Origin of the sequence: Novilysobacter longmucuonensis, assembly GCF_046600735.1 — a bacterium.
GTDB lineage: Bacteria > Pseudomonadota > Gammaproteobacteria > Xanthomonadales > Xanthomonadaceae > Novilysobacter_A > Novilysobacter_A longmucuonensis.
In genome coordinates, this window is sequence record NZ_JBJMAW010000003.1 from 1 (window position 1) to 225988 (window position 225988).

Annotated in this window: 196 protein-coding genes and 1 pseudogene; 104 read left to right on the plus strand and 93 right to left on the minus strand. The window is 68.4% G+C overall.

What is annotated here, in order from left to right:
• Positions 1-169 precede the first annotated feature (169 nt).
• A complete protein-coding gene (locus ACJQWM_RS04080; protein ID WP_332707781.1) occupies positions 170-2011 on the minus strand; it encodes a S8 family peptidase in 1842 nt (613 codons plus the stop codon).
• Between the two features lie 499 nt (positions 2012-2510).
• Here ACJQWM_RS04080 and ACJQWM_RS04085 point away from each other — a divergent pair, with 499 nt between their 5' ends.
• A complete protein-coding gene (locus ACJQWM_RS04085; protein ID WP_332707778.1) occupies positions 2511-3494 on the plus strand; it encodes a LysR substrate-binding domain-containing protein in 984 nt (327 codons plus the stop codon).
• Positions 3495-3610: 116 nt separating this feature from the next.
• On the opposite strand, the gene ACJQWM_RS04090 is transcribed toward ACJQWM_RS04085, so the two are convergent.
• Positions 3611-5305 (minus strand): M28 family metallopeptidase, encoded by a 1695-nt coding sequence (locus tag ACJQWM_RS04090; protein ID WP_332707775.1) that lies wholly within the window; start codon positions 5303-5305, stop codon positions 3611-3613.
• Positions 5306-5646: 341 nt separating this feature from the next.
• Positions 5647-6318, minus strand: coding sequence for a bactofilin family protein (locus ACJQWM_RS04095; protein ID WP_411306682.1), 672 nt, complete (start codon positions 6316-6318; stop codon positions 5647-5649).
• Between the two features lie 117 nt (positions 6319-6435).
• Here ACJQWM_RS04095 and gpmI point away from each other — a divergent pair, with 117 nt between their 5' ends.
• From gpmI to ACJQWM_RS04110, 3 genes are all read left to right on the plus strand, one after another.
• Positions 6436-8040 carry a 2,3-bisphosphoglycerate-independent phosphoglycerate mutase gene (gene gpmI / locus ACJQWM_RS04100; RefSeq protein WP_332707773.1) on the plus strand — a complete coding sequence of 535 codons (1605 nt, stop codon included), beginning with the start codon at positions 6436-6438 and terminating at the stop codon, positions 8038-8040.
• Complete coding sequence (locus ACJQWM_RS04105) at positions 8040-9227, plus strand: murein hydrolase activator EnvC family protein (RefSeq protein WP_411306683.1); 1188 nt, start codon at positions 8040-8042, stop codon at positions 9225-9227. The genes gpmI and ACJQWM_RS04105 overlap by 1 nt, the downstream gene beginning before the upstream one ends.
• Before the next feature lie 190 nt (positions 9228-9417).
• Positions 9418-10863: a S41 family peptidase gene (locus tag ACJQWM_RS04110; RefSeq protein WP_332706777.1), complete on the plus strand. Its 1446-nt coding sequence runs from the start codon at positions 9418-9420 to the stop codon at positions 10861-10863.
• A gap of 57 nt (positions 10864-10920) precedes the next feature.
• Here the strand turns inward: ACJQWM_RS04110 and ACJQWM_RS04115 are convergent, their stop codons facing one another.
• The gene (locus ACJQWM_RS04115; RefSeq protein WP_332706778.1) at positions 10921-11241 is read right to left on the minus strand and encodes a DUF1820 family protein; all 321 of its coding nucleotides are present in this window, start codon (positions 11239-11241) and stop codon (positions 10921-10923) included.
• Positions 11242-11293: 52 nt separating this feature from the next.
• Entirely contained in the window at positions 11294-11983 is a 690-nt protein-coding gene (locus ACJQWM_RS04120) for a rhomboid family intramembrane serine protease (RefSeq protein ID WP_332706786.1), read from the minus strand.
• Positions 11984-12236: 253 nt separating this feature from the next.
• Here ACJQWM_RS04120 and ACJQWM_RS04125 point away from each other — a divergent pair, with 253 nt between their 5' ends.
• Positions 12237-13595, plus strand: a complete 1359-nt coding sequence (locus ACJQWM_RS04125) for an OmpP1/FadL family transporter (RefSeq protein ID WP_332706789.1) — start codon at positions 12237-12239, stop codon at positions 13593-13595.
• Between the two features lie 226 nt (positions 13596-13821).
• On the opposite strand, the gene putA is transcribed toward ACJQWM_RS04125, so the two are convergent.
• Entirely contained in the window at positions 13822-17055 is a 3234-nt protein-coding gene (gene putA / locus ACJQWM_RS04130; protein ID WP_332706824.1) for a bifunctional proline dehydrogenase/L-glutamate gamma-semialdehyde dehydrogenase PutA, read from the minus strand.
• Between the two features lie 508 nt (positions 17056-17563).
• Here putA and coxB point away from each other — a divergent pair.
• From coxB to ACJQWM_RS04155, 5 genes are all read left to right on the plus strand, one after another.
• Positions 17564-18571, plus strand: a complete 1008-nt coding sequence (gene coxB, locus ACJQWM_RS04135; protein WP_332706792.1) for a cytochrome c oxidase subunit II — start codon at positions 17564-17566, stop codon at positions 18569-18571.
• A gap of 96 nt (positions 18572-18667) precedes the next feature.
• Positions 18668-20299: a cytochrome c oxidase subunit I gene (gene ctaD / locus ACJQWM_RS04140; protein ID WP_332706795.1), complete on the plus strand. Its 1632-nt coding sequence runs from the start codon at positions 18668-18670 to the stop codon at positions 20297-20299.
• 113 nt (positions 20300-20412) lie between these two features.
• Entirely contained in the window at positions 20413-20547 is a 135-nt protein-coding gene (locus ACJQWM_RS04145) for a hypothetical protein (protein WP_332706798.1), read from the plus strand.
• On the plus strand, positions 20544-21164 hold the full coding sequence (locus ACJQWM_RS04150) for a cytochrome c oxidase assembly protein (RefSeq protein WP_332706801.1): 621 nt from the start codon (positions 20544-20546) through the stop codon (positions 21162-21164). Before ACJQWM_RS04145 ends, ACJQWM_RS04150 begins: the two co-directional genes overlap by 4 nt.
• A 76-nt stretch (positions 21165-21240) precedes the next feature.
• Positions 21241-22119, plus strand: a complete 879-nt coding sequence (locus ACJQWM_RS04155; RefSeq protein ID WP_332706804.1) for a cytochrome c oxidase subunit 3 — start codon at positions 21241-21243, stop codon at positions 22117-22119.
• Between the two features lie 124 nt (positions 22120-22243).
• Here ACJQWM_RS04155 and ACJQWM_RS04160 read toward each other — a convergent pair whose 3' ends face one another.
• Entirely contained in the window at positions 22244-22462 is a 219-nt protein-coding gene (locus ACJQWM_RS04160; RefSeq protein WP_332706806.1) for a twin transmembrane helix small protein, read from the minus strand.
• Positions 22463-22495: 33 nt separating this feature from the next.
• Between ACJQWM_RS04160 and ACJQWM_RS04165 the strand changes: the two genes are divergently transcribed.
• The 5 genes from ACJQWM_RS04165 (at position 22496) to ACJQWM_RS04185 (ending at position 29281) form a co-directional block, all read left to right on the plus strand.
• The gene (locus tag ACJQWM_RS04165; RefSeq protein WP_411306684.1) at positions 22496-23275 is read left to right on the plus strand and encodes an SURF1 family protein; all 780 of its coding nucleotides are present in this window, start codon (positions 22496-22498) and stop codon (positions 23273-23275) included.
• Positions 23276-23299: 24 nt separating this feature from the next.
• Positions 23300-23878, plus strand: coding sequence for an SCO family protein (locus ACJQWM_RS04170; RefSeq protein ID WP_332706809.1), 579 nt, complete (start codon positions 23300-23302; stop codon positions 23876-23878).
• A 34-nt stretch (positions 23879-23912) separates the two neighbouring features.
• The gene (locus ACJQWM_RS04175; protein WP_332706812.1) at positions 23913-25097 is read left to right on the plus strand and encodes a COX15/CtaA family protein; all 1185 of its coding nucleotides are present in this window, start codon (positions 23913-23915) and stop codon (positions 25095-25097) included.
• Between the two features lie 114 nt (positions 25098-25211).
• The gene (gene cyoE / locus ACJQWM_RS04180) at positions 25212-26120 is read left to right on the plus strand and encodes a heme o synthase (RefSeq protein WP_332706815.1); all 909 of its coding nucleotides are present in this window, start codon (positions 25212-25214) and stop codon (positions 26118-26120) included.
• Between the two features lie 248 nt (positions 26121-26368).
• Complete coding sequence (locus tag ACJQWM_RS04185) at positions 26369-29281, plus strand: PAS domain-containing sensor histidine kinase (protein WP_332706818.1); 2913 nt, start codon at positions 26369-26371, stop codon at positions 29279-29281.
• 719 nt (positions 29282-30000) lie between these two features.
• Here ACJQWM_RS04185 and ACJQWM_RS04190 read toward each other — a convergent pair.
• From ACJQWM_RS04190 to ACJQWM_RS04210, 5 genes are all read right to left on the minus strand, one after another.
• Positions 30001-32124, minus strand: coding sequence for an amylo-alpha-1,6-glucosidase (locus tag ACJQWM_RS04190; protein ID WP_411306685.1), 2124 nt, complete (start codon positions 32122-32124; stop codon positions 30001-30003).
• Complete coding sequence (locus ACJQWM_RS04195; protein ID WP_332707352.1) at positions 32121-33179, minus strand: glycosyltransferase family 4 protein; 1059 nt, start codon at positions 33177-33179, stop codon at positions 32121-32123. Before ACJQWM_RS04195 ends, ACJQWM_RS04190 begins: the two co-directional genes overlap by 4 nt.
• A gap of 213 nt (positions 33180-33392) precedes the next feature.
• Positions 33393-33713: a thioredoxin family protein gene (locus ACJQWM_RS04200; protein ID WP_332707355.1), complete on the minus strand. Its 321-nt coding sequence runs from the start codon at positions 33711-33713 to the stop codon at positions 33393-33395.
• A 152-nt stretch (positions 33714-33865) separates the two neighbouring features.
• Positions 33866-35878, minus strand: a complete 2013-nt coding sequence (locus ACJQWM_RS04205) for a S9 family peptidase (protein WP_332707358.1) — start codon at positions 35876-35878, stop codon at positions 33866-33868.
• A gap of 224 nt (positions 35879-36102) precedes the next feature.
• Positions 36103-36840, minus strand: a complete 738-nt coding sequence (locus ACJQWM_RS04210) for a pteridine reductase (protein ID WP_332707393.1) — start codon at positions 36838-36840, stop codon at positions 36103-36105.
• 180 nt (positions 36841-37020) lie between these two features.
• Here ACJQWM_RS04210 and ACJQWM_RS04215 point away from each other — a divergent pair, with 180 nt between their 5' ends.
• Both ACJQWM_RS04215 and ACJQWM_RS04220 read left to right on the plus strand, forming a co-directional pair.
• The gene (locus ACJQWM_RS04215) at positions 37021-38205 is read left to right on the plus strand and encodes a class I SAM-dependent methyltransferase (RefSeq protein WP_332707361.1); all 1185 of its coding nucleotides are present in this window, start codon (positions 37021-37023) and stop codon (positions 38203-38205) included.
• Complete coding sequence (locus ACJQWM_RS04220; RefSeq protein WP_332707364.1) at positions 38202-38633, plus strand: VanZ family protein; 432 nt, start codon at positions 38202-38204, stop codon at positions 38631-38633. Before ACJQWM_RS04215 ends, ACJQWM_RS04220 begins: the two co-directional genes overlap by 4 nt.
• Before the next feature lie 119 nt (positions 38634-38752).
• Here ACJQWM_RS04220 and ACJQWM_RS04225 read toward each other — a convergent pair whose 3' ends face one another.
• The 5 genes from ACJQWM_RS04225 to tsaD form a co-directional block, all read right to left on the minus strand.
• Positions 38753-39583 carry a DUF6159 family protein gene (locus tag ACJQWM_RS04225; protein ID WP_332707367.1) on the minus strand — a complete coding sequence of 277 codons (831 nt, stop codon included), beginning with the start codon at positions 39581-39583 and terminating at the stop codon, positions 38753-38755.
• Positions 39584-39829: 246 nt separating this feature from the next.
• Positions 39830-40312: a 2-amino-4-hydroxy-6-hydroxymethyldihydropteridine diphosphokinase gene (gene folK / locus ACJQWM_RS04230; protein ID WP_332707396.1), complete on the minus strand. Its 483-nt coding sequence runs from the start codon at positions 40310-40312 to the stop codon at positions 39830-39832.
• Positions 40313-40323: 11 nt separating this feature from the next.
• Positions 40324-41607: a mechanosensitive ion channel family protein gene (locus ACJQWM_RS04235; RefSeq protein ID WP_332707371.1), complete on the minus strand. Its 1284-nt coding sequence runs from the start codon at positions 41605-41607 to the stop codon at positions 40324-40326.
• A 14-nt stretch (positions 41608-41621) separates the two neighbouring features.
• A complete protein-coding gene (gene folB, locus ACJQWM_RS04240) occupies positions 41622-41981 on the minus strand; it encodes a dihydroneopterin aldolase (protein ID WP_332707374.1) in 360 nt (119 codons plus the stop codon).
• A gap of 105 nt (positions 41982-42086) precedes the next feature.
• Positions 42087-43130, minus strand: coding sequence for a tRNA (adenosine(37)-N6)-threonylcarbamoyltransferase complex transferase subunit TsaD (gene tsaD / locus ACJQWM_RS04245; RefSeq protein ID WP_332707376.1), 1044 nt, complete (start codon positions 43128-43130; stop codon positions 42087-42089).
• Between the two features lie 262 nt (positions 43131-43392).
• Here tsaD and rpsU point away from each other — a divergent pair, with 262 nt between their 5' ends.
• The gene (gene rpsU, locus ACJQWM_RS04250) at positions 43393-43608 is read left to right on the plus strand and encodes a 30S ribosomal protein S21 (protein WP_036137208.1); all 216 of its coding nucleotides are present in this window, start codon (positions 43393-43395) and stop codon (positions 43606-43608) included.
• A 143-nt stretch (positions 43609-43751) separates the two neighbouring features.
• On the plus strand, positions 43752-44216 hold the full coding sequence (locus ACJQWM_RS04255; protein WP_332707381.1) for a GatB/YqeY domain-containing protein: 465 nt from the start codon (positions 43752-43754) through the stop codon (positions 44214-44216).
• Positions 44217-44333: 117 nt separating this feature from the next.
• On the opposite strand, the gene ACJQWM_RS04260 is transcribed toward ACJQWM_RS04255, so the two are convergent.
• Complete coding sequence (locus ACJQWM_RS04260; RefSeq protein WP_332707384.1) at positions 44334-45443, minus strand: PilT/PilU family type 4a pilus ATPase; 1110 nt, start codon at positions 45441-45443, stop codon at positions 44334-44336.
• A 106-nt stretch (positions 45444-45549) separates the two neighbouring features.
• Here ACJQWM_RS04260 and ACJQWM_RS04265 point away from each other — a divergent pair, with 106 nt between their 5' ends.
• The 4 genes from ACJQWM_RS04265 (at position 45550) to ACJQWM_RS04280 (ending at position 49281) form a co-directional block, all read left to right on the plus strand.
• Entirely contained in the window at positions 45550-45930 is a 381-nt protein-coding gene (locus tag ACJQWM_RS04265; protein ID WP_332707387.1) for a DUF4398 domain-containing protein, read from the plus strand.
• Positions 45927-46877, plus strand: coding sequence for an OmpA family protein (locus ACJQWM_RS04270; RefSeq protein WP_411306686.1), 951 nt, complete (start codon positions 45927-45929; stop codon positions 46875-46877). The genes ACJQWM_RS04265 and ACJQWM_RS04270 overlap by 4 nt, the downstream gene beginning before the upstream one ends.
• 509 nt (positions 46878-47386) lie before the next feature.
• A complete protein-coding gene (locus tag ACJQWM_RS04275; RefSeq protein WP_332704113.1) occupies positions 47387-47605 on the plus strand; it encodes an HP1242/YdcH family protein in 219 nt (72 codons plus the stop codon).
• A 299-nt stretch (positions 47606-47904) separates the two neighbouring features.
• Positions 47905-49281 (plus strand): pyridoxal-phosphate dependent enzyme, encoded by a 1377-nt coding sequence (locus ACJQWM_RS04280; protein ID WP_332704014.1) that lies wholly within the window; start codon positions 47905-47907, stop codon positions 49279-49281.
• A gap of 477 nt (positions 49282-49758) precedes the next feature.
• Here ACJQWM_RS04280 and ACJQWM_RS04285 read toward each other — a convergent pair whose 3' ends face one another.
• The 7 genes from ACJQWM_RS04285 to ACJQWM_RS04315 form a co-directional block, all read right to left on the minus strand.
• The gene (locus ACJQWM_RS04285) at positions 49759-50559 is read right to left on the minus strand and encodes a sulfotransferase family protein (protein WP_332704016.1); all 801 of its coding nucleotides are present in this window, start codon (positions 50557-50559) and stop codon (positions 49759-49761) included.
• Positions 50556-51413, minus strand: coding sequence for a hypothetical protein (locus tag ACJQWM_RS04290; protein ID WP_332704018.1), 858 nt, complete (start codon positions 51411-51413; stop codon positions 50556-50558). Before ACJQWM_RS04290 ends, ACJQWM_RS04285 begins: the two co-directional genes overlap by 4 nt.
• Entirely contained in the window at positions 51410-52330 is a 921-nt protein-coding gene (locus tag ACJQWM_RS04295) for a glycosyltransferase (protein ID WP_332704020.1), read from the minus strand. The genes ACJQWM_RS04290 and ACJQWM_RS04295 overlap by 4 nt, the downstream gene beginning before the upstream one ends.
• Positions 52331-52343: 13 nt before the next feature.
• Complete coding sequence (locus ACJQWM_RS04300) at positions 52344-52826, minus strand: hypothetical protein (protein WP_332704022.1); 483 nt, start codon at positions 52824-52826, stop codon at positions 52344-52346.
• Positions 52827-53012: 186 nt separating this feature from the next.
• On the minus strand, positions 53013-53285 hold the full coding sequence (locus tag ACJQWM_RS04305) for a BrnA antitoxin family protein (RefSeq protein ID WP_332704024.1): 273 nt from the start codon (positions 53283-53285) through the stop codon (positions 53013-53015).
• Positions 53245-53457, minus strand: a complete 213-nt coding sequence (locus ACJQWM_RS04310; RefSeq protein ID WP_411306687.1) for a BrnT family toxin — start codon at positions 53455-53457, stop codon at positions 53245-53247. Before ACJQWM_RS04310 ends, ACJQWM_RS04305 begins: the two co-directional genes overlap by 41 nt.
• Positions 53458-53796: 339 nt before the next feature.
• Positions 53797-55365 (minus strand): hypothetical protein, encoded by a 1569-nt coding sequence (locus ACJQWM_RS04315; protein WP_332704026.1) that lies wholly within the window; start codon positions 55363-55365, stop codon positions 53797-53799.
• A 799-nt stretch (positions 55366-56164) separates the two neighbouring features.
• Here ACJQWM_RS04315 and ACJQWM_RS04320 point away from each other — a divergent pair.
• From ACJQWM_RS04320 to ACJQWM_RS04415, 20 genes are all read left to right on the plus strand, one after another.
• Positions 56165-57874 (plus strand): GspE/PulE family protein, encoded by a 1710-nt coding sequence (locus ACJQWM_RS04320; RefSeq protein ID WP_332704028.1) that lies wholly within the window; start codon positions 56165-56167, stop codon positions 57872-57874.
• Positions 57875-57882: 8 nt separating this feature from the next.
• The gene (locus ACJQWM_RS04325; RefSeq protein WP_332704030.1) at positions 57883-59082 is read left to right on the plus strand and encodes a type II secretion system F family protein; all 1200 of its coding nucleotides are present in this window, start codon (positions 57883-57885) and stop codon (positions 59080-59082) included.
• A 13-nt stretch (positions 59083-59095) separates the two neighbouring features.
• Positions 59096-59569 carry a type II secretion system major pseudopilin GspG gene (gene gspG, locus ACJQWM_RS04330; protein WP_332704032.1) on the plus strand — a complete coding sequence of 158 codons (474 nt, stop codon included), beginning with the start codon at positions 59096-59098 and terminating at the stop codon, positions 59567-59569.
• Complete coding sequence (locus ACJQWM_RS04335; RefSeq protein ID WP_332704034.1) at positions 59538-59978, plus strand: pilus assembly FimT family protein; 441 nt, start codon at positions 59538-59540, stop codon at positions 59976-59978. Before gspG ends, ACJQWM_RS04335 begins: the two co-directional genes overlap by 32 nt.
• An 11-nt stretch (positions 59979-59989) precedes the next feature.
• Positions 59990-60409, plus strand: coding sequence for a type IV pilus modification PilV family protein (locus ACJQWM_RS04340; protein WP_411306688.1), 420 nt, complete (start codon positions 59990-59992; stop codon positions 60407-60409).
• 74 nt (positions 60410-60483) lie between these two features.
• A complete protein-coding gene (locus ACJQWM_RS04345; protein WP_332704038.1) occupies positions 60484-61101 on the plus strand; it encodes a hypothetical protein in 618 nt (205 codons plus the stop codon).
• A complete protein-coding gene (locus ACJQWM_RS04350; RefSeq protein ID WP_332704040.1) occupies positions 61098-62195 on the plus strand; it encodes a type II secretion system minor pseudopilin in 1098 nt (365 codons plus the stop codon). Before ACJQWM_RS04345 ends, ACJQWM_RS04350 begins: the two co-directional genes overlap by 4 nt.
• Complete coding sequence (locus ACJQWM_RS04355; RefSeq protein ID WP_332704042.1) at positions 62098-63222, plus strand: hypothetical protein; 1125 nt, start codon at positions 62098-62100, stop codon at positions 63220-63222. The genes ACJQWM_RS04350 and ACJQWM_RS04355 overlap by 98 nt, the downstream gene beginning before the upstream one ends.
• Positions 63219-63812: a hypothetical protein gene (locus ACJQWM_RS04360; protein ID WP_332704044.1), complete on the plus strand. Its 594-nt coding sequence runs from the start codon at positions 63219-63221 to the stop codon at positions 63810-63812. The genes ACJQWM_RS04355 and ACJQWM_RS04360 overlap by 4 nt, the downstream gene beginning before the upstream one ends.
• Entirely contained in the window at positions 63799-64299 is a 501-nt protein-coding gene (locus ACJQWM_RS04365) for a hypothetical protein (protein ID WP_332704046.1), read from the plus strand. Before ACJQWM_RS04360 ends, ACJQWM_RS04365 begins: the two co-directional genes overlap by 14 nt.
• A 16-nt stretch (positions 64300-64315) precedes the next feature.
• Positions 64316-66511, plus strand: coding sequence for a secretin GspD/PilQ domain-containing protein (locus ACJQWM_RS04370; RefSeq protein ID WP_332704048.1), 2196 nt, complete (start codon positions 64316-64318; stop codon positions 66509-66511).
• 332 nt (positions 66512-66843) lie between these two features.
• Positions 66844-67992: a cystathionine gamma-synthase gene (locus ACJQWM_RS04375; protein ID WP_332704050.1), complete on the plus strand. Its 1149-nt coding sequence runs from the start codon at positions 66844-66846 to the stop codon at positions 67990-67992.
• 29 nt (positions 67993-68021) lie between these two features.
• A complete protein-coding gene (locus tag ACJQWM_RS04380) occupies positions 68022-68837 on the plus strand; it encodes an ABC transporter permease (protein ID WP_332704052.1) in 816 nt (271 codons plus the stop codon).
• A 1-nt stretch (position 68838) separates the two neighbouring features.
• The gene (locus tag ACJQWM_RS04385; protein ID WP_332704054.1) at positions 68839-69990 is read left to right on the plus strand and encodes an ABC transporter ATP-binding protein; all 1152 of its coding nucleotides are present in this window, start codon (positions 68839-68841) and stop codon (positions 69988-69990) included.
• Positions 69991-70040: 50 nt separating this feature from the next.
• Complete coding sequence (locus ACJQWM_RS04390) at positions 70041-71444, plus strand: class I SAM-dependent methyltransferase (RefSeq protein WP_332704056.1); 1404 nt, start codon at positions 70041-70043, stop codon at positions 71442-71444.
• A 77-nt stretch (positions 71445-71521) separates the two neighbouring features.
• The gene (locus tag ACJQWM_RS04395) at positions 71522-74554 is read left to right on the plus strand and encodes a CDP-glycerol glycerophosphotransferase family protein (protein WP_332704058.1); all 3033 of its coding nucleotides are present in this window, start codon (positions 71522-71524) and stop codon (positions 74552-74554) included.
• On the plus strand, positions 74554-74964 hold the full coding sequence (tagD, locus tag ACJQWM_RS04400) for a glycerol-3-phosphate cytidylyltransferase (RefSeq protein ID WP_332704060.1): 411 nt from the start codon (positions 74554-74556) through the stop codon (positions 74962-74964). The genes ACJQWM_RS04395 and tagD overlap by 1 nt, the downstream gene beginning before the upstream one ends.
• 99 nt (positions 74965-75063) lie before the next feature.
• Positions 75064-76695, plus strand: coding sequence for a sulfotransferase family protein (locus tag ACJQWM_RS04405; protein ID WP_332704062.1), 1632 nt, complete (start codon positions 75064-75066; stop codon positions 76693-76695).
• 7 nt (positions 76696-76702) lie between these two features.
• Entirely contained in the window at positions 76703-79831 is a 3129-nt protein-coding gene (locus tag ACJQWM_RS04410; RefSeq protein WP_332704064.1) for a glycosyltransferase, read from the plus strand.
• Positions 79832-79919: 88 nt separating this feature from the next.
• Positions 79920-82262, plus strand: coding sequence for a glycosyltransferase family 2 protein (locus tag ACJQWM_RS04415; protein ID WP_332704066.1), 2343 nt, complete (start codon positions 79920-79922; stop codon positions 82260-82262).
• An 8-nt stretch (positions 82263-82270) separates the two neighbouring features.
• Here ACJQWM_RS04415 and ACJQWM_RS04420 read toward each other — a convergent pair whose 3' ends face one another.
• From ACJQWM_RS04420 to ACJQWM_RS04460, 9 genes are all read right to left on the minus strand, one after another.
• Entirely contained in the window at positions 82271-82900 is a 630-nt protein-coding gene (locus tag ACJQWM_RS04420; RefSeq protein ID WP_330970059.1) for a hypothetical protein, read from the minus strand.
• An 8-nt stretch (positions 82901-82908) separates the two neighbouring features.
• The gene (locus ACJQWM_RS04425; protein WP_332704070.1) at positions 82909-84411 is read right to left on the minus strand and encodes an ArnT family glycosyltransferase; all 1503 of its coding nucleotides are present in this window, start codon (positions 84409-84411) and stop codon (positions 82909-82911) included.
• Positions 84387-86873, minus strand: a complete 2487-nt coding sequence (locus tag ACJQWM_RS04430) for a hypothetical protein (RefSeq protein WP_332704072.1) — start codon at positions 86871-86873, stop codon at positions 84387-84389. The genes ACJQWM_RS04425 and ACJQWM_RS04430 overlap by 25 nt, the downstream gene beginning before the upstream one ends.
• A gap of 5 nt (positions 86874-86878) precedes the next feature.
• Positions 86879-87847 carry a glycosyltransferase family 2 protein gene (locus ACJQWM_RS04435; RefSeq protein ID WP_332704074.1) on the minus strand — a complete coding sequence of 323 codons (969 nt, stop codon included), beginning with the start codon at positions 87845-87847 and terminating at the stop codon, positions 86879-86881.
• 103 nt (positions 87848-87950) lie between these two features.
• Positions 87951-88940 carry a hypothetical protein gene (locus tag ACJQWM_RS04440; RefSeq protein ID WP_332704076.1) on the minus strand — a complete coding sequence of 330 codons (990 nt, stop codon included), beginning with the start codon at positions 88938-88940 and terminating at the stop codon, positions 87951-87953.
• 55 nt (positions 88941-88995) lie between these two features.
• The gene (locus tag ACJQWM_RS04445) at positions 88996-89802 is read right to left on the minus strand and encodes a methyltransferase domain-containing protein (RefSeq protein ID WP_332704078.1); all 807 of its coding nucleotides are present in this window, start codon (positions 89800-89802) and stop codon (positions 88996-88998) included.
• Positions 89799-90938, minus strand: coding sequence for a glycosyltransferase (locus ACJQWM_RS04450; RefSeq protein WP_332704080.1), 1140 nt, complete (start codon positions 90936-90938; stop codon positions 89799-89801). The genes ACJQWM_RS04445 and ACJQWM_RS04450 overlap by 4 nt, the downstream gene beginning before the upstream one ends.
• 171 nt (positions 90939-91109) lie before the next feature.
• Positions 91110-92051 (minus strand): electron transfer flavoprotein subunit alpha/FixB family protein, encoded by a 942-nt coding sequence (locus tag ACJQWM_RS04455; protein ID WP_332704082.1) that lies wholly within the window; start codon positions 92049-92051, stop codon positions 91110-91112.
• 130 nt (positions 92052-92181) lie between these two features.
• Positions 92182-92928: an electron transfer flavoprotein subunit beta/FixA family protein gene (locus tag ACJQWM_RS04460; RefSeq protein WP_332704084.1), complete on the minus strand. Its 747-nt coding sequence runs from the start codon at positions 92926-92928 to the stop codon at positions 92182-92184.
• A 132-nt stretch (positions 92929-93060) separates the two neighbouring features.
• Between ACJQWM_RS04460 and ACJQWM_RS04465 the strand changes: the two genes are divergently transcribed.
• The 4 genes from ACJQWM_RS04465 (at position 93061) to ACJQWM_RS04480 (ending at position 98752) form a co-directional block, all read left to right on the plus strand.
• Positions 93061-94509: a mannose-1-phosphate guanylyltransferase/mannose-6-phosphate isomerase gene (locus ACJQWM_RS04465; RefSeq protein ID WP_332704086.1), complete on the plus strand. Its 1449-nt coding sequence runs from the start codon at positions 93061-93063 to the stop codon at positions 94507-94509.
• A gap of 328 nt (positions 94510-94837) precedes the next feature.
• On the plus strand, positions 94838-95584 hold the full coding sequence (locus ACJQWM_RS04470; RefSeq protein ID WP_332704087.1) for a CoA transferase subunit A: 747 nt from the start codon (positions 94838-94840) through the stop codon (positions 95582-95584).
• Entirely contained in the window at positions 95584-96210 is a 627-nt protein-coding gene (locus ACJQWM_RS04475; protein WP_332704089.1) for a CoA transferase subunit B, read from the plus strand. Before ACJQWM_RS04470 ends, ACJQWM_RS04475 begins: the two co-directional genes overlap by 1 nt.
• A gap of 172 nt (positions 96211-96382) precedes the next feature.
• The gene (locus ACJQWM_RS04480) at positions 96383-98752 is read left to right on the plus strand and encodes a reprolysin-like metallopeptidase (RefSeq protein ID WP_332704091.1); all 2370 of its coding nucleotides are present in this window, start codon (positions 96383-96385) and stop codon (positions 98750-98752) included.
• Between the two features lie 129 nt (positions 98753-98881).
• On the opposite strand, the gene ACJQWM_RS04485 is transcribed toward ACJQWM_RS04480, so the two are convergent.
• From ACJQWM_RS04485 to ACJQWM_RS04505, 5 genes are all read right to left on the minus strand, one after another.
• Positions 98882-100549, minus strand: a complete 1668-nt coding sequence (locus ACJQWM_RS04485; protein WP_332704093.1) for an electron transfer flavoprotein-ubiquinone oxidoreductase — start codon at positions 100547-100549, stop codon at positions 98882-98884.
• Between the two features lie 325 nt (positions 100550-100874).
• Positions 100875-101558: an ABC-type transport auxiliary lipoprotein family protein gene (locus ACJQWM_RS04490; RefSeq protein ID WP_332704095.1), complete on the minus strand. Its 684-nt coding sequence runs from the start codon at positions 101556-101558 to the stop codon at positions 100875-100877.
• Positions 101555-102481: an MlaD family protein gene (locus ACJQWM_RS04495; RefSeq protein ID WP_332704097.1), complete on the minus strand. Its 927-nt coding sequence runs from the start codon at positions 102479-102481 to the stop codon at positions 101555-101557. Before ACJQWM_RS04495 ends, ACJQWM_RS04490 begins: the two co-directional genes overlap by 4 nt.
• Before the next feature lie 168 nt (positions 102482-102649).
• Positions 102650-103495, minus strand: coding sequence for an ABC transporter ATP-binding protein (locus tag ACJQWM_RS04500; protein ID WP_332704099.1), 846 nt, complete (start codon positions 103493-103495; stop codon positions 102650-102652).
• Positions 103496-103696: 201 nt separating this feature from the next.
• Positions 103697-104815 (minus strand): ABC transporter permease, encoded by a 1119-nt coding sequence (locus ACJQWM_RS04505; RefSeq protein WP_332704101.1) that lies wholly within the window; start codon positions 104813-104815, stop codon positions 103697-103699.
• 100 nt (positions 104816-104915) lie between these two features.
• On the opposite strand from ACJQWM_RS04505, the gene ACJQWM_RS04510 reads away from it, so the two are divergent.
• A complete protein-coding gene (locus tag ACJQWM_RS04510; protein WP_332704115.1) occupies positions 104916-106166 on the plus strand; it encodes a threonine/serine exporter family protein in 1251 nt (416 codons plus the stop codon).
• 345 nt (positions 106167-106511) lie between these two features.
• Here the strand turns inward: ACJQWM_RS04510 and ACJQWM_RS04515 are convergent, their stop codons facing one another.
• Complete coding sequence (locus ACJQWM_RS04515; protein ID WP_332704103.1) at positions 106512-106877, minus strand: H-NS histone family protein; 366 nt, start codon at positions 106875-106877, stop codon at positions 106512-106514.
• 248 nt (positions 106878-107125) lie between these two features.
• Positions 107126-108859 carry a proline--tRNA ligase gene (locus ACJQWM_RS04520; RefSeq protein WP_411306689.1) on the minus strand — a complete coding sequence of 578 codons (1734 nt, stop codon included), beginning with the start codon at positions 108857-108859 and terminating at the stop codon, positions 107126-107128.
• Between the two features lie 331 nt (positions 108860-109190).
• On the opposite strand from ACJQWM_RS04520, the gene ACJQWM_RS04525 reads away from it, so the two are divergent.
• Entirely contained in the window at positions 109191-109508 is a 318-nt protein-coding gene (locus ACJQWM_RS04525) for a hypothetical protein (RefSeq protein ID WP_332704107.1), read from the plus strand.
• A 99-nt stretch (positions 109509-109607) separates the two neighbouring features.
• Here ACJQWM_RS04525 and ACJQWM_RS04530 read toward each other — a convergent pair whose 3' ends face one another.
• Complete coding sequence (locus tag ACJQWM_RS04530; protein WP_332704109.1) at positions 109608-110030, minus strand: DUF4124 domain-containing protein; 423 nt, start codon at positions 110028-110030, stop codon at positions 109608-109610.
• Positions 110031-110140: 110 nt separating this feature from the next.
• Here ACJQWM_RS04530 and pssA point away from each other — a divergent pair, with 110 nt between their 5' ends.
• The 3 genes from pssA to rimI are packed head-to-tail and all read left to right on the plus strand — an operon-like array spanning position 110141 to position 111797.
• A complete protein-coding gene (gene pssA / locus ACJQWM_RS04535; RefSeq protein ID WP_332704111.1) occupies positions 110141-110908 on the plus strand; it encodes a CDP-diacylglycerol--serine O-phosphatidyltransferase in 768 nt (255 codons plus the stop codon).
• On the plus strand, positions 110905-111315 hold the full coding sequence (locus ACJQWM_RS04540) for an alanine acetyltransferase (RefSeq protein ID WP_411306690.1): 411 nt from the start codon (positions 110905-110907) through the stop codon (positions 111313-111315). The genes pssA and ACJQWM_RS04540 overlap by 4 nt, the downstream gene beginning before the upstream one ends.
• On the plus strand, positions 111312-111797 hold the full coding sequence (gene rimI, locus ACJQWM_RS04545; protein WP_332704444.1) for a ribosomal protein S18-alanine N-acetyltransferase: 486 nt from the start codon (positions 111312-111314) through the stop codon (positions 111795-111797). Before ACJQWM_RS04540 ends, rimI begins: the two co-directional genes overlap by 4 nt.
• 192 nt (positions 111798-111989) lie before the next feature.
• Here rimI and ACJQWM_RS04550 read toward each other — a convergent pair whose 3' ends face one another.
• From ACJQWM_RS04550 to ACJQWM_RS04585, 8 genes and pseudogenes are all read right to left on the minus strand, one after another.
• Positions 111990-112688: a Dph6-related ATP pyrophosphatase gene (locus ACJQWM_RS04550; protein ID WP_332704363.1), complete on the minus strand. Its 699-nt coding sequence runs from the start codon at positions 112686-112688 to the stop codon at positions 111990-111992.
• Positions 112689-112799: 111 nt separating this feature from the next.
• A complete protein-coding gene (locus tag ACJQWM_RS04555; protein WP_332704366.1) occupies positions 112800-113171 on the minus strand; it encodes a hypothetical protein in 372 nt (123 codons plus the stop codon).
• A gap of 171 nt (positions 113172-113342) precedes the next feature.
• Positions 113343-116837: an amidohydrolase family protein gene (locus ACJQWM_RS04560; RefSeq protein WP_332704368.1), complete on the minus strand. Its 3495-nt coding sequence runs from the start codon at positions 116835-116837 to the stop codon at positions 113343-113345.
• Positions 116838-117141: 304 nt separating this feature from the next.
• A pseudogene (locus ACJQWM_RS04565) lies at positions 117142-117317 on the minus strand (DegV family protein); the annotation flags it as partial.
• A gap of 6 nt (positions 117318-117323) precedes the next feature.
• Complete coding sequence (locus ACJQWM_RS04570; RefSeq protein WP_332704370.1) at positions 117324-117947, minus strand: 2-hydroxychromene-2-carboxylate isomerase; 624 nt, start codon at positions 117945-117947, stop codon at positions 117324-117326.
• Between the two features lie 122 nt (positions 117948-118069).
• Entirely contained in the window at positions 118070-119413 is a 1344-nt protein-coding gene (locus tag ACJQWM_RS04575) for an amidohydrolase family protein (protein ID WP_411306691.1), read from the minus strand.
• Complete coding sequence (locus ACJQWM_RS04580; RefSeq protein ID WP_332704371.1) at positions 119410-120864, minus strand: amidohydrolase; 1455 nt, start codon at positions 120862-120864, stop codon at positions 119410-119412. Before ACJQWM_RS04580 ends, ACJQWM_RS04575 begins: the two co-directional genes overlap by 4 nt.
• A 533-nt stretch (positions 120865-121397) precedes the next feature.
• Positions 121398-121928, minus strand: coding sequence for a hypothetical protein (locus ACJQWM_RS04585; protein ID WP_332704373.1), 531 nt, complete (start codon positions 121926-121928; stop codon positions 121398-121400).
• Positions 121929-122060: 132 nt separating this feature from the next.
• Here ACJQWM_RS04585 and ACJQWM_RS04590 point away from each other — a divergent pair, with 132 nt between their 5' ends.
• Entirely contained in the window at positions 122061-122618 is a 558-nt protein-coding gene (locus tag ACJQWM_RS04590; protein ID WP_332704375.1) for a DUF924 family protein, read from the plus strand.
• Positions 122619-122735: 117 nt separating this feature from the next.
• Here the strand turns inward: ACJQWM_RS04590 and grxD are convergent, their stop codons facing one another.
• Positions 122736-123665 carry a Grx4 family monothiol glutaredoxin gene (grxD, locus tag ACJQWM_RS04595; RefSeq protein WP_332704377.1) on the minus strand — a complete coding sequence of 310 codons (930 nt, stop codon included), beginning with the start codon at positions 123663-123665 and terminating at the stop codon, positions 122736-122738.
• A 91-nt stretch (positions 123666-123756) separates the two neighbouring features.
• On the opposite strand from grxD, the gene ACJQWM_RS04600 reads away from it, so the two are divergent.
• Complete coding sequence (locus tag ACJQWM_RS04600) at positions 123757-124587, plus strand: polysaccharide deacetylase family protein (protein WP_332704379.1); 831 nt, start codon at positions 123757-123759, stop codon at positions 124585-124587.
• A gap of 119 nt (positions 124588-124706) precedes the next feature.
• Here ACJQWM_RS04600 and ACJQWM_RS04605 read toward each other — a convergent pair whose 3' ends face one another.
• The 3 genes from ACJQWM_RS04605 to ACJQWM_RS04615 all read right to left on the minus strand — a co-directional run bounded on the left by ACJQWM_RS04605 (position 124707) and on the right by ACJQWM_RS04615 (position 127412).
• The gene (locus ACJQWM_RS04605; RefSeq protein ID WP_332704448.1) at positions 124707-125378 is read right to left on the minus strand and encodes a methyltransferase domain-containing protein; all 672 of its coding nucleotides are present in this window, start codon (positions 125376-125378) and stop codon (positions 124707-124709) included.
• A 29-nt stretch (positions 125379-125407) separates the two neighbouring features.
• Positions 125408-126034 carry an SGNH/GDSL hydrolase family protein gene (locus ACJQWM_RS04610; protein ID WP_332704450.1) on the minus strand — a complete coding sequence of 209 codons (627 nt, stop codon included), beginning with the start codon at positions 126032-126034 and terminating at the stop codon, positions 125408-125410.
• A 76-nt stretch (positions 126035-126110) separates the two neighbouring features.
• Positions 126111-127412: an aminotransferase class I/II-fold pyridoxal phosphate-dependent enzyme gene (locus ACJQWM_RS04615; protein WP_332704381.1), complete on the minus strand. Its 1302-nt coding sequence runs from the start codon at positions 127410-127412 to the stop codon at positions 126111-126113.
• Between the two features lie 178 nt (positions 127413-127590).
• Between ACJQWM_RS04615 and rsgA the strand changes: the two genes are divergently transcribed.
• Both rsgA and ACJQWM_RS04625 read left to right on the plus strand, forming a co-directional pair.
• On the plus strand, positions 127591-128727 hold the full coding sequence (rsgA, locus tag ACJQWM_RS04620; RefSeq protein WP_332704383.1) for a ribosome small subunit-dependent GTPase A: 1137 nt from the start codon (positions 127591-127593) through the stop codon (positions 128725-128727).
• A gap of 272 nt (positions 128728-128999) precedes the next feature.
• On the plus strand, positions 129000-130262 hold the full coding sequence (locus ACJQWM_RS04625; protein ID WP_332704385.1) for a flavohemoglobin expression-modulating QEGLA motif protein: 1263 nt from the start codon (positions 129000-129002) through the stop codon (positions 130260-130262).
• A gap of 143 nt (positions 130263-130405) precedes the next feature.
• Here the strand turns inward: ACJQWM_RS04625 and ACJQWM_RS04630 are convergent, their stop codons facing one another.
• On the minus strand, positions 130406-131752 hold the full coding sequence (locus ACJQWM_RS04630) for a hypothetical protein (RefSeq protein ID WP_411306692.1): 1347 nt from the start codon (positions 131750-131752) through the stop codon (positions 130406-130408).
• Between the two features lie 298 nt (positions 131753-132050).
• Here ACJQWM_RS04630 and ACJQWM_RS04635 point away from each other — a divergent pair, with 298 nt between their 5' ends.
• The gene (locus tag ACJQWM_RS04635) at positions 132051-134333 is read left to right on the plus strand and encodes an NADP-dependent malic enzyme (RefSeq protein ID WP_332704389.1); all 2283 of its coding nucleotides are present in this window, start codon (positions 132051-132053) and stop codon (positions 134331-134333) included.
• A 9-nt stretch (positions 134334-134342) separates the two neighbouring features.
• Positions 134343-135320, plus strand: a complete 978-nt coding sequence (locus tag ACJQWM_RS04640; protein ID WP_332704391.1) for a glycosyltransferase family 2 protein — start codon at positions 134343-134345, stop codon at positions 135318-135320.
• A gap of 281 nt (positions 135321-135601) precedes the next feature.
• On the opposite strand, the gene ACJQWM_RS04645 is transcribed toward ACJQWM_RS04640, so the two are convergent.
• The 3 genes from ACJQWM_RS04645 to ACJQWM_RS04655 all read right to left on the minus strand — a co-directional run bounded on the left by ACJQWM_RS04645 (position 135602) and on the right by ACJQWM_RS04655 (position 138761).
• Entirely contained in the window at positions 135602-136693 is a 1092-nt protein-coding gene (locus tag ACJQWM_RS04645) for a S41 family peptidase (RefSeq protein ID WP_332704393.1), read from the minus strand.
• Between the two features lie 77 nt (positions 136694-136770).
• Positions 136771-138201: a cytochrome c oxidase assembly factor Coa1 family protein gene (locus ACJQWM_RS04650; protein WP_332704395.1), complete on the minus strand. Its 1431-nt coding sequence runs from the start codon at positions 138199-138201 to the stop codon at positions 136771-136773.
• 173 nt (positions 138202-138374) lie between these two features.
• Positions 138375-138761, minus strand: a complete 387-nt coding sequence (locus ACJQWM_RS04655; RefSeq protein ID WP_332704397.1) for a BlaI/MecI/CopY family transcriptional regulator — start codon at positions 138759-138761, stop codon at positions 138375-138377.
• 399 nt (positions 138762-139160) lie between these two features.
• Here ACJQWM_RS04655 and aceE point away from each other — a divergent pair, with 399 nt between their 5' ends.
• The 5 genes from aceE (at position 139161) to ACJQWM_RS04680 (ending at position 148663) form a co-directional block, all read left to right on the plus strand.
• A complete protein-coding gene (aceE, locus tag ACJQWM_RS04660; protein ID WP_332704399.1) occupies positions 139161-141866 on the plus strand; it encodes a pyruvate dehydrogenase (acetyl-transferring), homodimeric type in 2706 nt (901 codons plus the stop codon).
• A 116-nt stretch (positions 141867-141982) separates the two neighbouring features.
• Positions 141983-144331: an EcoAI/FtnUII family type I restriction enzme subunit R gene (gene hsdR, locus ACJQWM_RS04665; RefSeq protein WP_332704401.1), complete on the plus strand. Its 2349-nt coding sequence runs from the start codon at positions 141983-141985 to the stop codon at positions 144329-144331.
• Entirely contained in the window at positions 144328-145797 is a 1470-nt protein-coding gene (locus tag ACJQWM_RS04670; RefSeq protein ID WP_332704403.1) for a type I restriction-modification system subunit M, read from the plus strand. The genes hsdR and ACJQWM_RS04670 overlap by 4 nt, the downstream gene beginning before the upstream one ends.
• The gene (locus ACJQWM_RS04675; RefSeq protein ID WP_332704405.1) at positions 145794-147527 is read left to right on the plus strand and encodes a restriction endonuclease subunit S; all 1734 of its coding nucleotides are present in this window, start codon (positions 145794-145796) and stop codon (positions 147525-147527) included. Before ACJQWM_RS04670 ends, ACJQWM_RS04675 begins: the two co-directional genes overlap by 4 nt.
• A gap of 5 nt (positions 147528-147532) precedes the next feature.
• A complete protein-coding gene (locus ACJQWM_RS04680) occupies positions 147533-148663 on the plus strand; it encodes an SIR2 family protein (RefSeq protein WP_332704407.1) in 1131 nt (376 codons plus the stop codon).
• 604 nt (positions 148664-149267) lie between these two features.
• Here ACJQWM_RS04680 and ACJQWM_RS04685 read toward each other — a convergent pair.
• Positions 149268-149585 carry a cupin domain-containing protein gene (locus ACJQWM_RS04685; RefSeq protein WP_330970042.1) on the minus strand — a complete coding sequence of 106 codons (318 nt, stop codon included), beginning with the start codon at positions 149583-149585 and terminating at the stop codon, positions 149268-149270.
• Between ACJQWM_RS04685 and ACJQWM_RS04690 the strand changes: the two genes are divergently transcribed.
• From ACJQWM_RS04690 to ACJQWM_RS04700, 3 genes are all read left to right on the plus strand, one after another.
• Positions 149566-149883 carry a hypervirulence associated TUDOR domain-containing protein gene (locus ACJQWM_RS04690; protein ID WP_330970041.1) on the plus strand — a complete coding sequence of 106 codons (318 nt, stop codon included), beginning with the start codon at positions 149566-149568 and terminating at the stop codon, positions 149881-149883. The genes ACJQWM_RS04685 and ACJQWM_RS04690 overlap by 20 nt on opposite strands.
• Positions 149880-150449, plus strand: coding sequence for a DUF3140 domain-containing protein (locus ACJQWM_RS04695; RefSeq protein WP_411306693.1), 570 nt, complete (start codon positions 149880-149882; stop codon positions 150447-150449). The genes ACJQWM_RS04690 and ACJQWM_RS04695 overlap by 4 nt, the downstream gene beginning before the upstream one ends.
• Before the next feature lie 84 nt (positions 150450-150533).
• On the plus strand, positions 150534-151676 hold the full coding sequence (locus ACJQWM_RS04700) for a helix-turn-helix domain-containing protein (RefSeq protein WP_332704410.1): 1143 nt from the start codon (positions 150534-150536) through the stop codon (positions 151674-151676).
• Here the strand turns inward: ACJQWM_RS04700 and ACJQWM_RS04705 are convergent.
• Positions 151579-152241, minus strand: a complete 663-nt coding sequence (locus tag ACJQWM_RS04705) for a DUF2306 domain-containing protein (protein WP_332704412.1) — start codon at positions 152239-152241, stop codon at positions 151579-151581. The two genes, ACJQWM_RS04700 and ACJQWM_RS04705, sit on opposite strands and share 98 nt — an antisense overlap.
• A gap of 529 nt (positions 152242-152770) precedes the next feature.
• Entirely contained in the window at positions 152771-153331 is a 561-nt protein-coding gene (locus tag ACJQWM_RS04710; RefSeq protein ID WP_332704414.1) for a CHRD domain-containing protein, read from the minus strand.
• 334 nt (positions 153332-153665) lie between these two features.
• Here ACJQWM_RS04710 and ACJQWM_RS04715 point away from each other — a divergent pair, with 334 nt between their 5' ends.
• The 3 genes from ACJQWM_RS04715 to ACJQWM_RS04725 all read left to right on the plus strand — a co-directional run bounded on the left by ACJQWM_RS04715 (position 153666) and on the right by ACJQWM_RS04725 (position 157563).
• Positions 153666-155528: a DUF885 domain-containing protein gene (locus ACJQWM_RS04715; RefSeq protein WP_332704416.1), complete on the plus strand. Its 1863-nt coding sequence runs from the start codon at positions 153666-153668 to the stop codon at positions 155526-155528.
• A gap of 311 nt (positions 155529-155839) precedes the next feature.
• Positions 155840-156265 (plus strand): DUF2231 domain-containing protein, encoded by a 426-nt coding sequence (locus tag ACJQWM_RS04720; RefSeq protein ID WP_332704418.1) that lies wholly within the window; start codon positions 155840-155842, stop codon positions 156263-156265.
• Positions 156262-157563, plus strand: coding sequence for a PQQ-dependent sugar dehydrogenase (locus tag ACJQWM_RS04725; RefSeq protein WP_332704420.1), 1302 nt, complete (start codon positions 156262-156264; stop codon positions 157561-157563). Before ACJQWM_RS04720 ends, ACJQWM_RS04725 begins: the two co-directional genes overlap by 4 nt.
• A 133-nt stretch (positions 157564-157696) precedes the next feature.
• Here ACJQWM_RS04725 and ACJQWM_RS04730 read toward each other — a convergent pair whose 3' ends face one another.
• Positions 157697-158671 carry a carbon-nitrogen hydrolase family protein gene (locus ACJQWM_RS04730; protein WP_332704422.1) on the minus strand — a complete coding sequence of 325 codons (975 nt, stop codon included), beginning with the start codon at positions 158669-158671 and terminating at the stop codon, positions 157697-157699.
• Between the two features lie 309 nt (positions 158672-158980).
• Complete coding sequence (locus tag ACJQWM_RS04735; protein ID WP_332704424.1) at positions 158981-159166, minus strand: CsbD family protein; 186 nt, start codon at positions 159164-159166, stop codon at positions 158981-158983.
• Positions 159167-159584: 418 nt separating this feature from the next.
• On the opposite strand from ACJQWM_RS04735, the gene ACJQWM_RS04740 reads away from it, so the two are divergent.
• Positions 159585-160586 (plus strand): hypothetical protein, encoded by a 1002-nt coding sequence (locus ACJQWM_RS04740; RefSeq protein WP_332704426.1) that lies wholly within the window; start codon positions 159585-159587, stop codon positions 160584-160586.
• 216 nt (positions 160587-160802) lie between these two features.
• On the opposite strand, the gene ACJQWM_RS04745 is transcribed toward ACJQWM_RS04740, so the two are convergent.
• Positions 160803-160973, minus strand: a complete 171-nt coding sequence (locus ACJQWM_RS04745; RefSeq protein ID WP_332704428.1) for a hypothetical protein — start codon at positions 160971-160973, stop codon at positions 160803-160805.
• A gap of 295 nt (positions 160974-161268) precedes the next feature.
• Between ACJQWM_RS04745 and ACJQWM_RS04750 the strand changes: the two genes are divergently transcribed.
• Positions 161269-161769, plus strand: coding sequence for a hypothetical protein (locus ACJQWM_RS04750; protein WP_332704430.1), 501 nt, complete (start codon positions 161269-161271; stop codon positions 161767-161769).
• Positions 161770-162200: 431 nt separating this feature from the next.
• On the opposite strand, the gene ACJQWM_RS04755 is transcribed toward ACJQWM_RS04750, so the two are convergent.
• The 4 genes from ACJQWM_RS04755 to ACJQWM_RS04770 all read right to left on the minus strand — a co-directional run bounded on the left by ACJQWM_RS04755 (position 162201) and on the right by ACJQWM_RS04770 (position 165579).
• Complete coding sequence (locus ACJQWM_RS04755; RefSeq protein ID WP_332704432.1) at positions 162201-162593, minus strand: hypothetical protein; 393 nt, start codon at positions 162591-162593, stop codon at positions 162201-162203.
• Between the two features lie 113 nt (positions 162594-162706).
• Complete coding sequence (locus ACJQWM_RS04760) at positions 162707-163501, minus strand: LytR/AlgR family response regulator transcription factor (RefSeq protein ID WP_332704434.1); 795 nt, start codon at positions 163499-163501, stop codon at positions 162707-162709.
• Positions 163494-164747: a sensor histidine kinase gene (locus tag ACJQWM_RS04765; protein ID WP_411306694.1), complete on the minus strand. Its 1254-nt coding sequence runs from the start codon at positions 164745-164747 to the stop codon at positions 163494-163496. The genes ACJQWM_RS04760 and ACJQWM_RS04765 overlap by 8 nt, the downstream gene beginning before the upstream one ends.
• 307 nt (positions 164748-165054) lie before the next feature.
• Entirely contained in the window at positions 165055-165579 is a 525-nt protein-coding gene (locus ACJQWM_RS04770) for a hypothetical protein (RefSeq protein WP_332704438.1), read from the minus strand.
• Positions 165580-165980: 401 nt separating this feature from the next.
• Here ACJQWM_RS04770 and ACJQWM_RS04775 point away from each other — a divergent pair, with 401 nt between their 5' ends.
• Entirely contained in the window at positions 165981-166346 is a 366-nt protein-coding gene (locus ACJQWM_RS04775) for a hypothetical protein (protein WP_332704440.1), read from the plus strand.
• Positions 166347-166617: 271 nt separating this feature from the next.
• Positions 166618-171021 (plus strand): EAL domain-containing protein, encoded by a 4404-nt coding sequence (locus ACJQWM_RS04780; protein WP_411306695.1) that lies wholly within the window; start codon positions 166618-166620, stop codon positions 171019-171021.
• Positions 171022-171113: 92 nt separating this feature from the next.
• Here ACJQWM_RS04780 and ACJQWM_RS04785 read toward each other — a convergent pair whose 3' ends face one another.
• Both ACJQWM_RS04785 and ACJQWM_RS04790 read right to left on the minus strand, forming a co-directional pair.
• Positions 171114-171923, minus strand: a complete 810-nt coding sequence (locus ACJQWM_RS04785) for an alpha/beta hydrolase (RefSeq protein WP_332707868.1) — start codon at positions 171921-171923, stop codon at positions 171114-171116.
• Positions 171924-172019: 96 nt separating this feature from the next.
• Positions 172020-172466: a VOC family protein gene (locus ACJQWM_RS04790; protein WP_332707866.1), complete on the minus strand. Its 447-nt coding sequence runs from the start codon at positions 172464-172466 to the stop codon at positions 172020-172022.
• 170 nt (positions 172467-172636) lie between these two features.
• Here ACJQWM_RS04790 and ACJQWM_RS04795 point away from each other — a divergent pair, with 170 nt between their 5' ends.
• Positions 172637-172948: an energy transducer TonB gene (locus tag ACJQWM_RS04795; protein WP_332707864.1), complete on the plus strand. Its 312-nt coding sequence runs from the start codon at positions 172637-172639 to the stop codon at positions 172946-172948.
• A gap of 167 nt (positions 172949-173115) precedes the next feature.
• Here the strand turns inward: ACJQWM_RS04795 and ACJQWM_RS04800 are convergent, their stop codons facing one another.
• Complete coding sequence (locus tag ACJQWM_RS04800) at positions 173116-173784, minus strand: nitroreductase family protein (RefSeq protein WP_411306696.1); 669 nt, start codon at positions 173782-173784, stop codon at positions 173116-173118.
• A 225-nt stretch (positions 173785-174009) separates the two neighbouring features.
• Here ACJQWM_RS04800 and ACJQWM_RS04805 point away from each other — a divergent pair, with 225 nt between their 5' ends.
• Positions 174010-174837 (plus strand): ion transporter, encoded by an 828-nt coding sequence (locus tag ACJQWM_RS04805; protein WP_332707860.1) that lies wholly within the window; start codon positions 174010-174012, stop codon positions 174835-174837.
• A gap of 80 nt (positions 174838-174917) precedes the next feature.
• Here ACJQWM_RS04805 and ACJQWM_RS04810 read toward each other — a convergent pair whose 3' ends face one another.
• Positions 174918-176225, minus strand: a complete 1308-nt coding sequence (locus ACJQWM_RS04810; RefSeq protein ID WP_411306697.1) for a serine hydrolase domain-containing protein — start codon at positions 176223-176225, stop codon at positions 174918-174920.
• Positions 176226-176514: 289 nt separating this feature from the next.
• Between ACJQWM_RS04810 and ACJQWM_RS04815 the strand changes: the two genes are divergently transcribed.
• Together ACJQWM_RS04815 and ACJQWM_RS04820 are read left to right on the plus strand one after the other, a co-directional pair.
• Entirely contained in the window at positions 176515-177036 is a 522-nt protein-coding gene (locus ACJQWM_RS04815; RefSeq protein ID WP_332707856.1) for an RNA polymerase sigma factor, read from the plus strand.
• Positions 177033-177875: a hypothetical protein gene (locus tag ACJQWM_RS04820; protein WP_411306698.1), complete on the plus strand. Its 843-nt coding sequence runs from the start codon at positions 177033-177035 to the stop codon at positions 177873-177875. The genes ACJQWM_RS04815 and ACJQWM_RS04820 overlap by 4 nt, the downstream gene beginning before the upstream one ends.
• 297 nt (positions 177876-178172) lie before the next feature.
• On the opposite strand, the gene ACJQWM_RS04825 is transcribed toward ACJQWM_RS04820, so the two are convergent.
• On the minus strand, positions 178173-178436 hold the full coding sequence (locus ACJQWM_RS04825; protein WP_332705260.1) for a hypothetical protein: 264 nt from the start codon (positions 178434-178436) through the stop codon (positions 178173-178175).
• Between the two features lie 118 nt (positions 178437-178554).
• On the opposite strand from ACJQWM_RS04825, the gene ACJQWM_RS04830 reads away from it, so the two are divergent.
• Positions 178555-179226 (plus strand): SDR family oxidoreductase, encoded by a 672-nt coding sequence (locus ACJQWM_RS04830; protein WP_332705257.1) that lies wholly within the window; start codon positions 178555-178557, stop codon positions 179224-179226.
• Between the two features lie 163 nt (positions 179227-179389).
• On the opposite strand, the gene ACJQWM_RS04835 is transcribed toward ACJQWM_RS04830, so the two are convergent.
• Positions 179390-179620, minus strand: coding sequence for a hypothetical protein (locus ACJQWM_RS04835; protein WP_332705254.1), 231 nt, complete (start codon positions 179618-179620; stop codon positions 179390-179392).
• Between the two features lie 210 nt (positions 179621-179830).
• Entirely contained in the window at positions 179831-180541 is a 711-nt protein-coding gene (locus tag ACJQWM_RS04840) for a glycosyltransferase (protein WP_332705251.1), read from the minus strand.
• A gap of 175 nt (positions 180542-180716) precedes the next feature.
• Between ACJQWM_RS04840 and ACJQWM_RS04845 the strand changes: the two genes are divergently transcribed.
• The 3 genes from ACJQWM_RS04845 (at position 180717) to ACJQWM_RS04855 (ending at position 183680) form a co-directional block, all read left to right on the plus strand.
• Entirely contained in the window at positions 180717-180995 is a 279-nt protein-coding gene (locus ACJQWM_RS04845; protein WP_332705248.1) for a hypothetical protein, read from the plus strand.
• Between the two features lie 22 nt (positions 180996-181017).
• Complete coding sequence (locus ACJQWM_RS04850; RefSeq protein ID WP_332705245.1) at positions 181018-182226, plus strand: PAS domain-containing sensor histidine kinase; 1209 nt, start codon at positions 181018-181020, stop codon at positions 182224-182226.
• Between the two features lie 368 nt (positions 182227-182594).
• On the plus strand, positions 182595-183680 hold the full coding sequence (locus ACJQWM_RS04855; protein WP_332705242.1) for an AI-2E family transporter: 1086 nt from the start codon (positions 182595-182597) through the stop codon (positions 183678-183680).
• Between the two features lie 99 nt (positions 183681-183779).
• On the opposite strand, the gene ACJQWM_RS04860 is transcribed toward ACJQWM_RS04855, so the two are convergent.
• The gene (locus ACJQWM_RS04860) at positions 183780-184040 is read right to left on the minus strand and encodes a hypothetical protein (protein WP_330970065.1); all 261 of its coding nucleotides are present in this window, start codon (positions 184038-184040) and stop codon (positions 183780-183782) included.
• Positions 184041-184357: 317 nt separating this feature from the next.
• Here ACJQWM_RS04860 and ACJQWM_RS04865 point away from each other — a divergent pair, with 317 nt between their 5' ends.
• From ACJQWM_RS04865 to treF, 5 genes are all read left to right on the plus strand, one after another.
• Complete coding sequence (locus ACJQWM_RS04865) at positions 184358-185284, plus strand: ABC transporter ATP-binding protein (RefSeq protein WP_332705239.1); 927 nt, start codon at positions 184358-184360, stop codon at positions 185282-185284.
• A gap of 250 nt (positions 185285-185534) precedes the next feature.
• Entirely contained in the window at positions 185535-186302 is a 768-nt protein-coding gene (locus ACJQWM_RS04870) for an ABC transporter permease (protein ID WP_332705235.1), read from the plus strand.
• Between the two features lie 403 nt (positions 186303-186705).
• The gene (locus ACJQWM_RS04875) at positions 186706-187476 is read left to right on the plus strand and encodes a ZIP family metal transporter (RefSeq protein ID WP_332705232.1); all 771 of its coding nucleotides are present in this window, start codon (positions 186706-186708) and stop codon (positions 187474-187476) included.
• A 346-nt stretch (positions 187477-187822) separates the two neighbouring features.
• The gene (locus ACJQWM_RS04880) at positions 187823-188611 is read left to right on the plus strand and encodes an SDR family NAD(P)-dependent oxidoreductase (protein WP_332705229.1); all 789 of its coding nucleotides are present in this window, start codon (positions 187823-187825) and stop codon (positions 188609-188611) included.
• Positions 188601-190223 carry an alpha,alpha-trehalase TreF gene (gene treF, locus ACJQWM_RS04885; protein WP_332705226.1) on the plus strand — a complete coding sequence of 541 codons (1623 nt, stop codon included), beginning with the start codon at positions 188601-188603 and terminating at the stop codon, positions 190221-190223. Before ACJQWM_RS04880 ends, treF begins: the two co-directional genes overlap by 11 nt.
• Positions 190224-190433: 210 nt before the next feature.
• Here treF and ACJQWM_RS04890 read toward each other — a convergent pair whose 3' ends face one another.
• Positions 190434-190697 (minus strand): DUF3297 family protein, encoded by a 264-nt coding sequence (locus ACJQWM_RS04890; protein WP_332705223.1) that lies wholly within the window; start codon positions 190695-190697, stop codon positions 190434-190436.
• Between the two features lie 189 nt (positions 190698-190886).
• On the opposite strand from ACJQWM_RS04890, the gene ACJQWM_RS04895 reads away from it, so the two are divergent.
• The gene (locus ACJQWM_RS04895) at positions 190887-191459 is read left to right on the plus strand and encodes a DUF6630 family protein (RefSeq protein WP_330970157.1); all 573 of its coding nucleotides are present in this window, start codon (positions 190887-190889) and stop codon (positions 191457-191459) included.
• Positions 191460-191575: 116 nt separating this feature from the next.
• On the opposite strand, the gene ACJQWM_RS04900 is transcribed toward ACJQWM_RS04895, so the two are convergent.
• From ACJQWM_RS04900 to ACJQWM_RS04915, 4 genes are all read right to left on the minus strand, one after another.
• The gene (locus ACJQWM_RS04900; protein WP_332705220.1) at positions 191576-191872 is read right to left on the minus strand and encodes a hypothetical protein; all 297 of its coding nucleotides are present in this window, start codon (positions 191870-191872) and stop codon (positions 191576-191578) included.
• A gap of 84 nt (positions 191873-191956) precedes the next feature.
• On the minus strand, positions 191957-192253 hold the full coding sequence (locus tag ACJQWM_RS04905; RefSeq protein ID WP_332705217.1) for a DUF4031 domain-containing protein: 297 nt from the start codon (positions 192251-192253) through the stop codon (positions 191957-191959).
• A 64-nt stretch (positions 192254-192317) separates the two neighbouring features.
• Positions 192318-193067 (minus strand): hypothetical protein, encoded by a 750-nt coding sequence (locus tag ACJQWM_RS04910; protein ID WP_332705214.1) that lies wholly within the window; start codon positions 193065-193067, stop codon positions 192318-192320.
• A complete protein-coding gene (locus tag ACJQWM_RS04915) occupies positions 193064-193618 on the minus strand; it encodes a hypothetical protein (protein ID WP_332705211.1) in 555 nt (184 codons plus the stop codon). Before ACJQWM_RS04915 ends, ACJQWM_RS04910 begins: the two co-directional genes overlap by 4 nt.
• A 386-nt stretch (positions 193619-194004) precedes the next feature.
• On the opposite strand from ACJQWM_RS04915, the gene ACJQWM_RS04920 reads away from it, so the two are divergent.
• Together ACJQWM_RS04920 and ACJQWM_RS04925 are read left to right on the plus strand one after the other, a co-directional pair.
• On the plus strand, positions 194005-195312 hold the full coding sequence (locus ACJQWM_RS04920; RefSeq protein ID WP_332705208.1) for an HD-GYP domain-containing protein: 1308 nt from the start codon (positions 194005-194007) through the stop codon (positions 195310-195312).
• 337 nt (positions 195313-195649) lie between these two features.
• Positions 195650-195859 (plus strand): cold-shock protein, encoded by a 210-nt coding sequence (locus tag ACJQWM_RS04925; protein ID WP_036194962.1) that lies wholly within the window; start codon positions 195650-195652, stop codon positions 195857-195859.
• 113 nt (positions 195860-195972) lie between these two features.
• Here ACJQWM_RS04925 and ACJQWM_RS04930 read toward each other — a convergent pair whose 3' ends face one another.
• Entirely contained in the window at positions 195973-196293 is a 321-nt protein-coding gene (locus ACJQWM_RS04930; protein WP_332705202.1) for a DUF3247 family protein, read from the minus strand.
• A gap of 190 nt (positions 196294-196483) precedes the next feature.
• Here ACJQWM_RS04930 and ACJQWM_RS04935 point away from each other — a divergent pair, with 190 nt between their 5' ends.
• Both ACJQWM_RS04935 and ACJQWM_RS04940 read left to right on the plus strand, forming a co-directional pair.
• Positions 196484-196945 carry an EF-hand domain-containing protein gene (locus ACJQWM_RS04935; RefSeq protein WP_332705199.1) on the plus strand — a complete coding sequence of 154 codons (462 nt, stop codon included), beginning with the start codon at positions 196484-196486 and terminating at the stop codon, positions 196943-196945.
• A 124-nt stretch (positions 196946-197069) separates the two neighbouring features.
• The gene (locus ACJQWM_RS04940) at positions 197070-197753 is read left to right on the plus strand and encodes a DsbA family oxidoreductase (RefSeq protein ID WP_332705196.1); all 684 of its coding nucleotides are present in this window, start codon (positions 197070-197072) and stop codon (positions 197751-197753) included.
• A 61-nt stretch (positions 197754-197814) separates the two neighbouring features.
• Here ACJQWM_RS04940 and ACJQWM_RS04945 read toward each other — a convergent pair whose 3' ends face one another.
• Positions 197815-197940, minus strand: coding sequence for a small membrane protein YohP (locus ACJQWM_RS04945; RefSeq protein ID WP_332705193.1), 126 nt, complete (start codon positions 197938-197940; stop codon positions 197815-197817).
• Positions 197941-198189: 249 nt separating this feature from the next.
• On the opposite strand from ACJQWM_RS04945, the gene ACJQWM_RS04950 reads away from it, so the two are divergent.
• The 3 genes from ACJQWM_RS04950 to ACJQWM_RS04960 all read left to right on the plus strand — a co-directional run bounded on the left by ACJQWM_RS04950 (position 198190) and on the right by ACJQWM_RS04960 (position 199726).
• Complete coding sequence (locus tag ACJQWM_RS04950; protein ID WP_332705190.1) at positions 198190-198585, plus strand: host attachment family protein; 396 nt, start codon at positions 198190-198192, stop codon at positions 198583-198585.
• Positions 198586-198882: 297 nt separating this feature from the next.
• Complete coding sequence (locus tag ACJQWM_RS04955) at positions 198883-199503, plus strand: DUF892 family protein (protein WP_332705187.1); 621 nt, start codon at positions 198883-198885, stop codon at positions 199501-199503.
• A 10-nt stretch (positions 199504-199513) separates the two neighbouring features.
• Positions 199514-199726 carry a hypothetical protein gene (locus ACJQWM_RS04960; protein WP_332705184.1) on the plus strand — a complete coding sequence of 71 codons (213 nt, stop codon included), beginning with the start codon at positions 199514-199516 and terminating at the stop codon, positions 199724-199726.
• Between the two features lie 169 nt (positions 199727-199895).
• Here ACJQWM_RS04960 and ACJQWM_RS04965 read toward each other — a convergent pair whose 3' ends face one another.
• Positions 199896-200018 carry a hypothetical protein gene (locus ACJQWM_RS04965; RefSeq protein ID WP_330970150.1) on the minus strand — a complete coding sequence of 41 codons (123 nt, stop codon included), beginning with the start codon at positions 200016-200018 and terminating at the stop codon, positions 199896-199898.
• A gap of 122 nt (positions 200019-200140) precedes the next feature.
• Between ACJQWM_RS04965 and ku the strand changes: the two genes are divergently transcribed.
• Both ku and ligD read left to right on the plus strand, forming a co-directional pair.
• Complete coding sequence (gene ku, locus ACJQWM_RS04970) at positions 200141-201097, plus strand: non-homologous end joining protein Ku (RefSeq protein ID WP_332705181.1); 957 nt, start codon at positions 200141-200143, stop codon at positions 201095-201097.
• Between the two features lie 105 nt (positions 201098-201202).
• Positions 201203-203764, plus strand: coding sequence for a DNA ligase D (gene ligD / locus ACJQWM_RS04975; protein WP_332705178.1), 2562 nt, complete (start codon positions 201203-201205; stop codon positions 203762-203764).
• Between the two features lie 209 nt (positions 203765-203973).
• Here ligD and ACJQWM_RS04980 read toward each other — a convergent pair whose 3' ends face one another.
• The gene (locus ACJQWM_RS04980) at positions 203974-204231 is read right to left on the minus strand and encodes a hypothetical protein (protein WP_332705175.1); all 258 of its coding nucleotides are present in this window, start codon (positions 204229-204231) and stop codon (positions 203974-203976) included.
• 205 nt (positions 204232-204436) lie between these two features.
• Entirely contained in the window at positions 204437-205057 is a 621-nt protein-coding gene (locus ACJQWM_RS04985) for an arylesterase (RefSeq protein WP_332705172.1), read from the minus strand.
• A 247-nt stretch (positions 205058-205304) separates the two neighbouring features.
• On the opposite strand from ACJQWM_RS04985, the gene ACJQWM_RS04990 reads away from it, so the two are divergent.
• Both ACJQWM_RS04990 and ACJQWM_RS04995 read left to right on the plus strand, forming a co-directional pair.
• Positions 205305-206045, plus strand: coding sequence for an ABC transporter ATP-binding protein (locus ACJQWM_RS04990; protein WP_332705169.1), 741 nt, complete (start codon positions 205305-205307; stop codon positions 206043-206045).
• Positions 206042-208597, plus strand: a complete 2556-nt coding sequence (locus ACJQWM_RS04995) for an ABC transporter permease (protein WP_332705166.1) — start codon at positions 206042-206044, stop codon at positions 208595-208597. The genes ACJQWM_RS04990 and ACJQWM_RS04995 overlap by 4 nt, the downstream gene beginning before the upstream one ends.
• Positions 208598-208740: 143 nt before the next feature.
• Here ACJQWM_RS04995 and ACJQWM_RS05000 read toward each other — a convergent pair whose 3' ends face one another.
• Both ACJQWM_RS05000 and ACJQWM_RS05005 read right to left on the minus strand, forming a co-directional pair.
• Entirely contained in the window at positions 208741-209016 is a 276-nt protein-coding gene (locus ACJQWM_RS05000; RefSeq protein ID WP_332705163.1) for a hypothetical protein, read from the minus strand.
• Between the two features lie 166 nt (positions 209017-209182).
• The gene (locus ACJQWM_RS05005; RefSeq protein ID WP_332705160.1) at positions 209183-209443 is read right to left on the minus strand and encodes a hypothetical protein; all 261 of its coding nucleotides are present in this window, start codon (positions 209441-209443) and stop codon (positions 209183-209185) included.
• A 169-nt stretch (positions 209444-209612) separates the two neighbouring features.
• Between ACJQWM_RS05005 and ACJQWM_RS05010 the strand changes: the two genes are divergently transcribed.
• Positions 209613-210749 carry a class I SAM-dependent methyltransferase gene (locus ACJQWM_RS05010; RefSeq protein ID WP_332705157.1) on the plus strand — a complete coding sequence of 379 codons (1137 nt, stop codon included), beginning with the start codon at positions 209613-209615 and terminating at the stop codon, positions 210747-210749.
• Positions 210750-210911: 162 nt separating this feature from the next.
• Positions 210912-211613, plus strand: coding sequence for a pseudouridine synthase (locus ACJQWM_RS05015; RefSeq protein ID WP_411306699.1), 702 nt, complete (start codon positions 210912-210914; stop codon positions 211611-211613).
• A 193-nt stretch (positions 211614-211806) separates the two neighbouring features.
• Here ACJQWM_RS05015 and ACJQWM_RS05020 read toward each other — a convergent pair whose 3' ends face one another.
• Entirely contained in the window at positions 211807-212346 is a 540-nt protein-coding gene (locus ACJQWM_RS05020; RefSeq protein ID WP_332705152.1) for a DUF1415 domain-containing protein, read from the minus strand.
• A gap of 46 nt (positions 212347-212392) precedes the next feature.
• Positions 212393-212875 carry a YajQ family cyclic di-GMP-binding protein gene (locus ACJQWM_RS05025; protein ID WP_332705149.1) on the minus strand — a complete coding sequence of 161 codons (483 nt, stop codon included), beginning with the start codon at positions 212873-212875 and terminating at the stop codon, positions 212393-212395.
• Positions 212876-213076: 201 nt separating this feature from the next.
• On the opposite strand from ACJQWM_RS05025, the gene ACJQWM_RS05030 reads away from it, so the two are divergent.
• Positions 213077-214135, plus strand: a complete 1059-nt coding sequence (locus tag ACJQWM_RS05030) for an NAD(P)-dependent alcohol dehydrogenase (protein ID WP_332705146.1) — start codon at positions 213077-213079, stop codon at positions 214133-214135.
• 216 nt (positions 214136-214351) lie between these two features.
• Here ACJQWM_RS05030 and recQ read toward each other — a convergent pair whose 3' ends face one another.
• Positions 214352-216169, minus strand: a complete 1818-nt coding sequence (gene recQ, locus ACJQWM_RS05035) for a DNA helicase RecQ (RefSeq protein WP_332705142.1) — start codon at positions 216167-216169, stop codon at positions 214352-214354.
• A 150-nt stretch (positions 216170-216319) separates the two neighbouring features.
• Positions 216320-216904 carry a Dps family protein gene (locus tag ACJQWM_RS05040; RefSeq protein ID WP_411306700.1) on the minus strand — a complete coding sequence of 195 codons (585 nt, stop codon included), beginning with the start codon at positions 216902-216904 and terminating at the stop codon, positions 216320-216322.
• A gap of 88 nt (positions 216905-216992) precedes the next feature.
• Here ACJQWM_RS05040 and hrpA point away from each other — a divergent pair, with 88 nt between their 5' ends.
• Entirely contained in the window at positions 216993-221150 is a 4158-nt protein-coding gene (gene hrpA, locus ACJQWM_RS05045; protein ID WP_411306701.1) for an ATP-dependent RNA helicase HrpA, read from the plus strand.
• Positions 221151-221342: 192 nt separating this feature from the next.
• Here hrpA and ACJQWM_RS05050 read toward each other — a convergent pair whose 3' ends face one another.
• Positions 221343-221876 carry a hypothetical protein gene (locus ACJQWM_RS05050; protein WP_332706905.1) on the minus strand — a complete coding sequence of 178 codons (534 nt, stop codon included), beginning with the start codon at positions 221874-221876 and terminating at the stop codon, positions 221343-221345.
• Between the two features lie 78 nt (positions 221877-221954).
• Here ACJQWM_RS05050 and ACJQWM_RS05055 point away from each other — a divergent pair, with 78 nt between their 5' ends.
• Entirely contained in the window at positions 221955-224135 is a 2181-nt protein-coding gene (locus tag ACJQWM_RS05055; protein ID WP_411306702.1) for a bifunctional (p)ppGpp synthetase/guanosine-3',5'-bis(diphosphate) 3'-pyrophosphohydrolase, read from the plus strand.
• Positions 224136-224261: 126 nt separating this feature from the next.
• Complete coding sequence (locus tag ACJQWM_RS05060; RefSeq protein ID WP_411306703.1) at positions 224262-225938, plus strand: hypothetical protein; 1677 nt, start codon at positions 224262-224264, stop codon at positions 225936-225938.
• Positions 225939-225988 lie beyond the last annotated feature (50 nt).

Below are 225988 nucleotides of genomic sequence, written 5' to 3' on the forward strand. Positions count from 1 at the left end.
CCCGTCCCCCGGTCGGGCGGGCCCTCCCGCGCCCGGGGCCACGGGGCCGCCACGCGCATCCCCCTCGCGCGGAACACCCCGCTCCTACAAAAAAGCGTGGCGGCTTGGCGAGGCGGACTCAACGAAAGAGCCCCGGGCATGCCGGGGCTCGAAAACATACGCGCTGCGGTTACGGTCGCTGCAGCCAGAAGTCGTAGCTGCCGCTCCCGGAGTAGGACACGATCCGCCAGTAGTAGTAACCGGAGGTGGCGTCGTAGGAGATGTGCTCCTCACTGGTGGAGCTGATCGAGCGGGCGACGCGAGTCCACGACGAGCCATTCCAGCGGTACAGCTCCAGGTCGAAATCGGCGCTGGTAGGCCCTTTCAGCCAGCCCTTGTGGGTGCCCGCGGCGGAGTAGTAGTAGTTGCCGTCGGGCTGGACCTGGGAGGCGCCGGAGCCGGAAAGCGACCCGCTGTACTTGGTGCAGTCGGTGCAGGGCGCGCCGTCGCCGGTGTCGTAGCTGCCGGTCAGCGTAAGGCCGGAGTACGCCGAATACCCGTGCACCATGACGTACCAGGTGCCTGACTGCGGGCTGGCGAAGCTGCAGGTTTCCTCGTTGCCGCTGCGATAGGGGCGGCAGTCATAGCTGCTGGTGGTGGGTTGCGAGCCGAACTTCACGTACAGGTCGGCATCGCCGCTGCCGCCGGTGGTATTGAACACCAGGTTGCTCGCGCCTGCGGGGACGCTCATGGTGAAACGCGTTTCCGAGCCGCTCGCGCCGGACAGGTTTGACACCGCCACGCCATTTTGCAGCTCGCCAGGCGTTGGATCGGGATCGCCGCCGCCACCCGACAGTGTGTACAGCAAGCGGTTGGGTGAACCGCTGCCGATGCTGCTGATCTTGCCGGTGCTGGCATTGTTGATGAGCGCGTTGGTGACCTGGCTTGGGCTGGCGCCCGGGTTGCTGGCCAGGTACAGCGCGGCACCGCCGGCGACGTGCGGCGACGCCATCGAGGTGCCGCTGATGGTGTTGGTCGCGGTGTTGCTGGTGTGCCAGGCCGAGGTGATCGAGGAGCCCGGGCCGAAGATGTCGAGACAGCTGCCATAGTTGGAGAACGAGGAGCGCGCATCAGAGGATGTGGTCGAGCCCACCGTCACCGCCGAGGCCGCGCGCGCCGGCGAGTAGTTGCACGCGTTGCTGTTGTCGTTGCCGGCCGCGACCACCACGGTCACGCCGGCGTCGGTCATGCGCTGCACCGCATCGTCGGTAGCGCTGGAGGCACCGCCACCGAGGCTCATGTTGGCGACCGCCGGTTTGACGTGGTTGCCGGCAACCCAGTCCATGCCCGAGATCACCCCGGAATTGCTGCCCGAACCGGTACAACCGAGCACCCGGACCGGGTACAAGCTCACGCCCTTGGCGATGCCCCAGGTGGCGCCGCCGACCGTGCCGGCGACATGGGTGCCGTGTCCGTTGCAGTCGTTGGTGCCGTTGCCGTCGTTGATCGCGGTGTAGCCCGACCGCACCCGCCCGCCGAAATCGCCATGGCTGGAGCGGATGCCGGTATCGATGATGTAGGCGTTCACCGTGGATGCGGTGGTGTCGTAGGTGTAGCTACTGCTCAACGGCAGGTCGCGCTGGTCGCTGCGGTCAAGGCCCCAGGTCGCGTTCTGCTGCGTGGCGAACGCATGCACCACTCCGTCTTCCTCGACGTAGGCGATGCGGTTGTCGGCGAGCAGCCGCGCCAGCGCATCGTCCGATGCCCGCACCACGAAGCCGCGCAGGGCGTGCTGGAAGCTGGTGACCAGGTCGGCGCGATGGGTGCGGGCGATGTCTCGGGCCATGGTGGCCACGCGTGGCCGGGATGACGCTTCGCTGGACAGGCTGGCGACGTCTTCCTTGAGGACCACGATGTACTGGCCTTCGATCGGCGCGGTGGCGAAGCGCAGGTCGGCGGCGCTTGCCGGCGCACTGGCGATCATCGCGGCAACGCTGATCGCAGCGGCCAGCAGGGTCGGTGTGTGATTCACGGGTTTCTCTCCATAGGATGGTTGGGGGCGATGACGGTGCGCCATCGCAGGCAGGTGGATCGCCCGTGTGTCGTCCCCAGGCTGACAGTGCATCAGCATCGACATGCGATCCGGGTCGGCTCGTGTGATCGGCACGATCGGCGCTGCCACGGCAGATGTTGTCGTGGTGGCGCTGGAGGCTTGCACGCGAACTCGGCACAGTGTTGATACGGCCGCGGCGAGGGGCTGTCCAATGCCGATTGCGGATGACGTTATCGACGCACCGGCTTATGCGCGAGGTGGATAAGGATGGCCGCCGATCGCATGGGGCAACGTTGATATCTGCAGGACGAGCGCACGTTTTGCGATATGGCGGCGGTGCTATACGTCCAGACCCGACCCGCCCGAGGGGGCGACTTCGCAGGACGGAATCCGACCGCAGCGCCGAGCCACGGTGCATGGGGAGCCGAGATTTTCGGCAGCCCCGGGGGCCCGATCCTGCCGCAAGGACGTGACCGCGATGACCCTGATCGAGCTGCGCTGCCTGCTGGCGATCGTCGATGCCGAACTGAACATCAGTACGGCCGCGCAGCGTATCCACGGGACGCAGCCGAGCCTGTCGCGGCATCTGAAGCAGCTCGAGGACGAGTTGGGCTTCCAGTTGTTCACCCGACACGGCCGCTGCCTGGTGGGCATCACGCCGGGCGGTCAGGAGGTCATCCGGGTGGCACGCCGGATCGTCAGCGATGCGGCGAGCCTGCGCGCCTATGCGGCCAACCTGCGCGGCGACACCTCGGGCGATCTGGTGGTCGCCACCGCACAGACGTATGCCCGCCACGTCCTGCCGCCGGTGCTGGCGCGCCTGGTTAAGCGCTACCCGCGGCTCAACGTGCGGATCCAGACGCTGGGCGAGGGCGAATGCTTTGATCGGCAGACGCACCATGACGCCGACATCGTCCTGGTCAGCACCGCGGGCGACCGCGCGCCCGAGGGCATCGCGTTGCCGCTGTTCCGCTGGAAGCGGGTGGTGCTGGTCGAACGTACGCATCCGTTGGCCCGCCTGGGGCGGGCTCCCAGTCTGGCCGAGATGGCCGAATGGTCGCTGGTCACCTATGAGGCGTCGCGACGCCCGGACTCGACCTTGCGCTGCGTGCTCGAACAGGCCGGGCTGCGCGCGCGCTTCGCCTGCTCGGCGCAGGATGCCGACCTGATCAAGGTGTACGTCCGTGCAGGCCTCGGCGTGGGCCTGGTGGCCGAACTGGCGATCGAGCCGGCCGATCACAAGAATTTCGTGGTGCTGCCGGCCGATCCGGTCCTGCCCGAATGCATTGCGTGGGCGCAGTTACCCGGCGGCAGGGTGATGCGCGACTACACAGTGGACTTCATCCGCCTGCTGGCGCCACAACTCGATGCGCTCGACGTCCGCCGCCGCTTTGAAGGCACGGCCGCGCCGGTGTGGCCGGTGCCGCGCCAGTGGGCCGCCGAGGCTGCGTTCGCGGCCTGAGCGCCGACCCCGGCCCCTTGACTCCTTGCGCACTGCAACCGGACGCCGATGCGCGTGCCGCAAAAGACGACGGCGCCCGAAGGCGCCGTCGAGGATCCCACTGCGGATGCGGCGCCTTACTCCGCCGCCGACCCGCGCAGTTGCTGCTGGGCGGCCAGGAACGGATTGCCTTCATACCAGGTCGGCCACTGCTCGTTGGCGGCCAGTTCGCGACCGACGCCGTACAGCGCCTCCAGGTCCTGGATCACGCCTTCGAAATTCCAGTTTGGGTCGAACTCGTCGCCCGGCTGGTGGTAGCGGTTGTTTCGGTAGTCGCTCTGCGCCCGCTGCCCGGCATCCACGCCGCCCTCGATCAGGTCGTCGCCGCCCTTGGCGTAGAGCGCCGGCACGCCGGCCTTGGCGAAGTTGAAGTGATCGGAGCGGAAGTAGAAACCGCTTTCCGGGGTGGCCTCGGCCTTGAGCACGCGGTCTTGCGTGTCGGTCTGCTGCTTGAGGATGTCCTCCAGCTGCGAGCTGCCGAAGCCGACCACCGTCATGTCGCGCGCCGGGCCGATCACCGGCAGCGCGTCCAGGTTGATCACCGCCACGGTCTGCTCGAGCGGCACGCTGGGATTGGCGACGTAGTACTGCGAACCGAGCAGCCCGGATTCCTCCAGCGTCACCGCCAGGAACACCACCGAGCGCTCCGGCGCCGGCTCCTGGTTCACGAACGCCTCGGCAATCTCCAGGATCCCGGCAATGCCGGTGGCGTTGTCGATCGCGCCGTTGTAGATCGTGTCGCCTTCGCCCTCGTGATCGCCGATGTGGTCCCAGTGGCCCATGTAGACGATCGCCTCGTCCGCCTGCGTGGTGCCGGGCAAAATCGCGACGAGGTTGGGCGAGGTCTTCAGCGAAGTGGTGCTGGCGAGGTCGAGCGACAGCGTGGCGTCCAGCGCAATGGCCTCGAAGCCGCGCTGGTTGGCGGCGGTGTACAGCTCGTCGAGATCGTGCCCGAGGTCGGACATTAGGCTGCGCGCCACGTCCCCGGTGATCCAGCCCTGCGCCGGCAGGCGCGGGTTCGGATCGCCGGCGGCCGGCAGGTCGAACTGCGGCCCCGACCAGGAGTTCTTGACCACGTCCCAGCCATACGACGCACCTTCGGTGTCGTGGATGACGATCGCCGCGGCGGCGCCCTGGCGCGCGGCCTCCTCGTACTTGTAGGTCCAGCGGCCGTAGTAGGTCATGCGCTGGCCTTCGAACAGTTCGGCGTCCTCGGTATGGAAGCCCGGATCGTTGACGAACATCACCACCGTCTTGCCTTCGACATCGACCCCGGCGTAGTCGTTCCAGCCCAGCTCCGGCGCATTGACGCCGTAGCCGACGAACACCAGCTGGCTGTCGTCGATCTCGACCTGCGCCTCGCCGGTGCGGGTGTTAATGACCATGTCGCTGCCGAACTGCAGTTCGCGCGGCTCGCCATCGACCTGCAGTGTCAGCACGGTCGAGGCGTCGGCGGTGGTCTCCACCATCGGCACGGTCTGCAGGTAGCTGCCGTCGTTGCCCGGTTGCAGCCCGAGCCGTTCGAACTCGGCGGTGAGATAGGCGACGGTCTTCTCCTCACCGATGCTGCCCGGCGCACGCCCGGCGAACTCGTCGGAGGACAGCGCCTGGACGTGCGCGGCGAAATCGGCGGCATCGATGCCGGCCCTGGAGGCCTGGTTTTCGCCGTCGGTTCCGGAAGGGCCCGGCGCATCGGCGGGTCGGTCGCAGGCCGCGAGTACCAGCGCGGCGGCCAGCAGCGAGGTGGCGGTGGAAAGCGGAGTACGGGACATGGAAGCTCCGGATCGGCCGCAGTGCGGCGGAAGCGCCATTCTAGCTCGCTGCAGGCGACGGCTGCGCCGCCGATCAGTCGGCCGCGTTGCGGCCTGTGAGTCGCGCCTGCGGCGCTGTAAACCGTCAGTAATGGACGTGCGGCCTCCGGCTAATGGCGCTTACAGGCCGCAAGTGGACGCCTTGTAGCGAGCACAGCGGGCGGGGTCCTCGCCTGGAATGGGCTCCGCCGCGTTCCACCTGCCGTTTCACTGTTTTCCACTCACAGCGCCGCAGGCGCGACTTACAGGCCGCAAAGCGGCCGACTGACAGCGAGCGACTGCCAGCGGCCGACTTAGCGCTCCTAAGGTGTGGCGCCGTCGAAGCGCACCGCGGTGGCGCCGGTGACCTGGCCGATCTGGGCGCTGCGGTGCACATGCAGGTTAACTTCATGCTCGAACACCAGCTCGCCGTCGACGCGCGCATCCGGCCCGATGATCACCCGTGGCGTGCTGCGCTTCATGCTGAACCAGCGCATGCCCGGCTTGTGATAGCGGATGCCGCCGCGCACGTGCGAGCCGGCGCCGACGGTGACATCGCCGCTGACCGTCTCGATGCCGCCGGCCAGGTCGGTGTCGACCAGGCCGATCGAGCCGTTGACCGTCTCGACGTTGCCACCGATGTCGCCGCCACGGTCGATGAAGATCCCGCCATTGACCGTGCTCACGTCGCCGGCGATGCGTGCGTTCTCCGCCACGCGGATGCCGCCGTTGACTGTCGACAGGCTGTCGACCTGGATGTCCGTTCCGGCCCGGATCGCGCCGTTGACGGTGCCGGCGTCGCGCACGCGCGCGCCATCGTCGATGCGGATGCTGCCGTTGACCGTCTCAAGATCGCCGTAGGACTGGCCTGCCTCGGCGGAAATGCTGCCGTTGACCTTGTCGATGCTCTGCTGGGCTACTGCGGCAGGTGCGGTCGCCAGCACGGCCATTCCGATGGCGAGCGAAAGAGCGAATGCGGTGCGGGTGTGCTTCATGATCGATTCCTTATGGTCGGGTCCGGGTGACTGCATGCTGTGATGCATGCCCGGGGCACCAGGTTTAACCGCCTTCGCTACAATTCTCACCTGCCTGAAGTCACCGGAGCCAATGACGTGCCAGCTTCCTCGCCGCCGCAGCAGGCCCGCCCCGCCCATGGCCGTCCCCGGCCGGTCGTGCTGTTGATCCTGGATGGCTGGGGTCATCGCGAGGAGCCGGCCGACAATGCGCTGGCCCAGGCGCACCTGCCGAACTGGCACGCGCTGCTGGGCCAGGCGCCGCATACGCTGATCCACACCGAGGGCCGCCACGTCGGCCTGCCGGATGGGCAGATGGGAAATTCCGAGGTCGGCCACATGAATCTCGGCGCCGGCCGCATCGTCTACCAGGACCTGACCCGGATCGACGCGGCGATCGAGGACGCCAGCTTCCAGCGCAACCCCGAGTTGCTCGCGGCCTGCGACGATGCCAAAGCGCGCGGCGGGACCCTGCACCTGATGGGCCTGCTGTCGCCCGGCGGTGTGCACAGCCACGAGCAACACATCTTCGCGATGATCGACCTGGCCCGTCGCGAAGGCGTGCCGCAGGTCGCGGTGCATGCGTTCCTCGATGGCCGTGACACCCCGCCGCGTTCGGCCGAATCCAGCCTGCGCGCGTTGCAGGCGGCCTGCGACAGCGCCGGCAACGCGCGCATCGCCAGCGTCAGCGGGCGTTACTACGCGATGGACCGCGACCGCCGCTGGGACCGCCTGCGCCGCGCGTGGGATGCCATCGTCGACGCCGCCGGCGAGCACGGGGCGGCCGACGCACGGACCGCGCTCAATGATGCGTACGCGCGCGGCGAGAACGACGAGTTCATCGCGCCGACGGTGATCGCGGAGGGCGCGCCGGTGCGCGACGGCGACGCCGTGGTCTTCATGAACTTCCGTGCCGACCGCGCGCGCCAGCTGACCGCCGCCTTCGTCGCGCCGGGATTCGACGGCTTCCAGGCACGGCGCCCGCAGCTGGCGCGCTTCGTCTGCCTGACCGAGTACGACGCCCGGTTGCCGGCGCCGGTCGCGTTCGCGCCCGACGAGCTGCGCAACACCCTCGGAGAGCTGCTCGCCGGCCACGGCATGACCCAGCTGCGCATTGCCGAGACCGAGAAGTACGCGCACGTGACGTTCTTCTTCAGCGGCGGGCGCGAGGACCCTTACCCGGGCGAGAGCCGCATCCTGGTGCCGAGCCCGGATGTCGCCACCTACGACCTGCAGCCGGAGATGAGCTGCCCCGAACTCACCGCCAAACTGGTCGCGGCGATCGGCTCGGGTGAATTCGACGTGGTCATCTGCAACATCGCCAACCCCGACATGGTCGGCCACACCGGCGATCTTGCCGCGGCGGTGCAGGCGGCCGAAGCGGTCGATGTCGCGATCGGCGCGATCGGCGCGGCGGTGCGCGAAGCCGGCGGCGCGCTGCTGGTCACCGCCGACCACGGCAACCTGGAGATGATGCGCGACCCCGACAGCGGACAGCCGCATACCGCGCATACCATCGGGCCGGTGCCGCTCGTGCTGCTGGACGGCCGCGCCGGGGCGGCACACGGCGACAAGGCCGCGACGCTGCGCAGTGGCGGGGCCCTCCGCGATGTCGCCCCCACCGTGCTGGAGCTGCTCGGCCTGCCGCAGCCGGCCGAGATGAGCGGAACAAGCCTGCTTGCCGGGAGCGGCTCGCCGAGCTGATGAGCGGCTTGCGCGCACTTGCGATCGCGTGCCTGCTGCTGGCGGGCATGGCTTGGCCGGCATCGGCGCAGGACAGTCGCGAGGCCGCGCGCAAGCTGGACACCGTCAAGCGCGAACTGCAGGCGGTCGCGGCCGAGCGCCGCAAGATCGAGAGCCAGCGTGGCGGCGCGACCCGGCAGTTGCGCGAAGTCGACGAGAAGGTCGGTGCGACCAGTCGCCGCCTGCGCGAGACCGAAGCGCGGCTGGCGCGCGAGCGGGCCGCGCTGGACGGGTTGCAGCAGCAGCGCGGCGAGCTGCAGGCCGGCCTCGCTACCCAACGCACGCAACTGGCGCGCCTGTTGCGCGCGGCCTACATGCAGGGCCGCGCCGCGCCACTGAAGGTGCTGCTGGCGCAGGACCGTCTCGCCGATGGCAACCGGCTGCTGACCTATCACCGCTACCTGCAGCAGGACCGCGCCCAGCGCATCGCCGCACTCGCCGCGGAGCTCGAACGCATGCAGGTGCTGGAGCGCGAGATCGCCGCACGCCGAGCCGAACTCGACGCCACCGCTGAGCGGCAGCGCGCGCAACTGGCCGAGCTCCAGGCCGATCGCAAGCGCCGCACCGCGCTGGTCGCACGCCTCGACCAGCGTTACCAGGCCCGCAGCGCCCGTGAGAAAGCGCTCGGCCGCGATGCCAAGGGTCTGGAGCAGCTGCTGGCCCGCCTGCGCGCGGCTGCCGCACGCGCCGAAGCACAGCGCAGGGCCGCGGCCGCACGCGACAGCGCAGGGGCCGGCGCGGGCACGAGGGCCCGCCCCGCGGCGCCGCAGGTCGGAGGCCTGGGCTGGCCGCTGTCGGGCGCACTGATCGCCGGCTACGGTGCCAAGCTGCCCGATGGGCGCGGCAGCGATGGCCTGCTGATCGGTGCCAGCGCGGGCACGCCGGTGCAGGCCGTGGCCGACGGCCAGGTCGCCTACGCCGAATGGATGACCGGCTACGGACTGCTGCTGATCATCGACCACGGCAACGGCTACATGAGCCTGTACGCACACAACGACGCCCTGCTCAAGGATGCCGGCGACGCGGTCGAGCGCGGCGACGCGGTCGCCACGGTCGGCAGCTCCGGCGGGCACGGCCGGCCGGCGCTGTACTTCGAGCTGCGCCGCGACGGCAAGACAGTCGATCCGGGCGACTGGCTCAAGCGGTGACCGGCTCGCCGTGCGGCGATCCTTCGCGACGGGACCGGCCTTAACGAAAGCTTGCGTCGCGCCGGCCTAACGTGCGCATGTGGCATGCCTCACGACTGCGCCGCCGCGCCGGCAGGCGCGCGCGCAAACCACCGCCCGAACGCGGCAGGCCTGCCGCGGTCCAACGCCGTATCCGCATCGGAGTCCGTGTATGCACCTGCGTCATCTCCTTCCTGTCGTCCTGGTCCTTGGCGCCTGTCCGGTGGCGCCGATCGCGGCACAGCAGGCCGCGCCACCGGTCGAGCCGCGCCCGGTCCAGAGCCAGCCGGTCGAGCCGCAGCCGATTGAGGACCAACCGGACCAGACCCCGCCGGCTCAGACCCAAGACCCGGAGACCGGGGAGGCCACCGAAGGCGACCAGGTCGTCGCCGAAACCGTCATTGCGGAACAGGCCGGCGTCGACTCGACCGTGCCGCTCGACGAGATCCGCCGCTACGTCGCGGTCTACTCCGCGGTCAAGCAGGCCTACGTCGAGCCGGTCGACGACGCCGAGCTGATGCAGTCGGCGATCCGCGGCCTGCTGCTGGACCTCGATCCGCACAGCGTCTACATGGACAAACGCATCGCCGAGAACTTCGACGAGCAGGCGCGCGGCGCCTACGACGGGATCGGGGTCGAACTGCAGCGCCAGGCCGATGGCGTGCTGCGGGTGATCGCACCGATCGACGATACCCCGGCCGCGCGCGCGGGGTTGCGTTCCGGCGACCTGATCATCGCGATCGACGGCGAGCCGGTCAGCGTCGAGGGCGGCGACACCTCCGCGCCGCTGCGCGGGCCGCCCGGCACCGAGGTGGTGCTGACGATCACGCGCGAGGGGCGCGACGATTCCTTCGACGTCACCCTGGAGCGCGAGACCATCCGCATCGCCAGCGTGCGCGGCCGCATGCTCGAGCCGGGCTACGGTTACCTGCGCATCGCCGCGTTCCAGGCCGACACCGCGGCCGATTTCGAGCGCCAGCTGGAGCGCTTGAAGGCCGAGGCCGGCGGCTCGCTTGAGGGGCTGGTGATCGATGTGCGCAGCAATCCCGGCGGCCTGCTGACCTCGGCGGTGCAGATCGCCGACGCGCTGCTGGAGGACGGCCAGATCGTCAGCACCCGCGGCCGCATCGCGATCAGTGACGCCAACTTCGGCGCGACCCCGGGCGACCGGCTCGACGGCGCACCGGTGGTGGTGCTGGTCGACGCCGGCTCGGCCAGCGCCTCGGAGGTGCTGGCCGGCGCGCTGCGCGACAACGGCCGCGCCCGCGTCGTCGGCAGCCGCACCTTCGGCAAGGGCTCGGTGCAGACCCTGCTGCCGCTGGACAACGGCGATTCGGTCAAGCTGACCACCGCGCGCTACTACACGCCCAGCGGCAAGTCGATCCAGGCCCTCGGCATCGTGCCCGACGTGGTCCTGCATGCCGACGAAGGCGATGGCGACGATGCGCGCCCGAGCTACACCGAAGCCACCCTGCCGGGCCACCTGCGCGGCGATGCCGAAGACATGGCCGGCAAGCACGCCGGCGAAGTGCTGCAGGGCGACGAGCACATCGCGGCGGCACTGGCGGAGCTGAAGCGGATGGACGCCGCGGCGCCTGCGGCCGGGGCCGAAGGCTGATCGGCGGCATCGCATTGCGCCGCGACCGCATCGGCCCGACCTCGGCGCCGCACCGGCTCAGCGCGGTTTGGCCGGCAGCGGGAACGGCGTGACCACCTTCTCGCCGGTGGCCGCGTCGCGGATGGCGGATTGGGCTTTGCGCTCGACCTCCTCGATCCGCACGATGCTCTGCATCGGCAGGTGCAGCACCCGGGTGTTGCCGAACTCGTCGCGCAGGCGTTCCTCGGTGGGATCGACCACCACGCCCTCGTGCACGTCGAACACCAATTCGGAGACTTCGGTAAAGCCCCACAGCGCACCCGACGCGACCTGCCGGGCATACAGCTCGTAGACCTTGCCGGCATTGAGGAAGGTGACTTTGTAGAGCGTCTTGGCCATGTGCGGATTATAAGGCGCGGGACTCGAGTCCCGAGTCCCGCGCCCCGAACAATCAGTAGCCGCGCTTGCGCCGCATCCGCCGGGCGATGCCGGCGCGTGCCAGCAGCGCGAATGCGCCGCCGAACGCGAAGCCCGCCAGATGCGCCGACCAGGCCACCGCACCGAACGCCGGGCCGATGAAGGTGAACACCAGCTGCAGCAGCGCCCACAGGCCGATCAGCAGCGCCGCGGGGACCCGCACGAACTGCAGGAACACCCCCAGCGGCACCACCACTCCCAGGCGGGCACCGGGAAACAGCGCCAGGTACGCGCCGATCATCGCCGAGACCGCTCCGCTGGCGCCGATGATCAGCCGGTCCGGGGTGGCGATCGCCGCCACCGTGGCCAGGTTGGCGATCGCGCCGCCGAGCAGGAACAGCGCGAGGAACCGCCAGGGCCCCATCGCGCGTTCGGCCGGCAGCCCGAAGATCAGCAGGAACACCAGGTTGCCCAGCAGGTGCGCCCAGTCGGCGTGCAGGAACAGCGCGCTGACCAGGCGCAGGCTGCCGCCGCGCAGCCACGGCCACCAGGTCTCCGGTCCAGACAAACCGCCAGACAGTGCTGCCCACTCCATCAGCAGCTGGCGCTGCTCGGCCTCGGGCAGCAAGGTCACCCAGGTGAAGCACAGCCACAGGCTGGCGAACAGCAGCGGCGTGGCCCAGCGCGGCGGCGCCTTGTGGCGGGTGGGTACGGCTATGAACATCGCGCAGGCCCCCTGCCTGCCATGGCGGCCACCAGTACGCCGGGGTGGCGATCCGGTGCGGCCGGAGGTGCGTCGGCGGCATCGCCGTGGCGGATCGTCGGCGCCGCTGGGCCGCGCTTGTTAGCGCTGGTTAATCCGGCGGGTTATAGTACATACGGTGTCGTACGTTTGGCGCTCCGCATGGAGCTGCCACGTCCCGGCGCATCAACTCGCCCCGGTCGAGGCACGAACAACTCCAATGGAGAATATACGCATGCAACACGCACACCGCATCGCGCGCCTGTCCGCGCTGGCGCTGGGCGTCACCGGCGCGCTTGCGTTCGGCCAGCTCCACGCATCGGGCTTCCAGCTCAAGGAAAACAGCGTCAAGTCGCTGGGCAGCGCGTTCGCCGGCTCCGGCGTCAAGACCGGCGACAGCTCGGTGGTGATCAACAATCCGGCCACGATGACGCAGTTCGAAGGCACCACCATGCAGGCCGACGTGACCGTGATCGACCTGTCTGCCGAGTTCCAGGGCGAAGGCTACGACCTGATCGGCCAGCCGCTGACCGGCGGCAATGGCGGCCAGGCCGGCGACACCACCCCGGTGCCGGCGCTGTCGGTGGTGCACAAGCTCGACAACGGCCTTGCGCTCGGCGCGATGGTCAGCGTGCCGTTCGGCTTGAAGACCGAGTACGAGCCGGGCTGGGTCGGTCGCTACTATGCGGCGACCTCGGAGGCGCAGATCGTCGATGTGACCTTCTCCGCCGCGATCGACGTGATCCCCGACCACCTGTCGGTCGGCATCGGCGCGATCTATTCCAGCGCCGACGTGACCCTGTCCAAGGCGGTCGATTTCGGCACGCTGCTGTTCGGCAACCCCGCGACCCGTCCGCTGCCGTTCGCGCGGCCGCAGGCGCGTGACGGCTTCGCCGAAGTCTCCGGCGACGACACCGGCTTCGGCTGGATCCTCGGGGTCAATCTGCGCCCGACCGACAAGCTGTCGATCGGCCTGACCCACCGTTCGGAGATCGACTACGAGCTGGAAGGCGAGGTCGACTGGACCGTGCCGCAGGACGTCTCGGCGGTGTTCTCCGCCAGCCCGACCACGCGCGTGCTGTTCCAGGACGGCGCGGTGCGGGCGAACCTGACCACCCCGGCGACCACCACGCTGGCGATGGCGTACCAGTTCACCGAGCGCTTCATGCTGGCCGCGACCTACGCCGAGACCGGCTGGGAGTCGCTGCAGGAAGTGCGCATCGATTTTGTCAACCCGGATCCGGACTCGGTCGAGCAGTTCCAGTGGGACACCACCCGTTTCAGCTCGATCGGCGGCGAGTTCAAGCTCAGCGACGCCTGGACCGTGCGTGCCGGCTACGCCTTTGATGAGACCCCGACCACCGTCGCGCACCGCACCCCGCGCCTGCCCGACGAGGACCGCCAGTGGTACTCGCTGGGCGCTACCTGGCAGCTCAGCGATGCACTCGGCATCAACTTCGCCTACACCCACATCAAGCCCGACGAGCCGCAGATCGCGATCACCACCCCGCCGGCGGCGGGCGGCCAGCGCCTGTTCGGTTCCTTCGACAGCGAGGTCAACCTGTATGGCGTCTCGGCGCAATACCGGTTCTGACCGACGGTTCAATCCGACACGAAAAAGCCCCGCTCCGGCGGGGTTTTTTTGTAGGAGCGCCCCATGGGCGCGATGCGCCGGTTGCCGGGGCGAGTAAAGCGATCGCGCCCATGGGGCGCTCCTACGGGTTCATGTTTTCGCGCGAGCTTGTAGGGTGGGCACGCCGTTTGTGCCCACCCGCGCCATCAGCCAGCGGTGGGCACAAGGAACGTGCCCACCCCACGATTCACTCCCCCAGCGTCAGCAGCGAGGCGTTGCCGCCGGATGCGGTGGTGTTGATGGTGATGGTCTTCTCGGTGGTGAAGCGCGGCAGGTAGTGCGGGCCGCCGGCCTTGGGGCCGGTGCCCGACAGGCTCTGGCCGCCGAACGGCTGCACGCCGACCACCGCGCCGACCTGGTTGCGGTTGACGTAGCAGTTGCCGACCCGGATGCGCGCGGCAATCTTCTCGACGGTCTCGTCGATCCGCGAGTGGATGCCCAATGTCAGGCCGTAGCCGGTCGAGTTGATCGCGTCGATCACCGCATCGAGCTGGTCGGCCTTCCAGCGGATCACGTGCAGCACCGGGCCGAAGATCTCCTTGTCGAGCTGGTCGAGCGATTTGAGCTCATACGCACGCGGCCCGAAGAAGCTGCCGTGGGCGGCATCCGGGCCCAGTTCGACCGCGGCGATCGGGGTCGCCTCGCGGTCCATGCGCTGCGCATGGGCGCGCAGCGTCTCCAGCGCGTCCTCGTCGATCACCGGGCCGACGTCGGTGGACAGCTCGCCGGGGTCGCCGACCTTGAGCTCGGCCATCGCGCCGGCCAGCATGGTGGTGACCCGGTCGGCGATGTCGTCCTGAACGAACAGCACGCGAGCGGCCGAGCAGCGCTGCCCGGCCGAGGTGAACGCCGAGGACAACGCGTCCTGCACCAGTTGCTCCGGCAGCGCCGAGGAGTCGGCGATCAACGCGTTCTGGCCGCCGGTCTCCGCGATCAGCACGCCGATCGCGCCGTCACGCGAGGCCAGCGCGCGGTTGATCGCGTTGGCCGTCTCGTTGGACCCGGTGAACGCGACGCCGGCCACGCGCGGGTCCTTGGTCAGCGCGGCGCCGACGGTGATGCCATCGCCGGGCACGAACTGCAGCACGTCCTCCGGCACGCCAGCCTCGTGCAGCAGCCGGGTGGCGACGTAGCCGACCAGGTTGGTCTGCTCGGCCGGCTTGGCGATCACGCTGTTGCCGGTGGCCAGCGCGGCGGCGACCTGGCCGATGTAGATCGCCAGCGGGAAGTTCCACGGGCTGATGCAGACGAACACGCCGCGCCCGGCCAGGTGCAGGGTGTTGGTCTCGCCGGTCGGGCTGGGCAGTGCCTCCGGGGCGAACATGGTGCGCGCCTGCGCGCCGTAGTAGCGCAGGAAGTCGACCGCCTCGCGGACCTCGCCGACGCCGTCGGCGATCGTCTTGCCGGCGTCCTTGGTGCACATCGCGATGAAGCCTGCCATGCGCGCCTCCAGCAGGTCGGCGGCATGCTCCAGGATCGTGGCGCGGCTCGCACCGGGCGTTGCGTCCCACTTGGGCTGCGCGGCGACCGCGTTCTGCAGGGCCTGCTCGACGGTCGCGCTGTCGGCGGGCAGCCAGTGCCCGACCACCTCGCGGCGGTCGGCCGGGTTGGTCACCGGCAGGCGGTCGCCCACCGGGTGCGCACCCGGTACCAGTGGCTCGGCATACCAGTCGTTGCGCACCGAGGCGTTGATCTGCTCGGCCAGCTCGCGCAGCTGGCCGTCGTCGGCGAGGTTGACGCCCATGGAGTTGCTCCTGTCGCAGTACTTCAGCGTGTCGGCAAAGCTGCGGTACAGATCGACCGGCAGCGGGATGTGGGGGTGCGCGATGGTCTGGAACGCCGACACGGTCTGCACCGGGTCGCGCACGAGGTCATCGATGGCGATGGCCTGGTCGGTGATGCGGTTGACGAAGCTGGAGTTGGCGCCGTTCTCCAGCAGGCGACGCACCAGGTAGGGCAGCAGGTCCTCGTGGCTGCCGACCGGCGCATACACCCGGCACGGCACGTCCATGCGATCGGCCGGGATCACCTCGTCATACAGGTCATCGCCCATGCCGTGCAGCTTCTGGAACTCATACCTGGAGCCGGCGCGCTTGCCGCTGGCCGCGTCCCCGGCGGGACGCAGCAAACACGCCATGCGATGGAGCGTGGCGATGGTATGCGCGTTGTGGGTGGCGAACATCGGATAGAGCGCGTCGCCGGCCTCGAGCATGCGGCGTGCGCAGGCCAGGTAGGACACGTCGGTGTTGGGCTTGCGGGTGAACACCGGGTAGTCCGGCATGCAGTCGACCTGGGCGTGCTTGATCTCGCTGTCCCAGTACGCGCCCTTGACCAGCCGCAGCGGGATCCGGCGGCCGCACCGGCGGGCGAGGTCGACGATGAAATCGATCACCTCCGGCGCGCGCTTCTGGTAGGCCTGCACCGCCAGGCCGTAACCCTCCCAGCCCTCCAGCGACGGATCGATGTAGGCCGCGGCGAACACGTCGAGCGACAGCTCGAGCCGGTCGGCCTCCTCGGCATCGATGGTGAAGCCGATGCCGTAGGACTTGGAGAGCTGCGCCAGCTCCAGCACGCGTGGCACCAACTCGGCCATGACCCGCACGCGCTGGGGATGCTCGTAGCGCGGGTGCAGCGCCGACAGCTTGACCGAGATGCTCGGCGTGGCGAACGATTCCGTGCCGCCGTTGCCGGGAGCCTCATCGCTCTTGCCGATTGCATGGATCGCGTCGCGGTAGGCCTGCAGGTAGCGCAGCGCGTCGGCCTCGGTCAGTGCCGCCTCGCCGAGCATGTCGAACGAATACCGGTACTGCGCGTTGCGGCCCTTGCGCGAGCGCGCCAGCGCCTCGCCAATGGTGCGCCCCATGACGAACTGGTGGCCCATGATGCGCATCGCCTGGCGCACGGCCAGGCGGATCACCGGCTCGCCGACGCGACCGACCAGCCGCTTGAAGGCGTTGTGCACGTCGCGCTTGGTCTCGTCGGTCAGGTCGACTAGGTGGCCGGTCAGCATCAGGCCCCAGGTCGAGGCGTTGACCAGCATCGAGTCGGACTGGCCCATGTGGCGCTTCCAGTCGGCCTCGCCCAGCTTGTCGCGGATCAGCTTGTCGGCGGTGCCCTGGTCGGGAATGCGCAACAGCGCTTCGGCCACGCACATCAGCAGCACGCCTTCCTCGCTGCCCAGATCGTACTGGCGCATGAATGCTTCGATCGCGCCCTGGTCCTTGGTGCGGGCGCGGACCCGGCGCACGAGGTCGGCCGCGGTCGCCTGCGCCGCCAGGCGCTCGGCCTCTGGCAGGCGCGCGCCTTCGAGCAGGCGCCGCACGTGCGTGGCCTCGTCGCGGATCCAGCCGGCGGTGATGGCCGCGCGCGGCCCGGTGGCCGGCGGCGGCAACTCCGGGAGTATCGTGCGTGAAGGCATCATGTGCGTCGGCGCAGCGTCGACGTGGCCGTCGGCGACGGCAGGGGTGAATTCGGTGGTCATGGAACCCGCGGACAGGCGTGGAAGCCCGATAGTTTATAGGTTTCGGCGCGATTCGGACCGTGCCGCGACCGGCGTGTTGCTCGCGTGATCAAGGCGCCTGCGCTGCGTCTTGCAAGACCGCCGGAGACTGCGGCAGCACGCGCCCTGGCGGCGCCGAACCGGCGCTCGACGCCGCATTCGGCAAGCCGTTCACAACGCCTCACGGCTTGCCGCGACGCGGTTCGGCGGCTACCATTTCGCGGATATCCGTAGCGCCCTGGGGTGAACACCGCCCCGGCGTGATGGGCTCGGGCAGAACGCGACGGGCTCGCCAGCCACCTGTCTTTTCCGGGGTTTTCCCGGACGGCCCTCCGCGTGCCAGCACGCGCCGGACCGGGACAGGCAGCCCGCGGTGCAACCACAACGCAGCCCTCGGGTTGCAAGCAGCCATTCTTGGGGCTCGATCTTGATGAAAGCCGGTCGTTTCGAACACTTGGCCACGCGGTGTGCAGTGGCGATCGCCGCCATCGCGACGCCCGTCCTGGCGCAGGCCACCAGCCTCTCCAGTGCCGACCCGCAGCGTTGGCAGCTCAACATGGGCCGCGGCGTGACCCATCTGTCGCAAAACGCCTACGAGGCGCACATGCTGGCGCTGTGGATCTGCATCGCCATCGGCGTGCTGGTGTTCGGCGCGATGGCGGTGGCGATGTTCAAGTTCCGCAAGTCCAAGGGCGCGGTGGCCGACCGCGACTTCACCCACAGCACCAAGCTGGAGATCCTGTGGACGGTGGTGCCGGTGATCCTGCTGGTGCTGATGGCGTTCCCGGCGACCAGCAAGCTGATCGAGATGTACGACACCCGCGAGGCCGAGATGACCGTCAAGGTCACCGGCTACCAGTGGATGTGGACCTACGAGTACCTCGGCGAGGACGTGCGCATCACCAGCCGCATGGACCGCGAGAGCGACCGCATCCGCCAGAGCGGCATCCGCCCGACCGAGGCCGACCACGCCTACTACCTGCTCGACGTCGACAACCCGCTGGTGTTGCCGATCGACACCAAGATCCGCTTCGTGATCACCGCCGACGACGTGATCCACGCCTGGTGGGTGCCGGCGCTGGGCTGGAAGCAGGACGCGATCCCCGGCATCGTCAACGAGGCCTGGACCGACATCCGCGAGCCGGGTATCTACCGTGGCCAGTGCGCCGAGCTGTGCGGCAAGGACCATGCGTTCATGCCGATCGTGGTGCGCGCGGTGCCCAGGGACGAGTTCCAGCAGTGGCTGGCCGCCCAGCAGGCCGGCAGCGCGCCGCCGATGGCCGAACCGGTCCCGGCCGATGCCGGCGGCACCGGCACGCAGCCGCGCCAGCCCGACCCGGAGATGGTCGAGGACGTACTGCAGGGCGAGGAGCCCACCGCGCCGGTCGATGCACCGATCCAACCCGAATCCGACGCCCGCGCCCCCGCGGGCGGCTGAAGTGCTCATGCTCCGCCGGACGCTTCGGCCCGCCGGCACTTCGTCCGCCGGCACTTCGCCCACTATTTTCGCCAAGCATTCTTTTTGAGGTAGGCCATGGCTGCCACGCACTCCGCTGTCGCTAACGCCCCTGACGGGCACCACGACGACCACGCCCATAAGCAGGGGTTCGTCGAGCGTTGGTTCTTCTCGACCAACCACAAGGACATCGGCACGCTGTACCTGCTTTTCAGCTTCACCATGTTCCTCATCGGCGCGGCGATGTCGGTGATCATCCGGTTGGAGCTGCAGACCCCCGGGCTGCAGTGGGTCGACCCGATGTTCTTCAACCAGATGACCACCATGCACGCGCTGGTGATGATCTTCGGCGGGGTGATGCCGGCGTTCGTCGGCCTGGCCAACTGGATGATCCCGCTGCAGATCGGCGCGCCGGACATGGCGCTGCCGCGCATGAACAACTGGTCGTTCTGGATCCTGCCGTTCGCCTTCACCCTGCTGCTGATGACCCTGTTCCTGCCCGGCGGCGGCCCCGCCGGCGGCTGGACCCTGTACCCGCCGCTGTCGCTGCAGGGCGGCAGCAACGTCGCGTTCGTGATCTTCGCGATCCACCTGATGGGCATCAGCTCGATCATGGGCGCGATCAACGTTATCGCCACCATCCTCAACATGCGCGCCCCGGGCATCGACCTGCTGAAGATGCCGATCTTCTGCTGGTCGTGGCTGATCACCGCGTTCCTGCTGATCGCCGTCATGCCGGTACTCGCCGGCGCGGTGACCATGCTGCTGACCGACAAGTTCTTCGGGACCAGCTTCTTCAATGCCGCCGGCGGCGGCGACCCGGTGATGTTCCAGCACATCTTCTGGTTCTTCGGGCACCCGGAGGTCTACATCATGATCCTGCCGGCGTTCGGCATCGTCAGCGAGATCATCCCGACCTTCGCGCGCAAGCCGCTGTTCGGCTACCAGGCGATGGTCTACGCGATCGCGGCGATCGCGTTCCTGTCGTTCATCGTCTGGGCCCACCACATGTTCACCGTGGGCATGCCGCTGGGCGGCGAGATCTACTTCATGTTCGCCACGATGCTGATCGCGATCCCGACCGGGGTAAAGATCTTCAACTGGGTGACCACGATGTGGCGCGGCTCATTGACCTTCGAGTCGCCGATGCTGTGGTCGATCGCGTTCGTGATCCTGTTCACCATCGGCGGCTTCTCCGGGCTGATGCTGGCGATCGTGCCGGCCGACTTCCAGTACCACGACACCTACTTCGTGGTCGCGCACTTCCACTACGTGCTGGTCACCGGCGCGCTGTTCGGCATCATCGCCGCGGTGTACTACTGGTGGCCGAAGTGGACCGGGCGCATGTACAACGAAGGGCTGGCCAAGTTCCACTTCTGGTGGACGATGGTGTTCGTCAACCTGCTGTTCTTCCCGCAGCACTTCCTCGGCCTGGCCGGCATGCCGCGGCGCATCCCGGACTACAACGTGGTGTTCGCCGACTGGAACCTGGTCAGCTCGATCGGTGCGTTCGGCATGTTCGTCACGCCGTTCCTGATGTTCTACATCCTGTGGCAGTCCAAGAAGCACGGTGCGCCGGCCGAGGCCCGCGCCTGGGAGGGCGCCCGCGGCCTGGAGTGGACCGTGCCGAGCCCGGCGCCGCACCACACCTTCACCAGCGCGCCGGTGATCCGCGACGGCGACCTCGCCCACGGCGATATCAGCCACTGAGGCGATCCGCCAAAAGCATGAAGCGGTCCGCCAAGGACGCGAAAGGCGCAAAATGAAAAGCAGAAACGAACTTTGCGTATTTCGCGACCTTTGCGGACGTTCGATGAGAGTTGATGAGTCCACCCGATGACCGCCGCAACGATGTCGATGTCCGCCGCCAGCGCGCGCGGCGCACCGCGCTGTGGGTGGCGGCAGTCGCGGTCGTGGTCTATGTCGGCTTCATCCTGACCGGAGTGATCGGGCGATGAACGAGGACACCACCCACCAGGCCGCCGCCAGCAACGGCAACCGCAACGCGCCGCGCAAGAGCAGCACCGGCATCGTCAAGATGGTGCTGGTCGCGCTGGGTGCGTTCGCGTTCACCTTCAGCCTGGTGCCGCTGTACCGGATCGCTTGCGAGAAGGTGTTCGGCATCCGCCTGGAGCGTGGGGTCGCCGAGGGCGTGCAGGAGGCCCGCACGCCGGCAACCGAACGCTGGGTCACGGTGCAGTTCGACGGCGGGGTCAACTCGAGGCTGCCGTGGGAGTTCTCGCCGCACCAGCTCGACATGCGCGTGCGCCCCGGCCAGCAGTACGAGACCACCTACTACGCGCGCAACACCAGCGATCGGGTGGTCGTCGGCAGCGCGACCCCGTCGGTCGCGCCGGCGCGGGCGTCGGGCTACTTCAACAAGACCGAGTGCTTCTGCTTCACAGCGCAGACCCTGCAGGCCGGCGAGGCGCGCGACATGCCGGTGCGCTTCATCATCGACCCCAACCTGCCGGCCGACATCAAGACGGTCACCCTGTCGTATACGTTTTTCAAGAACGACGTGCTTACCGCCCGCGCCTCAAGCGACGATGACAGGCTTGCCGCCACCCGCTGATCGTCCGGGCATCGCCACCTGATCGCCGTCACCGCCTTTCCACCACATCCAGCACCACATTACGGAAGCCGCCGCCATGGCCCAAGCCCATACGCCAGACGCCAACATCTATTTCGTGCCGCACAGCAGCCGCTGGCCGTTCCTGGGCTCGATCACGCTGTTCATCACGATGATCGGCGTGGCCAACTGGCTCAACGATGCGGGCTGGGGGATGTGGGTGTTCCTGGTCGGCGTCGCGCTGACGATCGCGGTGCTGTTCGCCTGGTTCGGCGACGTGATCCGCGAGTCGGTCGGCGGCCGCTACAACAAGCAGGTCGACACCTCGTTCCGCATGGGCATGGTGTGGTTCATCTTCTCGGAGGTGATGTTCTTCGGCGCGTTCTTCGGTGCGCTGTTCTACGCGCGCCAGTACGCGCTGCCGTGGCTCGGCGGCGCGGGCGACGGCATGCTGACCAACAGCCTGCTGTGGCCTGAATTCAGCACCGGCTGGCCGAGCAGCGGGCCGGGCGTGGTCGGCGGCACCTTTGAGACCATCCCGGCCTGGGGCCTGCCGCTGCTGAACACCCTGATCCTGCTCGCCTCGGGCGTGACCATCACCATCGCCCACCACGCGCTCAAGGCGGCCCACCGCGGGCAGTTGCTGTTCTGGCTCGGTGCGACCGTGCTGCTGGGCGCGCTGTTCCTGTTCTTCCAGGTCGAGGAGTACATCCACGCCTACCGCGACCTCAACCTGACCCTGGGTTCGGGCATCTACGGCTCGACCTTCTTCATGCTCACCGGCTTCCACGGCCTGCATGTGACCCTGGGCACGATCATGCTGGCGGTGATCTGGTTCCGCTGCCTGAAGGGCCACTTTGACAAGGACAACCACTTCGGCTTCGAAGCGGTGGCCTGGTACTGGCACTTCGTCGACGTGGTCTGGCTGGGATTGTTCCTGTTCGTCTACGTGCTGTAAGCAGCGCGGGACCAATGTAGGAGCGCCCCATGGGCGCGATGCCTTTCGTGCGGACGAAGCGAAAGCATCGCGCCCATGGGGCGCTCCTACAGGAGCATTACGTGGACGTGGATGAGCCGAGCGCTCAGCCGCCAACGCCGTGCGGCGTGATCCAGCCCATGTAGATCGACAGCGCGACGAGCAGGATCAGCGCCACCGAAAGCGCAATGCGACGGGTCAGTGCGTTGACCGTGCGCTTGCTCTGGCCCTTGTCCACCAGCATGTAGTAAAGCCCGGCGCCGAGGTTCCAGAGTATGAGGATCAGGAAGGCGATGACCAGCAGGGTTTTCAGCGAATCGTTCATGGCGGGGTCCGCGGTGCGCCGGGGCGGCGCCAGGTGCCGATTATCGCAGCCGACCGGCCGTCCGGCGTGAGCCGTGTCGTGGCCGGCAGGCGCTGGAACCTGGTGTTCGGCTGGACGCTGGCGGTGCTGGCGATCGCGGCGTTCGCCAATCTTGGCGCGTGGCAGCTGCGGCGCGGCGCGGACAAGCAGGCGATGCTCGATGCCGCCGACCGCGTGCTGGGCGAACGCCGCGCGCTGCCGCTGGCGGCGGCGGCCGACCCGGACCGCACGACACGCTACGACTGGGCCGCCGGCCGCGGCCGCTTCGACCCGCGCGACGCGCTGTTACTCGACAACCAGCAACGCGACGGCCGCAATGGCGTGCGCGCGTACCGGATCTTCGTCCCGCTGCAGGGCCCCCCGCTGCTGGTCGAGCTCGGCTGGCTGCCGCTGGAGGGTACCCGCGAAATGCCGGTGGTCGAGCGCCCGGCCGGCACGCTGGAATTGCGTGGGCTGCTGACGCCGCCGCCATCGGCCGGTCTCGCGCTCGGCAATGCGCTGGTGCGCGACGATGGCGCGTGGCTGATGATGCGGCTCGAGACCGACGCCATCACGCGCGCGGCGGAGCTGCCCGTCCCGCTGGCCCCGCGCGTGCTGCGGCTCGACCCGGCACTGCCGCTGGGCTTTGATCGCGATCTCGAACTGCTCGCCAATACCCTGCCGCCGGCCAAGCACCGCGGCTATGCGGTGCAGTGGTTCGGACTGGCGTTGACGGTGCTGGTCACCGCCCTTGTCCTCACTTTCCGCAGATCATCCCGATCACCCAGCCGATGAGCCGCCGCCGATGAGCCGCCACCAATGAACGTCGATAGCCGAACCCGCAACCGCAACCGGATGTGGCTGATCGCGATCTTCGCGATGTTCTTCGGCAGCATGCTGGTCGCCGGCCTGCTGCGCTTCTCGGGTTGGCGCCCGGAGGGCATGAAGAACCACGGCGAGCTGCTGCAGCCGCCCGGCGACCTGCGCCAGGTGGTGCCGACGCTGGCCGGCGGCGGTGCCTACCATTGGGACCAGCGCGCGCGCATCTGGCGCATCGCGCTGGCGCCGCCGGCCTCGTGCACCACCGAATGCGAAAAGCTCGCGCGCGACCTCGACAAGGTCTGGCGGCTGTTCGGCAAGGACGCCGATCGCGTCCACGTGCTGTGGGTCGGCACGCCGCCGGCGCAGGTGCTGCATCCGGATGCGCTGCGCCAGTTGCAGCCCGACCCGGCCATCCGCGCCGCCCTGCCGCGCGTGGACGGCGCCCCCGACGAGCCGCGCGAGGGCGTGCCGGTGTACGTGATCGACCCCAACGGCTTCGTGATCATGCGCTACCCTGCCGGCTTCGATCCGGCCGGGCTGCGCACCGACCTGTCCCGGCTGCTGAAGCTGCGCTGATGCAGCCCGGCACCGGCATCGCCCCGAGCTCCGGATGACCCCCGCGTTCAACACCGCCGCCTACTCCCGCCACCTGCACCGCATCGCCTGGCTGGCGGTGGCGCTGGCACTGGTCGTGATCATCTTCGGCGCGTTCGTGCGACTGTCCGACGCCGGCCTGAGCTGCCCGGACTGGCCGACCTGCTACGGCCGCGCGGCGTGGCCGAGCGCGGCCCAGGAGGTGGAGTCGCACGCCGCCACCGCGATCCGCCCGCTGGAGACCCACAAGGCCTGGCGCGAACAGGTCCACCGCCACATCGCCGCGACCTTGGGCGTACTGGTGCTGGTGCTGGCGCTGCTGGCCGCGCGCAAGCGGCGCCTGGGAATCGCGCAGATTCTGGCATCCGCCGGCCTGGTCGCGGTCGCGATCGGGCTGTACATGCAGGCCTGGTACACGGCAGCGGCGGCGCTGGCGCTGATCGCCGAGGCGATCCTGCTGCTGGCCGCGTGGCGCTGGAGCAACCTGGACCTGTCCCGGGTCGCCGCACTCACCCTGGCGGTGATCATCGTCCAGGCGTTGCTCGGCATGTGGACGGTGACCTGGCTGCTCAAACCGGTGGTGGTGACCGCGCACCTGCTCGGCGGGATGCTGACGTTCTCGCTGCTGCTGTGGATGGCCTGGCGCGCGACCGGCGTGCCGATCCGGCTGGTGCAGGCACCGGAGCTGCGGCGCTGGGTGGCGGTCGGGATCGCGCTGCTGGCCATCCAGATCGCGCTGGGCGGCTGGACCAGCGCCAACTATGCGGCGCTGTCGTGCGGTGCCGGCGGCTGGACCGGCGACACCGCGCACTGGCTGGACTTTCCCAAGTGCGTGGGCCAGTGGTGGCCGGCGCATGATTTCCGCGAGGGTTTCGTGCTGTGGCGCGGTATCGGCGTCGACTACGAGGGCGGCATCTTGGACGGCGAGGCACGCATCGCGATCCAGCTGGCGCACCGGATGATGGCGGCGGTGGTGCTGGTCTACCTGCTGGCGCTGGCCTACCGGCTGCTGCGCACGCCGGGCCTGCGCGCCTGGGCGGTCATGCTCGCGCTGACCGCGCTGCTGCAGGTCGGCCTCGGCATCGCCAACGTCAAGCTGGCGCTGCCGCTGCTGGTGGCCATGCTGCACGTGGCCGGGGCGGTCATGCTGTTGTTCCTGCTGGTGTCGCTGCTGGCGCGGCTGCGCAGCCCGGAGCGGTGAAAAACGGTAAACCGGTAAACCGGTAAACCGCAGGCGCTGGTTGTCGACCTGTTTTCTGGCTCTCGGCCTTCACTTTTACAATTCACTGTGCACCCATTCACTATCGACCCCACGATGTCCGCCACCCTCCGCCAATACTTCGACCTGACCAAGCCGCGCGTGGTCGCACTGATCGTGTTCACCGCGATCGTCGGCATGTTCCTCGCGGTGCCGGGTCTGCCGCCGCTGCGTGAGTCGGTGCTGGGTTTCATCGGCATCTGGCTGGCCGCGTCCTCGGCCGCGGCGATCAACCAGCTGCTCGATTCGCGCATCGACGCCAAGATGGCGCGCACCTCGTGGCGTCCGATCGTGGTCGGGCAGATCACCCCCGCGCACGCGCTGGTGTTCGCGCTGGTGCTGGCGGCGCTGTCGATGACGATCCTGGTGCTGTGGGTCAACGTGCTGACCGCGCTGCTGACCTTCGCCTCGCTGATCGGCTACGCGGTGATCTACACCGTCTTCCTCAAGCGCGCCACCCCGCAGAACATCGTGATCGGCGGCATCGCCGGCGCCGCGCCGCCGGCGCTGGGCTGGGCCGCGATCACCGGCACGCTCGACCCGCACGCGCTGCTGCTGGTGCTGATCATCTTCGTCTGGACCCCGCCGCACTTCTGGGCGCTGGCGATCTTCCGGCGCGAGGACTATGCGCGCGCGATGGTGCCGATGCTGCCGGTCACCCACGGCGTGCAGTACACCCGCTGGCAGATATTGTTCTACACCGTGCTGCTGCTGGTGGTGACCGTGCTGCCGTGGGTCACCGGCATGAGCGGGCTGTTCTACCTCGGCGGCGCGCTGGTGCTCGGCGCGGTGTTCCTCGGCTACGCCTGGAAACTGATGGACCCGCCCGACGAGCTGTACGCGATGAAGGTGTTCAACTATTCGATCGTGTACCTGATGGCGCTGTTTGGATTTTTGTTGCTGGACCACTGGCTGCTGCCGTTCATGCAGCCGGCGCCGGGCCTGGAGCTGCAGCCCGTCGCCTGAGCTACGGCTGCGTGAACGGGGCAGGGTCGCCTTGAAGCGCGCTGCACCGCCGGGCCAATGCTGCGCACGGGTCCGCCGGCCGCTTCACTTCAATCCCACGCCACTCTGGTTGAATGGGGTGCTAACCAGCGTTCTGACAGGGATGGGCACAATGCCAACGACAAAGTCTCCACTTCGGGCCGGCGTGTGAGGGCGGGCTGCGATGCCAATCCGTGGCAGGCGGGCGCGTCGCAGCCGGGGGCAGGACCGTGAGCCGGCAGCGCCCGCCGCGGCGGCCGACCGGCAGCAAAACATCCAGGCGCCTGTGGCTCGGTTTCGGCACGCTGACCGGCCTGCTGGTGTTGCTGGGCCTGGCGATCCTCACCCGCTCGTTGTCTATCGAGGCGCAGATCGACGGCATCAGCCAGGCGCGCAACCTCAGCGCCGCCGCGCGCCAACTGGAAGTCAACACGCTGGGCTATTCGCTGGCGGTGCGTGAGTACGCCCAGAACCGGGACCCGCGGGCGCGACAGGACGCGGTGCGCCAGGCCGCCGGGGTGGAGCGACGGCTGCAGGACTACCGCCGCTATGCCAGCACCGACCGGCAGCGCGTGCTCGCTGCGCGGCTGGAGCCATCGTGGGGGCGGTTACGGGCGCTCGGCCGTGAACTGCTCGATGCCGACAGCGCTGGCGCGCCGGTGCCCCCGGCGCCCTCGGCGGAGTTCTACGCCCGCCGCGTAACGCTGGAGCGGCTGCTGGACGAGGAGGTCCAGGCCGAAGCGGTCGAGGCCTACAACCAGCGCCGGTATGTGGCGCTTTCGGACCTGCGCACCATCGCGATTTTCTCGCTGGTCCTGCTGGGGATCGGGGTGCTGCTCGCGGTGGCGACCGGCGTGGTGGTGAGCCGCGGCATCCTGCGCGGCGAGCGCGAACTGTGGACCAGCCGCGAGCGGCTGCGGGTGACCCTGGCCAGCATCGGCGATGCGGTGATCACCACCGACACCCGCGGGCGCGTCTCCTACCTCAACGCGGTGGCCGAGGCGCTGACCGGATGGGACAGCGACCAGGCCGCCGGGCGGCCGCTGGAGGAGGTGTTCCGGATCATCGACGAGGACGAGCGCCAGCCGGTCGAGAGCCCGGCCACGCGCGCGCTGCGCGAAGGCGTGATCGTCGGGCTGGCCAACCACACGCTGCTGATCACCCGCGACGGTCTGGAGCGGCCGATCGACGACAGCGCCGCACCGATCCACGGCGAGCACGGCGAGGTGCTCGGCGTGGTGCTGATCTTCCGCGACGTGACCGAGCGCCGCGAGGCCGAGAAGAACCTCAAACAGGCGCACGACCGCAGGAACGCCGCGTTCGAGGCGGCACTGGACTGCATCATCAGCACCGACCACGAAGACACCATCATCGAGTTCAATGCCGCCGCCGAGCGCACCTTCGGCTACCGGCGCGAGCAGGTGCTGGGCCGGCCGCTGGGCGAGGTGATGATCCCGCCGGCCTATCGCGAGCGGCATCGCAAGGGAGTGGCGCACTACCTGGCGACCGGCGAAGGCCCGATCCTCGACCAGCGCCTGGAGCTGTCGGCCCTGCGCGCCGATGGCAGCGAGTTCCCGGTGGAGCTGACCGTCACCCGCATTCCGCTGGAAGGCGCGCCGGTGTTCACCGCCTACCTGCGCGACATCACCGAACACAAGCGCGCCCAGGCCGCGCTGGCCGAAAGCGAGGCACGCTGGCGCGGCATCTTCGAGCGTCTGCACGAGGGGTTCGTGCTCGGCGAGATCGTGCACGATCGCACTGGTACCCCGGTGGACTGGCGTTATCTTGAAATGAACGCCTCCTGGGAACAGATCACCGGCCTGTCGCGGGAAGCATCCCAGGGCCGGACCCTCAACGAGGTCGTGCCGGGCGTCGAACCCGAATGGGTCGCCGAGTTCGCCGATGTGGCGGCAACCGGTCAGCCGGCCAACTTCCTGCGCCACGTGGCCGCGCTCGACCGCTGGTACGAGGTGCACGCGTTCCGCCCGGAGCCGAACCGTTTCGCCGCGCTGTTTTTGGAGGTCACCGACCGCCAGAAGGCGCAGACGCGCCTGCGCGAGAGCGAGACGCGCCTGCGTTTCGTGCTCGATTCGATGCCGCAGAAGATCTTCACCGCCACGCCTGACGGCACCATCGATTATTTCAACCCGCAATGGAGCGAGTTCACCGGGCTGAGCCAGGAGCAGATCCTGGGTTGGGGCTGGACCCAATTCGTCCATCCCGATGATGCCGACGAGACCATGCGGCGCTGGCGGCACGCGGTCGATTCCGAAGAGTCGTTGCTGCAGGAGCACCGCTTCCGCCGCGCCGACGGCCAGTACCGGTGGCACGTCAGCCGCGGCCGCCCGATGCGCGACGAGGCCGGGCGGGTGGTGATGTGGGTCGGCTCCAACACCGACATCGAACAGCAGAAGCAGACCGCGCAGGAGCTGCGCCAGCTGGCCGCGGCGCTGTCGGAAACCGACCGCCGCAAGAACGAGTTCCTGGCGGTGCTGGCCCACGAACTGCGCAACCCGCTGGCGCCAATCCGTAACGCCCTGGAGATCCTGCGGATGGCCGGCGGCGATGCCGATGCGGTGGCCTCCATGTACGGGGTCATGGACCGCCAGGTCGGCCAGATGGTCCGGCTGGTCGATGACCTGCTCGATGTCAGTCGCATCAGCCGCGGCAAGATCGAGCTGCGGCGCGAGCGGGTCGACCTGAGAGCGATCATCGAGCAGGTGGTCGACACCGCCCGCCCGGCGATCGACGCGGTCGGGCATGCCTTGACCGTGACGCTGCCGCCGCAGCCGGTGCACCTGCAGGCTGACCCGGTGCGCCTGGCGCAGGTATTCGGCAACCTGCTCAGCAATGCGCGCAAATACACCGAACCGGGCGGCCAGATCGCCATCGTGGCCGAATGCGACGCCGCCGAGGCCGTGGTGACAGTCACCGACAGCGGCGTCGGCATCGCCGCGGACATGCTGCTGCATGTGTTCGGGATGTTCACCCAGGTCGACCAGTCCGTGGAGCGCTCGCAGGGCGGCCTCGGCATCGGCCTGACTCTGGTGCAGCGGCTGGTGGAACTGCACGGCGGCACGGTTCAGGCCCATAGCGAAGGCCCGGGCCAGGGCAGCGAGTTCGTGGTGCGCCTGCCGGTCTGAGTGGCAGGCAACTGTAGCCGGGCCGCTACCGATGCGTAGAGCGGAGCTTGCTCCGCTGGCGCCTTCGAGGTGGAGCAGCCGAGCAAGCTCGGCTCTACGACACCCGCCCCGTAGGAGCGCCCCATGGGCGCGATCGCTGTACTACGAATTCCCATCGCGGGCATGGCCCGCTCCTACAAAAGCGTAGAGCGGGGCTTGCTCCGCTGGCGCCTTCGCGGTGGAGCAGCCGAGCAAGCTCGGCTCTACGACACCCGCCCCGTAGGAGCGCCCATGGCGAGATCGGTTTACTACGAATCCCCATCGCGGGCATGGCCCGCTCCTACAAAAGCGTAGAGCGGGGCTTGCTCCGCTGGCGCCTTCGCGGTGGAGCAGCCGAGCAATCTCGGCTCTACGACACGCGCCTCGCAGGAGCGCCCCATGGGCGCGATCGCTTTACTACGAATTCCCATCGCGAGCATGGCCCGCTCCTACAAAAGCGTAGAGCGGAGCTTGCTCCGCTGGCGCCTTCGCGGTGGAGCAGCCGAGCAAGCTCGGCTCTACGACACCCGCCCCGTAGGAGCGCCCATGGCGAGATCGGTTTACTACCAATTCCCATCGCGGGCATGGCCCGCTCCTACAAAAGCGTAGAACGGAGCTGGCTGCGCTGCCCTGCGCCGCGCAGAAGCAGCCGAGCAAGCTCGGCTCTACGGGAGCCCGAAACCATCGGCGCGGAACGGCCGTCAGCTACGCAGGCGCACCGGCGCGGCCACGCCGTTGCGGCTTTCGGCGAACACACCGATGCGCTCGCCGGAGCGCTGGAACACCAGGTCGGTGCAGCTGTCGCCGACGCTGATGTCGCGCAGGCGCACCTCGTCGATGCCGGGTGGCAGTTGCGGGCGGTCGACGTTGATCTCGCCCGACCAGGCGTCGATGTCGACCCCCAGGCAGGCCTGCAGCAGCATGAACGGTGAGCCAGCCGCCCACGCCTGCGGCAGGCAGGCGACGGGGTACGGGATCGGCTGCGCGCCTTGCGCGCGGGTGAAGCCGCAGAACAGCTCCGGCAGGCGCATGTCGAAATGCACCGCCGACTCGAACGCGCTGTGCAGCAGTTTGACCGCCGCGCCGCGGTGGCCGTAGCGCGCGATTCCCGCCGCGCACAGCGCACTGTCGTGCGGCCAGACCGAACCGTTGTGGTACGACATCGGGTTGTAGTGCGGCTCGCCGCGGGCCAGCGTGCGCACGCCCCAGCCATTGTTGAACGCCGGCGACATCAGCTGCTCGGCCACGTGGGCGGCGCGCTGGTCATCGCAGAGGCCGACGTAGAGCAGGTGCCCGGGATTGCTCGCGCGCACTTCGCACAACTGGTCCTCGCCGTCCAGCGCGATGCCGTAGAACTCGCGCGAGGGCATCCAGAACCGTGCCTCGACCGCCGCGCGCAGGGCCTCGGCGCGCTCGAGCCAGCGATCGGCCGCGGCCGGGTCGCTGCGGCGCCGGGCCAGCGTGGCCATTGCCTGGAATGCGGCGAACGCGTAGCCCTGCACCTCGACCAGCGCGATCGGCCCCGACGGGAATCGCCCGTCGGCATGGAACACCGAGTCCTCGCTGTCTTTCCAGCCCTGGTTGGCCAGTCCCGAGTCCTCGCCGCGGGCGTAGTCGAGAAAGCCCGAGCGGTTCTGGTCGCAGGCCCGCTCGATCCACGCCGTGGCCGCCAGCAACGCCGGCCACAGCGTCTCCACGAATGCCATGTCGCCGCTGCGGCGGGCGTAGGCGCCGGCCAGCAGCACGAACAACGGGGTAGTGTCGACGCCGCCGTAGTAGCGCCCGAACGGCAACTCGCGCGTCGCCGACATCTCGCCCTTGCGGGTCTCGTGCATGATCTTGCCCGGCGCCGCGTCGAGGAACGAGGACTCCTCCTGCGCCTGATGACGGGCCAGGAACGCCAGCACCCCGCGCGCCAGTCCGGGGTCCAGCCACAGGGTCTGCAGCGCCGTGACCACCGCGTCGCGCCCGAACGGGGTGGAGAACCACGGGATGCCGGCATACGGATACGGGCCGGTTTCCAGCTCGCTGGTCAGCAGCGCCAGGTCGACCCGCGAGCGCTGCATCCAGGCGTCGAACAGCGGCATGCCGCTGCCGATCCGGCCGCCGCGCCGCTGGCGCTCGCGCATGCGCCGCCGGGCCTGCGCGGCCGCGGCGCGGTAACGCGCGCGCGCCGGCACGCTTTCGGCAACCGTGCCGACTTCGACGTAGAGCTCGTCGCGCGCGCCCGGCGCCAGCCGCATCGGGAACTCCAGCACCTCGTCAATCACCTGCTCGGGCGCACGCGAGAATGCCACCACCGAGGTGCGCACCACCTCGTCCAGGCCGCGGTAGCGGAACAGCACCCCATTGCCGCGCGGCTCGCGCGGCAGCAGCTCGCCACGTGCCGGCCGCACGCTGCCGCGGACCTCGAACATGTCGCGGAAATCGGCGTCCAGCTCGATCCGCAACGGTACGATCACCCCGCGGCTACCGTAGTTGCGGCAGGCGATCCGCTCGTACATGCGCTCGCCCAGCAGGAACCGCGAGCGGCTGATGTGGACCAGCCCCTCCGGCGCGGCCGACTCGCCCAGCAACGGCAACTGGCGATTGGTCAGGTGGGCGACGAAGAACACGTTGTCGCTGGTGACCGCGCCATTGAGCAGCGCCGGCTGGGTCTCGCCCAGGCGCAGGCGGTAGCGCGACAGCAGCCGGGTGTCGTCGCGGAACAGGCCGTTGCTGCCGCTGTCGATGTCGCCGTAGCCGTTGGCGACCAAGAAGCTGTCGCCGTCCTTGAGCACGTGGCTGGCGTACAGCGCGGCACTGGCGGCGGCGTCGGCGCTCATGCGTGCAGCCGCAGGTCGTGGCGCTGCGCATCGAGTATCCGCCAATACAACGCAAGGTAGCCCTGCGCCATGGCGGCGGCGGAAAAGCGCCGCTCGAACACCGCGCGGATGGTGGCGCGGTCCAGCGCGATCACCTCGCCGATGGCCGCGACCGCCTCGGCTTCCGACGCGACGATGCGCCCGCACACGCCATCCTCGAGCAGCTCCGGCACCGCGCCGCGATTCCACGCGATCACCGGCGTGCCGCAGGCCATCGCCTCGATCATCACCAGCCCGAACGGCTCGGGCCAGTCGATCGGGAACAGCAGCGCCAGCGCCTCGCCGAGGAATGCCGCCTTCCCGGTGTCGTCGATCTCGCCGATGAACTCCACGCCCGGCCCGCCCAGCAACGGCGCGATGGTGTCGTGGAAATAGGCGCGGTCGACGTCGTCGACCTTGGCCGCGATCCGCAGCGGCAGGCCGGCGCGGCGGGCGATCGCGATCGCGCGGGCCAGCCCCTTCTCCGGTGAGGCGCGGCCGAGGAACGCCAGGTAGCCGCCGCGCGGCCGCGGCGTGAGCGGATACAGCTCCAGCGGCAGTCCGTGGTGCACAGTGCCGAGCCAGTTGGCGTCGGGCAGCGGCGCGCGCTGGCGCTGCGAGATCGACACCAGCGGAAACTGCGGCCAGCGCCGGTACACGCCCGGCAGGTCGTCCAGGTCGAGGCGGCCGTGCAGCGTGGTCAGGGTGCGCGGGGCGCAGTCGGCGAAGACCGGGTAGTGCAGCAGGTCGAGATGGAAGTGCAGCACGTCGAACTCGTCCGCCCGTGCGTGCACCTCGTGCAGCATCGACAGGTGCGCGGCAAGCTCGGACTTGAGCGGTGCCGGGTCCAGCCGGATGGCCCGGTCGCGCACCGGCACCAGCACCGCGCGGGTGTCGGCATCGGCCGCGGCGAACAGCGTGACCGCATGCCCGGCGTCGACCAGCGCATCGCTCAGGTGCGCAACCACGCGCTCGGTGCCGCCGTACAGCCGCGGCGGCACCGCCTCGCACAAGGGCGCGATCTGGGCGATCTTCATGGCACGGCGTTCATGCCGGGACGGTCACGGCGCGCCGCGCTGTCTGAACACACATCTGGCCGCACCTCGAAAGACCCGGGTGGCGCCGGTATAGGCGCGCCAGCGTCTACGCAGCGTGGTGGCCAGTGCCGCAGCGCCGTAGGAGCGGCTTCAGCCGCGATCCGGGGGGCCGGGGCGCGCGATCCGGAGCTGCAATCGCAGCTGAAGCCGCTTCTACAGGATCTGCTGCAGCGCCTCGCGGATTGCGGCCGTGTCGGTCGGCCGCACCAGGCGGGTGAGCTCCTCGCCGTCGCGCAGGAACACCAGCGTCGGCCACAACTTGACCCGGAACGAGCGTCCCAGCCGCCGCCCGCGACCGTCCTCGACCTTGACGTGGCGGACGCCGGGATGCGGTTCGAGCGCCGCCTCGATCGGCGCCTGCGCGGCGATGCAATGGCCGCACCACGGCGCGCCGAATTCGACAACGAGCGGTCCGCCCGCGGCGTCGATCGCGGCGCGCGACGGTTCGCTATCGGCATAGGCGCGGGTGGTCACGACTCCATTCTCGGCATCGGAAGTGGGCGAGACGCTAGTCCACTCCAGGTGATGGTCGAGTCTGGGTAGGCTGGGCTGGTAAGCCCAGCAATCGCGGCATCCGGAGTGCTGGGCTTATCAGCCCAGCCTACGTCGGCCCGGGAGACGCGGCCTTATTCGCCCTCGCCGATCAAATGCCGCTGCCAGAACAGCATCGTCGCGGCATTGAAATAATCGCTGTTGCTCTTCTTGCGGAAGCCGTGGCCCTCGTCGTCGAACAGCAGGTACCAGACCGGCTGGCCGTTGCCGCGCACCGCCTCCACGATCTGTTCGGCCTCGGTGTACGGCACGCGCGGGTCGTTCTTGCCCTGGGCGACGAACAGCGGCGAGCTGATTCGATCGGCGTGGTTGAGCGGCGAGATGCGCTCGAACAGCGCGGCGATCTCCGGCTCGCGTTCGTCGCCGTACTCGGCGCGGCGCAGGTCGCGGCGGTAGTCCTCGGTGTTGGTCAGGAACGTGCCGAAGTGCGAGATGCCGACGATGTCGACGCCCGCCTTGATCCGCTCGGGGTACAGCATCATCGAGGCCAGCACCATGTAGCCGCCGTAGCTGCCGCCGTAAACGCCGACGCGCTCGGCGTCGAGCTCCGGCTGCTGCTCGATCCAGTCCAGCAGCGCGCCGATGTCGCGCACCGAATCCTCGCGCAGGGCGGCATTGTCCAGCCCGAGGTAGGTCTTGCCGTAGCCGGCCGAGCCGCGCACGTTGGGCACCAGCATGGCCACGCCCAGCTCGTTGGCCAGGTATTGCGCGGTCGGGTTGAAGGTCGGCAGTGCCTGGCCTTCCGGGCCGCCGTGGATGTTGATCACCACCGGCAGCTTGTCGCCGGCCCGACTGCCGGCTGGACCGCTGCCGGAGGGCTTGTAGTAGAACGCCGGGATCGTGCGCGGCGCACCGTCCACCGTGTCAAAGCTCGGGTAGCGGATCAGGCTCGGCGCGACGAAATCCGCGGTGTCCAGGCCGCCGACCTCGCTGCGGGTCCAGCGCGTGAGCGTGGTATCGCGAAGATCGACCACGTATACGTCACTCGGCGAGGTCGCGGTATTGAGCGTCAGCGCCAGGCGATCGCCATCGGGTGAAAAACCGAAGCCGCCGATCACCCCCGCCGGCAGATCCGGCAGCGCGACCGGGCGGTGCTCCGGCACCGTCAGGACATGCAGCTTCTCGATGCCGTCCTCGTTGGTGACATAGGCCAGATGGCGCCCGTCGCCGGCAATGTCGAAGCCTTCCACGCCCCATGGGACATGCGCGCTGAGCTCGGTCACCGCGCCGCTGGCGGGGTCGTGGTGGCGCAGCGTACGGAACTCGCTAGGCTCGTCCACGCTGTCATCAGTGCGGATGGGTTCGTCGGATACGAAGTACACGCTGCGGCCATCGGGTGCATAGCGGAATCCGCCGAACGACGCCTTGCCGCCGTCGACGGGGAACAGTTCCAGCTCGCCGGTCGCCAGGTCGACCTCACCCGGATAGGACTCGCTGGCCGAGACGTACCGGCTCACCAGCAGCCGGCCGACGTGGGGCGAGAAATCGAGGGCGTACCACGAGCCGCCGGCGGTGACCACCGGCCGCGCCTGGCGGGTGGCGAAGTCCATCACCCACACATCGGTGTCGGTGCCGTTGCGCACCGTGCTGCTGTAGGCGAACTGGTCGCCGTCATGCGAGAACAGCGGCGCCTGGTTGCGCGCCTCGCCGTCGGTCAGCAGGGTCGCCTCGCGTCGGTCCAGGTCGAACCAGTGCAGCTGCCAGAACTCGTTGCCGCCGATGTCCTTGCCGAACACGAACCCGTCGAGGTCCGAGGACGGCGGCGCGGTGCCGACGTTGTTGATCGGCTCGGGGAAGAACGTGAGCTGCTCGCGCATGCCCATCGGCTCGCACACGCGATGGGCCTGGCTGGTTTCGGCGAAGCGCGTGCTGATCAGCACACAGCCGTCCTGGGTCCAGCCGGCGAAGCCGGCGCCTCGGGTGTTCTGGTAACGATTGAGTCGCTCGATCAGCGCCGGCGGGATCGCCGGGATGTTCTCGCTGACCCGGTTGCCGACGGTATCGCGCTGCACCGCCGGCGCCTGCGCGAAAGCCGGCGCGGCACAAACCAGGGCGAGGGCGAAGGGCAGGACGTAGTGCAGTGGCATGTGAGCATTCCCCGACGAGGCAAGAAAGCCGAAGCTTAGCTTCTAAAACGGCGCCTGTAGGCTGCCAGACGCGTAGGCCGGGCCGCAAAGCCCGGCGCTTGTGCGGGAGGTCTGGCGCCTCGCGGGGCTGGCGTTGCATGGCTGCAAGGAGCGGGGCTTGTCAGCCCAGCCTGCAATCACCTTTTGCGTGCCTCGTGCGACCGGACGCATGTGCCGGATGCCCCTCAGCCGGCCAGCATTCGCCCGCCATCCAGGTACAGCACCTGACCAGTCGAGTAGGACGCGTCCTGCAGCAGCCAGCGCACCGCCTCGGCGACTTCCTCCGGGGTGCCGGTGCGCGCGAGCGGCGTGCGCGCGAGCAGGGCGTCGTGCGCGGCGGTATCGGTTGAATTTTCCGGCCACAGCACCGCGCCCGGCGACACCGCGTTGACCCGTACCCGCGGGCCCAGCTCCAGCGCCAGCGACCGGGTCGCCATCAGCAACGCGGCCTTGGCCATGCAGTAGATGGTGTGCTCGTGCAGCGGGCGCTCGCCGTAAATGTCGGTGAGGTTGACGATCGCGCCGCCGGACTCGCGCAGGTGGCTCGCCGCGGCCTGGGCCAGGAAGAACGGCGCGCGCGCGTTGCTCGCGAACAGCGCGTCCCATTGCGCCGGTGTGGCCTGGCCGATCGGGCTGGGCGAGAAGCCCGACGCGTTGTTGACCAGCGCATCCAGCCGCCCGAAATGCCGCGCCGTGCTGGCGACCAGCTCGGGCACGCGCTCGATGTCGGCCAGTTCCGCCTGCAGGATCAGCGTGCTGCCGGCGCGTGCGCGTTCGAGTTCGGCGGCCAGCGATTCGACCTCCTCGCGCGAGTTGCGGTAATGCAGGGCCAGATCAAAGCCGGCCGTATGCAGCGCGCGCGAGATCGCCGCGCCGAGGCGGCGGGCCGAGCCGGTGACGAGGGCGACCGGGGCAGGGGGCATCGACATCTCTCTTCCGGAGGGGCTTTTGTAGGAGCGGCTTCAGCCGCGAGCGCTTGCTGTGTTGACGCGGTATCGCGGCTGAAGCCGCTCCTACAGGGGCGGCCCGATCATCGGCCATTGCCGCACGAACGGCTATCCTGCGCGACCGTCACACCCGATGTAAACGCGAGTCCCACCGCCGTGAGCGATTTCACCCTGCCACCGCCCGATACCGACGCGGCCGCGCACAGCGCCCGGCTGAGCGAGGCGATCCGCGCCGAGATCGCCTCCAGCGATGGCGTGATCGCGTTCTCGCGCTTCATGGAACTGGCCTTGTACGCGCCGGGGTTGGGCTATTACAGCGCCGGCGCCAGCAAGTTCGGCGAGGCCGGCGACTTCGTGACCGCGCCGGAGCTGGGGCCGATCTTTGCCGCCTGCGTCGGCGAGAGCGTCGCCCCGGTGCTGCAGCAGATCGGACCGGACGCCATGTTCCTGGAGCTGGGCGGCGGCACCGGCGCGTTCGCCGAGGTCATGCTCAAGCGCCTGCTGGAACTCGATGCGCTGCCCGACCGCTACGCGATCCTCGAACCGAGCGCGCAGTTGAAGCAACGCCAGCGCGAGCGCCTGCAGCAGCGCCTGACGCCGCCACTGTTCGAGCTGGTCGAATGGCTCGACGCACCCCTGCCGCACGACTGGCAGGGCGTGCTGTTCGCCAACGAGGTGATCGATGCGCTGCCGACGCCGCGTTTTGCGATGCGCGGCGGTGATGTCCACGAGGAGCACGTGGTGCTGGAGGGCGAAGGCTTCGCGCGCGCGTTGCGCCCGGCCGATGCGTTCCTGGGCAATGCCGTGCGCCACATCGAGCGCCGGCTCGAGCGCGCGCTGCCCGACGGCTACCGCTCCGAGGTGCTGCCGCAGCTGCCGTACTGGATCCAGGCGGTATCGGGCGGGCTCAAGCGCGGCGCGATGCTGTTTGTCGACTACGGCTATCCGCGCGCCGAGTACTACCTGCCCGAGCGCAACGACGGCACCCTGCGCGCGTTCTACCGCCACCGCATGCACGGCGAGCCGCTGCTGTGGCCGGGCCTGCAGGACCTGACCGCGTCGGTCGATTTCACCGCGCTGGCCGAAGCCGGGGTCGCCGCCGGGTTCGACTTCGCCGGCTACTGCAACCAGGCCAGCTTCCTGCTCGGCAACGGTCTGGCCGGCGTCCTCCAGCGCATCGAACGCATCACCGATGAGACCGAGCGCCTGCGCCGCACCCAGGAGGTCAAGCAGCTCACCCTGCCCAGTGGCATGGGCGAGCGTTTCCAGGTGATGGGCTTTCAGAAGGACGTCGAATTCGGCGCCGCATTCCTCGCCGGCGACCTGAGTTTCCGGCTGTGAGTGCGGGCGATCGCGCGCCGGCGCTGCGGCGGTTGCAGCGGCCACGGTTGTGGCTGGCGATCGGCCTGGCCGCGCTGCTGGCGGTGGTGGCGGTGTCGCTGTCGCCGGCGAGTTCACTGCCGGCGCCAGCGATGCTCGGCTTCGACAAGTTCGCCCATCTGGTGACCTATGCGGCGCTGTCGGCGTACGCGGTGATGCTGTTGTCGCGGATGCGCGCCCAGGCGCTGGCGGGCCTGGCGCTGGTGCTGATCGGCATCATGCTGGAGGTCGGCCAGGGCTGGCTGACCGAGACCCGCGCGGCGGACCGCGCCGATGCACTGGCCAACGCGCTGGGCGTGCTGCTCGGCCTGCTGGTCTCGGCAACGCGTGCCGCGCGCTGGCTGCAGAAGCTCGACGCGCGGCTGGGTCCCGGGTCTCCCACGAGGTAGGTCGGCTCCATCGGATCCGGCGCACCCCTGTATGTAGGAGCGCCCCATGGGCGCGACCGGGCAATCCAGTTTCCGGGTCGCGGGCATGGCCCGCTCCTACAAAAGCGTCACCCGGCGCCTCACTTCGCCCGGAACGACTGCTCCAGCTGCACGCCGTGGAACGCCTGCGGCGCATCGCCGTCGTTGGCATAGCGGTACAGCACGGCCGAGTACACCCCGCTCAATGCCGACTGGTACACCCCCAGCATCAGCACGCCGAGCACGAACAGCACGATCACCGCGCCGGCCAGCACCACCGACACCTGGAACGCCGCGAATGCCAGCAACGCGCCGAGCAGCACCACCGCGGTGGTGATCAGCCCGAACGCCGCGCCGATGCCGACGTGGCCGATCGCGTTCTCGCCCCAGGTCTTCTTCAGCAGCGCCACACTGCGCTTGAGCGCATCGATCGGGCCGATGTCCTGGCTGACCAGCACCGGCACCACCAGGAACGTCGCCAGCGTCCACGCCACGCCCAGGCCGCCGCCGATCAGCCGCACGATGAAGTTGTTGTCGCGGCCCTTCAGCGACTGCAGCAGCACGCCGACGGTGGCGGCGATCGCGGCGTAGCCCAGGATCGGGCGGATGCGCGAGCGGGCGATGCCGATACCGTCGGCCAGGGTCGGGTCACCGCCCTGCAGCCGGATCATCGCCGCACCGACCAGCGCGCAGTTGAAGAAAATGATCACGCTGTACTGGCAAAAATAAAACAGGAAGCCGACGATCGCGCCGCCCACGCTGAAGCCATCGGCAAAGATTCCCAGCGCGAATACCGGAATCGCGAATGTCGCCAGCACCACCAGCGTGGCCAGCGAGGAGATCACCGGAAACAGCATCAGCTCCTTGTCCGAGCGCAGCACCGCCGCACTCGCCTTGATCAATCCCCAACTGCGCGAAAGCTTTTCGAACATCGTCCTGCCCCCAAGTGACCGCCGCGCCCGGGCGGATACGGGCCTGCCATACCCGGCAGGAGTGTGCACATGATGCCATCGGCCGCGGCGGGTGGACGCCTCACCCACCGTGCGACGGTCCTGTAGGAGCGGGCCACGCCCGCGATTGCGGCATCAGTAGCGGGGCGATCGCGGGCATGGCCCGCTCCTACGCGTGCGGCGATGCCAGCTCGCGGTTTCTTTCCATCGCCGCAAGCAGCCCGGCAATCACAGCTCCACCGTTTCCAGCGGCAGCGCGTTGTCGCGGTGCCCGGCCCACATCTGCGCCAGGGTGCGGCCGTCCTCGGGCACCACCACGTCGGGGGCGATGTCGGCCAGCGGCTTGAGCACGAACGCATGCCTGAGCTCCGGGCGCGGCAAACGCAGGTTGCCGGGGCCTTCGAGTACGCGGTTGTCGAACAGCACGATGTCGATGTCGAGCGTGCGGTCGCCATGACGCGGCCCGCTGCGGTCGCGCCCGTGTGCGTCCTCGAGCGCGTGCAGCCACTCGTTGAGCTGGTACGGGTCGAGTTCGGAGGCGATGACCGCGGCGGCATTGAGGAAATCGGCGCCATCGAAACCGACCGCACGCGTGCGGTACACCGGCGACACCAGCACCTCGCCGAAGCGCTCGCGCAGCGCGGCGATGGCGCTGCGCAGGTGGGCCTCGGCGTCGATGTTGCTGCCCAGGCTGAGGTAGGCGTGGCTGATCCGCGGACGGCTCATGCGGGGTCGGCGGCCGATCCGGCGCGTGCCGCTGGCGCCGCGGTCACCCGCGTCAGCGCCTCGGCCACGTCGGCGCCACCGGGCTGCTGGAACAGCCGCAGGCCAAACTCGGGCAGGACTGCAAGCAGATGGTCGAAGATGTCGCCCTGCAGATTTTCAAAGGCGACCCAGCCGGTATCGGTCGAGAAGCAGTACACCTCCATCGGCAGGCCGGTCGGGCCCGGCGCCAGCTGGCGCACCATCAGCGTCATGCCCTGGTGCACGCCCGGATGCGCACGCAGGTAGGCCGCGACGTAGGCGCGGAACGTACCCAGGTTGGTCGCGCGGCGGTTGTTGACCGGGTCCTTGCCGGCGGCCTGGAGCTGCGCGTTGTGCGCTTCCAGTTCGTCGCGCTGCTTGTTCAGATAATCGTCGATCAGTGCGATGCGGCGCAGGTGCTGGCGCTCGTCCTGGTCGAGGAACCGCACCGAGCTCTGGTCGATCAGCAGCGCGCGCTTGATCCGGCGGCCGCCGGCGTCGGTCATGCCGCGCCAGTTCTTGAAGCTCTCGCTGATCAGGCGATGGGTCGGGATGGTGGTGATCGTCTTGTCCCAGTTCTGCACCTTGACCGTGTGCAGCGCGATGTCGACCACGTCGCCGTCGGCATCGAGCGCCGGCATCTCGATCCAGTCGCCGACGCGCAGCATGTCGTGGCTGGACAACTGCACGCTGGCGACCAGCGACAGGATGGTGTCCTTGAACACCAGCAGCAGCACCGCGGTCATCGCGCCCAGGCCCGACAGCAGCAGCAGCGGCGAGCGGTCGATCAGCGCGGCGATCATCAGCACGCCGGCCAGCACGAACACCACCAGCTTGGCCAGCTGCAGGTAGCCCTTGATCGGCCGCGCCTGGGCGCGCGCGCGGTCGCGCTCGTACAGGTCGTTGAGAGCGTTGAACAGGTTGCCGATCGCCAGTGCGACGGTCAGCGCCATGTAGGCCAGTGCGACGTTGCGCACCACCAGCGCCGCCGCGGCCGGCAGCTCCGGCACGTTGCCTATGCCGGCGTAGACCACCAGCGCCGGCACCACGTGCGCCAGCCGCGACAGCACGCCGCGGCCGAGTATCACGTCGTCCCAGTGGATCGGTGAGGCCTGCGCCAGCCGCACCACCACGCGTAGCAGGATGCGCCGGGTCACCCAGTTCGCCAGCCACGCCGCCAGCAGCAGCCCGATCAGGGACAGCACCGTCGGCGCGTAGGCAAGTTCGGTCAGCGGCTGCCACAACCCGGAAAATTGATCCATCGCTACATCCATCGTCACAGGGTAGCGGTCGGGCGTTCGATGATCACCCCCACCGCGCGCGCACCGCGCACCGCGCCGGGCTTGCTCAACTTGAGCCGCACGTGCCGCACGCCGAACTCCTCCAGGATGAGCGCCGCGACGCGCTCGGCCAGCGTCTCGACCAGCCCGAATTCGGATTGCGACACGTACTCGATGATGCGCTTGCTGACCGCCTTGTAGTTCAGCGTATCGGCGATCGCGTCGGTGGCGGCGGGCACGGTGTTGTCGAACGCCATCTCGACGTCGAACAGCAGTGGCTGGCGGATGCGCCGCTCCCAGTCGTAGATGCCGATCAGCGCCTCGATTTCGAGACCTTCGATGAATACCTTGTCCATTGTGGTCCAGCGCCGTTGTAGGAGCGGCTTCAGCCGCGATGGAATTCAGAAGCGACGTGACCACCACGCGACATCGGGAGAAAAAGCTCGCGGCTGAAGCCGCTCCTACGCAAGATCAACCGCCGGCAACGATGCCATATCCCAGCGCGGCGTCACCACGACCGACGCATCTTCGTGCTGCCCCGCCTGCAACCGCAGCGCGCCGGCGAACGCGATCATCGCGCCGTTGTCGGTGCAGAACGCCGGCCGCGGGAAGCTCACCCGGCCACCACGCTGGGTGGCGATGTCGGCGAGCTTCGCGCGCAGCCGCCGGTTCGCGCCGACCCCGCCGGCGACCACCAGCGTCTCGCAACCGGCCGCCTCCAGCGCGCGGGCGCACTTGATCGCCAGCGTGTCGACCACCGCATCCTCGAACCCGCGTGCGATATCGGCGCGGGTGGCGTCGGTCTGGTCGCTGTCGCGCCAGGCCAGCATCACCTGGGTCTTGAGCCCGCTGAAGCTGAAATCCAGTCCCGGCCGGTCGGTCATCGGCCGCGAGAACCTGTAGCGGCCGGCCTGGCCCTGCTCGGCCAACGCCGCCAGTTGCGGGCCGCCGGGGTAGGGCAGGCCCATCATCTTGGCGGTCTTGTCGAAGGCCTCGCCGGCGGCGTCGTCCAGGGTCTCGCCGAGCAGCCGGTAGCGGCCGATCGCCTCGACCGCGACCAGTTGGGTGTGCCCGCCCGAGACCAGCAGCGCCACGAACGGCGGCTGTGGCCGGCCGCGCTCGGGGTGGTCCGGGTCGTCCTCCATCAGCGGCGCCAACAGGTGGCCCTCCATGTGGTGCACCCCGACCGCCGGCACGTCCAGCGCCCAGGCCAGCGAGCGCGCGACCCCGGCCCCGACCAGCAGCGCCCCCACCAGCCCCGGCCCGGCGGTGTAGGCGACCCCGTCGATCTGGCTGACCGCCATGTCCGATTCGGCCAGGGTCTGGCGGATCAGCGGCAGCAGCTTGCGCACGTGGTCGCGGCTGGCCAGCTCCGGCACCACCCCGCCGTACTGCGCATGCAGCGCAATCTGGCTGTACAGCGCGTGCGCCCGCAGCCCGGCCTCGGTGTCGTAGACCGCCACCCCGGTTTCGTCACAGCTGGTTTCGATGCCGAGGACTTTCATTGGGCCGGGCTCGGGACTTGGGACTCGGGGAAGCATAGAGCCGTTTGCAAAGGACGCCAAAGTCGCAAAAAAAGAAGAACGAAGCGATTACTGCCCCCTTTTGCGCTTTTTGCGTCCTTTGCGGACCCGCTCCTGATTTTTCCGAGCCCCCAAGCCCCCAAGCCCCCGAGTCCCGGTCGAACTTGCATCCGCGCCGAGCGCCCCGTTATCATACGCGGCTCGCCCGGAGGACCCGGGCTGTTCACCCGAACCGAGATACCGTATGCCCAGCGTCAAAGTCCGCGAAAACGAGCCTTTCGAGTTTGCCCTGCGTCGCTTCAAGCGCACCTGCGAGAAGGCCGGCGTCCTGGCCGAAACCCGCAAGCGCGAGTTCTACGAGAAGCCGACCCAGGAGCGCAAGCGCAAGGCCGCCGCCGCGGTGAAGCGCCAGTCCCGCCGCGCCTCGCGCGATGTGACCAAGCGCCAGCGCCTGTACTGAGCCTCCGGGCTTAACAGCGCCACCCTCCCGACGGCCTGCTCCGGCCGTGGTGGAAGTGCGAAGCCGGCCGCGCCAATGCGCCGCCGGCTTTTTGCGTTTGTTCCCCGCTCCCGCTTCTTGTCCCCGCCACCAGGAACCCCGTCATGCCCCTCAAGCAGCAACTGACCACCGACATGAAGGCCGCGATGAAGTCCGGCGACAAGCACGGCCTCGGCGTGATCCGGTTGATGCTGGCGGCGGTCAAGCAGAAGGAAGTCGACGAGCCCAGGGCAGGTGACGAGCGTGCAGAGCTGGATGACGCCCAGGTGCTGGCGGTGCTCGAGAAGATGGTCAAGCAGCGCCGCGACTCGGTCACCCAGTACGAGGCCGCCGGCCGCGCCGACCTGGCAGACATCGAGAAGTCCGAGATCGTGGTGATCGAGCGTTACCTGCCGGCCAAGCTCGGCGAGGCCGAGATCCTGGCCGCGATCGACGCCGCCATGGTCGAGACCGGCGCCAGCGGCCCGGCCGACATCGGCAAGCTGATGGGCGCGCTGAAGCCCAGGCTCGCCGGCCAGGCCGACATGGGCCAGGTATCGGCCCTGGTCAAGCAGCGCCTGGCGAATTGATCGCTCGACCGTAGGAGCGCCCCATGGGCGCGATCACACACCCGGAACAGGCGCGGTTGGCCGGTTCCCATCGCGCCCATGGGACGCTCCTACAGGGCGCGACGCGCAGGCCCCGCCCTACGGCTGGGTGTCGTACACCTCCGCGTACGGGTCGTGCTCGCCGCTGCCGCCCTCCGACAGGCGGAACTTGAGGGCCAGCCCGTCGCGCGAGTCGGCCGCCTTGAGCGCCTCCTCCATCTCGATCCGGCCGTCCTTGTACAGCCGGAACAGGCACTGGTCGAAGGTCTCCATGCCTTCCTCCAGCGACTCCTCCATCGCCTGCTTGATCTCGTGCACCTGGCCGCGGCGCATCAGGTCGCGCACGTGCGGGGTGTTGATCAGCACTTCCGAGGCCGGCATGCGGCGCCCGTCGACGCCGACCACCAGGCGTTGCGAGACCACCGCCTTTAGGTTCAGCGCGAGGTTCATCAGCACGTTCTTGTGCGCGCCCTCGGGGAAGAAGTTGAGGATGCGCTCGAGCGTCTGGTCGGCGTTGTTGGAATGCAGCGTCGCCAGGCACAGGTGACCGGTCTCGGCGAACGAGATCGCCGCCTCCATCGTGGTCGAGTCCAGGATCTCGCCGATCAGGATCACGTCCGGCGCCTCGCGCATCGCGTTCTTCAGCGCGTTGTGGAACCCGTGCGTGTCCAGCCCGACCTCGCGCTGGTTGACGATCGACTTCTTGTGCCGGTGCAGGTACTCGATCGGGTCCTCGATGGTGAGGATGTGCCCGGCCGTGCTGCTGTTGCGGTGGTCGATCATCGAGGCCAGCGTGGTCGACTTGCCCGAACCGGTCGAACCGACGATCAGCACCAGCCCACGCGGTGCCATGATGATGTCCTTGAGCACCTGCGGCAGCTGCAGCTCCTCGATGCTCGGGATCACGCTGCGGATCGCGCGGATCACCATGCCGACCTCGCCACGCTGCTTGAACACGTTGATCCGGAAGCGGCCGGTGTCCGGCAGCGCCAGCGCCATGTTCAGTTCCAGGTCGCGCTCGAACAGCGGCACCTGGCCTTCGTCCATCAGCGAGTAGGCGATTTTCTTGACCATGCCGGGCGGCAGGCCGGTGTTGCCCAACGGATAAAGCTTGCCTTCGACCTTGATGTACACCGGCGCGCCGGTGCTCAGGAACATGTCCGAGGCATTCTTCTCCGTCATCAGCTTCAGGAAATAGCCGATGTCCATGCACGCTCCTCTGGTTCACGGCGGCGTATCGTTGCAAGCGCGCCGCCGGCTTGACCACAATGGCCGCGAGAAGTCCTGAACGGCCCTCCATCATCACGGCACCCCAATGAAGACAAGCTTCGCACAAAAATATTCGCTGCTGCTGGCCCTGGTTCTCGCTTCGGCGTTGAGCGCGTGCGCCACGTTGCCACCGCCGACCGCCGAGCTTTCGAACGCGCAGCAGGCGCTGGTCCGCGCCGGCGGCGCCGATGCCGATCACTACGCGTCGCGGGAAATCGCCAATGCGCGCGAGGCCCTGGCCCGCGCCCAGGCGGCGATGGCCGACGACCGCGAGGACGACGCCCGGCGCCTGGCGCTGGCCGCCAGCGCCGACGCCGACCTGGCCTACGCCCGCAGCCGCGAAGCCCTTGCCAGCGCCGAACTCGCCCAGCGCCAGGCCGAGCTCGCCCAGTTGCGCCAGCGCCTGCAGACCGGAGATGACCGATGAAGTGCCCGATTGCCATCATCGGCGCGCTCACCGCGCTGCTGCTTGCCACGTCCCCGGCGCAGGCCCAGGCCCAGGACAACGCGTCCGCCGCGCTGTCGCAGCGCCTGACCGCGCTGGAGGCCGACGTCGAGCTCGGCACCTTCGCCGCCTACGAGCGCCTGCAGGCACGCCAGGCGATCGCCGCCCTGGCCGAGGCCAGCCGCCAGGAGCGCGAGGCCGCGCGCTACGTCGCCGAACGCCGGGTCGCGATCGCCGAGGCCACCGCGCGCACGCAGGCGATGCAGCGCGAGATCGACCGGCTCGACCGCGAGCGCAGCGAGTGGCTGGTCGAAGCCAGCCGCCGCGACGCCGCCCGCGCCCGCGCCGAAGCCGAGCGCCTGCGCATCCAGGCCCAGATCCAGGCCGAGGAGTCCGCGCGCCTGCGTGAGCAGACCAGCGCCGACGCCGAAGCGATGCAGGACATCGAGGCCGCGCTGGAAGGCGTTACCGGCGCACAGAATGCGCGGCTGAACGCGGCGCGCGAGCGCGAAGCCGCGCTGGCCCGGCAGGAAGCGGCACTGATGGCCGGCGGTACCCTGCCGCCGTCCACCCGGGAGTCGCGCGGGGAGGTCTTCACCTTGGGCGGTGATGCCTTCGGTTCGGGCCAGGCCACGCTGACCGGCGCCGCGGCCGACAGCGTGAAGACCTTGGCGGCCTACCTGCAGGCCGCACCGGACGGCTCGGTTCGGGTGGAGGGGCACACCGACAGCCAGGGCGCGGCCGAGGCCAACCGGGCGCTGTCGCAGCGGCGCGCCGACGCGGTGCGCGAGGCGCTGATCGGCGCCGGCGTGGCGGCTGCGCGCATCGAGGCGGTCGGGCTGGGCGCCGACCAGCCGGTGGCCGACAACGCCAGCGCCTCCGGCCGCGCCCGCAACCGCCGGGTCGAGGTGATCGTCGCGGACGAGTAGCCGCGGCCGGCGGTCGTGCGGACGGCGCATCCGTAGAGCCGGGCTTGCTCGGCTGCACCACGGCGACAACGCGTTTTCCGGGCCCACGCGCAGCCGAGCAAGCTCGGCTCTACCAGGGCCGCAGGATGCACGAGGTGCGCCCGCGCGCCCGGGGGACCTGGTTCAACAGCAACTCAGTTAACTGAATCCGGCGCCGCCCAAGCCGCGCCGGCAGCTGCGGGCCGCGCCCCGCGGCGGGCGTGATCGAAACCGGTTTTTGGCGCTTGCCGGCCCCCGGGCGGAGGAGTAGGGTCGGTCTCAACCAGGCGGCCCGCACCGCGTGGTGAAGAGCCAGGCCGATGACCCAGCCGCCGATTTCGCAGGAGCCCGCCGCCGCGCATCGCGCTGCGGTCGGCCTGCGGAAATGGCTGCAGCTTGGGCCGCACGTCGCGCCTGGCGCCCCTGATGAACCCCGCAACGCCTCGGCCCTCCCGGCCGGGGCGTTTTGCATTCGTGCTGAAGGAGGCTCCATGTTCGAAGAACAGCCGCAACCCGAGATCGACGCACTGATAAAGGGCGACCCCGAATTCAAGCAGCTCTACCAACACCACCAGAAGCTGGACAAGAAGGTCATGGACGCCGAACTGGGGGTACTGCCGATCGACGACACCACCTTGTCCCAGATGAAGCGCGAGAAGCTCGCCGCCAAGGACCGCCTGGTCCGGATGTACGCCGCGCGCGCGCACTGACCATCGTCGCACCGGCCCGTTCAAAAGCGGGCGGTGACGGTTTCCCTCGTCGGGCCGTCACCGTCCGCCACCGGCCGAGTCCCGCAGAACCCGCGAGAACCGAGACACTCGTAGGAGCGCCCCATGGGCGCGAGCTCTTCGGCCAGGCGATGAATGCACCAGGCCGCTCGTGCCGGTTGTCGATCGCGGCTGAAGCCGCTCCTACAAAAGCGCGGGTGCTCCCGGACGCCCCGTCCCGGCCGGCCTAGTAGAATCCACGCGGTCCGCCGCGCTGTCCGCGGCGCAGGAACCCCGACCGCATGAGCATCCACCACTCCGTACTCGAGCTGATCGGTGGCACCCCGATCGTCAGGGCGCAGCGCATCGACGCCGGTGTCTGCGAGCTGTACTTCAAGCTGGAATCGCAGAACCCCGGCGGCTCGATCAAGGACCGCATCGGCCTGAAGATGATCGAGGCGGCCGAGGCCCGCGGCGACATCAAGCCCGGCGACACCCTGGTCGAGGGCACCGCCGGCAACACCGGCCTCGGACTGGCGCTGGTCGCCCAGCAGAAGGGCTACAAGCTGATCCTCGTGGTGCCCGACAAGATGAGCCGCGAGAAGATCTTCAACCTCAAGGCGATGGGCGCGCAGGTGCTGCTGACCCGCTCGGACGTGGCCAAGGGCCATCCCGACTACTACCAGGACATGGCCGCGCGCCTCGCCGAAGAAACCCCGGGCGCGTACTTCATCAACCAGTTCGGCAACCCCGACAACCCGGCCGCGCACGAGTTCGGCACCGGCCCGGAGATCCTCGAGCAGATGGCCGGGGCCGGCGGACTGGACGCGATCGTGTTCGGCTGCGGCAGCTCCGGCACCATGACCGGCCTGTCGCGCTGCTTCGCGGAAAAATCCCCGCACACCGAGCTGATCCTGGCCGACCCGGCCGGTTCGATCCTGACCGAATACATCAACGAGGGCACCCTCAGCGACAAGTCCGCCAGCTGGATGGTCGAGGGCATCGGCGAGGACTTCCTGCCCAGCATCTCCGATTTCAGCCGGGTCAAGAAGGCCTATGCGATCTCCGACAAGGACAGCTTCCTGACCGCGCGCGAGCTGCTGGAAAAGGAGGGCATCCTCGGCGGCTCCTCCACCGGCACCCTGCTGGCGGCCGCGCTGCGGTACTGCCGCGAGCAGACCGACCCGAAGAAGGTGCTGGTGCTGGTGCCCGACACCGGCAACAAGTACATCTCCAAGATGTACAACGACTACTGGATGCTCGACAACGGCTTCATCGAGCGCGAGCAGCACGGCGACCTGCGCGACCTGATCCTGCGCCCGTATTCGCAGCGCGACACCGTGGTGGTCGCCCCGACCGACCTGCTGGTCACCGCCTACCAGCGCATGAAGCTGTACGACGTCTCGCAACTGCCGGTGATGGACGGAGACACCATCGTCGGCATCATCGACGAGTCCGACGCACTGCTGCACGTCTACGGCGACGAGGACCGCTTCCGCGACCCGATCTCCACCGCGATGGTCAGCAAGCTCGACAAGATCGACGTGCGCTCCCCGATCGAATCGCTGCTGCCGGTGTTCGACCGCGGCCACGTCGCGATCATCACCGACGGTGCCCGCTTCCTCGGCCTGATCACCCGCATCGACCTGCTCAACTACCTGCGCCGCCGCGTGCAATAGCCGCACCGTCGTAGGAGCGCCCCATGGGCGCGAACGCTCTACTACGCCTGATGCAATCGCGGGCATGGCCCGCTCCTACAACGGCGCATCGCGGCCACCGGCAACACCTGTAGGAGCGCCCCATGGGCGCGAACGCTCTACTACGGTTGATGCAATCGCGGGCATGGCCCGCTCCTACCACGGCGCATCGCGGCCACCGCCGCCCCCGTAGGAGCGCCCCATGGGCGCGAACGCGAATCGGACAGGCGCGGTGGTCCGGTTTCCATCGCGGCCATGGGCCGCTCCTACAAAAGCGCTCGATAATTCCGTAGAGCCGAGCTTGCTCGGCTGCGCCCACGATGCCTCGCACACCCACCGGACCGCAGCGGAGCAAGCTCCGCTCTACGACGGCATCGCCGCACTCCGCTTCTCTGTAGGAGCGCCCCATGGGCGCGAACGCTCTCCTACGCCTGACGCAATCGCGGGCATGGCCCGCTCCTACCACGGCGGATCGCGGCCACCGGCGGTTGCCTCTTCCGGTTGACCGAACTCGATGCCGTAACGCAGCCGCATCTGCGCCAGTTCGCGGCGCATCAGCCAGCGCAGCAGGCGCCGGGCCGGGCGGTTGCCGTTGCGCAGGTAGCGCCCTTCGAACACCGGCTCGAACGTCGGCGCCCTGGCCGGCTGGGGCAGGTCCAGAAATGCGTAGACGCGGGACATCACGCTCGCCGGCGCGCTACGGAGCTCGGCGTTGTCGAGCAGCAGCACCTGATCGCGCGGGAGATGGGTGAACAGCACGTCCAGCTGGCGCGCGTAGTCGCCGCGCGCGCGATAACTGTGCCGGCGCAGCGGGGAGTCGGCCGACAGGTCCTGCCAGTGCCGGCGCAGCCTCCAGCGCTCCAGCAGCACCGCCGCCCACAGCGGCCATGATTCCTGATCGCGTGCGCGCTCCATGTGGTAGTGCGAGATCGCGCGGTCGACCGGGTCGCGCAGCAGGATGATCCAGCGCATCGCCGGGTTGTAGCGGGCGATGCGTTGCACCAGCCGCGGATGGAACAGGTAGATCGGGGTGGCATCGCCGTGCAGGCGATCTTCGCGCGGGTCCTCGAAATGCCGCCGATAACGCTCGTCGACCGCCTCGGCTGGCCATGCCTCGTCGAAGCAGGGCGCATCGAACACATGCGCCTCCTTGTTGCGCGGCAGGCACACCTGCGGGTGCGCGCCCAGGTACCGCGCCAGTGCGGTGGTGCCGCCCTTCTGCACGCCGCCGATCACAAACCGCACCCGCGGCCCGCTCACGTCGTATGTGCCTGCTGCAGCATCCGCTGCGCCAGCGGCGCCACGCTGTCGGGTGCATACCAGCGCTGCCAGCTGCCCGGCTGGCGCTGCAGCGCTTCGGCCAGTCCGGCGATCTTCGCGCGGTCGTAATGCGCGCTGGCATTGCGCTCGGCCAACTGCGCATCGCTGCGGCCGCTCAGCCCGGCGCTCGCGCGCAGTGCCTCGCCTTGGGTGGCGACGATGTCTTCGTAGCGCAGCACCTCCGCCGGCGCCAGTGCGGTGGCGAACCGCGCGAAGAACCACTCCAGCACGATCAGCTGCCGGCGCAGGCGCTCGGGCTCTGCCTGCAGCTGCGCGGCCAGCGCCGCATCGAGGCGTTCGCCGGCGGGGATGTGCCCGCGGCTGACCGGCAGGTCGACCGAGTTCCACGAGGCCAGCACCGACAATGGGTGGCGCACGATTGCGCGGGTCTGGAAACGCTCGCGCAGTTGCGGCAGCAGCGCGGTGAACGCCGCGTTGTGCTTGATCACCAGGGTGAAGCCCGGGGCAGGCCGCGGCTCCACGGCGATCTCGCCGCGCGTCGCTTGCTGGCGGCGGCGGCCGTCGGCCAGGCGCTCGTCGCCGAAAGGGTTGTCCGGCACCCGGCCACCGCGCTGCTTGCTCGGGGCGGTACCCGATTCCAGGATCTGTGCCCGCGCCCGGTCGCAGAACGCCGCGATGCAGTCCAGCGCCGCCGGCGGGTCGCGTGGCGGCAGCTCGCCGACCTCCATCGGCTCGAACAGCGCCACAGTCTGTTCGCACAGGCCGAGCAGCCGGCACGCCAGCGTGGTGCCGCCGCGTGGCACCCCGGTCAGTGCCAGCGTGCGGCCGCTCATGCGTTCCATAGGTAGTCGATGTCGTCCAGCACCGCGTGGAACGCCTCGCGCTCGCGCTGCAGGCCGAAGCGTGCCGCGGTTTCGCGCCCGTGCGCCACCAGCCGTGCGACCACTGCCGGGTTTTCCAGTTGCTGCACCGCCTGCAGCAGCGCATCCAGTTGCAATGGCGGTGCCAGCGCGTTGCGTCCATCGGCCAGGTAGGCGCGGTTGCCGATGCAATCGGGCACGATGGTGGCGCAGCCCAGCGCCATCGCTTCCAGTCCAGGCAGGTAGAAGCCCTCGGTCGCATACGGCAAGGTCACCGCAATCGCGGCGGCGGCCATCTGCGCCAGATATTCACCACGCAGGATCCGCCGGTCGCACAACGCGACCTGGCACCCGCGCTCGCGCAATGCGGCCGCAAGCGCCCGGCCCAGCGAAGGCTGCTTGGTCGCATCGATGAATACGCCCGCACGGGTCTCCGGCGCCGCCAGGCCGTTTGGCAACTGCAGCGCCGCCTCGATCACCCGCACCGGGCCGTTGACCCGGCCGCTGGCGAGGATCGCCTCGGCCACCGGCGCGCTGACGCACAGGCGCACCGCGCGCCGGCCCAGGAAGGCGTGGCGTGGGTCGCCCGGGTCCCCGTGACGCACGCCCTGGACCAGGTTGATCACCGGGCGCGCCGGGTCGTCGTGCGGATAGGCCTGCCAATCGATGCCGCCCAGCAGCAGCGCATCGGCCTGGTCGGGCCGCCACTGCGGCTGCGGCGCCACGTCATGGATGCGCCACGGATTGTCGGCGTCGACGCTGGCCGGGGTCAGGTATACCGATGGCGACCAGTCCGGGTGCGCCCCGGCATGCTCGAAGTAGTCCCAGACCTTGCCATGGCCTCCGCTCGCGCGGCGGAAGTCGCGATGGAACAGCAGGCGGCGGCTCATCGCGCGGGCAGGCTCACTCGACGCTGAAGTCGACGATGCCCACCGGCTGACCATCGACGTCGACCTGCACGTTGTAGTCGCCCGCGCGCAGGCCGTCGGCGGCGGACAGCTCGAAATGCAGGTGCTCGGCCCCGGCGGCGATGTCCTTGGTCTCCTCCTTGTCGGTGGTGCCGTCCTCAAAGGTCCAGTAGACCTTCGCCTGGCTGCCGGGATCGAACTCCCGGGTGGGGATGGAGGCGTAGATCGTGTCGTCGGTGGTGTAGCGCTGCTTGCGCGCATCCACCGCCATGTCGGCGCCGATCGAGCTGCCGACAGCGATGGCGTCGGCGCTGACATCCACCGGCTCCTGCGAGGTGGCAGGCGGCAGCTCGAGCTCGGGTGCCTGGCCTGCGACTTCGGCCGGCTCGGCCGGCGGCGCGGGTTCGGACTGCTCGCTGCTGCACGCGGCGAGCAGCGCCAGCGGCAGGGCCAGGGTGAGGACTCGGAACAGGGACATGGGGGCATCCTTCGGGTCGACGGGGGAGTGCGGCCGCAGCGCGGCGGGCGTCGATGATGCTAAAGGACAAGCCCGGCTGGCGGTAGCCGGCGCGGCGGGGGGCTCGAAAGAACTGCCCTTTGCGTCGTTCCCGCACATCGCCTGAGTTAAGCCGAGCCGCGAAGCGGCTTCGGCTTGAACGAATTGTCAGCCAGCAGCCCGACGTTCTTTGGGTGCACTTTTTTCAAGCGCCTCCGCCATGCGGGTCTGCCAGCCAGGGCCGCTGGCCTTCCACCGGGCAATGACCCGAGGAGGAAGACGCAGCGACAAAAGCTGCCGAGGATTCGCGACCTTCGGGCGGCCACGGCGAACGAGCTTTTCGCCATGGTGGAGGTCTGCGCTGGCAATCCAGGCATCAGTAATCTCTGGCAGCTCAGGATCAGGCAAGGTGGGGGAGGAGTTTTTTTTCTTCGCGTTCATGGCAATGCCTCATGCTGATGATGCGCCTTGCGGCACCGCGGGGCGTCCATGCGAAGACGACAAGCCGAGAATCAAGCCAGCCAGCAGTGATGAAGCGAGGCTCGCCGTAGTCTTGGCGATCGTCTATGCGAGTGAAGTGCCGCCCAGCAAACGCTTCTTTTGCGCGAAGCATGTCTAGGCCGCGCTCGTGCAGGGTCCATTGGCGCTTGGCTGGGTCGCATGTGATTCGCACGATTTAGCGTAGCTACGAAAAAGAGCCCCGTCAAGCGCGATGAACTGTTTCTGCTGGCTAACGCGGGTTTTGCAGCTGGCACCGCGGTGGGTGCGGTGGCGTGGTCGCGACTCACGTCGCTCCTACAGGGGCCGGTCGCGATATTGCGGGGCGGGGTAGGAGCGACGTCAGTCGCGAGGCCGGGTGCCGCGGCTACGAGGCGCACCGCGCCTGCGCAAACGGTGGCACAAAAAAAACGGGCGGCCGAAGCCGCCCGTTTGATACATCACTTGTAGCAGGTTACAGGGTCGGGCCCTGCTCGTAGATATCCTGCTCGCCGTTGCTGTCGGCGTCGGTCAGGTTGGTGACCGTGCCGTCGGTGGCGTTGCGGTTGAGGCTCTGCACCATCATGCCGTCGAACTCGCCGGTGACGTCGGCGCGCCACTTGCCGGCGCCGTCGCCCCATGCGCCGGTCAGGCCCTTGCCCGCGTTGCCGTTCTCCAGGTCCTCGGAGTTCAGCTGCTGGGAGGCACCCGCCGCGAGGGTGAAGGTGATCGCGCCGTCGGCCGCGTTGCCGGCGTCGTCGATACCGGTGATGGTGACCAGACCGGCGGTGTCGCCCGGATTGATCACGCGGATGAACGACTGTGCGGTGGTGTTGCCGGCCGGGTTGATGTGGTAGACGTCGACCACCGAGCCGTTGTACTGCAGCGGCAGCAGCGAGCAGGCCTGACCACTGATTTCGATCTCGGTGCCACGGTTGAAGGTGGTGGTGGCGGACACGGTGGTGGCGTCGATCACCACTTCATTGCCGTCCGGGACTTCGGCGCAGACGTCCACGCTGAACCCGGCGGCGGTGGCGCCGGCGTCGGCACCGGTGAAGTTGAAGGTCACGGTGTTGTTGGTGGTGTCCACCACGCCGAAGCCGGGGCCCGGAGGCGCGGTCGCGCCGCCCAGTGCGCTGACGCAGGCGTTCGTCGACAGGGCCACGAGGCGGGTGGAGTTGTCCGCGCCCTCGATCGGAGCAAACGCCGAGAAGTCACCCTGCAGCACGACAGTGAACTCGTCGGTGGCTTCATACGCGAAGCTGTCGAAGCCCGTTGCGGCGCCGACGACAACCTGGCCCAGGTTGATGAGCCCATCGTTCGCCGTACCGATTTCGCCGGTGGTGGTGAAGAAGGTCTTCGGACCCTGGGTCGCGGTGGTGCCGACGTCGATGCGGGTGGCGGTGTCGCCGGTGGTGGCATCGCAGCTCAGCTCCACCGGGTCGCCGGACTCGAGCAGCGCGACGATCTCGGTGCCCATGATCTGCGAGGCGGTCACCGGATCGACGAACTGTACCGAGGCCGACACGGTGGCGCCTTCGGTCTGCAGCGCGGTCAGGTTCTGCAGGGCCTGGCCTGCTGCCGGGGTCACCGTGCCTGCGCCGTCGGTGGTTTCGTCGGTACCGCCTACGATCGTCAACACCATGCCCTGCGAGAGCGCGCTGTCCGTGGCGGCCGGGTCCATGTTGACCACCAGGAAGCCATCACCGGCGGTGCCGCCGGCGGCGACCGATGCGGTCCATCCGCCCTGCTCAAGCAGGTCGGTATCGACAATGGTGCGACCGAACTGGGCGCCGTCCCGCAGCGTGTAGCGAATGGTGAAGCCGGTGGTGCGGCCGAGGATCAGGTCGGAGGCCTCGAGATCGATCTCGACGTTCTGGCTGACGTTGACGACGCTGGTGGCATCTGTGACTTCAGCGGTGGCGACCATTTCCGGCTCGTCATCGCTGTTGGTCTGGACGGTGTAGGCGGCGGCGGTGGCCACCATGCCCAGACCGGCCACCAGGGCCAGGGTCAGGGCATTTTTCTTGTTGAGGATGGACATGTTGATCTAACTCCTTAAGGATTGATTTGTCTTGCAACTCGAACTGGATGCACTGCTGCGTCGCCTGGTACCAGAAAGCGGACAGCTTTTGGCAAACAGCTTCCAAGGCATGCACAGGACGATCTTGAGGAAACGTACCCGTGCCAATATCAATCGGAACGCACCTGGGAGATCAAGCTGCCGGCGAAAGCTAACCCAGCGTTAATGTTCCGTCAATCGTTCTTTTCTTAACGGTTTCCAATGTCAAGTGGTGGTCACGCTTTGCTTCAGCGCAGGGACTGGAGCCGTGACCTGTGGCCGGCTGCAGCGGTCGCTCACCAAGGACGAGGGGCCGACCGCAGATGCCATTGTCCGACATCCTCGATGACGATTGCGTGGCGCATCGGCGTTGTCCGCGCATTCGCTGGGTCTGGCAGTGCGCGCGTGCACCGCTGCGGTGTGCCAATCGGATGCGGCGTTCACCCGCACGGGGACCCCTTAGTAATGTCGAGCGTGCGGAAGTGAACCGCCAGTGCAGCGGCAGACAGGCGTGAGTGCGCCGCCACGCCCCGGCGCGGGTTTACACTGCGCTCCCGCCCGCACGGGCAGCGCGTGTCGCCGACATGCGCTGATGCGAAGGCTTCTGGAGGTCGCGTGCCGTCCTGTTCCATTGCTGCCAAGGCCAGCCGTCTGCGCCGTGATCGGTTCGTCGCGCCCCGGATAGGGCGCGGAGTCGGCCGGCCATGGCGGCCGCTGTCGGCCATGATGGCAGTGCCATCCGCGCTGTGTACATCCGCGGCGCCCGAGGAGGGAGTTGCCCATGTCGGCTGAACCCGATGCACTGCAGGCAGCGCTGCCGGACGCTGCTGGCGACTTGCTGGGGCAGATGCTGCTGAACGCCGGGATGATCGGTGGCGCCGACCTGGAGCGGGCATTGACCCTGCAGTCGCGCATCGGTGGCCGGCTGGGCAGCGTGTTGATGCGGATCGGTGCGCTCAGCGAGGACAACCTGCTGCAGACGCTGCAGACGCAGCTGGACTTGCCCCTGATGGGCGCGGACCTGCCCGCACCCGACGAGGACGCCGTGCGCGTTGCCGCTGCGCTGGCACCGGCCGGGCTGGAATGGTTGCTGGACCTGCAGGCGCTGCTGTGGTCGGTGGATGATGTCCTGTATTGCGCCGCGCGCGACCCGCTGCAGCCGTCGCTGCGCGAGGCGATGCGCCATGCCCTCCCGGGGCGTGCGGTCCAGTATTGCCTGTGCCGGGCGCAGGACCTGGAGCGCATGCTCGATGCGCTGGCGCAGCGCGGCGGCCTGGACGGCCACGACGGCAGTGACGTGCAGCACCTGCGCGAGATGGCCGAGGAAGCGCCGGTGGTCGAGCTGGTCAACAACCTGATGGCGCAGGCGGTGGAGCAGCGCGCTTCGGACATCCATCTCGAGCCGGAGGAGCGCCAGTTCGCGGTGCGCTTCCGCATCGACGGCGTGTTGCATTCGCGCCTGCAACTGCCGCGCGACCGGTTCGACGCGGTGGCCTCGCGGCTCAAGCTGATTTCGGGCATGGACATCGCCGAGCGCCGGCTCCCGCAGGACGGGCGCATGTCGACCCGCGTGGGTGGCCAGGAGATGGACATCCGCGTGTCGGCGCTGCCGGGCGTGCATGGCGAGTCGATGGTGATGCGCCTGCTGCCCAAGGAGCGCAAGGAGCTGCGGCTGGAGCGGCTGGGCTTCGAGGCCGACCACCTGGCGATGATGCGCGGCTGGACCGCCGAGGCCAATGGCATCGTGCTGGTGACCGGCCCGACCGGCTCGGGCAAGTCGACCACTTTGTACGGTGCGCTGGCGGCGGCCAACGACGGCTTCAAGAAGATCATCACGGTCGAGGATCCGGTCGAGTTCCAGTTGCCGGCGATCACCCAGATCCAGGCGCATCCGGAGATAGGCCTGACCTTCGCCAACGCGCTGCGCTCGATCCTGCGCCAGGATCCGGACGTGATCATGATCGGCGAGATCCGCGACCTGGAGACCGCCCAGATCGCGGTGCAGGCCGCGCTGACCGGCCACCTAGTGCTGTCCACCCTGCATACCAATGATGCGATCAGCGCTTTCACCCGGCTGATCGACATGGGGGTGGAGCCGTTCCTGGTGGCGACCCCGATCCGCGCGGTGCAGGCGCAGCGCCTGGTACGCCGGTTGTGCTCGTGCGCACGGAGTGGACATGTCCCGGCGCACCTGCAGGCCGAGGCGGAGCGCTTCGCCGACTCGGTCCTGCCCGGGCAGGCGCCGGCATGGAAGGAGGCGACCGGGTGCGCGCAATGCCTGAATACCGGCTACCGCGGACGCCTGGGCATCTACGAGATGATCCCGGTCTCCGAGCAGATGCAGCACCTGATCGTCAGCGGCGCGAGCGTCAATGACATGAAGGCGCTCGCGCGTTCGGAGGGCCACCGGTTCCTGCGCGATGACGGCCTGCTGAAAGCCTGGCAGGGCCTGACCACGGTCGAGGAAGTGCTGCGCGTCACCGGCAGCTGAGGCCCCGCATGCCCCGATTCCTCTACGAAGCAGTCACCGCCGACGGCCAGGACATGTCGGGGGTGTTGCGCGCCAGCAGCGAACGCGAGGCCGCGCGATCGCTGGAGCGGCGCGGGCTGGTGCTGCTGGCGTTGCGCCCGGGCGAGGCGGGGTCGGGCGGGAAGCAGCGAAGCCGGCGGCTGAAGGATGCCGATGTGATCCTGGCGTTCCAGGAACTGGCGACGATGCTGACTTCCGGCGTGTCGATTGCCGACGCGGTGGGTTCACAGGCAGTGTCGGCGCACCATCCGCGCATCGTCGAGGCATTTACGGTGATGTCGCGCGGGCTGCAGCGCGGGCAACCGTTCTCGGCGACGCTGGTCGACAGCGGCCTGCCGTTGCCCGACTACGTGCTGCAGCTGGCGCGCGCCGGCGAGCTGAGTGGTGAGCTGGGGCGCGCCCTGGCCGATGCCGGCGCGCAGATGGAGTACGAGCAGAACCTGCGCACCGAGATCCGCAATGCGCTGATCTATCCATGCGTGCTGGTGCTGGCGGGCGCGGCGGCGGTGGCGCTGATGTTCGTGTTCGTGGTGCCCAAGTTCGCCTCGCTGCTGGACCGCGCCGAGGACCTGCCGTTCCTGGCGTGGATGGTGCTGGGCGTGGGCACCTGGACCCGCGAGAACTTCGCGCTGCTGGTGCTGGGGACGGCAGCGGCGGCGGTTGCGGCGGTCGCGCTCATGCGTCGGCCCGGCGCGCGCAGCGCGATGGTCGACCGGCTGGCGCGATTGCCGCTGGTCGGGCCCTGGCTGGTGGAGTCCGATACCGCTCGCTGGGCCAAGGTGCTGGCGGCGCTGCTGGGCAACCGGGTGCCGCTGATGCGCGCGCTGGAGCTGGGCCAGGCCGGGCTGCAGATCCCGTCGCGGCGTGCGCGCATGAATGAAGTCACCCGCGCGGTGCGCGGCGGCAGCACGCTGGCCAATGCTCTGGAGGAGCATGACGCATTGACCGCCACCGGCTACAACCTGGTGCGGGTCGGCGAGCGCACCGGCAAGCTGGCGGGGATGCTGGAATCGCTTGCACGGTTGTACGCCGAGGCTGGACGCACCCGCATGAAGCGGATGTTGATCCTGATTGAACCAATCGCAATCCTGGTGATCGGAAGCATGATCGGCACCATCATCCTGGGCGTGATCCTGGCAATCACCAGTGCCAACGACCTGGCCATCTGAAGAGGCATCCGCTATGCAACATGGGATTTTTCCGCAACGTCGACCCGGTCCGGGGCGCGGCGCACGCCAGTCCGGCTTCACCCTGCTGGAGATGATCGTGGTGCTGGTCATCATCGGCCTGATCATGGGCCTGGTCGGGCCGCGCCTGTTCGGGCAGGCCGACAAGGCCAAGGTGCAGGCCGCCGATACCCAGATCAAGATGCTCGGCGGTGCGTTGCAGACCATGCGGCTGGACATCGGCCGGCTGCCCGACCAGGGCGAGGGGCTGGGGCTGCTGGTCAACCGGCCGACCGAGGAGCGCGCCGCCCGCAACTGGTCCGGCCCGTACCTCAGCGACGGCGTGCCGCCGGATCCATGGGGCAATGCCTATCAGTACGCGCCGGTCGCGACCGACGGCCGGCCTTTCGCGTTGTATTCGTTCGGTGCCGACGGCCAACCCGGCGGCGAGGGCTTCGATGCCGACGTCGGCTACATTCCCGAGCGCTGACGCCACGGCAGCATCGCCGGCCGGCGGCTTCACGCTGCTGGAACTGATCGTGGTGCTGTCGATCCTGGGGCTGGTGACCGCAATGACGGCGCCGGCGGTGCTGCAGGGCATCGCCAGTTGGGAGCGCCAGGCGCAGGTGGACGTGCTGGTCGAGCAGGTCCGAGGCCTGCCCAGCCAGGCCCGCGGCAGCGGCCGCGCGATCGAGATCAGCAACGCCGCGCTGGTTTCGGACGCGCCGCCGCTGCTGGCCGGAGACGGCTGGGAGCTGTCGGTGCCGACGCCATGGCGGGTACAGGCCAACGGCATCTGCGAGACCGGCATGCTGGTGCTGCGCCACCCCAGCGGGCGCGAGCACGCGCTGCAGGTGCGCGCGCCCTTCTGCGACCTGCGGGTCGGCGACCAGGAATAGCGATGCCGCCCGTGCGAGCTCGAGCCGCAGACGGATTCACCCTGCTGGAAGCCATTGTCGCCATGGTGATCTTCAGCATGGGCGCGATGGCCCTATACGCCTGGCTCGGCGCTAACCTGCTGACCCTGCAGCGGGTATCGGAGCGCCGCGCCACCGTGACCCTGGTCAGCTCGGCGCTCGATGCGGTGCGGCGCGTCAATCCGATGGAGACCCCGCGCGGGCGTCGCGACTATGGCGACATCGAAGTGGAATGGGACTCCGAGCCGGTCGAGCCGCCGCGCGACTCGGTGACCCAGGTCGGCCTGCCCAACCTGTTCTCGGTCGGTTTGTACGACATGCAGGTCCGGGTCCTGCGCGACGGCGAGGAGGTGCACCGCTTCAACGTGCGTCAGCTGGGCCATGACCAGGTGCGCGAGATGGGCGTGGAATGATGGGAAGCTCACGCAACCACCCGGTCTACCCGATAGCAGACAGTGCCTGCGCGGCGGCCCTTGTTGGCGATGCAATGGCAGGCGAACTGGCGCTGCGCCGGCGCAGCCGCGCCAGCCGCAGTTTCGGCTTCACCTTGATGGAGACGCTGGTGATGCTGGTGCTGGTGTCGCTCTCGGTGCTGCTGATGTTCCAGATGCTCGGGGCCTACCGGATCGCCCGCGAGCGCGCCGCGGCACAGGCCGGCGACATCGATCGCCAGGCATTGTTCGACGCCTGGTTCCTGGAGAGCGTGCGCGGCCTGCACGCGCTCGAGGACGCGCCGCTGGAGGGGGGCGCGAGCGGGTTCTCGGCAGTCACGCTCAATCCTCTGTACGGCTCGCCCGGCGCACCGACCCCGATCAGCTGGGAGCTGGTCGCGCAAGCGGGCGCCGATACCATGGTGCGTTATCACGAGGACGGCGAGCAGCGCTGGCAGCTGCCGCTTCGCGATGGTCAGCCGGGCCGTTTCGCGTTCGTCGATTCGCAGGGCGGATTGCACGATTCCTGGCCGCCGGAACAGGGCATGCAGGACGCCCTGCCGGCTTCGGTCGCATTGCTGAGCGGTGCCGGCACCGAAGCCCGGCTGCGCCTGGCTTCGGTGCGTGGGCCGCTGCAGCCGCAGGTCGTGCCCTTCCAACTGGAGCAGGAATGACCGGCGCGGCAGTATCGGGCGTGCCCGTAAGCGGCGGCAGGGTCGGCAACGGCTTCGTGCTGATCATGGTGCTGGCGATACTGGTGATCCTGTCGCTGCTCGCCTCGACCGTGGCGGTGATCAGCCAGCGTCTGCGCGAGGAACAACTGCAGCGCCAGCGTCAGCTGCAGGCGCAGATCGACATGGCCAGCACCCGCGCCACGGTGCTGTACCTGCTGGCCAGCCAGCGGATGACCTTCGGCGGGGTGACGGTGGATGAGCGCGTGGTGTTGAGCGCCGACGAGCGGGTCAGCCAGCGCGGCGAGGATGAGCTGATTTCGCTGATGCCGGTGGGCAACGAGCTCGCGTTGGAGGGTAGCCCCTACAGCGGCTTGGGCGACATCGCGTTCGCGCTGCAGGATGACCGCGGGCTGCTGGGCATCAACTGGACGTCGCCGGCGATGCTCCAGGGCCTGGTGGCGCAAGCCGAGGGGGACAGCCCGGCGGTGGCCACCTTGCAGAACCTGTTGCTCGACTACCAGGATGCCGACGACCTGTATCGCCTCAACAGCGCCGAGCGCGAGCAGTACCAGAGCGAGGGCCGGGCGCCGCCGAGCAACCGGGTGCTGGCCACACCGATGGAGTTGCGGCGCGTGATCGGCTGGGACGACGCGCTGGGCTTCCTCGACGATGCCGCGCTGAGCGACACGGTGACGGTCTCGCGCAATCCGAGGATCAACGTCAATACCGCGCCGCTGACGGTTTTGCAGGCATTGCCCGGGGTGGACGAGGCGATGGCGCAGCGGGTGGTCGACTACCGCAAGCTGCAGCCCTTCGTCAATCTGACCTCGTTCTACCAACTGCTCGGCACGATTCCGGCCGACGACGAACTCCTGTCGCTGTATCCTTCGCAATCGGGAACGCTGAAGCTGTGGTCTCCCCTGGGCGGGACGGTGCAGGTGCTGCACTGGACGTTGACCCCGTACGATGACGGCGGCCGACCATGGCGCGAGGATTATGAATTCACCCTACCCCAAGACGGCACGTCTGCTGCGGCGCCTGCGCGCACGCCTGAAGCAGAGGTTTTCGCCGAGCCGGCTGCTCAGGCGCAGTGACGGGCTGGTGCAGCTGAGCGAAGGCGGCGGCGGCTCCGAGTGGGTGCTGGCGCGGGGGCTGTGCGCCTACACCCTGCTGGACGGCGCCGCGGTGCCGGTGGCCAAGCGTCGCGCCTACGCGGAGATGGCGATCCGACGCTGGTCGCCGTTCTCCGATCCGGGCTGGCACGTGGAATGGGTCGGCCAGCGCGCGATGGTCTGGGCCTGGTCGGAGGACCGGGTGCTGGCCTCCGGCGAGGAGGAGGCGCCGCTGGTGCCGCCGCTCAGGATCGTGCCCGAATCACTGCTGCGCGGTCAGGCGCAGGCCGAAGGGGCGGAACTGATCGCGCTGGACGAGGGCGTCGAAGGACGGATCTGGCGTGACCACGCACTGGTGGCGTCCGCGTGGTGGCCGCAGGCGCCCGACGCGGGCGAGTGGAGCGGGCTGCTTCGTGGCGCCGGCATGAAGCCGGCCCCGGTGCCGCCGCCACTCGCCGCCGACCGCCTCAACGATCGGTCCTGGAGCCGTTCGGAAAGCCGCAACTGGGGCGAGCTGGCGTCGCGACATCGCAGTATCCTGGCGGCCACCGGGCTGGCGCTTGCCGCCGCGCTGGTGGCGGTGCCGCTGGCCGGTTCGCTGCGGCTGCTGGCAGCTACCTCGGCGGTCGAGGGCGATATCGCCTCGCAGGACGAAAGCCTTCAGCAGATCCTCGCCGCCCGCGAAAGCGCCGAGCGCGACCAGGCGGCCATCGATGCGCTGCTCGCGCTGCGACCGCCTGCGGGCCAGCTGCAACTGCTGTCGACGGTCATCGAGGCGGTTCCCGGCAGCAATTGGCAGATGCTGGAATGGCGCATGCCCGACCCTGACACCCTGGAGGTCGACCTGCGCATGCCGCGCCCGGACCCCAGGGCGCTGGTCGAGGCCTTCGAGCAGACCGGGCAGTTCCGCGACGTCGGCGTCGAGCTGAGCCGCTCGGCCGATGAGATCGGCGTGCGCGCCAGTATCGTGCGGCGCACCCCGCTCGACGCCACGGACGCCGACCAATGAAGCCGCAGTGGCGGGGCTGGCTCGACCAGGCGCGGCAGGAATGGGCACGCAACCCGCGCCTGCAACTGGGCGTGTGGGTGATCGCCGCGACCCTGGGGCTCTATCTGCTGCTGGTGCTGCATGACTGGCGCCAGACGCTGCAGCAGCAACACGTCGAACGCAGCGAGTACCTGCAGAAGATGCGCTCCCTGGTCGGTCAGGACGAGTGGGTGGAACGCGCCGCACAGGCTGCGCAGATTCGGCGTTCGCTGGAGGCGGAGGTACCCGGTGCCGACAGCCTCGGACTCGCGCAGGCCGGCGTGCAGACGTGGGTGCGCGACATGGCCACCGCTGCCGGGGGCACGATCCAGGTCCAGACCCAGCAGCCAAGGCCGGTGCCGGGCCGCAACACCCTGTGGCGCGTGCCCGTGGTTATCAGCGGCGCCATGGATGCCCGCAGCGTGGTGCAGATGATCAGCCAGATCGAAAAGCGCGGCTCGCTGACGGTGGTGGAGCAGGCGCTGATCCTCAACCGCGAGAACCGCACGTTCTCTTTGACCGTGGTGGCCTACTTCGACATCGAGCAGGAGCAAGCCGATGCGGTTCGCTGATTATCTGCAGCAGCGGCCGCTGCCGGTCATCGTAGCTGCCGGCGTGGTGCTGGGATTGGCGGTCGGAGTGGCGTGGCCGCTGCCGGAGCCGTCCGCGACGGCCGCCGATCAGGCCGGCTGGCACCTGCCCGACCCGGCGGTGATCAGACGCTACGACGAGGCGCAGTTCACAGCGGTGCGTGATGCAACGGTCTGGGGCGCGGCCGAAACCCCGGAAGAATCCGATGGCGCCAGCCGCCGACCCGAGTGGCGCTTAACCGGTATCATCGCCAATCCCGAATTCGCGGCCCTTGTCGCGACGGCCGGGGATCGCAAGGTGGCCCATGTCGGCGTCGGCGGAACCCTGCCCGACGGCGGGGAGGTAGTGCGGATTACCCAAGTCGGGATCACCTTTACGCGCGACGGCTGTACCCATGAGCGAATTCTCCACCAACCCATCGACCCCGCCGAACACGCGCCGTGCGTACCTTCGCCGACCACGCCTTGAGGGCCGACATTCCGGCATGAACAACTTGCGAATCCTGCTGATCCTGTTCCTCGTCACTGTCCTGGCCGGCGCGTGCGCCCGGCCGGTGCGGGTCGACCTGCCCGAACCGGTGCGCTCGCCGCGCAGCGAGCCAGGCGCTCCGGCGGACCAGGCGCTGGTCACTGCCGAGGCCCGTGAGCAGCGCCACTCGCTCGAGCGCACGCCCACGCCGACGGCTCCGGACAGCGGTGCCGCGTCCGCCGGGATTGGCGAGACCGGCGCCATGCCGCCGGTCGGTGGCGAGATGATCGACGTCAACATCGACGGCATTCCGGTGCCGGCGTTCATCAATGAATTCTTCGGGACGATCCTGGAGGTGGACTTCCAGATGGATCCCAAGGTGGCCCAGCTCAACGATCTGGTCACCCTGCGGACGTCCAGCCCGCAGACGCCAAGGCAGTTCTACCAGCTCGCGGTGGAGGTACTGCGTACCTACGGGGTCAGGACCGAATACCAGGGTGGCCGGGTGCTGTTCACGCCGGCTGGCCGCAGCGGTGACTTCCAGCCGCCGCTGGTGCTCAGTGGTCGCGCTTTGCCACACGTACCGACCTCCCATCGACCGGTGTTCCACCTGGTGGAGCTGCAGGCAGTGCGCACGCGCGACGTGACCGGTTGGCTGAAGACCGCGTTCAACACCGATGAACTGAGCATCCTTGACGATCTCAACCGAAATGCAGTGGTGTTGTACGGCAAGCCCGACCTGGTGCGTCAGGCGGCTGCGGCGGTGCGGGTATTTGACCGACCGTACATGCGAAGCCGGGTCAGCACCCGGCTGGAGCCGGCGTTCGTCGGCGCCGAGGAGCTGGCGCGACGGCTGGTGGATGTGCTGGTGGCCGAAGGCTACGGCGCGACCCTGCACTCCGGGAGCGGAGTCATCCAGGCGGCGGCGGTGGTCGTGCTGCCGATTGCCGCGTCCAACACGATCCTGATCTTCGCCTCTGATGAGGCGGTACTGGACCATGCGGTGGAGTGGTCGCGCACCATCGATCAGCCCAATCCCACTGCCAGTGGCAACAGCTTGTTCTACTACCGGGTCAAGAACACCCGCGCCGAAGATATCGTCGCAACGCTCAATGGTGTGCGTTCGGCCGCCAGCGCCGCGCGTGTGCCCGCGCGCGAGGCGTTGTCGTCGGCTGAAGCGGCACAGGCGGCGGCAGCGGACCAGCCGCCGGTGCGGCCGCCCCTCGCCGCAGGCGCGCAGGGCGGCGGCGATCTGTCCGCCGGTACGCTGGTGCTCGATGAGCCGCGCAACGCGGTGATCTTCCAGGGCGAGCCGGCCGACTGGGGCCGTTTGCTGCCGCTGATCCGGCAGATGGACCGTGCCGCGCGCCAGGTGATGATCGAGGTGACGATCGCCGAAATCACCCTCGATGAAGATGAGGAGTTCGGTGTCAGCTGGCTGGCCAACAACGATGTGGGACGGTTCAACGGCACCGTCACCTCGGGTCAGCTCGGTGGAGGCGGAGGAGGCGGCGGCTTCGGCGGATTGACCTACCTGCTCGACATTGCCGGCCAGGCACGTGCGCAATTGCGCGCCTTTGCCCAGGACAACCGGGTCACCGTGCTGTCGACACCTCGCCTGATGGTGAAGAGCGGTGAGAGCGCCAGCATCGATGTCGGTACCGAGATCCCAACCATTTCCGCGCAGAGTGCCTCGTCCCAGCAGACCGATGGAACTTCCAACATCCTGCAGTCGGTGCAGTATCGGAAAACCGGCATCATCCTGGACATCCAGCCGGTCGTTTATTCCGACAATCGGGTGGACCTGGAAGTACGCCAGGAGGTCAGCGAGGCGCTGCCACTGGGGACCGACTCGGCCGTACAGTCGCCCTCGATCTTCAATCGCGCCGTTAGCACCAACCTGAGCCTGCGCGATGGCAGCTCGGTGCTCATCGGTGGGTTGATGTCACGCCGTGCCACCACCAGCGACGGTGGGGTGCCATATCTGAAGGACATCCCGCTGCTGGGCAACGTGTTCAAGAGCAGCGGCAGGACCAGCAGCAAGACCGAGTTGATCGTGATGATCGTGCCCTACATCATCGAGACCGATGCCCAGGCCACGGCCCTGACCCGATCGATCGGGGAACGGTATGAAACGCTGGACCTGCCCAACACGCCCGCCGAGCTTGTTCCGGTGCCATCGGTGCCCGTCGAAGAAGGCGGCAGGCCTTAGGTCCCCGCGCTCACCGCGGCACGCCGCGGGCGGGAAAGCGCACCGGAGCCGCAGCCGTTCACGGTCGCAGGGCGGGGCGTCTTGCTGCAGGTGCCATCCGCGTGGTCGTCGCGGGTGTCGGGTATCCGGGCGTGTGGCGCATGTGACACCCGCAGTTCCGCCTTGGTGCGTGTCCGTCCGAATTCCGAGGGACCCCGATGGCGCTGCGCCGGGCCACGGCGCTGAATGTTTTCTGATGAGCGCGGCAGGCGAGCCGCCACGGCGCAAAGGGCCGCGGGTTAGGGCGGTGGGGTATCATCCCCGGCTCTGCTCGACCACTTTCAGGAGCTCCTGTGGCTCATAAACTCGGCACCCTCGCCATCCACGCCGGCCAGTCGCCCGATCCTTCGACCGGCGCGGTGATGACGCCGATCTACGCCACCTCGACCTACGCGCAGTCCAGCCCGGGCGAGCACCAGGGTTTCGAGTACTCGCGCAGCCACAATCCGACCCGGTTCGCCTACGAGCGCTGCGTCGCCGCGCTGGAAGGCGGCAGCCGCGGGTTCGCGTTCGCCTCGGGCCTGGCGGCGACCTCGACCATCCTGGAGCTGCTCGATTCGGGCAGTCACGTGATCGCGATGGACGACGTCTACGGCGGCACCTACCGTTTGTTCGAGCGCGTGCGGCGGCGCTCGGCCGGGTTGGACTTCAGCTGGGTCGATCTCAGTGACGCGGCCGCGTTCGAGGCCGCGATCCGGCCCGAGACAAAGATGGTCTGGATCGAGACCCCGACCAACCCGCTGCTGAAGCTGGTCGACATCGGGCAGATCGCCGCGATCGCGCGCAAGCACGGGTTGCTGGTGGTGGTCGACAACACCTTTTCCTCGCCGATCCTGCAGCGCCCGCTGGAATCGGGCGCGCACATGGTCATGCACTCGGCCACCAAGTACCTCAACGGCCACTCCGACATCGTCGGCGGCATGGCGGTGGTCGGTGACGACGCCGAGCTGGCCGAACAAATGGCATTCCTGCAGAACTGCATCGGTGGCGTGCAGGGGCCGTTCGACAGCTTCCTGGCGTTGCGCGGCCTGAAGACCCTGCACCTGCGCATGAAGGCGCATTGCGAGAACGCACAGGCGCTGGCCGAATGGCTGGAGCGCCATCCGGCGATCGAGAAGGTCCTCTACCCCGGCTTGAAATCGCACCCGCAGCACGAACTCGCCAAACGCCAGATGGACGGCTTCGGCGGCATGGTCAGCGTCTATGTGAAGGGCGGGCTGGCGGCGGCCAAGCGTTTGTGCGAGCGCACCGAGCTGTTCGCCCTGGCCGAGTCGCTCGGCGGCGTGGAAAGCCTGGTCAACCACCCGGCGATCATGACCCACGCCTCGGTGCCGGCCCAGCGCCGCGCGGAGCTGGGCGTGAGCGATGACCTGGTGCGGTTGAGCGTCGGCGTGGAGCACCTCGATGACCTGCGCGCCGACCTGGATGCCGCGCTGTCGTGAACGATGCCGTGTCACAGGCGTCCATATCGGTGGGCGCCCGCGGAAGCGCTGCGCCCGGCGCCTTCTGGCGCGAGCTGGCCGAGAGCCTGCGCAACCCTGAGTTCTGGGCGCTGTCGAGCTGGCTCGACATCATCGTGCGGGCGCGCAAGTCGCGCTTCGGCGTGCTCTGGCTGCTGGCGCCGTCGGTGGTCTACGTCTTCGGTCTCGGCATGTTCTTTCGGGGCCTGCAGCCTGGCGGCGGATCCAGCGGGTTCTTCGCCTATGTCGCGCTCGGCGCGATGGTGTTCCGCACGCTGATGTCGTCGGTCGTCGGCAGCGCCAGCGTGTTCAACGGCAGCCAGTCGTTCATCATGGACGGGCACATGCGGCTGACCGATTTCCTGCTGCAGTCGCTGGCCAAGTCGTTCTTCGATTTCTGCATGTACCTGCCGGTGGTCGCCGCGGCGCTGGTCATCCTCGGTGACGTGTCGCTGCCGGGACTGTTGTGGGCGGTGCTGGCGATAGCGGTGATCTATCTCAACGGCCTGTGGATCTCCGCGGTGTTCTCGCTGGCGGGGGCGAGGTTCTCCGACTTCAGCCAGTTGCTCAACAACATCTCGATATTCCTGTTCCTGCTGACGCCGATCATCTGGTATCCGGAAATGATGCCGGAAGGCAGCCTGCGCGCGCACTTGATGCGGATCAACCCGTTCTACCACTTCGTGGAGATCTTTCGGGCGCCGATCCTGGGCGAGCCGGTGGAAGTGCTGTCGCTCTGGTACGTCGGCATCATGACCCTGGTCGGGCTGCTTGTGGCGACGTTCGCCTACCGCCGCTATGCCCGCTACGTGCCGCTGTGGATCTGACATGAGCGCAACGATCCGGGTCGAGCGGCTGTCCCTCGATGTCCCTGCCTTCCTGCAGCGCGAACGCGAGCCGTCGGGCTGGGCCGGCATGTTCTTCGGGGCCGCGTTCGATCCGCCCAGCCGCCGGATGGTCCGCCTGCTCGACGACCTCAGCTTCGAGATCAACGAGGGTGACCGGGTCGCGATCCTCGGCCGCAACGGCGCGGGCAAGTCGACGCTGCTGCGCGTGCTCAACCGCGTCTACCAGCCCAGCCACGGCAGCGTGACGGTGCAAGGCAGCTGCCAGGCACTGCTGAACATGTCGCTGGGTTTCAACGGCGAGGCGACGGTGCGCGAGAACATCTACCTGCGCGGCATCGCGATGGGACTGAAGTCCAGCTTCCTGCGCCACCAGATCGACCCGATCCTGGAGTTCTCCGGCTTGCACGAGAAGGTCAACCATCGCCTGCGCACGCTGTCGTCGGGGCAGAAGATGCGGCTGGGCTTCGCGATCTCGACCTCGGTCCAGCACGACATCATCCTGATGGACGAGTGGGTCGGCGCGGGCGATGCCGATTTCATGGCCAAGGCCAAGGAGCGCATGCGCAGCCGGGTCGGCGGCAGCAAGATCGTGGTGCTGGCCAGCCACAGCGTCGGGCTGCTGCGCGACATCTGCAACAAGGGCCTGGTGCTGGAGCGCGGCAGGCTGGTCCACGCCGGCGACATCAGCTCATCGCTCAAGCACTACCACGACCTGCTGGCGCAGCTGCGCTCGGACAACGCCCTGCTGCTGGAGACACCGGCCTCCGGCGGTGCCCAGGTCTACGGCGCGGTGGAAGACATCAGCGCCAGTGGCAGCGATGGCACGTACCTGATCAAGGGCTGGTTCGTCGATACCGAGGGCGCGGTGCCTGGCGGCGTCGTGCTCGAACTCGACGGGCACCGCTACCTGGCCGGGAAGATCGAACGCATCAAGCGCCCCGACGTCATGCGGCACTTCGGCCTCAATCATGAGGAATGCGGTTTCCGCGCGACCGTGGCGGTGCCGGGTTTTTCCGGGCTGGCCGACCTGAATGCCGAGCTGCAGGTCTTCGGCGGTGATTCGCCCGAGCATGCGCATGCGCCGCTGCGCATCGCAGGTGCGGTCACCGCGAAGCTGCGTGCCGCTTCGTAAATGATTTCGCCCGCCTGACCTCAAGCGGGCATCCAGGACCTCTTTCGAACATGGCTCAATATCAATCCTTCCCCGGCGCCGCTGGCGACTCGCGCACCTTCGACAAGCTCAAGGCGTTGCGCCTGCCGAGCCTGGACGGGCGGTCGTTCCTGGATGTCGGCTGCAACGAGGGCTTCTTCTGCGGTTTTGCCCACTTCCAGGGCGCCACGCGCGCGGTGGGTATCGACCACTCCGAGCTGTTCATCGGCCGGGCCCGGCAACGCTTCGCCGGCTGCGAGTTCCACCGGCAGGGCTGGGAGACGCTGCCGCAGGGGCCGTTCGACGTGATCCTGCTGGCCTCGGCGCTGCACTATGCCGAGGACCAGCCCGCGCTGATCCGGTCGCTGGTCGAGCGCCTGTCGGCCGACGGGACGCTGGTGCTGGAGTTGGGCATTGTCTCCTCGCTCAAGGCCGAGTGGACCCGGGTCCAGCGCGGCATCGACGAGCGGCTGTTCCCGAGCATGCCGATGCTGCGAGAGGTGCTGGCCGACTACGCGTGGAAATGGATGGGGCCGAGCATTGCCCAGGCCGGTGACCCGGTCGCCCGCCACGTCATCCACATCAGCCGGCGGCGCCCGGTGGCCTACCTGCTGATGCAGCCGCCGGCTTTCGGCAAAAGCAGCATCGCATCAAGCCTGTTCGTTCCGGCGGGTGTGCCGGTGGTCTCGGGCGACCAGCAGATCGGCCTGGTGGCGCGGGGCAAGGCCACGGCGGCGGAGTACTTGGAGAGCCTGATCCGGGAGGACTACTCGCCCTTCAGCATCGACCAGACCATCCAGCGCATCTTCGATGCGGGCTTGGCCGGTGATCTGGTGAAGCTGTGGCTGGGCGGGGAGGATGGGAGCGCGTGCAAGGGCGACGTCGCGCTCGACGTCTACGTACCGGCGCAATATCACGCGGTGGTCGAGCGGCGATTGGAGGAGCTCGGCTACCTGCCGGTGCAGCTGCGATGGGAGCGGGTGGGTCCGGGGCCGTTGCCTCAGGCGGTGATGAACGAGCGGGCCGAGGCGTTTTACCTGTCGCTGGGCGAAGCGCCGCCAGGCAGTGGGGCCGATCTCGACGTCCGGGCCGAGCGCCGCCCCGCGGGCTTCGTCGACGAGCTCTCGGTGCGCGATGGCGAACTGGTGATCCGCGGCTGGGCGGTGGACGCCAGTGGCGCCCTGCCCGGGCGACTGGCGGTGAGGATCGGGCAGCGCACGGTGCATCTCGACAAGCTCGACAAGCAACTGCGGCCCGATGTGCAGCGTCACCTGGACCTGCCGCACGCGCTGGTCGGCTACCGCGCAACACTGGACGAGCCTGGCATCAGGACGGTGGCCGATCTTGGCGAGGGCTTCAAGGTGTTCGTCCCCGGCGGCGTCACGTTCCAGCTGGCCGGGCCGGTGGCCGACATCTTCAGCGCTGCGAAGCAGTAGCTTTTCCTTGCAACGGATGCCGCAACGATCGGCGGCAATCCATTTCAGACTCCATGTCAGACTCAATGGCGATGACGATGGCCACGCTTTCGACGACAAGGAACTTCCTGGCGAGGCTGCTGGGCAGGCGTGCGGGCGCCTCCGCCCAGGTCGCGCCGAATCCCCGGGTCGTCGCACTTGAAGCCACCGGAGTCTTCGACCGGACACGCTATCTCCAGCAGTACCCGGACGTGGCCGACAGCGGCGCCGATCCGCTGGTGCACTACGCCGAGCGCGGCGGGCTGGAGGGCCGCAGCCCGTGCGAATACTTCGACGGCGCCTATTACCTGGCCACCAACCCCGATGTCGCCGCGGCCGGCACCAATCCGCTGCTTCATTTCTGCGAGTTCGGCTGGCGGGAATCCAGACACCCCACACGGGAGTTCGATGTCGACTGGTACGCGGCGACCCACCTGGGCGACAGCGCCGGTGTCTTGAACCCGCTGATCCATTACCTGACGACCGGCCGCGCGAGGGGCTTGCAGGTCCGAGCGGTGCTGGAGCCGAGGGTCCAGGAAATCTACCAGTCGGGCGCATTCGACCCGGACTATTACCTGGCCAACTGCCCGGGCGCCGCGGACTCGGGCATGGACCCGGCCGACCACTATCTGAAGCACGGCGCCGCGCAGGGCTGCAACCCCTCGCCGATGTTCAACACCCGGTATTACCTGAAGAACAACACCGACGTGGCCCGGGCCGGCTTCAATCCGTTGCTGCACTTCTGCCGAAGCGGCTGGAAGGAACTGCGCAACCCCAGCGCGCAGTTCGATGTCTGGTGGTACTGGTCCACCCATATGGATCCCGCCTGCGACATGCACAATCCGCTGGCGCACTACCGGGCCACGGGCGCGGCGCTGGGCCTGGACACCCGCCCACCGGCGCCGCCACCGCAGCTGCCGGGCAGCGGCCACCGCCACCCGGCTGGCGCGGCGGTCAGGCGGGTGTGCCTGTATGCCGGTTACGACCCCGATGGCGTCATCGACGAGCATGTCGTCGACTACCTGCGTGAACTGAGCCGGCACGCCGACGTGTACTACCTGGCCGATTGCGATATGCAGCCGGGCGAGCTGGACAAGATCGCCGACTACACCCGGGCGGCGTGGGCCGAGCGCCATGGCGAGTACGACTTCGGCTCGTATTCGCGGCTGGCCAGGCAGAAGGTCGGCTGGGACGAGATCGAGCGATACGACGAGCTGATCCTCGCCAACGACAGCTGCTACCTGCTGCGCGACCTGCAGCACGTGTTTTCAAAAATGGACCAGCGGGCCTGCGACTGGTGGGGCATGCAGGCGACCAAGGGCATCGCCGCCACCCGCCACAACCCCCGCAACCGCTTCCTGGAGCCGATCCCGGTGGACACGGTGCGCAGCGCGTTGCTGGGCGGCTTCGAGCGTGAGTACTGCTACGACTTCCTGGTCGGGTCCTACTTCGTGGTGTACCGGCGGCCGGTGATCGGGGATGCACAATTCCGTCGCCTGCTCGATACCGTGGTCGCGCAGGAGTCCAAGCGCACCCTCATCCTGAAGTACGAGATCGGCCTGACCCGTTACCTGATTGCCAAGGGCTTCGCCTTCGACACGTTTGTCGAGTACCTGTATCCATTCCATCCGATCTACAGCAACTGGTACTTCAGGCTGCTGGAGGAGGGTTTCCCGTTCCTGAAGCGGTACTTCCTGTCGGATAACCACTATCGGGTGCCGGCACTGGCCGACTGGAAGGCGCGGATCCTGCGCAAGGTGCCCGGTGCCGACGTCGACCGGATCGGCCGCAACCTGGAGCGTGTCACTGACCCCGACAAGCTGCATGCCAGCCTCAATGTCGGCACCGCGCGGGCGTTTTCCGATGAGGCCGATGACGTGGTGCCCGAGGAGCTGCTGGACAACCAGCAGTTTCTCGCCGCCGACCAGCGCAGCCCCAAGTATGGCGACTGGTGGGCGTTCCCGGTATGCGCCTTCACCGGGGTGTTCTCAGGCAATGAGCGGGCGCTGTTCGAGCACGTGAAGGACGACCCGGCGATCCGCAAGATCGTGCTGTCCCGGGGCCAGCCGGTGGCGGTGGACGGCAGCAACGTCGAGGTCGTGCCGCTGCAGAGCCCTCGCGGCCAGTACCTGCTGATGCGCTCGGGCAACATCTTCATCAAGCACAGCCCGACCCGCAACCTGCTGTTCCCGGTGGCGGGCGAGCTGCACAACCTGATCAACCTGTGGCACGGCATTCCGTTCAAGCGCATCGGCTATGCCTCGCTGGACATGCAGGACAATCGCCGCGCCATCGCGCGCGAACACCTGAAGTGCCGCGCGGTGATCAGTTCCTCCAAGGTCGACAGCATGGCCATGGCCAGCGCGTTCTACCCGCTGTCCTTCGGTGAGGTCTGGCCGACCGGGCTGCCGCGCAACGACTTCATCCTGCGCGATCTTGAGCGCCTTCCCCAGGACCTGAAAGCCGAGAGCGCGCGACTGGAGGCGATGCTGGACGGCCGCAAGCTGGTGCTGTTCATGCCGACGTTCCGCAACGGACAGGAGGACGGCTACTACCATTTCACCGAACGCGAGATCGACCAGCTCGATGACTGGCTCAAGCGCAACGACGCAGTGCTCGGGCTTCGCGAACACATGGCCGACAGCGCCCGCACCTATACGCGGCTGTTGTCCCGGCTGTCGCCGCTGGACCTGGCCGATGCGCATTTCCCCAACGTCGAGATCCTCTACCGCGTCTCCTCGGCGCTGATCACCGACTATTCGAGCAGCTTCATCGACTACATGCTGACCGGTAAGCCGGCCATCAGCTTCGCCTACGACTACGACCTCTACCGAAGCATCGAGCGCGGCGCGTTCTACGACCTCGACTTCGTCTTCCCGGGGCCGGTGTGCTACTCCTTTGCGCAGTTGAGCCAGGCGCTGGAATCGCTGTTCGAACCGCGCTCGCCGGTGCAGGCCGCCACCCTGGAGTGGAAGCGCCGGATGTTCTTCGACCACCTCGATGACGGCAGTTCGGCGCGTGTCGCCGACCGGGTCAAGCAGCTCACCGACCTGCACGGGCTCGGCCAACAGAACATCGCGATAGGCATCTGATGAAGACGATCATTACCTACGGCACCTTCGACATCCTCCACGCTGGGCACATCAACCTGCTGCGGCGCGCCCGCGAGTGCGGCGACCGCCTGGTGGTCGGGCTGTCGTCGGACGAATTCAACCAGTGCAAGCACAAGTCCTCGCTGCTCAACTACGACAACCGCAAGGCGGTGCTCGAGGCGATCAGGTTTGTCGATGTGGTGTTTCCCGAACAGTCCTGGGAGCAGAAGGCCGACGATATCCGCCGGTACCACGCCGACGTATTCGTCATGGGTCACGACTGGCTGGGGAAGTTCGACTTCCTGTCGGAGCTGTGCGAAGTGAAATACCTGCCGCGCACCCCGGAGATATCCACCACCGAGATCCGCCAGTCGCTGGGTGCGGTCGTGCATCAGGTGAAGCATGTCTGAGCGGGCTCGGCGGCCCGCATTGGAGCCCGTGGCAGGCAAGACCGAGCAGGCTGCCCGGCTGGATCCTCAGCCGGCCCGCACCGGCGCGGAGTGCACGCCATGCAGCTGATCGTGCTCGGCATGCACCGGTCCGGCACGTCGGTGCTTGCGCGGCTGCTCAATCTGATGGGCGCCTACTTCGGCCCCGAAGGCATCAGCACCGGCGCCATGGACGAGAATCCAAAGGGCTTTTGGGAGCGGCGCGACGTCAGGAAGCTCAACGACTGGGTGTTGCACCAGGCCGGTTGCGACTGGAACCGCGTACACCGCTTCGAGCTGTCCAGGCTCGATGATGCGGTGCTGGAGGAGTTCCACGACCGCGCCGGCCAACTGGTGCTGGAGATGGACGCCCATCGGCCCTGGCTGATGAAGGAGCCGCGGCTGTGCCTGCTGTTTCCGCTCTGGCGGCGGGTGCTCGAGGTGCCGGTCTGCATCCATATTTTCCGCCACCCGGTCGAGGTGGCATCCAGCCTGCTCAAGCGCAATGCCATCCCCATGGATGCCGGGCTCGCGTTGTGGGAGACCTATGTCGGTCACGGGCTGCGGGCGGCGGCGGGCCTGCCGGCGCTGGGCGTGTCGCACCGCCGCCTGATGCAGGACCCGGTGGGGGAGGTCGGGCAGCTGCTGGATGGACTGAAGGCCGGGGGAGTGTCCGGCTTGCGCATGCCGGCCGAGCGGGAGATAGCCGCGTTCGTGCGGCAGGGCCTGTATCGCGAGCGCGGCACGCGACAGGATCTCGGCGAGCACACCGACGCGCCGCAGACCCGCCTTTTCGAGCGCCTGCAGTCGGGCGACCTGTCCGCGCCGGCGCAGCCCCTGTCAAAAACGGCCAGCGACTCGCTGGCGCGTTACGAGGCCGGCCTGGACCCGGCGCCCACGCGGAAAAAGCCGGAGGAACCAATGCAGGCCAAGCTGCACAGTGAGTCGGCTGCCAAGGAGCGCCCGTTGCAAACGTCCACCGCGCACGACCCCGCGCCGCAGTCCGACGAGATCCACCAACTGCGCCACGCCCTGCGTATCGCGCAGCGCGCGGTACAGACCCGCTTCGACGAGATCGAGAAGCTGACCGGGCTGCTGATCAGCCGCGAGCACGAAGTGCAGCGCCTGGGGGATCAGTACCGCGAGGCGCTCGCGGAGCTGCAACGCACCAGCAAGGAACACCGGCTGCAAGCCGGCCGGTCCAGTGCACGGCTGGCTGCCGAGGCCGACAGGGCCGCGCGCTTCGAGCAACGTGCGCGAGACCACGCGGCGCAAGCCGAGCAGTTGCATCAGCAACTGGCGGGAATGCAAACTCAGCAGGCGCAGCTGCAACAGCAGCTTGCGGACATCAGGCGCAGCCTGGGCTGGCGAATGACCCGGCCGCTGCGGATGCTCGCCCGGCGGCTTCGTAGCCCGCGTGGTGCGGCCGGGATCGCCGCCGCCGACCTCGAAGCAATCCAGCACTCGCAATGGTTTGATGGGGCCTGGTACACCCAGCGATATCCCGATGTCGTCGCGAGCGGAATCGAGCCGGCCCGGCACTACCTGCAGCATGGTGCCAGCGAAGGCCGGTCCCCCGGGCCGGGCTTCGACACCGGTTTCTATCTGCGCACGTATCCCGACGTCGCCAGGTCCGGGGTCAACCCCCTGTTGCACTTCATCAGGCACGGCCAGGAAGAAGGGCGCGTGCCCCGATCCGCCGAGCAGGACTGACCAGGCGATGGGTTCGCTGGCGGGAGAAATTCTTCTGATCGAAGGCTCGGGCCTGTTCGATCGCGACTGGTACCTGGACCAGTATCCGGACGTCGCCGCGCTGAAGCTCGATCCCGTCGAGCACTATCTGCGCTGGGGCGCGCTGCTGCGCCGCGATCCGAGCCTGGACTTCGACACGCTGTTCTACCTGCAGACCCACCCGGATGTCGCAGCGAAGGGGATCAACCCGCTGCTCCACTACATCCGATACGGGCGGCAGGAACGGCGCAGGATCCTCGCGCACCGCCCGCGTCAACAGACGCCCGCGGAGTACTTTCGTGCGATCGCCAGCCGCACCCTGAAAGGGGAGCCCCAAGGCGTGCTGGACCAGTTCGACCGGGCGGCCCAGTTGCGTTTCCTGGACCAGGTCTACCTGGCATCCAAGTCGCAGCTCATGGAGCATTCCGAGGTCAGCATCGTGATGCCGACTTACAACCGGGGTGCGACGGTTGGCCGCGCGATCGATTCGGTGCTCCGGCAGACCCATGAAGAATGGGAACTACTGATCGTCGATGACGGCAGCTCGGACGACACGGTGGCGATCGCCCGGTCCTATGCGTCAGACCCCAGGATCACGCTACTGGAGCAGGAGCATGCCGGCGTCAGCGCGGCGCGCAACCTGGGGCTGCGCCACGCCCGCGGCAGCCTGATGTTCTACCTGGATTCGGACAACCGGTGGAGCCACAAGTACCTGCAGGCCATGGTCGCGTACCTCAACCTGACCGGGCGCGAGAGCGGCTACAGCGCGATCTCGCTGGAGGACGACACCGGCACCGTGATCGGCTACCGCGGCGAGCCGTTCAGATGGAACGCCTGCCTCAGGGGCAACTACGTCGACCTGAATGCCTTCTGCCATACCCGCCGGCTGTACGAAACGTTCGGTGGCTTCGATGAAGGCCTGCGCCGGATGGTGGATTGGGACCTGATCCTGCGCTATTCGAAATCCCATCGGCCGGCCTACGCGCCGTTCGTGGGCTGCCACTACTCCAATTCGGCCAGCGATGCCTCCCGCATCTCGGTCTCGCAGCCAATCGCCTACCGCAGCGTGGTCCGGACCAAGAACCGCCTGGGGACCGACGACCGCACCGCCATCGCCAAGCGGCTTCGGCTGAAGTTTGCGATCAAGATTGCGGCGCCCTACGAGAAGCGGCACGAGTGGGGCGACTACCATTTCGCCGACTCGCTGAAGTCCGCACTCGAAGCGCTCGGCCACGTGGTGGATATCGACTTCCGTGGCCACTGGTACGACCGCCCGGTCAAGCACGATCACGTGGTCATCGTGCTGCGCGGCCTGACTGCGTACGAACCTCGGCTGGGCCACATCAACCTGATGTGGAACATCAGTCATCCCGATCAGGTGTCCTACGACGAATACGACGCCTACGACAGGGTCTATGTGGCATCGCCTTCGTTCCCCGCGCTGCTTGCGCAGGTGGTGAAGGCGCCGGTCGCCGCGCTGCTGCAGTGCGCCGATCCGGATCGCTTCGCGTTGGTGGAAGGCAGCGACAGCGGCGCCGAGGTGCTGTTCGTCGGCAACTCGCGCAACCAGTACCGACCCATGGTGCGCTGGGCCGGTGAGGCCGGACTGGAGCCCGTCGTCCACGGGACCCGCTGGGCGCAGTTCATCGGCGCCGAAAAGGTGCGCAGCGAGCACATCGACAATCGCGAATTGGCGCGGCACTACGCCGGCAGTTCGGTGGTGCTCAACGACCACTGGGAATCGATGCGTGATTTCGGCTTCATCTCCAACCGCGTGTTCGACGTGTTGTGCTGCGGAGGATCGCTGATCTCCGACCGGATGGCGGCGATCGACGCCGTCTTCGGGCCGGCGGTGACCCAGGTGGACGGTCCGGTGGAGCTGGCCGCCGCGGTCGGTCGACTCGGGACCGGTGCTGCCGACCGCACCGGGCGCGCGCGCATGGCCGCGCACGTGGCGGCCGATCACTCCTTCGATGCGCGCGCGCGGGTGATCTGCAATGACGTGCTGGGCCACCTGGGCATGCCACCGGTGCACCCGGCCGGCGATGCCGCCGCAGCCGACGGGTCGCCCCGCCCGACGGTCGGCATCCTGATGCAGCTCAGCCGGCTGGGGCCCACGAGTACCGGATTCATCAGGGGCATCGCGCCATTGACCAGCGACGCGGCGCAGGCAAGCCTGCGGATGTGCGTGCTGGACGGCGTCGAGGATCCCCGCCTGGACGACTGCGATGTCTGCATCGTGCAGCGCGTCGCGGTGGCCGACCTGGAACACGCCGTGCTGCTGCTGGAGCGGCTGAAGCGACGCGGTGCCGCGCTGGTGGTGGACACCGACGATGCGTTCTCGTTGCTGCCGCAGTCGCACGCCGAATGGGGTGCGTACCAGGCCCGCGACGCGGCGCTGCGCTACCTGATGCGGCATGCCGACCAGGTCTGGTTTTCCACCGCGGCGCTGAAGCGGGTCTACGCCGAGGATGCGCCCGCCGGCCTGGTGGTCGGCAACGACCTCGATCCACGGATCTGGCGCGACTATCGCAAACCCGCTGCCGCGCCGCTGAGCGGCGAGGTGGTCAGGATGCTCTACATGGGCACCTTCACCCACGATTCGGATTTCGCCCTGATCGTCCCGGCGCTGGACGAGCTCCACCGCGACCACGCCGGGGCGTTCGAGGTCACGCTGGTGGGAGCGGTCAGGGCACCGCCGGCGCGTCCCTGGCTGAAGGTACTCAATCCGACGTCCAGGGACTTCGCCTACCCTCGCTTTGCGCGCTGGCTGTCGCAGCAGGGGCCCTTCGATGTCGGGCTTGCTCCGCTGGAGGACACCGCATTCAATGTCTGCAAGTCGGACGTGAAGTTCCTCGACTATTCGGCGCTGGGCCTGGTGTCGATCCTGTCGGAGGTGCCGGCGTATTCCGGCGACGCCAGGACCGAGGAGCTGGCGGTCCTGGTGGAAAACAGCACCGAGCACTGGCACCGGGCGCTCGAGGATCTGGTCCTGCGCAGGCACGACTACCAGGCGACCGCCCAGCGCGCCTCCCGACACCTGTGGGAGCGCCGCTCGACCACCTGCGGCCGCCTCGCCGGACGGGTCCTGGCGCTGCTGGCGGCGCGAGGCGACTGATGCGCCCCCATCCGTATTGTCCGGGCGCGTTGCAGCCCGGGCCTGGTTCCCGATCGCCTCGGCGGCCGATTCGCAGTTGGAGAGATCGATGAGCAAACCCGTGTCCGGCCGTGGCAAGACGCTTGCGTGGCGCTTGGCTGCACGCACCGATGCCGAGCCGGTGGATGTCGACACGGAGCCGGGCCCGGGCCTGCACCCGGCCGTGGACGGCGGAGCGGGCGGCTGGAGGACCGGCGGTGGGCGCTCGTGTTTCCGGCTGGCGCGCGAGGGCCGGCCCGTGGCCTTGCCGGCCGGCTGGTACCAGCTCGAGGGACGCCTGGTGTCGGCCGACTACAAGCTGATGATGCCCTGCCTGTACCCGAGGTACGCGCGCGGCGGCGACGGCGACGCGCAGATGCCGCTGCCCGAGCCGGCGGCGGATGGTTCAATGATGGCGCTGGTGCTGCTGAAGTACGACGTCGCCAGCCTGCAGTTCTGCCCCAGCTTCGCGCCGGCGCGGTTCAGCATGGAGGGCTTCAGCCTGACTCGCATCCCGCGCAGCCGGGCGCTGCTGCATATGTTGGGGCTGGTGGGCGAGCGCTCCGGCGGCGGGTGGGGCCGGTCGCTGCGCCTGACCTGGCGGTTCCTCGCCGGCGCGGCGCGGGAAGGTGTTTCCCGCGCCACCGCAATACTGTTCTGGGAGTACCAGCGCCGGCTGCAACCGACCGGCATGAACGCGTATGAGGTGTGGGCCAATCGATTCGACGCGCTGGGTGAGGAGCAGCTCGATGCGCTCCAGCGCCGTGCACGGGAGCTGGAAGCCGACGGTCCGCTGATCTCGATCCTGCTGCCGGTCTACCAGACGCCGGAGCGGTGGCTGCGCCGCTGCATCGACAGCGTGATCGCGCAGGTGTACCCGAAGTGGCAGCTGTGCATCGCCGACGACGCCTCGCCCGATCCGCGCGTCATGCAGGTGCTGGAGCAATACGCGCGCCACGACGCGCGAATTGAAGTGGTGCGGCGCGACCGCAACGGCCATATCTCGGCGGCCTCCAACAGTGCGCTAGAACTGGTGCGCGGCGACTACGTGGCGCTGCTCGACCACGACGACGAGTTGCGCCCGCACGCGTTGCTGGAGATGGCCGAGGCGGTCGGCGGTGGACGCGACATCCAGCTGGCGTACTCGGACGAGGACAAGATCGACGCCGACGGCCGGCGCTTCGATCCCTACTTCAAGCCGGACTGGGACGCGGACCTGCTGCGCAGCCAGAATTACGTCTGCCACTTCACCATGATCCGGAGCGGGCTGGTGCGCGCGGTCGGCGGCTTCCGCGAAGGCTTCGAGGGCAGCCAGGACCACGACCTGATCCTGCGCTGCGGCGAGCGGCTGCAAGCGGCGCAGGTACGGCACATTCCCAAGGTGCTGTACCACTGGCGCGCGATCCCCGGCTCCACCGCACTGACCCGCGATGCCAAGGACTACGCCTCCTCGGCGGGCGCGCGCGCGGTCGCCGAGCACCTGGTGCGCTGCGATACCAACGCACGCGCCGAAGAGCTGTCGCACGGCCACTACCGCGTGCGCTGGCCGCTGCCCGAACCCGCGCCCAGGGTGAGCCTGATCGTGCCGACCCGCGACAAGGTCGAGCTGCTGCGCATGTGCGTGGAAAGCATCCTGGCCCGTACCGACTACCCCGATTTCGAGATCGTGGTGGTCGACAACCAGTCGTCCGACCCCGACGCGCTCGCGTACCTGGCGGAGCTGGAGCAACGCGAGAAGGTCAAGGTGCTGCGCTTCGATGCGCCCTTCAACTATTCAGCGATCAACAACTGGGCGGCGCGCCAGTGCGACGGACAGGTGATCGGACTGGTCAACAACGATATCGAGGTCATTACGCCCGACTGGCTCCAGGAGATGGTGTCCCAGGCGATCCGCCCCGACGTGGGCGCGGTCGGTGCGATGCTGTACTACCCCGACGACACCATCCAGCACGCCGGGGTGATCCTCGGCATCCACGGTATCGCCGCGCACATCTACGGCGGGCAGCAGCGCGGGTATCCGGGCCACGGCGGCCGTGCGCGCGTGGTGCAGGGTTTGTCGGCGGTGACCGGCGCCTGCCTGCTGGTCCGGCGCGAGTTGTACGAGCAGGTCGGCGGCCTCGACGAGGCGCTGGAGATCGCGTTCAACGACATCGACTTCTGCCTGCGCCTGCGCGCCGCCGGCTACCGCAATGTCTGGACGCCGTTCGCCGAGCTCTACCACCACGAGTCGGCATCGCGCGGCAGCGAGGACACCGACGAGAAGAAGCAGCGCTTCATGCGCGAGGTCGAGTTCATGCAGGATCGCTGGGGCGAGCACCTGCCGGTGGATCCGGCCTACAACGTCAATCTTTCCCTGAGCAGTGTCTGCTGCGAACTGTCGGCTCCGCCGCGGCACCCGTCGGATGCCGGCTGAGGTTAGGCCTACCGCGCCGGTGCGAAGGCTGACCTCAGCGCCACCACGCCCACCAGCAGGGTGCAGACCCAGCCGAACGCGAACGCGCCTGCGTTGACGCGGATCATCGAGGCGATGCCGATGCGCTCGCGTGTGGTGACCTCCAGCGCCAGGGCCTTGTCGGCGACCGCATCGCCGCCGAGGCGCGCCGTTCCCAGCCGCGTGTCGTCGACCAGCCACAAAGTGGCCGCGTTGCCGGGCTGGCCATCCACACCGCTGATACGCAGATCGAAGTCCTGCTCTGCAGCGAACGCATCGTCCGGGCAGAAATAACGGAACTTGTTGTCGGCAAGACCGGCGACGTTCACCCGCCATTGCTGGTGGCGATCACCCTGCCGCCAGCGGACATCCAGGCGGCCGCCGTTGGTTCGCATGTAGGTCGCGAAGCGGATGCCGAAGCAATGCTGCTGCCCCTCATGGCTCCGGACCTGTTGGTCAGCGCCGGGCCGGACGGTCTGCTCCAGAACGAAGCGCGCGAGGATCTCTCCGGCAGGAGTCGAGCCTGCGGAGCCGGTGTTGTAGAGCGAGGTCTGGGTATGGAAGGGCCACCACAGCAGGCACGCGGCTGCAACGAAGATCACGATCACGATCGGGCGCATGTTCATGGTCACAGCTGCCCGTACAACTGGAACACCTGGCGCAGGAAAAAGCCGTCGGCAACAATCATCGCGCCGACCGCGCCACACAGCACCGCGCGACTGGCCGCTCGGGTCCGGAACGGCCACACCAGTAGCAGCAGTAAAAACGGGACGACTGGATACAGGTATCGCCCCTGGGTGGCACGCACCGCGCCGGTGAACCCCGACCACAGGTGTTCGTAGTAGATGAACGCAAAGACCAGCATGCATAGCGCCGATGTGGCGAGCAGCCAACCCAGCCCGTCGGCCACAACGAAACGGCGACCATTGGCCGCCAACGTGAAAAGCATGGCGGCCAGCAGCAGCAGGCACACCCATGCCGCCAGCTCGGTCAGTGGCAGCGCCCAGCTGGCGTATGCCACTACCAGCAGCGACACACCGATCGCGATATGCCGTGGTCGCGCCTGCAGCCACTGGAGCACAGGCTTGACCAGCACTGCCAGCCCGGCCGTGCCCAGGCAGGCCAGGAAGTAGCGGGCCATCGCGCCGTTGGCGTTCACCCACTTGGCCGCGCCGCCGTCAGAACCGTTCCAGCCCACCAGTGCGATGAAGTTGAGCAAGGTGTGCTGCCAGTAAGGCAAGCGATGCATCATCTCGAAGAAGCCGATCGGCACGAGGGTGAGGTCATAAAGGATGCCCGCGTCAGGGAATATCCGGCCGACGGTCGTCAGGTTCCATGCGATCCACAGGCACATGGGGACGAACATGACCAGCCACAGCGCAGCCGTGCGGTAGATCCAGTGATGGCGTGGCAGGACGCCGCGCTGGCGCCACAGCCGCCAGGCCAGCGCGAAGAACAGCGGCAGCGCCATCGCCAGTGCGGTCAGCTTGGTGACGGTGCACAGCGCGACCAATGCGGCGGCGAAGAGGAGATGGCGAAACCTGTCGGACTCCAGCCACCGCACGCACCAGTAGGCGGCCCAGGCGGCGGTGCACGCCACCAGCGTGTCGTGGCTGACGCCGGTGCTCAGATGGGTGAACATCGGCGTTGCCGCCAGGAAGATGCCGCCGGCCAGGCCGAGCTCGTCGCGGCCGCTGGCCCGGGCCAGGAACAACGCGAGGCCGAGGATGGTCAGCGCGCCAAACAGCGCACCCAGCATGCGCGCCGAACGGACCTGCTGCTCGAAATCGAGCCCTGCGGCCTGTGCCGCCATGACCAGCGGCGCGTCCAGGACGTAGAACAGCGGAGGGTGTTGCGCGATCCAGTTCATGCCCGGCGTGGCCGTCGGGGTTTTCCAGGACCGGGTGACCTCATCGCCCATGCGCGCCTGACCGACCACCGGCCATTCGCCGCGGATGATGTCCTCGACGTAGGAATAGTGGCCGGACTCGTCGGGGATGTCCCACAGCGGCGTGACCAGCCATCCGTAGGCCACGAACTTGGCCAGGAAGATCAGCGCCACCAGCGCCGCGGTCGGCAGGATTCGCGTCCGGACCAGCGCCTGCGTCATCGAGCCGGCCTTGTGGTCCACCGGCTGGCCCAGGCCATCGCCAGCAGGGCAGCGGCCACCGCGGCAAGCCACGGCCACAGCCAGCGCAACAGCTCCGGCCGGTATTCGAAGCGGATCGTCGCCGGAGCGGAGACCCGTACAGCGGGCATCACGCCATGCTTGAGCGACGGCTCGACTGGCGCGCCGTCCACCGTCACTCGCCAGTCGCCAGTCATGCTCATGGGCACGATGACGTATCCGCTGGTGTCGCCCACATAGCGCAGCGTGAAGGCGTCCGACCGATAGCGCGTGACCTGGACCGTGCCATCGGCGAGCGAATCGGCACCATCCTGGAGGTCGGCAATGAAGTAGGGGCCGCCAGGGTGATCGCCGTTCTCCAGCACGACGGTGCCGTCGGCCATGAACACGCGGCGGAACGCGCTGCCCCCGGACTCTTGCGCCAGCAGTTGATACTGGATGGTGCCAGCAAAGGGTTCGCGATCGATGCTGAGCCCAGTCGCCGGATCCGGCGCTTCAAAGGCCCAGGCGGTGAGTCTCCATGAGCCTGGCTCCCGGGGTTCATAGGCCAGCGAGAACGCGTAGTCGCCGGCCGCCAGCGTCACCGGCTGGGTGAAGTGAAAGTCCATGTAGGTGTTGTCCTTGACCTGCGCGGCGTTGATCGCGGCTTCCGCCACTGCATGGTTGCCGGCGTCCAGCACTTGCAGGGTGACCCGCCCGGGAAGTTTCGACTTGCGGTAGGTCGCCAGCCGTACCGACAGGCCAAGCAGCGCGGTCGCCTCTGGCAGCTTGAAGTGCTGCAGATATGAGTGCTCCGGCATGGCCGGAAGCGCGACGTGCTCGCCAATGGCCGCCACCTCGATGCGCTCGGGCGTGCCGGGGCCGTGGCGTGAGTCGATCAGCGCGTAGCGGACGTTGTAGTCGGCCATTGCCGGCGCGTCGTACTTGATGTGGGAAGCGGGGAAACGCGACGCCGACGCGCGATGCGAATTGAACGGACGCTTCGCCATTTCATGCAGCGCGTCCTGCAGGGCCGGGATGCGGAAGTAGTGCGCCAGCCATTCGCGCTGGCCATACACGCCCAGGGTCCCGGACATGACGAAGGACTTGTCGGTGATCACGTAGTCGAACGGACCCGCGCGCTCGCGCACGTACTCGATCGAGGCGGTCCGCGGGAAGTAGTAGTCGGCATCCACCGGACCGTTGAAATCCCTGAAGAACATCGAGATCTCGATGACCTGCACCAGCCCGATCGCCACCAGCGCGATCCGCAGCGGTTTGCGCCTCGCCGCTCTCCACAGCAGGTCCAGGCCCAGTGCGCCCAGAATGACCAGGCCGATGTCGAGCAAACCGATGGCGCGCGACCAGGAGTTGAACGTCATGCCCGGCAACCAGCCGATCAGCCACATGGGCCAGAGTTCGAACACCAGGCCCGCGGTGATCGCCACGACCAGCACGCCGAACAGCGGCAAGGGCCGGACGCCACGCCGACGGAGCACCGTGGCCAGGAACGCCGCAAGCGCCACCGCCGCAAGCGCCATCATCGAGGCACCGACGTACATCGTCTGTTCGACCCGCTGTACCTGGTAGGCCCACGGTGGAAACAACTGCTTCCAGTGGCCGAGGTCGAGATAGCTGCCGCGTCCCTCGCGGTAGCCCAGATCGAACTGCTGCAACCAGTACAGGAGCCCGAGCACCGGCAGTGCTGCGAGCAGCAGTCCGAGCCCGGTGCCGGCCAGGCACCACGCTGCGAACCGCCACGGCTTGTCGCCGCTGCGCCACCGGGTTATCAGCAGGACGAGCGCGTACAGCCCGGCCATCTCGATCACCAGCACGCTCAGGAACGGAAAGCCGCCCAGCCACACCAGTGCCGAGCTCGCCGCCACCAGCAGGCTGTTGCCGGCCCCGGGCCGGTGCGCGCAGCGGTCGATCGCCCACAACAACCATGGTGCCCAGATCAGCGTCAGCACGTGCGGCCAGTACAGCCACGCGGCATTGAAGCCACAGAGCTCGAAAGTGATCGCGCCGATGATGGCCGCGGGTGCGCCTACATGCCGGCGCAGGAACAGGTGCATGCCCAGTCCGGCGAGCGCCAGGTTGAAGAGCGTCCCCAGATAGAAGCCGAGCGCCGGATCGGGCGTGACGGCGAATATCGCAAAAGCCGGGGTGAACAGGTTCGTGTTCAGGCTCAGGAACGTGCCGCCGCCGGCGACCTTGTCGTTCCACAGCGGTACCTGGCCGTCCTGAAGCTGCTTCTTGGCGACCTCCCATTGCGGGAGCAGCGCGTTGAGGATGTCCGAGCGCTGGTAGCTCCTGACTTCCGCCTCAGGGTCGACGAACTCCCACGCGCGCTGGCTGACCAGCACGTCGAATGGCGTGATCGTTTCGCCCTTGAACGGATTGGCGCCCAGGGTAAGCGCGGCCACCGCCGCATACAGCAGCAGGGCGAGCAGACCGGAGCGCGGGTGGAACCACCGGCGGTCCATGTCGGTCACTCGCGGGGCAGGTCGCGGGGCACGTCGCGAGGCAGGTCGAGACGGCGCAATTGCAGACTGACCCGCTCGAGAAGCTTGCGGTTGGTGGCGATCAGGTCACCGATCAGGCCCATCATGTAGAGCAGTACGCCCAGGGTGATGAACAGCGATGCGAAGATTACCGACTGCACGTGGCCGCCGCCGGCACCTTGCAGGTAATAGAAGACGAAGCGCAGGCCGGCCATGAGGCCGATGATCAGGAAAACCGAGCCCGCATAGACGAACAGTGCCAGCGGCCGGTAGATCACGAACACGCGCACGATGGTCAGCAGCGACCGTTTCACGTAGCTGGGGATGCTCTTCACCAGGCGCGATGGGCGCAGGTCGGCGTTGGTGCGAACCGGCACGCAGGCAATGCGCAGATTGCTCTGGCCGGCCTGGATGATGGTCTCCAGCGTATAGGTGTAGGCGCTGAAGACGTTCAGGCGCATTGCCGCCTCGCGCGAGATCGCGCGGAAGCCGCTGGGGGCATCCTCCACCTGGGTCTTGCTGGCCATGCGCACCGCCCAGCTGCCGAGGCGCTGCAGTTTTTTCTTGATCCAGGAAAAATGCTCGGTCTCGCCGATGGGCCGGCTGCCGATGACCATGTCGGCCTCGCCGGCGACCACTGGGGCGGTCAGCCTGGGGATGTCGGCCGCCTCGTACTGGTTGTCGGCATCGGTGTTGACGATGACGTCAGCGCCCAGCCGAAGGCACGCATCGAGCCCGGTCATGAAGGCCGTGGCCAGCCCGCGATTGACCGGGTGCCGGATGACGTGGTCGACCCCGAGCTCCCTGGCCAGCGCGGCGGTGTCGTCGGTGGAGCCGTCATCGATGATCAGCCATTCAACCTGGTCGAAACCCGGCACCTGGCGCGGCAGTGCACCCAGCGCGACGCCCAGGGTCTCGGATTCGTTGAGGCAGGGAATCTGGATGATGAGCTTCATGCTGAGCGGTGCTCCGAACAGGTAGGTGGTATGGACAAAAAATGATCACCGCAGTGCGGCGGCAAGGGTGTCGTCCGATGCCTGCCGGAACCGACGACGTGCCTCATTGCAGCCGGAGCCTGCGGCCGCGGGCCAGCGCGGCGCTGCCCCAGAGGAAGTTCAGCAGGTCGCCGAGTGTAGTGGCAATGCGCAGCATCACGATCAGCGCAACCGCGATGGTGGCGCCGAACGTGCTGCCGAGCCACAGCGACAGGACCGCTTCGCGGATGCCGAGCCCGGCCGGCGCGCCGGGCGCGAGGAAACCGAGGATCCAGCTGCTGGCGAATGCACCCACCAGCAACACCAGGCTGGCGGCGCCGACCGGATCGGGCGACAGGCTCTTTGCGACCGCCCACAACCCGACGCCGACCAGCGCGAAATTCAACGAATAGACCAGATAGCAGCCCAGGGATGTGAACCAGCCCGGGTGCCCGCGGACCGCTGCGGCGGCGGGCGCGCCTTGCCCGGCACGCAGCCGGGTGATCATGCCCGCGATCCGCGGCGCGGCCAGCATGATTGCCAGTGCACCGCACGAGATGGCGACCACGAGCGGCGCACGGTATTGCGCCAACGGCCATTGCGCGAGCGCCGCCGGCGGGCTCCACAGGAACGTCAGCGCACTGACGTGCGCGCACGCGACCAGCACCAGCAGGGTTTCGTAGGCCATCGACAGCACGGTCCTGCCGGTATCCAGGCCGTGGCCGCGGGCGACCACCACCCGCCCGAAATGATGCGCGACATTGCCGGGCAGGTACTTGCCCATCTGCGTGGTGGCGAGGATCGGTCCGGTGACCGTGAACGCTGCCGGTTGCCCCAGCCCCCGCAGCAGCCACGACCACGCCACCGCCGTGAGCGACACCAGCAGCGCGTACAACCCGGTCAGCAGCGCGCCGGCCAGCATCACCCGCGGTTGCAGCAACTGGCTGAGGTCCTGGCCGGCCAGCGCGCGGTATGCGTACAGCACGAAATAGGCGAACGCCGCGATGGCGACCGCCAGCCCCAGCAGGTGCAGGGCGCGCTTCATCGGGCCGCGCTTCTTCGACTCGTGCTCCATCAGTCGCGCTTCGTCGAATCGGGCTTCATCGAGTCGTCTTCCATCGAGTCGCGCCTCACAGCGGACGGGTGGCGCGCAGCAGGTAGCCGTTGCCCAACGGCAGACGATTGAACATCGCCTGCAGGACAAAAGCCGTATGCAGCGCAGCCTTGCCCGGCACCGAGCGCAGCAGCGGGTACCAGCGCAGCACGTGGCCGCGCTCGATGCCGCTGCGGTCATTGTTGTCCTGTCGCCGGCCCTGGTCGCCGGACTGCCGGAAGGCGCGGGCCACGCCGCGGGCCTGGACCCGTTCGGTGAGGTTGCCCAGCGGAAACCCGAAACACTCGGTGTGCTCCAGTCGCAGCCCGGCCGCCTCGACCAGCCCGACCAGTTCGTTCCTGCGATAGCGCCGGAAATGCCCGGCCCAGACGTCGGCGGCATTCCACTGGCGCGGATGGGCCGGCACCGAGATCAGCAGCGTGCCCCCGGGTGCCAGCCAACTGGCCCATTGCCGCAGGGCGGCGCGGTCGTCCTCGATGTGCTCGAGGACCTCGAAGGCCATGACCATCGGAAACCGCCCCGTCCAGTCCTGCGGCGCGGTCTGGTGGACCTCAATGGAGTACCCGGATTTCTCGCACAGGGCCTGGATCAGCGTTCGCGCCTGCGCCGAGGTTTCCAGTGCGTGGCAACGATGACCCCGTTCGGCCAGTTCCTGCAGCAGCATGCCGGCGCCGGAGCCGATCTCCACCACATCGCCTGGCGTCACGTCACGGAGCTGGCGCAGGATGCGGCGGCGCCGGAGCAGGTAACGCGGTGCCGGCACCCAGCCGAGCTCGGGAGCGGCGGGACCCAGCAAGGCATCCTGGACCAGTAGGTTTGTCATTGCCGGTGCAACCTGCGTTGGGTCATGTCGAGGAATTGCCGCCCGATCGCGGCGGCATCGATGCGGTCGTTCAACCGCTGGTGGCAGGCTCGCCGGGCCCCGTCAGCGGCGAGGCTGCGTCGATGGGCGAGCACCGCATCGGCCAGTGCGCCAGCATCACCGGCCGGCACAAGATACGTGCAGGGGGACGATGGTGAAAGCAGCTCGCGGATCGCACCCGAGTCGCGCGTCACCAGTGGCCGTCCTGCCGCGAGAATCTGGAACACCTTGTTGGGAATGACGCTCGCGGCTTTTTCCGAGGTGCCGAAGATGCCCAGACACAGATCGGCTGCGGCCAGCAGCCGCTGCAATTGCCCGTACTCGACCCAATCGGTCCACTGCACCCGTGGCAACGGATCGTTGTCCAGCATCGCCCGGATGCGGGCGGCTTCCTGGCCGCGGCCGACCAGTTGCCATTCGATCGGTTCGTCGCGCAGCAATCCTGCGGCGGCGACGATGGTTGCGGCGCCGTGCAGCGGAATGAACTGGCCGTAGAACAGCACGCGCAGGGTGCCGGCACTCTGCGCCGATGCCGGTGCCGGTTCGGTGCAACCGAAGTACTCGGTCTCCACCCCGACCCAGACCGCATCGCAGCGGCCTTCGTTGAACCCGAACAAGCGCTCCAGCCGGCGTGCATGGGCGCGGGTGTCCATGAAGACAATGTCGGGCAAGCGCAGCGCCTGCCGCTCGAGCGAGCGCAGCATGCTGGCCGGCACGCTGCCGGGCCGGAGCAGGCGGCGATCCTCGCAGACCGTGTCGTACATCGACAGGAAGACATCCCAGGCCACTGGCACGCGCCGCAGCCGCGCGATCGGGGCGATCAGGAACGCATCGAGGATGCCGGGGTAGCCGATCAGGTAGAGGTCCGGCCGCGGCGCCCGCAGCAGGCGCCAGATGAGCATCGGATAGGCGCACAGCCAGCGCGCCAGCAGGCCGAGCCTGGAGGCGAGGCCGCGCACCTGCGACTTGTCCTCGATGCCCTCCCACACCCGCGCATGGATCTCCTGGAGCTCCACGCCGTGGGCGCGCAAGCCCTTGTGCAGGATCCGCGTGCGCGGTTTGCCGGTGTCGTAGGTGCCCCAGGAAATCACGCGCATGGTTTGTCTCGGTCGGGGCTGGCGCTCGGTCGGGGCGCGGCGCGGCAGCCCGGGCTCCCGCTGTCGTCATCCTGAGGCGCAGCGAAGGATCTGCTTTCCCTCGCCGTGCGGCCGCAGCAGTTCTCTGGCATCCCCCCAAGGACGACGACCGCGCGCTGCAGCCGGTCGCGCTCAGCCCAGCGCCTGCTCCAGTTCCGGCAACACCTTGAACAGGTCGCCGACCAGGCCGATGTCGGCGATCTCGAAGATCGCCGAGTCCGCGTCCTTGTTGATCGCCACGATCGTGCCGGCGTCCTTGATGCCGGTCAGGTGCTGGATCGCGCCGCTGATGCCGACGGCGATGTAGAGCTCGGGGGCGATGATCTTGCCGGTCTGGCCGACCTGCATCTCGTTGGGCACGTAGCCGGCATCGACCGCGGCGCGCGAGGCGCCCACGGCGGCGCCGATCTTGTCGGCGAAGTCGAAGATGATCTTGAAGTTCTCCGACGAGCCGACCCCGCGGCCGCCGGAGACGACCCGCTTGGCGCTCTGCAGGTCGGGGCGGTCGGAGTCGCCGGCGGCCAAGCCGACATAGCGGGTGTGGCCCGGCAGCTCGGCCTCGACGGTGACCGCCTCGATGGTGGCGTCGCCGCCTTGCGCGGCTTCCGACCACGAGGCGGTGCGCACCGTCGCGATCACCGGCTGGTCGGCCGGGGCCTCCACGGTGATGATCGCGTTGCCGGCGTAGATCGGGCGCTTGAAGGTGTGGCTGCCCTCGACCGCCATGATGTCGGAGACCTGGGCGACGCCGAGCAACGCGGCGATGCAGGGCATCAGGTCCTTGCCGAAGGTGGTGCTGGGGCCGAAGACGTGGCTGTAGTCGGCGGCGAGCTTCGCCACCTGCGGCGCCAGCACCTGCGCGATGGCGTGCTCGTTGGCGGCGTTGGCGACCGTCAGCACGCGGGTGACGCCCTCGATCCTGGCGGCCTGCTCGGCCGCGGCGGCGGGGTCGGCGGCCAGCACCGCGATGTCGATCGCTTCGGGAGACAGCGCCTGGGCGGCAGCCACGCACTTGGCGGTGGAGGCGTTGAGTTGGCCGTCGAGATGCTCGGCGACGATCAGGACTTTGGACATTGTTCGTTCCTTTGTTCCGTCCCGCCTGGGCGGAGACCTGTGACTGGCTCGTGGCTGTAGGAGCGGGCCATGCCCGCGACCGCTCTTCCGCGGCCGAGAAGCATCGCGGGCATGGCCCGCTCCTACAGGGTTAAAGGAGGCCTTTCTGCTTCAACGTGGCGACCAGTTCGGCTGCATCCTTGACCATCACGCCCTTGCTGCGCTTGGGCGGCGCGGCGTGCCCGGTGGTCTTCAGGCCCTCGGTCGCGTCCACGCCGAGGTCGGCGAAGGCGATCGATTCCAGCGGCTTGCTCTTGGCCTTCATGATGTCGGGCAGCTTGATGAAGCGCGGCTCGTTGAGGCGCAGGTCGGTGGTGATGACGGCCGGCAGGTCGACTTCCAGCGTCTCCAGGCCGGCGTCGACCTCGCGCGTCACCGTGGCCTTGCCGTTCTCAATCTCGACCTTGGACGCGAAGGTCGCCTGCGGCCGGCCCCACAGGGTCGCCAGCATCTGCCCGGTCTGGTTGGCGTCGTCGTCGATTGCCTGCTTGCCCAGGATCACGATGTCGGGCTGCTCCTTCTCGACCAGCTTGAGCAAAGTGCGCGCGGCGGTCAGCGACTGCACCGGCTCATCGCAGACCACATGGATCGCGCGGTTGGCGCCCATCGCCAGGCCGTTGCGCAGATGCGCCTGGGCATCGGCCGGAGCAATCGTGACGACCACGACTTCGCTGGCGATGCCCTTGTCGCGCAGGCGCAGGGCCTCCTCGAGCGCGATTTCGTCGAACGGGTTGGCCGACAGCTTGACACCGTCGGTGACCACGCCGGTGCCGTCGGGCTTGACCTGGATGCGGACGTTGTAGTCCACCACGCGCTTGTAGCCGACGAGGATCTTCATCGTGCGGGGTTCCTTGTGGGGTGCGCGGCCGTGTTGGCCGAGACCCTCATTCTAGCGAAGGCGGATGAAAGGCGCAGTCACCGGGCGGGGCTGGGCTATGCTTTTTGTCGATCCAGACGACGAGGTGGGACGATGCTGCATCCGGTGGTGCTCAGTGGTGGCAGCGGCACGCGGCTGTGGCCGTTGTCGCGGCAGAACCAGCCCAAGCAGTTCCTGTCGCTGATCGGGGACAGATCGCTGTTCCAGGAAACCATCCTGCGCGCGAGCGCATTGCCGGACGCACAGCCGCCGGTGACGGTGTGCAGCGAGGATCACCGGTTCATGGTCGGCGAGCAGTTGCAGGCGGTCGGCGTGGCCAGCGGCGGCATCCTGCTGGAGCCGGTCGCGCGCAACACCGCGCCGGCCATCGCGCTGGCCGCGCTGCACGTACTGGCCAACGATCGCGACGCGATGATGCTGGTGATGCCGGCCGATCATCTGATCGAGGACGAGGCCGCGTTCCGCGACGCGGTCGGCAGCGCGATGGTGCTCGCAGGGCAGGACTGGCTGGTCGCGTTCGGGATCCAGCCCGATTACGCCGAGACCGGCTATGGCTACATCCTGCGCGGCGCGCCGCTGCTGCCAGGCGGCGGTCACGGCGGAGGCGTGGACTCTGCCCTCGGCGGCTATCGGATCGAACGCTTCGTCGAGAAGCCCGACGCCGCCACCGCCGAGCGCTACCTGGCCGATGGCGGCTACGCATGGAACTCCGGCATGTTCCTGTTCAAGGCGCAGCGCTACCTCGACGAGCTCGCGCGGCATGCGCCGGGCATTCTCCAGGCCGCGCGTGCGGCGCACGCGCAGGCGAGCTCGGACCTGGATTTCATCCGCATCGATGAGCAGGCGTTCGCCGCCAGTCCGAGCGACTCGATCGATTACGCGGTGATGGAGAACACCGATCGCGCCGCGGTGGTGCCGGTGAGTTGCGGCTGGAGCGACATCGGTTCGTGGTCGTCGCTGTGGTCGGTGGCGCAGCGCGACGCCGAAGGCAACTGCGTGGAGGGCGACGTGATTTCGGTCGATACCCGCGGCAGCCTGGTGCGCGCCTCCGAACGGCGCATGATCGCGACCATCGGGGTCGAGGACCTGGTCATCATCGATACCGCCGATGCGACCCTGGTTGCGCGCAAGGACCGGGTGCAGGACGTCAAGACCGTGGTCGATGCGCTCAAGGCCGCCGGTCGCAGCGAGCACCTGTACCACCGCAAGGTCTACCGGCCGTGGGGCAGCTACGATTCGATCGGCCTGGGCGAGCGCTTCCAGGTCAAGAAGATCGTGGTCAAGCCCGGCGCCGCGCTGAGCCTGCAGCAGCATCGCCATCGCGCCGAACACTGGATCGTGGTGTCGGGCGTGGCCGAGGTCACCTGCGACGACAAGGTGTTCGAACTGCACGAGAACCAGAGCACCTACATCCCGCTGGGCAGCGTGCACCGCCTGCGCAACCGCGGCCGCGAGCCGGTCGAGCTGATCGAGGTGCAGTCGGGCAGCTACCTGGGCGAGGACGACATCGTCCGGCTGGAGGATGTGTACGGGCGGTCATAGCGCTGGCGCGAACGCAGGAAAAGGCCGCGCTTTGCCCCCTCTCCCGCTTGCGGGAGAGGGCCGGGGTGAGGGCAAGCGAGACCCGCTTGCGTAACAGGTCGATGTCGCGTGCCCTCATCCGCCCTTCGGGCACCTTGCTCCGAGCCCCGGCCTTCGCGCGTAGCGCTCAGGCGCTCCTCGTCGCGCGAGCCATGGCTCGCAAGCGCTCCTCCTCGCCCCGCAAGCGGGAGAAGGCAGCGCGCAGGCTTCGGCCATTGCCCGAAGGTCCGGTTCTGGCGACCGGGACGCACGCGCTAGACTTGCCCGACCCCGCAAAGGAGCTGTCCCGATGGCCCAGGCCACTGCCGCGACGTCAGGCGCGCGCGATCCGAAGAACAAGCTGTACCCGAATGCCGACGAGGCGCTGCGCGGCGTCGTCGCCGACGGCCAGACCCTCGCGGTCGGCGGTTTCGGCCTGTGCGGCATACCCGAGGCGCTGATCGCCGCGCTGCGCGACTGCGGTGTCACCGGCCTGACCGCGATCTCCAACAATGCCGGGGTCGACGGCTTCGGCCTCGGCCTGCTGCTGGAGACCCGGCAGATCCGCAAGATGATTTCGTCCTACGTCGGCGAGAACAAGGAGTTCGAGCGCCAGTTCCTGGCCGGTGAGCTCGAACTGGAGTTCAACCCGCAGGGCACCCTGGCCGAGCGCCTGCGCGCCGGCGGCGCCGGGATCCCGGCGTTCTTCGTCGCCACCGGCTACGGCACGGTGGTCGCCGAGGGCAAGGAGACGCGCGAGTTCGATGGCCAGCATTACGTCATGGAAACCGCGCTCAAGGCCGATGTCGCGCTGGTCAAGGCGTGGAAGGCCGATAGGGCCGGCAACCTGGTGTTCCGCAAGACCGCGCGCAACTTCAACCCGGCCTGCGCCATGGCCGGCGCGGTGTGCATCGCCGAGGTCGAGGAAGTCGTCGAGATCGGCACGATCGACCCCGACCACGTGCACCTGCCGGGCATCTATGTGGACCGCATCGTGCACAACCCGACCCCCGAAAAACGCATTGAACAGCGCACCGTGCGCCAGGGAGACAAGTGATGGCTTGGACCCGCGACCAGATGGCGCAGCGCGCCGCGCGCGAACTCACCGACGGTGCCTACGTCAACCTCGGCATCGGGCTGCCGACGCTGGTGGCCAACCACATCCCCGACGGCGTGGATGTCTGGCTGCAGTCGGAAAACGGCCTGCTCGGCATCGGCCCGTTTCCGACGGAAGCGCAGGTCGACGCGGACCTGATCAACGCCGGCAAGCAGACCGTCACCGCGCGGGCCGGGGCCAGCTACTTCGGCAGCCACGACAGCTTCGCGATGATCCGCGGCGGCCACATCGACCTGGCGATCCTCGGCGCGATGCAGGTGACCGACCAAGGCGACCTGGCCAACTGGATGGTGCCGGGCAAGATGGTCAAGGGCATGGGCGGGGCGATGGACCTGGTCGCCGGGGTCAAGCGCGTGGTGGTGCTGATGGAGCACACCGCCCGCGACGGCAGCCACAAGATCCTGCCCGAGTGCACGCTGCCGCTGACCGGGGTGGGGGTGGTCGACCGGATCATCACCGACCTGGCGGTGCTGGACGTGACCGGCGATGGGCTGGTGCTGGTGGAGCTGGCGCCGGGCGTGGAAAAGGACGAGCTGCTGGCCAGGACCGGGTGTGCAGTGCGCTGAGAGCTGAACGCCCTACCGCCTGAACAGGGGAATCGGGGTAATTTGTGTCGGTGGTACCTGCCAAGCGGCGTGACGGGTGCGTAGACTCGTTTTGTAGGTTCCTTATCAGGCTCCGGGGTGAGCCGACGCGGCGCAGTACGCCGCCTGACCTCCTAACTTCGGGTACCCAGATATGAAAAAGCTTCCCTGGCTTCTCGCCGCTGCGTTCCTGTCGGGTTGCTCCAGTGACTGGTCCGCCGGTCTGGACAACAACGCCAGCTCCGCCGCCACCGCGTCGGCGGCACAGGCCGAGGCTGCCGCCCTGGCGGCGGCTGGTCTGGCGACGGGCCCATCGGCGCCGGCTGCACGCGGCCCGCATTCATTCGCCAATGCGCCCGATCGCGGCTCGCTGGTGCAGTACCCGGTCGAGCCGGTGGTCCGCAAGACCGGCGCCTACACCTGGCACGCGGCCGAGTTGAGCGAGGAGCATGCGCTGCGTGCGGCGGTCAGCGGCAACCTGCGCTTCACCGCGCCCGACGGCAGCATCATCGACCTTGCCTACGAGCGTCACGTCGAACATCCCGATGGCAACTGGAGCTGGATCGGCCGGGCGCCCGGCGCTCCCGGTGAGGACTCGGTCATCACCTTCGGCCCGGATGCGGTCTTCGGCACCATTCCGCAGCGCGGGAAGCCGCCGCTGCGGCTGACCGTGGCCGACGGCCGCGCCTGGGTGGTGGCGGCCGATCCGCGCCAGCTGCGCGAGATCCACAACGAGGCCACGCGCCCGACCGCACCGGACTTCTTCGTGCCGCCCAAAATCGCGGCGGGCTCATCGAGCGTGTCCGGTATGCAGACTGCGGGCGCGCAGGCGGTGGCGGCGACCAGTTCGGGCAGGACCCTGATCGATGTGCTGGTCGGCTACACCTCGGGGTTCGCCCAGCATCGCGGTGGCACCTCGGCGGCGCTGACCCGCATCCACAACCTGGTCGACATCACCAACGAGGCCTACCGCAACAGCGCGGTCAACGCCGAAGTCCGCCTGGTCCATTCGATGGAAGTGTCGTTCCCCGACGCAACCGGCAACGGCGACGCGCTGGAGAAGGTGACCGGCTTCCGCGCGCCTTCCACGCGCCTGACGCCGGACCCGGCGTTCTCGGCCCTGCGCACCGCGCGCGACATTTACGGCGCCGACCTGGTGGTGGTGCTGCGCCGCTTCCAGGACCCGGAGAACGAGGGCTGTGGCGTCGCCTGGCTGATCGGCGGCGGCCGCCGCGGCATCAGCCAGAACGACGAGTACTTCGGCTACTCCGTGGCCAGCGATGGCCAGGACCAGGGCACCGACGGCAAGACCTATTTCTGCCGCGAGGAGACCTTCGCGCATGAGCTGGGCCACAACATGGGCTCCACCCATGACCGTGAGAATTCGAAGAATGACGACGGCGTGCTGAGCTACGGCGCCTACGACTACTCGTTCGGCCAGAAGACCGACTCGACCAGTGGCGACTTCTACACCGTCATGGCCTACGGCGATTCGGGCCAGAGGTCCTACCGGGTGTTCTCCAATCCGGATGTGACGTCCTGCGGCGGGCGCGCCTGCGGTGTGGCCAACCAGTCCGACAACGCACGCAGCCTGAACCAGACCACTGCGGCCGTCGCCTCGTTCCGCGCCAGCGTTGTGCCGGTGGGACAGCCGGTCCGTCACGATTTCAATGGTGATGGCGTGTCGGACATTCTCTGGCGCAACGTCACCACCGGCGCCAACACCCTGTGGCCGTCCGCCAGCACCTCCGGCGAGCAGGCGGTGGCCCGCGTAGGCAACCTGGCATGGCAGGTCGCGGGCGTCGGTGATTTCGACGGCGATGGCCGCTCCGACCTGCTGTGGCGCAACCGCAGCTCGGGCGCCGGTACGATCTGGCGCGCCGCTATCGCGGGCAACGAGATCGCGGTGGCGACCGAGTCGAACCTGGACTGGAAGATCGTGGGGGTCGGCGACTTCAACGGTGATGGCCGTGACGACATCCTGTGGCGCAACCGCGGCACCGGTGCGAACCGGATCTGGCGGTCCGGCGACTCCGGGCAGTTGCAGGGGGTCACCACGCGGTCCAACACGGACTGGATCGTGGCCGGGGTGGGTGACTTCAACGGCGATGGCGTCTCGGACATCCTCTGGCGCAATGCCCGCAACGGCGCCAACGCGATCTGGCCATCGGCATCCAGCGCCAGCGAAGTGACGGTGATCCAGGTCGCCAATCTCGCCTGGACGGTCGCCGGCGTGGGAGATTTCACCGGCGACGGCCGTGCCGACATCCTGTGGCGGAACACCAGCAGCGGTGACAACACGATCTGGCCATCGGGCAGCACCGCCAGCGAGCAGGCCGTGCCGAGGGTAGCCAACCAAGCCTGGGCCGTCGCCGGCGTCGGCGACTACAACGGTGACGGTCGCGCCGACATCCTGTGGCGCAACGGCAGCAGCGGTGTGAACACGATCTGGCCGTCGGCCGGGGTGACCAATGAGCAGGCGGTGACGCAGGTGGCCAACCTGGCGTGGCGGATCGTCCGTTGACCGGAGGCCGCGGCTGAGACCGCGTCGCTGCCAGCCCGCGAGGGCTGGCGGCCGGTATCGGGCCACAAGCCCGGGGGAACACCTCGCGGGCCGCGCCGGGCGGCATGTGCCGCCGGCGCGCTGCCTCGATCAGAGGTTCTGGTAGTTCGGTCCCGCCCCACCTTCGGGCGTGACCCAGTTGATGATCTCGTACGGGTCCTTGATGTCGCAGGTCTTGCAGTGCACGCAGTTGGCGGCGTTGATCTGCAGGCGTTTGACCGGCTCGCCGTCGCCGTCGCTGGACGGTTCCTCGACGATCTCGTAGACCCCGGCCGGGCAGAAGCGGGTGCACGGATTGCCGTATTCGACCGTGCAGCGCTCGATGCAGATCGAGGTGTCGGCGACCTGCAGGTGCACCGGCTGGTCCTCGTCGTGCTCGGTCGCGGCGAAGTAGACCCCGGCCAGGCGGTCGCGCGGGGCGAGCTCGCGGTCGATGTAACCGCGCTCCGGTGACCGGTACTCGTCGAGCTTCTCCATGGCGCACCAGTCCGGCTTGTTCTTCAGCGTCCACGGCGAGCGGCCGCGCGTGACCGTCTCCCACGCGGCGTTGAGCATGCCCAGCCACAGCCCGTGCTTGAAACCGGGCTTGATGTTGCGGACCTGCCTGAGCTCGGCCATCGCCGCGGACGCGCGCAGTTTGGCGTCGAAGCCTTCCGGCGCGAGCTTCGATGCCACCAGGTGCTCGGCGGCCAGCATGCCGGAGCGGATCGCCTGATGGGTGCCCTTGATCTTGGGCACGTTGAGCAGCCCGGCGGTATCGCCGATCAAAATCGCGCCGGGCATCTCGACGGTTGGCAGCGACTGCCAGCCGCCGGTGACGATCGCGCGCGCGCCGGCCGAGACGATGCTGCCGCCTTCGAGCAGCGGCTTGATCATCGGGTGGTTCTTCCATTGCTGGAAGGCCTCCCACGGTTTGTATTCCGGGTCCTGGTAGTCGAGCCCGCTGACGTAGCCGAGCGCGATCCGGCCCTTGTCCAGGTGGTACAGGAAGCTGCCGCCGTAGGTGCTGGTGTCGGCCGGCCAGCCGAAGCTGTGCACGATCTTGCCCGGCGATACGCGCTCCTCGGGCACCTGCCACAGCTCCTTGATCCCGATCGAGAAGCCTTGAGGGTCGTGCCCGGCGTCCAGCTCGAAGCGCCGGATCAGCCGTTTGGTCAGGTGCCCGCGCGCGCCTTCGGCAAGCACGGTGACCTTGGCGTGGATATCGATCCCGGCGGTGTAGCCGGGCTTGTGCGCGCCGTCCCGGGCCAGGCCCATGTCGCCGATGCGCACACCGATCACCTTGCCGGAGCCTTCCCCGGGGGTTTCGTCGTGCAGGGTCTCGGCCGCGGCGAAGCCTGGGTAGATCTCCACGCCGAGTGCCTCGGCCTGCGGCGCCAGCCACGCGCACATCGCGCCGAGGCTGACGATGACGTTGCCCTTGTTGTGCATGCCAGGCGGCACCGGCAGCTTGCGGCCGCCGGTCTTGTTCAGCAGCCAGAATTCGTCCTCGGTGGCCGCCACGCAGATCGGCGGCGGGTTGTCGCGCCAGTCGGGCAGCAACTCGTCGAGCGGGCCGGTTTCGATCACCGCCCCGGAGAGGATGTGCGCGCCGATGGTCGAGGCCTTCTCGATCACGCAGACCGAAATGTCCGGGTCCAGCTGCTTGAGGCGGATCGCCAGCGATAGACCGGCCGGGCCGGCGCCGACGGCGACGACGTCGTACTCCATCACGTCGCGCTCGGTCTCGGTGGCGCCGGTGGGGGACTGTTCGCTCATGCTGCTCTCCGCTTGCTCGCGCTCGTGGCCGGCGATTGTCGCAAATGTGGCGTCGCAGGTACGTTGTCACGCACCTGCCGCGACAGTGGTGTGCACACCGCTTTGTAGGAGCGGCTTCAGCCGCGAACCGGAACCGGATGCGACGCCGCCATTCCGCTGACGCGGGGTTTCATCGCGGGTGGCCGAGCGGGTCCGGCGCGTGGGAAGCAGGGACGCGGCGCAGCCGTGGAGGGCAACGGCGAACCGATTTTGGATCGCGGCTGAAGCCGCTCCTACACGGTCGCATCCGGTCGGCTTGCGGTGATCGGCTGCCGGCAAACCTTGCTCAGCGGTGTCCGTTGCGTTCGTGGGCCTGGCCGGTGGACAGGATCCAGCCGGCCATCTCGTGGCTGAGCGTGCCGAGTGCCTGCTCGAACGCCTCCACCACCTCCGGTACCGCAGTGCTCGCGGCCGGTTGTGCCTGCAGGAAGGTGCGCGTGGCGATCACCTGCTGGTCCTGGGCGTGCAGCAGCTTGGCGTTGACCTCGATGGTCGCCGCCGGGATTGCGGGCTGACTCGCGGACTGACTCGCGCCGTCCCGCACGTAGTCCGACTCGAACCGGCGCAGGTCGAGCACCAGCTTGTAGTCGGCGCTGACCCCGCTGCCCTGGCGGGCGACGGCCGGGATCCGTCCCGAGTCCTCCAGCGTGCGCAGCAGTGCGTCCTCGAGCATGTCGCTGGGGCGCTTGGCCCAGCCGCCGCTCTTGTAGACCTGCAGCTCGTTGGGCGCCGGGCGCACCGCGATGCGCAGGCTGTCGATCATGCGCGCCGCGGTGGGGTTGCTCACCGACAGCTGCCAGGACACCTCGGGCCACGCCGGGTCGGCCGGCACGCGCGGATCGGGCATGTACAGGCGGGCGTCCTCGCGCTCGCCGCCGCCGACGACCGTGCAGCCGGCCAGCATCAGCAGTGCGATGGCGGCCAGGCAGGCGCGCGCGGCGGGGCGCAAAGGCAAAGTCGGTGTGGTCATTCGGGCTCGAACTCCTTCGGGGCATCGCGGCCGAGCAGGTAGCGCGCCGGGTTGCTGTCAAGGCGGTCGCTGATGCGGCGCAGGTCGCGCACCAGCAGGCGCAGCTCGCCCAGGGTCGGGCCGAGCTGGGCCAGGCCGTCGTTGGCGAAGCTGCTGATCGCCGCGCGGTTCTCGCTGAGGATGGCGTCGGCGCCACCGGCGGCCGAGTCCAGGTTGTTCAAGGTGCTGTCGAGCCGGGCCACCAGCGCCGGCAGCTTGTCGACCAGTTCGCGGTCCAGCCCCTCCATCGTGCGGTGGGTGGTGGCCAGCGTGGCCTGCAGTTGCTCGCTGGACTGGCGCGCGTTGACGATCAGCGCGCGCAGGTCCTCGTGCTGGTCGGCCACCGCGCCGGTCATCGCCTCGATGTTCTCCAGGGTGTTGGCGACGCGCTCGACGTTCTCCTCGCTGAGCACCCGGTCCAGGCGCGCGACCAGCCGGTTGGCGGTATCGGCGATGTTCTGCAGCGCCGAGGCCTCGGTCTCGATCACCGGGACGTCGCGGGTGTCGACCTCGTGCAGCGCCGGGCTGCCCGGGCTTCCGCCGGTGAGCTGGATGATCGGGCTGCCGGTGATGCCGGTCATCGACATCTTGGCGCGGGTGTCGGTCTTGATCGGCACGTCCTCCCGGACGCGCAGGCGCGCGAATACCTGGCTCGGATCGTCCGGCGCCAGCTGCAGCGACTCGATGGTGCCGATCGCGATGCCGTTGTACTGCACGGTGCTGCCTTCGGACAGCCCGGTCACCGGCTCGTTGAAGATCACCGCGTACTCGCGCCAGCTGCGCTCGGAGGAGTACTTGGCCGCCCACAGTGCGAACAGCAGCAGGAACAGCGACACGATGATCGTGAAGGCGCCGATGAGTACGTAGTTGGCCTTGGTTTCCATGGTCAGGGCCGGGGTTGTGGGATAGGGAATGGGGGCATCGGGAATAGAGGCATAGGGAATCGGAAATGGTTCACTGCGCTGCCTTCGGTCCGCGGCCCGTGCTCATCGTGGGGTATCGGGCGCAGGGTAGCGCACTGGTGCGCAGCGGGGCCGCCGGCAGGAGGGACTTCATCGGTTCAATATCCCCGGTTCCCGGCCCGCGACTTCCCGGCCCAGGGCTTCCTGCGCGGCGCGCGCGCGCGGGCCGTGGAAATATTCCTGCACCCACGGGTGATCGAGCCGCTCGACCTCGGCCAGCGGTGCGCAGGCGATCACCCTGCGATCGGCCAGCACCGCGATGCGGTCGCAGATGGCGTAAAGCGTGTCGAGGTCGTGGGTGATCAAGAACACCGTCAGCCCCAACGCCTGCTGCAAGGTCCGGATCAGCCGGTCGAACGCGGCCGCGCCGATCGGGTCCAGCCCGGCGGTCGGCTCATCGAGGAACAGCAGCGGCGGATCCAGCGCAAGCGCGCGCGCAAGCCCCGCGCGCTTGCGCATGCCGCCCGAGAGCTGTGCCGGCAGCTTGTCCAGCGCGTCCGCCGGCAGGCCGGCGAGCTTGACCTTCAGCAGCGCCAGCTCGTAGCGCAGCGAATCGGGCAGGCCGCGGTGGTATTCCTTGAGCGGCACTTGCACGTTCTCGCCGACGCTCAGCGACGAGAACAGCGCGCCGTCCTGGAACAACACGCCGGTGCGGCGCTCGATCTCGCGGTGCTGCATCGCATCCTCGCTGCGCGCGTCGATGCCGAGCACCTCGATCTCGCCCGCGTCGGGCGTGCGCAGCCCCAGGATCGAGCGCATCAACACCGATTTGCCGCTGCCCGAGCCGCCGACCACGCCGATGATCTCGCCCGGCATCACGTCCAGGTCGAGCTCGTCGTGCACGAGCTGCTCGCCGAAGCGGTTGACCAGGCCGCGCACGCGGATGATCGGGTCGCGGTCGTGCATGGCGGTCTCGGGGGGCGCCGCGTGGCTCATGGGGTGACGCTGCTCCGGGAGCAGTGAGCCGGCGGCTGCGCCGCCTGTATGAGATAAGAAGTCAGTAAGAGCAAAAGCCGGACTCCGGATGATTGATTTTCACTTGCCAGCGGCCGCAGGCCGCACCTCACCCACCTTACAGCGGCCCACGGCCGCGGCTCACCCACCTCACAGCGGCCACCGGCCGCGATTCACTCGCACTCACCAGCCCATTTCCATGAACCAGATTGCCGCGAACGCATCGAGCACGATCACCAGCGAGATCGACTGCACCACGCTGGACGTGGTGCGCTCGCCGACCGACTGCGCGGTGCCCTTGACCTGCAGGCCTTCCAGGCAGCCGATCAGGCTGATCACCAGCGCGAACACCGGGGCCTTGACCATTCCGACCAGGAAGTGCCGCAGCTCCATCGTGTCCTGCATGCGCGCCAGGTACTGCTGCGGCGGAATGTCCAGGCCGTAGGCGCCGACCGTGAGCCCGCCGAGCAGGCCGGCGATCATCGCCACGAAGGTCAGCAGCGGCAGCATCACCAGCAAGGCCAGCACGCGCGGGATCACCAGCAGGTCGATCGGATCCATGCCCAGGGTGCGGATCGCATCGACCTCCTCGCGGCTGACCATCGCGCCGATCTGCGCGGTGAACGCGCTGGCGGTGCGCCCGGCCAGCAGGATCGCGGTCAGCAGCACGCCGAACTCGCGCAGGAACGCGATGCTGACCAGCTCGACCACGAAGATCACCGCGCCGAAATCGCGCAGGATGGTCGAGCCGAGGAACGCGATCACCGCGCCGACCAGATAGCACAGCAGCGCGACCAGCGGCACCGCATCCAGGCCGACCTGCTCCATCTGGTGCACGGTGGCGGTCGGGCGGAACCGGCCAGGCTGCCGGACCATGCGCAGCAGCTTGACCAGCACCTCGCCGAAGAACGCCAGCAGCGCCAGCAGCTCCTTCCAGTTCTCCTCGACCGCGTAGCCGAGCCGGGCCAGCGCCGCATGCACGCCGTACTCGTGCTTCTGCGGGGGGCGCTCGTCGGCGACGTCGTCGATCGCCGCGACCAGGGCGCGGTGGTTTTCATCGAACACGAAGCCGTCGAAATCGAGCTTGCGTCGTTTGGCGAACCGCACCAGTTGCAATACGCCGAGCGAATCGAGTCGCTCGACCCCGCGCGCGTCGATGACGGTGGCCGAACGCGGCGCCTCCGCCAGTGCGCGGCTGATCGCGTGGGCGAACTTCAACGTCCAGCGGCCGGATAGCCGCAAGCGCGACGCGCCCTGGCCGTCGATCTCGATCTGCGGTGGCTGCGCGCTGGGCTCGGTCATAGGGCTCGGCCCGAGGATACAGGCTTGTCGCGGCAAGCGAGTGGCGGACTTGCACTGCTGCATGCTGCCGGCGACGCAGGCGCGTGCGATGCTTTCGGCCATGCACAGCCCGACGCCTTTGAGCGATGCCAGTTACGCCGCCCGCATCCACTTCGTGATCGAGCTGGCCGAGCGTCTGCACGCCTACGGCACCACCTCGCAACGGCTGGAGGGGGCGATCACATCCGTCGCGCAGAAACTGCGGCTGGAGTGCGAACCCTGGTCCAATCCGACCGGCCTGATCCTGACCTTCAGCGACCCGCTGCGCCCGCCCGGCGAGAGCGACACCACCCGCGTGATCCGGCTGCCGCCCGGCGAGAACGACCTGTACCGGCTGGGCGAGACCGACCGAATCGCCGAGGAGATGCTGGCCGGCAAGCTCAACATGGCAGAAGGGCACGCCGCGATGAGCGCGCTCGACGTGCCGCCGACCCGGCGCGCCAAGCTGATGCAGGTGCTGGGTTTCGGCCTGGCGGCGGCCGCGGTGGCGGGGGTGCTGCGGCTGCCGTGGCTGGACATCGGCGTGGCCGCGGTCAACGGGCTGCTCATCGGCGCCCTGGTGCTGCTGTCGGACTCGCGCCCGCGGCTCAAGGAGGGCGTGGATGCGATCGCGGCGATGGTCGCCGCCGGGGTCACCATCCTGATCGCCAGCCTCATCGCCCCGCTGAACCAGAACACCGTGATCATCGCCTCGCTGATCGTGCTGCTGCCCGGCCTGGCGCTGACCAACGCGATCAGCGAGCTGACCAGCCAGCACCTGGTCTCGGGCACCGCGCGCTTCGCCGGCGCGGTGACCACGGTGCTCAAGCTCGCCGTCGGCACCGTGATCGCGCTGTACATCGCCGATCTGGTCGGGTTGCAGCCGGCGGTACGGGCGCTGCGGCCGCAGCCGGACTGGGTCGAGTGGGTGGCCCTGCTGATGGCCTCGTTCGCGTTCGCGGTGCTGTTCCGTGGCCATCGCAGCGATTATCCGAAGGTGATGCTGGCCGCCGCCAGCGGCTACCTGATTGCGCGTTACGCCGGCCTGGCGCTGGGCTCGCCGGCCGGCATCTTCCTGGCCGCGCTGACCATCACCGCCGCCGGCAACGCCTACGCGCGCTGGTGCCACCGTCCCGGCGCGATCATCCGCGTGCCCGGCATCATCATGCTGGTGCCCGGCAGCGCGAGCCTGCGCGGGCTGCTGACGCTGATCCAGCAGCAGGACGTCGATGCCGGCCAGGACGCGATGCTGGCGGTACTCAATATCCTGCTGGCGCTGATTGCCGGCCTGCTGTTCGGCAATCTGCTGTTGCCGGCGCGGCGGAATCTCTAGGTTGAGCCCGGGCAGCGAACAGCCCCGTAGAGCCGTCCCGTAGAGCCGAGCTTGCTCGGCTGCTGTTGACGTCGCGGCGGGGCAGCGGAGCAAGCTCCGCTCTACCAAAGCCTCGCCCCGTGCGATGTTGCAGCGGCCAATCCAACAAAATAGAGAAGATCTGCTTTTCCTTCACGTAAAGAAAACAGATCCCTCGCTGCGCTCGGGACGGCAGTGGAATAGCATTTCCCGAGTCCCGAGTCCCGAGTCCCGAGTCCCGAGTCCCGAGTCCCGAGTCCCGAGTCCGCGGCGCCCAAAAAAAACGCCGGCACGAGGCCGGCGTCTTTCACAACAACATGCAACCGGTTACCGGTCGATCTTGAACTCTTCCAGCCCCCGGCCGGCCGAGGTATACGCCGCCAGCCAGCGCGGCTGCTTGCCGCGGCCGGTCCAGGTGTTATCCGGATTGGATGGATCGCGGTATTTCGGCGCGACCTTGCCCAGCGACTTGCGGGCTTTCCGGGGCGTACTGGAACTGCTGCGCGGCGTCGCCGCGGCGCCGCTGCCGAACAGCTCGGCGATGGTGTAACCCTCGTTCTTGGCCTGTGTGGTCAGCTTCTTGCGGACCACCGTCACCGGCTTGCGCTTGTTCAGCGTGGTCTTGCGCTTCTTGGCCTTGCTGATCAGCGTCTGCAGCTCTTTGGCTGACAGCGCATTGATGTCGATCGACATGGAAACCTCCGGAAATTGGATACGGGATACTCGGCCAGTCCATGGTTGCGGCGGATGATAATCGTCTGGCCGCATTTAGTAAATGCAGGCGAATATGTCCGGTCCCGGGGCTGGCGGACTGCCGCCGCCCTCGTTTTTTGTAGGCTGAGCTGACAAGCCCAGCGCCTTTACCCGCGATGCCGGGCTTGGCAGCCCAGCCTACGAGTTCGGTAGACGACGCAGGGGGGGCGACAGTTATTGGTCGTGATTCAACCTGCGGCCGTGATGCGGTCCAGCAGCGTTTCGCGGTCGAGGTTTTCGGCCTCGCTGGCACGGCGATGCCGGTATTCCAGCGTGCCTGCGGCAAGCCCGCGCTCGGACACCACGACCCGGTGCGGAATGCCGATCAGTTCGATGTCGGCGAACATCGCGCCGGGGCGCAGCCCGCGGTCGTCCAGCGTGGTATCGATACCGGCGGCATTGAGTTCCCTGTACAGGGCCTCGGCCGCCTCGGCGACCGCCACGTCCTTTTTCGGGTTTATCACGCATACCACCGCCTGCCACGGCGCGATGGCCTCGGGCCAGATGATGCCGGCGTCGTCGTGATTCTGCTCGATCGCCGCCGCGACAATCCGCGAGACACCGATGCCGTAGCAGCCCATGGTCGGCGTGGCGGCCTTGCCGGCCTCGTCGAGCACGCTGCAGCCCATTGCCTGCGCATATTTGCGGCCGAGCTGGAACACATGGCCAACTTCGATCCCGCGGGCGATGCCAAGGGTGCCGCGGCCGTCCGGCGAGGGGTCGCCGGCGACCACGTTGCGGATATCGGCCACCAGTGCCGGCTCGGGCAGATCGCGGCCCCAGTTCACCCCGGCCAGGTGTTGACCGGACTGATTGGCGCCGACCACGAAATCGGCCATCGCCGCGACGCTGCGGTCGGCGATCACGCGGATGGGCTTGCGCGCATCCACCGGGCCCAGGAAACCGGGGTCGGCACCAAGATAGTCGAGAATCTCGGCCTCGCTCGCGAGTCGGTAATCGGCCAGGCCCGGCAGCTTGGCCAGTTTGATCTCGTTGACGGCGTGGTCGCCGCGCACCAGCGCGAGTACGAACTGCGGATTGTTTTCCGGGTCCAGTCCGATCAGCGCGATCGACCGGACCGTGCGATCGAGCGCGATGCCCATCAGCGCGGCGACCGCCTCGCAAGTTTTCTGCGTCGGCGTGTCGATCCTGCGCATCGTCTCGGTGGCGGCGGCGCGTTCGCCGGGCGAGAGCGCTTCGGCGGCTTCCAGATTGGCCGCGTAGCCGGACGACCCGTCGCCATCTCCGATGCAGTACGCAATCGCGTCCTCGCCCGAGTCGGCCAGCACGTGGAACTCCTGCGAGGCGTCGCCGCCGATCGCGCCGCTGTCGGCCTGCACTGCGCGGAACTTCAGCCCGAGCCGGGTGAAGATGCGGCTGTAGGTCGCGTGCATGTGGCGGTATTCGCGATCCAGGTCCTCGTCGCTGAGGTGGAACGAGTAGGCGTCCTTCATCAGGAACTCGCGTGCGCGCATCACCCCGAAACGCGGGCGGATCTCGTCGCGGAACTTGGCCTGGATCTGGTAGAAGGTCACCGGCAGCTGTTTGTAGCTGGCCAGCTCGTTGCGCGCGAAATCGGTGATCACTTCCTCGTGGGTCGGGCCGACGCAGTAGTCCTGCTCCTTGCGGTCCTTGAGCTTGAGCAGCAGCGGGCCGAACGTGTCCAGGCGGCCGCTTTCGCGCCACAGCTCCAGCGGCTGCACCGAGGGCATCAGCAGTTCTATCGCGCCGGCGGCGTTCATTTCCTCGCGCACCGCCCGCTCGACCTTGCGCAGCACCCGCAGGCCCAGCGGTGACCAGGTGTACAGGCCGGAGGCGAGCTTGCGGATCATGCCCGCCTTGAGCATCAGCTTGTGGCTGATCACCTCGGCGTCGGCGGGGGTTTCCTTGCTGGTGTGGAGATGGAACTGCGACAGGCGCATCGGCGGATTTTCGGCACGGGGAGGCGGGCATTCTGGCATGCCGTGGCGCGGCCGCCGTGGCTTCGCACGCTGCGCCCGGCTGAGCGTCGCCCCTTGGGCGCCGTCGCGCCGATACCCCTTGGCCCCATGCCGTCAGCCTCAGGTGCGCCGACGGCGCCGACGGCGCCGTCGGCGCACCTCGCCCCAGTGCCCGTGGACCCGATGACGGTCAACGATGGCCGGATCGGCAAGGGGGGTGGCACCAAGCACTCCTCGGGGACTGTGCATGGAGGGAACGGATCGGGTTACCCGGTGGTGACCGGCTACTGCGAGCGGAGCGTGCCACGGGGCGATGACATCGAATCACGTGGCATTGACCCGATGCGTGTTCGCATCGCCGATAAGCCGCGCCGCACGAAGCGGCAACGGCAACACGGGAGGCCCGACCATGGCGGTTCGCCGGGGTGTGATCGGAATTTTGCTGGGCCTGGTCCTGCTGGTGATCGCCGGATCGGTCCTGATGGCGCTCGCCGCCAGGGGCGGCACGCCGACGCCCGCGGTGCCTCGACCGGACTCGCCGCAATCGCACGAGCCGGCGCCGGACCACGCTGTCGACGCCGAGGCCAATGGTCCGTCAGCGCACGCACCAAACGCGCCTGCCGGCGGGTAGCAGTGGATGCGTACGGCGCGTTTGCGGCGGCCGTGATGATGCCCCGCCGCGCGCCGCCGGTGCAGCGCGACCCAATGACGGTCCGGCAACCCGTGGCTGTTATGCCTGCGGCTGTGCCTTGCTATCGCGGGCGGTGCAGGCGGCCGCGATCGCGGCCTCGGCGAGGCGGGTCTGCGCCGCACGCTGTTCGGCGTCCATGGTCGAATCGGGCCTGCCGTCCTCATCGGTATCGAACCCCACCGGCCCGTCGCTGCGCAACTGCGCAAGCCGCTTGCGGGCGTCGCTGCACTGCGCGCCCTCGACCGACTCGGCCGCCGCTGATGCACCGGCGCTGGTGATCGTGCGGTTCTGGTAGGCGCCCTCGGGCGGCGGTGAATCGGAGTAGTGGGTGACTCCGTTGGCGTCCTTCCACTGGTAGATATCCTCGGCGGAGACCGGCGCGGCGGCCAGTGCGGCCAGCGCCAACGCGGCACCGAACCACGGCGACGGGCGGAGGGTGGGTCGAGCGGTCGCGCTGGACATGGGATGCTCCGTCGGGGCGCCGGTAGTGGGCGGGGGCTTGGGCGGATGGTCGGTCGGGTGAGCCGATTGCAGCACCGCGCCGGCCCGCAGGCAAGCGCTACACTCGCGCCATGGAATCCACGCCTCCCAGCCGGCCGCGCGGCCGCGGCATCTACCTGCTGCCCAATCTGTTCACCACCGGCGGCCTGTTCGCCGGTTTCTACGCGATCATCGCCGCCGCGCAAGGGCGCTTCGACGTCGCCTGCATCGCGGTGTTCATCGCCGCGATCCTGGACGGGCTCGATGGCCGGGTGGCGCGGCTGACCAACACCCAGAGCGAGTTCGGCGTGCAGTACGACTCGCTGGCCGACCTGATCAGCTTCGGGCTGGCGCCGGCGCTGGTGATGTACCACTGGGCGCTGTCGGCGATGCGGCTGGACGGAGCCACCCTGGGCAAGATCGGCTGGATCGCGGCGTTCCTGTACGCGGCCTGCGCGGCGCTGCGGCTGGCGCGGTTCAATTCGCAGGTCCACCAGGTCGACAAGCGCTGGTTCATCGGCTTGGCCAGCCCGGCCGCCGCGGGGCTGGTCGCCAGCTTCGTGTGGACCTGCCACGCGTTCGGCTACAGCGGTGCGCAGCTGCGCTACGGGGCGCTCGCGGTGACGGTGGCCGCGGCGTTGCTGATGGTCAGCCGGCTGCGCTATTTCAGCTTCAAGGGCGGGCCGCGCAACGACCGCGTGCCGTTCCTGGCGATCGTGGCTGTGCTGGTGGTGCTGATCGCGATCGCGATCGACCCGCCGACGGTGCTGCTGGCGATCACTGCCACCTACGCGCTGTGCGGACCCGCCTACTGGCTGTACCGCAAGATCCGCCGGGGGCCGCCGGAGGTCGCGCCATGAGCCTGTTGTGGAGTGCCCAGCAACGTGAGTGGTTGCAGGCGCTGGGCCATCCGGTGCTGGTGCTGGCCGGTGACGACCACAGCGTACCGCCGCAGGTGCCGGAGCCCGTCCAGCAGCAGCCGGAATCGCCGCCGCAGCCGCCGCCGTCACCTCGGCCGCCACGCAGGGTCGCGCCGGTGGTGGAGGCGCCCGCGGTCGCGGCCGCGCCGACGCCAAGCGCACCGGCGGCGGCCGACCGGCGCCTGCATCGCGCCCTGCTGCGCGCGACCGGCCAGCGCACCACGCGCGCCGCCGAACAGGCGCTCGCCGGGCTCGATGTCGACCTTGCCGCACTGCGCGGCGACCCCGCCGCCAAGCGCGCGCTGTGGCCGCGGCTGCGCGCGCTGCACGGCTCGCGACGCCCATGAGCGCGTTGGCGGCCGATGCAGCCGCCGGTCCGGTCGCGCTGCGGCCGATGCGCGAGGCCGACCTCGAGGCGATCCTGGCGATCGAGCTGCGGGCCTACCCGTTTCCGTGGACCCTGGGCATCTTCCGCGACTGCCTGCGCGCCGATTACCCCTCGTGGGTATTGCACCAGGATGGCCGCATCGTGGGCTACTTCCTGATGAGCCTGGCCGCCGGCGAGGCCCACCTGCTCAACCTCTGCGTCGCGCCCGAAGTGCAGGGCCGCGGTTACGGCCGCAAGCTGCTGCACGCGATGCTGCACCTCGCCCGCGGCCGCGGCGCCGAGCGGGTATTCCTGGAGGTGCGCCCGTCCAATGCCGGCGCGATCGCGCTGTATTTCAACGAAGGTTTCAACGAGATCGGCCGCCGCCCGCGCTACTACCCGGCCCCGGACGGGCGTGAGGATGCCCTGGTCATGGCGATCGAGCTGCTTCCACCCGTGTAGGAGCGGCTGTAAGAGGCTGTAGGAGCGGCTTTAGCCGCGAGCTTTCCGCTCAGGCCTCCCGGGTGTGGGTGGCGGGTTGCACCGCGATCGGGAGGCCAAACCGGCCGACGGTTCTGGTTCGCGGCTGAAGCCGCTCCTACAGGGGAAGGGGCCATGGCTCTGTAGGAGCGGCGTGAGCCGCGAGCTTTCCGGTCAGGTCGCCGGTGCGGCAGGCGTCTGCGGTCGGAGCAGAAAGTCGGTGTAGGCGAAGCGTTCGTCGCGCAGCACGTGCTCGCCGCGGTCGAGCTGGAGCGGCCGGGCGAACATAGGCCCGTCGGCCACGCAGGTATGGAATTCGCCGTTCTCGCCACAGGGGTCGCATGCCCTGGGCAGTGCCTCCAGCAGAGCCGCGTTGAACGCGCGGCCACTGAACTCGCCATCCAGCTGCTGGGTATCGACACAGCACAGCGATGCGCGCAGCCCGCCGGCGATCATCTCGCGCGCCAGCGCCGCGGTATCGCTGCCGAACAGCGGAAACAGCGGCCGCCAGCCGAGCCGCGCGCACAACGCCTCGCGCCAGGTCTTGATGTCGGCCAGCAACAGATCGCCATAGGCGATGTGCGACAACCCCGGCCAGTGCTCGCCGGCCTGCTGCAACGCGGCGGCGAACGAAGCCTCGTAGGTGGCGTTGTCGGCGCGCTGCGGGATCCACGCCTCGATCACCGGCAGGCCGGTGGCCGAGGCCTGCGCATGCAGCACCTCGCGGCGGATGCCCTGCATCGAGACGCGGTCGAAGCCTTCGGTCAGCGTGGTCAGCAGGCCGACCACTCGCACGTCGTCGCGCTGGCGCAGCGTGTGCAGCGTCCATGCGGCGTCCTTGCCGCCGCTCCAGGACAGGAGGATCTGCTTCATGAGGTCGCCCCAAAAACGACCATTGTAGGAGCGGCTTCAGCCGCGATCGGGCGATCAATGCACCGCCGATGGTTCCGGATCGCGGCTGAAGCCGCTCCTACGGGTGCTTGGCTACGGCACGTACGGCGGCTGCGCCACTTCGCTGGAGGTCACGTCGCGCAGTTCCCAGCCGCTGCCGGCCAGCAGGCGCAGGCGCTGCTTGAGGATGTTGCCGGGGATGGCGCTGGTCACGATCAGGTCGATGTGCAGGTCGTCCTGCTCGCCGTGCACGGTGGCGGCCGGATCGGTGGCACCCAATGCGGGGTCGACCTCGTCGGGCTCGTCCTGCTTCATGCGCCAGCGCTCGAACAGGGCATCGCTGCGCAAGGCGTCCTGCAGCTCCTCGGCGAACCCCGGCCCGCTCTGGGCGCGGAACGACAGCGACGGGTCGGCACCGCGCGCGCGGGCACCGTCGGGCAGTCGGATGTAGTAGCGGGTGGCCATGGGTCAGCGTCTCGTCGAAAGATGGCTACAGCCTAAGCGGCGCGGTATGCGGCGCTCGTGAAACGCGGGCACAGTGTCGGGGCAATCCCTGCACGCAACTCCATGGCCGCAATCCATGGCGGGCAAAGCGGACGCAGCCGCCGCGGCGGCTGCGTCCGTCCTTTGCCTGCCTCAGTCCAGATGAACGTGGCCGCCGTGGCCTTTCGGACAGTGGCAGACCGCGGTCGGTCCGAACTGAAGGCCGAAGGTCTGGCCGGCGCGGTGGCGCTGCCAGTAGAACTCCGGCGCCGGCGCCTCCTGGTTGCCGATCTCGGCCATGTCGGCCTCCACGTCGAACAGCCGGCCGTCGACCATCACATAGCGGGTATCAATCGTGCTGCGGATGTTCTCCAGCGGATTGGAATTGAGCACCAGCAGGTCGGCCTGCTTGCCGACTTCCAGCGAGCCCAGCTGCGATCCAAGGCCGAGGTAGTCGGCGCCGTCGAAGGTCGCCGCGCGCAGCGCCTCGAACTCGCTGAAGCCGCCCTGCACCAGCATCCAGGTTTCCCAGTTCGGGCTCAGGCCCTGCAACTGGCCATGGCCGCCGACCTGGATCCCGACCCCGGCATCGCGCAGCTGCTTGGTGGCCTTGGCCACCTCGATGTGCCAGTAGTCCCAGTCCGGCGCGACCTCGCGGCGGATCGAGCGGGCGTCCAGCGTCTCGCGCGGGAAGAAACGGTTGAGCTTGTCGTTCTCCCAGACGTTGTCGCGCGCATACCACCAGTACTCGCCCGACAGCCCGCCGTAGCTGACTACCAGCGTCGGCGTGTTGCGCACGTCGGTCTGCGACCACAGCTCGACCACGTCCTTGTACAGCGGCGCGACCGGGATGTTGTGCTCGATGCCGGTGGCGCCGTCCAGGATCATCGTCATGTTGTGGTGGAACGTGCTGCCGCCTTCCTCGACCACCAGCATGCCCAGCTCCCTTGCTGCGGTGTTGATCTGCTGGCGCTGGTCGCGGCGCGGCTGGTTGTAGCTCTTGACCGAGAACGCACCGTTGGCCTTCATCCGGCGCAGGTGGCTGCGCGCATCCTCGAGCGAGTCGACCTCGGCCTTGAAGTCGCCGTCGGCGCCGTAGAGGATCGTGCCGGTCGAGAACACGCGCGGGCCGACCATCCTGCCGGCCTTGAGCAGCTCGGCTTCGGAGAAAACGAATTCGGTGGTCGCCGACGGGTCGTGCATGGTGGTGACGCCGAACGCGAGGTTGGCGTAGTACGCCCAGTTCTGCTGCGGCACCACTCCCTGGCCGAAGTGCGCGGCGTGCGCGTGCACGTCGATGTAGCCCGGCACGATGGTCTTGCCGCTCGCATCGATGGTGCGCGTGCCCGACGGCACGCTGACCGACGCCGACGGGCCGACCGCCTCGATCACGTCGCCGCGCAGGACAATCGTGCCGTTCTCGATCACCTCCTCGCTGTTCTCGGCATCGCGCATGGTCACGATGCGCGCGTTGGTGAACGCGACCAGTTCGTCGGGCTGATCGACCGGGACGGTCAGCCCGACCGCGATGCCGGTGTCACTGCCCGGCTCGGGCAGCTCGGTCGGCGCGCCGGGCAGGAACGCGAACGCCTGGTTGAGATCGCGCGAGTGGTATCGGTTGCCGACCATCCAGTGCAGCGACCCCGAATCCGCGCCCCAGTGCAGGTAGCTGCCGGTGTCCCGGCTGACCTGCGTCACCGGCAGCGCCTTGCTGTCCTTGCCGAGCTCCACGACTTGGCCGGTGGTCATCAGCGGCGCGACGTAAGCGTTGAACAGCTCGGTGAACGCGACCCACTTGCCGTCCGGGCTGATGCTGACGGTATCGACGTACTTGAGGTCGAAGACCTCGCGCGGGTCCTCGCCGTGCAGGCCGACCGACATCAGCTTCTTCTCCAGGCCGCCGCCGGTGAGGTAGTACACGCGGCTGCCGTCGGCGTTGAACTGCGGCGCCTCGCCGCTATCGGCCACGCGCACCGGCTCGCCGCCGTCGGCCGGCATCACGTAGATGCCGCGCTCGCCCGACCACAGGCTACCGGTCAGCCCGCCGCCGCCGGCCTTGGAGTAGACGATGCGGCTGCCGTCGGGCGAGAACTTCGGCCCGTAGTAGAAGCCTTTCTCGTCGGTCAGGCGCTTGCCGGTGCCGCGCCCGTTCGCGTTGCGCACGTAGATCGCGCTCAGCGCCTCGTCCGACCAGGTGGTGTAGAGCAGCTTGCGGCCGTCGCTGCTGAAGCTCGGCTGGTATTCGTACAGGTTGTCGTTGCCGGTCAGGCGCTGCGGCGTACCGCCGGGCAGCGCCTTGCGCCACAGCTTGCCAAGCGCATGGAACACCAGGGTGTCGCCATCGCTGCTGGTCGCCACGTCGCGGATCATCCTGGGGGTGAAGTCGCCTTCCTCGATGGTCTGCTCGAAGCGCAGCGGCGCGGTCACGGTCTGCTCGACCGCGGCCTGGAACGGGATGTTGCTGGCCTCGCCGCTGGCGATGTCGACGCGCCACAGCTTGCCCTGCGCCCACAGCACCACCGATTCGGAATCGGGCGTCCAGTCGAACCCGGTGTACGGCCCGAAGATCGCCCAGGCCTCCTGCTGGTCGTGCGAGAGCCCGTCCCACACCGGCCGCACCGCGCCGCTGGCCAGATCAAGCACGTGCAGCACCGATTTCTCGCGCACGCGCTTCACGAACGCCAGCGACTTGCCGTCGGGCGAGGGCTGCGGCCGCACCGCGCCGCCGGGGGTGGCGATCAGCGTGTCGGTCTCGCCGGTTTCGCGGTCCAGCCGTTTGATCGCGTAGATCACGTCGTGCGGGTTCTTGTTGTACTGGAAGGTCTCGCCGCCGCTGACATCCTCGGAGTAGTAGACGTAGCGGCCATCGGGGGATACCGCCGGCTCGCCGAGGTCCTGCTGGTCGTTCTTCTTCTCGACCAGCTGCAGGCCGCTACCGACGTCGGCGCCCTGGCCGCTGGCGTGGTACAGCCACAGCTCGCCGGCGCCGAGCGAACGCTCGCTGGTGAAATGCTTGCGGCCGATCAGGTAGCGACCGTCCGGCGTCCACGCCGGGTTGTTGAGCAGGCGGAAGTCTTCCTTGGTGACCTGCACCGGATCGCTGCCGTCGACATCGATCGTCCACAGGTTGTTGCCGCCGCCCCGATCGGAGGTGAAGGCCAGCTCATCGCCGTCCGGCGAGAACCGCGGCTGCACGTCCCAGGCCGCGCCGCTGGTGATGCGCCGCGCGCTGCCGCCGGTGATCGGCAGGCGGTACAGGTCGCCCAGCAGCGAGAACGCGATCTCGCCGCCGTCGGGCGAGACGTCCACGTCGATCCAGGTGCCTTCGTCGGTGTCGAAGCGGACGGTCTTGGTCGGGCCGTGCGCGGCGGTGACGTCCCACTCGGGTTCCTTCTCATCGGCCTCGCCGGGCTGGCGCTGGCCCTTGGCGGTCTGCAGCGGCGCCTCGGCCGGGTCGGTGCCGACCGGGTCGAGTGCATCCTGCTCCAGCTGGACCTCTTCGTCGGGCTCGCTGGTATCGCGGTCCTGCGGCACCGGCTGCGGCGGCGGCTGAGGTGGGGGCTGGTCCTGCGCGAAGGCCGGCGCGGCGATCAAGGTGGAAAGGGCGCTGGTCAGCGCAAGGGCGAGCAGGCGGCGGTTGAGGGTCATCGATGGGCACACGTGCGGATGAACCTTGCAGCCTAACGCCTGCGGCGGCGTCGCTCGTAGGCCGGAAGTCCCGTAACGCGCGACCGCAGTCGCAAGTCGTGCGAGCCGCCCGATTGCGTGTGGTGTCTTCCGCCCCTGTTGTAGGAGCGGCTTCAGCCGCGATCCGGAATCGTCGATCCGTGCAATTTCCGATCGCGGCTGAAGCCGCTCCTACGGCCGTAGGAAGCCCAGTAGGGCGGGTTTCAACCCGCCGACACACCAAATGTTCGCGCCGATCGCGGCGGTTTAAACCCGCCCTACGCGTCTACGCGTCGAACTTGACCGTCTCCGACGCGAACCCCACCACCAGCGCGCCCTTGCCGACATGACCATGCCGGTCAGGCTCATCACGCTTTCGAACAATTCGACGTTGTGCTCGGCGCAGGCCGCCTGCAGCCTCTGGTAACCGGGCAGGGCGCGCATCTCCGGCAGCTCGCCGCCTGGGAGTCAGCCGCGGCGCTGGATGCCGACCGGAAGCGTCGCCACCCGCCGCATCTCGCCTTCGGTCAGCAGGCTCGGGTCCTCCAGCGCGGCCATCGCGAACTCGTGTGCGTCATTGCCCCAGAACAGTTGTTCGCCGATCGCCAGGGTCGGCACCCCGTAGACCCCGGCCGCGATCGCAGCCTCGGTGTTGGCGCGCAGCGCGGCCTTGGTTACATCGGCCGACAGCGCGGCCGCTTCGATGCCGAGCGTGTCCAGCAACGGCGCGAGTGCATCGACACTGTCGGCGGCGCGGCCCGCGGCCCAGATCCACGCAAAGATCGCATCGACGGCCTGCGCGGTGCCGCCAGCGGCGATGCACGCACGCAGCGCCGGCAACGGATTGAACGGATGGGCCGGCGGAAATCGCAGCGCCACGCCTTCCTGGCGCGCCTGCCACAGCACGTGGCGGTAGGTGAACTCGCGCTTGCCGCGAATCTCGGCCGGGCCTTTCTGCCCGTGCGCATCGAGCACCGCGGCGAACATGATCGGCACCGGGGTGATGTCGTGCCCGTCGCGCAGTGCCTTGAGCTTCTGCCACTGCAGGTAGGAGAACGGCGAGAGGAAATCGAAGTACCAACGCATCATCATCGCCTCGTAGGAGCGGCTTCAGCCGCGATCGTACCGCCGGTCGGCCGCGCCGCTTCCGGATCGCGGCTGAAGCCGCTCCTACGGGGTCCGAGATCGGCGCCGGCGAGCCGGCGCCACTCTCACTATTTCCGAGCGTCGACCGCCGGATAGGCCAGTGGCAGCCCGCCGTTCTCGGCCGGCACCCGCGGGCGCAGGTAGCGGTCACGCAGCTCGGTCTGGCGGCTGCGCATCTGGATCGGTTGGCCGTTCATCCACACCTGGGTGGCGACGCTGTTGACCTCCAGCGGGTCGCCGCTCCACAGCACCAGGTCGGCGCGCAGCCCCGGCGCGATGCGGCCGATCCGGTCGCCGACGCCCAGCGCTTCGGCCGGCACCGTGGTCAGGCCGGCCAGGCCGGCGGCCCACGGCAGGCCCGCAGCAACCGCGTTGCCGGCCAGCTGGCGGACCTTGCGGGCGTTGTGCGAGGCATCGCCACTCTGGCTGAAACTCACCTCGACGCCCGCTGCATCGAGCCGCGCCGCGTTTTCCATGGTCGCGCCGATCTGGTCGAAGTCGCCCGGCAGGTTGCCGAGCGGGTCGACGAACACCGGCACGTCGGCCGCCGCCAGCTCCGAGGCCACCTTCCACGCCTCGGCGCCGCCGGCGATCGCGATGCGCACGTCGTGGCGCTCTGCCCAACGCAGCAGCTGGCGGATGTCGGACGCGCGATGCACGCCCACCATCACCCGGCCGCCGTCGTCGAGGTACGTGGCCAGCGTGCGGCGCCCGGCGGGGGTGAGCAGCGCGGCATTGGCGTCAGCGCCGATGCGGCCGCGGACCTCGTCGATCAGCTGGTCCAGGATCATCCACTGCGCCGCGCGCGAGTTGCCGCTGAGGCCGGCCGCACGCCCGCCCAGATCGACGAACAAGACGCGTTCGCCCACCGGGTCCAGGCTGCCGTCCAGCCGCACCACGCCGCCCTGGCCACCGATGATCGAGCCACCGCTGCCGGTACCCGCACCAAGCACGGTCCAGCCGATGCCCTCGATCCGGGTCACCGGCACCAGCGTGGATGCCGGGTTGTAGGCCAGGGTCACGTCGAACTCCGGGCGCACCGTCATCTGCTTGGTCTCCGCGCCCAGCCCCAAGGTCACATCGACCGTGCTGCGCTCGCCGGAAACTTCCTCCAGTCCGATCTCGGTGATGCCGCCGAACAGGGTCGGGGTCAGCGGACGGTTCTGTGCATCGACCACCTGCGCACCGGCCGGCGCGACCAGGCCGCTGCCGACCTGCCGCACGACGCCGTCACTGATCAGCACGTCGGCGTTCTGCAGGCTGCCCTGCGCCCCGGCGGTGTGCACGGTGGCGTTGCGGATGAGCACGCTGTTGGAGGGCGCGCTGCTCAAGGGCATGCCCTGGGCACTGGCGCCGAAGCCGACCAGGGCCAGCGTCGCCGCGGCGAGCACCTTCATCGCGAAGCCGTTCATCGCACACCTCCAGTAACGCCGCCCTGTCCAAGCATGAAATCCGCCTTCGGCTGCCGCGCCGGATCATTGCGGTCGAACATGCGCGCGCCGTCGATATAGACCTGTTCGGCCTTGGCGTACACGCTGAAGGGATTGCCATTCCACAGCACCACGTCGGCCATCTTGCCGGCCTCCAGCGTGCCGGTCTGCTCGAGCACGCCCAAGGATTTGGCCGCGTTGGCGGTCAGCCAGCGGATCGCGCGCTCCGGCGCGATGTCCATGCCGGCCAGCCCGGCGTGCGCCATGACCTTGGCCGCTTCCTGGTTCAGCCGCTGGATGCCTTCGGCCGAGTCCGAATGCACGATCGCGCAACTGCCGGCGGGGCGGTCGACGATCGCGATGTTTTCCTGGATGCCGTCGAAGGCCTCCATCTTGAAGCCCCACCAGTCGGCCCACAGCGCGCCGCAGACGCCTTCTTCGGCGAGCCGGTCGGCGACCTTGTAGGCCTCCACGCCGTGGTGGAACGCGGCGATCTTGAAGCCGAACTCGTCGGCCAGGTCCAGCATCGTGGTCATCTCATCGGCGCGGTAGCAGTGGATATGCACCAGGATGTCGCCGTTGATCGCGCCGGCCAGGGTGTCGAGCTTGAGGTCGCGCTTGCCGTTGTCGCCGTTGTCCTTGGCGTCGTCTTCCGGCTCGCCCTGCCACCAGCGGCGCTCGCGCGGCTCGTTGTCGGCGGACTTGTGCTTGGCGAGGTATTCGGCCGCCTCGATGAACGCCGCGCGGTAGCCGGCGACGTTGCCCATGCGCGTGCCCGGGCCGCCCTTCTGGCCGTAGACGCGCTTGGGGTTCTCGCCGCAGGCCATCTTCAGGCCCCACGGCGCGCCCGGGAATTTCATCGCCTGGTAGTTGCTCGCCGCGACATTCTTGAGCGTGACCCCGCGGCCGCCGATCAGGTTGGCCGAACCGGGCAGGATCTGCAGCGAGGTGATGCCGCCGGCCAGCGCCGCGGCGAAGCCGGGATCCTGCGGCCAGACCGAATGCTCGGCCCAGACCTCGGCGGTCACCGGCGCGGTCGCCTCGTTGCCGTCGCTGTGCGCGCTGACCCCGGGGCTGGGATACACGCCCAGGTGCGAGTGCACGTCGATGATGCCCGGCGTCACCCACTTGCCGCTGCCATCCACGCGGGTGGCATTGGCCGGCGCGTCCAGATCGTGGCCGACAGCGACGATGCGGCCGTCTTCCATCAGCACGTCGGCCCCGTCCAGGCGCTCGCCGGTGCCGGTCAGCACGGTGGCGTTGCGGATCAGCACCGGACCGGCCGCGACCGGCTGGTAGGTGCTGGGGTAGGGGTCGCGCGCGAAGTGCGAGGTCGCCTTGGGTTGGGATTCGGGCGGCGCGGCGGCGGCAGAGCCGCACGCCAGCGCAAGGGCCAGCGCTGCGGCCAGCGCGGCGGACTGAGGTCGAAGCATGATCGGTGGTTTCCCCTGGTGTGGCGGTGCGTGGCGTGACGATGCGCGTGCGGCGGCCAGTTCGGCCCGCGCGCGGGTGTGGTCTACAGCATCGCACCGTAGCCCTGCGCCGCGTCCTGTGCCAACCCTGACGATGGTCATGATCGGGGACAGGATCGGCAAAGTGGGTGGGGAGTAGGGACACAGTGAGCGTGGTGGCGCTTTCGCTGGAATGCGCCGCACCATCGGGAGTCGGCGGCGATCGCTTGGCTGTTGCTAATCGCTGTTGCTAATCGCTGTTGCTTATCGCTGTTGCCTGTAGCTGCTGCCGCGCAAATCGAATCACCGCGCCACTCCACAGACCCCGAAGGGGCGGCGCACACGGACGTGCGCCGTTTTCCGACCGAGCCATGGATGGCGAGTCGGAAAATCCCCGCGTCGCCCGCACGGCGAGGTGTTTGAAGTGTCGAGGAAGGGCCCTTCTTTGGTTACTTTCTTTGGCCCTTTAAAGAAAGTAACTCGCCTTCAGGCGAAAGCATTTGATCCTTGCCTGTCTACCGTCTGCGGATGTTTCTAGGAGTTGCGGCTCGCTCAAGATCAAGATCAAGATCAACTTCAACTTCAACTTCAACTTCAAGATCAAGATCAAGATCAGGAGCTTCCGCCTGAAGGCGGGTCACTTTCTTTGCTAAACCCAAAGAAAGGGCTCTCCCCGACACACCTCCCGTGCGGGCGTGTAGTAGCGCGGGGATTTTTCGACTCGCCATCCATGGCTCGGTCGAAAAACGGCGGCCATCCATGGCCGCCGCCCCTTCGGGGTCTGTGGAGTGGCTGGGTGGTTGATTGGCGCGAAAGCAGGGGCAACTGCTGAGCGAAAGCGGAAAGCGGAAAGCGGAAAGCGGAAAGCGGAAAGCGGAAAGCGGAAAGCGGAAAGCGGAAAGCGGAAAGCGGAAAGCGGAAAATGGAAAATGGAAAACGTAATCAACCTGAGCGGGCTGCGCCGGTTCGGGATCGGTTGATGGAAAATTGAGGCCAACCCCACGGCTCCGCCAAATGGGACGGCTCCCTTCGCGCGGTGGTCTCACTGACACCACTATCCTTGCCGCTGCTCTGAAAACCCTGTCGTGCGAACCCAGTGGAGCGGCCGGTTTCAGCTCGCTGCCCGCGCGAAAAGCAGATCCTTGCGGTAAGGACGACAACCGGCCGGAGGCCTGGCGATGACCATCATGCAACCCACGATCGCGGCCCGCGACGTGGTCGAGTTCTGGCGCGGCGCCGGTCCGGCCCGCTGGTTCGACGCCGACGAGGCGTTCGACGCCCAATGCAGGCTGCGTTTCCTCGATGCGCACCTGCGCGCCTCGCGCCGCGAGTACGACGATTGGATGGCCGACGCCGAAGGCGCGTTGGCGCTGCTGCTCCTGCTCGACCAGATGCCGCGCAACATCTACCGCGGCAGCGCGCACGTCTATGCCACCGATCTGCTGGCGCGGCAGATCGCCGACGCCGCGATCCAGTCCGGCTTCGACCTGCAGACCGAAGCCGAGTTGCGGCTGTTCTTCTACCTGCCCTTTACCCATTCCGAAGACGCGGCCGACCAGCAACGCGCGGTCGAGTTGCACCGGACGCTGCCGGCGCCCGGCGCCGACAAGTGGGCGTTGCACCATTGCGGCATCATCGAACGCTTCGGCCGCTTCCCGCACCGCAATGCACTGCTCGGCCGCACGAGCACGCCCGAGGAGCAGGCGTTTCTCGACCAGGGCGGTTTCAGCGGCTGACAGGCCCTTGTAGGAGCGGCTTCAGCCGCGATCAGGCAATCGGCCCATACCGACGATCCAGACTCCGGCTGAACCGTCCTGCACCCGAACAGGCGCGTCCATGCGCCCGATGACGCGTCAGTACCTGGGCACGTGCACGTCGGCCTGCTCGGCCCACGCCTCGATGCCGCCGGTGACGTTGAACACCTGGGTGAAGCCGAGGCCGCGGAAATGCTCAGCGGCCTGGGCGCTGCGTTGGCCGTGGTGGCACAGGAACGCCAGGGGCGTGTGCTTGGGCAATGCTTCCAGTTGCGCGTGACCGCCGTCGTCGAGCGTAGTGAACGGCACGTTGACCGTGGCCTGTTCGCGCTCCTCGACCGGGCGCACATCGACCAGGGTCAGCGTGCCGGCGCCGACGCGCTCGGCCGCTTCGGTGGCGGCGATCGGCTGCACCTTCGGCGGTGCGTTGGGGTTTTCGATAACCAGCCCGCGACCACGCTCGTCATCGACCCAGTCGATCGACAGGCCTTCGGCGCGGCGTGCGCCGGCCAGGTCGAACTGCACGCGCAGGCCCTCGGTCTCCACCGCGATCGCATCGGCATCCACCGGCGCCAGCTGCAGTTTGGCGTTGAAGCGCGGGTCGATCTGCAGCAGCACCGCGTAGCCCTCGCCGGCGTTGCCGACCGCCTCGCGCAGCATTTGTGCCGCGGCCGGGGTGATGCTGATCGACGGCGGCGTGCGGTCCGGCGCGGGCAGGCCGAGCGCGCCGTGCAGCTCGCCGGAGTTGGCCATTTGTTCGATGATGTCGCTGCCGCCGACCAGCTCGCCGCCGATGTAGAGCTGCGGGATGGTCGGCCACTCGCCGTATTGCTTGATGCCTTCGCGGATATCGGGATCGGTCAGCACATCGATGTGGGCGTAGTCGACCCCGAGCGAGTCGAGCGCCCCGACCGCCTTGGCCGAGAAGCCGCATTGCGGCGCGCGGGGTTCGCCCTTCATGAACAGGACGATGCGGTTGCTGCCGAGCAGGGTTTCGATGCGCGTGCGCAGGGTGGGGTCGAGCGACATGGGACATCCGTCAACTTGCGTGGGGCAACCCAGTTTACGCCCCTGCCGTCGCACGCCTCGCCACGCGCGCCGGCGATGGCATGATGCGGCGGTGTCCGATCTGCCTGCCCTGCACCGACCGCCGCGCCGCCCGCACCTGTGGGCCGTGTGGTTCGCGCTGTCGCAGGTACTGCTGGTGGCCCTGTGGTGGCACTACGGCTGGCGCATCGGGGTGCCGGTGCTGCTGCTGAGCCATGGCGCGCTGGTCTGGGCGACGCTGTGGCCGCGCTCGCGCTGGTTGAGCCCGGTGCTGACGCGGCTGCCGACCGACGAGCGCGTGGCGTGGCTGACGATCGATGACGGCCCGTCCGGCGACACCGGGGCGATGCTCGACCTGCTCGATGCGCACGGCGCCCGCGCGACGTTCTTCGTGGTCGGCGCGCGCGCCGCGGCGCGGCCGGAACTGGTGCGGGCGATCCTCGCGCGTGGGCACGGCCTGGGCAATCACAGCGCGACCCACCCGCAGGCATGGTTCTGGGCGCTGCCGCCGGCGCGGATGCGGGCGGAGATCGCGCAGGCGCAGGCGGTGCTGAGCGAGATTGGCGGACAGGCGCCGCGCTGGTTCCGCGCGGTGGTCGGCATGGCCAATCCGTTCGTGGCCCCGGCGCTCAAGCAGCATGGACTGGCGCGGGTGGCGTGGTCGGCACGCGGGTTCGATGCAGTGGCGGCCGATCCGGCGCAGGTGGTGGCGCGGCTCGAGCGTGGGCTGCGGCCTGGTGCGATCGTGCTGCTGCACGAGGGCGCCGGGCACGGGCGCAACGTCGAGGTGCTTACGTTGCTGCTGCAGCGGCTGCGGGTGCTGGGCTACCAGACCGTATTGCCCGAGGAACTGGAGCGGTGCGCCGCCGCCCCGGCCATGGCCGCGAACAACGCCCACCTGTAGGAGCGCCCCATACCTGCAGGAGCATGGGCGCGATCGCCTTACTACGCGTCGCCGACCACACATGGGGCGCGGTCGCGGGCATGGCCCGCTCCTACAGAGGCACCACGTGAGCGAGCCGGTCAGCGCCGGCTCGCCACCACCCGCCAGTTGTTGAACGGCGTGTTGCCGTACAGCGCGGTCATCTCGACCTGGAGGCCGGCGCCGCGCAACCGCGCCTGCAGGGCGTCGGCCTGCGGGTAGTGCCGCGGCGTGGCGTTCATCCAGCCGAGCACGCGCGAGAACATGTCCACCGCGCGGGTGATCCGGGCGCGGCCGCTGCCGTCGTCCAGCCCGGTGCGGATCACCAGCCTGGCGCCCGGCATCAGCATCGCGATGGCCGCATCCAGCACGCGGGCCTGCGCGTCGGGCGGGATGAACTGCAGCACGTCGAGAATGGCAACGCTGCCGCGGTGCGCCGGCAGCGCCTGCGCCAGATCGACGACATCGAACGACGCTTCGGTCAGCTCCCTGCGCGCCGCCGCGCACCGTGCACGGCGAATCTTGCTGGCGTCGCTGTCGACCCCGCGGTAGGGCAGCGTGATGCCGTCGGCATGCAAGGTGTGCGCAAGCAGGCCGAGCCCGCAGCCCATGTCGAGCAGCGGCGCGCTGGTGCCGCGCAGGGCCTCGGACACGCCCGGGTACAGCGGATCGCTGCCGAGCTTGCTGCGACTGTAGAAGTAGTCCCAGCGGTTGCCGAGCGGATGCGCCGGCAGGAACGCGGCGGCGATGCTCCTGGCGCGCTCGCCCGGCAGCGGCCGCATCGCGCTGCCGGCCAGGACGGTCATTGCGGCGAGCGCGAGTTGGGTCCGGTCAGCAGGCCGCGCGCGACCGGCAGGGCCTGCCGCATCCATTCGCCATACATCATTGCCGACGGATGCAGCCCGTCGCCGGCCAACATCGCGGTTTCCGCGCCACGGGCACGCGACACCGGGGTGATGTCGACGAACGCCACGCCGCGCGCCGCGCAGACCTCGCGCGCGGTGGCATTGAACGCATCGATCTCCCTGGAAATGGAATCGCGGTGCGGCGCCTCGGCGTGCGCGAACGGGGTCACGCCCCAGTCGGGGATCGACAGCACCAGCACGCGCCCGGGGCGGTCGCCGGCAAAGGCGATCGCGCGTTCGAGAAGCGCGGCGAACTGCTCGCGGTACTCCTCGACCTCGCGGCCGCGGTACTGGTTGTTGACCCCGATCGCCAGGCTGACGAAGTCGAACTCCCCAAGCGGCTGCGCGGCATCGATCGCGTCCGACAGCTCGTCGGTGGTCCAGCCGGTGGTTGCGATGATGCGCGGATCCTGCAGCGCGATGCCCTCGGCCCGCAGTGCGCGCGCCAGTTGCACCGGCCAGCGGCCGGGCTCGGCGACGCCTTCGCCGATGGTGTAGCTGTCGCCCAGGGCGAGATAGGTCATGGGGTGGTGGTCCTTGCGCGCGGGGCCGGTGCTGCAGGCGACGGTCGTCACCGCCAGTACGAGAATCGCGAGTGCCTTACGCCAGTGCAGCATGGTCGGCCTTCCTGATCGGGGGGTGGTCGGGGGAGTCGGGACGGGACGCGGCGTGGCGCTCGACATGCCGTTCTAGCACGCGCTCGATGCGCCGGAACACCTCGCGCAGCGTGTCGGGCTGCGGCAGCAGCGTGACCCGGAAGTGGTTGCGATACGGCACGTTGAAGCTCGACCCGGGGACCACCAGCACGTCCTCGGTTTCCAGCAGCTCCAGGGCGAAGCGATGGTCGTCGAAACCCTGCGCGGCCGCGCCGGTCACCGCCGGAAACGCGTACAGCGCCCCGGCCGGCGCGACCAGTTGCAGGTGCGCGCTGGCCGCGACGCTCTCGCAGACCGCGCGGCGCGCCTCGAACAACCGCCCGCCCGGCGCGCACAGCGGCGCGATGGTGTCCTCGCCCTGCAGCGCCGCCTCGATCGCGAACTGGCCGGGCACGTTGGCGCACAGCCGCAGCGCGCCGAGCAGGTCCAGCGCGTGGTGGAACTGCGCGCTGCGCCGGGGATCGCCCGACAACACCGCCCAGCCGACGCGCCAGCCGCAGGCGCGATGGACCTTGCTGAGCCCGCCGAACGACAGGCACGGCAGCTCGCCGGCCAAGGGCGCGAGTGGTTCGAACGCGCCGCTCGCATCCGGCGCGCCGTCGTACAGGATCGACTCGTAGATCTCGTCGCTCATCAGCAGCAGGCCGTGCCGCGCGGCGATCGCGACGATGCGCTCCAGCAGCTCGCGCGGATAGGTCGCGCCGGTCGGGTTGTTCGGATTGATCAGGACGATGGCGCGGGTGCGGTCGGAGATGAGTTGCTCGATCTGCTCGGGATCGGGCAGGAACCCGTTCTCCGGCGCGCAGCGGTAGTACACCGGCCGGCCGTCGTTGAGGATGGTCGCGGCGCTCCACAGCGGGTAGTCCGGCGATGGCAGCAGGACCTCGTCGCCGGGGTTGAGCAGCGCACGCAGCGACAGGTCGATCAGCTCACTGACGCCGTTGCCGATGAACACCCGCTCGGCGGCGGCATCGGGGGTGCCGCGCTGCCGGTGGAAGGCGGCGACCGCCTCGCGCGCGGCCGGCAGGCCCTGCTGGTGCGTGTAGGGGTCGGTCTGGGCGATGTTCTCGGCGATGGCGCGCTGCAGGTGCTCGGGCGCGCGGAACCCGAACGCGCCGGGATTGCCGATGTTGAGCTTGATCAGCGTGCGGCCCTGGGCCTCGAGTTCGCGGGCGCGGCGGGCGAGTTCGCCGCGGATCTCGTAGCGGACTTCGGACAGGCGTTCGCGGGTCTTGAGGCTGGACATCGGAGCAGGCGGCTTTGGTGGAGTCGCCAGCCTAGCCCAACTCGATACGATGTAGGAGCGGCTTCAGCCGCGATCGGCTGCATGGCCGCGCCGCCGGTTTCACATCGCGGCTGAAGCCGCTCCTACAAAAACGACTTCGGCTTAGAATCGACCGCATGGATTGCGCGCCGCACCCACGATGACACCGGAACTCGCCGCATTGCAGGCGATCGGTTGGCCGCTCGATGCCGACGGGCTGCCCGCGGTCAGCGAGTGGCGCGAGCTGATGGCCGCCCACCCGCAGGCGCGGCCGGCACGGGTGGTCGAGCAGCACCGCAGCGGCTATGTGGTCGCGGTCGACACCCAGCACAGCGCCGCGGTCGAGTCCTTACCCGAATGGCAGCGCGCGCCGAGCTACAAACACGGCGCGACCACGCCCGAGTCGCGCCCCGGGGTCGGCGACTGGGTGTTGATCGAAGGCGAGCCGATCGAGAAGGCCCGGATCGTCGCGCTGCTGCCGCGGCGCAGTGCGATCAAGCGTGGCGCAGCCGGCGAGCACTACAAGCAGCAACTGATCGCGGCCAACATCGACACCGTGTTCGTGGTCTGCGGGCTGGATGCCGACTTCAACCCGCGCCGGATCGAGCGCTACCTGCTGCTCGTGCGCGGCGGTGCCGAACCCGTCGTGGTGCTGACCAAGAGCGACATCGCCACCGCCGCCGATGCCGAAGCGGTGCCCGGCGCGCTCGCCACGCTGGTCGAGCTGGCCGCGCAAGGCGTGGCCGTCCGCGCGGTCAACGCGCGCGAGCCCGACAGCGTCGCCGTGCTGAACCCGTGGCTGCAGCCGGGACGCACCGCGGTGCTGGTCGGCTCCTCGGGCGCGGGCAAATCGACCCTGACCAACAGCCTGCTCGGGATCGAGCGGATGAAGACCGGTGAGGTGCGCGAGAGCGATTCGCGCGGCCGCCATACCACCACCCACCGCGCGCTGATTCCGCTGCCGACCGGCGCCTGCCTGATCGACACACCGGGCATGCGCGAGCTCAAGCCGACCGGCGAGGAGGACCTCACCGAGAACTTCAGCGACATCGAAGCGCTTGCCGGACAATGCCGCTTCCGCGACTGCGCCCACGCGCGCGAGCCCGGCTGCGCGGTGCGCACCGCGATCGAGGGCGGCAAGCTAGATCCGCAGCGGTTCGCCAACTACCTCAAGCTCGGCGGCGAGGTCGCCGGCGCGGCCAGCCAGCTGGCGAACCGGCAGGCGCAGCGCGCTGGCGAGAAAGTGTCGGGCAAACCAGCGATCAAGCGCCCGGATGACCGCAATGGAAGGCGCTAGGCCGCTGCCAGCGGTTCCCCCCTTTGCAAAAGAGGGGCAGCGGGGATTTGCTGTTGCCGTTGCTGTGGGTTCGCAAGCAGCTGCGCCCAGGGCTGGAGCAAATCCTCCCCAGCCCTCCTTTGCCAAAGGAGGGGGCCAAAGCGGAAGCGAGTGCCCGTCGGCGGCTTCAGTTACGGGCACCGTCGTCGATAAACCTATCGAAGACACACCGGGCCTCCGCGTTGCTCGCACGGCGTCGCCGCTACCGCATTTCGCCCGCACAGGTGGTCGGCATGGCCGAGTTCGAGCCTGACATCGCCCATCACGCCGCGCTGGACGCGCGCATGGTCCACGCCGCGCGCGACATCAAGCTGCTGACCCTGACCAGCTGGCCGGCCGGACTGGAGACGCAGTTCCTGGCCGACTACGCGCGCGGCGTCGCCGAGCTGCCGCGCATCGTCTATCCGAAGTACGACTTTTCCGAGGTGCGTCGCGAGCTCGACGCCATCACCCGCGCCGCCGATCCCGACCACCCGCTCGGCCAGTACCTCGCCGAGTCGGCGCAGAGCTGGTCGGTCGCCGCCGAGCTGCTCGAATCGCTCGGCACCGCAGCGGTCACCGACTGCTCGATGCGGCTGTACGGCAAGCCCGACGAGGCCCTGCCCGGTCACGGCCCGAGCACCCGCGAGGCGGCGCGGCATTTCATCTCGATCGCCGACGAGCTCGACCACGAGCTGATGGCCCCGGCCGAACGCGTCACGATCTCCGCCACGGCCCTGCAGCTGCAACTGCAGCGCGACCTCGACAGCTACTTCGACGGCCGCGTGATCGAGGTGGTGATCGATCCGGACCTGATCGCCAAGGCCGCCGCCGGCGCCACCCGCATCCGGCTGCGCGGCAGCGCCGCGTTCGGCGATTACGACCGCGAGCAACTGCTGCAGCACGAGGCCTTCGTGCATTCGCTGACCGCGCTCAATGGCCGCGAGCAACCGGTGCTCGGCAGCCTGGCGCTGCCGTCGCCGCGCGTGACCGAGGCGCAGGAGGGCCTGGCGACGTTCGCCGAGCAGATCACCGGCAGCATCGACATCGGCCGCATGAAGCGCATCAGCCTGCGCATCGAGGCGGTCGCGCTGGCGCTGGACGGCGCCGATTTCATCGAGGTGTTCCGCTACTTCCTGGATGCCGAGCAGACCCCCGAGGACAGCTTCGCCTCGGCGCAGCGCGTGTTCCGCGGCGTGCCCACCGGCGGCGGGGCCGCGTTCACCAAGGACACCGTCTACCTGCGTGGCTTGGTCGGGGTGCATACGTTCTTCCGCTGGGCACTGCGCGAGCAGAAGCTGCAGCTCGGCCGCTGGCTGTTCGCCGGCAAGATGACGGTGACCGACGTGCAGCGCTTCGCGCCCCTGTTCGAAAGCGGCGTGCTGCTGCCACCGCGCTGGATGCCGCCGTGGATCACCCGCGCCAACGGGCTGGCCGGCATGCTCGCGTTCTCGCTGTTCGCCAACCGCATCCGGCTGGACAAGATCGACGAGGATGACGGCCACCTGGCGATCTGAGCCCCGTAGCGTGCGTCTTGTAGGAGCGGCTTCAGCCGCGATGAGAGCCGTGCACCGATACCGCAGCCGCTCGCCGCGCACTCTGCATGCTCATCGGACTCGATCGGCAGGGGGTGAAGAAAAGCTCGCGGCTGAAGCCGCTCCTACAAAGGCGCGCATGTGGCGCGCCCTGGCGGTTCAACGTGATGGCACCGCACCAGGTTCCCATCGGCCTGGATCGTGAAGTCGGCTGCCTCGCCCGGCGCCACCAGCCGCACCCGCTCGCCGATGGCAATGCCGCGGTAGTGCGGAACCTCATGGGTCAGCCGCTGGAATATCCATGCGTCCGCGTCCGGCGAAGGCCGCAAGCGCAGCGCCGGGCCGGGCTCGTCGCGCAAGACCTCCGCCAGCGCCGGGGAGAACACCGCCTGGATCTCGCCGACCTCGCGCATCTGCCGCATCACGTTGACCCCGTGCCACAGCGCCAGCACTGCCAGCAGCACCGCCACCGCGCGTGCCCAGCGGGCCAGCTGCGGCCAGGCGCAGGCCATCAGGCCCGCGGCGAAAGCGGCGAATCCGTACGCGTACTGGTTGTAGGCGGTGCCCAGCACCAGCACCGGCCCCAGCGCCGCCACGCTACCGGCCAGCCAGCCCAGGGCCCAGCGCCAGCCGGCACGCAGCAGGCCCGCCAACAGCGCGAGCCAGAGCAGCGCGGAGACGATGAAGCGGGTGTCACCGAAGCCGCGATTCAAGCTCGAGGACACCTCGAACATGCTGACCTGCGGCAGGTAGACCAGGTACTCGAGCCAGCGCAGCGGCAGGTGGCCCGGCGACCAGGCATAGGCCGCATCGCCACCGCCCGCCGCGCCGGCCAGCACGCCAAAGCGCAGCACCACATACGCCAGCGCCGGCAACGCCGCACCGATGAACGCCCAGCGCCACGCCGCGCGCGGCCGATCGAGCACGCATGCGACCGCCAGCAACGCCGGGATCGATAACGCCGACTCCTTGGCCAGCAGCGCCAGCAGCATCAGCAGCGCCGCGCCCAACGCCAGCGGCCAACGCCGCACGCGCGGCGCCGTCGCCAGCCAGCCGATCAGCAGCGCGCAGCCCAGCCAGATCACGTCGCCGATCGTGCCGACCCAGCCGTGCACGTACATCGCATACGGCCCCAGCGCGAACGCCAGCGCCGCCAGCAACGCCGCCCGCGGGGTCGCGCCGAGGCGCCGCAGCAACCCCGCCAGCAGCGCGGCGTTGACCGCGCCGGCGGCGACGAGCACCGCATGAAACAACGGCGGCCGCTCGAACAGATGCTGCGACAGCCACAGCCACAGATTGAACGTCAGCGGCCGGAACTGGAACACACCGGTCTCGAACCAGCCCACCCACTGCACCGGTCCGGTCAGCGGCGCCGCCGCGGCCGCCCACTGCAGCTCGTCGTGGCTGAAGTAGCCCGGATTGGCGATCAGCGGCCATTGCGCCAGCAGTGTCAGCACCAACACCGCGGCCATCAGCGGCCAGGGGCGAGCGGATAGGTACGAAGCCGGATGGGATGACATGGGCGGGTCCGTTGGGGGTCGCGGCGATTTTAGGCACTCGGCCACCGCGCCACCCGTAGGCTGGGCTGCCAAGCCCAGCTCCCGCCATCGCGCGCGACACGACCGGCGCGCAGAAACGCTGGGCTTGTCAGCCCAGCCTACCGAACGCACAGCGTGCCGCGAATCCGTGCTTTTGCCGCACGCGGGAGCTGGCGCCACGCCCCTGCCTGCGATCGGTAGAATCGGTGGCCCGCCCGCCGTGCCCCTCCCGATGTCCGAACCCGACGATTTCAAGCAAGCCGCGCTCGACTACCACCGCCAGAGCCCGTCCGGCAAGATCAAGGTCGTGGCGACCAAGCCGATGCTGACCCAGCGCGACCTGGCGCTGGCGTACTCGCCGGGCGTGGCCTATGCCTGCGAGGCGATCGTCGCCGACCCCACCAGCGCCCGCGACTACACCGCGCGCGGCAACCTGGTGGCGGTGATCAGCAACGGCACCGCGGTGCTCGGGCTGGGCGACATCGGCCCGCTTGCGGGTAAACCAGTAATGGAAGGCAAGGGCGTGCTGTTCCAGAAGTTTGCCGGCATCGACGTGTTCGACATCGAGATCGACGAGCGCGATCCCGACAAGCTGGTCGACATCATCGCCTCGCTGGAACCGACCTTCGGCGGGGTCAACCTGGAGGACATCAAGGCGCCGGAGTGCTTCATCGTCGAGCGCAAGCTGCGCGAGCGCATGAAGATCCCGGTGTTCCACGACGACCAGCACGGCACCGCGATCATCGTCGGCGCGGCCGTACTCAACGCCTTGGAGATCGTCGGCAAGGACATCGCCGAGGTGAAGCTCGCAACCGCCGGCGCCGGTGCCGCCGGCATTGCCTGCCTCGACATGCTGGTCGCGCTCGGCATGAAGCCGGAAAACATCCTCGCGGTCGATCGCGACGGCGTCCTCTACACAGGGCGTCCCCACCTGGACCCCGACAAGGCGCGTTACGCGCGCGACACCGATAAGCGCGAGCTGGCCGACATCCTGGTCGGCGCCGACCTGTTTCTCGGCCTGTCCGCCGGCGGCGTGCTCAAGCCCGAGATGGTCGCGACCATGGCCGACAAGCCGATCATCCTGGCGCTGGCCAACCCGTATCCGGAGATCCTGCCCGAGGACGCGAAGAAGGTCCGGCCGGACTGCATCATCGCCACCGGCCGCTCGGACTACCCCAACCAGGTCAACAACGCGCTGTGCTTCCCGTACATCTTCCGCGGCGCGCTGGATGTCGGCGCCACCGGCATCAACGAGGCGATGAAGCTTGCCTGCGTGCGCGCGATCGCGCAGCTGGCGCGGATGGAGTCGGGCGACCTGGCCAGCGCCTACGGCAGCGAGATCCCCACCTTCGGCCCGGAATACCTGATCCCGCGCCCGTTCGACCCCCGGCTGCTGGTGATGCTGGCGCCGGCGGTGGCCCAGGCCGCCATGGATTCGGGCATCGCCGCGCGTCCGATCCGCGACATGGACACCTACCTGGAGACCCTGGGCCAGTTCATCCACCGCACCGGCATGCTGATGAAGCCGGTCTACGACCGCGCCCGCCGCGACCGCAAGCGCGTGGTCTACGCCGAGGGGGAGGAGGAGACCGTGCTGCGCGCGGTGCAGACGGTGATCGACGAACAACTGGCCACGCCGATCCTGATCGGCCGCCCGGACGTCATCCAGACCCGGATCGACCGGCTCGGCCTGCGCATGCGCATCGGGGTCGACGTCGAGTTGACCAACATCAACGAGGATCCGCGTTTCAACGACTACTGGCAGCAGTACCACGCCCTGACCGAACGCCGCGGCGTCACCCCGGCCGCGGCCAAGAACCTGCTGCGCTCGCGCCCGGCGTTGATCGCCGCGCTGATGGTCGAGCGCGGCGAGGCCGACGCGATGATCTGCGGGCTGGTCGGCCGCTTCCACAAGAAGCTCGGCTACCTGCGCAGCGTGTTCGACTTCGACCCGGGCGTGCGCGGCACCGCGGCGATGACCGGCGTGATCAACGACCTGGGCGCGTGGTTCTTCCTCGACACGCACGTCCAGCTGGACCCGTCGGCCGAGCAGATCGCCGAGGCCACCCTGCAGGCGACCTACCGGCTCAAGCTGTTTGGGGTCGAGCCCAAGGTCGCGCTGCTGTCGCACTCCAACTTCGGCAGCCACGACAACCCCAGCGCGGCGAAGATGCGCAGGGTCCGCGAGATCCTCGCGGTGCGCGCGCCGAAACTGGAAGTCGACGGCGAAATGATGGCCGACAGCGCATGGCACGAAAGCGTGCGCAAGCGCATCTTCCCCAACACCACCCTGCGCGGCCGCGCCAACCTGTTCGTCATGCCCAACCTGGATGCGGCCAACATCACCTACAACATGATCCGGGTGATGACCGAGGGCGTCGCCGTGGGTCCGATCCTGATGGGCCTGGACAAGCCCGCGCACATCCTCAGCCCTGACGCGACTCCGCGCCGGGTGATCAACATGACCGCCATCGCCGCGGTCGACGCGCAGATCCGCGCCGCGTTCGGCGGCTGACCAGCCACCATGGCCGCCGAGCCGCGCGCCAGCATCGTGCTGCTGTGCTACCGCGACGCGGCCTACATCCGCGACGCGCTCAACGGTGCGCTGGCGCAGACGGTGCCCTGCGAGATCATCGTCTCCAACGATGCCTCCGATGACGGCACCTGCGAGATCGCGCTGGAGCTGATCGCCGGCTACGACGGCCCGCATCACGTCAGCCTGCGCCGCAACGCACGCAACCTCGGGGTCGCCGCCCACGTCAATGCCGTGGTGCCGCTGGCGCGCTGCGAGATCGTGGTGATGATGGCCGGCGACGACATCGCCCATCCCGAGCGCGTGGCGGCGCTGCTGCAGGCATTCGAGGCCTCGCCGCAGACCATGATCGTCGGCAGCGATGTCGAGGGCATCGACCACGACGGCCGGCCTCGCGGCGGCGGCACCCGCTCGCACCCGTCGCGCTTCGGCCTGGACTATTACGTGCGCGCCGGCCGGCTGGTCAGCCTGCTCGGTGCCTCGCTGGCGTTCCGCCGCGTGGTGTTCGACCGCTTCGGCCCGCTGCGCGGCCCGATCGAGGACAACGCGTTGAGCCTGCGCGGGGCATTGCTGGGCGACTGCGTGTTCCTGCCACAACCCTTGCTGCGGTATCGGCGCCATGCCGGCAGCGTCAGCAGCGGCGTGTTCGCGCGCGACGAGCCGCCGGCCGTCGCGTTCCGCCGCCGCTACCAGCGCACCACCGCGTTCTACCGCGGCACCGCCGACGACCTCGCCCACTGCCTGTCGCAGCTGCCGGAGCTGGCGCAGCCCAAGCGCGTCGCCGCCGAGCACATCATCGCCATGTACCGCATCGAAGCCGACGCCCGCGAAGCGATCCTCGAACGCCCCCGCCGCGAATGGCTCGGCCCGATCCTGCGCGGCCTGCGCCAGCCCGGCCTGCGCCGCAAGAGCGCCGAACGCGCGCTGAAACTGCTGCTGCCAAGGCGCTGGTTCGGCCTGCGCAGCTGACCTTCACGAAACTTTTGTAGGAGCGGCTTCACCGCGATCGAGCCCCGGCGACGACGCCACCAGCCGAAGAGCGTCGCGGCTGAAGCCGCTCCTACAAGGCCAAGGCCTCACAACCAAACCGCATCCCAGAATGGGAAGTCCCCGCGAGCGCCGCCACCAGGCCCGCGCGGGCCAGCACCAGATAGCAAGCCACGCTCAATGGCGTTTCAGTCCGGGCGGAGCGCAGCGATACCCGGGACGAGCGGTATCGCGCACGACGATCACCGGACCGATCAGCCACTTCAGCGCCGCGTCGAGTACACCGGCGCGTCGACGGTGCCCGCTTCCACCTTCGCCAGCACCTGCTGCAGCTCGGCCGTGCCATCGGGGTCCTTGGACGCCGCAATCAGTTCGCGCAGGATCGCCGCATGCGCGACCTTCTTCGCGTCGGCGGCGGGCACCCCGATATCGGGTTTGACGCCGACATGCTCCCAGTTGGTCTTCGTGACCGGGTTGATCGCGCGGCCATTGGGAATGAAGGCCACGAAACCGTTGCCCAGCGGGTAGACGTCACCCGGGTTGGCCCCACCGCCGGTGGTCTCGCCTACGATCGTGCCGCGCTTCTGCGTCTGGAAGTTGTACGCGCATTCTTCGGCGCCAGAGAATGTGCGCGCCGAAGTCAGTACGTACACTGGCTGGGTGTAGCGCGGCATGACCGACGCACTGGTCCAGTACTGCCGCGTCCTGTCTTCGGTGCGGCTGTATATGTCGTTGAGGTGGCGCTCGTCGCCCAGCGTAAAGAAATGACTCATCAGGTAGGCGACGGTGTTGGGTTCGCCGCCTCCGTTGCGGCGCAGGTCGAGAATCAGCGCATCGGTGCCCGACAGCACCGTCATCGCCGCTGATAGCGCCTCTCCAACCAGCTCAGTCGGGCCAAAACCACGCAGCTCGAGATAGCCAACGTTGCCAGGCAGGCGCGCCAAGCTGTCAATACCGTAGCCGTAGCGTGCGACCTCCTGGCGGCGTTGCTCGACCTCCTCCTTGCTCGGCGAGTGACGCTCGCCCTGCGGTGGCGCGCGGAAGTCGGGATCGTACCCGACGTTGAAATGTCCGTCCTTGCCGAGCGAGCGCAGGTCCTTCGACAGCGCGTCGGCAAAGGCTTCGGTGTCCTTAGTAGAGGCATACGCGCCGCTTGCCTCGCGTGCCTTGATCGTCTCGGCCAGCTCCTTCGCGACATCGGGAAATACATAATTGGCCTGCAATTGGGTGGCGAGGCCGTCGATCGCCGCCTGACGCTGCGCCGCGGTGATCGGCTTGGGCGGCGGGCCCTGCTGCGCGCCCGCGAGTGGGGACAGGCACAGCAGGACGGCAAGAGTGAGGACACGATGGTTCATGGGAGCTCCGTTTGTTGAACGCGGCGATGCCGCAGGGGTTTTGCTACTAACCGGTTAGTACATGAGGCTAAAAAAATTCAGCGGACAGCGTTTTCGAAATCGACCGGGTCCAGCGACCACTCGCCATCGTCGAGCTGCGCATCGACGTGCACGTTTGCGCGGCCCTTCGGTCCGGTGAGTTCGAACGTCAAGTCCACGCCGCCGTCCAGCGGTTCGTCATCACCAATGTCGATGCGGCCGTGCACATCGTTCGATGCCATCGCGACGGGGCTTCCGAGCCTTGCGATCACACCCGGATCGTTCGCGACGACGCGCAACAGCGACTGGAACACGGCGCTCTCGGCCATTTCAGGCGGCGGAGGTGGCGCCGGCGGGGCCGGCGGCGCATCCACGGCGAACGGCGCCGGGGGTGGGGGCGGCATCGGCGGTATCGGCGGCATTGGTGGCGCGGGCGGCACGCTCAGGCGCATGACTTCGGCCAGCCAGTCGCGCACGCCGGTGTCGATCGGACGCACCTGACCGTCCTCCTTGTAGACCTCGGTCAATCGGCCCTGTGCGTCGACCGCGCCGCGGTAATAACGTTGCTTATCCAGGCCATTGGCGGTGATCTCGCGCTCGTCGCCGGGGCGCAGCACGCCGTCGGTGGAGGACACGATGCGGATGTTCGGACGCGGATTCCCGGTGATGCCGATCTGCGAGACGAGCAGGGCGCCCGTCGCGATCAGGACGACGAGACCGGCGCGTGCGCCCCAGCGGCTGCGCGTGGGCGGGCCTGAAACCAAACGGGTGATGCGTTGCATGAGTGAGCCTCCTTGGGCCGCCAGAACTAGACGAGGGAGCAGCAAACGCGGGGATGGATGCCGCTGGCGCTCGATCTGCACGAGCGCCTCGGCCAGGGCGATGGCGTCCCCGCACGCCGTCACCGCGAGATCGTCACAGGCGTGTTCGCGCTCCTGCCGGATGCGCCGGCCGAGCCACCACGCCGCGGGATGGAAGAACAGCAGCGACTCCACCACGCACTGCAGGCCGTTCCACAGCCAGTCCATGCGCGCGATGTGCGCGAGTTCATGCGCGAGCAGCGCTTCCACCTGCTCGCGCGGCAGTTGGGTTACCAGCGATAGTGGCAGCCAGATCACCGGCCGGAACAGGCGCACGGTGAACGGACCGATCACGTCGAACGATAGCCGCACCGCGACCTCGCGCGTGATCCCCATTGCCGTGCGCAACATCTCGACGCGACGCTGCCAGTCCGCCGGCAGTGCTTCGTACGGATGCTTCTCCAGCGCGCTCACCAGGCGCCAGCCACCGAAGTGCCGCAGCAGCATCACGCCGACGCCGCCGAGCCACAGCAATGCGAGCGCGATCGCGACCGGGCTCGATTGCTGGACGAACACACCCGGAATCGCATCGATCCGTGGTGCGGTCATCGCCTGCAGCACGCCCGCGTTCACTTCAATCGGCGCCACCTGCCAGAACCGCAGGAACGTCGATGCGGGCAGCACCGCCATCGCCAGCAGAACCCCCATCGCCACCGCATGCCGCAGCGCCGCACTCGACCGCGCCATCGCCGCCAGCGCCAGCCACGCGCCGAGGCCGAGCAGCGCGCCCTGCCACAGCGAGTGCAGCAACGCCGAGGCCAGCGCCGGTGCAAAACCGAACTGCGCGGCGGCGAACGTGTCCATCAGCGTTTGCGCTTCGCCTTGGCCTGCGCGATGAGCTTCGACATCGCCTCGAGGTCTTCGGCGCTCGCGGTCTCGTCGTCGAGCGCACGCTGCACCAGCCCCAGCGCCGACCCCGAGAACGCGCGACGCATCAGATCCCTGAGCAGCGACGACTGCACCACCGGCTCGGTATGCACGGCGAGATAGGTATGGCGGCGTTCGGACTCGTCGCGCTTCAACAGGCCCTTCTCGGCCATGATCGTGAGCATCTTCAGCACGGTCGTGTAGGCAGTGTCCTTGCCGCGCGACAGCACCTCGTGCACCTCGCGCACGGTCATCGGCGTCTTGCGCGACCACAGCACGCGCAGGATCGTCAGTTCGCCTTCGGTCGGGTGGGGAGCAGCCATGCAAGCGCCTCGGATGGTGTACGGCACTATTAGTACTAACTTGTTAGTATCAAGTCAACCGTGCCGTTCGACACACGAGGTATGCGCCGGCCTTGCGGTTCGTCGATGCTTGCTCAAGCCCGGCCTCCGCATTCGTTTTGGCGCGAGCAGCCCTCCGCGATTGCGCTGCAATGCCGCGCCGCTGGTTCGGCCTGTGCAGCTGACCGGCGCAATTTTTGTAGGAACGACCTCCCCAAGGGGACCTCCCTCGGGGCGTAAGTCGCGATACCTCTCGCGACTCACGTAGCTCCCGCCCAACGCACACCGATTTCACCTCGCGGTCGGACACCACCCCCCCTGCTAGAATTCCGACTCCAAACGCCCCCATTCTAGAGGCGCGGCCACGGGGCCGCGAGACGCATGAACCGCATCTACCAGAGCGAAATCGCCGACCTGCAGCACGAAGACCCGGATCCCATCGAAACCCAGGAGTGGGTCGAATCGGTCGAGGCGGTCATCGCGCGTGACGGCGCCGAACGTGCCCACCAGCTGATCGACAGCGTGGTCGAGGTGACCCGCCGCGCCGGCGCGCACATGCCGTTCAACCCGACCACCGAATACATCAACACCATCCCGCCGCACCTGGAGGCCAAGAGCCCCGGCGACCATGCGATGGAATGGCGGATCCGCAGCCTCATCCGCTGGAACGCGATGGCGATGGTGGTGCGGGCCAATCGCAAGCCCGGTGACCTCGGCGGCCACATCGCCAGCTTCGCGTCGGGCGCGACGCTCTACGACGTCGGCTTCAATCATTTCTGGCGCGCGCCCAGCGACGACCATCCCGGTGACCTGATCGGCTACCAGGGCCACAGCTCGCCCGGCATCTACGCGCGCTCGTTCCTCGAAGGCCGCATGAGCGAGACCCAGCTCGACCATTTCCGAATGGAGGTCGACGGCCGCGGCATCAGCTCCTACCCGCATCCGTGGCTGATGCCCGACTACTGGCAGGTGCCGACCGTCAGCATGGGCCTGGGCCCGATCGCCGCGATCTACCAGGCGCGCAACTGGAAGTACTTGGAAGGCCGCGGGCTGATGCCCAAGACCGACCGCAAGGTCTGGTGCTTCATCGGCGACGGCGAGACCGACGAGCCCGAAAGCCTCGGCGCGATCTCGGTCGCCGGCCGCGAAGGCCTGGACAACCTGGTGTTCGTGATCAACTGCAACCTGCAGCGCCTGGACGGCCCGGTGCGCGGCAACGGCAAGATCATCCAGGAGCTGGAAGGCATCTTCCGCGGCGCCGGCTGGAACGTGATCAAGAACATCTGGGGCAGCTACTGGGACCCGCTGCTGGCGCGCGACACGTCCGGAAAACTGCGCCAGCTGATGATGGAAACCGTCGACGGCGAGTACCAGAACTGCAAGGCCTTCGGTGGCAAGTACACCCGCGACAACTTCTTCGGCAAATACCCGGAGACCGCCGAGCTGGTCGGCAACCTGAGCGATGACGACATCTGGCGTCTCAACCGCGGCGGCCACGACCCGCACAAGGTCTTCGCCGCCTACCACGAGGCGGTCAACACCAGGAACATGCCCACCGTGATCCTGGCCAAGACCGTCAAGGGTTACGGCATGGGCGCCTCGGGCGAGTCGCTCAATCCGACCCACGGCACCAAGAAGATGGACGACGAGGCGGTGCGCGCCTTCCGCGACCGCTTCCGCATCCCGGTCACCGACGATCAGCTCAAGGACGGCAAGGTGCCGTTCTACCACCCCGGCAAGGACTCGCCGGAAGTCGAATACATGCTCGACCGCCGCGAGAAGCTCGGCGGCTTCCTGCCGCAGCGCCGGCAGAAGGCCAGCCAGTCGCTGGAAGTGCCCAAGCTGGAAACCTACGAGCGCCTGCTCAAGGCCAGCGGCGAGCGCGAGATCAGCACCACCATGGTGTTCGTGCAGGCGCTCAACATCACCCTGCGCGACAAGCAGGTCGGCCCGCGCGTGGTGCCGATCGTCGCCGACGAGGCGCGCACGTTCGGCATGGAGGGCCTGTTCCGCCAGCTCGGCATCTACTCGCCCAAGGGCCAGAAGTACAAGCCGGTCGACCGGGACCAGCTCATGTACTACCGCGAGGACGCCGCCGGGCAGGTGCTGGAAGAGGGCATCACCGAGGCCGGCGCGTTCGCCAGCTGGATGGCCAGCGCCACCAGCTACAGCACCAACGACCTGCAGATGCTGCCGTTCTACATCTACTACTCGATGTTCGGCTTCCAGCGCATCGGCGACAGCGCCTGGCAGGCCGCCGACATGCGCGCCCGCGGCTTCCTGCTCGGTGCCACCGCCGGGCGCACAACGCTCAATGGTGAAGGCCTGCAGCACGAGGACGGCCACGGCATGGTCCAGGCCGGCCTGATCCCCAACTGCCGCAGCTATGACCCGACCTTCAGCTACGAGGTCGTGACCATCCTGCAGCACGGCATGCAGCGCATGCTCTGTGATCAGGTCGACGAGTACTACTACATCACCCTGATGAACGAGAACTACACCCACCCGGCCATGCCCGAGGGCAGCGCCGAGGGGATCATCAAGGGCATGTATTTGCTCAAGGATGCCGGCAAGCCGAAGAAGTCCGAGCTGCGCGTGCAGCTGCTGGGCAGCGGCACCATCCTGCGCGAGGCGATCGCGGCGGCCGAACTGCTCGACAAGGATTTCGGCGTAACGGCCGATATCTGGTCCTGCCCCAGCTTCAACGAGCTCGCTCGCGACGGCGCCGACGCCACCCGCGCCATCCGTTTGAATCCCGAAGCCAAGTCACCGCGCAAGCCCTACGTGACCGAGCTGCTCGAAGGCCGCCAGGGCCCGGCGATCGCCGCCACCGACTACATCCGCATCTACGCCGACCAGATCCGCGAGTTCGTGCCCATGCGTTACAGCGTGCTGGGCACCGACGGCTTCGGTCGCTCGGATACGCGCGCCAACCTGCGGCGACATTTCGAGGTCGACCGGTTCCATATCGCGCATGCGGCGATCGCGGCGCTGGCGGCGGAAGGGAAGATGACGGCGAAGGATGTGGCGCGGGCGATCAAGCAGTACAAGATCGATGTGGAGAAGCCGAATCCTCTTGGGGTGTGAGGCTGGGAAAGGTTCCGCCCTTGCGTTCACACGATAAAGGGACAGGTTCGAACTAGGTCAAATCTCGTCTTTCCCGACCGAATTCTTGCATTGTTGCAGTGACAAGGGGGCGCCGCGTGGACAAGACTGAGAAGCAGCATCTAAGCGAAAGCGACATTTGCGATTTGTTCATAACTCCTGCCATTAAGCAGGCTGGGTGGGATCAAATTAAGCAAGTTCGGCGCGAGGTTACGCTTACCCCTGGACCCGTTATTGTTCGGGGCACCCTTTCGTCTCGAAATAAGAAGAAAAAGAAATTCGCGGACTATGTTTTGTCATGGCAGCCCGGGCTGCCACTCGCCATTATCGAAGCGAAGGACAACAAGCATGGTGTTAGCGACGGCCTGCAACAGGCGCTCGGTTATGCCGAGATTCTAGACCTGCCTAGCGCTTTCAGTTCCAACGGCGACGGCTTCGCGCAACACAATCGCGCTGCTCTGGAAGGCGAAGATACCGAAATGTCGTTCGATATGGATGCCTTTCCCAGCGCCGACACCCTCTACACCAGATACCGACGCTTCCACGGCATTGAGCCTGAAGAACAGCCGTTGGTGGAGCAGCCGTACTATCTCGATGGTGCGGGCAAAGAGCCACGGTATTATCAGGTCGAGGCCATCAACCGCAGTATTGAAGCAATCGCCAAGGGGCAACGCCGGGCGCTGCTCGTCATGGCGACGGGCACGGGTAAGACCTACACGACTTTTCAAATCATTTGGCGATTGTGGAAGGCGGGGAAGGCGAAGCGCGTCTTGTTTCTCGCTGACCGCAATATCCTTGTCGATCAAACGCTGGTGAACGACTTCAAGCCGTTTGGCGAAGCCATGACGAAGGTTCGGAACCGCAAAATCGATCCCGCTTACGAGATTCACCTGGGCCTCTATCAGGCGCTGACCGGGCCAGAGGAGTCAGACAAGATTTTCAAGTCCGTCTCCCGTGACTTCTTCGACTTGATTGTGGTGGACGAGTGTCATCGCGGCAGCGCTGCGGACGACAGTGCCTGGCGCGAAATCCTTGATTACTTTAGTAGCCCCATCAAGATCGGCATGACCGCTACGCCTAAAGAGACAGAATACGTCTCCAACATTAGCTATTTCGGCGATCCCGTCTACACATACAGCCTAAAACAGGGCATCGAGGATGGTTTCCTCGCGCCCTACAAGGTCATTCGCATCGACATAGACAAGGACGTCCTCGGCTGGACGCCACCGCCGGGCATGGTCGACGACCTCGGCAATTCTGTCGAGGAGCGCGAATATAACCGCATCGATATGGACAGGGTTTTGGTGCTAAATCAGCGAACCCAACTCGTTGCTCGACGCGTCATGCAATATCTCAACGCGACTGATCCGATGGCCAAAACCATCATCTTCTGTGAAGATATTAATCACGCCGAACGCATGCGAAGAGCGATCGTCAACGCTGCCGGGAAGCTGGCACGTGACAACCCCCGTTATGTGATGAGGATTACCGGCGACAGCGTCGAAGGCAAAGCCCAACTCGACAACTTCATTGATCCCGAACAGCCCTTTCCAGTAATCGCCACGACGTCTCAGCTCCTCACCACTGGGGTGGATGCGAAGACTTGCAAGTTGATCGTGCTCGATCAAACGATCCGATCGATGACCATCTTTAAGCAAATCATCGGGCGTGGCACCCGTATTGACGAAGACAACAACAAGTTCTTTTTCACCATCATGGACTTTAAAAAGGCGAATGAGCTATTCCGCGACGACGCTTTTGACGGTGCGCCGGTGGTCATCTACGAGCCCGGCGATGATGACGATCCTGTTCCGCCCGACCCGTCGGGGTCGGACGAAGACGATACGGATGATGAGGATGACACTGCCGGTGCGACCAAGGTCGTTATCTCCGGCGTCTCTGCGAGGATAATTGCTGAGCGCATTGAATATATTGGAAGCGAAGGCAAGCTGATTACTGAGAGCTATCGGGATTACGCTCGGAAGGCGATCACGTCCGAGTTTAGTTCGTTAGATGCTTTTATCCAGCGCTGGAACGATGCTGATCGCAAACAGGTGATCATTGACGAGTTGGAAGAACACGGGGTCGTTCTGGCTAACTTGCAGGAAGCGGTGGGCCGCGACATTAGCGACTTCGATCTGCTGGCCCACATCGCTTACGACCAACCGCCTCTGACCCGGCGAGAACGGGCGGAGCAGGTAAAAAAGCGCAACTACTTCACGAAATATGGCGATAAAGCGCGCGCCGTGCTGGGAGCGCTGCTCGACAAGTACGCGGACGAAGGTATCGCCGCCATCGAGGATATGAAGGTGCTGCGCCTTAAGCCGTTCGACGGCATCGGCACACCGCTGGAAATCATTAAGGGTGCCTTCGGCGGCAAGACCGGATACGAGGCGGCCCTCAGCGAGTTAGAACACCAGATTTACGAACAGGCATCCAACAAATGAGCAACGTTTCCGGCGCGGTCAAATCGATTCAGGACATCATGCGGAAGGACGTCGGCGTCGATGGTGACGCGCAACGCATCAGTCAGATGGTCTGGATGATCTTCCTCAAAATCTATGATGATCGCGAGGTAGAACTGGAGCTGACGGAGGACGATTTCAGCTCGCCTATTCCCGAACGATTCCGCTGGCGAAATTGGGCGCAGGACCGCGAAGGAATCACTGGCGACGCGCTGATCAAGTTCGTGGAAGAGCTTTTCGTCGCTCTCAAGACCCAGCTCCCCACCATCGGTGATTTGGGCAAGCGCGCACAGGTGATCCGCGACGTGTTCGAGGATACCTATAACTACATGAAATCCGGAACGCTGATGCGGCAGGTGATCAACAAGATTAACGAGATCGACTTCAATAGTACGAATGATCGCCATACCTTCGGCGCGATCTATGAGCAGATTCTGAAAGACCTTCAGAGCGCAGGCAATGCGGGCGAGTTCTACACCCCGCGCGCAGTCACCAAGTTTATAATCGATCGGTTGGCGCCCAAGCTAGATGAAGTGGTCTTCGATCCTGCCTGCGGCACTGGCGGTTTCCTCGCCTCCGCCATCGACTACAAACGGCAGTTCGTGAAATCGCCGGGCGATGAGGCGCTGCTGCAGTCCACAATCAGGGGCGTCGAGAAGAAGGCGCTCCCGCATATGCTGTGCGTTACCAACATGATCCTGCACGGCATCGACACCCCCTCCGGTATCGTCCACGGCAACACACTCGAAAAGCCCTACCGCGACTATGGCGAGAAGGATCGCGTGCCTGTAATCGCCACCAATCCGCCGTTTGGTGGCATGGAGCAGGATGGAATTGAAGGGAACTTCCCATCCAATTTACGCACCCGCGAGACCGCCGATTTGTTCGTGGCGCTGATTATAAAACTCTTGAAGACGGGTGGTCGAGCGGCGGTTGTGCTGCCCGACGGCTTCTTCTTCGGCGAAGGGGTCAAGACCACACTTAAGCAAAGCCTAATCGAAGAGTGTAATTTGCACACCATCGTCCGCCTGCCCAACGGCGTCTTCAATCCTTACACGAGTATCAAGACAAACATCCTGTTCTTCACCAAGGGCACGCCGACTAAGCAGACCTGGTTCTATGAACATCCATATCCGTCGGGCGTCTCTAGCTACAACAAGTCCCGACCGATGCAGTTCGAGGAGTTCCGGCCCGAACGTGAATGGTGGGGTGACGAGGCCGATGGTTTTCGCCACCGCCGCGAAACCGAACAGGCGTGGAGGATTAGTGCTGGGGACGTCGCTACACGTGGTTACAATCTAGACCTCAAGAATCCGCACATTGTGGCCCTGGAAAGTCACGATCCCGATGAGCTGCTGGCGCGTTATGAGGCGCAACAGGCCGGCATCCAGTCGCTTCGTGATCAGTTGAAAGCCGTTTTGGCCGATGCACTGGCAGCCGGCACATGACGACGGATGTCGCGTCGTTGGTTAGCGAAAATGTCGACATCTGGACGACAGCGGTAGAGCGCAAGTCCCGCGCCGGTCGCGGCGGCGGGAAGCGGTCTAGTCTTTACGGGATTGATCGCCTGCGGGAACTGATCCTCGATCTTGCCGTGCGCGGGAAGCTCGTGGCCCAAGATACGGGAGATGAACCAGCTACAGAGTTACTCAGAAAAATTGGTGCGGAACGAGCAAAGCTGACGAAGGCTGGTGCAATTGGGAAGCGGAAGGCCGCAGAGAGCAACTCTGGTGATGCGCCTTACCCCATTCCGGACGGATGGACTTGGACCAGAATCGCCGATGTTGGTCATGACTGGGGACAAAAGGAGCCTTCCGGCGAATTTACATATGTCGATGTCAGCTCAATCGACCAAAAGGCTGGAGTTATCAGGTCGCCCAGCGTCTTGAGTGTCGAGGAAGCGCCTTCGCGGGCAAGGAAGGTTGTGAAGGTTGGAACAGTAATTTATTCCACGATTCGGCCATACCTGCTCAATATAGCCATCGTTGACCAGGAGTTTGACCCAGAGCCGATTGCGAGCACAGCCTTCGCCGTCGTACATCCATTCGAAGGCGTCACGGCGAGCTTCCTCTACCGCTATCTTCGGTCGGCCACGTTCATCTCATATGTTGAGGATTGCCAAACTGGAATCGCCTACCCGGCAATCAACGACAAGCAGTTCTTTTCTGCTTGGTTTCCACTCCCTCCGATTGCCGAACAGAAGCGTATCGTCGCGAAGGTCGATGAACTCATGGCACTGTGTGATGCGCTGGAGGGCGAGAGCGCGGCGGCCATAGCCGCGCATAAGTTGCTGGTGGAAACCCTGCTGGCTACGCTGACCGACAGCGCCGATGCCGCTGAACTTGCCAGCAACTGGGCGCGGTTTGAGGCGCACTTCGACACCCTCTTTACCACCGAAGCCAGCGTCGATGTTCTGAAAAGAACAATTCTCGAGCTAGCTGTGCGTGGAAAATTAGTGACGCAGAAGTCAGATGAGGTGCCGTCGTCCCTACTATTGGCGACGATAAAGGCCGGCTCTGACCGTGGCGCGAAGCAGAAATTTCACCCCGCCATCTCTGCGGCTGATCAGCCCTTCGTTTTACCCGATGGCTGGTGTTGGGAGCGGTTTGGTAATTTAATCGATCCCGCTTCCCCGATTGCTTATGGTGTCTTAGTGCCGGGGGCGGACCAGTCGGACGGCGTTCCCTTTGTTCGTATTGCGGACCTTTCCATTACCAATCCGTCGCCATTACCGGAAAAGGCGATAAGTCCAGAGATTGATGCTCAATTTGCCCGCACTCGGCTTGTCGGCGGTGAAATATTAATGGGGGTGGTGGGCAGCATTGGAAAACTTGGCGTTGCCCCTGCAAGCTGGGCCGGTGCAAACATAGCAAGAGCGATCTGCCGTATCGTTCCATCGCCGCTGTTAAACAGGGATTACGTCCTTTGGCTGTTGCAAAGCAGGTTTATGCAAGACAGCTTTAGCGGTGACACCAGAACCCTAGCGCAGCCGACGCTAAATATTGGACTTATCCGGCTAGCCGCGACGCCTGTGCCGCCTATTGCAGAACAACAGCGCATAGTGGCTAAGATCAACGAATTGATGACGCTGTGCGACGCAATGCAAGAAGTCATTGGGCGTGCGGTTGAAACGCAAAGGTTCCTTGTTGATACAGTAGTTGAACTCGCGGGGGCTTAGGACACATGGCGACGGCTGCCGACATTCCGAAAATATGGTGCGATGAGGACGGCCATCGTAAATACGTGGACTTTGCTGATTTCAACGAATGGTTTGATAGCGCGGAGGGTGTGGAGTTACGGGTTAAGGCGCTTGTAGAAGGACTGGCGAATCCCAGCAAAGCGTTCTTCGCTGGCGACCGAGAGGCCTATAATGTCACGCTCGAAGGTTTCCGTCTCGACCGCCGAAACGAGTGGCTGAGCGTCGAAACATTGCAGGAGCTTTTCGGCGACACCCACTGGTCTGTGCGCAATGCGGCACGATTCGATCAGCTCTGCGATCGAATGCAATCAGGCGATGTTGTGCCCTTCGTCGGGGCGGGCTTATCTGCGCCGGGTGGCTTTCCGACGTGGAAGGATCATCTTCGCCAGCAGGGTCGTACGGCGGGCATGTACACCGCCGCCATTGAGGATCTGCTCGCGCAAGGCCTCTATGAGGAGATTGTCGACCAGATTGAGCAGCAGCGAGGGAGGGACGTCTTCGCGCAAGAACTTCGCGATGCCTTTGCCAAGAACGGAGTCATTCCGTCAACAGGCTATTTGGTCGCCGAGCTGTTCCAAGACACCCTAATAACGACCAATTATGATCGTCTGATCGAACAGTCGTTCGATTTCGGCGGCGGCAAAGCGATCGAGGTGCTGACCCCTGCGACAATCTTACAGCCGCCCGAGGCCGGCAAGGTAACGGTCGTCAAGCTGCATGGAAATGTCGATGTCCCGGGTTCATGCATACTCAGCAAGGCGCAGTACGCCGCCGCCTATGGAGCGGACGCAATCGACTTGACCCTGCCGATCCCTCAGGCGCTCGATTATTACTTTCGCAACAGCAGCCTGCTGTTTATCGGCTGCGGCCTGAATCAGGACCGAACCGTCCGTGTGTTCGAGGCGATCAAGATCAAAGCTTGGGCGGATGGGGCGAACTTGCCGCAGCATTTCTCCATCGAGCAATGCCCTGCCGACGAGGCCGCGCTAATCGCGCGAAATGAATATCTGCTTCGGATCGGCGTGACCCCGATCTGGTTTCCCCCCGGCGAGTTCCAATTCGTCGAGGGTATTCTGCGCCTCGCCCGCAACGAACTACGTTTTCGTCGCGAGTAACCTGTACAGGTGTGGCCGAGCTATAGAATCAGGAGTGACCACAGGGTCAGAGTGCATTTTGTCTAAAGCTGGAAGAACGGGGTTAGAAGAACGGGGTCAGGTTCACTTAATCCGTGACAGTTTTCCAGATGCTCGCCACGGAAGTCAGAAACAGGGGTCCAGAAACAAGGGTCAGAGTGGTCTTTCTCGCCGCATGCCGCGACAACGATCGTTGACGTGAGCACCGCTACATAGCTCGCCACTAAGTAACACAAGCTAAATCGGGAAAAAGCAGGCGTAAAACGGGGTCAGGTTCACTTTCGCCCCCGCCTTGAGGTGCGTGACCGTCTTCGCGGCATGAGCTTCCTCTCAAAGGGGTCAGGTTCATTTTCTTGCGCGACTCAGGGGCGCCCGCCAGTAACGGAGTCGAACGTAACGCAGTCAGGCTCACGTTCAACGCCAAACAGCGGGCAGCGGGCGCAAGTTCGCGCTGGCCCCCGTCAGCAGAGCAGCGGAGAGTGGGGCAGTCTCGAACTTCCACGGCGCACAAGCCTGTCCGTATCGCCTGGCCATACGCCCATGCCACAAGTCGGCTGCCGGCCGAACAGTGCCGCGTGTTTTCCGCTTACGCCGTCTTGGGCACCTTCGCGTTGATCACCAGGAACGTGCAACCGGTGGTGCTGCGCGCGTCGTGATCGGTTCCGGGCGGATAGTGAAGATACGAACCCGGTCCGAACTGCCGGCCGCGATCCTCGTAAACGCCTTCGATCACGAATACCTCTTCGGCGACCTCGTGGTGGTGGACGGGGTAGCCCTTGCCGGGCGCCAAACGCAGCAGCACGCGGTTTGCGCCGGGTTCGCCGCGCAGTACGAGCATCTCGACGCCTTCGCTGAACGTCTGCCATGGCGCGGTGGTGGAATCAATGTGGGAGAAGTCGTTCATCGCAACCTGCCTGAATGATGGGACCGAACGCAGTCCCGATGGCGCCCGCAAGGCGCAGGCGAGACCGTCAGTATGCGCGCCCGTGCGCGGTCGCGACGGCGTTAAAAACAGGGCCAGAGTGGACTGCCCCGCCGAGGTGCGTGACCGTCTTCGCGGCAGAGCTTCATCGAGACACATCAAAAGCCACAAGGTCGCGGCATCCCCCGAGGACCCGCAGTACCTGGTGGTGAGCGACAAGAGTGGCAAGCGCGCCGCTCACAAGCCTGACGCGCTGAAGCCGACCGGCAAGTCGTCATGAACGAGGATGAGCGCGTCACGCTCGACGAGTTCCGCGCCTGCGTGAACATGGCTCCGGCGGAGCTGGAAAAGTGGTTGGAGACGGACGCCTCGCGCGAAGTCGGTTTCAAGGAGAGCCCGGGCAGCGAGTCGGTCGGCCATGCGTCCGGCCGCCGCATCGTGGATTTGCTGCGCACCCGCCGCGCGGCCGGCAAGGCCATCCATTACAGCCTCGGCATCGCGCCCGGCGCGCCTACGGCCTCGCGCTCGACACTTCGCTCCGGGTGCTCAAGCGGGCCGGGCATTTTTCCGCCCACCCGCAACAGCATGCGATGCTCGCGACTACTGCCGATGAGGATCGAGGGGACGCCATGCCGGCGCCTGCGATGCAGCCCCGGACCGGAACGACCTCCACCGAAGCGTTCCGCTAGGGCGGAAACGGGGTCCGGGAAACGGGGTCAGGTTCACTTACCGCCTATCGGTCAGATCCGACGCGGCGTACGCGCTGATCGAACCCCACGAACCGCTGCGCTACTCCCAGCGACAGCCATAACGCATGCGGGATCGGGCGGGCGGCTGGAACGCTGAGCGCCCTGCGCTCTACGTGGAGCGATGGCTGGTCGATCACCGCCGTGGCAGGCACCATGGACGCACCATGTCACTGGCCATGCGATGAACCACTGGGTCGTCATCTACGCGATCGGCGCCGCGCAGGCGGTGCTGCTCGCGCTTGCGTTGTCGCGGCGACGGGTCAACCCGCAGGCGAACCGGGTGCTGGCGGCGTGGGTGGCGATCGTCGGCGTGGACCTGGCGATCAAGGCGTTGTTCCTGGCCGAACCGACGGTGGCGTTATACAAGCCGTACCGGTTCGTCGCGCTGTTTCCGTTCCTGTACGCCAGCCTGTTCTATGTGTACGTGCGTGTGTTGACCACCGGACGGGGCTTCGGTGCGCGCGACCTGGTGCATTTCGCCGGGTTCGCCTTCGTTCTCGCCTGGGTCGGGGGGTTGTTCCTGCTCGGGCCTGCGGACACGGCGGCCGAGTACGCGCAATTTGTCCGGGGCGAGGGTCCGGGGTTGCCGGGGTGGTTCGATCCGCTGCTGTTCGGATACGCGTTCTCCTACATCATCGCCGCGCTGGTGCGGATGCATCGCTACCGCCGACAGCTGCGGGAGCGTCGCTCCGATGCCGACCGGCAGTCGCTCCGGTGGATCACGGCGATGGCGCTGTGCCAGTTGGTGATCTGGTGCATCGCCGCCGCCCAGTGGCTGCTGCGGATCCCGCAGGTCGACTATTACCTGATCTACGGAGCGGTTGCGGCGTGGGTGTGCGTGGTCGCCTACTTCAGCCTCGCGCAGCCCCCGGTCGCGGAGCTGGTAACGGAATCGTCGGCCCCGCAGGCCGATGAGGGCCCGGCAAGGGACGACGACCCGCGATTTGACGAAGTGCAGTCGCGGCTGTCGCAGCTGATGCGCAAAGAGCGGCTGTACCGTGAGCCGGCCCTGACCATCGGACAGCTGGCCAGGCGCAGCGGTTACCCGGAGTACCTGGTCTCGGCGGTCATCAACCGGCGCCTGGGGGCCAATTTCTGGGACTACATCAACCGCCAGCGCATCGAGGCGGCCAGTGCCTGCCTGGCCGACCCTGGCGACCGGCGCACCATCCTCGACATCGCCTACGCCTGCGGGTTCACGTCCAAGTCGACCTTCAACGCGGCTTTCAAGCGCCAGCTGGGCGAGACGCCCAGCGGTTACCGGCGCCAACACGCCGGGCGATCGCCGGCCACCGCAGGATCAGTTCGCACACGGCCAGGTTGACCATCCACGACAGCCAGGCGGCGGCGATGTAGACCGGCATGAACGGCCATTGCAGTATCACGCCCAGCGCCAACATCAACCGCAGGGTGATGGCCCCGGTGGTGAGCGCGATGCTGCGATACATCCATCGCCGGTGGGCGGCGGTATCGCCGGCGATCGCGTGGCGGATCCCGATCGCCGTGACCACCGGCCACAGCAGCGACAGCATGGTGAATCCCAAGCTGCTGGGGAGACCACCTTGTGCGTTGGCCGCCAGCGAGAGTCCCGAGCCTGCTCCGATTGCGACCGCCCCGACGTAGAGCCACCCGCCCAGCCGGTGCAGCCGCGGCACGCGGCGGCGGACCCACGCGCTGAGCTGCAGCGGCACCAGCAGCAGCGCCAAGCCCGCGGCGAAGAAATGCGCAGGCACGTCCCAGCCCGACACTGCGAACTGCGCGGCGAACGGGTCGCCGGTGCGGTATTCGCCGTACAGGTACGCGAACGCGTAGCCCGCCACCGCCACGCACAACAGCGTGAACGTCCCGCGGAGAGTCCATCCCGCCAATTTTCCCAGCCAACCAAGCATGCGTTTGTTCCCGGATCCATGGACCGGAGCAAAGCATCGCCCGGGCGGGCTGGGAGGTCGTCCCGGGCGGCGTAGCCGGACGCGGCGGTGGTGCGGATCCGGGGAATCGTACGATCGAGGGCGGCAGCGGCTGCGAAAAAGGGGGGCTTCGTGATTCTCTTGAGGCCTTCAGCCTCAGCAGCCCCGTAGGATGGGTTGAGCGCACGAAACCATCAACTCCGCTCGCTGAAACGGGGGGGTCGTGTGGTCGGGCAGTACCACCATGGCGTGTATGGCGAACGGATGCCGGTCGCGGACACAACGCGTCGCGGCGCGGTCGGCGAGATCGACGGTGAAGAACAGGTAGTGCGCGGGCGCGGCGGCAGGCGGTCATCCTTGACCTCGTGCGCGGTGTGGGACAGCGCAGTGATGGGATTCGCTGCGCTCTACCCATCCCTCGGGACTGCATATCGCCGGCCTACGCGGAGACGCTTCAAACAAGGCCGCATCGATCAGATGCGGCGCTCGCGCTGTTTCGCCGCGGGTGCGGCTACGGCGACAGCGTGTCTTCGAGCTGCCCACGCACCGCGCCGCCCGGGTACTCGGCGTTGTGCACGTTGACGTAGAACTGCTCGGGATTCATCAGGATTTCGAAAACGGTGGCGAGCGGCTCGCCGGTATTCGGATCGCGGGTGAATGCGGGACTGCCGCTCGGCAGGATGCGGTCCTGCGCGATGCAGTCGGCCGATCGGCCGTCCTGTGGCCATGCCAAGGTGACGACGGCCGGGCCGTTTTCTCCGGGGCTGCCGCGATGGATGTGGGCCTGGCGGCCATTGCCGGGCGGCAGTGACAGTTCGCCGATGCGATCGACCTGGACTACGTAGCACAGCGTGGTGGTGTTGGCGTCGATGCCGAACACATAGGCTTCGCCGCGGCCGTCCGGGTCGCCGACGATGCGGCGGTTGGTGGCGCCAGTCGCCACTTCCTGGCGGCCGTCCAACGAGGCTTCGAGCACGATGTTGAGGTGACCGGCTTGCAGCGGGCTGGCAATCAGGCAGGCCGCGGCGAGCGTGGTGGCGACCGCAACGGCGTTCAGGCGGGGGAGGTTCACGGGGGTCTTCTCCTTGGGTGGGGTGCCAATCGAGTTGGCGATCTGCAGGTTCATAGCCGCACCGGCGCAGCCGGGATCATCCGCGCGCGCGCCGCGTCTGTGACGCTAGCCACGGGCTCATCTACCTTGCGTGAAATGTGGGTGCGGCTCGCTGATAGCGAGTGTGGCCCGGGCTACCCCCCGGTTCTTCAGACAGGCGCGCAGGAGATGTCCTGTGCGCCACGCAGTAAGCGCCTGTTTGGCGGGATCACCTGAAGCGAGATGCGCCCAGTGCCGCCCTTGCGGCATGATCACCCTCCCGGGGGCCCGGCTCCCATCCCACCCTGGAGTGTCCATGCGTCGTGTCCTTGCCGTCTCCGCCCTGACCCTGGCGCTGTGCGCCGCCTGCTCGCATGTGGCGCCGACCGCCGCCACCGCGCCCGCGGCCACGCCGGTGGAGACCGGCGCGACCACTGCGGACGCGCGCCTCAATGCGTGGTTCGAGCGCAAGTACGAGGAGCAGCTGCAGTTCAGCCCGATCCGGATGACCTTCCTCGGCCGCAAGGACCGCTACGCCGAGCTTGACGACATGTCGCGCGAAGCCGCCGAGCAGCAGCTGGCGTGGCAGGTCGCGGCGCTCGAGGAGATGAAGTCGAGCTTCGATTACGGCGCGCTCGGCGATGACGCCAAGCTGTCGTGGGACCTGTTCGAGTACCAGACCGAGACCGCCCAGGCTGCCGACCGCTTCAGCGAGCACCACTATCCATTCGAGCAGATGGGCGGCGCGCAGTCGTTCCTGCCGACGTTCCTGATCAACTTCCACAAGGTCGAGGACGAGTCCGACTACACCGCCTATGTGGCGCGCCTTCGCGAGGTGCCGCGCGCGTTCGGGCAGTTGATGGACCAGGTGAAGCGTTCGGCCGAGCTCGGCATCCGGCCGCCGCGCTTCGCCCATGAAGGCGTGATCGAACAGGCTGGCAAGGTCGTCACCGGCGCGCCGTTCACCGACGGCGAGGACAGTGCGCTGTGGGCCGACGCGCAGGCCAAGGCCGATGCGCTGGTGGAGGCCGGCAAGATCGATGCGGCGCGCGCGCAGGAATTGAAAGCGGAAGCCCGCGCGGCGCTGGTCGAAGCGGTGCAGCCGGCCTTCGGCGAGGTCATCGCCTGGTTCGAGGCCGACCTGCCCAATGCGGCGGTCAACCCGTCCGGCGTCGGCAGCACCCATCCGAATGGGGAGGCGTACTACGCCGAGCGCCTGCGTGCGTCGACCACCACCGACCTGAGCGCCGAGGAAGTCCACCAGATCGGCCTGGCCGAGGTCGCGCGCCTGCGCGGCGAGATGGAGGCGCTGATGGACAAGGTCGGCTTCGACGGCGACCTGCAGGCGTTCTTCGAGTTCATCCATACCGACCCGCGCTTCAAGTACCCCGACACCGACGCCGGCCGTCAGGCCTATATCGACGATGCCACTGCGGCGATCGCCACGATCAAGCAGCAGTTGCCGAACTACTTCGGGCTGCTGCCGAAGGCCGACATCGTGGTCAAGCGCGTCGAGGCGTTCCGCGAGGTCGACGGCGCCGCGCAGCACTACTACCCGAGCACGCCGGACGGTTCGCGCCCGGGTGTGTATTACGCGCATCTGTCGGACATGGACGCGATGCCAAAGACCGAGCTGGAGGTCATCGCCTACCACGAGGGCCTGCCCGGCCATCACATGCAGATCGCGATCGCGCAGGAGCTCGAGGGCGTGCCGGAGTTCCGCAAGCAGGCCGGCTTCAGCGCCTATTCGGAAGGCTGGGGGCTGTACTCGGAATGGCTGGCGCGCGAGATCCCGGGCACCTACACCGACCCGTATTCGGAGTACGGCCGCCTGACCTCGGAGATGTGGCGCGCGATCCGGCTGGTGGTCGACACCGGCCTGCACGCCAAGGGCTGGACCCAGCAGCAGGCGGTGGCCTACATGTCCGAGAACAGCTCCATCCCGCAGGCGGCGGTCGAGGCCGAAATACGCCGTTACATCACCTGGCCGGGCCAGGCGACCAGCTACAAGATCGGCATGATCAAGATCCAGCAGCTGCGCGCGAAGGCCGAAGCCGAACTGGGCGAGGACTTCGACATCCGCGGCTTCCACGACGCGGTGCTCGGCGGCGGCGCGATGCCGCTGATGCTGCTGGAGCGCCGGATCGACCAGTGGATCGAGGACGAGAAGCAGGCCTGAGCGAGGTGGACGGCTGACGGCGCAAACCGCTTCAGGCTGCCGCACGGTGTTGGCCAAGGAAGGCCAGAGTGGATTCTGCAGCGCGGGGTCCGCGCCCGATCACGGCCGCTCGAAAGCTTCAAGGTCGAGACCGACCTGAAGCGGACGAGCCGTGCAGCGATGCTCACCGCACGCCCGGCGCCCGGTGATCTTCGCCTCGCGTGCACCTGCGCTGTGGTGGTCTTGGAGAGGTGAATCCGGATTCCCCGGAGCATCGCTCGGGCTACACCAGTTGTCGTGAGTGGCTCGGTTAACCAAGGAGGAAAACCACGATGGCGGCCACTCTCGACCGGGCACATCCCGGGGCGCTGCACCCGTTTCATGCGGCCGTCCTCGCCGGGACCATCCCGCTGTTCCTGGCCGCCCTGCTGAGCGATATCGCCTACGCGCAGACCTACTACGTGCAGTGGACCAACTTCGCGTCCTGGCTGGTCTCCGGCGGTCTTTTGTTCGGCGGCATCGCGCTGGTGCTCGCGCTGGTCGGGCTGCGCCACCCTGATCGCCGTCGCGGGCGCTATTTCGTTTACTGCGCCCTCCTGCTGGCGATGTGGATCCTGGGTTTCGTCAATTCGCTGGTCCATGCCAAGGACGCGTGGGCGAGCATGCCCGGCGGCCTCATTCTTTCGGCGGTAGGGACCATCCTGGCCTGCGTGGCGACTTGGATCGGCTTCTCCAGCCTCCAAGGAGACAGGGCATGAAGAGACAGGGCATGGAGCGTTCGAACCTGTTTGCCGTGCTCGCCGTCTCGGGACTGCTGGCGGCCTGTGGCAGCGACCCGGCCCCGCCGGATTTCGGTCCCGACCCGAGGCTGCCGGAGCCCCAGCGCGGGCTGCTGCCCAGCATGACGATCGCAAACCCAACGGAATGGGGCGACCAGCGGCCGACGGTGCCGCGCGGCTACTCCATCGCGCCGATCGCCACCGACCTCAAGGTCCCGCGCCAGACGCTGGTCCTTCCCAACGGCGACATCCTGGTGGCCGAAGGCCGCGGCGGCAACGCGCCGAAACTGAAGCCCAAAGACGTGATCGCCGGCTACATCGTGGGCGGGGGGACAAGCCCGGTAGAGGGCGGTGACCGGTTGACCCTGCTGCGTGATGCCGACGGCGACGGCACCTATGAAGGAAAGACGGTGTTTGCCGAGGATCTCAACGCGCCCTATGGTCTCGCGCTGGTGGATGGCCGGCTTTACGTGGCCAACCAGGATGCGCTGGTGCGCTTCGATTATCGCGATGGGCAGACCCGGGCAAGCGGGCCGCCGGTCGAGGTCACCGAGTTGCCGTCGGAGATCAACCACCACTGGACCAAGGCGCTGGCCGCCAGCCCGGATGGGCGCTTCCTCTACGTCGGCATCGGGTCCAACAGCAACATTACCGAGCGCGGAATGACCGCCGAGGCCAACCGGGCCGAGGTGTGGCAGGTGGATGCCGCGACCGGGGCGCACAGGCCCTACGCCACCGGCATGCGCAATCCCACTGCGCTCGCCATCCAGCCCGGGACGGATCAACTGTGGGCGGTGGTCAACGAGCGCGACGAACTCGGTCCCAACCTTGTCCCCGATTACCTCACTTCCGTCCGCGAAGGCGCATTCTACGGATGGCCCTACAGCTACTGGGGCCAGCACGTGGACCCGCGCGTGCGGCCGCAGGATCCGGAGAAGGTCGCCTCGGCGATTGCGCCGGATTACAGTCTGGGGTCGCACATTGCCGCGCTCGGCCTGGACTTCTCCACGCCTGCGATGGGCGCCGATTTCGCCCAGGGCGTGTTCATCGGCGAGCACGGTAGTTGGAACCGCAGCGATCCGGTCGGCTACAAGGTGGTGTTCGTGCCGTTCCGCGGCGGCCGCCCCGCCGGTGAACCGGTCGACTTCGTCACCGGCTTCCATGTCGATGGCAACACCTACGGTCGCCCGGTCGGCGTGACCGTGGATCCGCGCGGCGCGCTGATCGTGGCCGACGATCTGTCCAACATCATCTGGCGGGTGACTCCGGAGCGCTGACCGGCCGTGGTGTCGTGCCGCCGGTGTCGGCGGTGGCCTACTTCTCCGAAAACAGCGCTGTCCCGCTACCGATGATCAGCCGAATTGCGTCGCTACGTCCAACTCCGGTCGATGCAAAGGTTTTGTGCGCGGATCAGGCTTTTTTCGTGGGCGCTTCGTCGCGGAAGCGCGCGCCGCACGGGCGGCCGCGGTTGACCTGCAGTTCGAGCACGTCCGGCCGGGAGTAGTGGCCGAACGGGTCGAAGTTCTGGCGCTCGCCGCGCACTACCGCCGGGTCGAGTTCGGCCACCATCAGTCGTTCCTCGCCGACGCACGGCGGCAGCAGCCATTCGCCGGTGGGCGCGGCGATGCAGGAGCCGCCGTTGGCGCAGACCTCCGGCAGCGCTGCGCGCAGGATATCGGCATGCGGCAGGTGCGGCGGGATGTCCTCGCGGCGCAGCAGGCCGCTCACCGAGAGCGCGTAGCTGCGGCCTTCGCGCGCAAGATGGCGGGTGAGGTCGGCGGTGTTGTTCGCGTTGCCGGGCCAGACTGCGATGTGCAGGTCCTCGCCTTGTGCGTACAGGGCCGAGCGCGCCAGCGGCATCCAGTTTTCCCAGCAGTTCAAGCCGCCGAGCGTGAAGCTATCGAGCGCGAAGCACTGCAGCCCCTGGCCATCGCCCGGCGACCAGACCAGGCGCTCCTCATAGGTCGGCATCAGCTTGCGGTGCACGTTGCGGATCTCGCCGCGGTCGTCGATCAGCACCAGCGAGCAGTAGAGGCTGTGGCCGCGCTCACGCGCGCGCTCGATGCATCCCAGCGCGACCCAGAGCCGCCCCTTTCGCGCGGCCGCGCGCACCGGCGCGAGGTCGTCGCGCGTGAGATCGACCGCCTGCTCGGCGTAGTGGGCGAACAGCGCTTTTTGCAGCGCAGACTCGAATCGTGCGCCCTCGGTATGTTCGACCCAGAACGGGTAGCCGGGCGCCAGCGCTTCGCCGAAGGCAACCAGTCGGCTGCCCGCGGCGGCGGCCTGCGTGACCCAGTCGGCGACCTTGGCGACGGTGGCGTCGCGGTCCAGCCAGACCGGCGCGATCTGGGCGAGTGAGACGACGAGCGGTGAGGCCGTAGGCATGGCGAGGTCGTTCCGAAGTGACGGGGCGGAGGCGAGCGACCATGGTGCCACGCACCGCCTTGCCAAACGCCCCTCGCCAGCGGACACATGGTTCCAGCGACGTGCAACCCTTTCCCTAGCCTGCATTCGCGCCAGCGCCTGATCGGACCGGCATGAAAAAAGCCCGGCCGATCGGCCGGGCTTTCTTCATGACACGCACGGGGCGGTGTAATTGCTCGCTTGCCCCGTGCGGGACGAGCCGGTCGCCTGCTACCTTGCTATCGGATCGCCGGCTTCCGGCCGATCAGACGCTCGCTCGTTCCGACAAACTCAATGCCGGCGCTCGTCCCGAGCGTCGTCCGACGCCTTGCCGACCTCGCGCTGGACCTTGCCGGCGTTCTTCTCGAGGTTGCCCTTGGCTTCCTGCGAACGGTCACCGGTGATTTTGCCGGCGCCTTCCTTCATGGCGCCGCTGACCTGGTGCTTGCTGCCTTCCTGACGGTTCTTGTCGACCATTGTTCTGCTCCTCGAATCCCGCCGGGGGGAAGACGGGTTGTAGGTGATTTGTAACGCAGCGGGCGTCTGGCCGCGGTGAACCTGCGGCCTATTCAGGCCCCTCGGCGAAGTAGCCGTTCAGCTCCGCAGGGTGGGTCGCGCGCCGCGTACCCGCTCACCTCCGATCACCGAAGTCACTGGCGCCTCCGCCAGCTGCGCCGACCCGCTGCCAAGGTGCCTGTGTTCAGGCACCAGACATCATCTCCACTTCATGGCGCCCGCTGTACTTTTTCGGGGACTGCGGGCCTTGGCTTGCCGATCCCTCCGCTGTCAGCACAGCAGTCGCTTGTCGCGTCCGCGGCACCGCCAGCGGCGCCAGCGCCAGTTCCGGCCGACGAGGCGATTGCGCATTCCACTTGCCATCAGAAGGGAGAACCCCATGGCCGCAGTCACTGAATCCGCTATCGCCTCGCCAGCCGCCAAGCGCGCTTCGTGGGGCGCGATCCTCGCCGGCGTCGTCATCGCCCTCGCCGTGCATGTGCTGATGGGGGTGCTCGGCATCGCCATCGGCGCCAGCGTCATCGATCCGATGTCCGAAGCAAATCCGGTCGAAGGGATCGGCATCGGGTCCGGCATCTACTTCGTCATCACCGTCATCGTGGCGATGCTGGCTGGCGGATGCGTCGCCGGCGCGCTCGCAGTCATCCAGACGCGCCGCGACCGTACATTGCACGGTCTGGCGATGTGGAGCGTGGTGACCCTGTTGACGGTGATGCTGCTGGCGACCGGGCTGGGCCGCCTCATCGGCGGCACCATGAACATCGTGGGCCAAGGTCTTTCACAGGCCGGCGACGCCGCTTCGGCGCTGGCCGAACCGGTCGCCGGTGAGGTCCAGGAGCAGATGCAGGAGGCCGACCTGGATATCGACGCGCTGCGCCAGGAAGCCGCCGAGTTGCTGCGTGACGCCGGAATACGACCGGGCGATATCGAGGAGGACACTGAACAGGTGCGTGCACAGGCCGGCCAGGCGCTGGAACGTGCCGCGCGTGATCCGCAGGCCGCCGACCAGGCGTTCCAGCAGGTTTTCGACCGCATCCAGCAGTCGGCTCGCGAGACCATGGATGACGTCGATCGCGACGCTCTGGTCAACCTGGTGGTCGAGCGCACCGACATGAGCCGGGCGGAGGCCCAGCAGACCGTCGCCAATTGGGAACGCAGCTATGCACAGGCCTATCAGCAGTCCCGCGCGACATGGGAGCAGGCCAAGGCGCGCGCCGAACAGAAGGCACGCGAATGGGGCCAGCAGTCCGCCGAAGCGGTAGCCTCCGCCGCATGGTGGAGCTTCCTGGTGCTGGTGCTGGGCGCCATCGCCGCGGCGATCGGCGCCAACCTCGGCTCCAGCCGGATGGTGGTGGCCACGCGCGCGGACGTACACCGATAAGCGCTGCACAGGCGTGCCGCTCATTGATGGCGAGGACACCGGCGAATCAGTGATGCGTCGGCGTTTTCCGCGGAGTGACAGCAGCCCGCCGCTGGCTGGCTGCTGTGCGGAGACGCAGGCGTGAAGTTGCAATTCCACCTGACGCTGAGGCCCCTTCCCGATAGCGGGTGTCTCCGAGCGCCGGCTCGACCTCGACCACTTCCGGAAACAGCTCGTTCAGCCCCGGAACGGCCGACGCCGTGCTGCCACGGGTGCTGACCGCGCCGCTGGTTCTGCGCGCATATTGCTCGTGATACGCACATCGACGCCGGTGATCTTGCCGGCGCCTTCCTTCATGGCACCGCTGACTTGGTGCTTGATGCCTTCCTGACGATTCTTGTCGACCATGATCTGCTCCTCTTGACCTGCCGGGGGAAGCGGGTTTCAGGTTGTTCGTTACGTGGCGGGCGTCTAGCCATGGTGAATCCGGCGCCTGTTCAAGCCACGTGTCGAAGCGGCCGTTCAGGCCCGTGGGAAGCACGTTCGTGCGCGGCGGCTTCCACCCGGTCCGGACCGCTGGGGGACAGGCGGATTTCGATCGCGGAACGGATTGGCCGGTGACGCAATCGGATTACGTGGGGATGTAAGCGCAGGCCGAACTGGGGGTGGGCTGGCGTGCCCTTAACCCTTGGAGAAACTGCCCATGAACGTCCTGAGATCGCTTTCCCTGTCGCTCGCTGCGGCAGGCCTGGTCATGTCGGCTGCAGCGATCAGCCCGGCCCACGCTGCCAACGAGAACAGCGAACTGGCCGAGCTGCGCCATGCCATGACGCGCTTCAAAGCCCTCGATCACGCCTTTGTCGCCGGCTGGACCGAAGACATCACTGGGTGCCTGTCGTCGCCCGAGGGCGGCATGGGCCACCACTTCGCCGATTTCGGTGCGCTGCTGGACGGCGGCGCGGTGGAGGCGACCCGTCCGGAGTTGCTGGTCTACGCGCCGGACCACAGGGGCGGCCTGAAACTGGTCGCGGTGGAGTACCTGGTGTTCGCCGACGATTTGCAGGGCGATCCTATCCCGGAGCTGTTCGGTCAGCAGTTCCACTTCAATCCGGTGGTGGATGCCTGGGTGCTGCATGCCTGGATCGGGCAGCACAACCCCAACGGCATGTTCGCCGACTGGAATCCGAACGTCAGTTGCGACTGAGCCGTCCGGTCCGGTGCGGTTGGCCGCCGCCCGGCATCGCTGGGGCGGTGCGCACGGTGCGGCGATCGCGCGCGACGCAGTAGCAACTATCGCTAGCGCGGCACCCATACGGTCGCAGCGGTGGCCTGTCGAGCAGCGCGATCCGGCAGGGCCGACAGCTACGAAGTGGAGCTGTGTAGTGGAGCTGTGTGAGCAGACCATCACCCGTCGTTGAGACTCTGCGCAATCGCGCGACATCACCTGCGCACCTCGACGCCGGTGATGTCGCTTGCCGAACGCAATTCAAGACAGGCGGCTCAGCACGGGCGCCTCAGCGCAGGTAGGGCGCCACGTTGTTGGCGATCGTCTCGAACTCGGCGTCGGTCAGCGGAATGCCGGTGCGATACGCCTGCCCGACACTGCTGGGCCGGGGTGGCCACCCGGCGGGCCAATCAGCGCGCGGCGAGCGCTTCTGTCACCTGGCAGTCCGGCCGTGGGTTGTCGGCTTCGCCGCTGACGCACAGGCGGAAATGCGGCAGCCCGGTGATCTGGCGACTGTCGCCATCGGCCAGCACGAAACGCTCCAGTGGCTGGTCGGCACAGTCGTCGCCGCGCGCGCCGCTTGCGGCCGGCGCCGGCGCGCAGGCGTCGGGCAGCACGGTGTAGTGGCACTGCCCGCTGGCACTGCGCAGGCACTCGAAGCGGGCGACGCCGGCCTGCACCACCGTGCGGCTGTGCAGGGTGTCGGTGCCATCGACGTGGGTGCGGGTGACGTAGGTGCTGCCGCCGACATCGCAGCCGTACAGCGAGAGCACGAAAGAGCACAGGGCGATGAGTTTGTTCACGGGTCACCTCGTCGATGAGGGCGGGTCGGTGTCGGCTTCGGGCAGTTCGAAGCACGCGGTTTTTGCTCGTCATCCCGCCTTCGCGGGCATGACAACGTGGGGGGGCGACGCGGTCACATGTGCCGGAACAGCGCCATGAACGGCGCGCTGACGGCCAGGGTTTCGGGCCGCGACTTGAGCCGCACGGTGCCGCGGCCGCTGTCATCGCGGACCACGCCGGCGATCGCCTTGAGGTTGACGATGGTGGAGCGGTGGATCTGCTTGAACGTGCCGGTATCAAGCACGGTGAGCAGCTCGCGGATCGGGGTGCGCAGCAGCGCCTCGCCCTCGGCGGTGGCGACGGTCGTGTACTTGTTGTCGGCGCGGAAGTAGGCGACGTCGTCGACCAGGATCAGCCGGGTCTCGCGGCCGGCGCTGGCGGTGATCCAGGTCAGCGGCTCGGGACCGCCGGCGCGCGGCAGGGCAGTGCCGAGACGTTCGAGCAGGTTGGCCAGCGCGGCGGCATCGGGATGGCCGGTACGCGCTTGCAGCCGTTGCACGGTGGCGGCCAGCCGCTCCGGGGCGATCGGCTTGAGCAGGTAGTCGATCGCGCCGCGCTCGAAGGCATCGATGGCGTACTGGTCGTATGCGGTCACGAACACGATCTGGGTCCGCGGGCTGGCCTGCGCGGCCGCGGCGGCGACCTCCAGCCCGTTCAGGCCGGGCATCCGGATGTCGAGGAAGGCGACTTCCGGCTGGTGTTCGGCCAGGGCCTCCAGCGCACCCGCGCCGTCCTCGCATTCGGCCACGATCCGCAGCTGCGGCCAGGCCTGCCCGAGCCGGTCGATCAGCGCCTGGCGCAGCAGCGCTTCGTCCTCGGCGATGACGCAGGTCACCGCGGCGCCGCTGGTGGTCGGGTTGTCAGACATGATGGGTCTCGCGTTCGGCGCCCGCCGGCACGGTGATCGTCGCGGCCACGCCGGCCGGGAAGTTGGCGACCACCGCCAACGCGGCCTCGCCGCCGAACACCAGGCGCAAGCGCTCGCGCACGTTCTTCAGGCCGATGCCGGTGCCGCTGGTCTTGGTGTTGAAGCCGTCGCCGTCGTCGGCCACGGTCACCGCCACCACGCCGTCGCTGCGGCGCGCGCGGATCCACACGGTGCCGCCGCCGGTGCGCGGCTCCAGCCCGTGCTTGATCGCGTTCTCGACCAGGGTCTGCAGCATCATCGGCGGCAGCGCGGTGGCGCGCAGGGTCTCCGGTACGTCGACCTGCACGGTGAGCCGCGGCCCCATGCGAATCTTGAGGATCTCCAGGTAGGCCAGCGCGCGCTCCAGTTCCGCGCCCAGGCTGGACAGCTCATCGTCGGTGCGCGGCAGCGAATGACGCAGGTACTGGATCAGGTAGCCCAGCATCTGGTCGGCGCGCGGCGGGTCGCTGCGGGTCAGCAACTGCGCGCTGGCCAGCGTGTTGTAGAGGAAGTGCGGCTCGACCTGCGCGTGCAGCAGACTGAGCTTGGCGACGGTGAGCTCCTTTTCGGTCACGGTCTGCGCCGCCTCGGCCTTCTCGTTGCGGCGGCGCTCGGCGACGCGGCGGCTGATGGCGCGGGTGATCGCCTCGGCGTTCTCGAAGTTGGTGCCGTCATCGACCAGGAACCAGTCGCTCCACGCCGGTGACTCGGGCTCGCAGATCAGCGTCACGCTGCCGCTGTCGTGGCCGGGGGTGACGGTGGCGAAGATCCGGTTGCGTGGGATGCCGAACCACGACAGCGGGTTCCAGCGCCCGCCCAGGCGCTCGATGTCGACATCCGGCCGGGCGACCTTCGCCCGCACCTGCAGGCTGTCGCGGGCGCTCTCGACCTGCATGACGCGCGGCAGTTCACGGATCGCTGCGTCGAGCAGGTCGAATGCCTCGCCGGCCTCCAGCGGGATCTCCACCTGCCGGCGCTGGCGGTTGGCGATCGCGGCCTTGTCGATGTGTCCGGCGATCAGCCGCACCCGGCCCAGGTGCGAGAAGGCCCCGGCGACCACCAGCGCCATCGTGAGCATGCCGGCGATCACGATCGGCCATTCGATCCAGCCGATCAGCGGCAGGTTGGACCACAGTGCGGCGACCAGGAAGATCGCCAGCATCCAGGCGATGGCGATGCGCAGGACGAAGAAGGTGCTCTTGATCACGATGTTTCCCGGTGGGCTGGATTGATTGCGACCGAGCATAGCGAGGCACGCCGCGGCATTGGCGCGCGCTGCGACGGATGCGGGAATGCGGCGACGAAACCGGGTGGCGCGGGACCGAAGGACTGGCCGGGCCCACGCGCGCGCGCGGGTTCGAGCCGGAACAGGCCCGGCCCGCAGGGCGACCCCGAGAGCGGCCGATGCCAGCAACAAAAAACCCCGCCGTAGCGGGGTCCCGTTCTTGTATCCGGCGCGGATGGTCGCGTAGCGCGGAGCTTGCTCCGCTGCGTGCCCCCCTCCGGACGAACCGCTACCGTGCTGCGGCGGCGCCGGGCGTCTCCCCGGCCAGCGCGTCCAGTTGCGCCGCCAGGCGCAGCACCTGCGCGCGCTGGCGTTGGAGGTCGGTGGCGACGTTGATGTTCATCTCGGCAATGGAGCCACGCAACGCGGCCAGCTGTTGCGCGTTGATGTCGCCGCCTGATGCGTCGACCCGGCCGAGCGCCGCGGCGGCTTGCTGCAGGTGGGTACTGGCGGTGCCGAAATTGCGCTGGTCCAGGTCGATCGCCGTGCGATAGAGGCCGGCGCGCGCCAGCAGCAATTGATGGCGGCTGTTGGCCGCCGACAGGTCCTGCTGCGCCTGCTGGAGCCGGCCTTCGACCGCGGCGATGCGCTGCTCGTGCTCGGACTGCTGCGCACTGAGCTGGCTGCGGGTCTGGAAATGGCCCCACAGGTACACGCCCAGCAGGAGCAACGCGACCACGACGACACCGATCAGGATGTTTCGGGTCGGCGTGGAAGGCTTTGCGGTGCGTGCGGTGGAATCGGTCGTATTCATGCGGTTTGCCTGGTTGGGTCGGAGCGAGGCCGCGTGGGTCGGAACGTCATCCTACTGTGATCGGTTCAGGATCGGGTGAAAGGCGCTGTCGCGGGTGGTTTGTAGGAGCGCCCCATGCATCCCACCCCCATGTGGGGCGCGAGGCTCTTCGGTCAGGTGACGCGTCGGTCGGGATGCATGGCGATCGTGCCCATGGGGCGCTCCTACAGAGGTGTGCGGGAGTCTGGACGGGCTGGTCGGGCGGCGTCTGCAGTGGTTTGGCGAATTCGACGGAATTCATCGGCCCTGCGATGCCGAAGCCCTGCCATCCAGGCGCATGGCGGCCGCGGTTTACCGTGCTGTCACTGGGTTGGACCGAACATGTCCGCCCGTGACCTGGAGGTCTCCAGCAGGAGCCGAACATGAGCACAGCACCCACCCCGGACCGCGCCGAGCAGGGCGCGTCACGCCTGACCCCGCGTCCGCCCGGCACCCCCGGCGATGAGGCTTCCGGCTATGGCGACAGCAATCCGGTCGGCCGCAACGCGGGCGACGGCGGCCGCTCGGCTGCATCCGGCGACGAGAGCACATCCGACCACCAGCGCCGTGATCGCGACGATGCGAAGGACCCGCCGATCGGATCGGCGCTCGCCTCCGCCGGCGCCGGCAACGGCGCCAGCTCCGGATCGGCCAGCCTGGGCGCCACCTCCGGCGGGGAGCGCGCGTCGGCAGGCCCGGCTGATGGCAGCCGTTCCTCGCGCGACCATCGCAACAGCCTGGAAGACTGAAGCTTCCGCCCGCGCCCCGTAGGAGCGCCTTCAGCCGCGATCGCTTCAATGTAGGAGCGACGTAGTCGCGACCGCGGCAGTGATCGCACCCGCGCGGTCGCGGCGCACGACGCTCCTTCAGGGGCTGTGGCGTGTGGAAGGCCCTCGGCTCACGCCGCTCCGACCTGCCCGTCCGCGGGAGCCGCCAGATATCGCTGCTTTGGCCGTTATAGGCATTGATGCTGGCGATTGACGCCAGGATGGCGGGCGTTACGCGTTGCCGGAGGTGGCGTTGGAGCACAGACAACCGATTGCCGCGCGCCTGTGGCCGGCCCTGCTGGCGCTGCTGGTGATGCCGGGCGCGGCTGGCGCGGCGGCGCCGGAGGCCTGCGCGCGCGCCCTCAGCCAGCATCGCGTGCAGACCTGGGACCAGAACGACGGGCTGCCGCAGGACGCGGTGCTGTCGCTGGCGCAGACGCCCGATGGCTTCCTCTGGGTCGGCATGGAGGACGGGATCGCGCGCTTTGACGGCAGCGTGTTCGAGCCGGTCGCCCTGGACCCCACGGCGGGCATTGCATCGGACCTGATCGGCACGCTGGCGGTGGACGGCGACGGCACCCTTTACGCCGGCACCGGCACGTCCGGGGTACTGACGGTCGGCGCCGACGCCCAGGTGCAGCCCGATGCCCGCGCCTGGCCGCCACAACCGGTCGAGGCGCTGCTGGTGGATGGATCGCAACGCTGGGCCGGGCTGCGTGGCAACGGGCTGGTCGACTTCCGCAGCGACACGCCGGTGGTGATCGGGCCGGAACAGGGCCTGGGCGGGCTGCGGGTGACGGCGCTGGCGCCGCGTAGGCAGGGCGGGTTCTGGCTCGGGCTGGGCGCCGGCGGAGTGCAGTGGCACGACGAGCAGGGCTTCCACCGTCTGCCGCAGTTGCAGGCGCTGGGCGAGATGTACGTCGAGGACGTGCTGGAAGACCGCCACGGCGACCTGTGGCTGGCCACCCGCGACGGCCTGTACCGGGTGTCCGGTGGTGATTCGGTGCGGCGCTACGGGCCGCAGGACGGACTGCACTCGAGCTTCATCAGGAGCCTGCTGGAGGACCGCCGCGGCCACCTCTGGGTCGGCACGATCGGCGACGGTATCGGCCGGCTGTGCGGCGAGCGCTTCGACTTCCTCGGGGTCGAGCAGGGCATCCCGCCGGCGCCGGTGGAGGATCTGCTGGAGGACCACGAGGGCGGGATCTGGCTTGCCAGTGCCGGCCTGGTACGGCTGTCCGAAGGCGCCGCCCTGCCATTGACGGCCAACCAGGGATTGCCCGACAAGCCGGTCCTGCCGATCCTGCAGGACCGCGCCGAAGTGATGTGGATCGGTACGTTCGGCGGCGGTCTGGTGCGCCGGGGGGACGGTGTCTCGCAGGTGCTGACCACGCGCGATGGACTGTCCAGCGACGTCATCCTGGCGTTGGCGCAGGGTCCCGGCGGCGATCTGTGGGTCGGCACGCGCGACGGGCTGGACCGCCTGCAGGCCGACGGCCGGGTGGTGCGCCGCTACGACCAGGGCGACGGCTTGCCCAGCGCCACCATGACCTCGCTTTTGCAGGACGGTGACCGGCTGTGGGTCGGCACGGTCGCCGGGCTGGCCACGATCGAAGCCGGCGCGGCCCGCGCGCAACCGGTGCCCGGCGGCAGTGTCGGGGCCAACGTGGTCATGCTGTTCCAGGATTCCGCCGGCGAGCTGTGGGTCGGCACCGACGGCGCCGGGCTGTTCCGCGTGCGCGATGGCCGGGTGGAGCCGGTGCCGTTCGCCGCGCAGTTGCCGAGCACCTCGGTGTTCGCCATGCAGGAGACCTCGCCGGGCGTGCTGTGGATGGCGACCGGGCGCGGACTGGCGCGCTGGGACGGCGAACGGTTCGGCACGGTGACCTCGCGTCAGGGCCTGCCCTCGGACGTCCTGGTCTCGCTGCTGCACGATCCCTCCGGGCATCTCTGGGCGGGCGGGTACCGCGGCGTATACGCCATTGCGCTGGACGCGCTCGAGCGGGCCGCCGCCGAGCACGGCATGGTCGGCGACGTGCGGATCTTCTCCGAGTCCGACGGCATGCCCAGTTCGGAGACCAACGGCGGGGTGCAGCCGGCAGCCTGGCGCGACGCCCGCGGCCGGCTGTGGTTCTCCACCCGTGACGGCGCCGCGGTGTTCGACCCGGCGCGGCTGCCGGACCGCGCCCGCGCGCCGCAAGTGGTGCTGCGCGGGATCCGTGCCGACGACCAGCGCCAGCCGCTGGCGTCGCCCATCGCGCTGGCGCCGTATCCGGAGCTGCTCGAGATCGCCTACGTCGCGCCGTCGTTCTCACGGCCGCAGGCGGTGCGCTACGAATACCGGCTGGCCGGGTTCGACGACGACTGGTATCGGGCCGGCACCGAGAAGACCGCGGTCTACCGGCAGCTGCCGCCGGGAAACTTCCGCTTCCAGGTGCGCGCACGCAGCGGGGGGGGGACGTGGTCGGATCCGGCGACGATCGCCATCCGCGTCGAGCCGCACCTGGCGCAGACGCTGTGGTTCCGCGTCGGCACGGTGCTGCTGGCGTTGCTGGCCGCCGTCGCCCTGCTGCGTCACCGGCTGCGGCGGCGCGATGCACGCAGCCAGCAGCTCCAGCAGGCGCAGAAGCTCGAATCGATCGGCCACCTGACCGGCGGCATCGCGCACGATTTCAACAACGTGCTGGTCGCCATCGTGCAGAGCACCGACGCGCTGTCGGCCGCGCTGCCACGCAACCATCCGCTGCAGGCCGGCACCCGCGAGATCCTGCATGCCACCGACCTGGGCGCGGCGCTGACTACTCAGTTGCTGGCGTTCGCCCGGCGCGAGGAGAGCCGGCCGCAGTGGGTCGACCTGGCCCGGGAGGTCGCCGACATGGAGGCGTTCCTGCGGCGGCTCATCCCAGGCTCGGTCCGGATCGAATCGCACTACGACCCGGTCGGCCGCTGCCGCATCGACCCGGTCCACCTGCAGCAGATCGTGCTGAACCTGGTGCTGAATGCACGCGACGCGATGCCCGGGGGCGGCAAGATGAGCTTGCGCCTGTCGGCCGCCGGCCGCCAGGTGGTCGCATCGCAACTGCTGCCGGCTGACGGACGCTATGCCTGCCTGAGCGTACGCGACACCGGCGCCGGCATCACCCCGGCGACGCGCGAGCGGATCTTCGAGCCGTTCTTCACCACCAAGGCGCGTGGCGCCGGCACCGGCCTGGGCCTGGCGGTGATCTACGGCATCGTGCAGAAGGCCGGCGGCGGGATCGGGGTGGACAGCGAGCCCGGCCGCGGCGCGGCCTTCCATGTGTTCCTGCCGGTGGAGCAGGCGGCGCATCCGGAGGACCACGCAGGGGCAGCCGGTGCGGCCGCTGCGCAGCCCGACCCGGACGGTGCCTCGCCCCCCGCCGCCCGTGCCCCGGCGGCCGCCAACGCGACCGCACCGGCGCCGGCCGCTGCCGAAGCGGCGCAGCTCGGCCAGGGGGCGGGTGACCGGTTGCTGGTGCTGGACGATGACGAGGCCGTCGCCCGCTCGCTGGCGCTGGCCGCCGGCAGCGACGGCTTCGAGGTGCGCATCAGCCACGTCCCCGCGGATTTCTTTCAGCAGGTGCGGCAATGGCAGCCCAGCCACGTCATCGTCGACCTGGTGATGCCGGACATGGACGGGATCGAGGTGCTGCGCGCACTGGCCGACAGCGGTTACCGCGGGCGCACCGCGGTGATGAGCGGCATGGGCGCCAAGGTGCTGGAGGCCGCGCGCCGCTCCGGTGCCGAGCGTGGCCTTGAGATCGCCGGCGTGCTGGTCAAACCGTTCCGCGCCGACAACATCCGCAGCGTGCTGCGCGGTCCGGTCGCCAACGGCGCGTTGCGGCCGTCACTGGCGAGGCTGGACCAGGAGCTGTTGTTCGAGCGGGATCTGTCCAAGGCGGTGCAGCGCGGCGAGCTGGTCCAGCACTACCAGCCCGAGATCGACCTGCTGACCGGCCATCCGGTCGGCTTCGAGTCACTGGTGCGCTGGCAGCACCCCGCGCGCGGACTGGTCTATCCCGACCAGTTCATCCCGCTGGCCGAACGCTCGGGCCTGATCGGGCCGCTGACCCTGGCGGTCATCCGCTCCAGCCTTGCCTGGCTGGCCAGCGTTGCACCCGACTCCGAGCTGGGCGTCTCCATCAACCTGTCGGCGCGCAGTCTGGAGGACCCCTCGATCTTCGAGGTACTGCACCAGCAATGCGAACACTGGGGCCTGGCGCCGGGGCGGATCACCCTGGAGCTGACCGAAACCAGTGCGATGCTCGACGCGGTCGATGCGCTCGACACCCTCACCCGCTTGCGGCTGAAGGGCTACCAGCTGGCGATCGACGATTTCGGCACCGGATTCTCCTCGATGCTGCAACTGGCCCGGCTGCCGTTCTCGCAGATCAAGATCGACAAGTCGTTCGTGATGTCGATGGGTGTATCCAGCGAGTCGCGCAAAATCGTGGAATCCACCATCAGCCTCGGTCGCGCGCTGGGACTGACCACCGTGGCCGAAGGCGTGGAGGACGCCGACTCGCTGCAGGCATTGCGCGAGCTGGGTTGCGAGCGCGCGCAGGGCTACCACGTGGCGCGGCCGATGGACAAAGTGGCCGCGCGGCGCTGGCTGGAGCAGCGGCGCGCTTCGGTGTAGGAGCGCGGCAAGTCGCGACCGCGTCAATCATCGCGCTAGCGCGATCGCGGCTGAAGCCGCTCCTACAAAAGCTTTGGCTTGTGCCGCGCGCGTCAGCCGGGTTCGTTGCCGGCATCGCGCGCGAACGCCAGCGCCGCCGCCATCGCCGGGGCCAGCACCGAGCGGTGGGTCTCGCCCTCGAACAGCCGGAACCTGCAATCCACGCCGTTGGCCTGCAGCAGCTCGGCCAGTGCGCTGGCGTTGTCGACCATGTGGGGCTCGCCGAGCATTGCCGCCTCGTGCTCGCCTTCGATCTCCGGCGGCTTTTCCGGGCCGACGACCTGTTCGTCCGAGCCGACGCTGAGCAGCACGCGTGCGTGTCGCGCTGCGCCCCAGTCGGCTTGCCCGGCCTCCTCCAGGAAGCGCGCCTGGTCCCACCAGATCGACGGGCTGGCCGCGACGAAGCGCTGGAAAGATCCGGGACTGGCGATCAGCGCCTGCAGCACGAACAGCCCGCTGAGCGAATGGCCGACCAGCGTCTGCCGAGCCGCATCCAGCGGCAACGCATCGAGGTAGTGCGGTTGCAGCGTGCCGGTGAGGAAGGCCAGGAGCGCGTCGGCGTCGCCGTCCTCGTGCCAGGCGTCGGCGGACCCGCGCGGCGGCGGCACCTCATGCCGCGCCGGCTGGGTGAAGTCGCGCCGGCGCAGGTCCGGGTCGACCGCGCCCGGCGGATCCCAGCCGACGCCGATCACCACCATGTCGTCACCGCCGGCCGCATCCAGCGCCTGCTGCATCGGCGCCCAGGTGGTCGGGGTGTCCAGCAGCCAGACGACCGCATGACCGCCCTCGGGTGGATCACCCTGGGGCAGGTGCAGCGAGATCGCGTAGTCGCGCTGCTTGGCGCTGGTCATGTGCTCGTGCATCGCGAGGCTCCTGGCCACATCGGCCGGTCGCGGCGGCCGGCCGGGCTAATGGATGCTCAGGATAGTGACTTAACCGGCTCTTGCCGGATGCGGCGCTCAGGTCGCGAACAGCTGCGCCGCGATGTCGGCGAAGCCCTTGAACTCCAGCGCATTGCCCGAGGGGTCCAGCAGGAACAGCGTGGCCTGCTCGCCGGGCTGCCCGGCAAAGCGCACGTGCGGCTCGATCACGAACGCGACGCGCGCCGCACGCAGGCGCTCGGCCAGGGCGCGCCAGTCCGGCAGCTCCAGCACCACGCCGAAGTGCGGCACCGGCACGTCGTGGCCATCGACCGGATTGTCGCCGGCGACCGGGGGCGGCCTCATGCCGTCGACCCGATGGCACACCAGTTGGTGACCGAACAGGTCGAAGTCGACCCAGCGCTCCGCGCTGCGGCCCTCCATGCAACCCAGCACGCCGCCGTAGAACCCTCGGGCGGCGGCAAGGTCGTGCACCGGGATGGCGAGATGGAATGGGGTCAGACGAAATGGGGTCAACTTCGGCATGGCTGCGGCACGTGGGTCTGGAAGCGCCGCAGTGTGCTGGAAAAGCGCCGCTGTGGCGCGTAGCCGCGGCCGCCGAGGCGGGCTGTCGATCATTGGTGCGCAGTCGCCTAAAGAAGCGCCCGCGGCGGCCGATACCCCGGAGTCATTTATTCCCCCAGGAGAATCTCCGCATGTTCCGACCTGTCCTGCTCGCCGCCATCACTTCGCTGGCCCTGGCCTTCACCGTACCCGCCCACGCCGAGCTGACCCCGGTCAAGCGCGTCGAGCCGGTCTATCCGGTCGAAGCGGCCCGCGCCGGCACCAACGGGTTCGTCGAGGTCGAGTTCACCGTCGACGCCAGCGGCAAGGTCGCCAGCGTCTCGGTGGTCAACGCCAAGCCGTCGCGCACCTTCGAGAGCGCCGCGGTGCGCGCGGTCAAGCAATGGGAGTTCAAGCCCGGCGCCAACGGCCGCGGCAAGGTGCGGCTAGACTTCACGCTCTGATCGATCGCTGACCGCTGCGAAAAAACGCGTCGGCAACGGCGCGTTTTTTTAGGCAAGCCGCGACCGCCCTTTGTAGGAGCGCCCCATGGGCGCGACCGCGACCACAAGCGGATAGCGGATGAAGCCGCGTCCGAGCGGCACTCAAACAGCTCGCGTCGGACCCGCTTTCAAACGAACGAGGCGAACGCCTCCAGCGGCAGCCGCTCGATCGCGGGCACCCGGCAATCCTCGGCGGGATGGCCGACCACCAGCAGCAGGTAGGGCATCTCGTTGCGCGGGCGGCCGACGATCTGGTTGAGAAATCCCATCGGACTCGGCGTGTGTGTCAGCGTCACCAGGCCGGCGCGGTGCAGCGCCGCGATCAGCAGCCCGGTGGCGATGCCGACCGATTCATGCGGGTAGTAGCGCTTGTGCTTGCACCCTTCGGCATCCAGGCCAAACCGCTCGTAGAACACCGCGATCAGCCACGGCGCGGTCTCCAGGAACGGCTTGTCGGCATCGGTGCCGAGCGGCGCGAGTGCCTGCAGCCATTCCGATGGCGCGCGGTGCTGATAGAACGCGCGTTCCTCGGCCTCGGCCGCTTCACGGATGCGCCGCTTGATGCCGGCATCGGCGACCGCGACAAAGCGCCACGGCTGCTGGTTGGCGCCACTGGGCGCGGTGCCGGCCGCGCGCAGGCAGGCTTCGATCACCTCGCGCGGCACCGGCTGCGCACTGTAGTCGCGCACCGTGCGTCGGCGGGCGAGTTCGTCGGCGAAGGCGCGCGCACGGGCGAGGCGCTCCTGGTCGCTGAGCGGCTCGCGGGCGGGCAGGGGCATGTGGGCGGGGCGGTCCATTGCGACAGCCTAGCCCGAAGCACGCCCGGGCGGCGATGCGCCGGCATACCCGCGCACATCGCAGGCGAGCGCCTCTGCTCGCGGGCGTTGACATCCGCTCACGCCGGCGGAGCGGACCATGGCGGCCATGCGACGAGAATTGCGTGCGAACACAGCAGCCCTGGCCCGGCCGGCCTGCGTCCGCGGCGCCGCCGGCGCCGGCTACGCCAACAGCGCGTGGCCGGCATGACCGAAACGACCCCGGAGTCGGAGGCGCTGTCCCGCGAACGCGACCAGCTGCTGGCCCGCCTGCAGGTGTGGCTGGAGACGCCGATGCTGGTGCTGGCCTTCATCTGGCTGGCGCTGTTCGTGGTCGAGATGCTGTGGGGCCTGAGCCCGCTGCTGGAGGCCGCGGGCTGGGTCATCTGGGTGGTATTCGCGATCGAGTTCGCGCTTGGCTTCATGCTCGCGCCGCGCAAGCGCGACTACCTGCAACGCAACTGGCTCAAGGCGATCGCACTGCTCGCGCCGGCGCTGCGCATCCTGCGGGTGTTTCGGGTGCTGCGCCTGGCGCGGCTGTCGCGGCTGTCGCGCGTGGCCGGGGTCAGCCGCAGCGCCCGGCTGCTGCGGGTGGTCAGCTCGCTCAACCGCGGCATGCGCGCGCTCGGCGCCAGCATGGGGCGGCGCGGCATGGGCTACGTGCTGGTGCTCACGATGCTGGTGACGGTGGTCGGCGCCGCAGGCATGTACGCCTTCGAGAACGAGGCCGGCCGCTCGCCCGGGTTCGACCACTACGGTGACGCGCTGTGGTGGACCGCGATGCTGATGACCACGATGGGCTCGAGCTACTGGCCCGACAGCGCCGCCGGCCGCATCCTGTGCCTGCTGCTGTCGCTGTACGCGTTTGGCGTGTTCGGCTACGTCACCGCAACGCTGGCGTCGTTCTTCGTCGGCCGCGATGCCGAGGACGACACCGCCGAGATCGCCGGCGAAAGATCCATCGCCGGACTGCACGAGGAGATAGCCGCCTTGCGCCGCGAGTTGGTGGCACAACGGCGGCCGGGCGAGGGCTAGAGCGCTGGGGCTTGGCTGGTGACCGATCACGGCAGCTGCGAGTCGCTTCACGACATGACGCGCCGCGGGTGATCCGGCGATCAGGGCCGGTCGTTCCCGGCCGCTACGTCGCCATCCCAGAACTCCATCCCGGCGTAGGTCCAGCGCCACGGGGCGCCGGTTTTCCCGAGCACCCGTTCGACCAGATACGGAAACGCCGCCTCGGCGCGCACGTCGTTGGCCAGGATCACCACGCAGCGCCGGCCGCGCTCCACGCAGACCCAGGTGTTGCCGGTGATGTCGTTGTGCCCGCCCCTCATGAAGCCGCGGCCCTGCGGACCATCGAAGACGATGAGGCCGAGTCCGGCGGCCAGATCCGCACGCCGGGCCCGCGGCGGTAGTTCGGGTTGCAGCGTGGGGAACTGGCTGGCGGTGGTGATCGGCAGTTGCGGCTTCACCATCTCGGCGCGGGCGGCGTCCGACAGCCCCTCGCCACGCACGTAGCCGGCGGCGAAGCGGGCCATGTCGGTGATCGTGGTGTCCATCGAACCGGCGGCGCGCACCGCGCTGCGCTCGTCGTGCGGCTCCGGCGTGCCGTCGGCGTGCCAGCCGTCGGCCAGGTTGGCGGCGAAATCCGGGCGCCACATCATGCTGGTGTTCTTCATGCCGAAGCGATCGAACACGCGTCGCTGCATCTGCTCGCCGACGTCCAGGCCCAGGCCGCGTTCGATCACGAACTGCAGCAGGATGAAGCCCTCGCCCGAATAGGCGTAGCGGCTGCCGGGCTCGAAGTGGATGCGCAGCTTGCCGTCCGGCTCCAGAAACGCGAAGTTGGCGAAGCCGGGGCTGTGGGTCAGCAGCATGCGCGCGGTCAGCTCGCGCCAGCGCGCATCCCCGGTCAGGTCGCGCCACGGAGCGTATTGGTCCTCGGTGGTGTAGGCCGGCAGCGGCCACTGGAGGTATTCGCCGATCGGCCGGTCCAGATCGATCAGGCCCTCATCGACCAGCTGCATCACTGTGTAGGCGAACACGGCTTTGGTCAGGGAGGCGCCATACATCACGGTATCGGTCTGCAGCGGATCGCTGCCGGCGTTGCGCTCGCCATGGCTGCTGACCTGGGTGACGCGGCCGTCCTCGACCACCGCGATGGCCAGGCCCCGGGCTCCGGTTGCGGCCATGGCGCTGGCGGCGAGCGCGTGGAGTTCGACCGGAGCGGGGTCGCCGGCGCGCGCCGGCGTCAGGCACGACGCGGCCAGCACGGCGGCGAGCGCGATGGCGGCGAACGCCACGTTGGCGAACACCAGGTTGCCGAACACCGGGGAGCGGGCGATCGGGCGCCGTGCCCGCGATGCTCGCGGCGAACAGTGGTGGACAGGCGATTGCGGCGGGGTGTGGTCGGTGCGGGTCATGGCGTGCCTCCTGGTGTGGTTACCCCTGCTGACGCGCCGACGCGGCGATTCTTACAGCGGGCGGAGCCGGCCGGAACGCGGTACCGCCCAGGCGGCGGTCGCGCGGGACCTGTCGCGGGATGTATTGCTGGAGGCATGCAGGACCCGCCGGCGCCACATATATCGGCGGGCGCCGCACCTGGTCTGTAAGAATCGGCGCCCTGGGTCGTCTTCCCGGGTAACGCGACCAGGAGACGAAGATGCCATGTCCGCAACCGCTTCATGCCCGCAACAGCGAGGGACCATCGCTGTGACTGAACTTCCGCCCTCGGCCGAGCCGGCGATGCTGGCCCGCCACTACGGTCCGCTGGTGTTCAAGGCCGCGTACCGGGTGCTGGGCGATGCCTCGCTGGCCGAGGATGTGCAGCAGGAGGTATTCCTGCGGCTGATCGAGACGCGCCGTGATGCGGTCCAGTCATGGCCGGCCTATCTGGCCGCCAGCGCGGCGCGCATCGCCATCGACATGCTGCGTCGGCAGCAGCGCTGGTGGCGCCTGCTGCCGCAGTGGCGTGCGCAGGCGCCAACCGCCGCCGCCTCGGCCGAACAGGCCGGCATCGCGGCCGAGACCGCACAACGCCTGCGCAACGCATTGGCGCGGCTGCCCCGGCGCGAGGCGCAGTGCTTCGGCCTTCGCTACCTGCAGGGGCTGGAGATCCGCGCCATTGCCGATGCGCTGCAGCTCAGCGAGAACAACGTCGGCGTGACCCTGCACCGCGCCCGCCGCCGCCTCGAGGCGCTGGTGGGCGAGCCCGCCCGGGAGGACCAGCAATGAACGATCGAGTCAACCACCCGTCGTCCGGCAAGCAGTTGCCGGGCCACCCACTGACCGGCGAGGAGCTCTCGCCCACGCTGGCCGCGCACACCGCCGGCATGGCCAGCGCGACGCCGCCGCCGGCCGCAGTCGAGCGGGCCCAGCAGCGGCTCATGCGACGGCTGCAGGCGCGGCCGGGATCCACTCGGCGGCCGGTCCGCGCGCGCTGGCTGACGGCCGCGACCGCCGCGGTGCTGGCACTGGTCGCGGTCATGGCGGTGCCGCTGCTTACCGATGGCGGCGATGCGTTCGCCGCGGTGCAGGGCCATTTCCGCGACTTCAGGACACTGTCGATGCGCATCGAGCAACGCATCGGCGGCCGGACGCTGCAGACCTCTCACATGGTGGTGAACGCCGACGGCGTGCTGCGCACCGATGTCGGCGAGCAGCTGAGTGTCATCGTCGACCCGGTCCGCGGCCGCTTGCTCACGCTGCTGCACGGACCGCGGCGGGCGATGGCGATGCCGCTGGACCAGGCCGCGGCCTCGCCCGATGCGGCGCTGGACTGGCTCGAGCAGATCCGCCAGTTTCAGGGCCAGGCCGAGCGGCTGCCCGGGACCCGCAACATCGACGGGCGCGAGGCACGCGGTTGGGCGCTGGAGGTCGAAGGCACCCGCCTGGTGCTGTGGGCCGATGCCGATGGCCTGCCGCTGGCGATGGATATGGCGGGTGGCGGCGGGGACGGCGACGTCGGCCTGCAACTGCACTACCGGTTCGGCTTCGACGCACCCGTGCCGGCCGGGCATCTGAGCAGCGAGGTGCCGCCGGGTTACACCCTGGCCGCGCCTGACCGCGACTGACGCGGTTGTGGAGGCGGAGCAGCCGAGCAAGCTCGGCTGCTTTGGGCGGCGACGCGGCAGCGGAGCAAGCTCCGCTCTACCGGCAGTGGCCCCTGCCTGCCGCCGGTGCACGCCGCCTTGACCGCCATCGGGCCAGGCTCGGCGGTCACAGCCTCGCCGGTCGCGCGCCATGCCCGTCAAGTTCCGCAGCTCCGGCTGCCTGATCAGCATCGTGCTGTCGGTGGTGCTGACGGTGGTACTCAACCTGATGCTGCGCAGTTGCATGTGAGCGGCGCAATCGGCCACCGCCCCGGCCGGTCAGCGCACCACCACCGTGGTGGCCTTGTTGGCGATCAGGTAGGGCTGGAGGTCCTCGACCTGGCGCAGCTTGCCAATCGCACGTTGTGCGAACTTCTGTGCGGTGATGCGCACGTGGCAGTTCTGGAACGGCGCGTCCGCGTTGCGTCCTTTCGAGGTGTAGACCACGCGGCCGTCGCGGTCCCAGCCCAGCACCAGCCGCTCCTGCTGGTTGCTGGTGCGGTAGATCCAGCCTTTCTGGATGTCGGTTTCGGACATTGCCATGCTCGCGGCCTCTGTGGTGGTGATCGGATTGTGGCTTGATTGCCGCCACGCCCGGTGCCATTGCTGAAACAACCCACCCCGAAGCTGCCCACCCGGGGCAGCCATAAAGGAGTCCGAGATGAAAACCGTCCTGATCACCGGTGCCAACCGCGGCATCGGCCTGGCCCTGGCGCAGCAGTTCAGCCGCCGCGGCGACCGCGTCATCGCAGTATGCCGTCTGGGCAGCGAGGCACTGGCGGCGACCGGCGCGCGCATCGAGTCCGGCGTCGACGTGACCGACGGCGATGCGCTGGCCGGGCTCGCCCAACGCCTGGGCGACACCGACATCGACACGCTGGTGCTCAACGCGGGCATCCTCGGCCGCGAGGCGCTGGACGACATCGACGCGGCCGGCCTGGACAGCATGCGCCGGCAATTCGAGGTCAACGCGCTGGGTCCGCTGCGGGTCGCCCATGCATTGCTCGACCGGCTCGCCAAGGGCGCCAGCATCGGCATCATCACCAGCCGCATGGGTTCGGTCGCCGACAACGACTCCGGTGGCTACTACGGCTACCGGGCGTCCAAGGCGGCGGTCAACGCGATCGGCAAATCGCTCGCGGTCGACCTCAAACCGCGTGGCGTCGGCGTGTTCCTGCTGCACCCGGGCTACGTGGCCACCGAGATGGTCGGCGGCACCGGTGATGTGTCCCCGGAACAGTCGGCCGGCCAGCTGATCGCGCGGCTCGACAGCCTCACCCTGGAGCAGACCGGCACGTTCTGGCATGCCGACGGGCGCGCGCTGCCCTGGTGAGCGGTGCGCTGCCAGATCAGGGCTGGGCAATGATGGGTATCGCTTTGCTCAACCCATCCTACGAGCTGCTTGGCCCGATGCCTCGCGCCAGATGCGAGCCGCTGCGGTGCGGGATGGCCCGCGGGCCGCAGGCGCGGGCCGAATCTGGCGGCGAGACCGGCCGCTAGCGCTTGGTCTTGGAAACCTTCGCCGGTGGCGCCGCCGCGGCCGGCTCGCGCGGGGCGTCGACCTTTTGCAGCACGCGGGTGGTGCCGAGCACTTCGACCCGGCCACCGCTGCGCTCGAAGTCGGCGATATGCGCGGAGATACGCTCACTTTCGCTGCGTTTCGGGTTGGCCGCATCGCCGGGTTGGGTGGTGTTTCGCCGGGGACTACGCCCCTTCGCGCCTGCCATCTGACATCCTTCCAATGCGACGCCGGCAACGCTGCCGGAGGGCATGCTTGTTGCGACGTCGCAGCCCCCACTATGCGCCTTCGCGCGCTTCGGGGCCATCCACGGCGCCGCGCGGCCATTCAGGAAAGGCAATTCGCACGTCCCGGACGCCTTGGCGACGGGGTTCGGCGGCCGGGTGTCCGACCACGGGACACGCTCTGGCGCACATAGCTATGGCTGGTCCTGGTCGCGACGCTTCCCGTACCAGAAATCCAGATGCTGGCGCGACTTCAGCATGCCGCGGCCGCGCCAGGCGAAAGCGACCAGCAGGCGCAGGTGTTCGGCCAGCGAAAAGGTGCGCAGCTTGCGGGGCGAGGTCCTCACCGCCTGGCGCAGGATCACGAAGCGGCCGTGGCGGGCCAGCGCGCGGCTGATCGCGACGTCTTCGCCGGCGTAGTAGCTCTCATCAAAGCCGCCGGCGGCCTCGAATCCGCTGCGGGTGCAGAACACGAAGCAGCCCGGGGCGATGCGGGCGGCGCGGAACAGCCGGACCGACACCGCCACCGCGAGCCGCTCGTGCCAGGCCAGCGGCCCGAGCAGCCGCACCGCGGCGCCGCCGCCGATGGCGCCGGCCTGCATCGCGCCGATTGCCGCCTCAAGCACCGCGGTGCCGATCCGGGTGTCGGCGTCGACGAACACCAGCCGGTCGCCGCGCGCGCGCGCCGCGCCGGCATTGCGTGCCGCGGCGATGTGGCGGTGCTCGACACTCACCACGCGCGCGCCGTGGGCGGCGGCGACCTCGGCAGTGCGATCGCTGGAGGCATCGTCCACGACGATGATCTCGTAGGACACCTGCAGCGCACCCGCGGCGCCATGCAAGGCCCCGAGGGTGGCGCCGATCACCCGCTGCTCGTTGTGCGCCGGGACGATTAAGGAGATCACGTCGGCGATGATGTCACGCCGCGACGCGGAGGATGGATACCAGGAAGCGGTAAAACCGGGCAATCGCAAGGCACTAACGCCGCCCGTGCCAGCCTGCACCGGTCGATCCGGCGGCTTGCGCTGCGGCCGTCGCATCGGCGCCGTCCCGCATGCAATCACCACCAGGAGAGATGCGATGAGCGCGCCAGACAGAAACACACCAGATAGAAATTCCTCAGACACAAACGAGCGGCCGATCCCCAGCGACGTCCAGGGCGGACGCGAGGCCAGCGGCAAGCACCACGGGCTGCGCCAGCCGCACGACGAGCAGCGCATCGATCAGGCGCTCGACGATGTCGGGCTGGTCGACCAGGGCGCGGCGATCGAGGACGACCTGCGCGACCGCCGCAGCAACGGCACCCCGTCCGGGCGCGGGGAGCGCACGGAGCGCGATCGTGCCGACGAACGCCGCTGAATCCAAACCCTCATCCGCTCCGATGCCGCCGAATCCCGAAGCGCCAGACCGTCCCGGGCACGGGTCCGGGCAATCCGGACAGTCCGGGCCGGCGCCCTCGGGCCAGCTCCAGGCCTGCAAGGACCAGATGTGGGCGTTCGCCCAGCAGTCGATCGACCACGCGATCCTGCTGATCGATACCGACAACCGGGTGACCTGGGCCAGCCCCGGCGCGGTCCACATTCTGGGCGCCGACGCGACCGAGATGGTCGACCAACCGACCACGCGATTCTTCACGCCCGAGGACGTCGAGCTGGGCATCCACGAGCACGAGATCGCGGTTGCGCGCAGCGGCGGCTCGGCCGAGGACGACCGCTGGATGATGCGCGCGGACGGTTCGAGGTTCTGGGCCGCGGGCTTGATGGTCGCGCTGCACGGCAGCGACGGCGAGGTGAGCGGGTTCATCAAAATCCTGCGAGACCAGACCGACCTCAAGATGCAGATGGAGACCCTGCGCAACCGCGCCCAGGTGCTGGACAGCCTCGGCGACACGAACCACCGGTCGATCGCCACGCTGGCGCACGAGCTGCGCAACCCGCTGGCCTCGCTGAGCATGGCCTCGGCGGTACTGCGCCAGTTGTCGCAGGGCGACGCGCGGCTGGAGCCCCCACTGGATATCCTCGAGCGTAATCTCGGCTTCGCCGCCCGCCTGGTCGACGACCTGGAGGGGTCCACCCGAACCAAGGCCGGCAAGCTCGACCTGAAGCTGGAGGGCTTGCTGCTGCAGGAAATGCTGCAGGACGCGATCCAGACCGCACTGCACCGCGCCGGCGACTCGGCACGCGACGTCGACCTGCTGCCGCCGTCCGCGCCGGTGGTCTTGATAGCCGATCCCGATCGCATCCGACAGGTGTTCGTCAACCTGATCGGCAATGCGATCAAGTTCACCGCCGAGGGCGGGCGCATCTGGGTCAAGGCAACCCTGGAAGGGCCGTGGGTCGTGGTGCGGGTGGAGGACGACGGCGCCGGCATCGCGCCCGAGATGCTCGAGCGCATCTTCGAGATGTTCACCCAGGCCGACCCGTCAACCGCACGCGTCGGGCTCGGCATCGGGCTGTCGGTGGTCAAGGACCTCGTGGAGCTGCACGGCGGCAGCGTGCAGGCGCACAGCGAAGGACTCGGCAAGGGCAGCAAGTTTTCGGTGCGGCTGCCGCTGCGCCAGTCCAGGCCGGACCACGCCGGCGGCAGCTGAGCCGGGCCTGCAGCGGTGCTGGCCGGCCGCAGTCTCGCGCATCTTCCCGCCGGGCAGCGAGACCGTTGAACTCGAACGTGTCCGCTCGCGTGGCTCTCGTAGGCTGGGCTGGCAAGCAGCTTGCGGTGACATGCCTCGTTGCCGCAGCAGTGCGGGTGTTATCGCACGAGTCGCTAAGCGCTGGGCTTTGCAGCCCGGCCTACGGCGCTGGCGCGGCCGCGATGCGATGTAGGAGCGGCTTCAGCCGCGATGGCGTCTGCCGCATGTCTGCCCCGCCGCCTCCGCATCGTTCCCGATCGCGGGCATGGCCCGCTCCTACGGGGGCGTTTAACCATCGGCATCACGCGGCGGGCACTAACGTCGCGCTCATGAGCGCGGACCCGACGCCCGCCGCCATCGGCGGCGCCACCAGCCTGACCCGACGTGCGTTCAACGTCACCGGCGTGGTGACCGCCATGGTCCTGCTGGTGCTGGTGCTATGGAAGGCGCTGGAAGTGCTGCTGCTGATGTTCGCCGGGGTGCTGGTGGCGGTGCTGCTGTGCTTCTTCAGTGGCGTGGTCAGCCGGTGCACGCGCCTGCCGGGGGGCTGGTCGCTGAGCCTGGTGCTGGCGCTGCTGCTGGTCGGCTCGAGCGCGGCGATATGGATGGTCGGGCCCGGGGTGGCGCGCGAGGTCCAGGCGCTGATGGCCGGCATGGCCGAGTCGATCGAGGACCTGGAGGCGATGCTGCGCGCGCACACGTTCGGCGCCTATGCACTCGATACCCTGCCGCAGCTGGACGTGACCGAAGCCCAACAAGTCTGGGCGCGCATCGGCGGGGTCAGCGCCACGGTGTTCGGCGCGCTGGCGGCGCTCCTCATCACGTTGTTCATCGGGGTGTTCTTCGCCTACAACCCGCGGATGTACATCGAGGGGCTGCTGCGGCTGGTGCCGTTGCCGCGTCGCGAGCGCGCCTGCGAAGTGCTGGAGAAGCTCGGCAACACCTTGCGCTGGTGGCTGGTCGGACAACTGATCTCCATGGTGCTGCTGTGGCTGTCGACCTGGCTGGTGCTGCACCTGCTGGGCGTGCCGCTGGCGTTCACCCTCGGCCTGCTGACCGGATTGCTGACCTTCATCCCCTACCTGGGGCCGCTGATCGCGGTGGTCCCCATCGCGCTGGTGGCGTTCCTGGAGAGCCCGGCGCTGTGCCTGATGACGGTGGGTGCGTACTTCGTGATCCAGAACATCGAGAGCAACGTGATCATGCCGATCGTGTTCGAGAAGACCGTGAGCATCCCGCCGGCGCTGTCAGTCGCCTCGCAGCTGCTGATGGCCAGCCTGCTCGGCATGCTCGGGGTGCTGCTGGCGACGCCGCTGCTGGCCGTCGCCATGGTGCTGGCGCGGATGCTGTACGTGCAGGACGTGCTCGGCGATCCGCTCGACCGGCCGGTGGAAAGCCCGATGGCGGACGATTGATATTTCGTCCGCGTGTGTAGGGCGGGTTTCAACCCGCCGCCCGTTGCGGTGCCCGGCGGCGGGTTGAAAACCCGCCCTGCGACATCGTGGCTAACGTCTTCAGGCAGGATCGAGCGCCGGGAACTGGCCGGTCATGCGCACGCCGTTGGCGACACCCCAGCGCACGCCGATGCGGTTCAGGCGGGCTTCGACTGCGGTGCGTGATTCCAGCGGGGTGCAAAAGACGATCGCGTCATAACGTTCGGCCCAGGCGTTGGCGTAGGCGAACAGGTCGCGGTGCCGGTGCTGCAGGTCCGACATCTCGCCTTCGAGCCGGGAGATGGCCGCCTCGATCTCGGCCGCGCCGAGCATGCGCATCACGGCCGCGGCCCGGTGGACGGCAGCAGGGGGGGGGCGGGTGTCGCTGGGTCGATGAGTGGCATCTGCTTCCTCGTACGGGTGGGGCAGTGCGGCGGAGGCGGAATGCCAACTCCGTCGCAATTTGCGCGATCCTACATCGGACGAGTTGATCAGTTTTTTACGAAGCTGAACGCCTCCCCTGTACATGCGGCGTGACGGCCCTGCGACCGATCGCCAAGGGGCGCCCCCCGCCGGGGCTTATACCGGCCCGCCATCGCCGCTAGGCTGTGCGGTGGTGGCCTGTGTCACCGCCGCCGACCGGACCGACAGGACACCGCGTGCAGCCGATCATCTCCGTACAGAACCTCACCAAGACCTATGCCTCCGGCTTCCAGGCGCTGAAGAACGTCGACCTGGAGATCCGCCGCGGCGAGATCTTCGCGCTGCTCGGGCCCAACGGCGCCGGCAAGACTACGCTGATCAGCATCATCTGCGGCATCGTGAACGCCAGCAGCGGCACGGTCATCGCCGATGGCCACGACATAGTGCGCGACTATCGCGCGGCGCGATCCAAGATCGGCCTGGTGCCGCAGGAGCTCTCGACCGACGCCTTCGAATCGGTCTGGGCGACGGTCCGTTTCAGTCGCGGCCTGTTCGGCAAGCCGCCCGATCCGGCGCACCTGGAGAAGGTGCTGCGCGCGCTGTCGCTGTGGGACAAGAAGGACAGCAAGATCCTGGCGCTGTCGGGCGGCATGAAGCGCCGGGTGCTGATCGCCAAGGCGCTGGCGCACGAGCCGCGCATCCTGTTCCTCGACGAGCCCACCGCCGGGGTCGACGTCGAGCTGCGCCACGACATGTGGCAGATGGTGCGCGGCCTCAGGGAACAGGGCGTCACCATCATCCTGACCACGCATTACATCGAGGAGGCGCAGGAGATGGCCGACCGGGTGGGCGTGATCAACCGCGGCGAGATAGTGCTGGTCGAGGACAAGGTCGCGCTGATGCGCAAGCTCGGCCGCAAGCAGCTGACCCTGACCCTGCAGGAGTCGCTGTCGCGCATTCCCGACGAACTGGAGGGCTTGCCGCTGGAGCTGTCGGACGACGGCGGCGCACTGGTCTACACCTTCGACACCCAGGGCGAGCGCACCGGCATCGCCACGCTGCTGCGGCGGCTGGCCGACCACGGCATCGACTTCAAGGACCTGCATTCCAGCGAGAGTTCGCTGGAGGACATTTTCGTGAGCCTGGTGCGGGGCAAGACGTGAGCGGGTTGCGGGATTTTCCGCTTCGCGGTGTGAGCCCTCCCCTTCAAGGGGAGGGTTGGGTGGGGATGGGTCGGCTCCTGCGGGCTTGGCGAGTGCTGAAGCGAACCCATCCCCATCCCGGCCGTCCCGGCCCTCAAGCTAAGCTTGAGGGCGTTCATCGGACCGCGAGCCAGTGGCTCGCAAGCGGCCCTCTTCACCCTCTTGAAGGGGAAGGAGACAAGCGGCTCGGCCGGAAGGACTGGATGACCACATGACCCTCAACCTCCACGCGATCCGCGCGATTTACCGCTTCGAGATGGCACGCACCTTCCGCACCCTGGCCGAGAGCATCGTCTCCCCGGTGCTGACCACCTCGCTGTACTTCGTGGTGTTCGGCGCGGCGATCGGTTCGCGCATGGGCGAGGTCGACGGGGTCAGCTACGGCGCCTTCATCATCCCGGGCCTGATCATGCTGTCGCTGCTCAACGAGAGCATCTCCAACGCGTCCTTCGGCATCTACATGCCCAAATGGTCGGGCACGATCTACGAGTTGCTGTCCGCGCCAGTGTCCTACGTCGAGGTGGTGATCGGCTATGTCGGCGCGGCCACGACCAAGTCGGTGATGGTCGGTGCGCTGATCCTGCTGACCGCGCGGGTGTTCGTGCCCTACGAAATCCAACACCCGCTGTGGATGCTGTGCTTCCTGCTGCTGACCGCGGTCAGCTTCAGCCTGTTCGGTTTCATCATCGGGCTGTGGGCCGACGACTTCCAGAAGCTGCAGATCATCCCGTTGATGATCGTGACCCCGTTGACCTTCCTCGGCGGCGCGTTCTACTCGATCAGCATGCTGCCGCCGGTGTGGCAGACGATCACCCTGTTCAACCCGGTGGTGTACCTGATCAGCGGATTCCGCTGGAGCTTCTACGGCGTGTCCGATGTCGACGTCGTAGTCAGCGCGGGCATGATCGTGGGCTTCCTGGCGCTGTGCCTGGTGGCGGTGTGGTGGGTGTTCAAGACCGGCTACAAGCTCAAGCCGTAGCTGCGCGCGCGCTGGCGCCGGGACCCACCATGCTCATTGCCGTGAACATTGACGCCGAGGCGACGGCGCAGCCGGCAAGGTGCGCGGAGCCGCCAGAGATCGCCATCGATGATCACACCCAATCCCACGCCGGGCGTACCGGACGGGCAGCCGCAAACGCCGCAGCCAACGCCGGCCCCGCCAGAAGTGCCCCAGCCCGCGCCGCCGAGTCCCGAAGTGCCGGCCCCCGACGAACCCGCGCCGGTCCAGCCGCCGGCGCATGATCCGCAACCCCCGGCACCGGTGGGAACGCCGGGCCCATGACGCGCGCGGCCGGCGTGTGGCGGCCAGCATGCGATGCGCCACGGCGTCTGCACAGCATCGCTGAGGCGCGGCGCGGGTGCCGGGGCTGGGCGCAGGCGGCATGACGCCGGTGCTGGCGGCGCTGCTGGGCGGCTCGGCCGCGGCGGCCGCGACCGCGCTCGGTGCCGTGCCGGCGTGGTTCATGCGCGGCATCGAACAGCGCACCCAGGATGCACTGCTCGGATTCGGTGCCGGTGTGATGCTGGCCGCCAGCGCGTTCTCGCTGGTGCTGCCGGGCATCGCGGCCGCCCAGGCACAGGGCGCGGGACGCTGGGGCGCGGGCCTGCTGATCGGCATGGCGATCATGTCCGGTGCGGCGCTGGTGATGGTGCTGGAGCGCGCCATACCGCACGAGCACTTCATCAAGGGGCCGGAAGGCCGGTCGCCCCATCGGCTCAAACGCACCTGGCTGTTCGTGTTCGCGATCTGCCTGCACAACCTGCCCGAAGGGCTGGCGATCGGGGTCGGCTACGCCAATGATTTCGCGCGCGGCACCGCGCTGGCCACCGGCATCGCGATCCAGGACGTGCCCGAAGGCCTGGTGGTGGCGATGGCGCTGATCGCCGCCGGTTACAGCCGCGCGCGCGCGGTGCTGGTGGGGATGGCCTCGGGCCTGATCGAGCCGGTCGGGGCGGTGGCTGGTGCCAGCCTGGTCGTGCTGCTGCCGCTGCTGCTGCCGATCGGGCTGGGCTTCGCGGCCGGCGCGATGCTGTTCGTGGTCAGCCACGAGATCATCCCGGAGTCGCACCGCCAGGGCCACGAGAACTTCGCGACCGGCGGGCTGATACTGGGCTTCGTGCTGATGATGCTGCTGGATACTGCGTTGGGATGAGCGCGCCGGCGGGTGTGGTCATGTATCTCCTGGTGGGATTGACCGAAGAGGTCGGCGCGCGTGGGTCGCGCTGGTGCGACCCGGTGCGGCCCGGTGCGGGGCATCCGATGCGGCATCGGTTCTGCGGCCGATCGCAGACGTCGAGCGGGATCCGGTGATGGCCCGGCTCGACCGCTTCGGCCATCCCGGAGAGCCGGTTACCCCGCCGCGAAGCTCCGGTGTTCCGCGCTCGCGCGCGCCCCGCGCTGCATGCGCGGTACGCGTCGGCGTTGCGGCTGCACCTCGCGCGCCATTCACGCGCCGCCCGCCTAGACTCGTCAGCCTTGGGTGCGGTGCGGGATTGGCAGTGCGTCTGAAGAACAAGGTAGTGCTGGTCACCGGCAGCGGCCAGGGTATCGGCCGTGGCATCGCGGTGCGCTTCGCCCGGGAAGGCGCGCGCGTGATCGTCGAGGATCTGCACGACGACGCCGATTCGCGGCAGACCCTGGCGATGGTGCGCGAGGCCGGCGGCGAGGGCTGCGTACTGGCCGGCGACATCGGCAACGTCGAGGCGGTGCGGCAGATGGTCGCCGAAGGCGTGCGGCTGATGGGCCGCATCGACATCCTGGTCAACAACGCCGGCGTGGAGCGCTACGCGGCGTTCTGCGACGTGACCGAAGCCGAGTATGACTTGGTGCTCGATGTGAACCTCAAGGGCGCGTTTTTTGCCGCGCAGGCGTTCGTGCGGCACCTGCGCGACACCCACCGGGGCGGGCGCATCATCAACATCAGTTCGGTGCACGAGCAACTGCCGTTTCCGAATTTTGCCAGCTACGCCGCCAGCAAAGGCGGGCTGAAGATGCTGATGCGCAACCTCGCCGTCGAGCTGGCGCCGCTGGGCATCACCGTCAACAACATCGCACCCGGTGCGATCCGCACGCCGATCAACGCGCCGGTGCTCGACGATCCGGCGCTGCTGGCGCCGCTGCTGGCCAACATCCCGCTCAAGCGCCTGGGCACGCCGCAGGACGTGGCCGGCGCGGCGGTGTTCCTGGCCTCCAGCGATGCCGACTACATCACCGGCAGCACCGTCTACGTCGACGGCGGCCTGCTGTGGGACTACACCGAGCAGCGGCTGCGCACCGATGAGGGATGAGCACGACGACGCCGAGGAAAACGCGGCCAAGGTGGCCAGCGTCGCCCCGGCCGATACGCTGACCCCGGCCGATCGTTACCAGGAGCTGTTCGTCGCGGTGCAGACCCAGCGCGTGTTCGCCGACAGCAAGACCTTCGTCGACTGCGCGCCCAGGGGCGATCCCGAACACATTCTGGATGCTTACCGCGCGCAGAAGTCCGCGCCGGAGTTCGACCTGAGCCGCTTCGTGCACGCGCACTTCACCTCCGAGCACCCGCCCGCGAGCGGTTACGTATCCGATCCGGAGCGCCCGCTGGTCGAGCACATCGACCGTCTCTGGGACGCGCTGACCCGGCAGCCGCGCGAGCATCCCACGCGCTCCTCGCTGCTGCCGCTGCCCGATCCCTACCTGGTGCCGGGCGGGCGCTTCGGCGAGATGTACTACTGGGACTCCTACTTCACCATGCTCGGTCTGGCCGAGAGCGGGCGGCCGCAGCTGCTGCGCGCGATGGCCGACAACTTCGCGTACCTGATCGACACCTACGGCCACGTGCCCAACGGCAACCGCAGTTACTACCTGAGCCGCTCGCAGCCGCCGGTGTTCGCGCTGATGACCGAGCTGTTCGAGCAGCACGGCATCTGCCGTGCGGTGAAGTACCTGCCGCGGCTGCGCAAGGAGTATGCGTACTGGATGGACGGCAGCGACGACCTGCGCCGCGGCGATGCGCACCGCCAGTGCGTGCGCATGGACGACGGCGCGCTGCTCAACCGCTACTGGGACGACCGCGACAGCCCGCGTGAGGAGTCCTACCTCGAAGACGTGACCACCGCGCACGCCTGCAAACGCCCGGCGCACGAGGTCTATCGCGAACTGCGCGCGGGCGCAGCGTCGGGCTGGGATTTCAGCTCGCGCTGGTGCGGCGACGACGGCGTGCTGACCAGCATCCGCACCACGCTGATCCTGCCGGTCGATCTCAACGCGTTCCTGCACAAACTGGAGGCGCAGATCGCGCAGCTGGCCGCCGCGTGCGGCGACGAAGTCGGCGCGGCCGAGTTCCGCCAGCGCGCGAACGCGCGTGCGCAGGCGATCGACCGCTGGCTGTGGCACGAGGACATCGGCGCTTATCTGGACTACGACTGGGCAAGCGGCGCGCCACGCGAGCGCCTGTGCGCGGCGACCGCGACGCCGCTGTTCGTCGGCCTGGCGAGCCAGCGCCAGGCGCAGCGCGTGGCGGCGACATTGCGCGCGCAGCTGCTCGAGGACGGCGGCCTGGCCACCACGCGCAACTTCAGCGGCGAACAGTGGGACCAGCCCAACGGCTGGGCGCCGCTGCAATGGCTGGCGATCCGGGGCCTGGCCGACTACGGCGAGACCGGGTTGTCGGGCGAAATCGCGCGGCGCTGGCTGCGCACCGTCGGCAGCGTCTACGAGAGCGAAAGCAAGCTCGTCGAAAAATACGTGGTGCGTACGGCACCGGACGGCGCGCATGGCGGCGGCGGCGGCGAGTACCCGCTGCAGGACGGGTTCGGCTGGACCAACGGCGTGACCCGCAAGTTGTTGCACGACGATCCGGCGAATCCGGCGCGGCGGACACGTGCGGGTGGTTCTGGACGCCGACCCGCCCGGCAATGACTGTCCTGGCGGCGGAGCGCGCGGCGTGCTGCGGGTCTGTTGTTCGCCTCACCTGGGTAGCAGGAGTTCGCGGCTGAAGCCGCTCCTACAGGGGATGCGCAGCGGGTCGTGGGAGCGGCTTCAGCCGCGAACCTCAACCAGCGCCGCTCCACTATTGCCGGGGTGGATTGCCGACGTGGATTGCCGGCGTGCGCGCAGAAGCGGACCGGTTTACACGGCTCCGTCGTCCGGCTCGGTCGCATCGAGGAAGTACGGCTCGACCACGCCCTGGAACTTCATCGTCATCGCGTTGCCGCGGCGGTCCAGCGACTTGCCGACCGGCAGGCGGACCCAGCCCTCGCTGACGCAGTACTCCTCGACATTGGTCTTCTCCTCGCCGTTGAAGCGGATGCCGACTCCGCGCTCGAGCATGGCGGCGTCGTGGTACGGGCTGCGGGGATTGGAGGCGAGGCGATCGGGTGGAGCGTCGGTCATTGGATCAGGTCCGGTGGGTGGCGCGCGGGCCACGGTGGCGACAGGATAAGCGCGTCAGCGCAGCGGTGGCGTGCCCGCCGCCGCCCACCCTGGCCTGATGACCGCAACCACCGCGTGTCCCCAGGGGCGGCTTGGGCGCACACTTGCACATGACCGCGACCCGGCCGACCCGAGCAGAGCGCCATAGCCATGACCACCCCGGACACCGAGTTCGACCCGGACGACAACTTCGCCAACGCCGGCGAGCCCGGTGCCGACTTCGACAGCGACGAGGCCACCACCGAAGCGCTGGTCTGGCAGTTGTTGCTGCTGATCAACCCCGGCGACGAGGACACCGCGCTGCAGCAGTTCGCGGCCTATCGCGAGCGCATCGGCGCGGACCTGGGTGGCGCTTTCGACGAGGTCGAGCCGATCGAACCGCTCAGGGAGGTGATCGACTGGAAGTCCGGCTTCTACGTCGAGGAAGGCGACACCGCCTCGCTGATCGACAGCGTCAACGAGCTGGCCGCGCGTTGGAACCTGCGGATCGAGTGGGGCGTGGAAGACCCGACTGACGAGGCGTTCCTCGCCGCTACCGACGTGCCCGCGTTGATGGCGACCGCCTACGATCGCCTGCGTGAATACGACTACAGCCTGTGGACCTGGCACACCGGTGAGGCCGCGCATGCCGGCTGGATCACGCGCCGGCAGGACGGGGAGGCGATACAGGCGGTGGCCGCGGCGCTGGGGTTTGAGTTGCGCCCGGGCAACGAGGCGTTCTAGGCAAGCGTGCGCGCTGTAGGAGCGGCTTCAGCCGCGATCGCCCTTCCCAGTGGTCCTTCCCCGGCGACGCGGATCGCGGCTGAAGCCGCTCCTACAGGGGCGTTCACCAGTGGCGTTTAAAGCGCGACCTGCTGGTGCTGGGCCGGCGCACCGACCGTGCAGGCAGGCAGGCAGGCGGCGTCGTCCGGCAGCGCCTCGTTCCATGCGGCATACACGTATTCGGACGCTTCCAGCCAGCTCAGCCCGTTGCCCTCGTGGTGGCGGCGCCAGCACTCGCCCAGCTCCGGTTCGATCTCGTTCCAGCCGCGGAAACCGAAGAAACAACGCGCCTCAATGCCGTAGCGGGTGGTGAGAATGCGCTGTTCCTCGGTGAATGCTGCGCTGGGGAACAGGCTGGAGGCATCGGCTGACATGAGGCGGTTCCTGCGGAGGATGGCCGCAGCTTAGGTCGGCGCTGGTCAAGGACACGTATAGGAGACGCAGCTGCGACAGCGGAATCAGTTCACCGCGTCATCGCGTACGCCGCGGCCCTGCGCCTTGGCCCGCGCGATCACCGCCCGCAGGCGTGCGCGATCATGGTGCCGCGATACCGGCACGGCCCCCAGCTCGATCGCGTGGTCGCGCATGGCCGCGGTCACGTCGTAGTGCGCGCCGCTGGTCCTGTTCTGGAACACGTGCCGCGGCAGCCCGAGCTGCGCGGCGAACGCGTGCAGCTCGGCCAGCTTATCGGCCATCAGATGGCCCCAGCGCTCGCCACGCCAGGGCCAGACGGCATCATCGACATACACGGTCATGCGGCTCCGGTGCGTGCGTGTGCAGCGCTTACGGTACTGCAGGCCGGGCGGTGGCGTGTGCGACTCAGCCCTCGTCCAGGCGGTACGTCGCCTCGATCGCCCGCAGGTAGGTGAGGCCGTGGCGCACCGCCCAGTCGGGATTGTCGAAGTACACGCGCTCGCAGGTCGAGACGTTGTCGATCGCCTCGCCCATCGCGCCGATCAGTCGCCGGTGCTTGTGTTGGTTGATGCGCTCGAGACGCTCGCGCGAGCGCAGGTTGCCGACGCGCGAGAACTGCCAGACCGGATCCGGTGCGCGGTGCTGCGGCGCAGCGCTGTCGCCAGTGGACTGGAGGGCGTCGATGTACTCGATGGTGCGGCCATGCACCGTTCGCAGCCGTTCCAGCCGCATGCGGATCAGGTTGATGCGGCTGTAGGAGGCGCGGAAGCAGGCATTGCACCCGGGCCGGCTGGGATCGGCGCAGCTGGAGGGCACCATCGGCGCGGCGTCGCCGCTGCCCGTGGTCAGGCCGGCATCCAGCGCGGCGTCCAGGTCCGACAGCGCGGCATTGGCCGCCAGCCACTCCTGCCATGCCGGGAAGGCTGGCTCGGCCGGGTCGAACGGGCGGTCGCTGGCCGAGGCGATGTGGCGCAGCTCGGCCAGCACGCGCTCGAACCCGCTTGCGCGCCCGCTCGCCTCCACCGGCGTGGCGCCGACAGGGCTTTCCGCGGCTTCCCAGGTGCCGTCGGCCAGCGCGAACGATGACGCGCCGAGCAGCAGGCCCGCCAGTGCCAGCCGCCACAGGAACCGGGCCCGGGCAATCCGGCCGCTCACGCGCGTGCCCCGCGGCGCCTGGTCGCACTCCCGCCCAGATGGGCGGCGCGCGCCCACGCCAGGCCGATCAGGGCCAGCAGCACCAGCGCGATCGCAAGCGCGATGGCGGTCGGGGGAACGGCCCAGCGGCTGCCATGCAGGCGATCGTATTGCTCCAGGCTCAGGAACGGCGGCGGCGGCGCGGCGGCGTGCACCTCCAGCTCCGGACCGACCCACACCGCCAGCCGGTACCCACGCATCCCGCCGTCGCTGCTGAGCTGGGCGACCGCAGGGCCTTCGGTGCGGAAGCGGGTGTCGATGGTGCCGTCCGCGTCACTGCTCAGGGTGCGGTCCCAATCCGCGGAGAGCGCATTCTTGAGCCGCAGCGTCATGCGCGCACGCGGATCGGAGGATTCCAGCACGATCGCGGCCGCGGTGTTGATCGTCAGCTCCGGAATCACGAACGCGATGCCGTCCTGGTCGACCAGACCGCGGTAGAACGCCGTCCTGCCCTGATCCAGGAGGTCGGGCTGCTCGGCCAGCGCGACCGTGATCGTGGGGATCTCACCCATGGACGGCAGGACGGCGTCTTGCGGCTGCGCCGCCGGGGCAGCCGCGGTGCCGAGCAGCAGGCACAGTATTGTCAGCGCCCTTGCGAACGGCCTCGGGCCACGCGGCGGCGCAGCGGGCGACCCCCTGCGCCGCGCGTGCTGGGTTGCTGACGGACCGTCCACCGCAAATCGCCACTTCATCGGATGACCTTTGGACTTAGGGGTGCTGGGCTGGGGAGCGCCGTGCATCCTCACGCGGGACTCACGACCATGACCAACGGTGATGACGGCGTGAGGCGGCCACCGCCGGGCGAACGGTCGTCGGCCGCCGGTTCCGTTCAAGTTATCCGGCGCCGCGCCGACATCGAGCAGGAGGCACGGCGCTGCGTGCAGCCGGAGGATCGGGCGTGAGGGAGGTGTGCGAACACGAGCTGGACATCGGCACGGTGCTGGCCTGGCCGGTGTTCGACCGCGCGGGCAAGCTGCTGCTTGGCGAAGGAATGGTGGTGGCGTGCCAGGCGCAGCTCGACATGCTGCTGAGCCGCGGCCAGGTGGATCTGCCGCCGCTGCCGCCGGCGCCGCCATTGATGCCGCCGCTGCAGTCGCCACCGCCGCGGTCGCCATCAACATCGACATCCTCCTCGCCCTCGCCCTCGCCCTCGCCCTCGCCCTCGCCCTCGCCCTCGCCCTCGCCCTCGGCATCGGCATCGGCATCGGCATCGGCATCGGCATCGCCGCGGGGCCGGACGCACCTGCTGCTGCGCGCCCGCCCGGCGACGCCCAAGCTGCCCGTGGTGTTCGACTCGGTGCTGGCGCTCAAGCTTGAGCTGCACTGCATCCACGAGGCCCTGATGGCGGTCGCCTCGCCGGAGCTGGGCGAGCAGGTGCTCGACCTGGCCGATCGCCTGCGCGCGCTGATCGCGCGCGATGCCGACGCCGCGCTGGCGGCGATGCAACTGGATGCCTCGGAGGAAAGCCACATCCCGCGCCTGCTCCATGCCGCGATCCTGTGCCAGCTGGCGGCGCAGGCGCAGCAGCTGGACGAGGCGCAAAGCCGGTCGCTCGTGGCCGCGGCGCTGACCTTCGACCTCGCACTGGGCCCGATCGCCGACGCACTCAATCGCCAGACCACCGAGCTGACCTCCGAGCAGCGCGAGCGCATCGAGGCGCACCCGGCTGATGGCGTGGTGCTACTGGAAGCCGGCGGGGTGACCGATCCGCTGTGGCTGGACGCGGTGCTGCACCACCACGAACGCCTGGACGGCTCGGGCTATCCGCACCGATTGGCCGGCGATGCGATCAGCCGGGAGGCGCGGACGCTGGCGATCGTCGACATCCTGTCGGCGATGGTGCGCCCGCGGGCCTATCGCGGCGCGGTGCATGCGCGCCATGCCCTGCGCAACCTGTTCCTGGAGCGCGGCGATGCGGTCGATCACGCGCTGCCTGGGCTGTTGATCAAGGAGATCGGGGTGTTCCCGCCGGGCACCCTGGTGCGGCTGGCCAACGGCGAGGTCGGCGTGGTGCTGCGCCGCGGCGGCAATGCCGCGCATCCGCTGGTGGTGCGGCTGGTCAATGCCAACGGCACGCTGTCGGCGGTGGCCCGGCTGCGCGACACTGGCGAGGCCGAGAACGCGATCACCGAGACCGTGCCCCACGCGCCCTACCGCGGCTTGATCGCCGACATCGGTCGCTGGTGGTCGACGCCGCCACGCTAGTGGCCGCCCGGCCGGACGGGACTCGAGGACTCGAGGACTCGGGGACTCGGGACGGCCGGGCCGGTCGATCATCGCTGCCAGGCCGCACGAGGCGTCGGAACCGCGGGTCGGCGCCCGAGAGCTGAACAGGCAGGAGTGGCATGTTGCACCCGCCGATTGCATTCCTGCTCCCCGCGGGATAACGTGCACGAGCTGTGTTCGTCAAGGGTCACATGAAACGTGGCCCGATGCTGTAGATCCCAGATCCGCTACATCGTTGCACTCGCTTCCTCCTTGCAACCAGCCAAAAACGCCACGCAAGTGGCATATCCGATAGAAACGTTCCAGGGAGTTAGAAATGTCGAACCGTGAAACCGGTACCGTCAAGTGGTTCAACGATGCCAAGGGCTTTGGCTTCATCAGCCGTGAGAATGGCGAGGACGTGTTTGTGCACTTCCGCGCGATCCAGGGTCAGGGCTTCAAGAGCCTGCAGGAAGGCCAGAAGGTCAGCTTCACCGTCACCCAGGGCCAGAAGGGCCTGCAGGCTGACGCCGTCGAAGCGCTGTAAGCCGGACTGCCCGCACCGCCGTCCGGCGGTGCACCAGATCAGGAAAAACCCGGCTTCGGCCGGGTTTTTCTTTTTCGGCGCCTGATCCGCGCCGCGGTGAGCCGCCGAGGCTGCTAGTCGGTCTGCCCCGACCAATGCGCCGGTGACAACTGGATGACATGTCTTACCTGGTCAAGCCAGATGTCGTGGACGGCGGCGCTTTCCGGCGCCTCCAGTGCGGGTTCTTCCACCCGGACCAGCGAGTTGACGCCCTCGCCGCCAGCCGCATCGCGAAACACCTGCAGGGTCGGGCGCACGCTGACAATGGCACGCAACCGGCGACCGTCCTCGAACTGCAGCTCGACGCGTGCGCCGTTGGGCAGCGCCGCGATCAGCGCTTTCAGTCGATCGATCTCGGCGGGCTCGGTGAGGATGCGCTCGGCGTCTTGGGTCATTGGGGCGGTTCGGCGAGGGGGGCGGGTCAATCTAGCGGGCCGCCGCGCAAGTCGCGGTGAACGGCGATGCAACGGCGCCTGTCGCGCCGCTGACCTGAAGCCGATCGCTACACGCCTGCATAACTTCCCGGCCGATAGGGTCGCCTCGCTCATATCCGCGCATGTCGCGCGTCCCCCCAAGGAGAGCCTTATGAACCAGATTAAGAACCATTCCCTGCGTGCGCTGTCGGTCATCGGTGCGCTGGCCCTGTCCGGCACGGCGCTGGCCAATGAAGAGAAGTGGGAAAAGATGGACAGCAACCAGGACGGCATGATCTCCGCCCAGGAGCACAGCGCCGCCGCCGACGGGAAATTCCAGAAGCTCGATGCCGACGGCGACGGCCGCATCACCGCCGCCGAGGTCGGTGCCGCCCACGCACGCATGGACAAGGGCGAGGGCCATGGCAAGTCGCCCGAGGAGATGATCCAGAAGATGGACACCGACGGTGACGGCGTGGTCACTGTGCAGGAACATGCCGCCGCCGCGCAGGAGAAGATGCGCGAGGCTGACACCGACGGCGATGGCAACATCAGTCAGTCCGAGCTCGAGGCCAAGAAGGAGCGCAAGGACTCGGAACACATGAGGGACGACCACATGAGGGACGACCGCTAAGCATCAGTCCCGCTCCACAGTGGCATCGGACGGAGCTTCGGCTCCGTCCGTTCTTTCCTGTCCGGTCCCCGCGGGTTCCGCGGGGACCGGATCTGCGTAACTTCCGGCAATTGGAGGGCTCGCCATGTCCAGTCCCGCGCCTCCGGTGCCACTGCGCATCGATTTCGTATCCGACGTGTCCTGTCCCTGGTGCGCGGTCGGGCTGAAGGCGCTGGAGCAGGCGATCGAGCGCGTGGGCGAACGGATCGCCCCGGAACTGCACTTCCAGCCGTTCGAATTGAACCCGCAGATGCCGCCCGAAGGCCAGGACACCGACGAGCACCTGGTCCAGAAGTACGGCTCGACCCCCGAGCAACTCGCGCAAAACCGCGAAGCGCTGCGCGAGCGCGGTGCGGCGGTCGGATTCGAGTTCAGGCAGCGTGACCGCGTCTACAACACGTTCGATGCGCACCGCCTGCTGCACTGGGCCGGACTGGAGGGCGCAGCGCAGGAACTCGCGCTCAAACACGCGCTGCTGCGCGCCTACTTCACCGATAACCTGGACGTCTCCTCGCCCGAGGTGCTGGCGCAGGTCGCGGCCACGGCCGGGCTCGACGACACGCGTGCGCGGCAGGTGCTGGACCGCGGCGAATACGCCGCCGAGGTACGCGCGCAGCAGGACGTGTACCTGAGCCGTGGCATCCATGCGGTGCCTTCGGTGATCCTCAACGATCAGCACCTGATCCAGGGCGGACAACCCGTGGAAATGTTCGAGCGGGCGCTGCGACAGGTGGCCGGCCTGGACAGCGGAGCCGGGCCGCAGGACTGATTGCGGCGACTGGCGCTAGTTGCCGGTCTGGCGTGTTGGCGCGCGCGTCCGCCAGATCGGTCTAGAAGATCAGCATCAACAGCCCGATGACCACGACCAGGCCGATGAGGAAGATGATGCCGGTGGTCTTGCCAAGAAACTTGAGCATGCCGTTCTCCTGTCGGGTGCGGCCCCTGTGAAACCCCATCGCTGAAGCTATTCGCGCCATCGCGAATAGGCCGTGAAAGATCGATCGACCGCCAGCCCACCGGCCCCCTGCGGGAGCGCGCCTGCAGCGGTTTTCGGGTCGCACCCCGCACTCCGGAACGACACGCTGCCGCCGGCTAGCCATCGGCATCACACCGGCCTGCCTAGACTCGTCCGTACGATCCGGCGGGCACTCGCAGCCGCGGAATTTGTTAGTTCCAGAAGAAGCCCCAGACACCAGGAGACGACGATGCAACCGATCCCCGCCAATGCACTGGTAATCGTGGCCGACGGCACCGGTGCCCGCGTGTTCCACAACCGGGGCGACCAGCGCGCGCTGTCGCTGCATCAGGACGAACTGCTCGAACTGGTCGACATGAACGACGACGGCCCCGCCGGTGCGCAGCCCGACGGCGCCACCGGCTACCAGATCGACAAGGCCACCTTCGCCAAGCAACTCGCGCAGCGTCTCAATGACGGCGCCCTGCGCGACGACTACCAGTCACTGGTGCTGGTGGCCGATGCGCAGACGCTCGGCGAGATGCGGCCGCTGTTGCACCAGGAGGCCCGGCAACGGCTGCACGGCGAGCTGGCCAAGACGCTGACCAATGTGCCGCGCGAGGATATCGAGCGGCTCCTGTCCTGAGCGTCCGGGTTGATCGGACGGGGGTTCTGTAGAGCCGAGCTTGCTCGGCTGCTTGTCGCCCGAACCGGTGCCGGCGGATCTTGTAGGAGCGCCCCATGGGCGCGATGCAGGCGGCCGCGTCACTCCACATCGCGGGCATGGCCCGCTCCTACAAAAACACGAGCCTTTGTAGGAGCGCCCCAGGGCGCGATCGCCACCCAGGTGCTTGACGGCACGCTCACCCGCGCCGACTAGAGTCTTTGCTCCCGTCCGCCAACGCGGCGTCGCCGCCGAAGCACACCACGTCAGGAGCACACGATGGCCAGCAAAGCCTACGACCAGGCGCAACTGCACGAGCTGCTGTACCAGGCACTCGAAACCGAGATCGGCGGCGCCAAAGTCTACGAGAACGCGATCGAATGCGCGGTCAACGAGGACCTGCGCAAGGAGTGGCAGAAGTACCTGGAGGAGACCCGCAACCACAGGAAGATCCTGCTGGGCGTGTTCGAGCAGCTCGGCCTGGACCCCAAGACGCAGACGCCGGGTCGCCAGGTGGTGGCGCACCTGGGCGAGTCGCTGGTCGCGGCGATGCAGATGGCGAAGGACGCCGGCGATCCGGGCGCGGCCGAACTGGTTGCGGGCGAGTGCGTCACGCTGGCCGAAACCAAGGATCACATGAACTGGGAGCTGATCGGCCACGTCGGCGAGCACGGCAAGGGCGATGCCACCCAGGTGCTGCTGGAGGCCTACCAGTCGGTGGAGGACGAGGAGCACCACCACCTGCTGCATACCACCGGCTGGACCCGCGAGCTGTGGATCGAGTCGCTGGGCCTGCCGGCCGTCCTGCCGCCGCCGGAGGAGGTCAAGCACGTGGAGACCAAGATCGGCGCCTCGCGCGCGGAGCAGTCGCGCGACCAGATGCTCGGCAAAGGACACTGAGACGACGCTGATGGACCCTGCCGACTGGCTCGGCTGGAGCGCATCGGCGGTACTGCTGATGACGCTCGGGCGGCAGGTCTACGTGCAGTGGCGCGAGCGCAGCACGATAGGTCTGTCGTCCTGGCTGTTCGTGGGCCAGGTCACCGCCAGCGTGGGCTTCACCGTCTACAGCTGGATGCTCGACAACTGGGTGTTCGTGGTCACCATGTGGCGCTGCTGGTGACAGCGGTGGTGGGCCAGTTGATCTTCCGCCGCAACCGGCGGCTGGAGTCGTCGTAGACGCGTGCACTTCACGACACCGGTGGCGTTGCCGTAGAGCCGAGCTTGCTCTGCTGCGGTCTCGCCCGAATCTTTCTCTACCGGCATGTCGCTGCAGCGGAGCAAGCTCCGCTCTACCGAGCGGCAGCACTCAACCCTGCAACAGCGCGCGCGTGATGCGCGTGGGGCAGCGCGTTTTTCAGCAACGCGGCACCGCCGTCGAAATCGAGCGCGTTGATCATGTCGATGATGATCAAAGGCGGTGTTGGGTCGGAATGGCGCCCCGCCGTGCCGCCGGCCCGCGAGGCTCTACCACGCCCGCATCACGCCGCTGTTTCGATACTGAAATGCCGCGCCACCGCCGCGTCTGGAGGTTCCCATGGCCCGCCCCGTCTGGTCTGGAACGCTGTCGTTCGGGTTGCTGAATATCCCGGTCTCGCTGATGTCCGGCGAGCGCCGCACCGACATCTCGTTCCGCATGCTCGACTCGCGCGACAACTCGCCGATCCGCTACGAGCGGGTCAATGCCGAGTCCGGCGAGGAGGTCGCCTGGAAGGACATCGTCAAGGCATTCGAGTACGACAAGGGCAGCTACGTCGTGCTCGACCCGGACGACATCAAGTCGGCCGCGCCGGAAAGCCACGGTGCGATCGAGGTCGAGGCGTTCGTCGATGTCACCGCGATCGGCCCGCAGTACTTCGAGAAGCCCTACGTGCTGGTGCCGGCCAAGAAGGCCGAGAAGGGCTACGTGCTGCTGCGCGAGGCGCTGGCCAGCACCGGCCGGATCGGCGTCGCGCGGGTGGTGATCCGCACCCGCGAGAGCCTGTGCGCGGTGATGCCGCAGGGCGATGCCCTGCTGCTGCTGATGATGCGCTACCCGCAGGAACTCGTCGACATCGGCGAGTACAACATCCCGGAGGGTGCGCGGGGTGATTACCGGATCAGCGACAAGGAGCTGGCGTTCTCCGAGCAGCTGATCGAGACCATGTCCGGCGACTGGCAGCCCGACCAGTACACCGACGAGTTCCGCGAGCGGCTGCAGGCGGTGATCACCAAGCGCATGAAGGCCACCGGCGTGGTCAAGCGCGAAGCCGAGGAGCCATCGGTGGCCGAGGATGCAAGCACCAACGTGGTCGACTTCATGGCGCTGCTGCAGCAGAGCATCGACAAGAACAAGCGGACCCCGGCCCGAAAGAGTGCCGGCAAGGCCGAGGACAAGCCGGGCAAGGACAAGCCGGCCAAAAAGGCCAGCAAGAAGGCCGCCAAGAAGACCCCCGCGAAGTCCCCGAAAAAGGCGGCCAAGAAAACTGCCGGCAAGAAGCGCAAGGCGGCTTGAGGATGACGGCGCGCCTTTTTCAGGTCTGCTCGCTCCATCTCGCAACACGGGAGTGTCGAGCCGGGGGTGCGGTCGCGGTCGGCTGCCCGAAATCGACCGCGCGCGATGACCCTGCGTGACTACGCCCGCAAGCGCCGCTTCGACCAGACGCCGGAGCCGGCCGACGACGCACCGCCGGCGCGGCGCGGCGGCAAGGCACGCCCCCGCCGCCCGATCTTCGTGGTGCAGCTGCACCACGCCAGCGTGCGCCACTACGACTTCCGGCTGGAGATCGACGGTGCGCTCAAGAGCTGGGCAGTGCCCAAGGGACCGTCGCTGCGGGTCGGCGAGAAGCGCCTGGCGGTGGAGGTCGAGGATCATCCACTGAGCTACGCGACTTTCGAAGGCGACATCCCGCAGGGCCACTACGGCGGCGGCCAGGTCGACATCTTCGATCGCGGCGTATGGGCCACCGATGGCAACCCGCTGGAGGCGCGGGCCAGGGGCAAGCTGGACTTCGTGCTGCATGGCGAGAAACTGCGCGGCGGCTGGAAGCTGGTGCGCACCGCCAAGCCGGGCAGCAAGCCGCAGTGGCTGCTGATCAAGCGCGACGATCAATACGCCGCCGACGTGGAGTCCGACGATCTGGTCGAGACGGTGCCGCCGGCGGGCTGGAAGGGGCGGCGGCCTTCGGGCTCTGTAAAAAAGACAGCGCCCGCAAAGGGCGCGAAGGTCGCCAAGGGCGCAGAGAAAAGCGCGCAAGCCAAAGCAGGAAAAGCAGCGAAGCGCCGCCCGCGCAGGATCGACTGGCGCAAACGGGCGCAGGCGCTCGACGGCGCCAAGTCCCTGGGTGGCGGCACCGAGATCGCGCCGCAGCTGGCCACCCTGCGCGAGTCGCCGCCCGCCGGGGAGGGCTGGCTGCACGAACTCAAGTGGGATGGCTACCGCCTGTTGGCCGAGATCAGGAACGGCCGCGCGCGGCTGCGTTCGCGCAACGGGCTGGACTGGAGTGCGGACTACCCCGACATCGCCGCGGCACTGGAGCGGCTGCGCCTGGACAGCGGCAGTTTCGACGGTGAACTGATCGCGCTGGACGAACATGGCGCCAACTGCTTCTCCGCGCTGCAGCGCACGATCCAGGGCACGGCCAACGCGACCCTGCGCTACGTCGTGTTCGACCTGCCGACGCTGGAGGGTGTCGACCTCACCGGCACCCGCCTGATCGAGCGAAAGGAACTGCTCGAGGCGCTGCTTGATACCCAGGACGATCCCATCCTCGCCTACAGCCGGCACATCGTCGGGCACGGCGCACAGGTGTTTGCCGCCAGCGGCGGCCAGAAGATGGAAGGCATCATCAGCAAGGCGGTCGGGGCGCGCTACCTGCCCGGTCGCTCCAGCACCTGGCTGAAGATCAAGCACGCGCAGACCGACGAGTTCGTGATCGTCGGCTTCACCGCACCCAAACGCTCGCGGGTGGGATTCGGCTCGCTGCTGATGGCCACCCGCGAGGCCGGCGCACTCAAGTACGTCGGCCGCGTCGGCACCGGCTTCGACGATGCCCGCCTGCGCAGCATGACCGCGCAGCTGCGCAAGCTGGTACGCAAGAGCCCGACGCTGACACTGCCGGCGCACATCGCACTGGCGCCGCGCGATGTCACCTGGGTCGAGCCGCAGCTGGTGGCCGAGCTGGCGTTCCGTGGCTGGGGCAAGGAGGGCCTGCTGCGCCAGGCCAGCTTCATGCGGCTACGCGGGGACAAGACCGTGGGCGAGGGTGCGCATGTGCAGGGCGAGCGCGCCGACCCGGACGGCGCAAGCGCGGTGCCGGAAACCAGGCTCACCAGCCCCGACAAGCTGATCTACCCGGCCGAGAAGATCACCAAGCGCGAGGTCGCCGAGTACTACCGCGCGGTCGCCCCGCAGTTGCTGCCGGAAGTCGCGCGCCGGCCGTTGTCGCTGCTGCGCTGTCCCGACGGGCTCAAGGGCCAGTGCTTCTTCCAGAAGCACCACGCCGACACGCTCGGCGGGCACGTGCATGCGGTGCCGATCAGGGAAAAGGACGGCAGCCATGACGACTACCTCTACATCGAGGACGTCGCCGGCCTGCTCGACCTGGTGCAGATGAACGCGCTGGAGCTGCACCCATGGGGCGCGCGCATCGACGATGTCGAGCGGCCCGACCGGCTGGTGTTCGACCTGGACCCCGGCGAAGGCGTGGACTGGAAGGCGATCGCCCGCGCCGCCCGCGACGTCCGCGACCGGCTGAAGGACATCGGCCTGCAGAGTTTCCTGCGCCTGTCGGGCGGCAAGGGCCTGCACGTGGTGGTGCCGATCGCGCCGGGGCCGGACTGGCCGCAGGCGAAGGCGTTCTGCGGCGCGTTCGCCGATGCGATGGCGACCCAGGCCCCGGACCGCTACATCGCCACCGCGACCAAGGCCAAGCGCCGCGGCGTGATCTTCATCGACTGGCTGCGCAACGGCCGCGGCGCGACCAGCGTGGCGAGCTGGTCGCTGCGCGCGCGCGCCGGCGCCGGCGTGGCCATGCCGCTGCGCTGGGACGAACTGGGCAGGACAAAATCCGGCGCCGACTACACCCTGGCCCGTGCACTCCGGCGCGCGGCGAGCCTGCGCAAGGACCCGTGGGACGGCTGGAAGCGCGCATGCAAGCAGAAGCTGGTGGAGCTCGGGTAGCGGTTGGCGTGCAGCTTATCGAGCTGGCGGGACCCCGGGACTCGCGACTCGCAAATCAAAAGCCACAGCAGGTTCTTCGCTGCCTCGGGACGACAATATGGGGTGATGCGGCAGGTACGCTAGCTTTATGCTCTTCCTGAGTCCCGAGTCCCGAGTCCCGAGTCCCGAGTCCCGAGTCCCGAGTCCCGCAGGTCCCGAGTCGCGCAGCCTCAGCGCTCGCCCGGCGGCAACGCGCACGACCAGGCGGCTTCGACCCGGTCGGCGACGTCGGCCCACTCGGTCCGGCTGCGCTTGCGCAGGCGCGACCAGCCACTGGCCAGTTCCGGCTCGACCTCGCTCCAGGCGCGGTCGCCGTAATGTCGGCGCGCCTCGACGCCGTAGGTCAGCGCGAGCGCTTCCTCGTCGCGGCGCAGCATCCGCCTGGGCGACGCGTCAGACGGTGTGCGGTCCAATGCACGCTGTTCCATGGCCCATCTCCCGAAATGAGCGGTCCTAGCTGATCGACCATACTCCCGCGCGGCGAAAATTAAACCCCTGCTGCACGGCCGTTCGTCGGCGCAATGAACCCTCTGGCGCGCGGAGCGGCCCCGGCTCATCGGTCGGGAGCGACCGGAGTGGCGACATCGCGGCTCGTCGATCGCCGCATCGCGACGGACATCGCCACTGAGCAGGCTAGTCCAGCAGCGGCGCCAGCGCCGGCCAGACGTGGTCGCGCAGCTTCGGCTGCGCCTCGGCCACCGGATGCAGGTTGTCGCTCTGGTAGGCCGCGCGGTCCAGCGCGAGGGGTTCGAGCAGGAACGGCAGCAGCGCGACATCGAAGCGCTCGGCCAGGGCGCTGAAGTTCTGCTCGAACGCGCGGGTGTACTCCGCACCCAGGTTGGGCGGCATGCGCATCCCGACCAGCAGCACCTCGGCGCCGGCGCCATGCGCGGCGCCCAGCATGCGGGCCAGGTTGATCCGGGTCTGCAGCGTCGGCAGCCCGCGCAATCCGTCGTTCGCGCCCAGTGCGATGACCACCACGTGGGGCCGATGCCGCCGCAGCTCGCCGACAATGCGCGCCGCGCCGCCGGCGGTGGTCTCGCCACTGATGCTGGCGTTGACCACGCGCCAGTCCGGCCTGCGCTCGGCGATGCGATCGGCGGTCAGTGCGACCCAGCCCTGCTGCGCCGACAGGCCGTAGCCGGCCGACAGCGAGTCGCCCATCACCAGCACCGTGCGCGCGGCCGGCGCCGGCTTTGCCGCTGCGGTCGATTGGGCGTGTACACCCGGCAACAGCCCCAGGAGCAGCGTCAAAACCAGCGCGATCAAACCGATGGCACATTGAACCCGGCGGCGCGATGCCGCATATCCTGACGTCACTGTTCGCATCTCCTCATGTGATCAATACCCCGGTCGTCATTCCCGCGAAGGCGGGAATCCAGTGGCTCTGATTGAGTCACAATTTCTGTGAATCGGCACTGGGCGCTGAAGTCGTTGGGTTCCCGCGTTCGCGGGAATGACGAGCAGAAGCCGGTCATCGACTTTTCCAACAAGGACCATCATGGCCGACAGCCTCCAACCGCAAGCTGAAGTTGCCGACACCAGGCCCACCGCCCTGCAGGTCAACAATCTCGGCAAGCGCGTGCCGCTGCCTTCGGGCGAGCTCACCATCCTGGACGGGGTGAGCTTCTCGATCGCGGCCGGCGATACGGTCGCGATCGTCGGCGCCTCCGGTTCGGGCAAGAGCACCCTGCTGTCGTTGATGGCGGGCCTGGATACACCGAGCCAGGGCAGCGTCACGCTCGATGGCGAGGTGCTGTCGGCGCTGGACGAGGATGGGCGTGCGCGCGTGCGGGGCGCGAAGGTCGGCTTCGTGTTCCAGAACTTCCAGTTGCTGCCGTCCCTGACCGCGCTGGAGAACGTGATGCTGCCGCTGGAACTGCGCGGCGACCGCGACGTGTCAACGCCGGCCCGGGCCATCCTGGAGAAGGTCGGGCTGGGCGCACGCCTCGGCCACTACCCGCGGCAGTTGTCCGGTGGCGAGCAACAGCGCGTCGCGCTGGCGCGGGCGTTCGTGACCCGGCCTTCGCTGCTGTTCGCCGACGAGCCGACCGGCAATCTCGACACCCACACCGGCCAGGCGATCATCGAGCTGCTGTTCGCGCTCAATGCCGAGGCCGGCACGACCCTGGTGCTGGTGACCCACGACGACCATCTGGCGGTGCGCTGCCGGCATCTGATCCGGCTCGACAGCGGCCGCCTGGTGTCGCAGGAACTGGCGCGGGACAGGCAGGCGGCATGACGGCGGCCGGAGTGGGGGTCCTGGCGATGGCGTGGCGCCAGCTGCGCCGCGATCTGAAGGCCGGCGACGTGCGCATCCTGCTGGCCGCGCTGGTGCTGGCGGTGGTGGCGGTGACCGCGGTCGGCTTCGTCACCGACCGCGCCGAACGCGCGCTGGCGATCGAGGCCAACCGGCTGCTCGGCGGTGACGCGGTGGTGCGCGGCAATGCGCCGATCGCCGGCGCGGTGGACGCCGCGGCGAATGCGGCGGGGCTGCAGCGCACCCGGACGGTCGAGCTCGACAGCATGATCCGGGTCGACCGCGGTGCCGAGGGCAACCTGCGCCTGGGCGAACTGCGCGCGCTCGGCGAAGGCTTTCCGCTGCGCGGCAGCTTCGTGATCGCCGAGCCCGACGGCGAGCGCGGCGAGATCGAGCGCGTGGCCGACGGCATCCCGGTACCGGGCACGCTGTGGATGAGCCGCGCCGGCGCCGACACGTTGGGCGCGCGGCCAGGCGACACCGTCAGCATCGGCCAGGCGCAGTTCACCCTGACCGCGCTGGTGGTGCAGGAGCCCGACGCCGCGCTCGACTACTTCAACGTCGCGCCTAAGGTGTTCCTCAACCTCGCAGACCTGCCCACCACCGGCCTGGTGCAGGAAGGCAGCCGGATCCGCTACCGGCTGGTGATCGCCGGCGATGCCGCAGCGGTCGAGCGCTTCGTCGCCACCGCGCGCGACAACCTCGGGCGCGGCCAGCGGCTGGAAACCATTGAACAGGCGCGGCCGGAGATACGTTCCGCGCTCGACCGTGCCGGGCGTTTCCTCGGCCTGGCCGCGCTGGTGTCGGTGGTGCTGGCCGCGGTCGCGGTGGCGATGGCCGCGCGCCGCCACAGCGAGCGGCATCTGTCGGGCACCGCGGTGATGCGCTGCCTCGGCGCCAGCCAGCGCACCCTGGTCGGGGTCCACGTCGGCGAGTTGCTGATGCTCGGGCTGATCGCCTGCACGATCGGGGTCGCGATCGCGTTCGCGCTGCAGTGGGCGATCGGCGGCTGGCTGGAGCAGGCACTGGAACTGTCGATCCCCGCCGCGGGGCTGATGCCGGCGCTGCAGGGCTATGGCGTCGGCCTGGTGGTGCTGCTCGCATTCGGCGCGCCGCCGGTGCTGGCCCTGCGCCGGGTACCGGCGCTGCGGGTGCTGCGCCGCGACCTCGACCCGACCGAGCCGAGCGCGTGGCTGGTGGCGCTGCTCGGACTGGCCGGGCTGGCCGCGCTGCTGTGGTGGAAGGCCGGCTCGCCGGTACTGGCCGGCGCGATGCTGGGCGGCATCGTCGCAACCTTCGCGGTGCTCGCGGCCCTGGCCTGGGGTCTGGTCCTGCTGATCCGGCGGCTGCGCCCGCACCTGCGCGGTAGCCTGCGCTACGGGCTGGCCAACGTGAGCCGGCGCGCCGGCACCAGCGTGGCGCAGATCTCCGCGCTGGGCCTGGGGCTGATGGCGCTGCTGCTGTTGACCTTCGTGCGCACCGACCTGCTCGATCGCTGGCAGCTGGCGCTGTCGGCCGATGCGCCCAACCGCTTCATCATCAACGTGCAGCAGGACCAGGTGGCTCCGGTGCGCGCATTCATGGCCGAGCAGGGCGTGGGCGAGCCGGTCTTGTTTCCGATGATCCGCGGCCGGCTGGTCGCGCACAACGGCGCGCCGGTGCGCGGCGACGACTATGCCGATCCCGCCGCCGATGCGGAACAAAGCCGCCGCGCGCAGCGCCGCGCCGACCGCGAGTTCAACCTGTCGGTGGTCGACACCCTGCGCGAGGACAACCGGGTCACCGCCGGCGCGTTCTGGGCGGCGCAGGGGCCGGCGCAGCCGGAAGTGTCGGTCGAGGAGGGCTTCGCCGAGAGCCTGGGCTGGCAGGTCGGCGACACCGTGGCGTTCGACATCGCCGGACAGCCCTTCGAGGCGACGATCACCAGCCTGCGCAGCGTCGAGTGGGAGAGCTTCCGCCCGAACTTCTTCGTGGTCGCATCGCCGGGTGCGCTGGATGGGTTCCCGGCCAGCTACATCACCGCGGTCAGCGTGGCGCCGACGCAGACCCGCTTCACCGCCGAGCTGGTCGAGCGTTTCCCGAACCTGTCGGTGATCGACATCGACGCGGTGCTGGCGCAGGTCCGCGGGACCGCCGACCAGGTGTCGCTGGTGGTCGAGGTGGTGTTCTATTTCTCGCTGGTCGCCGGCCTGCTGGTGCTGATGGCGGCGGTCAGTGCGAGCCAGGACGAGCGCCTGCTCGAAGGCGGGGTGATGCGCGTGCTCGGCGGCAGCCGGCGGCAGCTGCGGCTGGCCCAGGCCTCGGAATTCGCCGCGATCGGGCTGCTGGCCGGCCTGACCGCGGCGATCGCGGCGTCGATCCTGGCCGGCGTAATCGCGACCCGGGTGTTCGACCTGCCGTGGCAGGCGAACTGGTCGATGGCCGCGGTCGGCGGCGGACTGGGCGTGCTTGCCGCGCTGGCGGCGGGCATGTTCGCCACCCGTCGGGTCCTCGACGCCCCGCCGTCGGTCACGCTGCGCGAACTGCAGGGTTGACGCGGGCGCTGCGCCGGCGCGCCCAAAAAGAAGGGACGGCCGCTGGCCGTCCCTCCGGTTGTGCCGTCGACGCCGACGAGAGCGCCTCCGGCAGCAACGCTGGCCCGACTTTCGCCCGGCGTTAAACCGGGCGCTTTAAGCGGCTACTCGGTTTCCGGCTCGACCTCGGGCGGACGGAGCTCGTCGTTGTCGAGCGGCGGATCGGTCATGGTCGGGTCGTCGAGCGTGGGATCGTCGAGCGTCGGATCGTTCAGGGTCGGATCGTTGAGCGTGGGGTCGCTGGTCGCCGGGTCGGTCAGGACCGGGTCGGCGATCGCCGGCTCGGCCGGCAGCATCTCGGTGTCGTCGTAGCCATCGTCGGCGCAGGCGGCCAGTGCGACCGCTGACGCCAAGGCAAGGGTGAGTACGTGAAGCTTCATGGAGAACCTCCTGTGGGGCGACGCCCAGGTGGCGTCGAGGAGCGGTCGATCGACGTGCGCTTCGACCCTAGCGACCGGGATGTGGTCGTGGCGTGCTGAATGCGTTAAGGCGGATGGCTGCGACGACACCGCCGCTGAACGGCCGGGAGCGGCTTTGGTGGTCGACCTAGGGCGCAGCGGGCCCCGGCTCGGCCTGGAAGCGACGCGCGTAATCGCGTTCGCCGGCGATCCGCTCGACTTCGGCGTCGGCGGCGTCCGGCGCGGCATACACCGCGTACGCCACCTCACCCTCGCGCAGCCCGACATGGTGCAGCTTGTAGCGCGGCCGGCCGCTGCCGCCGTTCTCTGGATAACTGTGTGGCGGCTGGGCGCCGTCCAGATCCAGCTCGCTGTTGTCCACCGTGCCGCCGACAAAAAGGGCTCGCATTGCGTTCGCTCCGGTTGTGGAAAGGACACTCCGAGGGTGGCGCCGGCGATGTTGTCGGAGCATGAAAAGCCCGGCGGCGCGCCCGGCTGCCAGCGACAATGCATGCGCGGCCGGCGGTGCTGCACCGCAGGCGCGTAAAATCGGCGGCCTCCCCGATCCGATCCCGTGCATGCCGACCGCCGACCCCGCGCTTGAAACCCTGTTCCTGCCGTTGTCCGAAGGCCGCCTGGGCTGGCCCGGCGAGGGTGGAGCCGACCACAGCAGCGGCGTGCTGTTCCTGCGCGCGCGCGAAGGCGCGGCGTTGCACGCCCATCCGCGGCCGGGGCTGGTGGCCGAGCAGAGTTTCCGGCCGGATGCCGAGGCCCTGCAGCGCGCCGGCATCGAGCTGGCCGAGGGCACCGACCCGGCGCGGCGGTATCCGCTGGTGCTGGTGCTGCCGCCGCGCCAGCGCGACGAATCGCGCGCGCTGTTCGCACGCGCGGTCGCGGCCACGGCCGCGGGCGGACGGGTGCTGGCCTGCGCCGCCAACAACGAAGGCGCGCGCTCGGCCGAGGACGACCTGCGTCGGCTGGCGGGTCCGCTCGCCACGATCAGCAAGAACAAGTGCCGGGCGTTCTGGACCGCACCACTAGAGGGCCCCGCCGATGCCGCGCTGGCGGCGCAGTGGGCGGCGCTCGATGCGGTGCGGCCGATCGCGGAGGGCCGGTTCCTCAGCCGGCCCGGCGTGTTCGCCTGGGACCGCATCGATCCGGCGTCTGCGCTGCTGGCGCAACACCTGCCGGCCGACCTGGCCGGCCACGCCGCCGACCTGGGCGCGGGCTTCGGTTATCTCTCCGCCGAATTGCTGACGCGCTGCCCGCATATCCATGCGCTCGACCTGTTCGAGGCCGAACGCCGCGCGCTCGACCTGGCGCGGCGCAATCTCGCCGGCTTCGAGCAGCGCGCCGAGGCCGGCCCGCGCATCGGCTACCACTGGCACGACGTCACCACCGGGCTGCCGCAGGCCTATGACGTGATCGTCAGCAATCCGCCGTTCCACACCCAGAGCCGCGCCGACCGGCCCGACATCGGCCGCCGCTTCATCGCGGTCGCGGCCGAGGCATTGAAGCCGGGTGGACGGCTGTGGCTGGTCGCCAACCGCCACCTGCCGTACGAGGCGGTGCTCACCGACAGCTTCGGCAGCGTGCGCGAGGTGGCGCAGCGCGACGGCTTCAAGATCATCGAGGCGGTGAAAGCGCTGCCGGCCAAGCCGCAACGCGCGCCCAAGCCATTCGACCGGACCCTGTCGCGGAACGCCCACCGATGAAGCCGCCACGCCCGCGGACCGCTGCGCGCCTCTGTAGGAGCGGCTTCAGCCGCGATCACATGCCCGTGCGGAAGCGGATCTCCGGGATCGCGGCTGAAGCCGCTCCTACACGGTGCTCTTTATCCGCGTGTATCCGCGCCACGGCGGATACGGAGTGACTCTGTGAAGCTGGTCAGGCTCATCGCCAACCTTGGCTACGGCAGCCGCAAGCAGGTCAGCGCGATGTTCCGCGAGGGCCGCATCACCGACGCCGACGGCGAGGTGCTGTACGCCGACGACAAGGCCGAACACGCCGCGATCCGCATCGACGGCGAGCCACTCGATCCGCCCGCCGGGCTGACCCTGATGCTGCACAAGCCGCTCGGCACCACCTGTTCGACAAAGGACCCCGGGCGGATCGTCTACGACCTGCTGCCGCCGCGGTTCCGCCTGCGCGCGCCGCTGCTGTCGACCGTCGGCCGGCTCGACCGCGACACCAGCGGCCTGCTGCTGATGACCGACGACGGCCAGTTGCTGCACCGGGTCGTGTCGCCCAAGTCGCAACTCCACAAAGTCTACGAGGCGACGATGGCCGAGGACCTGCGCGGCGATGAAGCCGGCATCTTCGCCAGCGGCACGCTGATGCTGGAGTCGGAGACGACGCCATTGGCGCCCGCGGCGCTGGAGGTGGTCGATGCGCGGCACGCGCGGCTGACCCTGAGTGAAGGCCGCTACCACCAGGCGCGGCGGATGTTCGCCGCGGTCGGCAACCATGTCCAGGCGCTGCACCGCAGCCGGATCGGCGGATTGGGGCTGGGCGAACTGGCGGCGGGCGAGTGGCGGGTGCTGGGCGAGGACGATCTGGCGCGGCTGTTCAGCTGCTGACATGTCCCCCAAGGGGACTTCCTTCGGGGCGTAGGAGCGGCTTCAGCCGCGATCGGAACGCAGCAGGAGCGAAGTGGGTCATCCGACTCCGTCGCCACCGATCAGGTCGCGATCCGGATAGCCCTGCGGTCCCGGATGCGCGAAAAGCTCGCGGCTGAAGCCGCTCCTACAACTGATGCGCAGGCGCGTCTGGCTACGGATCCAGCAGCCGGCGGTAGCCGTCGATGCCCAGGCGCTCCAGGGTCTCCAGGTTCCGCTCCACGATCACGTCCGGATCGGGAAACGCCTCGACCGCGCGCTCGACGCTGGCCTCGCGCAACAGATGCAGCATGGGATAGGGCGAGCGGTTGCTGCAGTTGCCCGGGTCGTCGAAGGCGGTGCCGGCGAACCGGTAGTCGGGATGGAAGCTCGCGATCTGGATCTCGCCCTCCAGCCCGAGCGCATCGACCGCGGCATCGGCCTGGTCGAGGAAGTCGTTGTAGTCGTGGAAATCGACCAGCACCTGCGGGTGGATCAGCAGCGTGGTGTCGACCACAGCCGGGTCGGTGTCGTTGAGCCAGGTCAGCTCGTCGGCGAGTTCGGCCAGCAGCGCATCGGCCGTGCTCGCCTCGCTGAGCACGTAGCGCACCTGGTCCTTGACGTGGACCGCCTTGGCGAACGGGCACAGGTTGAGCCCGATCACCGCGCGTTCGAGCCAGCGGCGGGTCGCGGCAATGGGGTCCTGGTCGGTCAACGCGCCAAGGTCCGGGTCAGCGTCACGATGGAACTGCGGATACGGGTCAATCGCGGAAATTGTCGAACTGCAGCGGCCGCTCGAAGTCGCCGCCCTTGAGCAGCGCCATGGCCGATTGCAGGTCGTCGCGCTTCTTGCCGCTGATGCGCAGCTTGTCGCCGTTGATCTGCGACTCGACCTTGAGCTTGGCCTGCTTGATCTCCGCGACGATCTTCTTGGCCAGATCGCGCTCGATGCCCTGCTTGACGGTCACCTTCTGGCGCGCGCCGGCGAGGTTGGTCTCGACGTCGCCGAACTCCAGGCAACGCACGTCGATGCCGCGCGCGATCAGGCGGGCGCGCAGGATGTCGTCCATCTGCTTGAGCTGGAAGTCGCTCGGCGCGGACTGGCTGATCACCTGGTCATCGAGTTCGAACTTTGCCTCCACGCCCTTGAAATCGAACCGGGTGGCGAGCTCGCGGTTGGCCTGGTCGACCGCATTGGTCAGTTCGTGCTGGTCGACTTCGGAGACGACGTCGAAGGAAGGCATGGCGGGCTCCGCAGGATGAAACGCAAAGGGTAGCGCGCTTCCCGCCCTGCGGTCTTTCGGTCTTTGTAGGAGCGGCTTCAGCCGCGATTGCTGGAATCGGGCGCCGGCCGTGGCGGTCCGATCGCGGCTGAAGCCGCTCCTACAGAATGCTTACACATGCTCGGCGCTAAACTTCCGCTTTTCCGCCCGCGAGCCACTGCCATGCTCAACATCCCCGCCTACGCCGCCGAAACCGGCCAGTCGCCCCTGCAGCCGTACACCATCGAGCGCCGCGAGCCCGGGCCCGGCGAAGTGCTGATCGACATCCTCTATTGCGGGGTGTGCCATTCCGACATCCACCAGGCGCGCGATGAGTGGGGCGGGACCGGCATCTTCCCGATGGTGCCGGGCCACGAGATCGTCGGCCGCATCGCGCAGCTGGGCGAGGGCGTGGAGCGGTTCGCGCCGGGCGACGCGGTCGGCGTCGGGTGCTTCGTCGACTCGTGCCGGGTCTGCCCGCATTGCCGCGGAGGCGAGGAGCAATACTGCGACGAAGGCATGACCGCCACCTACAACAGCCGCGAGCGCGGCGGCGGCGCCCCGACCCACGGCGGTTATTCGACCCGCATCACAGTTCACCAGGACTACGTGCTGCGCATCCCCGAGTCGCTGCCGCTGGACCGCGCCGCGCCGCTGCTGTGCGCCGGCATCACCACGTACTCGCCGCTCAAGCACTACGGGGTCAAGGCCGGCGACCGCGTCGCGGTGGTCGGGCTGGGCGGCCTCGGCCACATGGCGGTGAAACTGGCCGCGGCGATGGGCGCGGAGGTCACCGTACTCAGTACCTCCGAGTCCAAGCGCGAGGCGGCGCTGCAGCTCGGCGCCCGCGATTTTGCCGCCACCCGCGATCCGGCCACCTTCAAGGAGCTCGCGAACCGGTTCGATTTCATCGTCGACACCGTCTCCGGCGAGCACGACTACAACGCCTACCTGTCGCTGCTGACGGTCGACGGCACCATGATCCTGCTCGGCATCCCCGAGGCCCCGGCGCCGGTCGCCGCCGGGATGCTGATCATGCGCCGGCGCAAGCTGGTCGGTTCGCTGATCGGCGGCATCCGCGAGACCCAGGAGATGCTGGACTTCTGCGCCGCGCACGGGGTGGCCTCGGACATCGAGCTGATCGACATCGCCGACATCAACGAGGCGTACGAGCGGATGATCGCCGGGGACGTGCGCTATCGGTTCGTGATCGATATGGCGAGTCTGGAAGCGGCGGCTTGAGGGGACTCGAGTAGCCCGAGAGGTCATCCCCGCGAAGGCAAGACCTGTACGAAACCCTCACCCCGTCATTCCCGCGAACGCGGGAACCCAGGGACTTTCGCTTCTGCAGTGAATGAGAACAAAGGCGCTGGATCCCCGCCTTGGCAAGGATGACGGCAAAAACAGCAGTCGCGATTCCTGCTTCGACCAGGGAACGCTTCTGCCGTGCCCCAAGGCTCAGGCGATCTCGCAATCCACCAACTGCTGCAGCACCGCATCGCCATACCGCTCGATCTTGGTCGCGCCAATGCCGGGGATGCGCGCAAGTTCGTCGTGGTCATCCGGCGCGGCCTCGGCGATCGCGCGCAGGGTGCTGTCGTGGAAGATCACGTAGGCCGGCACGTTCTGCTCGCGTGCGGTGGTTGCACGCCAGTCGCGCAGCGCCTTGAAGCGGGCCAGCGCACCCGGCGCCAGTTCGACCTCGATCGGCGCGGCGCGGCTGCGCTCGCGGCCACGCACGCGCGGCTTCTTCTCGGGTTCGCTGCGGAAGCTCAACGGCCGCTCGCCGCGCAGCACCGGGGCGCTGGTGGCGGTCAGGCGCAGCGCGCCGTGGCGCTCGACGTCGGCTTCTAGCAGGCCGGCGGCGACCAGCTGGCGGAACACGCTGCGCCATTGCCGGTCGTCTAGGTCGGCACCGATGTTCCAGGTGCTGAGCCGGTCGTGGCCGTACTGCTGCACCCGCGCGGTGGCATTGCCGCGCAGGATGTCGATGACATGGCCGGCGCCGAAGCGCTGCCCGCTGCGGTACACGCACGACAGCGCCTTGCGCGCGGCGATGGTGCCGTCCCAACTCTGCGGCGGTTCCAGGCAGTTGTCGCAGTTGCCGCAGGCGCCGGCGTGGGCCTCGCCGAACCAGCCGAGCAGCGACTGGCGGCGGCAGGTGGTGGATTCGCAATAGCCCAGCAGCGCGTCGAGCTTGCCGAGTTCGAGCCGCTTGCGCTCCTCGCCGGCCTCGCCTTGGCCGATCAGCTGCTTGAGGCTGACCACGTCGCCGAGGCCGTAGCTCAGCCAGGCGTCGGCCGGCGCGCCATCGCGGCCGGCGCGGCCGGTTTCCTGGTAATACCCCTCGATCGACTTGGGCAGGTCGACATGGGCGACGAAACGCACGTCGGGTTTGTCGATGCCCATGCCGAAGGCGATCGTGGCGACCATCACCACGCCGTCTTCCTGCAGGAACCTGCGCTGGTTGGCCGCGCGCGCCGCTGCGTCCATGCCGGCGTGATAGGGCAGCGCGTCGATGCCGGTTTCGCGCAGCTGGGCGGCGAGGGTGTCGACGCGGCGGCGCGAGAACGCATAGACGATGCCGCTCTCGTCGCGGTGGCCGGCCAAAAAATCCAGCAACTGGCGCTTGGCGTCGTCCTTGTGCACCACGCGGTAGCGGATGTTGGGCCGGTCGAAGGAGCTGACGAACTGGCGCGCGTCCTCCAGGTTCAGCCGCTCGGCGATCTCGCGCCGGGTCGGCGCATCGGCGGTCGCGGTCAGCGCGATGCGCGGGATATCCGGCCAGCGCTCGTGCAGGATCGTGAGCTCGCGGTATTCGCGGCGGAAGTCGTGGCCCCATTGCGAGACGCAGTGAGCCTCGTCGATCGCGAACAGCGCGATCCGGGCGCGATCGAGCAGGGCCAGGCAGCGTGAATTGAGCAGCCGCTCGGGGGCGACGTAGAGCAGGTCGAGCTCGCCGGCCAGCAACGCCACTTCGACCTGTGCGGTGGTGGCCGCGTCGAGCGTGGAGTTGAGGTAGGCCGCGCGCACGCCGAGCTGGCGCATCGCCTCGACCTGGTCCTGCATCAGCGCGATCAGCGGCGAGACCACGATGCCGCAGCCCTCGCGCAGCATCGCCGGGAGCTGGTAGCACAGCGACTTGCCACCGCCGGTCGGCATCAGCACCAGCGCATCGCCGCCGCCGGTGACATGGGCGACGATGTCGGCCTGTTCGCCGCGGAATTGCGGGTGGCCGAAGGTGGTGCGGAGCAGTTCGAGAGCGCGGTCGGTCATGCCGGCAAGGGTAGCAAGCAGTCGTCGCAGCGCCCGAGCGGATCAAGCCGCGGCGCGGGGTAGGAATTCTCCTGTGCTCGCCCGCCGGGCGTAGAGCCGAGCCTGCTCGGCTGCTTTTGTCGGGTGAACCGTAGCCGAGCAAGCTCGGCTCTACTGCAGCAACGAACGCAGCATCCACGCGTACTTCTCGTGGACCTGCAGGCGCTGGGTCAGCATGTCCTCGGTCGGGTTGTCGTCGGCGTCGTCGGCCATGTCGGCCACCTCGCGCGCGGTGCGGCACACCGCCTCGTTGCCGACAGTCAGTTGGCGCACCATCTCGCGCCAGTCGGCGGCGTCGCTCAGGCCCGGCTCCTCCGCAATCGTGGTCAGCCGGGTGAATTCCGCGTACGAGCCGGGCGCGTTGAAGCCCAGCGCGCGGATGCGCTCGGCGATATCGTCCAGCGCGCCCCACTGCTCGGTGTACTGGTCCTCGAACATGTTGTGCAGCGCGTTGAACATCGAGCCGGTGACGTTCCAGTGGAAATTGTGGGTCTTCAGGTACAAGGTGTAGCTGTCGGCGAGGAAACGCGACAGGCCTTCGGCGATCTGCTTGCGATCGCGGTCGTTGATCCCGATATCGATGACCGGCGCGCCCGAGCCGAGGCCCGGGGAAGCCACCGGCTTCATCGCGCCTGCCTTTGCCGGCTTGGCCTTCTTGGCGGCTTTCAGGGAACTTGCGGTCTTGGACTTGGCCATGCGGGTTTTCTCCCTTTCTTCGATGTTGTCGCGACAATAAGCGGCGGCGGTTGCCGTGTGAAATGGTTTGTTCCTTCCGACGCGATCAATGAAGCCTATCCACCCACCCGCTAAGGCCACGTTAGGACGCCGGGCGAAGCGGCCCTCGGTCACGGTGCCGCACGCGCTGCAGTCGGCGCGGCGCGCCATCGACGGCGCGCTGAGCCGCGACCGCGGCCGTCTGCATGGCCTGTGGTCGCGCTGGAAGGCAGGGCCAGAGGACCCCAAGGCGCAGGCGGCGTTCGTCCAGGCGCTGGAGCAGTCGGTCGGCCAGCGCGAGGCACGTGCGGCGTCGTTGCCGTCGGCGCCGGTCGAGCCGTCGTTGCCGATCGCGAGCGAAGCCGACCGCATTGTCGCGTTGATTCGTGATCACCCGGTGGTCGTGATTGCCGGCGAGACCGGCTCGGGCAAGACCACGCAGTTGCCGAAGTTGTGCCTCGCCGCCGGCCGCGGCCAGGCCGGCATGATCGGTTGCACCCAGCCGCGCCGGATCGCCGCGCGCGCGGTCGCCAAGCGCGTGTCCGAGGAGCTGCAGACACCATTGGGTGGCGCGGTCGGTTACCAGGTGCGCTTCAACGAGAACGTCGGCGAGCGCACCGCGATCAAGTTCATGACCGACGGCATCCTGCTGGCGGAGATCCAGTCCGACCGCTGGCTGTCGGCCTACGACACGATCCTGATTGACGAGGCGCACGAGCGCAGCCTCAACATCGACTTCCTGCTGGGCTACCTGAAGCAGCTGCTGAAGAAGCGCCGCGACCTCAAGGTCATCGTGACCTCGGCGACCATCGACACCGCGCGTTTCGCCGCGCATTTCGACGACGCGCCGGTGGTGAACGTCGAAGGTCGCGGCTACCCGGTGACGGTGCGCTACCGGCCGTTGGAGGGCGAGGGCGAGGAGACGGGTGACCGCAGCATCAACGACGCCATCGTCGGCGCCTGCGACGAGATCACCCGCGAAGACCCGCGCGGCGACGTGCTGATTTTCCTCTCTGGCGAGCGCGAGATCCGCGATGCGCACCAGGCGCTGGAGCGGCGCAAGTATCGCCACACCGAAGTGCTGCCGCTGTACGCGCGGCTGTCGGTGCGCGACCAGGACCGGGTGTTCAACCCCGGCCCGCAGCGCCGCATCGTGCTGGCGACCAACGTCGCCGAAACATCGCTGACGGTGCCGCGGATCCGCTACGTGGTCGATCCCGGCCTGGCCCGGGTCAAGCGCTACAGCCCACGCAGCAAGCTTGACCGGTTGCACATCGAGCCGATCAGCCAGGCCAGCGCCGACCAGCGCAAGGGCCGCTGCGGGCGCATCTCCGAGGGCACCTGCTACCGGTTGTACTCCGACGCTGATTTCGAGTCGCGGCCGTTCTACACCGATCCGGAAATACATCGCGCCGCGCTGGCCGGGGTGATCCTGCGGATGCTGTCGCTGGGACTGGGCAGCATCGAGGACTTCCCGTTCCTGGAGCCACCCGACGCGCGCGCGATCGCCGATGGCTGGCAGCAGCTGGCCGAGCTCGGCGCGGTCGATGACGAGACCGATACCAGCCGGCGCAAACTTACCCAGACCGGCAAGCTGATGGCGCGCCTGCCGGTCGACGTCAAGCTTGCACGCATGCTGGTCGCGGCGAATGACCACGGCTGCCTGCGCGAGATGCTCGCGATCGCATCATTCCTCGGCATCCAGGACCCGCGCGAACGGCCCGCCGACCAGCGCGCCGCCGCCGACAACGCGCACGCGGCGTTCGCCGACACAAAATCCGAATTCGCCGGGATCCTCAAGCTGTGGGACGCCTACCAGAGCGCGCACGAGGACCTCACCCAGTCGAAGCTGCGTGGCTGGTGCGAGAAGCACTTCCTCGGCTTCCTGCGCATGCGCGAATGGCGCGAGCTGCATCGCCAGTTGAAGTTGATGAGCGATGCGCTGGGCTGGGTGATCCAACCGCTGGTTGCTCAGGCACCGGCAGAAGAGCAGCCGTCATTCCCGCGCACGCGGGAACCCAGGGACGTTGAACGGTCACGGCGGAAGACGCTGGGTTCCCGCGTACGCGGGAATGACGAGCAAAAGCAGGCGGCTAAACCAGCTGCGCCCGACACCGGGGCCTACGCAGCCCTGCATCGCGCGCTGCTCGCAGGCCTGCCGACCCAGATTGGCCATCGCGACGACAAAGGCCTCTACGACGGTCCGCGCGGCCGGAAGTTCCAGTTGTTTCCAGGTTCCTCGCTGGCGAAAAAACCACCACCGTGGCTGCTGGCCGCGACCCTGCTCGACACCGAACGCGTGTGGGCGCTGACCAACGCCGCGATCGAACCGGACTGGGCGATCCAGGAACTGCCGCACCTGCTCGCGCGCCGCCATCACGACCCGCGCTGGGCGCGCTCGCAGGGGCGGGTGGTCGGCAGCGAGCAGATCAGCCTGTTCGGGCTGGTGCTCGCGCCCAAGCGGCCGGTGCACTACGGCGCGCTGTACCCCGAAGAGAGCCGCGCGATCTTCGCGCACGACGCGCTGGTGACCGGCGAGATCAACACCCGCAGCGCGTTCCTCGCGCGCAACCTCGCCAGCTTGGCGCAGGCGCGCGAGGAGGAAGCCAAGCAGCGCCGCGTCGGCATCGTGGTCGACGAGGACTGGATGACGCGCTGGTACCTGGACCGGCTGCCGCCGCAGGTACACAACGCGCACGCGCTGGACAGCTGGTACGCGAAGCTGCCGGCGGCGCAGAAGGCCGGGCTGGAATGGTCGCTGGAGGACCTGCTGGTCGGCGACGAGACCGATGCGGCGCTGTTCCCGCCGGTGATCGCGCTCGGCGACGCGCGGCTGCCGGTGCAGTACCGGTTCGAGCCGGGTGCGCCGGACGACGGCATGACCGTGGCGGTGCCGCTGCACCTGCTCAACGCGCTCGACCCGGTGCGCCTGAGCTGGCTGGCCCCGGGCCTGGTGGTGGACAAGGCGATCGCGCTGATCAAGAGCCTGCCCAAGCAGCAGCGCCGGAACTTCGTGCCGGCGCCGGATTTCGCCCGCGCGTTCTTCCAGGCGCATGCGCAGCCTGGTGGTGAGCCATTCACCGGGGCAGCCGCCGATGCATTCACCGGCGCGCTCGCACGATTCCTGCGCAAGGTCACCGGCGCCGAGGTCGCGGGCGTCGACTTTGACGAGTCCGCGCTGGAGCCGCACCTGCGGATCAACCTGCGCCTGCTCGACCTAAAGGACCGGCAGGGCCGCCGCGGCGTGCTCGCCGAGTCGCGTGACCTGGGCCAGCTGCGCCGCCGCTTCGGTGAGCGGGCCGCCGCCGCCTTCGCCGCGCGGGCCGCCGCCGGCCTGGCGCAGCACGCGCTGACCGGATTTCCCGAGCAGCCCATCCCGCTGTCGGTGCCGGGTGCGGGCGGAGTGCCGGCCTATCCGGCGCTGCACGACGACGGCGACAGCGCCTCACTGCAGGTGCATGCCGAGCGCGAAGTGGCGCAGCGCGCGCACCCGGGCGGCGTGCGCCGGCTGCTGTCGCTCGCGCTGGCCGACAAGCTCAAGCAGGCGCGCAAGCAGTTGCCGGTGTCGCCGAAGACCGGTCTGCTGTATGCCGCGATCGAATCGGCCGCGCCGCGCGCGGGGGATGCGCGCGGCGGCAGGTACGAGGGCGACCGGCTGCGCGCCGATCTCGTCGAGGGCGCGTTCGATGCCCTGACCACGAATGATGCGGTGGCCGATATCCGCGATGCCGCGACCTTTGCCGCGCGCGTCGATGCGATCGGCAAGCGCGTGTTCGGCGAGGCGACCGAGCGCCTGCAGCAGGCCGAACTGATCCTGGCCGCGGTCGCCGAGGCACGGGCCAAGCTGGAGTCGCCGCTGATCGGCTGGGCCAGTGGCAATCTGGACGACATGCGCGCGCACTTGGCGTCGCTGACGCCACCGGGCTTCCTGCGCGACGTACCGGCGCAGGCCTTGCGCGACTACCCGCGCTACCTGAAGGCGCTGGCGCTACGCGGCGAACGCGCGCTGCGCGACCCGCTGCGCGACCAGGCGCGGATGCTGGAGATCAAGCCGTTCAGCGATGCGCTGGCCGAGGCGGCCGCGGACGGCCTTGCCGACGCGCCGCAATGGCGGGCATTGCGCTGGGACCTGGAAGAACTGCGGGTGTCGCTGTTCGCCCAGGAGCTCGGCGTGCGCGGCGGGGTCTCGCCGAAGAAGCTGGCGGCCCGGATCGCGCAGCTCACCTGAGACTCCCGAGCATTGTAGGAGCGGCTTCAGCCGCGATCGGGAGGCGGTGCGAGCGATCAAATATCTGATCGCGGCTGAAGCCGCTCCTACAAGAGCCGGACCTGAAATCTTGAAAACCGAAACCAAAGCTAGCCTCGTCTGCGAGGGGGTAAAGCATCGGCAAAGGCGTCCGCTGGCGGACGCGCCGATGCATCACTTGATGCGCTTGACCTTTGCTCGGGTGTTGTAGCCCTCGACCGCCATGTACCAGGCGTTGCCGATCACGCTGGGCGTGATGGTGATCTGAGGGTCATCCAGGCGCGCACCCGCCAAGGTTGCGGCGTCTGTCTGCTGCCAAACCTGGCCATTGTCTAGGGTGTAGCGGCGATTCTTGCCGAAGCCGCGGAACTCGCCGGGCAGGCGCGCGACGATCGGCTCGTTCGAGCCGAAGCTCAGGAACCCGCGGTGCTCCTGCTCGACCCGGCTCTTCGCGGTTTCCGCGGCCTTGGCGGTTTCGGTGTCGAGGGTGCGGTTGAGCCAGGCGTTGAGGTTGGCCAGTTGCTCGGCGTCGAGTTGGTCCAGGCCGGCGGCGCGGAACTGCTCGGGGCTCATCTGCTGTTCGATGCGATTGGTCGGGGCGTCCTGCGCGAACGCGACGGATGCGCAGGCAAACAGTGCAGCCAGGCCAAGCGCGCGAACATGCAGGCGAACCTGCAGACGAAATGGACGCAAACCAGTGCTAGGCATGAGCTGTTCCTCGGGACGGATGCTCGCTAGTGTAGTCACTAACCCACTGCCCTTTCGATCCTCGTGCGACCCCCCGCGATGAGCGCGTCCGCGCCCCCCGATTCCAGCGTCCTGCTGGCCCATCCCGCGACGACGGCGCTGAGCGTGCCGCAGCGCGAGGCCTTGCAGCGGGCGTTGGTGAATGGTGAAGCCAGCGCCGAGCTGGCCGAGCCGGTGGAGGTCAGCATCGCCACGCTCGATGCGCTGCAGCGGCTCGATGCCGACGGCGACACCGTACTGGCCGCGATCGTGCACGCGTGTCCGGGCCTGTATGCCAGGTCGGGGAGCGCGCTGGAGCGCGAACAGCCCGGCGTGGCTGCGCTGCTGGAAGGCCAGCGCGCCGCCGCGCGGGTGTGGGCGCTGCACGCCGAGCGCGGTGGCCCGGCCGCCAGCGAAGGGCTGCGGCGGCTGCTGCTGGCGATCGTGCGCGACCTGCGGGTGGTGCCGATCCTGCTGGCGCGGCAACTGGCGCGCATGAAGCACGCCGACCGGCTGCCCGAGGCCGAGCGCCAGGCGCTGGCCGCGCTGACCCGCGACATCCACGCGCCGCTGGCCAACCGGCTGGGTATCTGGCAGCTCAAGTGGGAACTGGAAGACCTCGCGCTCCGCTACCTGCAGCCCGACGCCTACCAGCGCATCGCGCGCCTGCTCGACGAGAAGCGGGCGATGCGCGAGCGCTACATCGAGCAGGTCGCGCGCGTATTGCGTGAAGCGATGGCGGCGCAGGGCCTGGTCGGCGACGTCGCCGGCCGGCCCAAGCACATCTACAGCATCTGGAAAAAGATGCAGCGCAAGGACGCGCCGATCAGCGAGCTCTACGACCTGCGCGCGGTCCGCGTACTGGTCGACGACCTTGCGGCGTGTTACGCCACCCTCGGCGTGGTGCATGCGAACTGGACGCCGATTCCCAGCGAATTCGACGACTACATCGCCCGGCCCAAGCACAACGACTACCGCTCGCTGCACACCGCGGTGATCGGCCCGGAAGGCAAGACACTGGAGGTGCAGATCCGCACCCACGAGATGCATCGCCAGGCCGAGCTCGGCGTCGCCGCGCACTGGCGCTACAAGGAGGGCGGCGGCGGATCTTCGGCAGGCTCGGGGCAGGCCGACGCGGCGTTCGAGCGCAAGATCGCCTGGATGCGCCGGCTGCTGGAGGCCGGCGGTGAGCGCGAACCCGGCGACGACGCCGCGCTGGCCGGCGCGTTCGGCACCGAGCTGGTCGAGGACCGCATCTATGTGCTGACCCCCAGGGGCGAGGTGATCGACCTGCCCGTCGGCGCGACCCCGCTGGATTTTGCCTACCGCGTGCACACCGAGGTCGGCCACCGCTGCCGCGGCGCCAAAGTCGACGGCCGCATCGTGCCACTGGACCACGTGCTAAGCAGTGGCGACCGGGTCGAGATCATGACCGCCAAGACCGGCGAGCCGAGGCGCGACTGGCTGATCGAGGCAAACGGCTTCCTCGCCAGCGGCCGCTCGCGCGAGAAGGTGCGCAACTGGTTCCACCGGCTCGACCGCGCGCGCAACGAGAGCGCCGGCAAGGAGCTGCTCGACAAGGAGCTGCGTCGGCTGGGCCTGCTCGGTGCCGACCTCGCGCCGGCGCGGGAGAAGTTCCACCACGCCAGTGACGGCGATCTGTACGTGCACGTCGCGCTGGGCGATGTCGGGCCGCACCAGGTCGGGCGGGTGTTGCTCGAGCACGAGCGCGCCGCGGCGGAGCCGGCCGCGGCCAGCGCGCCGCCGCCGCTCCCGCCGCGGCGGGCGCCCAACCGCTCCAGCGACTTCACCGTGGAGGGCGTCGGCAACCTGCTGGTGCAGCTCGCGCGCTGCTGCCAGCCGCTGCCGGGCGAGCCGATCTGCGGCTATCTGACCCGCGGCCGCGGCGTCACCGTGCACCGGCCCGACTGCACCGCCTTCCAGCGGCTGGCCGCCGCGCAGCCGCCACGGGTGTTGCCGGTGGAATGGGGCCGCGCCGGCAGCGGCTACGAGGTCGACGTCGAGGTGCGTGCGCTGGACCGCAAATGGCTGCTCAAGGAAATCACCAACACCATCGCGCAGGCCAATGCGCACGTCACCAGCATCCGCAGCGATATGGAGCGCAACGGCGCCCGGGTGCGGTTCAGGCTGCGCCTGCGGGTCGCCGATTTCGGACAGCTGTCGACCCTGCTGGGCAAGCTAGCGTCGCTGCCGGGGGTCGAACGCGCACAACGCAGCTGAGCGCCGCCGCTCGCGACCAGCCGCGCCGGATGCATGGGAACGCAAACGACATCCGGCATCGGGCATCCGCTCCGGCGCCGCGGCTTTGACAGCAGCTTCCGGGGCTGCCTTTATGCTGCGCCTGTCATGCATCGACGTCCGCCCGCCGCCAATTCATCGTCCGACATCCCGCCGGGTTCCGCGTCCGGCCGGCGTCCGCGCGTCGAACCGACGCTCGATCGGGACGCCGAGTTCGGCGAGCCGTCACCACCACCCGGAGACCGTCCGCCGCCGCCCCCGCCGCGGGCACGGCGGCAGGCCTGGTGGTGGAGCGGCGCGGCCGCGCTGCTGATCATCGCCGGCCTGCTGCTGTGGTTCCGCGAGCCCTTGTCGGAGCGGCTGTGGCCGGAAACCCGGGCCCAGCAGCTGCGCGCCGATGCCGCGCTGGCCTTGCAGCGCGGGCAGCTCAGCGCGGCCGACGGCAGCGGTGCCCGCGAGCTGTACGAGGCCGCGCTGGCGCTCGACCCGGATCGGCTGGAGACTCGCGCCGGACTGGCGCAAGTCGGCCAGGCAGCGCTGGAACGCGCGCGCGTCGCGATCGCCGAGAACCGCCATGCCGACGCCGAGGATGCATTGGCACTGGCCCGCCAGTTGACCGTGCCGGCGGCGCAGGCGGACGCACTGGCAGCGCAATTGCGCGATCGTCAAGTCGACGCGGCCGGCATCAACCGCCTGCTCGCTTTCGCAGCCGCCGCGCGCGAAGCGGGGCGGCTCGACGGGTCCGACAACGCCGCGCTGCCGCTGTACCAGCGGGTACTGACGCTGCAGCCAAATCACAAAGAGGCGCTGGAAGGGCGCGAAGACACCCTGTCCGACCTGCTGCAGCAGGCGCAGCGCACACTGGCGCGCGGCGACCTGGTCGTCGCGGCGCTGGCGGTGGAGCGGGTGCAGCGCGCCGATTCGGGACATGTCGAGCTGCCCGATGTGCTGGCCGAACTGGCCAGCGCGATCGAACAGCGCCGCCGCGAGGCCGACGCGGCGCTTGACCGCGATCGCCTGCCCAATGCGCTGGAAGGATATCGACAGGTGCTCGGCGCCGATCCCGACGACGCCGGTGCGGTGCAGGGGCTGATCCGGGTCGGTCGGGCCTACGCCCAGCGCAGCGGGCGGCTTGCCGCCGATTTCCGCTTCGACCAAGCCGAGGCGGCGCTGCGCGAGGCGCGCGCCGTAGGCGAGTCGACCCGCGCGGTGGTGCCTGAGATCGCCCAGGGCATTTCCCCGGCCATCGCCGAGGGTGAAAGCAACCTGGCACGGGCGCGACAGTCGCAGGCGCGGCTGGGACGCGCAGATGCCGGCCCGGGGCGGGCAGCCGAGCGCAGGGCGCGACTGCATGCGCTGCTGGCCGAGGCCGACGCCGCCGAAGGGCGCGGCGACCTGCTTGCGCCCCCGGGCGAAAGTGCGTTCGACAAGCTGCGCGCCGCGCGCGCGCTGGCGCCGCAGGATCCGGTCGTGCAAGCCGCTGCGGCGCGACTGCTGCCGGCGGCGCGGACCTGCTTCGAGGACGAGTTGCGAGGCAACAGGTTGGCCCGCGCTGGCGCCTGCCTCGATGCCCGCGTGGTGCTGGGTGACGGGGCCGCCGCGGTGCGCGGCGCCCGGCAACGGCTGGCGCAGCGCTGGATCGCAATTGGCGAGCAGCGCCTCGGCGCCGGCGAGGTCGCCGCGGCGACCGCGGCGCTGGCCTCGGCACGCGCGCTCGACCCCGCAGTGGCCGGAATCGACGCCCTGGCCGAGCGCGTGAGCGCCGCCGCGGCCGCGGCCGATTGAGTGCCCCGTAGAGCCGAGCTCGCTCGGCTGCTGTTGCGGCGACCGGTCAG

What these genes read in the sequence shown, in the direction of transcription:
- ACJQWM_RS04790 (WP_332707866.1), bottom strand. Translation starts at nt 172,466, where the DNA reads ATGCCGAAGTTGACCCCATTTCGTCTGACCCCATTCCATCTCGCCATC.
- ACJQWM_RS04155 (WP_332706804.1), top strand. Translation starts at nt 21,241, where the DNA reads ATGGCCCAAGCCCATACGCCAGACGCCAACATCTATTTCGTGCCGCAC.
- ACJQWM_RS04750 (WP_332704430.1), top strand. Translation starts at nt 161,269, where the DNA reads ATGAACGTCCTGAGATCGCTTTCCCTGTCGCTCGCTGCGGCAGGCCTG.
- ACJQWM_RS04160 (WP_332706806.1), bottom strand. Translation starts at nt 22,462, where the DNA reads ATGAACGATTCGCTGAAAACCCTGCTGGTCATCGCCTTCCTGATCCTC.
- ACJQWM_RS04195 (WP_332707352.1), bottom strand. Translation starts at nt 33,179, where the DNA reads ATGAAGATCGCCCAGATCGCGCCCTTGTGCGAGGCGGTGCCGCCGCGG.
- ACJQWM_RS04415 (WP_332704066.1), top strand. Translation starts at nt 79,920, where the DNA reads ATGAGCAAACCCGTGTCCGGCCGTGGCAAGACGCTTGCGTGGCGCTTG.
- ACJQWM_RS04210 (WP_332707393.1), bottom strand. Translation starts at nt 36,840, where the DNA reads ATGCCCCCTGCCCCGGTCGCCCTCGTCACCGGCTCGGCCCGCCGCCTC.
- folB (WP_332707374.1), bottom strand. Translation starts at nt 41,981, where the DNA reads ATGGACAAGGTATTCATCGAAGGTCTCGAAATCGAGGCGCTGATCGGC.
- ACJQWM_RS04825 (WP_332705260.1), bottom strand. Translation starts at nt 178,436, where the DNA reads ATGGCAATGTCCGAAACCGACATCCAGAAAGGCTGGATCTACCGCACC.
- ACJQWM_RS04510 (WP_332704115.1), top strand. Translation starts at nt 104,916, where the DNA reads ATGCACAGCCCGACGCCTTTGAGCGATGCCAGTTACGCCGCCCGCATC.
- ACJQWM_RS05025 (WP_332705149.1), bottom strand. Translation starts at nt 212,875, where the DNA reads ATGCCTTCCTTCGACGTCGTCTCCGAAGTCGACCAGCACGAACTGACC.
- ACJQWM_RS04435 (WP_332704074.1), bottom strand. Translation starts at nt 87,847, where the DNA reads ATGAAGCTCATCATCCAGATTCCCTGCCTCAACGAATCCGAGACCCTG.
- ACJQWM_RS04575 (WP_411306691.1), bottom strand. Translation starts at nt 119,413, where the DNA reads ATGAACGGCTTCGCGATGAAGGTGCTCGCCGCGGCGACGCTGGCCCTG.
- ACJQWM_RS04830 (WP_332705257.1), top strand. Translation starts at nt 178,555, where the DNA reads ATGAAAACCGTCCTGATCACCGGTGCCAACCGCGGCATCGGCCTGGCC.
- ACJQWM_RS04235 (WP_332707371.1), bottom strand. Translation starts at nt 41,607, where the DNA reads ATGGATCAATTTTCCGGGTTGTGGCAGCCGCTGACCGAACTTGCCTAC.
- ACJQWM_RS04480 (WP_332704091.1), top strand. Translation starts at nt 96,383, where the DNA reads ATGAAAAAGCTTCCCTGGCTTCTCGCCGCTGCGTTCCTGTCGGGTTGC.
- ACJQWM_RS05000 (WP_332705163.1), bottom strand. Translation starts at nt 209,016, where the DNA reads ATGAAGCTTCACGTACTCACCCTTGCCTTGGCGTCAGCGGTCGCACTG.
- ACJQWM_RS04630 (WP_411306692.1), bottom strand. Translation starts at nt 131,752, where the DNA reads ATGGCCGCGGTGTTGGTGCTGACACTGCTGGCGCAATGGCCGCTGATC.
- ACJQWM_RS04950 (WP_332705190.1), top strand. Translation starts at nt 198,190, where the DNA reads ATGCAACCGATCCCCGCCAATGCACTGGTAATCGTGGCCGACGGCACC.
- ACJQWM_RS04520 (WP_411306689.1), bottom strand. Translation starts at nt 108,859, where the DNA reads ATGCGCCTGTCGCAGTTCCATCTCCACACCAGCAAGGAAACCCCCGCC.
- ACJQWM_RS04475 (WP_332704089.1), top strand. Translation starts at nt 95,584, where the DNA reads ATGGCTTGGACCCGCGACCAGATGGCGCAGCGCGCCGCGCGCGAACTC.
- gspG (WP_332704032.1), top strand. Translation starts at nt 59,096, where the DNA reads ATGCAACATGGGATTTTTCCGCAACGTCGACCCGGTCCGGGGCGCGGC.
- ACJQWM_RS04540 (WP_411306690.1), top strand. Translation starts at nt 110,905, where the DNA reads ATGAGCCTGTTGTGGAGTGCCCAGCAACGTGAGTGGTTGCAGGCGCTG.
- ACJQWM_RS04255 (WP_332707381.1), top strand. Translation starts at nt 43,752, where the DNA reads ATGCCCCTCAAGCAGCAACTGACCACCGACATGAAGGCCGCGATGAAG.
- ACJQWM_RS05040 (WP_411306700.1), bottom strand. Translation starts at nt 216,904, where the DNA reads ATGGCCAAGTCCAAGACCGCAAGTTCCCTGAAAGCCGCCAAGAAGGCC.
- ACJQWM_RS04335 (WP_332704034.1), top strand. Translation starts at nt 59,538, where the DNA reads ATGCCGACGTCGGCTACATTCCCGAGCGCTGACGCCACGGCAGCATCG.
- ACJQWM_RS04385 (WP_332704054.1), top strand. Translation starts at nt 68,839, where the DNA reads ATGAGCGCAACGATCCGGGTCGAGCGGCTGTCCCTCGATGTCCCTGCC.
- ACJQWM_RS04150 (WP_332706801.1), top strand. Translation starts at nt 20,544, where the DNA reads ATGAACGAGGACACCACCCACCAGGCCGCCGCCAGCAACGGCAACCGC.
- ACJQWM_RS04350 (WP_332704040.1), top strand. Translation starts at nt 61,098, where the DNA reads ATGACCGGCGCGGCAGTATCGGGCGTGCCCGTAAGCGGCGGCAGGGTC.
- ACJQWM_RS04760 (WP_332704434.1), bottom strand. Translation starts at nt 163,501, where the DNA reads ATGTCTGACAACCCGACCACCAGCGGCGCCGCGGTGACCTGCGTCATC.
- ACJQWM_RS04700 (WP_332704410.1), top strand. Translation starts at nt 150,534, where the DNA reads ATGAACCACTGGGTCGTCATCTACGCGATCGGCGCCGCGCAGGCGGTG.
- rimI (WP_332704444.1), top strand. Translation starts at nt 111,312, where the DNA reads ATGAGCGCGTTGGCGGCCGATGCAGCCGCCGGTCCGGTCGCGCTGCGG.
- ACJQWM_RS04490 (WP_332704095.1), bottom strand. Translation starts at nt 101,558, where the DNA reads ATGACCACACCGACTTTGCCTTTGCGCCCCGCCGCGCGCGCCTGCCTG.
- ACJQWM_RS04875 (WP_332705232.1), top strand. Translation starts at nt 186,706, where the DNA reads ATGACGCCGGTGCTGGCGGCGCTGCTGGGCGGCTCGGCCGCGGCGGCC.
- ACJQWM_RS04635 (WP_332704389.1), top strand. Translation starts at nt 132,051, where the DNA reads ATGTCCGAACCCGACGATTTCAAGCAAGCCGCGCTCGACTACCACCGC.
- ACJQWM_RS04835 (WP_332705254.1), bottom strand. Translation starts at nt 179,620, where the DNA reads ATGGCAGGCGCGAAGGGGCGTAGTCCCCGGCGAAACACCACCCAACCC.
- ACJQWM_RS04105 (WP_411306683.1), top strand. Translation starts at nt 8,040, where the DNA reads ATGAGCGGCTTGCGCGCACTTGCGATCGCGTGCCTGCTGCTGGCGGGC.
- ACJQWM_RS04725 (WP_332704420.1), top strand. Translation starts at nt 156,262, where the DNA reads ATGAAGAGACAGGGCATGGAGCGTTCGAACCTGTTTGCCGTGCTCGCC.
- ACJQWM_RS04775 (WP_332704440.1), top strand. Translation starts at nt 165,981, where the DNA reads ATGAGCACAGCACCCACCCCGGACCGCGCCGAGCAGGGCGCGTCACGC.
- ACJQWM_RS04935 (WP_332705199.1), top strand. Translation starts at nt 196,484, where the DNA reads ATGAACCAGATTAAGAACCATTCCCTGCGTGCGCTGTCGGTCATCGGT.
- ACJQWM_RS04685 (WP_330970042.1), bottom strand. Translation starts at nt 149,585, where the DNA reads ATGAACGACTTCTCCCACATTGATTCCACCACCGCGCCATGGCAGACG.
- ACJQWM_RS05030 (WP_332705146.1), top strand. Translation starts at nt 213,077, where the DNA reads ATGCTCAACATCCCCGCCTACGCCGCCGAAACCGGCCAGTCGCCCCTG.
- ACJQWM_RS04280 (WP_332704014.1), top strand. Translation starts at nt 47,905, where the DNA reads ATGAGCATCCACCACTCCGTACTCGAGCTGATCGGTGGCACCCCGATC.
- tagD (WP_332704060.1), top strand. Translation starts at nt 74,554, where the DNA reads ATGAAGACGATCATTACCTACGGCACCTTCGACATCCTCCACGCTGGG.
- coxB (WP_332706792.1), top strand. Translation starts at nt 17,564, where the DNA reads ATGAAAGCCGGTCGTTTCGAACACTTGGCCACGCGGTGTGCAGTGGCG.
- ACJQWM_RS04705 (WP_332704412.1), bottom strand. Translation starts at nt 152,241, where the DNA reads ATGCTTGGTTGGCTGGGAAAATTGGCGGGATGGACTCTCCGCGGGACG.
- ACJQWM_RS04410 (WP_332704064.1), top strand. Translation starts at nt 76,703, where the DNA reads ATGGGTTCGCTGGCGGGAGAAATTCTTCTGATCGAAGGCTCGGGCCTG.
- ACJQWM_RS04270 (WP_411306686.1), top strand. Translation starts at nt 45,927, where the DNA reads ATGAAGTGCCCGATTGCCATCATCGGCGCGCTCACCGCGCTGCTGCTT.
- ACJQWM_RS04930 (WP_332705202.1), bottom strand. Translation starts at nt 196,293, where the DNA reads ATGACCCAAGACGCCGAGCGCATCCTCACCGAGCCCGCCGAGATCGAT.
- rsgA (WP_332704383.1), top strand. Translation starts at nt 127,591, where the DNA reads ATGACACCGGAACTCGCCGCATTGCAGGCGATCGGTTGGCCGCTCGAT.
- ACJQWM_RS05005 (WP_332705160.1), bottom strand. Translation starts at nt 209,443, where the DNA reads ATGCGAGCCCTTTTTGTCGGCGGCACGGTGGACAACAGCGAGCTGGAT.
- ACJQWM_RS04095 (WP_411306682.1), bottom strand. Translation starts at nt 6,318, where the DNA reads ATGAAGCACACCCGCACCGCATTCGCTCTTTCGCTCGCCATCGGAATG.
- recQ (WP_332705142.1), bottom strand. Translation starts at nt 216,169, where the DNA reads ATGACCGACCGCGCTCTCGAACTGCTCCGCACCACCTTCGGCCACCCG.
- ACJQWM_RS04315 (WP_332704026.1), bottom strand. Translation starts at nt 55,365, where the DNA reads ATGTCCATCCTCAACAAGAAAAATGCCCTGACCCTGGCCCTGGTGGCC.
- ACJQWM_RS05050 (WP_332706905.1), bottom strand. Translation starts at nt 221,876, where the DNA reads ATGCCTAGCACTGGTTTGCGTCCATTTCGTCTGCAGGTTCGCCTGCAT.
- ACJQWM_RS04960 (WP_332705184.1), top strand. Translation starts at nt 199,514, where the DNA reads ATGGACCCTGCCGACTGGCTCGGCTGGAGCGCATCGGCGGTACTGCTG.
- ACJQWM_RS04990 (WP_332705169.1), top strand. Translation starts at nt 205,305, where the DNA reads ATGGCCGACAGCCTCCAACCGCAAGCTGAAGTTGCCGACACCAGGCCC.
- ACJQWM_RS04735 (WP_332704424.1), bottom strand. Translation starts at nt 159,166, where the DNA reads ATGGTCGACAAGAACCGTCAGGAAGGCAGCAAGCACCAGGTCAGCGGC.
- ACJQWM_RS04465 (WP_332704086.1), top strand. Translation starts at nt 93,061, where the DNA reads ATGCTGCATCCGGTGGTGCTCAGTGGTGGCAGCGGCACGCGGCTGTGG.
- ACJQWM_RS04355 (WP_332704042.1), top strand. Translation starts at nt 62,098, where the DNA reads ATGAATTCACCCTACCCCAAGACGGCACGTCTGCTGCGGCGCCTGCGC.
- ACJQWM_RS04500 (WP_332704099.1), bottom strand. Translation starts at nt 103,495, where the DNA reads ATGAGCCACGCGGCGCCCCCCGAGACCGCCATGCACGACCGCGACCCG.
- rpsU (WP_036137208.1), top strand. Translation starts at nt 43,393, where the DNA reads ATGCCCAGCGTCAAAGTCCGCGAAAACGAGCCTTTCGAGTTTGCCCTG.
- ku (WP_332705181.1), top strand. Translation starts at nt 200,141, where the DNA reads ATGGCCCGCCCCGTCTGGTCTGGAACGCTGTCGTTCGGGTTGCTGAAT.
- ACJQWM_RS04820 (WP_411306698.1), top strand. Translation starts at nt 177,033, where the DNA reads ATGAACGATCGAGTCAACCACCCGTCGTCCGGCAAGCAGTTGCCGGGC.
- ACJQWM_RS04625 (WP_332704385.1), top strand. Translation starts at nt 129,000, where the DNA reads ATGGCCGAGTTCGAGCCTGACATCGCCCATCACGCCGCGCTGGACGCG.
- ACJQWM_RS04650 (WP_332704395.1), bottom strand. Translation starts at nt 138,201, where the DNA reads ATGGCGGTGCTGCCCGCATCGACGTTCCTGCGGTTCTGGCAGGTGGCG.
- putA (WP_332706824.1), bottom strand. Translation starts at nt 17,055, where the DNA reads ATGATGCCTTCACGCACGATACTCCCGGAGTTGCCGCCGCCGGCCACC.
- ACJQWM_RS04370 (WP_332704048.1), top strand. Translation starts at nt 64,316, where the DNA reads ATGAACAACTTGCGAATCCTGCTGATCCTGTTCCTCGTCACTGTCCTG.
- ACJQWM_RS04505 (WP_332704101.1), bottom strand. Translation starts at nt 104,815, where the DNA reads ATGACCGAGCCCAGCGCGCAGCCACCGCAGATCGAGATCGACGGCCAG.
- ACJQWM_RS04265 (WP_332707387.1), top strand. Translation starts at nt 45,550, where the DNA reads ATGAAGACAAGCTTCGCACAAAAATATTCGCTGCTGCTGGCCCTGGTT.
- ACJQWM_RS05010 (WP_332705157.1), top strand. Translation starts at nt 209,613, where the DNA reads ATGCCGACCGCCGACCCCGCGCTTGAAACCCTGTTCCTGCCGTTGTCC.
- ACJQWM_RS04110 (WP_332706777.1), top strand. Translation starts at nt 9,418, where the DNA reads ATGCACCTGCGTCATCTCCTTCCTGTCGTCCTGGTCCTTGGCGCCTGT.
- ACJQWM_RS04525 (WP_332704107.1), top strand. Translation starts at nt 109,191, where the DNA reads ATGACATCGAATCACGTGGCATTGACCCGATGCGTGTTCGCATCGCCG.
- aceE (WP_332704399.1), top strand. Translation starts at nt 139,161, where the DNA reads ATGAACCGCATCTACCAGAGCGAAATCGCCGACCTGCAGCACGAAGAC.
- ACJQWM_RS04530 (WP_332704109.1), bottom strand. Translation starts at nt 110,030, where the DNA reads ATGTCCAGCGCGACCGCTCGACCCACCCTCCGCCCGTCGCCGTGGTTC.
- ACJQWM_RS04345 (WP_332704038.1), top strand. Translation starts at nt 60,484, where the DNA reads ATGGCAGGCGAACTGGCGCTGCGCCGGCGCAGCCGCGCCAGCCGCAGT.
- ACJQWM_RS04450 (WP_332704080.1), bottom strand. Translation starts at nt 90,938, where the DNA reads ATGCGCGTGATTTCCTGGGGCACCTACGACACCGGCAAACCGCGCACG.
- ACJQWM_RS04205 (WP_332707358.1), bottom strand. Translation starts at nt 35,878, where the DNA reads ATGCCACTGCACTACGTCCTGCCCTTCGCCCTCGCCCTGGTTTGTGCC.
- ACJQWM_RS04940 (WP_332705196.1), top strand. Translation starts at nt 197,070, where the DNA reads ATGTCCAGTCCCGCGCCTCCGGTGCCACTGCGCATCGATTTCGTATCC.
- pssA (WP_332704111.1), top strand. Translation starts at nt 110,141, where the DNA reads ATGGAATCCACGCCTCCCAGCCGGCCGCGCGGCCGCGGCATCTACCTG.
- ACJQWM_RS04915 (WP_332705211.1), bottom strand. Translation starts at nt 193,618, where the DNA reads ATGGGTGAGATCCCCACGATCACGGTCGCGCTGGCCGAGCAGCCCGAC.
- ACJQWM_RS04360 (WP_332704044.1), top strand. Translation starts at nt 63,219, where the DNA reads ATGAAGCCGCAGTGGCGGGGCTGGCTCGACCAGGCGCGGCAGGAATGG.
- ACJQWM_RS04470 (WP_332704087.1), top strand. Translation starts at nt 94,838, where the DNA reads ATGGCCCAGGCCACTGCCGCGACGTCAGGCGCGCGCGATCCGAAGAAC.
- ACJQWM_RS04785 (WP_332707868.1), bottom strand. Translation starts at nt 171,923, where the DNA reads ATGCACGAGCACATGACCAGCGCCAAGCAGCGCGACTACGCGATCTCG.
- ACJQWM_RS04730 (WP_332704422.1), bottom strand. Translation starts at nt 158,671, where the DNA reads ATGCCTACGGCCTCACCGCTCGTCGTCTCACTCGCCCAGATCGCGCCG.
- ACJQWM_RS04850 (WP_332705245.1), top strand. Translation starts at nt 181,018, where the DNA reads ATGCCGCCGAATCCCGAAGCGCCAGACCGTCCCGGGCACGGGTCCGGG.
- ACJQWM_RS04260 (WP_332707384.1), bottom strand. Translation starts at nt 45,443, where the DNA reads ATGGACATCGGCTATTTCCTGAAGCTGATGACGGAGAAGAATGCCTCG.
- ACJQWM_RS04995 (WP_332705166.1), top strand. Translation starts at nt 206,042, where the DNA reads ATGACGGCGGCCGGAGTGGGGGTCCTGGCGATGGCGTGGCGCCAGCTG.
- ACJQWM_RS04810 (WP_411306697.1), bottom strand. Translation starts at nt 176,225, where the DNA reads ATGACCCGCACCGACCACACCCCGCCGCAATCGCCTGTCCACCACTGT.
- hrpA (WP_411306701.1), top strand. Translation starts at nt 216,993, where the DNA reads ATGAAGCCTATCCACCCACCCGCTAAGGCCACGTTAGGACGCCGGGCG.
- ACJQWM_RS04675 (WP_332704405.1), top strand. Translation starts at nt 145,794, where the DNA reads ATGACGACGGATGTCGCGTCGTTGGTTAGCGAAAATGTCGACATCTGG.
- ACJQWM_RS04515 (WP_332704103.1), bottom strand. Translation starts at nt 106,877, where the DNA reads ATGTCGATCGACATCAATGCGCTGTCAGCCAAAGAGCTGCAGACGCTG.
- ACJQWM_RS04720 (WP_332704418.1), top strand. Translation starts at nt 155,840, where the DNA reads ATGGCGGCCACTCTCGACCGGGCACATCCCGGGGCGCTGCACCCGTTT.
- ACJQWM_RS04795 (WP_332707864.1), top strand. Translation starts at nt 172,637, where the DNA reads ATGTTCCGACCTGTCCTGCTCGCCGCCATCACTTCGCTGGCCCTGGCC.
- ACJQWM_RS04900 (WP_332705220.1), bottom strand. Translation starts at nt 191,872, where the DNA reads ATGTCAGCCGATGCCTCCAGCCTGTTCCCCAGCGCAGCATTCACCGAG.
- grxD (WP_332704377.1), bottom strand. Translation starts at nt 123,665, where the DNA reads ATGTCGCTCGACCCCACCCTGCGCACGCGCATCGAAACCCTGCTCGGC.
- ACJQWM_RS04430 (WP_332704072.1), bottom strand. Translation starts at nt 86,873, where the DNA reads ATGGACCGCCGGTGGTTCCACCCGCGCTCCGGTCTGCTCGCCCTGCTG.
- ACJQWM_RS04870 (WP_332705235.1), top strand. Translation starts at nt 185,535, where the DNA reads ATGACCCTCAACCTCCACGCGATCCGCGCGATTTACCGCTTCGAGATG.
- ACJQWM_RS04275 (WP_332704113.1), top strand. Translation starts at nt 47,387, where the DNA reads ATGTTCGAAGAACAGCCGCAACCCGAGATCGACGCACTGATAAAGGGC.
- ACJQWM_RS04845 (WP_332705248.1), top strand. Translation starts at nt 180,717, where the DNA reads ATGAGCGCGCCAGACAGAAACACACCAGATAGAAATTCCTCAGACACA.
- tsaD (WP_332707376.1), bottom strand. Translation starts at nt 43,130, where the DNA reads ATGAAAGTCCTCGGCATCGAAACCAGCTGTGACGAAACCGGGGTGGCG.
- ACJQWM_RS04120 (WP_332706786.1), bottom strand. Translation starts at nt 11,983, where the DNA reads ATGTTCATAGCCGTACCCACCCGCCACAAGGCGCCGCCGCGCTGGGCC.
- ACJQWM_RS04740 (WP_332704426.1), top strand. Translation starts at nt 159,585, where the DNA reads ATGGCCGCAGTCACTGAATCCGCTATCGCCTCGCCAGCCGCCAAGCGC.
- ACJQWM_RS04145 (WP_332706798.1), top strand. Translation starts at nt 20,413, where the DNA reads ATGAGTCCACCCGATGACCGCCGCAACGATGTCGATGTCCGCCGCCAG.
- ACJQWM_RS05055 (WP_411306702.1), top strand. Translation starts at nt 221,955, where the DNA reads ATGAGCGCGTCCGCGCCCCCCGATTCCAGCGTCCTGCTGGCCCATCCC.
- ACJQWM_RS04405 (WP_332704062.1), top strand. Translation starts at nt 75,064, where the DNA reads ATGCAGCTGATCGTGCTCGGCATGCACCGGTCCGGCACGTCGGTGCTT.
- ACJQWM_RS04190 (WP_411306685.1), bottom strand. Translation starts at nt 32,124, where the DNA reads ATGAGCGCCGACGCCGCCGCCAGTGCCGCGCTGTACGCCAGCCACGTG.
- ACJQWM_RS04090 (WP_332707775.1), bottom strand. Translation starts at nt 5,305, where the DNA reads ATGTCCCGTACTCCGCTTTCCACCGCCACCTCGCTGCTGGCCGCCGCG.
- cyoE (WP_332706815.1), top strand. Translation starts at nt 25,212, where the DNA reads ATGTCCGCCACCCTCCGCCAATACTTCGACCTGACCAAGCCGCGCGTG.
- ACJQWM_RS04290 (WP_332704018.1), bottom strand. Translation starts at nt 51,413, where the DNA reads ATGAGCGGCCGCACGCTGGCACTGACCGGGGTGCCACGCGGCGGCACC.
- ACJQWM_RS04615 (WP_332704381.1), bottom strand. Translation starts at nt 127,412, where the DNA reads ATGTCCAGCCTCAAGACCCGCGAACGCCTGTCCGAAGTCCGCTACGAG.
- ACJQWM_RS04745 (WP_332704428.1), bottom strand. Translation starts at nt 160,973, where the DNA reads ATGGTCGACAAGAATCGTCAGGAAGGCATCAAGCACCAAGTCAGCGGT.
- ACJQWM_RS04295 (WP_332704020.1), bottom strand. Translation starts at nt 52,330, where the DNA reads ATGAGCCGCCGCCTGCTGTTCCATCGCGACTTCCGCCGCGCGAGCGGA.
- ACJQWM_RS04855 (WP_332705242.1), top strand. Translation starts at nt 182,595, where the DNA reads ATGAGCGCGGACCCGACGCCCGCCGCCATCGGCGGCGCCACCAGCCTG.
- ACJQWM_RS04420 (WP_330970059.1), bottom strand. Translation starts at nt 82,900, where the DNA reads ATGCGCCCGATCGTGATCGTGATCTTCGTTGCAGCCGCGTGCCTGCTG.
- ctaD (WP_332706795.1), top strand. Translation starts at nt 18,668, where the DNA reads ATGGCTGCCACGCACTCCGCTGTCGCTAACGCCCCTGACGGGCACCAC.
- ACJQWM_RS04905 (WP_332705217.1), bottom strand. Translation starts at nt 192,253, where the DNA reads ATGACCGTGTATGTCGATGATGCCGTCTGGCCCTGGCGTGGCGAGCGC.
- ACJQWM_RS04550 (WP_332704363.1), bottom strand. Translation starts at nt 112,688, where the DNA reads ATGAAGCAGATCCTCCTGTCCTGGAGCGGCGGCAAGGACGCCGCATGG.
- ACJQWM_RS04225 (WP_332707367.1), bottom strand. Translation starts at nt 39,583, where the DNA reads ATGTTCGAAAAGCTTTCGCGCAGTTGGGGATTGATCAAGGCGAGTGCG.
- ACJQWM_RS04395 (WP_332704058.1), top strand. Translation starts at nt 71,522, where the DNA reads ATGGCCACGCTTTCGACGACAAGGAACTTCCTGGCGAGGCTGCTGGGC.
- ACJQWM_RS04085 (WP_332707778.1), top strand. Translation starts at nt 2,511, where the DNA reads ATGACCCTGATCGAGCTGCGCTGCCTGCTGGCGATCGTCGATGCCGAA.
- ACJQWM_RS04485 (WP_332704093.1), bottom strand. Translation starts at nt 100,549, where the DNA reads ATGAGCGAACAGTCCCCCACCGGCGCCACCGAGACCGAGCGCGACGTG.
- ACJQWM_RS04495 (WP_332704097.1), bottom strand. Translation starts at nt 102,481, where the DNA reads ATGGAAACCAAGGCCAACTACGTACTCATCGGCGCCTTCACGATCATC.
- ACJQWM_RS04980 (WP_332705175.1), bottom strand. Translation starts at nt 204,231, where the DNA reads ATGGAACAGCGTGCATTGGACCGCACACCGTCTGACGCGTCGCCCAGG.
- ACJQWM_RS04695 (WP_411306693.1), top strand. Translation starts at nt 149,880, where the DNA reads ATGAACGAGGATGAGCGCGTCACGCTCGACGAGTTCCGCGCCTGCGTG.
- ACJQWM_RS04445 (WP_332704078.1), bottom strand. Translation starts at nt 89,802, where the DNA reads ATGACAAACCTACTGGTCCAGGATGCCTTGCTGGGTCCCGCCGCTCCC.
- ACJQWM_RS04770 (WP_332704438.1), bottom strand. Translation starts at nt 165,579, where the DNA reads ATGAATACGACCGATTCCACCGCACGCACCGCAAAGCCTTCCACGCCG.
- ACJQWM_RS04890 (WP_332705223.1), bottom strand. Translation starts at nt 190,697, where the DNA reads ATGACCGACGCTCCACCCGATCGCCTCGCCTCCAATCCCCGCAGCCCG.
- ACJQWM_RS04670 (WP_332704403.1), top strand. Translation starts at nt 144,328, where the DNA reads ATGAGCAACGTTTCCGGCGCGGTCAAATCGATTCAGGACATCATGCGG.
- ACJQWM_RS04365 (WP_332704046.1), top strand. Translation starts at nt 63,799, where the DNA reads ATGCGGTTCGCTGATTATCTGCAGCAGCGGCCGCTGCCGGTCATCGTA.
- ACJQWM_RS04680 (WP_332704407.1), top strand. Translation starts at nt 147,533, where the DNA reads ATGGCGACGGCTGCCGACATTCCGAAAATATGGTGCGATGAGGACGGC.
- ACJQWM_RS04645 (WP_332704393.1), bottom strand. Translation starts at nt 136,693, where the DNA reads ATGAACCATCGTGTCCTCACTCTTGCCGTCCTGCTGTGCCTGTCCCCA.
- ACJQWM_RS04175 (WP_332706812.1), top strand. Translation starts at nt 23,913, where the DNA reads ATGACCCCCGCGTTCAACACCGCCGCCTACTCCCGCCACCTGCACCGC.
- ACJQWM_RS04310 (WP_411306687.1), bottom strand. Translation starts at nt 53,457, where the DNA reads ATGCTTCGCGCAAAAGAAGCGTTTGCTGGGCGGCACTTCACTCGCATA.
- ACJQWM_RS04955 (WP_332705187.1), top strand. Translation starts at nt 198,883, where the DNA reads ATGGCCAGCAAAGCCTACGACCAGGCGCAACTGCACGAGCTGCTGTAC.
- ACJQWM_RS04690 (WP_330970041.1), top strand. Translation starts at nt 149,566, where the DNA reads ATGTGGGAGAAGTCGTTCATCGCAACCTGCCTGAATGATGGGACCGAA.
- ACJQWM_RS04455 (WP_332704082.1), bottom strand. Translation starts at nt 92,051, where the DNA reads ATGTCCAAAGTCCTGATCGTCGCCGAGCATCTCGACGGCCAACTCAAC.
- ACJQWM_RS04570 (WP_332704370.1), bottom strand. Translation starts at nt 117,947, where the DNA reads ATGATGATGCGTTGGTACTTCGATTTCCTCTCGCCGTTCTCCTACCTG.
- ACJQWM_RS04805 (WP_332707860.1), top strand. Translation starts at nt 174,010, where the DNA reads ATGACCGAAACGACCCCGGAGTCGGAGGCGCTGTCCCGCGAACGCGAC.
- ligD (WP_332705178.1), top strand. Translation starts at nt 201,203, where the DNA reads ATGACCCTGCGTGACTACGCCCGCAAGCGCCGCTTCGACCAGACGCCG.
- ACJQWM_RS04170 (WP_332706809.1), top strand. Translation starts at nt 23,300, where the DNA reads ATGAACGTCGATAGCCGAACCCGCAACCGCAACCGGATGTGGCTGATC.
- ACJQWM_RS04895 (WP_330970157.1), top strand. Translation starts at nt 190,887, where the DNA reads ATGACCACCCCGGACACCGAGTTCGACCCGGACGACAACTTCGCCAAC.
- ACJQWM_RS04715 (WP_332704416.1), top strand. Translation starts at nt 153,666, where the DNA reads ATGCGTCGTGTCCTTGCCGTCTCCGCCCTGACCCTGGCGCTGTGCGCC.
- ACJQWM_RS04560 (WP_332704368.1), bottom strand. Translation starts at nt 116,837, where the DNA reads ATGACCCTCAACCGCCGCCTGCTCGCCCTTGCGCTGACCAGCGCCCTT.
- ACJQWM_RS04305 (WP_332704024.1), bottom strand. Translation starts at nt 53,285, where the DNA reads ATGAACGCGAAGAAAAAAAACTCCTCCCCCACCTTGCCTGATCCTGAG.
- ACJQWM_RS04945 (WP_332705193.1), bottom strand. Translation starts at nt 197,940, where the DNA reads ATGGGGTTTCACAGGGGCCGCACCCGACAGGAGAACGGCATGCTCAAG.
- ACJQWM_RS04115 (WP_332706778.1), bottom strand. Translation starts at nt 11,241, where the DNA reads ATGGCCAAGACGCTCTACAAAGTCACCTTCCTCAATGCCGGCAAGGTC.
- ACJQWM_RS04440 (WP_332704076.1), bottom strand. Translation starts at nt 88,940, where the DNA reads ATGGAGCACGAGTCGAAGAAGCGCGGCCCGATGAAGCGCGCCCTGCAC.
- ACJQWM_RS05060 (WP_411306703.1), top strand. Translation starts at nt 224,262, where the DNA reads ATGCATCGACGTCCGCCCGCCGCCAATTCATCGTCCGACATCCCGCCG.
- ACJQWM_RS04390 (WP_332704056.1), top strand. Translation starts at nt 70,041, where the DNA reads ATGGCTCAATATCAATCCTTCCCCGGCGCCGCTGGCGACTCGCGCACC.
- ACJQWM_RS04590 (WP_332704375.1), top strand. Translation starts at nt 122,061, where the DNA reads ATGACCATCATGCAACCCACGATCGCGGCCCGCGACGTGGTCGAGTTC.
- ACJQWM_RS04925 (WP_036194962.1), top strand. Translation starts at nt 195,650, where the DNA reads ATGTCGAACCGTGAAACCGGTACCGTCAAGTGGTTCAACGATGCCAAG.
- ACJQWM_RS04325 (WP_332704030.1), top strand. Translation starts at nt 57,883, where the DNA reads ATGCCCCGATTCCTCTACGAAGCAGTCACCGCCGACGGCCAGGACATG.
- ACJQWM_RS04580 (WP_332704371.1), bottom strand. Translation starts at nt 120,864, where the DNA reads ATGCTTCGACCTCAGTCCGCCGCGCTGGCCGCAGCGCTGGCCCTTGCG.
- ACJQWM_RS04125 (WP_332706789.1), top strand. Translation starts at nt 12,237, where the DNA reads ATGCAACACGCACACCGCATCGCGCGCCTGTCCGCGCTGGCGCTGGGC.
- ACJQWM_RS04460 (WP_332704084.1), bottom strand. Translation starts at nt 92,928, where the DNA reads ATGAAGATCCTCGTCGGCTACAAGCGCGTGGTGGACTACAACGTCCGC.
- treF (WP_332705226.1), top strand. Translation starts at nt 188,601, where the DNA reads ATGAGGGATGAGCACGACGACGCCGAGGAAAACGCGGCCAAGGTGGCC.
- ACJQWM_RS04610 (WP_332704450.1), bottom strand. Translation starts at nt 126,034, where the DNA reads ATGACCTATCTCGCCCTGGGCGACAGCTACACCATCGGCGAAGGCGTC.
- ACJQWM_RS04655 (WP_332704397.1), bottom strand. Translation starts at nt 138,761, where the DNA reads ATGGCTGCTCCCCACCCGACCGAAGGCGAACTGACGATCCTGCGCGTG.
- ACJQWM_RS04640 (WP_332704391.1), top strand. Translation starts at nt 134,343, where the DNA reads ATGGCCGCCGAGCCGCGCGCCAGCATCGTGCTGCTGTGCTACCGCGAC.
- ACJQWM_RS04300 (WP_332704022.1), bottom strand. Translation starts at nt 52,826, where the DNA reads ATGTCCCTGTTCCGAGTCCTCACCCTGGCCCTGCCGCTGGCGCTGCTC.
- ACJQWM_RS04320 (WP_332704028.1), top strand. Translation starts at nt 56,165, where the DNA reads ATGTCGGCTGAACCCGATGCACTGCAGGCAGCGCTGCCGGACGCTGCT.
- ACJQWM_RS04800 (WP_411306696.1), bottom strand. Translation starts at nt 173,784, where the DNA reads ATGGACCGCCCCGCCCACATGCCCCTGCCCGCCCGCGAGCCGCTCAGC.
- ACJQWM_RS04555 (WP_332704366.1), bottom strand. Translation starts at nt 113,171, where the DNA reads ATGGCCACCCGCTACTACATCCGACTGCCCGACGGTGCCCGCGCGCGC.